The 230686-nt window shown below is 42.2% G+C and carries 188 protein-coding genes and 13 pseudogenes (2 of these 201 running past the window's edge); 102 read left to right on the top strand and 99 right to left on the bottom strand.

The window, feature by feature from the left end:
* Window positions 1-1187 carry the 5' portion of a phage tail sheath family protein gene (locus B0X70_RS12135; protein WP_217471596.1) on the bottom strand. Its footprint begins 103 nt before the window's first position, so only the first 1187 of its 1290 coding nucleotides appear in the window; it begins with the start codon at window positions 1185-1187; its stop codon lies off the left edge, out of view.
* 254 nt (window positions 1188-1441) lie between these two features.
* Window positions 1442-1891 carry a contractile injection system inner tube protein gene (locus tag B0X70_RS12130; protein ID WP_036805841.1) on the bottom strand — a complete coding sequence of 150 codons (450 nt, stop codon included), beginning with the start codon at window positions 1889-1891 and terminating at the stop codon, window positions 1442-1444.
* Window positions 1892-2529: 638 nt separating this feature from the next.
* On the opposite strand from B0X70_RS12130, the gene B0X70_RS12125 reads away from it, so the two are divergent.
* Window positions 2530-4515: an alkyl/aryl-sulfatase gene (locus B0X70_RS12125; RefSeq protein WP_217471595.1), complete on the top strand. Its 1986-nt coding sequence runs from the start codon at window positions 2530-2532 to the stop codon at window positions 4513-4515.
* A 94-nt stretch (window positions 4516-4609) separates the two neighbouring features.
* On the opposite strand, the gene B0X70_RS12120 is transcribed toward B0X70_RS12125, so the two are convergent.
* The 9 genes from B0X70_RS12120 to B0X70_RS12080 all read right to left on the bottom strand — a co-directional run bounded on the left by B0X70_RS12120 (window position 4610) and on the right by B0X70_RS12080 (window position 13966).
* Window positions 4610-6553 carry an exoribonuclease II gene (locus tag B0X70_RS12120; protein WP_036806573.1) on the bottom strand — a complete coding sequence of 648 codons (1944 nt, stop codon included), beginning with the start codon at window positions 6551-6553 and terminating at the stop codon, window positions 4610-4612.
* A 139-nt stretch (window positions 6554-6692) separates the two neighbouring features.
* Window positions 6693-7331 carry an endonuclease III gene (gene nth / locus B0X70_RS12115; RefSeq protein WP_036776177.1) on the bottom strand — a complete coding sequence of 213 codons (639 nt, stop codon included), beginning with the start codon at window positions 7329-7331 and terminating at the stop codon, window positions 6693-6695.
* Window position 7332: 1 nt separating this feature from the next.
* Entirely contained in the window at window positions 7333-8031 is a 699-nt protein-coding gene (locus B0X70_RS12110) for an electron transport complex subunit E (protein WP_217471594.1), read from the bottom strand.
* Entirely contained in the window at window positions 8028-8657 is a 630-nt protein-coding gene (gene rsxG / locus B0X70_RS12105; RefSeq protein WP_217471593.1) for an electron transport complex subunit RsxG, read from the bottom strand. Before rsxG ends, B0X70_RS12110 begins: the two co-directional genes overlap by 4 nt.
* 9 nt (window positions 8658-8666) lie before the next feature.
* Entirely contained in the window at window positions 8667-9746 is a 1080-nt protein-coding gene (gene rsxD / locus B0X70_RS12100; protein ID WP_110087167.1) for an electron transport complex subunit RsxD, read from the bottom strand.
* 12 nt (window positions 9747-9758) lie between these two features.
* Window positions 9759-12197, bottom strand: a complete 2439-nt coding sequence (gene rsxC / locus B0X70_RS12095; RefSeq protein WP_217471592.1) for an electron transport complex subunit RsxC — start codon at window positions 12195-12197, stop codon at window positions 9759-9761.
* Window positions 12190-12822: an electron transport complex subunit RsxB gene (rsxB, locus tag B0X70_RS12090; protein ID WP_036805859.1), complete on the bottom strand. Its 633-nt coding sequence runs from the start codon at window positions 12820-12822 to the stop codon at window positions 12190-12192. The genes rsxC and rsxB overlap by 8 nt, the downstream gene beginning before the upstream one ends.
* On the bottom strand, window positions 12822-13403 hold the full coding sequence (rsxA, locus tag B0X70_RS12085; RefSeq protein WP_011146612.1) for an electron transport complex subunit RsxA: 582 nt from the start codon (window positions 13401-13403) through the stop codon (window positions 12822-12824). Before rsxA ends, rsxB begins: the two co-directional genes overlap by 1 nt.
* A 122-nt stretch (window positions 13404-13525) precedes the next feature.
* Window positions 13526-13966, bottom strand: a complete 441-nt coding sequence (locus B0X70_RS12080; RefSeq protein WP_036805863.1) for a DUF2569 domain-containing protein — start codon at window positions 13964-13966, stop codon at window positions 13526-13528.
* Window positions 13967-14162: 196 nt separating this feature from the next.
* On the opposite strand from B0X70_RS12080, the gene B0X70_RS12075 reads away from it, so the two are divergent.
* Both B0X70_RS12075 and B0X70_RS12070 read left to right on the top strand, forming a co-directional pair.
* Window positions 14163-15200 carry an oxidoreductase gene (locus tag B0X70_RS12075; protein WP_217471591.1) on the top strand — a complete coding sequence of 346 codons (1038 nt, stop codon included), beginning with the start codon at window positions 14163-14165 and terminating at the stop codon, window positions 15198-15200.
* Between the two features lie 84 nt (window positions 15201-15284).
* Complete coding sequence (locus B0X70_RS12070) at window positions 15285-16256, top strand: bile acid:sodium symporter family protein (RefSeq protein WP_217471590.1); 972 nt, start codon at window positions 15285-15287, stop codon at window positions 16254-16256.
* Window positions 16257-16468: 212 nt separating this feature from the next.
* Here the strand turns inward: B0X70_RS12070 and mazF are convergent, their stop codons facing one another.
* On the bottom strand, window positions 16469-16801 hold the full coding sequence (mazF, locus tag B0X70_RS12065) for an endoribonuclease MazF (protein ID WP_040148713.1): 333 nt from the start codon (window positions 16799-16801) through the stop codon (window positions 16469-16471).
* Entirely contained in the window at window positions 16801-17046 is a 246-nt protein-coding gene (locus tag B0X70_RS12060; RefSeq protein WP_217471589.1) for an AbrB/MazE/SpoVT family DNA-binding domain-containing protein, read from the bottom strand. The genes mazF and B0X70_RS12060 overlap by 1 nt, the downstream gene beginning before the upstream one ends.
* 443 nt (window positions 17047-17489) lie before the next feature.
* On the opposite strand from B0X70_RS12060, the gene B0X70_RS12055 reads away from it, so the two are divergent.
* Together B0X70_RS12055 and B0X70_RS12050 are read left to right on the top strand one after the other, a co-directional pair.
* On the top strand, window positions 17490-18347 hold the full coding sequence (locus B0X70_RS12055) for a glycosyltransferase family 2 protein (RefSeq protein WP_217471588.1): 858 nt from the start codon (window positions 17490-17492) through the stop codon (window positions 18345-18347).
* A gap of 1 nt (window position 18348) precedes the next feature.
* On the top strand, window positions 18349-18702 hold the full coding sequence (locus B0X70_RS12050) for a hypothetical protein (protein WP_217471815.1): 354 nt from the start codon (window positions 18349-18351) through the stop codon (window positions 18700-18702).
* Between the two features lie 311 nt (window positions 18703-19013).
* Here the strand turns inward: B0X70_RS12050 and B0X70_RS12040 are convergent, their stop codons facing one another.
* From B0X70_RS12040 to manA, 4 genes are all read right to left on the bottom strand, one after another.
* Window positions 19014-19250, bottom strand: coding sequence for a hypothetical protein (locus B0X70_RS12040; RefSeq protein WP_040148716.1), 237 nt, complete (start codon window positions 19248-19250; stop codon window positions 19014-19016).
* A gap of 217 nt (window positions 19251-19467) precedes the next feature.
* Entirely contained in the window at window positions 19468-20469 is a 1002-nt protein-coding gene (gene add, locus B0X70_RS12035) for an adenosine deaminase (protein ID WP_040148717.1), read from the bottom strand.
* Between the two features lie 77 nt (window positions 20470-20546).
* The gene (locus tag B0X70_RS12030) at window positions 20547-22094 is read right to left on the bottom strand and encodes a YdgA family protein (RefSeq protein ID WP_217471587.1); all 1548 of its coding nucleotides are present in this window, start codon (window positions 22092-22094) and stop codon (window positions 20547-20549) included.
* Window positions 22095-22233: 139 nt separating this feature from the next.
* Window positions 22234-23406, bottom strand: coding sequence for a mannose-6-phosphate isomerase (gene manA, locus B0X70_RS12025; RefSeq protein WP_217471586.1), 1173 nt, complete (start codon window positions 23404-23406; stop codon window positions 22234-22236).
* Between the two features lie 179 nt (window positions 23407-23585).
* Here manA and fumC point away from each other — a divergent pair, with 179 nt between their 5' ends.
* The 3 genes and pseudogenes from fumC to pemK-mt all read left to right on the top strand — a co-directional run.
* Complete coding sequence (gene fumC / locus B0X70_RS12020; protein WP_036805900.1) at window positions 23586-24980, top strand: class II fumarate hydratase; 1395 nt, start codon at window positions 23586-23588, stop codon at window positions 24978-24980.
* A 222-nt stretch (window positions 24981-25202) separates the two neighbouring features.
* Window positions 25203-25379 (top strand): AbrB/MazE/SpoVT family DNA-binding domain-containing protein, encoded by a 177-nt coding sequence (locus tag B0X70_RS12015; protein WP_217471585.1) that lies wholly within the window; start codon window positions 25203-25205, stop codon window positions 25377-25379.
* A 1-nt stretch (window position 25380) separates the two neighbouring features.
* A pseudogene (pemK-mt, locus tag B0X70_RS12010) lies at window positions 25381-25530 on the top strand (type II toxin-antitoxin system toxin endoribonuclease PemK-mt); the annotation flags it as partial.
* Between the two features lie 6 nt (window positions 25531-25536).
* Here pemK-mt and B0X70_RS12005 read toward each other — a convergent pair.
* The 3 genes and pseudogenes from B0X70_RS12005 to B0X70_RS11995 form a co-directional block, all read right to left on the bottom strand.
* Window positions 25537-25764: pseudogene (locus B0X70_RS12005) on the bottom strand (toxin-antitoxin system antitoxin component); the annotation flags it as partial.
* Window positions 25765-25817: 53 nt separating this feature from the next.
* A complete protein-coding gene (tus, locus tag B0X70_RS12000) occupies window positions 25818-26744 on the bottom strand; it encodes a DNA replication terminus site-binding protein (RefSeq protein ID WP_217471584.1) in 927 nt (308 codons plus the stop codon).
* 441 nt (window positions 26745-27185) lie between these two features.
* Entirely contained in the window at window positions 27186-29093 is a 1908-nt protein-coding gene (locus B0X70_RS11995) for an amidohydrolase (protein ID WP_217471583.1), read from the bottom strand.
* Between the two features lie 422 nt (window positions 29094-29515).
* On the opposite strand from B0X70_RS11995, the pseudogene B0X70_RS11990 reads away from it, so the two are divergent.
* A pseudogene (locus tag B0X70_RS11990) lies at window positions 29516-29767 on the top strand (class II histone deacetylase); the annotation flags it as partial.
* 216 nt (window positions 29768-29983) lie between these two features.
* Here B0X70_RS11990 and B0X70_RS11985 read toward each other — a convergent pair.
* Entirely contained in the window at window positions 29984-30583 is a 600-nt protein-coding gene (locus B0X70_RS11985) for a lytic polysaccharide monooxygenase (protein WP_214052457.1), read from the bottom strand.
* A 395-nt stretch (window positions 30584-30978) separates the two neighbouring features.
* Here B0X70_RS11985 and B0X70_RS11980 point away from each other — a divergent pair, with 395 nt between their 5' ends.
* On the top strand, window positions 30979-32091 hold the full coding sequence (locus B0X70_RS11980; RefSeq protein WP_217471582.1) for a histone deacetylase-like amidohydrolase: 1113 nt from the start codon (window positions 30979-30981) through the stop codon (window positions 32089-32091).
* Window positions 32092-32531: 440 nt separating this feature from the next.
* On the opposite strand, the gene B0X70_RS11975 is transcribed toward B0X70_RS11980, so the two are convergent.
* The gene (locus B0X70_RS11975) at window positions 32532-34139 is read right to left on the bottom strand and encodes an ABC transporter substrate-binding protein (protein ID WP_217471581.1); all 1608 of its coding nucleotides are present in this window, start codon (window positions 34137-34139) and stop codon (window positions 32532-32534) included.
* A gap of 446 nt (window positions 34140-34585) precedes the next feature.
* Here B0X70_RS11975 and B0X70_RS11970 point away from each other — a divergent pair, with 446 nt between their 5' ends.
* The 12 genes and pseudogenes from B0X70_RS11970 (at window position 34586) to B0X70_RS11925 (ending at window position 48282) form a co-directional block, all read left to right on the top strand.
* Window positions 34586-36994: a DMSO/selenate family reductase complex A subunit gene (locus B0X70_RS11970; RefSeq protein WP_217471580.1), complete on the top strand. Its 2409-nt coding sequence runs from the start codon at window positions 34586-34588 to the stop codon at window positions 36992-36994.
* Window positions 36991-37077, top strand: a pseudogene (locus tag B0X70_RS25195) (DMSO/selenate family reductase complex B subunit); the annotation flags it as partial. The gene B0X70_RS11970 and the pseudogene B0X70_RS25195, both read left to right, overlap by 4 nt.
* Before the next feature lie 219 nt (window positions 37078-37296).
* The gene (locus B0X70_RS11965; RefSeq protein ID WP_217471579.1) at window positions 37297-38814 is read left to right on the top strand and encodes a M60 family metallopeptidase; all 1518 of its coding nucleotides are present in this window, start codon (window positions 37297-37299) and stop codon (window positions 38812-38814) included.
* A gap of 608 nt (window positions 38815-39422) precedes the next feature.
* Window positions 39423-40853, top strand: coding sequence for a gamma-aminobutyraldehyde dehydrogenase (locus tag B0X70_RS11960; protein ID WP_217471578.1), 1431 nt, complete (start codon window positions 39423-39425; stop codon window positions 40851-40853).
* 15 nt (window positions 40854-40868) lie between these two features.
* Complete coding sequence (locus B0X70_RS25185) at window positions 40869-41246, top strand: nuclear transport factor 2 family protein (RefSeq protein ID WP_246593508.1); 378 nt, start codon at window positions 40869-40871, stop codon at window positions 41244-41246.
* Window positions 41247-41358: 112 nt separating this feature from the next.
* Window positions 41359-41643 carry a nuclear transport factor 2 family protein gene (locus B0X70_RS25180; RefSeq protein WP_246593507.1) on the top strand — a complete coding sequence of 95 codons (285 nt, stop codon included), beginning with the start codon at window positions 41359-41361 and terminating at the stop codon, window positions 41641-41643.
* 2 nt (window positions 41644-41645) lie between these two features.
* A complete protein-coding gene (locus tag B0X70_RS11950; RefSeq protein WP_040148728.1) occupies window positions 41646-41837 on the top strand; it encodes a hypothetical protein in 192 nt (63 codons plus the stop codon).
* A gap of 37 nt (window positions 41838-41874) precedes the next feature.
* Window positions 41875-43152, top strand: a complete 1278-nt coding sequence (locus tag B0X70_RS11945; protein ID WP_217471577.1) for a 4-aminobutyrate--2-oxoglutarate transaminase — start codon at window positions 41875-41877, stop codon at window positions 43150-43152.
* Window positions 43153-43186: 34 nt separating this feature from the next.
* Window positions 43187-43555, top strand: a complete 369-nt coding sequence (locus B0X70_RS11940) for a DUF805 domain-containing protein (protein WP_217471576.1) — start codon at window positions 43187-43189, stop codon at window positions 43553-43555.
* Between the two features lie 57 nt (window positions 43556-43612).
* A complete protein-coding gene (locus tag B0X70_RS11935) occupies window positions 43613-45154 on the top strand; it encodes an NAD(P)/FAD-dependent oxidoreductase (protein ID WP_217471575.1) in 1542 nt (513 codons plus the stop codon).
* Window positions 45155-45754: 600 nt separating this feature from the next.
* Complete coding sequence (locus B0X70_RS11930; protein WP_217471574.1) at window positions 45755-47257, top strand: PhoPQ-activated pathogenicity-related family protein; 1503 nt, start codon at window positions 45755-45757, stop codon at window positions 47255-47257.
* Window positions 47258-47511: 254 nt separating this feature from the next.
* Window positions 47512-48282 carry a glucose 1-dehydrogenase gene (locus B0X70_RS11925; protein ID WP_036805946.1) on the top strand — a complete coding sequence of 257 codons (771 nt, stop codon included), beginning with the start codon at window positions 47512-47514 and terminating at the stop codon, window positions 48280-48282.
* Between the two features lie 81 nt (window positions 48283-48363).
* On the opposite strand, the gene B0X70_RS11920 is transcribed toward B0X70_RS11925, so the two are convergent.
* The gene (locus B0X70_RS11920; RefSeq protein WP_217471573.1) at window positions 48364-49047 is read right to left on the bottom strand and encodes a hypothetical protein; all 684 of its coding nucleotides are present in this window, start codon (window positions 49045-49047) and stop codon (window positions 48364-48366) included.
* 394 nt (window positions 49048-49441) lie between these two features.
* Here B0X70_RS11920 and B0X70_RS11915 point away from each other — a divergent pair, with 394 nt between their 5' ends.
* From B0X70_RS11915 to B0X70_RS11895, 5 genes are all read left to right on the top strand, one after another.
* The gene (locus tag B0X70_RS11915; RefSeq protein ID WP_040154183.1) at window positions 49442-50458 is read left to right on the top strand and encodes an NAD(P)H-quinone oxidoreductase; all 1017 of its coding nucleotides are present in this window, start codon (window positions 49442-49444) and stop codon (window positions 50456-50458) included.
* 453 nt (window positions 50459-50911) lie between these two features.
* On the top strand, window positions 50912-52831 hold the full coding sequence (locus B0X70_RS11910; RefSeq protein ID WP_036805954.1) for a pyridoxal phosphate-dependent decarboxylase family protein: 1920 nt from the start codon (window positions 50912-50914) through the stop codon (window positions 52829-52831).
* 45 nt (window positions 52832-52876) lie between these two features.
* Entirely contained in the window at window positions 52877-54085 is a 1209-nt protein-coding gene (tyrP, locus tag B0X70_RS11905; RefSeq protein ID WP_036805956.1) for a tyrosine transporter TyrP, read from the top strand.
* Window positions 54086-54176: 91 nt separating this feature from the next.
* A complete protein-coding gene (locus B0X70_RS11900; RefSeq protein ID WP_217471572.1) occupies window positions 54177-54611 on the top strand; it encodes a DUF29 domain-containing protein in 435 nt (144 codons plus the stop codon).
* A gap of 54 nt (window positions 54612-54665) precedes the next feature.
* Window positions 54666-55106 carry an OsmC family protein gene (locus B0X70_RS11895; RefSeq protein ID WP_036805959.1) on the top strand — a complete coding sequence of 147 codons (441 nt, stop codon included), beginning with the start codon at window positions 54666-54668 and terminating at the stop codon, window positions 55104-55106.
* A gap of 155 nt (window positions 55107-55261) precedes the next feature.
* On the opposite strand, the gene B0X70_RS11890 is transcribed toward B0X70_RS11895, so the two are convergent.
* The 3 genes and pseudogenes from B0X70_RS11890 to B0X70_RS11880 all read right to left on the bottom strand — a co-directional run bounded on the left by B0X70_RS11890 (window position 55262) and on the right by B0X70_RS11880 (window position 56696).
* Window positions 55262-55576, bottom strand: a complete 315-nt coding sequence (locus B0X70_RS11890; protein ID WP_036776123.1) for a hypothetical protein — start codon at window positions 55574-55576, stop codon at window positions 55262-55264.
* A 415-nt stretch (window positions 55577-55991) separates the two neighbouring features.
* A pseudogene (locus tag B0X70_RS11885) lies at window positions 55992-56282 on the bottom strand (Tn3 family transposase); the annotation flags it as partial.
* A gap of 111 nt (window positions 56283-56393) precedes the next feature.
* Window positions 56394-56696 (bottom strand): hypothetical protein, encoded by a 303-nt coding sequence (locus B0X70_RS11880; RefSeq protein WP_217471571.1) that lies wholly within the window; start codon window positions 56694-56696, stop codon window positions 56394-56396.
* Between the two features lie 237 nt (window positions 56697-56933).
* Between B0X70_RS11880 and B0X70_RS11875 the strand changes: the two genes are divergently transcribed.
* From B0X70_RS11875 to B0X70_RS25175, 6 genes are all read left to right on the top strand, one after another.
* Entirely contained in the window at window positions 56934-58022 is a 1089-nt protein-coding gene (locus tag B0X70_RS11875; protein ID WP_217471570.1) for an AAA family ATPase, read from the top strand.
* Entirely contained in the window at window positions 58019-58669 is a 651-nt protein-coding gene (locus tag B0X70_RS11870; RefSeq protein ID WP_217471569.1) for a DUF4276 family protein, read from the top strand. Before B0X70_RS11875 ends, B0X70_RS11870 begins: the two co-directional genes overlap by 4 nt.
* 26 nt (window positions 58670-58695) lie before the next feature.
* Window positions 58696-58863 carry an ATP-binding protein gene (locus B0X70_RS11865; protein ID WP_377312327.1) on the top strand — a complete coding sequence of 56 codons (168 nt, stop codon included), beginning with the start codon at window positions 58696-58698 and terminating at the stop codon, window positions 58861-58863.
* Window positions 58864-59247: 384 nt separating this feature from the next.
* Entirely contained in the window at window positions 59248-59589 is a 342-nt protein-coding gene (locus B0X70_RS11860) for a bleomycin resistance protein (protein ID WP_217471568.1), read from the top strand.
* Window positions 59590-59793: 204 nt separating this feature from the next.
* Entirely contained in the window at window positions 59794-60462 is a 669-nt protein-coding gene (locus B0X70_RS11855; RefSeq protein ID WP_246593506.1) for an acyl-CoA dehydrogenase family protein, read from the top strand.
* 13 nt (window positions 60463-60475) lie between these two features.
* Window positions 60476-60730 carry a hypothetical protein gene (locus tag B0X70_RS25175; RefSeq protein ID WP_246593505.1) on the top strand — a complete coding sequence of 85 codons (255 nt, stop codon included), beginning with the start codon at window positions 60476-60478 and terminating at the stop codon, window positions 60728-60730.
* 78 nt (window positions 60731-60808) lie between these two features.
* Here the strand turns inward: B0X70_RS25175 and B0X70_RS11850 are convergent, their stop codons facing one another.
* From B0X70_RS11850 to B0X70_RS25170, 7 genes are all read right to left on the bottom strand, one after another.
* Window positions 60809-61582, bottom strand: coding sequence for an SDR family oxidoreductase (locus B0X70_RS11850; RefSeq protein WP_217471567.1), 774 nt, complete (start codon window positions 61580-61582; stop codon window positions 60809-60811).
* Complete coding sequence (locus B0X70_RS11845; RefSeq protein WP_217471566.1) at window positions 61572-61796, bottom strand: nuclear transport factor 2-like protein; 225 nt, start codon at window positions 61794-61796, stop codon at window positions 61572-61574. The genes B0X70_RS11850 and B0X70_RS11845 overlap by 11 nt, the downstream gene beginning before the upstream one ends.
* Window positions 61797-62164: 368 nt before the next feature.
* A complete protein-coding gene (locus B0X70_RS11840; protein WP_046397466.1) occupies window positions 62165-62953 on the bottom strand; it encodes an SDR family NAD(P)-dependent oxidoreductase in 789 nt (262 codons plus the stop codon).
* Between the two features lies 1 nt (window position 62954).
* Window positions 62955-64280: a cytochrome P450 gene (locus B0X70_RS11835; RefSeq protein WP_217471565.1), complete on the bottom strand. Its 1326-nt coding sequence runs from the start codon at window positions 64278-64280 to the stop codon at window positions 62955-62957.
* A 25-nt stretch (window positions 64281-64305) separates the two neighbouring features.
* On the bottom strand, window positions 64306-66225 hold the full coding sequence (locus B0X70_RS11830) for a carbamoyltransferase C-terminal domain-containing protein (RefSeq protein ID WP_217471564.1): 1920 nt from the start codon (window positions 66223-66225) through the stop codon (window positions 64306-64308).
* Between the two features lie 28 nt (window positions 66226-66253).
* Window positions 66254-69514, bottom strand: coding sequence for an aminotransferase class I/II-fold pyridoxal phosphate-dependent enzyme (locus tag B0X70_RS11825; RefSeq protein WP_217471563.1), 3261 nt, complete (start codon window positions 69512-69514; stop codon window positions 66254-66256).
* Between the two features lie 606 nt (window positions 69515-70120).
* The gene (locus B0X70_RS25170; RefSeq protein WP_246593504.1) at window positions 70121-71698 is read right to left on the bottom strand and encodes a hypothetical protein; all 1578 of its coding nucleotides are present in this window, start codon (window positions 71696-71698) and stop codon (window positions 70121-70123) included.
* 827 nt (window positions 71699-72525) lie between these two features.
* Here B0X70_RS25170 and B0X70_RS11810 point away from each other — a divergent pair.
* From B0X70_RS11810 to B0X70_RS11790, 5 genes are all read left to right on the top strand, one after another.
* Entirely contained in the window at window positions 72526-73479 is a 954-nt protein-coding gene (locus tag B0X70_RS11810; RefSeq protein WP_217471562.1) for a hypothetical protein, read from the top strand.
* Between the two features lie 439 nt (window positions 73480-73918).
* On the top strand, window positions 73919-74836 hold the full coding sequence (locus B0X70_RS11805; RefSeq protein ID WP_217471561.1) for an Rpn family recombination-promoting nuclease/putative transposase: 918 nt from the start codon (window positions 73919-73921) through the stop codon (window positions 74834-74836).
* A gap of 364 nt (window positions 74837-75200) precedes the next feature.
* Window positions 75201-75440, top strand: coding sequence for a hypothetical protein (locus B0X70_RS11800; RefSeq protein ID WP_217471560.1), 240 nt, complete (start codon window positions 75201-75203; stop codon window positions 75438-75440).
* Between the two features lie 14 nt (window positions 75441-75454).
* Complete coding sequence (locus B0X70_RS11795; RefSeq protein WP_036805978.1) at window positions 75455-76111, top strand: SGNH/GDSL hydrolase family protein; 657 nt, start codon at window positions 75455-75457, stop codon at window positions 76109-76111.
* Between the two features lie 10 nt (window positions 76112-76121).
* A complete protein-coding gene (locus B0X70_RS11790; protein WP_217471559.1) occupies window positions 76122-77165 on the top strand; it encodes an acyltransferase in 1044 nt (347 codons plus the stop codon).
* A gap of 190 nt (window positions 77166-77355) precedes the next feature.
* Here the strand turns inward: B0X70_RS11790 and B0X70_RS11785 are convergent, their stop codons facing one another.
* Both B0X70_RS11785 and B0X70_RS11780 read right to left on the bottom strand, forming a co-directional pair.
* Window positions 77356-78360 carry a Txp40, insecticidal toxin (previously name A24tox) gene (locus B0X70_RS11785; RefSeq protein WP_217471558.1) on the bottom strand — a complete coding sequence of 335 codons (1005 nt, stop codon included), beginning with the start codon at window positions 78358-78360 and terminating at the stop codon, window positions 77356-77358.
* A 522-nt stretch (window positions 78361-78882) separates the two neighbouring features.
* Window positions 78883-80049, bottom strand: a complete 1167-nt coding sequence (locus B0X70_RS11780) for a cupin domain-containing protein (protein WP_217471557.1) — start codon at window positions 80047-80049, stop codon at window positions 78883-78885.
* Between the two features lie 297 nt (window positions 80050-80346).
* Between B0X70_RS11780 and B0X70_RS11775 the strand changes: the two genes are divergently transcribed.
* Together B0X70_RS11775 and B0X70_RS11770 are read left to right on the top strand one after the other, a co-directional pair.
* Window positions 80347-80568: a hypothetical protein gene (locus tag B0X70_RS11775; RefSeq protein WP_228999281.1), complete on the top strand. Its 222-nt coding sequence runs from the start codon at window positions 80347-80349 to the stop codon at window positions 80566-80568.
* A gap of 65 nt (window positions 80569-80633) precedes the next feature.
* Window positions 80634-81197 (top strand): hypothetical protein, encoded by a 564-nt coding sequence (locus tag B0X70_RS11770; RefSeq protein ID WP_036805991.1) that lies wholly within the window; start codon window positions 80634-80636, stop codon window positions 81195-81197.
* Window positions 81198-81379: 182 nt separating this feature from the next.
* On the opposite strand, the gene B0X70_RS11765 is transcribed toward B0X70_RS11770, so the two are convergent.
* From B0X70_RS11765 to B0X70_RS11725, 9 genes are read right to left on the bottom strand one after another with little or no spacing between them, the layout of a single operon-like run.
* Window positions 81380-84313 (bottom strand): salicylate synthase, encoded by a 2934-nt coding sequence (locus B0X70_RS11765; protein WP_217471556.1) that lies wholly within the window; start codon window positions 84311-84313, stop codon window positions 81380-81382.
* Complete coding sequence (locus tag B0X70_RS11760; RefSeq protein WP_246593503.1) at window positions 84313-85110, bottom strand: thioesterase II family protein; 798 nt, start codon at window positions 85108-85110, stop codon at window positions 84313-84315. The genes B0X70_RS11765 and B0X70_RS11760 overlap by 1 nt, the downstream gene beginning before the upstream one ends.
* Window positions 85110-86207 (bottom strand): Gfo/Idh/MocA family oxidoreductase, encoded by a 1098-nt coding sequence (locus B0X70_RS11755; protein WP_217471555.1) that lies wholly within the window; start codon window positions 86205-86207, stop codon window positions 85110-85112. Before B0X70_RS11755 ends, B0X70_RS11760 begins: the two co-directional genes overlap by 1 nt.
* Window positions 86204-97933, bottom strand: coding sequence for a non-ribosomal peptide synthetase/type I polyketide synthase (locus B0X70_RS11750; protein ID WP_217471554.1), 11730 nt, complete (start codon window positions 97931-97933; stop codon window positions 86204-86206). Before B0X70_RS11750 ends, B0X70_RS11755 begins: the two co-directional genes overlap by 4 nt.
* Window positions 97933-104064 (bottom strand): non-ribosomal peptide synthetase, encoded by a 6132-nt coding sequence (locus B0X70_RS11745; protein WP_217471553.1) that lies wholly within the window; start codon window positions 104062-104064, stop codon window positions 97933-97935. The genes B0X70_RS11750 and B0X70_RS11745 overlap by 1 nt, the downstream gene beginning before the upstream one ends.
* 42 nt (window positions 104065-104106) lie before the next feature.
* Window positions 104107-105954: an ABC transporter ATP-binding protein gene (locus B0X70_RS11740; RefSeq protein ID WP_246593502.1), complete on the bottom strand. Its 1848-nt coding sequence runs from the start codon at window positions 105952-105954 to the stop codon at window positions 104107-104109.
* Window positions 105854-107653, bottom strand: coding sequence for an ABC transporter ATP-binding protein (locus tag B0X70_RS11735; RefSeq protein WP_246593501.1), 1800 nt, complete (start codon window positions 107651-107653; stop codon window positions 105854-105856). Before B0X70_RS11735 ends, B0X70_RS11740 begins: the two co-directional genes overlap by 101 nt.
* A complete protein-coding gene (locus tag B0X70_RS11730) occupies window positions 107646-108893 on the bottom strand; it encodes an MFS transporter (RefSeq protein WP_217471552.1) in 1248 nt (415 codons plus the stop codon). The genes B0X70_RS11735 and B0X70_RS11730 overlap by 8 nt, the downstream gene beginning before the upstream one ends.
* Complete coding sequence (locus B0X70_RS11725; protein WP_217471551.1) at window positions 108890-110896, bottom strand: TonB-dependent receptor; 2007 nt, start codon at window positions 110894-110896, stop codon at window positions 108890-108892. The genes B0X70_RS11730 and B0X70_RS11725 overlap by 4 nt, the downstream gene beginning before the upstream one ends.
* Window positions 110897-111193: 297 nt before the next feature.
* On the opposite strand from B0X70_RS11725, the gene B0X70_RS11720 reads away from it, so the two are divergent.
* Window positions 111194-112171: a helix-turn-helix transcriptional regulator gene (locus B0X70_RS11720; protein ID WP_036776099.1), complete on the top strand. Its 978-nt coding sequence runs from the start codon at window positions 111194-111196 to the stop codon at window positions 112169-112171.
* A gap of 79 nt (window positions 112172-112250) precedes the next feature.
* Here the strand turns inward: B0X70_RS11720 and B0X70_RS11715 are convergent, their stop codons facing one another.
* Window positions 112251-114104 (bottom strand): polyurethane esterase, encoded by a 1854-nt coding sequence (locus tag B0X70_RS11715; RefSeq protein WP_217471550.1) that lies wholly within the window; start codon window positions 114102-114104, stop codon window positions 112251-112253.
* Window positions 114105-115032: 928 nt separating this feature from the next.
* On the opposite strand from B0X70_RS11715, the gene B0X70_RS11710 reads away from it, so the two are divergent.
* Window positions 115033-115452, top strand: a complete 420-nt coding sequence (locus B0X70_RS11710) for an aegerolysin family protein (protein ID WP_040152519.1) — start codon at window positions 115033-115035, stop codon at window positions 115450-115452.
* Window positions 115453-115642: 190 nt separating this feature from the next.
* Window positions 115643-115726 (top strand): annotated as a pseudogene (locus tag B0X70_RS26090) (serine hydrolase); the annotation flags it as partial.
* Window positions 115727-115730: 4 nt separating this feature from the next.
* Here the strand turns inward: B0X70_RS26090 and B0X70_RS11700 are convergent.
* Both B0X70_RS11700 and B0X70_RS11695 read right to left on the bottom strand, forming a co-directional pair.
* Window positions 115731-116021 (bottom strand): type II toxin-antitoxin system RelE/ParE family toxin, encoded by a 291-nt coding sequence (locus B0X70_RS11700; RefSeq protein ID WP_040152526.1) that lies wholly within the window; start codon window positions 116019-116021, stop codon window positions 115731-115733.
* Window positions 116009-116182, bottom strand: a complete 174-nt coding sequence (locus B0X70_RS11695) for a hypothetical protein (protein WP_418889058.1) — start codon at window positions 116180-116182, stop codon at window positions 116009-116011. The genes B0X70_RS11700 and B0X70_RS11695 overlap by 13 nt, the downstream gene beginning before the upstream one ends.
* A 284-nt stretch (window positions 116183-116466) precedes the next feature.
* Between B0X70_RS11695 and B0X70_RS11690 the strand changes: the two genes are divergently transcribed.
* The 24 genes from B0X70_RS11690 to B0X70_RS11575 all read left to right on the top strand — a co-directional run bounded on the left by B0X70_RS11690 (window position 116467) and on the right by B0X70_RS11575 (window position 147450).
* Window positions 116467-116721, top strand: coding sequence for a type II toxin-antitoxin system prevent-host-death family antitoxin (locus tag B0X70_RS11690; RefSeq protein WP_105395478.1), 255 nt, complete (start codon window positions 116467-116469; stop codon window positions 116719-116721).
* Window positions 116721-117137, top strand: a complete 417-nt coding sequence (locus B0X70_RS11685) for a type II toxin-antitoxin system VapC family toxin (RefSeq protein WP_105395527.1) — start codon at window positions 116721-116723, stop codon at window positions 117135-117137. The genes B0X70_RS11690 and B0X70_RS11685 overlap by 1 nt, the downstream gene beginning before the upstream one ends.
* Window positions 117138-117460: 323 nt before the next feature.
* On the top strand, window positions 117461-118468 hold the full coding sequence (locus B0X70_RS11680; RefSeq protein WP_046396416.1) for a phage tail protein: 1008 nt from the start codon (window positions 117461-117463) through the stop codon (window positions 118466-118468).
* Window positions 118469-118637: 169 nt separating this feature from the next.
* Window positions 118638-120923, top strand: coding sequence for an amidase (locus tag B0X70_RS11675; protein ID WP_217471549.1), 2286 nt, complete (start codon window positions 118638-118640; stop codon window positions 120921-120923).
* A gap of 431 nt (window positions 120924-121354) precedes the next feature.
* A complete protein-coding gene (locus B0X70_RS11670; protein WP_217471548.1) occupies window positions 121355-122344 on the top strand; it encodes a tail fiber protein in 990 nt (329 codons plus the stop codon).
* 580 nt (window positions 122345-122924) lie between these two features.
* Window positions 122925-123449: a type VI secretion system contractile sheath small subunit gene (gene tssB, locus B0X70_RS11665; protein ID WP_036806030.1), complete on the top strand. Its 525-nt coding sequence runs from the start codon at window positions 122925-122927 to the stop codon at window positions 123447-123449.
* A 7-nt stretch (window positions 123450-123456) separates the two neighbouring features.
* The gene (gene tssC, locus B0X70_RS11660; RefSeq protein WP_046395417.1) at window positions 123457-124938 is read left to right on the top strand and encodes a type VI secretion system contractile sheath large subunit; all 1482 of its coding nucleotides are present in this window, start codon (window positions 123457-123459) and stop codon (window positions 124936-124938) included.
* A 56-nt stretch (window positions 124939-124994) separates the two neighbouring features.
* Entirely contained in the window at window positions 124995-125489 is a 495-nt protein-coding gene (locus B0X70_RS11655) for an Hcp family type VI secretion system effector (protein WP_217471547.1), read from the top strand.
* Window positions 125490-125540: 51 nt separating this feature from the next.
* Window positions 125541-125984 (top strand): type VI secretion system baseplate subunit TssE, encoded by a 444-nt coding sequence (tssE, locus tag B0X70_RS11650; RefSeq protein ID WP_105398665.1) that lies wholly within the window; start codon window positions 125541-125543, stop codon window positions 125982-125984.
* 4 nt (window positions 125985-125988) lie between these two features.
* Entirely contained in the window at window positions 125989-127800 is a 1812-nt protein-coding gene (tssF, locus tag B0X70_RS11645; RefSeq protein ID WP_217471546.1) for a type VI secretion system baseplate subunit TssF, read from the top strand.
* Entirely contained in the window at window positions 127791-128747 is a 957-nt protein-coding gene (tssG, locus tag B0X70_RS11640) for a type VI secretion system baseplate subunit TssG (protein ID WP_217471545.1), read from the top strand. The genes tssF and tssG overlap by 10 nt, the downstream gene beginning before the upstream one ends.
* A 24-nt stretch (window positions 128748-128771) precedes the next feature.
* Window positions 128772-130697 (top strand): type VI secretion system Vgr family protein, encoded by a 1926-nt coding sequence (locus B0X70_RS11635; protein WP_217471544.1) that lies wholly within the window; start codon window positions 128772-128774, stop codon window positions 130695-130697.
* Window positions 130698-130731: 34 nt separating this feature from the next.
* Window positions 130732-131328 carry a DUF6931 family protein gene (locus B0X70_RS11630; RefSeq protein ID WP_217471543.1) on the top strand — a complete coding sequence of 199 codons (597 nt, stop codon included), beginning with the start codon at window positions 130732-130734 and terminating at the stop codon, window positions 131326-131328.
* The gene (locus tag B0X70_RS11625; RefSeq protein WP_173362525.1) at window positions 131328-131627 is read left to right on the top strand and encodes a PAAR domain-containing contractile injection system baseplate protein; all 300 of its coding nucleotides are present in this window, start codon (window positions 131328-131330) and stop codon (window positions 131625-131627) included. The genes B0X70_RS11630 and B0X70_RS11625 overlap by 1 nt, the downstream gene beginning before the upstream one ends.
* A 16-nt stretch (window positions 131628-131643) precedes the next feature.
* Window positions 131644-132723: a type VI secretion system protein TssA gene (gene tssA / locus B0X70_RS11620; protein WP_217471542.1), complete on the top strand. Its 1080-nt coding sequence runs from the start codon at window positions 131644-131646 to the stop codon at window positions 132721-132723.
* 16 nt (window positions 132724-132739) lie between these two features.
* The gene (locus B0X70_RS11615) at window positions 132740-133408 is read left to right on the top strand and encodes a type VI secretion lipoprotein TssJ (RefSeq protein ID WP_214039082.1); all 669 of its coding nucleotides are present in this window, start codon (window positions 132740-132742) and stop codon (window positions 133406-133408) included.
* Between the two features lie 3 nt (window positions 133409-133411).
* Complete coding sequence (gene tssK, locus B0X70_RS11610; RefSeq protein WP_217471541.1) at window positions 133412-134809, top strand: type VI secretion system baseplate subunit TssK; 1398 nt, start codon at window positions 133412-133414, stop codon at window positions 134807-134809.
* Window positions 134806-135429: a DotU/TssL family secretion system protein gene (locus B0X70_RS11605; protein WP_246593500.1), complete on the top strand. Its 624-nt coding sequence runs from the start codon at window positions 134806-134808 to the stop codon at window positions 135427-135429. The genes tssK and B0X70_RS11605 overlap by 4 nt, the downstream gene beginning before the upstream one ends.
* Window positions 135430-135444: 15 nt before the next feature.
* Window positions 135445-138954, top strand: a complete 3510-nt coding sequence (locus B0X70_RS11600) for a type VI secretion protein IcmF/TssM N-terminal domain-containing protein (protein ID WP_217471540.1) — start codon at window positions 135445-135447, stop codon at window positions 138952-138954.
* Window positions 138947-141544 carry a type VI secretion system ATPase TssH gene (gene tssH, locus B0X70_RS11595; protein WP_217471539.1) on the top strand — a complete coding sequence of 866 codons (2598 nt, stop codon included), beginning with the start codon at window positions 138947-138949 and terminating at the stop codon, window positions 141542-141544. Before B0X70_RS11600 ends, tssH begins: the two co-directional genes overlap by 8 nt.
* A gap of 71 nt (window positions 141545-141615) precedes the next feature.
* A complete protein-coding gene (locus B0X70_RS11590; protein ID WP_246593499.1) occupies window positions 141616-142863 on the top strand; it encodes a diguanylate cyclase family protein in 1248 nt (415 codons plus the stop codon).
* A 16-nt stretch (window positions 142864-142879) separates the two neighbouring features.
* Window positions 142880-143506, top strand: coding sequence for a response regulator (locus B0X70_RS11585; RefSeq protein WP_040150773.1), 627 nt, complete (start codon window positions 142880-142882; stop codon window positions 143504-143506).
* A 3-nt stretch (window positions 143507-143509) separates the two neighbouring features.
* The gene (locus B0X70_RS11580; RefSeq protein WP_217471537.1) at window positions 143510-147121 is read left to right on the top strand and encodes a transporter substrate-binding domain-containing protein; all 3612 of its coding nucleotides are present in this window, start codon (window positions 143510-143512) and stop codon (window positions 147119-147121) included.
* Window positions 147122-147261: 140 nt separating this feature from the next.
* A complete protein-coding gene (locus tag B0X70_RS11575; protein ID WP_036806074.1) occupies window positions 147262-147450 on the top strand; it encodes a hypothetical protein in 189 nt (62 codons plus the stop codon).
* Window position 147451: 1 nt separating this feature from the next.
* Here B0X70_RS11575 and B0X70_RS11570 read toward each other — a convergent pair.
* Window positions 147452-147544: pseudogene (locus tag B0X70_RS11570) on the bottom strand (CcdB family protein); the annotation flags it as partial.
* Window position 147545: 1 nt separating this feature from the next.
* Complete coding sequence (locus B0X70_RS11565) at window positions 147546-147785, bottom strand: type II toxin-antitoxin system CcdA family antitoxin (protein ID WP_040150771.1); 240 nt, start codon at window positions 147783-147785, stop codon at window positions 147546-147548.
* Window positions 147786-148032: 247 nt separating this feature from the next.
* Between B0X70_RS11565 and B0X70_RS11560 the strand changes: the two genes are divergently transcribed.
* Window positions 148033-148446, top strand: coding sequence for an Exc2 family lipoprotein (locus B0X70_RS11560; protein WP_052105690.1), 414 nt, complete (start codon window positions 148033-148035; stop codon window positions 148444-148446).
* A 130-nt stretch (window positions 148447-148576) separates the two neighbouring features.
* On the opposite strand, the gene B0X70_RS11555 is transcribed toward B0X70_RS11560, so the two are convergent.
* Window positions 148577-148870 carry a hypothetical protein gene (locus tag B0X70_RS11555; protein ID WP_036806082.1) on the bottom strand — a complete coding sequence of 98 codons (294 nt, stop codon included), beginning with the start codon at window positions 148868-148870 and terminating at the stop codon, window positions 148577-148579.
* A 170-nt stretch (window positions 148871-149040) separates the two neighbouring features.
* On the opposite strand from B0X70_RS11555, the gene B0X70_RS11550 reads away from it, so the two are divergent.
* Both B0X70_RS11550 and B0X70_RS11545 read left to right on the top strand, forming a co-directional pair.
* A complete protein-coding gene (locus B0X70_RS11550) occupies window positions 149041-149295 on the top strand; it encodes a type II toxin-antitoxin system Phd/YefM family antitoxin (RefSeq protein WP_036806085.1) in 255 nt (84 codons plus the stop codon).
* The gene (locus B0X70_RS11545) at window positions 149292-149546 is read left to right on the top strand and encodes a Txe/YoeB family addiction module toxin (protein WP_217471536.1); all 255 of its coding nucleotides are present in this window, start codon (window positions 149292-149294) and stop codon (window positions 149544-149546) included. The genes B0X70_RS11550 and B0X70_RS11545 overlap by 4 nt, the downstream gene beginning before the upstream one ends.
* A 130-nt stretch (window positions 149547-149676) precedes the next feature.
* Here B0X70_RS11545 and B0X70_RS11540 read toward each other — a convergent pair whose 3' ends face one another.
* The 3 genes from B0X70_RS11540 to xylA form a co-directional block, all read right to left on the bottom strand.
* Window positions 149677-150051, bottom strand: coding sequence for a VOC family protein (locus tag B0X70_RS11540; RefSeq protein WP_040150820.1), 375 nt, complete (start codon window positions 150049-150051; stop codon window positions 149677-149679).
* Window positions 150052-150271: 220 nt separating this feature from the next.
* Window positions 150272-150820, bottom strand: a complete 549-nt coding sequence (locus B0X70_RS11535; protein ID WP_235319357.1) for a hypothetical protein — start codon at window positions 150818-150820, stop codon at window positions 150272-150274.
* Between the two features lie 429 nt (window positions 150821-151249).
* On the bottom strand, window positions 151250-152569 hold the full coding sequence (gene xylA, locus B0X70_RS11530; protein WP_217471535.1) for a xylose isomerase: 1320 nt from the start codon (window positions 152567-152569) through the stop codon (window positions 151250-151252).
* A gap of 321 nt (window positions 152570-152890) precedes the next feature.
* Between xylA and B0X70_RS11525 the strand changes: the two genes are divergently transcribed.
* Window positions 152891-154075 carry a XylR family transcriptional regulator gene (locus B0X70_RS11525; RefSeq protein ID WP_217471534.1) on the top strand — a complete coding sequence of 395 codons (1185 nt, stop codon included), beginning with the start codon at window positions 152891-152893 and terminating at the stop codon, window positions 154073-154075.
* 54 nt (window positions 154076-154129) lie between these two features.
* Here the strand turns inward: B0X70_RS11525 and B0X70_RS11520 are convergent, their stop codons facing one another.
* Genes B0X70_RS11520 through B0X70_RS25165 form a run of 3 tightly spaced genes read right to left on the bottom strand, consistent with a single transcriptional unit; the run spans window position 154130 to window position 156919 of the window.
* Complete coding sequence (locus B0X70_RS11520; RefSeq protein ID WP_217471533.1) at window positions 154130-155572, bottom strand: 6-phospho-beta-glucosidase; 1443 nt, start codon at window positions 155570-155572, stop codon at window positions 154130-154132.
* 26 nt (window positions 155573-155598) lie between these two features.
* The gene (locus B0X70_RS11515; protein WP_246593498.1) at window positions 155599-156723 is read right to left on the bottom strand and encodes a glycoside hydrolase family 30 protein; all 1125 of its coding nucleotides are present in this window, start codon (window positions 156721-156723) and stop codon (window positions 155599-155601) included.
* A gap of 7 nt (window positions 156724-156730) precedes the next feature.
* Window positions 156731-156919, bottom strand: coding sequence for a hypothetical protein (locus B0X70_RS25165; protein WP_246593497.1), 189 nt, complete (start codon window positions 156917-156919; stop codon window positions 156731-156733).
* Window positions 156920-157207: 288 nt separating this feature from the next.
* Between B0X70_RS25165 and B0X70_RS11510 the strand changes: the two genes are divergently transcribed.
* Both B0X70_RS11510 and B0X70_RS11505 read left to right on the top strand, forming a co-directional pair.
* Window positions 157208-158101 (top strand): PhzF family protein, encoded by an 894-nt coding sequence (locus B0X70_RS11510; RefSeq protein ID WP_217471532.1) that lies wholly within the window; start codon window positions 157208-157210, stop codon window positions 158099-158101.
* 153 nt (window positions 158102-158254) lie between these two features.
* Window positions 158255-158533, top strand: coding sequence for a hypothetical protein (locus B0X70_RS11505; protein ID WP_036806113.1), 279 nt, complete (start codon window positions 158255-158257; stop codon window positions 158531-158533).
* A 141-nt stretch (window positions 158534-158674) separates the two neighbouring features.
* Here B0X70_RS11505 and B0X70_RS11500 read toward each other — a convergent pair whose 3' ends face one another.
* On the bottom strand, window positions 158675-159136 hold the full coding sequence (locus B0X70_RS11500) for a helix-turn-helix domain-containing protein (protein WP_217471531.1): 462 nt from the start codon (window positions 159134-159136) through the stop codon (window positions 158675-158677).
* 107 nt (window positions 159137-159243) lie between these two features.
* Between B0X70_RS11500 and B0X70_RS11495 the strand changes: the two genes are divergently transcribed.
* Window positions 159244-160152, top strand: a complete 909-nt coding sequence (locus B0X70_RS11495) for a LysR family transcriptional regulator (protein WP_046394435.1) — start codon at window positions 159244-159246, stop codon at window positions 160150-160152.
* Window positions 160153-160209: 57 nt separating this feature from the next.
* Here B0X70_RS11495 and nemA read toward each other — a convergent pair whose 3' ends face one another.
* Together nemA and B0X70_RS11485 are read right to left on the bottom strand one after the other, a co-directional pair.
* Entirely contained in the window at window positions 160210-161322 is a 1113-nt protein-coding gene (nemA, locus tag B0X70_RS11490) for an alkene reductase (protein ID WP_040150818.1), read from the bottom strand.
* A gap of 541 nt (window positions 161323-161863) precedes the next feature.
* Entirely contained in the window at window positions 161864-162712 is an 849-nt protein-coding gene (locus B0X70_RS11485) for an alpha/beta hydrolase (protein WP_246593496.1), read from the bottom strand.
* Window positions 162713-162878: 166 nt separating this feature from the next.
* Between B0X70_RS11485 and B0X70_RS11480 the strand changes: the two genes are divergently transcribed.
* The 9 genes from B0X70_RS11480 (at window position 162879) to B0X70_RS11440 (ending at window position 174109) form a co-directional block, all read left to right on the top strand.
* Window positions 162879-163124 carry a type II toxin-antitoxin system Phd/YefM family antitoxin gene (locus B0X70_RS11480; protein ID WP_036806127.1) on the top strand — a complete coding sequence of 82 codons (246 nt, stop codon included), beginning with the start codon at window positions 162879-162881 and terminating at the stop codon, window positions 163122-163124.
* Window positions 163125-163352: 228 nt separating this feature from the next.
* Window positions 163353-164273 (top strand): glycoside hydrolase family 18 protein, encoded by a 921-nt coding sequence (locus B0X70_RS11475; RefSeq protein ID WP_052739621.1) that lies wholly within the window; start codon window positions 163353-163355, stop codon window positions 164271-164273.
* A gap of 225 nt (window positions 164274-164498) precedes the next feature.
* Window positions 164499-167945 carry a molybdopterin-dependent oxidoreductase gene (locus tag B0X70_RS11470; RefSeq protein ID WP_217471529.1) on the top strand — a complete coding sequence of 1149 codons (3447 nt, stop codon included), beginning with the start codon at window positions 164499-164501 and terminating at the stop codon, window positions 167943-167945.
* Between the two features lie 631 nt (window positions 167946-168576).
* Window positions 168577-169212, top strand: coding sequence for a RhiA family protein (locus tag B0X70_RS11465; protein ID WP_036806133.1), 636 nt, complete (start codon window positions 168577-168579; stop codon window positions 169210-169212).
* 101 nt (window positions 169213-169313) lie between these two features.
* Window positions 169314-169655: a hypothetical protein gene (locus B0X70_RS11460; protein WP_036806136.1), complete on the top strand. Its 342-nt coding sequence runs from the start codon at window positions 169314-169316 to the stop codon at window positions 169653-169655.
* Between the two features lie 207 nt (window positions 169656-169862).
* Entirely contained in the window at window positions 169863-171194 is a 1332-nt protein-coding gene (gene aptA, locus B0X70_RS11455) for an omega-aminotransferase AptA (RefSeq protein ID WP_217471528.1), read from the top strand.
* 189 nt (window positions 171195-171383) lie between these two features.
* On the top strand, window positions 171384-171836 hold the full coding sequence (locus tag B0X70_RS11450; RefSeq protein WP_217471527.1) for a cytidine deaminase: 453 nt from the start codon (window positions 171384-171386) through the stop codon (window positions 171834-171836).
* A gap of 121 nt (window positions 171837-171957) precedes the next feature.
* Window positions 171958-173151 carry a DmpA family aminopeptidase gene (locus B0X70_RS11445; RefSeq protein ID WP_040150735.1) on the top strand — a complete coding sequence of 398 codons (1194 nt, stop codon included), beginning with the start codon at window positions 171958-171960 and terminating at the stop codon, window positions 173149-173151.
* A 199-nt stretch (window positions 173152-173350) separates the two neighbouring features.
* Window positions 173351-174109 (top strand): DUF4184 family protein, encoded by a 759-nt coding sequence (locus B0X70_RS11440; RefSeq protein ID WP_217471526.1) that lies wholly within the window; start codon window positions 173351-173353, stop codon window positions 174107-174109.
* A gap of 164 nt (window positions 174110-174273) precedes the next feature.
* Here the strand turns inward: B0X70_RS11440 and B0X70_RS11435 are convergent, their stop codons facing one another.
* From B0X70_RS11435 to B0X70_RS11395, 9 genes and pseudogenes are all read right to left on the bottom strand, one after another.
* On the bottom strand, window positions 174274-174540 hold the full coding sequence (locus B0X70_RS11435; protein ID WP_217471525.1) for an LCI fold-containing protein: 267 nt from the start codon (window positions 174538-174540) through the stop codon (window positions 174274-174276).
* Window positions 174541-175391: 851 nt separating this feature from the next.
* The gene (locus B0X70_RS11430) at window positions 175392-175934 is read right to left on the bottom strand and encodes an MltR family transcriptional regulator (RefSeq protein ID WP_217471524.1); all 543 of its coding nucleotides are present in this window, start codon (window positions 175932-175934) and stop codon (window positions 175392-175394) included.
* A 90-nt stretch (window positions 175935-176024) separates the two neighbouring features.
* Window positions 176025-177185: a mannitol-1-phosphate 5-dehydrogenase gene (locus tag B0X70_RS11425; RefSeq protein WP_217471523.1), complete on the bottom strand. Its 1161-nt coding sequence runs from the start codon at window positions 177183-177185 to the stop codon at window positions 176025-176027.
* 15 nt (window positions 177186-177200) lie between these two features.
* The gene (locus B0X70_RS11420; protein WP_217471522.1) at window positions 177201-179156 is read right to left on the bottom strand and encodes a PTS mannitol transporter subunit IICBA; all 1956 of its coding nucleotides are present in this window, start codon (window positions 179154-179156) and stop codon (window positions 177201-177203) included.
* A gap of 466 nt (window positions 179157-179622) precedes the next feature.
* The gene (locus B0X70_RS11415; protein WP_040150720.1) at window positions 179623-180015 is read right to left on the bottom strand and encodes a type II toxin-antitoxin system death-on-curing family toxin; all 393 of its coding nucleotides are present in this window, start codon (window positions 180013-180015) and stop codon (window positions 179623-179625) included.
* On the bottom strand, window positions 180012-180233 hold the full coding sequence (locus tag B0X70_RS11410) for a type II toxin-antitoxin system Phd/YefM family antitoxin (protein ID WP_036780625.1): 222 nt from the start codon (window positions 180231-180233) through the stop codon (window positions 180012-180014). The genes B0X70_RS11415 and B0X70_RS11410 overlap by 4 nt, the downstream gene beginning before the upstream one ends.
* Window positions 180234-180684: 451 nt before the next feature.
* Window positions 180685-181284 (bottom strand): annotated as a pseudogene (locus tag B0X70_RS11405) (DJ-1/PfpI family protein); the annotation flags it as partial.
* Window positions 181285-181452: 168 nt separating this feature from the next.
* Window positions 181453-181689, bottom strand: coding sequence for a type II toxin-antitoxin system ParD family antitoxin (locus tag B0X70_RS11400; RefSeq protein WP_217471521.1), 237 nt, complete (start codon window positions 181687-181689; stop codon window positions 181453-181455).
* Between the two features lie 270 nt (window positions 181690-181959).
* On the bottom strand, window positions 181960-182454 hold the full coding sequence (locus B0X70_RS11395) for a cupin domain-containing protein (RefSeq protein WP_246593495.1): 495 nt from the start codon (window positions 182452-182454) through the stop codon (window positions 181960-181962).
* 249 nt (window positions 182455-182703) lie between these two features.
* Here B0X70_RS11395 and B0X70_RS11390 point away from each other — a divergent pair, with 249 nt between their 5' ends.
* The 5 genes and pseudogenes from B0X70_RS11390 (at window position 182704) to B0X70_RS11375 (ending at window position 186343) form a co-directional block, all read left to right on the top strand.
* Window positions 182704-183285: a beta-class carbonic anhydrase gene (locus tag B0X70_RS11390; RefSeq protein WP_217471520.1), complete on the top strand. Its 582-nt coding sequence runs from the start codon at window positions 182704-182706 to the stop codon at window positions 183283-183285.
* Window positions 183286-183400: 115 nt separating this feature from the next.
* Window positions 183401-184165, top strand: a pseudogene (locus B0X70_RS25160) (nitrilase-related carbon-nitrogen hydrolase); the annotation flags it as partial.
* 74 nt (window positions 184166-184239) lie between these two features.
* A pseudogene (locus B0X70_RS11385) lies at window positions 184240-184308 on the top strand (DUF1283 domain-containing protein); the annotation flags it as partial.
* A 22-nt stretch (window positions 184309-184330) separates the two neighbouring features.
* Window positions 184331-184603, top strand: coding sequence for a DUF1161 domain-containing protein (locus B0X70_RS11380; protein ID WP_036775719.1), 273 nt, complete (start codon window positions 184331-184333; stop codon window positions 184601-184603).
* Window positions 184604-184945: 342 nt separating this feature from the next.
* Entirely contained in the window at window positions 184946-186343 is a 1398-nt protein-coding gene (locus B0X70_RS11375; RefSeq protein ID WP_217471519.1) for a metallophosphoesterase, read from the top strand.
* Window positions 186344-186445: 102 nt separating this feature from the next.
* Here B0X70_RS11375 and B0X70_RS11370 read toward each other — a convergent pair.
* Window positions 186446-186742, bottom strand: a pseudogene (locus B0X70_RS11370) (transposase); the annotation flags it as partial.
* Window positions 186743-187114: 372 nt separating this feature from the next.
* On the opposite strand from B0X70_RS11370, the gene B0X70_RS11365 reads away from it, so the two are divergent.
* Window positions 187115-187507 (top strand): hypothetical protein, encoded by a 393-nt coding sequence (locus B0X70_RS11365; protein ID WP_040150683.1) that lies wholly within the window; start codon window positions 187115-187117, stop codon window positions 187505-187507.
* 507 nt (window positions 187508-188014) lie between these two features.
* Here the strand turns inward: B0X70_RS11365 and bioD are convergent.
* The 3 genes from bioD to B0X70_RS11350 form a co-directional block, all read right to left on the bottom strand.
* Window positions 188015-188722: a dethiobiotin synthase gene (bioD, locus tag B0X70_RS11360; protein WP_217471518.1), complete on the bottom strand. Its 708-nt coding sequence runs from the start codon at window positions 188720-188722 to the stop codon at window positions 188015-188017.
* A gap of 299 nt (window positions 188723-189021) precedes the next feature.
* Window positions 189022-190233 carry a sugar metabolism global transcriptional regulator Mlc gene (gene mlc, locus B0X70_RS11355; protein ID WP_217471517.1) on the bottom strand — a complete coding sequence of 404 codons (1212 nt, stop codon included), beginning with the start codon at window positions 190231-190233 and terminating at the stop codon, window positions 189022-189024.
* Between the two features lie 130 nt (window positions 190234-190363).
* A complete protein-coding gene (locus tag B0X70_RS11350; protein ID WP_217471516.1) occupies window positions 190364-191278 on the bottom strand; it encodes a LysR family transcriptional regulator in 915 nt (304 codons plus the stop codon).
* A 144-nt stretch (window positions 191279-191422) separates the two neighbouring features.
* Between B0X70_RS11350 and B0X70_RS11345 the strand changes: the two genes are divergently transcribed.
* Entirely contained in the window at window positions 191423-192664 is a 1242-nt protein-coding gene (locus B0X70_RS11345; RefSeq protein ID WP_246593532.1) for an MFS transporter, read from the top strand.
* A 122-nt stretch (window positions 192665-192786) separates the two neighbouring features.
* On the opposite strand, the gene B0X70_RS11340 is transcribed toward B0X70_RS11345, so the two are convergent.
* On the bottom strand, window positions 192787-193323 hold the full coding sequence (locus B0X70_RS11340) for a hypothetical protein (protein ID WP_217471514.1): 537 nt from the start codon (window positions 193321-193323) through the stop codon (window positions 192787-192789).
* A 462-nt stretch (window positions 193324-193785) separates the two neighbouring features.
* Between B0X70_RS11340 and B0X70_RS11335 the strand changes: the two genes are divergently transcribed.
* Both B0X70_RS11335 and B0X70_RS11330 read left to right on the top strand, forming a co-directional pair.
* Window positions 193786-194004 carry an antitoxin MazE family protein gene (locus tag B0X70_RS11335; protein WP_217471513.1) on the top strand — a complete coding sequence of 73 codons (219 nt, stop codon included), beginning with the start codon at window positions 193786-193788 and terminating at the stop codon, window positions 194002-194004.
* Window positions 194001-194327, top strand: a complete 327-nt coding sequence (locus B0X70_RS11330) for a type II toxin-antitoxin system PemK/MazF family toxin (RefSeq protein WP_046394614.1) — start codon at window positions 194001-194003, stop codon at window positions 194325-194327. Before B0X70_RS11335 ends, B0X70_RS11330 begins: the two co-directional genes overlap by 4 nt.
* 117 nt (window positions 194328-194444) lie before the next feature.
* Here the strand turns inward: B0X70_RS11330 and B0X70_RS11325 are convergent, their stop codons facing one another.
* From B0X70_RS11325 to B0X70_RS11300, 6 genes are all read right to left on the bottom strand, one after another.
* Window positions 194445-199322 carry an RHS repeat domain-containing protein gene (locus B0X70_RS11325; protein WP_217471512.1) on the bottom strand — a complete coding sequence of 1626 codons (4878 nt, stop codon included), beginning with the start codon at window positions 199320-199322 and terminating at the stop codon, window positions 194445-194447.
* Between the two features lie 176 nt (window positions 199323-199498).
* Window positions 199499-200509, bottom strand: coding sequence for a hypothetical protein (locus tag B0X70_RS11320; protein WP_036806243.1), 1011 nt, complete (start codon window positions 200507-200509; stop codon window positions 199499-199501).
* Window positions 200510-200532: 23 nt separating this feature from the next.
* Window positions 200533-201093, bottom strand: coding sequence for a hypothetical protein (locus tag B0X70_RS11315; RefSeq protein WP_036775689.1), 561 nt, complete (start codon window positions 201091-201093; stop codon window positions 200533-200535).
* Between the two features lie 92 nt (window positions 201094-201185).
* Window positions 201186-201431, bottom strand: a complete 246-nt coding sequence (locus B0X70_RS11310) for an acyl carrier protein (RefSeq protein ID WP_036806246.1) — start codon at window positions 201429-201431, stop codon at window positions 201186-201188.
* A gap of 12 nt (window positions 201432-201443) precedes the next feature.
* Complete coding sequence (locus B0X70_RS11305; RefSeq protein WP_036806249.1) at window positions 201444-202220, bottom strand: hypothetical protein; 777 nt, start codon at window positions 202218-202220, stop codon at window positions 201444-201446.
* A 5-nt stretch (window positions 202221-202225) separates the two neighbouring features.
* The gene (locus tag B0X70_RS11300; protein WP_246593494.1) at window positions 202226-203479 is read right to left on the bottom strand and encodes a beta-ketoacyl-[acyl-carrier-protein] synthase family protein; all 1254 of its coding nucleotides are present in this window, start codon (window positions 203477-203479) and stop codon (window positions 202226-202228) included.
* A 729-nt stretch (window positions 203480-204208) separates the two neighbouring features.
* Between B0X70_RS11300 and B0X70_RS11295 the strand changes: the two genes are divergently transcribed.
* Window positions 204209-204835: an RES family NAD+ phosphorylase gene (locus B0X70_RS11295; RefSeq protein ID WP_110090677.1), complete on the top strand. Its 627-nt coding sequence runs from the start codon at window positions 204209-204211 to the stop codon at window positions 204833-204835.
* Between the two features lie 57 nt (window positions 204836-204892).
* Here B0X70_RS11295 and B0X70_RS11290 read toward each other — a convergent pair whose 3' ends face one another.
* Both B0X70_RS11290 and B0X70_RS11285 read right to left on the bottom strand, forming a co-directional pair.
* Complete coding sequence (locus tag B0X70_RS11290; protein WP_110090676.1) at window positions 204893-205582, bottom strand: hypothetical protein; 690 nt, start codon at window positions 205580-205582, stop codon at window positions 204893-204895.
* A 108-nt stretch (window positions 205583-205690) separates the two neighbouring features.
* Window positions 205691-205849 carry a ribbon-helix-helix domain-containing protein gene (locus B0X70_RS11285; protein ID WP_217471509.1) on the bottom strand — a complete coding sequence of 53 codons (159 nt, stop codon included), beginning with the start codon at window positions 205847-205849 and terminating at the stop codon, window positions 205691-205693.
* A gap of 481 nt (window positions 205850-206330) precedes the next feature.
* Here B0X70_RS11285 and B0X70_RS11280 point away from each other — a divergent pair, with 481 nt between their 5' ends.
* Window positions 206331-207941, top strand: coding sequence for an ABC transporter substrate-binding protein (locus tag B0X70_RS11280; RefSeq protein ID WP_217471508.1), 1611 nt, complete (start codon window positions 206331-206333; stop codon window positions 207939-207941).
* Between the two features lie 156 nt (window positions 207942-208097).
* Here B0X70_RS11280 and hcaD read toward each other — a convergent pair whose 3' ends face one another.
* From hcaD to hcaE, 7 genes are read right to left on the bottom strand one after another with little or no spacing between them, the layout of a single operon-like run.
* Window positions 208098-209267 (bottom strand): phenylpropionate dioxygenase ferredoxin reductase subunit, encoded by a 1170-nt coding sequence (gene hcaD, locus B0X70_RS11275; protein WP_214039044.1) that lies wholly within the window; start codon window positions 209265-209267, stop codon window positions 208098-208100.
* A gap of 1 nt (window position 209268) precedes the next feature.
* A complete protein-coding gene (locus tag B0X70_RS11270) occupies window positions 209269-210003 on the bottom strand; it encodes a 3-carboxyethylcatechol 2,3-dioxygenase (RefSeq protein WP_251073239.1) in 735 nt (244 codons plus the stop codon).
* Window positions 209940-210221, bottom strand: coding sequence for a DODA-type extradiol aromatic ring-opening family dioxygenase (locus B0X70_RS25520; RefSeq protein ID WP_251073238.1), 282 nt, complete (start codon window positions 210219-210221; stop codon window positions 209940-209942). Before B0X70_RS25520 ends, B0X70_RS11270 begins: the two co-directional genes overlap by 64 nt.
* Window positions 210211-211053: a 3-phenylpropionate-dihydrodiol/cinnamic acid-dihydrodiol dehydrogenase gene (gene hcaB / locus B0X70_RS11265; protein ID WP_036806277.1), complete on the bottom strand. Its 843-nt coding sequence runs from the start codon at window positions 211051-211053 to the stop codon at window positions 210211-210213. Before hcaB ends, B0X70_RS25520 begins: the two co-directional genes overlap by 11 nt.
* A complete protein-coding gene (gene hcaC, locus B0X70_RS11260) occupies window positions 211053-211370 on the bottom strand; it encodes a 3-phenylpropionate/cinnamic acid dioxygenase ferredoxin subunit (protein ID WP_217471507.1) in 318 nt (105 codons plus the stop codon). The genes hcaB and hcaC overlap by 1 nt, the downstream gene beginning before the upstream one ends.
* Window positions 211370-211912, bottom strand: a complete 543-nt coding sequence (gene hcaF / locus B0X70_RS11255) for a 3-phenylpropionate/cinnamic acid dioxygenase subunit beta (protein WP_036806283.1) — start codon at window positions 211910-211912, stop codon at window positions 211370-211372. The genes hcaC and hcaF overlap by 1 nt, the downstream gene beginning before the upstream one ends.
* On the bottom strand, window positions 211909-213270 hold the full coding sequence (gene hcaE / locus B0X70_RS11250) for a 3-phenylpropionate/cinnamic acid dioxygenase subunit alpha (protein WP_036775667.1): 1362 nt from the start codon (window positions 213268-213270) through the stop codon (window positions 211909-211911). Before hcaE ends, hcaF begins: the two co-directional genes overlap by 4 nt.
* A gap of 136 nt (window positions 213271-213406) precedes the next feature.
* Between hcaE and hcaR the strand changes: the two genes are divergently transcribed.
* The 3 genes from hcaR to B0X70_RS11235 all read left to right on the top strand — a co-directional run bounded on the left by hcaR (window position 213407) and on the right by B0X70_RS11235 (window position 216159).
* A complete protein-coding gene (gene hcaR / locus B0X70_RS11245) occupies window positions 213407-214285 on the top strand; it encodes a DNA-binding transcriptional regulator HcaR (protein WP_036806289.1) in 879 nt (292 codons plus the stop codon).
* Window positions 214286-214404: 119 nt separating this feature from the next.
* Window positions 214405-215307 (top strand): alpha/beta fold hydrolase, encoded by a 903-nt coding sequence (locus tag B0X70_RS11240; RefSeq protein ID WP_246593493.1) that lies wholly within the window; start codon window positions 214405-214407, stop codon window positions 215305-215307.
* Between the two features lie 69 nt (window positions 215308-215376).
* Window positions 215377-216159 (top strand): fumarylacetoacetate hydrolase family protein, encoded by a 783-nt coding sequence (locus tag B0X70_RS11235; RefSeq protein ID WP_217471506.1) that lies wholly within the window; start codon window positions 215377-215379, stop codon window positions 216157-216159.
* Between the two features lie 209 nt (window positions 216160-216368).
* Here B0X70_RS11235 and B0X70_RS11230 read toward each other — a convergent pair.
* Both B0X70_RS11230 and B0X70_RS25155 read right to left on the bottom strand, forming a co-directional pair.
* A pseudogene (locus B0X70_RS11230) lies at window positions 216369-217018 on the bottom strand (pseudouridine-5'-phosphate glycosidase).
* A 27-nt stretch (window positions 217019-217045) separates the two neighbouring features.
* Window positions 217046-217737: pseudogene (locus tag B0X70_RS25155) on the bottom strand (DMT family transporter).
* Between the two features lie 469 nt (window positions 217738-218206).
* Here B0X70_RS25155 and B0X70_RS11215 point away from each other — a divergent pair.
* Entirely contained in the window at window positions 218207-218962 is a 756-nt protein-coding gene (locus B0X70_RS11215) for a fumarate/nitrate reduction transcriptional regulator Fnr (protein ID WP_036775662.1), read from the top strand.
* Window positions 218963-219097: 135 nt separating this feature from the next.
* On the top strand, window positions 219098-220042 hold the full coding sequence (gene uspE / locus B0X70_RS11210) for a universal stress protein UspE (protein WP_105398296.1): 945 nt from the start codon (window positions 219098-219100) through the stop codon (window positions 220040-220042).
* 71 nt (window positions 220043-220113) lie between these two features.
* Here uspE and B0X70_RS11205 read toward each other — a convergent pair whose 3' ends face one another.
* The 7 genes from B0X70_RS11205 to B0X70_RS11175 form a co-directional block, all read right to left on the bottom strand.
* Window positions 220114-221079: an urease accessory protein UreD gene (locus B0X70_RS11205; protein ID WP_217471505.1), complete on the bottom strand. Its 966-nt coding sequence runs from the start codon at window positions 221077-221079 to the stop codon at window positions 220114-220116.
* Window positions 221076-221711, bottom strand: a complete 636-nt coding sequence (gene ureG, locus B0X70_RS11200) for an urease accessory protein UreG (protein WP_036806300.1) — start codon at window positions 221709-221711, stop codon at window positions 221076-221078. Before ureG ends, B0X70_RS11205 begins: the two co-directional genes overlap by 4 nt.
* A 52-nt stretch (window positions 221712-221763) precedes the next feature.
* Window positions 221764-222450, bottom strand: coding sequence for an urease accessory protein UreF (locus tag B0X70_RS11195; RefSeq protein ID WP_040150560.1), 687 nt, complete (start codon window positions 222448-222450; stop codon window positions 221764-221766).
* A complete protein-coding gene (locus B0X70_RS11190; protein ID WP_036775655.1) occupies window positions 222447-223043 on the bottom strand; it encodes an urease accessory protein UreE in 597 nt (198 codons plus the stop codon). Before B0X70_RS11190 ends, B0X70_RS11195 begins: the two co-directional genes overlap by 4 nt.
* A gap of 74 nt (window positions 223044-223117) precedes the next feature.
* Entirely contained in the window at window positions 223118-224833 is a 1716-nt protein-coding gene (locus tag B0X70_RS11185) for an urease subunit alpha (protein ID WP_040150558.1), read from the bottom strand.
* Between the two features lie 67 nt (window positions 224834-224900).
* Window positions 224901-225290, bottom strand: a complete 390-nt coding sequence (locus tag B0X70_RS11180) for an urease subunit beta (RefSeq protein ID WP_036775652.1) — start codon at window positions 225288-225290, stop codon at window positions 224901-224903.
* Window positions 225291-225381: 91 nt separating this feature from the next.
* Window positions 225382-225684, bottom strand: a complete 303-nt coding sequence (locus tag B0X70_RS11175; protein ID WP_011146425.1) for an urease subunit gamma — start codon at window positions 225682-225684, stop codon at window positions 225382-225384.
* A 391-nt stretch (window positions 225685-226075) separates the two neighbouring features.
* Here B0X70_RS11175 and B0X70_RS11170 point away from each other — a divergent pair, with 391 nt between their 5' ends.
* The 3 genes from B0X70_RS11170 to B0X70_RS11160 all read left to right on the top strand — a co-directional run bounded on the left by B0X70_RS11170 (window position 226076) and on the right by B0X70_RS11160 (window position 227789).
* A complete protein-coding gene (locus B0X70_RS11170; RefSeq protein ID WP_217471504.1) occupies window positions 226076-227101 on the top strand; it encodes a HoxN/HupN/NixA family nickel/cobalt transporter in 1026 nt (341 codons plus the stop codon).
* Between the two features lie 113 nt (window positions 227102-227214).
* Window positions 227215-227505, top strand: coding sequence for a CopG family ribbon-helix-helix protein (locus B0X70_RS11165; protein WP_036806311.1), 291 nt, complete (start codon window positions 227215-227217; stop codon window positions 227503-227505).
* On the top strand, window positions 227493-227789 hold the full coding sequence (locus tag B0X70_RS11160) for a type II toxin-antitoxin system RelE/ParE family toxin (RefSeq protein WP_011146423.1): 297 nt from the start codon (window positions 227493-227495) through the stop codon (window positions 227787-227789). The genes B0X70_RS11165 and B0X70_RS11160 overlap by 13 nt, the downstream gene beginning before the upstream one ends.
* Window positions 227790-227916: 127 nt before the next feature.
* Here the strand turns inward: B0X70_RS11160 and pntB are convergent, their stop codons facing one another.
* Together pntB and pntA are read right to left on the bottom strand one after the other, a co-directional pair.
* The gene (gene pntB / locus B0X70_RS11155) at window positions 227917-229305 is read right to left on the bottom strand and encodes a Re/Si-specific NAD(P)(+) transhydrogenase subunit beta (RefSeq protein ID WP_040150553.1); all 1389 of its coding nucleotides are present in this window, start codon (window positions 229303-229305) and stop codon (window positions 227917-227919) included.
* Between the two features lie 10 nt (window positions 229306-229315).
* Window positions 229316-230686, bottom strand: the 3' portion of a protein-coding gene (gene pntA, locus B0X70_RS11150) for a Re/Si-specific NAD(P)(+) transhydrogenase subunit alpha (RefSeq protein WP_217471503.1). The gene runs 159 nt beyond the window's last position; 1371 of the gene's 1530 nt are visible here — the last part of the coding sequence; its start codon lies beyond the right edge, outside the window; its stop codon occupies window positions 229316-229318.

Raw genomic sequence — 230686 nt, 5'->3', positions numbered from 1 at the left:
TCGGTCATGGTGATATCTTTACCAATCTGGACAAAATAAGCTTCTTGCGGTTTATTTCCCGCGAGTGCTCCTTGTTGCCAAAGTTGATAGAGGTAGTTGTCGATGGCTGTTTGTACCCGCTTCCAGGTTGGTTGGCTATTAGGTTCAAAGACGGCAAATCGCATTGCCCGCTTAATATCCCGTTCTGCCGCATTAAATAAACGTCGTACCGGGATGTAACGCCAGTTGTCCGTTTGGTCTAATGTGCGAGCTCCCCAAATCAACGTGCCTTTGCCGGTAAAGTGACGGATAGCGTTAATACCGGCTTCATTCATGGTACCTTGCTTATCATTTGTGATCGGCTCAGATGGTTTAGCATTATTCAATGCCACATTAGCGGGTGCTTTCCAGACACCACGACTGGCATCGGTTGTTGCATAGGCACCCGCAACGGCGGCACTAGGGGGTAAGGTAATTTTAGTGGTTTTCAATACGTCATCGACGGCTTTTTTAGCTTTATCATACTCCGCTGTTGATTTTGATTTCAGTTCTACCAGCTTAGCCAAGTTTTCATAACCACTCAGAGCAATATCAGCATCCGCCGGACGGCTATAAGTAAAAGAGGTCTCTAAATTAGGGTAATAGACAGCGGTTTTATCCTTTTGGGTATCTGGCTTATTTGTTCCATCTTCGCTATCAGCAATTAGGAAGTAACCTACTTTATCCTTTAATAGAGAATTTACGGCGTTATAAACGTTCTGTTTTAACGTTGTATTCGTTTCAGGACAGACCAGTAAGGTAATCTCCTGTTGTTTTTCAATCAGGTCTGGCAGCGTTGCTAATTCTTCTCCTTCTTCCACCGGCAACAGATAACAGACTCCACCACCATTATTAAAATAGTGTTGTACAGCAAAGGCACTGAGAGGAATGGTTGTGGCTGTGACAGTGGCGGCATAGGTATAGGTTTTTGGGGAATTCTCACTGTTACTTGTAGCCATCACTGATATGGCCGGTGAAAGTGAAAACTGAGAAGTAAAATCCAACCAACTAGTAATTCTAATACAGCTCCCTTTTGCTGGCTGACTGCCGTTTTTTTTTAAAAATTTACCAATAAAAACAGGAATAGCAGTTGGGCTGGTATTAACCGATAGAGATAGCGAGGCGTCTTCTTCAATATAAACGCCGGGATAAGTTGTTAATGTTGGCATATATTGCCTCCAATTATTGGGCGATATTTTATACCCGTCATCTTTCAAGTTGCTTCTTTGTTGGCTGCACTCACTCACCCCGGTCACATAGTTATCTATGCTCCCGGGGATTCGCTCCCTTGCCGCCGCGATGCATCTTGAAATCTATAGGGTATATGTGAACTGTAGGATGGTGAATTTAGTTGGACGGGTGGCAGTTATGCCAATTTTGAGCATCATTTTGTCCCGTCTGATATATCAGTCATCGTGATACTTTAAGCAGCCTGAATGGTTACTCGGTCTGCGGTAAGTTTTATTTCTTGAACGGCGATATCATTGCTGGTGGCATCAAAAGAGGGGGAAGTTAATGAAGTTGGGAATGCATTTGCTACGCTCCAACTCATTAAAATTTCGGTACCGGCTTCATTGGTCAGGCTAATTGAAACGTCTTTTTTCTCAACTTGATTAAGCTGAATGGAATTAAGCCAGTCAAAAAGTTTGGTATCGCCAGGGAATACCCCTTTACGCAGCGTAATATTGATTAATTGACGTTGGCCCGGCATTTTATAGTAATTACCGATGCCATCTTTGTACTCGATGACATCATAAGTAATGTCCAGTCCCGAAACGCTGTTGAAAGGGATTTGTTCATCACCCACGGAGACAACAAATCGATAAGTTGGTATTGGATAGTCAACAGCAATTTGTTCTGTTGTTATGGTCATAGTTATTTCCTTTATTTTTCATGTGTATTACATGTTAAGCGCGATTATCGCTTTGTTTTGATTAGCACTGAACTATAGACAATAGCTACCGCACTAACCTGGTTTTTCTTGGTTACTCTTTATATAGAAACGTTACTCGGTGAATTTGAGATCATATGGATGATCACATTGGATTATAGTCAATCAATGTTAATTTCAAATATCAATTGTTAATATTTAAAATTATCAATCAATAAAATTATTTCTATATAAATTATTTTGTAATCACATGGTTATATTTTCCTATAAAAGGATGAATAAATGGTGTGTTATAAATTTTGATATGTAAAAGATGCTAAGTTTCGGCAAAGAGATTTATTAACAGAAGGTTACGTATAATTCTTTTTTCAGGTCTAATATGTCAGGTTATTTGATTTTAATAATGAAGAAGGGAGATTAATGTTGTTATTTATAGTTTTCCTATAATAACAACTATTTTTTGTTATGATTCTTATAGAGATAACCTGGATTTGTTTCCTTTACTTATTTTCATATTCCTATCTATTATTAACAGGCTATGATTCATATCGTTTGGATTTTATGGATAAAGTTATTTTTGGTTTTAAACCTGATTAATCTGTCTAAAGGAATATTATCTTATGAATTACAAATGTTTATTAACCATTTCAACCGCAGTATCGTTTGCCATTCTTAGTCCTTCATCATTTAGTCACGATAAACTTTCCCTTCCTGCTACGGAAATCACTAAACAAATTAATGTCGAAATGGCATCAACTTTGCCATTCAATGACAAATCTGATTTTGATGATGCGAAACGAGGTCTTATCGCCAGGCCGGATTCTCTGATTATTCGTGATGATAAAGGTAAAGTTATATTAGATCTCGATAGTTACCGTAAATTTATTACTGATAAAACACCTGCGCCAGACACGGTTAACCCTAGTTTGTGGCGTAATGCGCAACTGAATATGGAATATGGGCTCTATAAAGTGAGCGATCATATTTATCAAGTACGTGGTTATGACCTGTCTAATGTGACCTTTATTGCAGGAAATACCGGGTGGATTGTTTTAGATCCGGCGACATCCACGGAAGCAGCAAAGGCAGCCTACGATCTGGTCAGTAAACACTTGGGTAAAAGGCCGGTAGTGAGTGTGATTTACAGCCATTCTCACGTTGATCATTACGGTGGTGTGCGCGGTATTGTCAACGAGGATGATGTTAAAGCCGGAAAAGTGCAAGTTATTGCGCCAGAAGGTTTTATGGAACAGGCTGCTAGCGAGAAGGTGATCGCCGGTAATGCTATGAGCCGTCGGGCTGTTTATATGTTTGGTACTGTATTGCCGCGTACTCCCCAGGGGCATGTGGGGTCGGGTTTGAGTTTGGCATCGGTGGCTGGAACGGTAACGTTGATCCCACCAACGCGTACTATCAAACTTACGGGCGAAAAAATGACGGTTGATGGTGTGGATATGGTATTTCAGGTAACACCTGGCACGGAAGCTCCCGCTGAGATGAATACGTGGTTTCCGCAGTGGAAAGCGATGTGGATGGCGGAAAATACGACGAATACCATGCATAATATTTTGTCGTTGCGGGGTGTCCAAGTACGCGATGCTTTAGCTTGGTCGAAATATATTGATCAAGTCATTGAATTATATGGGGATCAGGTAGAGGTAAAATTTCAGAGCCACCAATGGCCGATGTGGGGTAAAGAGCGTGTGGTGGATTATTTCAAAAAGCAACGCGATTTATACAAATATATTCACGACCAAACAGTGAATCTGATGAATAAAGGTTACACGGGTGAAGAAATTTCTGAGATGCTCAGATTGCCATCAGAGCTTGCACATTATTTTCCCAACCGTGGCTATCATGGCGCACTGAGTCATAACGTTCGTGCGGTTTATCAGTTCTATATGGGGTGGTACAGTGGAAATCCTTCTGATTTGAATAATCTGCCGCCGAAACCTGCTGCGATTAAATATGTGGAATATATGGGAGGGGAAGATGCGTTGATCAAACGTGCGCAGGCTGATTTTGATAAAGGAGAATACCGTTGGGTAGCGCAAGTAATTAAGCATGTTGTTTTTGCTAACCCCGATAGTATGGCAGGGAAGGTATTGCTGGCTAAAACCTATGAGCAATTAGGTTATCAATCTGAATCAAATTCCTGGCGTTCGAGTTATTTGCAAGGCGCATCGGAACTGCGTCATGGTGTGCCAAAATCTGGCGGTCTGAGTACTAGCAGCCCGGATACGATTCGTGCCATATCACCGGAGATGTTATTTGATTATCTGGCAGTGCGGTTGAATGGGCCTAAAGCTGCTAGTAAGAAATTGGTGATGAACATTAATCTTACCGATCTCAATAAGCGCTATACACTGACCGTGGAAAATGGGGTACTGAATTATACGGGTAAACAGGTGGCGCAGGCCGATGTCACATTGACGTTAACCAAAGCTATTCTGGATAAAATTCACTTGGGTAAAGAAGAATTTGATAATGAGGTGAAAAAACGGAATGTGAAAATTAAGGGAGAGCGCGCTAAGTTTAATGAGTTCCTTGGTATGCTGGATAATTTTCCATTCTGGTTCAATATAGTGACACCCCGCGCCGAATAAAATGTGATGTAATTCTTCCCTTTGATTGTGGATTTTTAATAACAAACTACAGCTTAATCGCTGTAGTTTGGCGCAGAAAGTGTTGTGAGAAAAATCAGACCGCAGGGCGGGCGACAATATTACGCGTTTCCATTCTGACTTCCTCAATACGAACATCAATAATGTCGTTCAATTGGTAAGCGGTTTCACCTTTGATAATCACTGTGCCGGTCTCTTGGCTACATTGCAGTTCATCACGCACCGCATGCAGGAATGGCGCCGGTATAAAGGCTACGGCGCCGTTATCGACCAAGCGAACACGTAAACCGCCACGGGTAATATCAATGATTTCCGCAGTAAAGCGTTGCTCTGTTCCTGCATGGGAGTGCAGGAAGCGTGCGTATAGCCAATCTCCTACATCACGTTCGGCCATACGATTCAATCTGCGACGTTCGGCCAGTTGCAAACAGGTTTCTTCTGAGGGTTGTTCCACATCCGTTTTTTGAATAATCGCTTTTAGTAAGCGATGGTTAATCATATCGCTGTATTTACGGATCGGTGATGTCCAGGTGGCGTAAGCCTCAAAACCGAGACCAAAATGAGGACCGGGTTCAGGTTTAATTTCTGCGAAAGTCTGGAAACGACGAATGCGACTATCAAGGAATTGTGTTGGTTGTTTATCCAATTCACGGCGTAATTTGCAGAAGCCGTTTAAGGTCAACAACTCTTCTGTATTGGCATCTATACCATTTTCTTGCAGTAATTCAACCACTTGTTCAATTTGCAGCGGCTCAAAACCCATATGGACATTGTAAATACCAAAACCTAATTTATCGCGCAGGATTTTTGCGGCGCACAGGTTAGAAGTGATCATCGCTTCTTCAACAATACGGTTGGCTGTACGGCGTTGTTCTACCACGATATCCAGTACATAACCATTATCGTCAAGGATGAAGCGGTAGTCAGGACGATCTTTGAAAATAAGCGCGTTTTGGTGGCGCCATTGGTTACGGCGATCACTCATTTCTTTCAGGAGAGTGATTTGAGTTCCAATTGCCTCAGAAGAAGGTTTCCAGGTTCCTGTTTCTTCCAGCCAGTCGGAAACTTCGTCGTAAACCAGTTTAGCTTTTGATTCAACCCAGGTAGAGAAAAACGCAATATCATCACCCAGTTGACCATCTTCCAGAATGGAAACCTGACAAACCAATGCCGGGCGGCGGGCGTTAGGGCGCAGAGAGCATAAATTTTCTGACAGGTCGCGCGGCAGCATAGGAATGTTAAAACCCGGCAGGTAGTTAGTGAAAGCACGTTGATGGGCGATTTGATCCAGTTCGCTGTTAGCCGCGATATAAGCGGTTGGATCAGCGATGGCGATACTGAGTTTCAGGCTGCCATCATCTTGCTTAACGATATGCAAAGCATCGTCCATGTCTTCCGTGGTTGCACTGTCGATAGTGACAAAATCCAGTGACGTTAAGTCAATGCGCTCAAGATCACCATCGTTCATTTGGCAATCGGCAGTCATGGTGGGAGCATCACGTTCCAGATTATGGCGAGTTAGTGTTACCCACCAAGGGGCGTAGTGATCGCTACTCTCAGTAATATAGCCGGTAATTTCCGCATGAAACCCACGGCTGCCTTTCAGTGGGTGATGGCGCATTTCAGCGACGGCCCAATCACCATGCTGAAATGGATGTGTGACCTGATTGGCTGGCCGACAAGGGATAGCATCTTTTAACAGTGGGTGATCAGGAACGATCCATAAACGGTTATCGTTTTCTTTTTTCTGGATACGGCCAACGAAGCGATTTAGAAATGGTTCGACCAATGTTTCTGGTTCGGCGATCTCTCTTTCTTTATCAGTATGAATAGCGGCAGTTACTCGATCGCCATGCATAACTTTTTTCATGTGTGGGGGGGGAATGAAATAGCTTTTTTGCCCATCGACTTCTAAGAATCCGAATCCTTTTTCGGTACCTTTGACCAAACCTTCTACTCGAAGTGTTTGGGAATGAAGTTGCTGTTTTAGCTGTGCAAGCAGCGGGTTGTTTTGAAACATAATATCCGCGGAGAAAGTTAGAGGGTTATTATCAGATAGTTTTTGGAATAACAGTTTTACGCGAATTGGCGGTGTCGAGCAAGCAACATCTGCAAAATAGCGCAAGACAGTATGGAAATTGCAATGAAAATTACAATAGTTACTCAGGGTAAATTTTTTCTTTAAATTCACATAGATCTTCAATAATACAGGAGCCACAACGAGGTTTACGAGCTATGCAGGTATAACGACCATGTAAAATAAGCCAATGATGACAATCAACTTTAAATTCGGCCGGAACGACTTGCAGTAATTTATTTTCGACTTCATCGACATTTTTACCGGGCGCGAATTGAGTACGGTTACAAACGCGAAAAATATGGGTATCGACCGCAATAGTCGGCCAACCGAAAGCAGTGTTTAACACCACATTGGCCGTTTTGCGGCCAACACCCGGCAATGCTTCCAATGCGGCGCGATCTTCGGGAACTTCGCCAGCATGTTTTTCTAGCAATATTCGGCAGGTTTTAATTGTGTTTTCCGCTTTGGTGTTATAAAGACCGATTGTTTTTATATACTCTTTCAACCCATCTACACCCAGATTCAGAATTGCCTGAGGGGTATTTGCCACGGGATAGAGTTTTGCTGTGGCTTTATTAACACTCACATCTGTCGCTTGCGCTGAAAGCAATACTGAAATAAGTAACTCAAATGGTGTTGTGAAAACTAATTCAGTTGTTGGCTTTGGGTTGTTATCCCGTAAGCGCGTTAAAATTTCGATACGTTTCTGTTTGTTCATATCAAATAGAACTCTCCGATTCTTGCGACATTGTTATTGTACTGCTTTTTTCTTTTATTGCTCTGGTTTTCATTTTTTCGTCAATAAGATATTTGGCTGCCAGCATTAACCCCAAACCGATAAAAGCGCCAGGAGGTAAGATCGCTAACAGGAAAGGGGAATCCATATGAACGATTTCTATTCGTAATACCTTAGCCCAATTACCTAAAAGTAAATCAGCGCCATCAAATAGGGTTCCATTGCCGAGAATTTCTCTAATGGCACCGAGAACAAACAGTGCACAAGTTGCTCCTAATCCCATTGCTAATCCATCAATAGCAGAAGGCACGATCGGATTTTTCGCCGCATAGGCTTCAGCACGACCGATAACAATGCAGTTAGTCACAATCAGCGGAATAAAAATCCCTAGTGATTCATACAGGCCAAAAGCGTAAGCGTTAATCAACATTTGGACGGTACTAACAACCGAAGCGATGATCATAACATAAATTGGAATACGGATCTCGTTGGGTACCCAACGGCGCAAGCTGGAAACCGCAATGTTGGTACAGACTAGAACCAGTGTCGTTGCCAGCCCTAAACCAAGCGCGTTGGTTGCAGTGGAAGAGACGGCTAACAGTGGGCACAATCCTAGCAGTTGTACTAAAGCGGAGTTATTTTTCCATAGCCCTTGGATAAATAAGTTTTTGGTTTCGTTCATGATTTTTCTCCACAGGATTCTAGAGAAGAGAGATGTTCAGGTATGGTCTGTAAATAAAGCGCAGTCCGTTTGACTGAGTTTACCACGGCGCGTGGGGTAATAGTGGCGCCGGTAAATTGATCAAACTTACCGCCATCTTTTTTCACCGCCCAGTGCCGGTCATGATTAGAGGTGATGGTTTTCCCTGAGAAGACATTAATCCAGTCTGAAATCCGGGTTTCAATTTTATCCCCTAGTCCTGGGGTTTCATGATGTTCTGTAACCCGTACACCAAGCACTTTTCCTGAGAAGTCTGCCCCAACCAGTAATTGAATAGCGCCGGAATAGCCATCCGGTGCCGTACTTTCTAGCGCTGCCGCCACGGGTTGACCGTTTTTACGCGCCAAATAGAGACGATGAGGCAAGTTATTGCCCAGAGCATCAGCATTGACTAGATAGCATTCGTTTTGTATGTCGTTGTCATACAGAGCTGGCGGAATAACCTGATCAAGCAGCGACTTGTGCTGTAGTGCGGCCTGTTCCGCGATAGTGCTTTTGGTGAGTGAATTCACGATAGCTGTCAGCCCGGTGGTAATTGCGGCAAAAATGGCTAACGTGATGCCGTGACGTCGCATGGTTTCTAACATAACGGCTCCTTATTTATGCCCGTAAACGCGGGGTTGGGTGTAATGGTCAATAAGCGGCACGGTGATATTCGCCAGTAAAACCGCAAACGCTATCGCATCAGGATAACCACCATAAACACGGATAACCCAAACTAACAGGCCAATCATGGCGCCAAACACCAAACGACCTTTGGGGGTCGTAGAAGCACTGACGGGATCGGTTGCAATAAAGAATGCGCCTAGCATGGTGGCACCGGAAAACAGTTGTAATAATGGCGGCGAATAACGGGATGGATCAATCAGCCAGCTTGTAAGTGCACATAAGCCTAATACTAGGATAAATGCCACAGGAATTTGCCAGGTTATCACTTTTCTGTTCAGTAGAATCAGCCCACCAATAAGATAGGCAATATTGACCCATTGCCAGCCGATACCCGCCAGAGATCCTTGTAATATAGGTTGGCGAAGAACGTCATTGATATTGTGGGTCAATAAACCGGTTTTGAAGCTATCCAGCGGTGTGGCCTGGCTAATCCCATCGAAACCTTGTTGCAACTGCTGTAATGTTGTTCCATCGGGGGTATGGCCGGTGAAGATCACCATCAGGCAGTCTAGCGGTGTAATTTGTGTTGTTAGTAAATCCATAGGAGGCAACCAACTGGTCATTTGTACTGGGAATGATATTAGCAGCACGACATAACCGACCATTGCCGGGTTGAATGGATTTTGACCAAGACCGCCATAGAGGTGTTTGGCAATAATCACAGCAAAGACAGTTCCTAATACAATCAGCCACCAAGGGGCCAGCGGAGGAAGGCTGATCCCTAAAAGTAAACCGGTCAGTAATGCAGAATTATCCTGCAAACGAGGCATAACTGCCTGTTTACGCAAAGACAGGGCAAATGATTCCGCAAGCAGAGCGGTAATCACCGCAAGCAGGATCTGGAACAAGGTACCGTAACTAAAGAAGTAAGTTTGTACCGCGATACCGGGTATCGCTGCCAGCACAACCCACAGCATAATACGGCTGGTATTTTGCTGGTTGTGTGTAAAAGGCGAACTTGCGACTTTTAGTTTTTTATTGTCAGTTTGAACGGGTCTGAATTTCATTTATAACAATCACTATTCTATTGAAACTTTCTGTTGTTCCTGAGTGCCTTTTTGGGCTTTAACCCTGGCGATGGCGGCAGCAATTGCCGCTTTACGCGGATCAGTTTCTTCTGTTGGCGGTATCTCTGCCTGAGTTTCAGTTGATTGCTGAGTCTGAGCCTTCTTGGCCTTAACACGAGCAATAGCGGCCGCAACGGCCGCTTTACGCGGATCAGTTTCTTCTGTTGGCGGTATTTCTGCCTGAGTTTCAGTTGATTGCTGAGTCTGAGCCTTCTTGGCCTTGACACGAGCAATAGCGGCCGCGACGGCCGCTTTACGCGGATCAGTTTCTTCTGTTGGCGGTATCTCTGCCTGAGTTTCAGTTAATTGCTGAGTCTGAGCCTTTTTGGCCTTGACACGAGCAATAGCGGCCGCGACGGCCGCTTTACGCGGATCAGTTTCTTCTATTGGCGGTATTTCTGCCTGAATTTCAGTTAATTGCTGAGTTTGAGCCTTCTTGGCCTTGACACGAGCAATAGCAGCCGCAACGGCAGCTTTACGTGGATCAGTTTCTTCTGCTGGCGGTGTTTCTGCCTGAATTTCAGTTGATTGCTGAGTCTGAGCTTTCTTGGCTTTGACGCGGGCAATAGCGGCCGAGACCGCATCTTTACGAGGTTCACTAGCGGTGGTTTCTGGTTCTTTCGTTTCCAGTGATGGCTCTACTTCCTGATGTTGAGCTGCTTTCTTTGCTTTAGCTCTGGCAATCGCTGCTGCTAATGCGGCTTTGCGTGGATCTTCCGCACTTGTTGGTTCAGATGGAGCAATATTAATATTTTCAGCCGCCTGTTTTTCCGCCTGACGAGCGCGAAGTTGCTCTTTTCTTGCCTGACGAGCCGCTATTACTGCGGAATTATCGGGTACTTGCCCCGGTTCTATAGCAACAACTTTACCTGCGTCAGCCTGTTTTTCCTTCACCCGGGAAAGTGCATCTTGTACAGCACTTTTATCTTTATTATCAATTTGAACGGCCGATTTTTTGTGTCGTTCTTCACGGGCCAATTTTTCTCGTTCCATACGGGCTTGTTTAGCTTCGAAACGAATTTTGGCTTCCGTTGAACGGCGGTTTTCCTGATCCAAGGCCCGAATTTCGGCTTTCTCCTGGCGATAATATTGCACCAGAGGAATATTACTTGGACAGACATAAGCACAGGCGCCGCATTCAATACAGTCGAACAGATTGTGATCTCTGGCCTTTTCGTGCTCTTGTCCACGACTGAACCAATAGAGTTGTTGCGGCAGTAAACGGGCAGGGCAGGCTTCCACACATAATCCACAACGAATACAAGCCTCTTCCGCTGTATTTGAATCCATTTCCTGATGGGATGGCGCCAGAATACAGTTACTGATTTTGACAATGGGTACGTTGAGGTCGGGCAGCGTGAATCCCATTAAAGGGCCGCCCATAATGACCATCTGTTCTGATTGTGGTTCAAATCCGGCTAACTGGAGAAGAAATTGTACCGGAGTACCGAGCCGCGCCCAGAAGTTACCCGGTGAGGTAACTGCTTCTCCAGTAAGCGTAACGACTCGCTCAATCAAAGGTTCTCCATCGATAATGGCACGCTTGATTGCAACCACTGTGCCTACGTTCTGCATCAGCACGCCGATAGCGGAGGAACGGCCGCCGGATGGAACTTCTTTACCTGTCAGGATTTTGGTCAGTTGTTTAGCGCCGCCGGAAGGATATTTGGTCGGGATAACCCGGACGATAATCGATTTATCGCCTTTTAGCGCGGTTTTAAGTTCTTTTATTGCTTCTGGCTTATTATCTTCGATACCAATCAGGATCTGCTCCGGTTTAAGCAGATGTTCCAGAATATGAATGCCCTCAATAAGTTCGTCGGCATGTTCCTGCATCAGACGGTCATCCGCGGTAATATAAGGTTCGCATTCTGCCGCGTTAATGATCAACGTCTTAAGGCCATGCCGACCGCTTTGCAGTTTAGCGGCGGTCGGAAAGCCGGCTCCGCCTAAACCTGCGATACCTGCCTGATGGATTCGGTTCAGGATTGTCTCTGTATCTAGTGATTGATAATCCAGTGTCTGAATGCGTGTACACCATTGGTCGGCGCCATCAGGGCGCAAACGAACACATAACTCTTTCAACCCGGATGGGTGCGCGGTAATACACGGTTCAATGGCAATGATGGTGCCGGAAGTTGATGCATGAACCGGTACCGTGCGACCAATACCAAATGTTAAAGGTTGGCCTTTAAGCACCTTATCACCCGCTTTAACCAGCAACTCGCCTTGCGTACCCAAATGTTGTTGCAATGGGATGATTAACTCTTCCGGCAGTGGCGCGATGCGTAAAGGAGCTTGGCTGGATTGCAGTTTCATTTCAGGTGGATGAATACCACCGGCAAAATCCCAGATTTTGTTTTTATTGAGTAAATTGAATAAGTTAAACATGATGTTCAGCCTCAATATTTTTAACTGGGATACTGTTGATGGAAACGGCGTGAGATGGCTGAACAGTAATATTTTTAATGGGAATGGTTTTTAAATCCCATTTCCAATTAGCAGTGGTTGTGGCTACAGGGATCATCGTAATGCAGTCTGTTGGGCAAGGAGCAACGCATAGGTCACAACCGGTACATAAGTCTTCAACAACGGTATGCATGGCACGGGTAGCGCCGACAATAGCGTCTACGGGACAGGCTTGAATACATTTGGTGCAGCCGATGCAATTCTCTTCATCGATAAAGGCGACTTTGCGGGCTGGATTTTGTACGCTTGCATCGCCATCTAATGGTTGTGGATCGACACCGAGTAGCTCTGAAATTTTCAGCATAGCTTGTTCACCACCGGGCGCACATTTGTTAATCATCTCACCATTATTCGCTATGGCTTCAGCATACGGGCGACAACCAGGATAACCACATTGCCCACACTGGCTTTGCGGCAGAATATCATCAATGTTTTCAACAATAGGGTCCTCTTCCACCTGAAAGCGGCGGGCAGCAAACCCCAGGATTAACCCAAAAATTAACCCTAGTGCACTGAGTGCACCAATAGCAATCCATAATGATGTCATCAGAACTTCACCAAACCACTAAAGCCCATAAAAGCCAAGGACATTAAACCCGCAGTGATAAGACCAATAGATGACCCCTTGAAAGGGGCGGGGACATCAGCAACAGCCAGACGTTCACGAATAGCGGCAAACAGTACCATAACAAGAGAGAAACCGGCGGCAGCACCGAAACCATAGATAGCGGATTGTAAAAAATCGTGTGATTGATTGATATTCAGCAGCGCCACACCAAGTACAGCACAGTTAGTCGTAATCAACGGCAGGAAAATACCCAATAACCGGTATAACGTCGGGCTGGTTTTGCGTACAACAAGCTCGGTGAATTGCACCACCACCGCAATAACAAGAATAAAACTCAGGGTACGCAAATAGATTAAATCCAGAGGTAATAAAATAAAGGTATTCACCAGCCATGAACATACAGAGGCCAGTGTCATAACGAATGTTGTTGCAAATCCCATCCCGATGGCAGTTTCCAGCTTTTTAGATACGCCCATAAAAGGGCATAAGCCGAGGAATTTCACCAAGACAAAATTGTTAACCAATACGGTTCCAACAAATAAAAGAAAATAGTCAGTCATTGCTGTGCCTGAAAATGAGTTTGTTTACTTTTTATTAAGTTGACTTTTATTAAATTATAAGTATGCCCTTGTCTTACCAGGGGCAATCTATTGTTAATGATAACAACCAAAGAAAGTTGAGGTTATCGATCTTGTGTGAAAGTCATTTTGACTCGATGAGAGCGTTTAATGTAGGGGACGAAAATAGCGGTTGCCAATAGTGGCCATGCTAATGCGCGTAAAGCCATTTGATCAGGAATAGGGGAGAAAGCGAAAGTTTTCAATGCAATTAATATGGTAACAATAAGCCAAATAATAAAAATTTGCGGGAATCTTTTTGATCGAATGAAAAGCAGTTTCAATACCCATAGGGTGTAACACCACATTACCGCAGTAATGGCAACAGAAAGAAACCACATTAAAGTAAAGTGATTATGCCCGGCACTCAATGCATTGTTTTGACTAAAAAATGCCACGATATATAAGGCGAGCATTATACTGGCGCTGAGAAAGGTCATAATCAGATAAGCTGCCGGAGCCAGAATCCAACCATTAATTCGGTGGTAATCATTGGTTTGATACATAAATCATTCCACTTGAAGCTATACGAAAAAAGAATAATAGGCGATTCTGATGACTTAGGAAATAGGTTGTAGGAATAGATTGGTTGAAAGATCTTCAAGGGTAGATTCAGAGATAATTTGCTCAACGGTCATTACCAATGATATTTTTTACGGATGCTGAATTGCTGCATATTATTAATGAGTTTGAGGGGCTGTTATGCGTGAGCTGTTAAAGGTTGGGTTGGTGGGGTATGGTTATGCGAGTAAAACGTTCCATGCACCGTTAATTGCCGGCACTGCTGGTGTTAAATTGGCCGCCATTTCCAGTAGTGATGCTGAAAAAGTGAAATCAGATTGGCCAAATATTCCGGTGGTATCCTGTCCTGAGGATCTTTTTAATGATCCCGACATTGACTTAATCGTTATTCCGACACCTAATGATACGCATTATCCTCTGGCACGGAAGGCATTGGCAGCGGGTAAGCATGTTGTGGTGGATAAACCATTTACCGTCACCGTTGAACAGGCTGAATCTTTAAAAGAGCAGGCAGAAAAGGCGGGTTTATTACTTTCTGTATTTCATAACCGCCGTTGGGATTCTGGCTTTCTGACGATAAAATCGTTAATTCAAGAGAATCGTCTGGGCAAATTAAAATATTTTGCAGCCCATTTTGATCGCTATCGCCCGGTTATACGTCAAAGATGGCGTGAAGCGGCAGGGCAAGGAAGTGGTATTTGGTATGATTTAGGCCCTCACTTACTCGATCAAGCGGTTCAACTATTTGGTAAACCACAATCTATTACCGCTGATTTGGGGATGATCCGCCCACAAGCGGCAGCAGTAGATTATTTCCACGTGTTGTTGAATTATTCGGATATTAAAGTGGTTCTTCATGCCACAACTGTGGCGGCGGCTGAATCTGCTGTTTATATGTTGCATGGTATGGAAGGCAGTTATGTGAAATATGGTCTTGATCCTCAGGAAGAACGGTTGAAAGCAGGGGAAAGACCGCCGCATGCCGATTGGGGATATGATATTCGTGACGGTGTTATGACACTGTTAAGTGGAGAGGAGTTAGTGACTGAACATGTACCGACTTTGCCTGGTAATTATTCTGCTTATTATGCTGCTATCCGTGATGCGATTACGCTAGGTAAACCTAATCCAGTCACGGCAAGTGAAGCAATTCAAATTATGAAATTAATTGAAGCCGGTATTCAGTCGGCAGAACAACAACGTACAGTGGCAATTTAAACTTACTACCTTGTTGTGACTTTTTAATTTACTACTTAGCCTGGTTTGCCGGGCTAATTATTTGCAAAGCAAGGAAAATGATAAATGACTTGGTGGCAAAGATTAAAAATAGATCCTTTTTTGATGGTATTAGTGACGGTAGTTGTTATTGCAACATTTTTTCCTTGCGAAGGTGAAATAAAAGTAGGATTTCAACGGTTAACCACAGCGGCTATTGCTCTGTTGTTCTTTATGCATGGCGCTAAATTATCTCGTCAAGCTATTATTGCCGGCATGGGACATTGGCGGCTTCATTTAGTTGTTTTTTTCAGTACTTTTGTCTTATTCCCAATTATCGGATTAGGACTGAATTTACTAGTACCCGAAGTCATGACACCAACGATTTATTGGGGATTCCTTTATCTTTGCGCATTACCGGCTACAGTTCAGTCAGCTATTGCTTTTACTTCGGTTGCTGGTGGTAATGTTGCCGCGGCTATTTGCAGTGCTTCGGCATCCAGCATTTTGGGCGTGTTTTTGTCGCCAATATTAGTCGGACTGATGATCCATACGCAGGGAGAAGGCAGCCCCGATACATTGGCAGCAATAAAATCTATCGTCCTTCAATTGATGGTTCCCTTTATTATCGGTCATCTGTCGCGGCCATTAATTGCACGTTGGGTGGAGAAACATAAAAAACTAGTGAATATAACTGACCGGTCATCAATTCTTTTGGTGGTTTATGTGGCTTTTAGTGAGGCGGTTGTAGAGGGCATATGGTATAAAATTGATGGTTATTCGCTACTGATGATCGGGGTTATTTGCTGCATTATGCTGGCGATTGTGCTGATTATTAATACTTATACCGCTCGCTGGTTGGGTTTTAATAAAGAAGACGAAATTACGATTGTTTTTTGTGGTTCGAAAAAGAGTCTGGCTAATGGCGTGCCAATGGCGAATGTGCTATTTCCGGCGGCGACGGTTGGTGTAATGTTGCTGCCGTTGATGATTTTTCATCAAATTCAGTTGATGGTGTGTGCAGTATTGGCGCAACGTTATGCCAAGAGGTTAAAATAGAAATAGTTATAAATCTATAATAGGGAATTGTTGTAAATATATGTTTATATATTAATGATATTTACAACAATGTAATATTTGACTACGAAATTTAAATCGTAAGTTTCTATTTGAATTTTATATTGCCCCAATGAATGCAATTTTATATTTCAAATATTTTTCTTCCGAGATCTAAGACTAAGGAGTTTGGAGTCTGGTCATGTAAAACCTCGTTATCCGATAAGCGCTTTTGCTTTAGCTCTTATATCTTCCAGTTCTGAAGAATTAACATTGCCTTTTTTTGTCACTTTTCTGGCTCGCCAATCAACGCATGTTACCTGGTCAGCTAAGGCGACACTATCGCGGCTTCCTGATAGTTCAACTTCAAAAGGATAATCTTTTGCTTTCGTTGTGCAAGGAACACAGAGTAGTAACCCCACTTTATTGTTATATGCAAATGGACTCAGTACTACTGCGGGGCGATGGCCTCCCTGTTCGTGTCCAGTCACAGGATCAAAGTCAATCCAGATAATATCGCCAGCATCAGGCACAAAACGAGAAACCATCAGATCAATTCCTTACCCACGGGAGAACCAAAATCTATTTTTTCATGAATATTTTCCGGTGTAATTCCTGCTAATAGCGCATCTGGAGAATACTCTTTCGCCCTGACTGGAATAATGATAATTCGACCATCTTCGACAGTAATATCAACAGTATCATCGACATTAAGTGAGGCGGCTTGCATGATAGCTACCGGAAGACGTACAGAAGGGCTGTTACCCCATTTTTTCACTACTACTCGTGCCATTTTTAAATCCTCAAAGTATCAACAATGAAGATACTCTACTTGTGTGTTGTCATAATGCAAATGAAAACTGTTTTTGAAGCGGGAGTTTAGGAACCGGAAATAACGACGAAAGGGCTTGTTCACCAAAAGTTCTGCTTAAAATTTCGATAAGACGAATGTCGATATCGCGATTTTGACGGGCAGAATGGATACCGTCAATAATCGCCTGGTGCTATGATAGATATGCTGTGCATCGTCCTGATATCTTTTTGGAAGAAAAGTATTAGAACGATATTGAAGGCTTTATAATCTCAATGAATTCATATTTAATGAGTTTATTGAAGAATTCCTAAACAGATTAAATAATTGCTTATCTCTACAAGGAAACTACACTCTATCAGATATGCATAATTTTAAAGCCTCTTTTCTTGAAATAAAAAGTAAGATCAAGGAGTAAAGAATTTATGACTCTAAGTATAATCATCCCTTCTTATAACAAAAAAGAAAGTCTAATGTCTTTGCTCTCTTTACTAAACAAGCAAAGTTCGGATTTTAATGACTTCGAAGTAATAGTTGTAGATGATGGTTCTAGCGATGAGACTTGTCTCGCTGTTACTAAACGAGTTTACAACTATAAACTCAAGTATATATATGTACCTGACGAAGGTTTCCGTGTAGCCCGAGCGAGAAATATTGGAGTTAAAAATGCAAAAGGGGAGCTACTGGCGTTTGTTGATGCTGACGTACTTTTGCCAAGTGATTTCGTTAAGAATGTGATTAAGTTCCATAGCTCTAACCCACAATCAGTTTCGATTGGAAATGTATACGGTTTGTACTCTGAAAATAAATGGGATCTAAAAGTTGACTTAGATGATGTAGACAGCACAATTAAAAGGATGAAAGAACTGGGTGTTGGCAAAGATATTCGCCAAAGCTCATACGCGAGATTCAACTATAAATTATGTTCCATGCCTGCACCTTGGGTTTTTTTATGGGGAACAATATTTAGTGTAGAAAAAGAACTCTTTGAAAAAGTGGGCTGTTTTGATGAACATTTTAAATCATGGGGTGGTGAAGATATTGATCTTGGTTTCCGGCTTCACAAAGCTAATTATCAATTTCATTTGTTTGATGGGATAGAAGGTATACATCTGTCTCATCCAGAGGATGATGATGAAAATTATAAGACCAACTTAGAAAATAAAAAGTATATTTCTGAAAAGTATAGTAATGAAATGACAGATTGGCTTATAAAAGAAGAAAATATATTTAAATTAAATGATTTAATAATTTCACAAAATACTAACGAAAAGGATTTTTAATATGATTAACGTTGCTATTGCAGGTGTTGGAAATTGCTGTTCTTCTCTCTATCAAGGGATTTATTTTCACTCAGATAGTGATCCAATAATTAATAATCTAGGTATTTCAATCAAAAATATTAATGTGAAATCTGCATATGATGTTGATTGTAGGAAAGTTGGTTTACCAATATCAAAAGCAATTTTAGTAAGTTATAAGCAAATCATTAGCCTAACCAAATTGACTAGACCAACAAAAATGGCTATGTTTAAAGTATGTACAAAAAGAGGTCATTTTATGGAAAAAGTTAACATCTACGACGATAAAATTAACTTGTCCAAAACGCAAGCTCGGTTTCCTCAAAGGCAAAGGTAGCGTCCCCACCAATTTTGACGATATGAACAGCACTGAAGTTATTAATATGTTTGAAGGAAAATATTCTTAATGGATTTGCTTTTAGATACCAATATTCTGCTATTCATGGCATATGAATCGGAAAAATTGAATTGAGGTTGGTTTGATTGAAATCCCCATAAAGGTACAAGCTCAATTGAAAAAATATTACGTAGCCATTGCAGCAATATTAATAGTCGTATTTATATCGAAGTGACGTTTAGCACCGCATTCGCCACATTTCCATTGGGGCATGGATAACATTAATTGCTCATTAATATGACCGCAGAAAATTACTCCAAATAAAAAATTTCCCTATATTTTAGTAATGCAGTAATTGGTGCAATTAAAAAAAACAACGCTAATCCAGCACATAAGATTTTAATTTTTACTGTTTTAGCCGTTTTAACTGTCGTGAATACAAAAAATAAGCCTAACGGAACAGAGATATACCAGAAATGACCGAAATACAATACGTAAATCATAAACAGCCAAATTATTACTGCTGTTGCTTCATCTAATACGGACATATTCCAGAACTCCTAACGTGTTTTGATAGATAAATCATAAGGTCAAAACTACCAAAAAATCCACTAAAATCAACTAGAACCTATCATGTAGCTATTACTGCGTTTATATTGCGGTGACGTCCATATTCAGCACTATACGAACTACATATTTGTACATTATATTTCAAGTAATAACCACAATCAGGAATGGGAGATTCCATTCCTGAACTATTTGTATTTAACGACTTGCTGCTTTCATGCGTAATGCCTGTTTTTCTGCATCACTGATAAAAGCGGTTTCCAGCCCGTTTATCTGAGCTTGGCGAATTTGCGCGATAGATAAACCTGCGGCAGGTGCGGCAACTTCATATTCATGGCGGATGTCTATACCTTCAACGGCCGGATCATCGGTATTAATGGAAGCAAGAATACCTTTTTCCAGAAATTGTTTCAGTGGATGATCCAATAAAGAACTAACGGTGCTGGTTTGAAGGTTTGAAGTTAAACAGACTTCAATACCAATACGGTTTTCAACCAAATAATCCATTAATCCGGGATCGGTAATGGCTTTTACCCCATGACCAATACGAGTCGCGCCTAATTCACGAATGGCTTGCCAAATACTTTCAGCGCCGGCGGCTTCACCGGCATGGATAGTTATGTTCCAGCCAGCATCACGGGCTTTGGTAAAATGAGATTGAAAAAGATGGCCGGGAAAACCTAACTCGTCACCCGCCAGATCCAGCGCAGTAATATGTTGTTGGTGAGCTAGTAGGGCAGCTAATTCTTGAGTACAAGCTTGTTCACCAAAAGTTCTGCTTAAAATTCCGATAAGACGAATGTCGATATCGTGATTTTGACGGGCAGAATGGATACCATCAATAATTGCCTCAACGACCCCTTCAACCGGCAATTTGTGATTCATCGCCATGTAATAAGGGGAAAAACGTAATTCAGCATAGTCAAGCCCAGAATTGATAGCATCTTCAACGTTCTCAATAGCAACACGACGACAAGCGTCCAAATCAGCCAGTACCGCCACTCCCCAATCAAGTTTTTGCAAAAAGCTTACCAAGCTCGGTTCATTGTTAATAATTTGTACGTGAGGGCGTAGTGATTCCAGATCATTTGCTGGAAGCTGAATATTATGCTGGGTGGCAAGATCTAAAATAGTCTCCGGCCGGATATTTCCATCAAGGTGGCGGTGTAAATCTGTCAGTGGGAGTTTTATGTCAATCACATTCCAGTCCTTTTTTATATAAAAATGCCAGTCACATGCGTTGACTGGCAATTTAACAAAACGTCTATGAACGCGTTTTATTGCGCAGGTTGAGTACCTTCTGTTTTCTCTTTTCCACTGTCGTGGTTGTCGCCTTCTGGCATTGTTTGCTCTGGTGCTTCATCATCAGAAGAGTCGTCGGATAAATAGTATTCAGACAGGAACTGATGTAAAGGCATTTTCTTACCGTTCATTTCTACATTACCGTCTGCATAGCTAAACTTAATGCTGATAGCATCTTTATCAACTGTGGTAAGTTTAAACAGTTGTCCTAATTGTTCAAACTGATTTATCTGTTGTTCAGCATTCTGTTCAGCCTTTGCTTTATCCATGCCATTCATGATCATTGACTGAGTAGAGAACTCAATCATCATAGGTCTTGGTAATGTGACATTCAGAGACATGTTCTGAATTAAAGTACGAATAGCTTCTTCTGTTTTCATTGAATACAAGCTACTTTTATCTTTCGGTAAGTTCTTCAAACTCACGTGGTAATTAATGGTGCTTTCACCTTTGGCATTTTTCCAGGTTAATGGTTCGATACCAAATTGTGGATTGTTTTTCAGCAAAATAGGCAGGTTAGACAATACTGCGTCAATAATGGCGGTATCTGCCGCATCGGAAGAGAGATCGCCAGAAGAGAGTGATTTGGCGGCTGCGTCATTGTAGGCTTGAGTAAACTGACGAACGGCTTCACCATCCAGACGATCCGCAGTAATTACAAACTTACCAGAACCAAAATCAATATTTCTCATCTTGAGACCATCTAAACTGTAAGTGATTTTCCCTTTTAGATTAGTTTCATCTTCACCAATATTTGAATCTATTTTAACACCGGAAAGCATCATATCTTCATTGCCGATACCTTTTAGGCTGATTTCCTGAATTTCAATGCTTTGATCGCCAACATAGATATCAAATTTGCCTTTTTTATTGGACAGGTTTAAATCAATACCTTTGACAAGGAAATTTTCGTCATTTTTATTGATGGCTAACTGGTCACTCTTGATTGCCAGTGATATCTCTTTCAGATCACGACTGAGATCGGAAGTCAGTTTGGCGCCGGAAAAATTGAACTTAGCACCATTTTTTTCAAAATCGATAGGAATGATATCAACATCAGAAATAACAGAACCACGATAACTAACACGTGAATCAGAAGTAAACAGTGATTTTCCTTTAGTGATTTCAAACAGTGGTTTTAAAGCTTCATTATTCTCCAGTTCGGAATGAACAGAAGCCATGCTAGGAATTAAGGTTAATTTTTTCACTTGTGCAAGTGGGAAAGGGCCGTGATCAATCACAGACTTAATTGAAATCTCTTCACCTGGTTTAATTTCTGCGTTTCCAACGCCATCTTTAACTGTCAAAATGAGGCGGACGTCAGAACTGAACACGCCACGGTGGAAATCTTTACTCTGTAACATCAGACCTGTTTCAGGGAAAGCTTTTTTCATTTCAGCATTAGCGCGGGAAATAGATTGATCTATACGTTGTTCAATCTGCTTGCCTGTATACCATGAAGCCCCAGTCCAAGCTGCTCCTAAAGCAACAATAATGCCTACGGCCACTAACGATTTTTTCATAATGGAAATCCATCCTTTTAGCACATACTTTGTAGTAAGTAATATGTGCCCTCTAGTATAAAAACGGCCGTTAGCATCACTTGGAATTTAAGCAGTGCTTAACGGCCTGTGAATAAGTTTCAGGCCCAGATTGGCATTATTAATTAAAAACCTGGGCGGTAAAACCATCACCCTGAATAATCACAGCCTTTTCGGCAGCAGATATAAATACTGACTCACCTGGGAAAATTCTTAATTGGTGTTCTCCAGATTGTATAACTGTTTGACCTTCAACACAAAAAACAATCGATGCTGAATTGTTATCCAGCGTAATTGGCTGCTTTGATAGAGAATAAATAGAAAATGCAAAATCATCTACTGGAACAGGGAAGTTTTTCGCTGTTTTTTCCTGTTCCGGTAGCGTAAATAAGGTGTCTGTTGGTTTTGATGCGAAATCAAGGTTTGCCATTAACTCAGGAATATCCATATATTTATTGGTCAAACCCGCTCGCAGGACGTTATCTGAATTTGCCATAACTTCAAGAGCAACCCCTTCCAGATAAGCGTGAGGCGTGCGAGCGCATAAAAACATGGCTTGACCTGGTTCAAGCTCAATGACATTAAGTAAAAGTGGAATAAACAGGCCATTGTCATCAGGATAAAACGCCGTCATTTTCTTGATGGAATCCCAAGGTTCACCGAGCCGACTGTTTAACGCTGATTTTAATACGCCAAGAGCTAACTGCTTTTGTTTACCGCTCATATTAAGCAATTGGAAAAATAAGCAGGCAAGATTCTGTTCATTTGGTGTTTGAATAAAGTACGGAATCTTGGGATGGGCCGCAATAACGAATTCCAATAATTGCGCTATTTCGTTTAATGGACGGAATCCATTCATTGCCCGGAAAGGGGTGAGGGCATAAACCAATTCAGGTTTATGGTTATCATCTTTGTAATTTCTTTCGGTTGAATCCAATGGAATACCGGCGATATTCTCTTTGGCAAAACCCTCTTCTGCGGATTTTTTATCAGGGTGAACCTGAATTGAGAGAGGTTGAGCCGCGCACAATACCTTAAATAGAAAAGGCAGGCGGTGAAATCTATCTGAAACTTTTTTCCCCAGATATTTTTCCGGATCACTGGCTATTAATTCATTTAAGGCAATGGGTTTTCCCGTTTCGGGATTGGTTACAAATGAACTGCTTTTAGGATGGGCGCCCATCCATAATTCAGCCATTGGCAGATTATCTGGATTTTCAACACCATAAATATCGGTCAGGGCAGTTTTGCTTCCCCATGAATAGTGCTGGATCTGATTTATCATCTTCAACATGGCCGTTACTCTCTTTTTTAAAAAATCAATCTATTTCCTTTCTACCACAATACGATAAATACGACTTGGTTGGCATAATCAGGAACTAATATGTGGCATGATAACAGAATGCTAATCAGTTTATCTGCAAAGACTGATTATGCATATTCGATTATTCTGTGTGTTAAGGAGAGATAGTAATGGCAGCCACTCGCATTGAAAAAGACTCAATGGGGCCTATCGAAGTACCTGCTGACCAATTGTGGGGAGCGCAAACTCAACGTTCGCTTGAGCATTTCCGCATTTCGCAGGAGAAAATGCCGGTTGCATTAATTCATGCTCTGGCATTGACCAAACAGGCTGCGGCCAGTGTCAATATGGATTTGGGCCTTCTGCCGCAAGAACGTGGAGAAGCAATTATTGCCGCTGCGAAAGAGGTGCTGGAAGGTAAACATCCGACAGAATTTCCGCTTGCTATCTGGCAGACCGGTTCTGGAACGCAAAGCAACATGAACATGAACGAAGTGTTGGCGAACCGTGGTAGCGAGATCCTTGGCGGGGTGAGGGGTAACGAACGCCTTATCCATCCTAACGATGATGTAAATAAAAGTCAGAGTTCTAATGACGTTTTCCCAACAGCAATGCATGTTGCCGCTGTTATCGCGTTGCGTGAACACCTTATCCCTGAGCTGAAAATATTACAAAAAACATTGGCTGATAAAGCTGAAGCTTATAAGGATATCGTTAAGATTGGTCGTACCCACCTGCAAGATGCGACGCCACTGACTCTTGGTCAGGAAATTTCTGGCTGGGTAGCAATGTTAGCGCATAACCTGAAACACATTGAAGACAGTATTCCCCATGTTTGTGAACTGGCGCTAGGGGGAACTGCGGTTGGCACCGGTTTAAATACTCATCCTGAATATGCTGTTCGTGTTGCGAAGAAATTGGCTGAACTGACCAGCCATCCGTTTGTTACTGCGCCAAATAAATTTGAAGCGCTGGCGACTTGTGATGCTCTGGTTCATTCTCATGGCGCATTAAAAGGTCTGGCTGCATCCATGATGAAGATTGCAAACGATGTTCGTTGGTTGGCTTCCGGTCCTCGCTGTGGCATCGGTGAAATTTCAATTCCTGAAAATGAACCAGGTAGCTCAATCATGCCAGGTAAAGTTAACCCAACTCAGTGTGAAGCGGTGACTATGCTTTGCGCTCAGGTTATGGGTAATGATGTTGCTATTAATATTGGTGGTGCATCGGGCAACTTTGAGCTAAACGTGTTCCGCCCAATGGTGATTAATAACTTCTTGCAATCTGTTCGCTTGTTGGCTGATGGTATGCGTAGCTTCAATGAGCATTGTGCAGTTGGTATTGAACCTAATCGCGATCGCATTACTCAATTGCTGAATGAATCTCTGATGCTGGTAACGGCGTTGAATACACATATCGGTTATGACAAAGCCGCAGAAATTGCTAAGAAAGCCCATAAAGAAGGGCTGACATTGAAGCAGTCGGCGATGAAACTGGGTTATCTGACAGAAGCTGAGTTTGATGAGTGGGTTCGTCCAGAAGATATGGTTGGCAGCTTGAAATAATTGTTGTTTAGCCATAAAAAACTGACCGGAGACGAGTGCTCCGGTTTTTTATTTAAACGGGAATACGTGGGATTAGGTTTATGGTTTCCACCGCTACTGGCAGTGGGCCTGCTACGCTTCTGGGATAAAAAGTTATATATTTATTTAACTTTTTAGTGTTGCCGCCTGGTTTATTTCCCTGTTGGATATTATATTTATATATAACTTTTATGGAGGTGAAATATGCATACCACTCGTCTGAAGAGAGTCGGCGGCTCCGTTATGCTGACCGTTCCGCCGTACAAGCGCCCACAATATTCGCTTGCTGAACTGCTGGCACAATGCGATCCGGATGCCGAAATCAGTGCAGAAGATCGTGAATGGCTGGACGCGCCAGCTGTAGGCCGGGAGGCAATCTGATATGGAGAGAGGGGAAATCTGGCTTGTCTCACTCGACCCTACCGCAGGCCATGAGCAGCAGGGAACGCGGCCGGTGCTGATTGTCACGCCAGCGGCCTTTAACCGCGTGACCCGCCTGCCTGTAGTGGTACCCGTTACCAGCGGTGGTAATAAGGGGTTTACCTTTACCTGAGCAGCGTCTTGAATAGCTGCGTATTTTGGCACCTGCAATCCGCAAAATATCCCCTTTACCAAACATTGACCAATGTTGTATTTTATCAACTATAGTGATTGGGAACCCTTCATTTAATATTGCATTCAGATGTGGCCCACTGCTTGATGGGAAACCAACTGTTCGCCAAAATGGGTTACTCTGGACTTTGTGGCTTGGTATAAAAACTCGCATAAACACCGCTTTAATTCATTTGTCGCTATTTGAATCAAACAAATAACTATGCATTAAATCTCACGATATAAATGTAGCCTTGGAATAATCAATTCCAGTGGTTTAGCTTTGGGTTTATAGCGATGCACTATGGCATTGGCATCGTAGTTAGCAAGTTTCCCTATCTTTGGTTGGTTATCGCCATAATCAACATAAAACGCAATGATTGGCAGAGGACAAGCATATTGCACCTGTTTTTGTTGTTCCGCATACCAAATTCGAGCAATAGGTTGTACTTTTACTGGGCGTTTGATTTTTAAAACCACATCGTCCGATAATTTTTTTATATCGGTGATTTCTTTGGCGACCAATGCTGCCCATTGTTCACGAGAATAGGGGGAAACGGCACGCCCAGAGTTATAACTCTTTTCTAAACGTTGCAGGATTTGATCTTTTGTGACTTTATTGATGATATTTTTATTTGCCCAACCAAAGCGAACTGAATCGGGATTGAGAAGGGGAGTGATGGTTCTGTAAGCGTTTAAAGTGATCAAGCCATGTAACTGACTGTGAACGAACTCAAATCGTTGCTCTTTATCCACCCCTGATTGCACCGTTACGATATGTTCAAGTTCTGCTTTCAACTTATTTATTTCCTCAATTAATAGTAAAGCAGAGCGATATTGTTGTTGATTTACAGAAAAACAGAGTACACCGGGAAGGCGAACGGCAGCTTTACTGCTGATATTTTGATTGTTGTGATATATAAATAGCTTTTGGTAATGACTTAACCCTAGATTTAGAGCGTCGTTATCGGTCATTTCATTAACAATTATTTCTGTTACAGGGTCATGTTCACTGCCTTTTTCTACATCAGGCAGAGTAAACACATGAGCGGCTAACAGAAAATAGCTATTTAATTGTTCATCCAGTTGTTTCAACTTACTCACTTGTTGTTGAAAACAACGATTCAAATCTTCAATTGATAAATATTTACTCATTTCAATAACAAAATTAGTTACAACATACTTTTTATTATAGAACAAAAGGTGAAAACATCAAACTCACAAGTCGCTAAGCAATAACGAAAAGCAAGGACGGTTTCTATACCGAATGAACTTCAAGATGCTTGATCCGTCAGACATAAAAACATTTAAATTCAACAATATAATCGTTTTTCAAACATGCACTTTGAAGTATCTTGAGTATATATTGCCAAGTTTTTAATGTTGGAATGATTATGATTTTATTAAATTACCCCTTTGATTAACTTCCATTAGTTTAGGTTAATCGTTTTTTATGCTCTCCATTAATGACGATGCTATTGCGAGGAATAAATAGCAAAAATTGATGAGACTTTAGCCACATACAATTCCGAGCACCAGCACGTATGCTGGTGCCCAATCTAAAACGTAACCAGTTTTCTGTTTCTTTGTACGTAATTACGAATGCGACTGTGTTTTCTTTCCACTAGTATAAGTCTCACAGACTTTGATCTTAGGTTGCGTTTTCTTTCCACCAATCCAAGTTTCACAAACTCCGATATCTTTGAGCTTGTCACAATCAACCTCGTAAGGATTTTTTGCAAGGATAACCAGATCAGCGAACTTCCCGACCTCTAAAGAGCCAATTTGTTCGGCTCTTCCGATATGAGTAGCTGCGTTAATGGTAACTGCACGTAATGCCTCAGTCAGACTAATTCTTTGCTCTGGGCCAATGAGTTCCTTGGTCGTATCGCATTTTCTGTTAACTGCCGCGTGTACCAATTGAAGTGGTCCAATGTTAGAGCAGGGTGCATCTGTATGGAGCGAGAAAGGGATACCTTTATCCACACACTCTTGCGTTGGGTCCATCCGATTTGCGCGTTCTAACCCGAACAACTGATCTTTATATGCAGATCCATAATAGTAGACATGGTTCATCAGAAAGCTTGGTTGAACGCCAAGATTTTTCATTGTGTCAAGCTGCTCAGAACGTGTGATTGTGCAATGTTCAATGCGGTTGATGTATTTAGCGTTAGTAAGAGGATGCGCATCCTCCCCATAACCTAGCGTAATAGCCTCCAAGACATGATCCAAAGTCCTGTCACCGTTACAATGGATCAGAACTGGCCAACCGTATTCTGCAACCTTGTTGACCATTGAGATAAATTCTCCTTTGTGGTAATTAGCTTTCCCATAATGAACACTATCAAGGTATGGCTTTGTTTGAGCGGCTGTCTTGGCTTGGTTTGAGCCATCGCCTACGATTTTCATCCCATAAAGTGTCATCGCAGCATCTGATTTCTGCACCTCGGCTGAATCAACACCATATTTTTTAGACAGACTATCCAGCTCGTGCGGTTGCATATCATCAGCATACATCAAGCTAACACTTGCACGGCAATTACCCCCTTCGACTACTTCTGCGTACTCGCTGAGCAACTCAGGCAGTTTAACCCCGGGCGGAACTACCACGCCAGCCTCATGAATAGTTGTATTGCCAAGTTCTGCGTTGTAGTCAAGCCAATCTATGATAGCTTTTCTTATTTTGCTCCCATTTAAATTTTGCGCCTTTAACGCGGGGCCAATGAAAAGTTCTATTGCTCCTTCCTCATAGACCATCCCGTTATATTTATTATCCTTTGTACCGAAATGACCACCATCTTTAATGGGGTGATTCTTGTAGTATTCTGGGTCTGGATTAATACCAACCGTGTCAAATGCTTTCTGGTTAGCTGTTGCCGTATGCATGTTTATATAATAAACAAAAACCGGGTTATGTGGCGCACAATCATTTAGGTCCGACATCGAAAGGTCACCGTGTTTAATGTCACCGCCCTGACGAAGATTGTCATATAGCGAGAACAATAGCCAATCGTTCGACTGCGCGTTCTTTGCTGTAGTTCGTATGAACTCTAGTACTTCATCTTTAGTCTTGCGAGTGTCGGCATAGCCACAATCGATGGAGAATTCTTTTATTACCGAACCTGTAAGTGTGTGTTGATGTGGATCGATAAAACCAGGGAGAAGCGTGTGCCCTTCTTCCAGACAGACCATCCGTGTTTTGTATGATTGCAGTTTCTCTATATCTTGAAAGGTACCAACGGCCAGAATTTTTCCGTCTGCGATCGCTAATGCCTCGTATAGATTATAACTCTCGTCCATAGTGATGATGCGGCTACCATCTTCAAGTTTGGCGTGGAAGATAATATCCGCTTTTTTGTCAGGAGGAGGCCACTGCATCACAACAGATGCTTCAGTGGCAGATGTCTCAGAAATTTCTTTATCTATATCTATCGAGCTTTGTGGTTCGCAAAGATGCAAAGCACTTATTGTTCCCAGTAATTTTCCTACGCAAGCTTGGCACATAATCAGCTTCCTCTTGAGTTTATTTAAAATGCCTAAGATACGATATGAAGTTAATTTACTGATTTAAATTGTTAAATATTGAAAAAATACCTCCTTTTTATTATTGATTGGTGAGTTATATGACTAATTTAAGGATGATTCTGATTTCAGGAAAAATCAAGTATCTTTGAAAAGGGTATAACTAAAGTTGATTGACTTGTCGTTACTGTCACAAAATAGAAGATATGAAAGTCGTGGGCATCCGGGATATTATTTTCAGAACGGATTGTTGGCGTTGAGAGGGATAATCTAGGAGCCGGAAATTTCTAGTTTTAATGGTTCGTAATTAAAAACAGTCTGGCTCGCATTTATCCGGTTTTTTGGTATTCTGATTATGTTAACAATGTGTAAATAAATTTAATATTATATAGAGGGAAGGGATGATGAGACGAAAAACGGGGTTTTTCTTTGATGAACATTGTTTTTGGCATAGTACTGGCATGCATGTAATGACTCTGCCTGTCGGTGGTTGGGTTCAACCTTCGTCTGGAACTGCACATGCTGAATCGCCGGAAACAAAACGGCGGTTAAAAAATTTGATGGATGTATCAGGCTTGAGCCACTCCTTGCACCTTTCTTCGGCCTCGCCTATTGATGAGCAAACACTACGTAAAATCCATCCTGAAGAGTACTTGACAAATATGTTTCATATAGTCGTGCATTTAATCCGCGAATAATGGCTATTTTATCGATTATTTATATTGACCAAGCATGGGGTTAATTTTGTTTTCATAAACATCAGTGTTTACATCGAAATTAACTGAGTTCAATAGATAGAATAAAAAGTTCGATAAACAGGAACAGCATCATGCTGTTCCCGATAATAGTTATTTTATAAGATGTACCTAATATCAAGCAGGGCTAATTGTTGTATCAATTACTTGGTAAAATGCATTTAGGGTATCTGAGATTGTCCAAACACCCAGTATAACGTGATAGCCTTGATAACCCTCTGGTAAGGTACATTTATTAATAACTCTACTGCCCGGCATTTTTTCCTGATAATCCTCAAAGCAGAAAGGTGTACTATTAAATTGCTCTCTGGTTAAAGGTTTATTGGGGTCCCAATCAAGTTTGGTAATAAAATATTCCCAACTTGCGGTTTTGTGTTGGATCATAATTTCCCACTGGAACTCAATATCACCGGCAGTAATAGGGATTTTTTTCCAACGATCTTCGGTTTGAATATCCAATGCGCCAAAATGACCAATGCCAGCACTAGCAATATGGCCATCTTCTGGACCGGCCTGTGGAAAACCTTTCTTAGCTTCAAGAGATTGAGGCTCATATTTGACCAACCCACAATCTGTATTTTGTTCATTTCCCTGTGCAGAACAAAGGAATACACGACTTCCTGGGCTGTCAATATAACCATGAGCCCATACGCCATTAGATAAAGCTGTAATTATCGTAGCGGCTAAAGCCATCACTTTCACTTTATGTTTATACATAATAGTGTCCTCCACTTTACAGGATAATTTATCTACGACAAATAAAGCCCCAGGACTTAACTATCAATTCTAGATAAATATAATATGATTATCCATTTCATAAATTGATTAATAATCTAATTATATTAAGTTATTGAAACTTTGCTTAAAATATGCCTGTTATTATTTTTTATAATATAAAAGGATATGATTTTCTTAATTTATTGGTCGTGGTTCGTACAACAGTCCAATTTGTGCGTTTTAGCTAGTACCTGCTAACTTAAAAACACTTATTTATAGTTATGGTGATGTATCTTCGTCAGTCTATTCTTATGCAGATAATTCAAATAAAAAAATTATCGATATAGGGTAATGAAAACGATTTGTGAATTAATTTAATGTAGAAGGAAAGGATAATGAGACGAAAAACAGGGTTTTTCTTTGATGAATATTGTTTTTGGCATAGTACTGGCTTGCATGTAACAACTCTGCCTGTCGGTGGTTGGGTCCAGCCTTCTTCTGGAACTGCACATGCTGAATCGCCGGAAACAAAAAGGCGGTTAAAAAATTTGATGGATGTATCAGGCTTGAGCCACTCTTTACACCTTTCTTCGGCATCGCCTATTGATGAGCAAACACTACGTAAAATCCATCCTGAAGAGTATTTGAAGCGATTTAAGCAAGTCAGTGATAATGGCGGAGGAATGCTTGGTACAGAAGCTCCTCTGGGACCGGGAAGCTATGAAATTGCTAAGCTCTCAGCGGGCCTTGCTTGTGCTGCGGTGAAAGCTGTGCTTAGCGGTGAGCTTGATAATGCTTACAGCCTTTCTCGACCACCAGGTCATCACTGTTTGCCTGATAAACCTATGGGATTTTGTTTTCTGGCAAATATCCCATTGGCTATTGAACAGGCAAAAGCATGTTTTGATTTGAAACGAGTTGCTGTCATTGATTGGGATGTTCACCACGGTAATGGTACTCAGCATATTTATTGGGATCGTTCTGATGTTTTGACCATCTCGATGCATCAGGATGGTTGTTTCCCTAACGGATACAGCGGTGAAGATGATATCGGGGAAGGTGAAGGGGCAGGTTATAACCTGAATATCCCATTACTTGCCGGAGCCGGACATAATAGCTATATCTATGCAATGACACAGATAGTACTTCCTGCGCTTGAACGCTTTAAACCGGAACTGATTATTGTCGCCTGTGGCTATGATGCGAATGCGGTGGACCCTTTGGCAAGGATGCAGCTTCATAGTGAAAGTTTTCGGCAGATGACCCAGCTAGTGCAACAGGCAGCAGATAATTTATGCGACGGAAAACTCGTCGTTGTGCATGAAGGCGGGTATGCAGAGTCTTATGTCCCATTCTGTGGATTGGCTGTACTTGAACAGATGAGCGGCATTCGTACGGAAGTCAAAGATCCAATGTTAGATTCTATACGTTTGCAGCAGCCAAGAGCTGAGTTTGAGCTATTTCAACAACAGCAGATTGATAAACTTAAAGAAAAATTCGGTCTTTGAGCTTTGTTGCATTAGGTTTGCTCCGCATAGTTAGAGATAAACTCAATGCTTACCGTAATAATCCAGTCACATTCGATGATACAGATACATTGAGATAAAGAAAATGTATTAACAATTTGGATGAAAAGAAGTAAGTGACGGGAACAGCACCACATGCTGTTCCCATTTAATATTAGACAAGATAATCTATCAATAGATTGATGAAACTCTCCTAGGGCACCAGTAGGGCCCAGCTAATTAAAGGGAGCCACCAATAACAAAATGCAATAAATAATTCGTCATCAATCTTTATATTGATGATTGATTTTATAGTTGCAACTTAAACGGATATATATTCTCATTTTATATTAAATAATAATTTATCGATATATTATTACGGTTTAAAACAATCAATCTGTTCAAAACCGTAATATAGACTTAAATGTTACAATAACATTCTATTAATGCTTAATAACATAAAGATCTTTTGTCGACACAAAACCCAATGGACTCATATAATACCCACCAATATAAGGCTTAACTAATCTGACGCCGATATAGTAATAAACAGGAATTGCTGGTACATCTTTTGCCAGAATGTCTTCTGCTTGCTGAAAATATTTTCTTTCATTTGTTGCTTTAGCTTTATTTATTAAATCATCATAAGCATGATTGCTATATAAGAACGTATTATTAGAACTATCAGTAACAAAGTTATTTAGAAACGAGGCGGGATTATCATAATCAGCAATCCGCGCATATCTCACCATCTCAAAATTACCTTGACGAATAACATCCAACATGGCTTTTCGTTCTTGGTTCTGCAAAACAATATCTACATCCAGACTTTTTTTCCACATTGAAGTCGCCGCAATAGCAATTCGTTTATGCTCTTCTGATGTATTATAAAGAAGTTTAAATTTCAATGGGTTGTCTTTATTATAACCTGCTTCATTTAACAATTGTCTAGCTTCCTCAACTCTTTCTTGCTGTGTCCATGATGCATAATCAGGCTGCCCTAAATCCATTCCCCCGGTATTGGGAGGGGTATGATTATAAGCGGGCTCTTGGCCTTGCCCTAAAACTTTATTTGCTATGATCTCTTTATCTAAAGCCAGATTTAATGCTTGTCTGACCCTGACATCATTAAAAGGCGCTTTTTGATTATTAAAATCATAATAATAAACACCTAATGCTGGCGTGATATGAACCTGATTACCTAATTTGGCCTTTAAAGATTTAAATAAAATTGATGGAATATTTTTGGTGATATCAATTTCATCGGCCAGATAGCGATTTATATCTGCTGTTTCTGATGCTATTGGAAGATAAGTGACTTGATTAATAACAGTATGGGCATTATCCCAATATTGTGAATTCCTGACTCCAACAACTTTTTCATTAACAATCCATTCGGCTAGCTTAAATGGCCCGCTACTGACAAATACATCGGAATGAGTCCACTTTTCACCATATTTTTCAACCGCTTTTTGGCTGATGGGTACCATGACAGGATATGCCAACATCTGTAAAAAATAGGATACCGGTTGTTCTAACGTTACTTCCAAAGTCAAATTATCCAGTGCTTTTACACCTAATTCATCAATCTTCTTCTTACCAGAAACAATATCTTTAGCATTGGCCACGTGCATGTTGCCAAGATAACTGCCATACGGAGACGCAATTTTGGGATCAACTAAACGCCGCCAGCTAAAAACCACATCATGGGCAGTAATAGGAGAACCATCAGACCACTTTATTCCTTTTCTTAGATGAAATAACCACACCTTATTATCTTTGGTTTCCCAACTAACCGCTAAATCAGGATTGATTTTTCCATCGCTGCCCGCGCTAACTAAGCCACTGAAAAAATCATGAATAATATTGAATTCAACATCATTTTCAACTTTATGAACATCAAGAGATACAGGTTCTGAACCATTATTGCGGGTGATATCTTGATTAACTGACAATAATGTACCTGCTGGAATAATTGCGGCATGGGATAATGCCAGATTGCCAAATATAATGCCTGTGAATAAGGATATATTCCTTAATGTTTTATTCATCGTTTGTTCTCCAAGGAAATTTCATTTGAGGTATCCATTTCAGGAAAATCAATCATTTGATAACTAAGGTTTTTATGCAATTTTGCAAACTAAACTTCAGAATGTTTATGACTATTTCAGATGTTTAGTTAAGATTATATTATGCTATTGAATACCCTATTTTGAATGCGAGAGGTATAACTATCATTAAGTATTAGTATAAAATAATTAGCACTACTCCATCAATATCATGAAATTTAAGTAATAAATTTATATACACTTTGAAATATTCACTCGTGATATAAATTATTTTAAAATATTCATTTCAGTATCAATTTTTTAGCCATATTTAGCAAAACTTTTCAAGAAAATGTGATCTAAATTGTATTAATCCTTGATCGCTATCAACATTTAAACCGTTTTTTCTAAATAACATCCAGCGAATAAGATGCAATGTGGAGGCTAATATGAAATATAGAAAAATAAATCATGAAGCCAATGAACAGAATGATGACCTGACAGTCAGCCGTCGTCGTTCTATTCAAGCAAGTGCAGCGCTTATATCTATTCCTTTTGTTTCTGCCCGCCAAGCAATCGCCGAAGAGAAAACAAGCCAAGGCCCGCTACCGATTCATGTTATTGATGCGGGTGAAACAAAAGTCATACCCACCTGTAGTACGTTTGATTGCGGAGGAAGATGCGATATCCGAGCTCATGTCCGAGAAGGTGTTGTCACCCGCATCACCACCAGACCTGATCATGAACTCGATGAAGCAATGCCGATCATGCAAGCTTGCATACGCGGCAAGGGCTATCGCAAATTTGTTTATCATCCTGATCGTTTAAAATATCCGATGAAACGAGTTGGCAAGCGGGGAGAGGGGAAATTTGAACGAATCTCCTGGGATGAAGCGACAACCATTATTGCGGATAAGCTAAAAAATATTACTGAAAAATATGGCCCGGCTTGCCGCTACGTTAGCGTTAATACCGCGGTAATCGGCGGTGTATCATCAGGTGATAAAATGTTGCGTCGTTTACTTAATATTACCGGCGGACATTTACAATTTTACCATTCCGTAAGTATGGGCAATACAGCGGCAGCGACACCTTATACCTACGGCGTGGCCACTTCGGGTAGCACACTGGATACCTTAGAAGATAATCCTTTGGTGATCCTTTGGGGCCATAATCCGGCTGAAACTATTTTTGGTCACTCCAACCACTATTTCCAGAAGATGAAAAAGAACGGCACTAAATTTATTGTTGTCGATCCCCGTTATTCTGATTCTGCTTCCTCGTTGGCTGACCAATGGATTCCTTTGCTGCCAACAACTGATAACGCATTAATGGATGCAATGATGTATGTGATTGTCAGTGAAAATTTGCACGATAAAGAATTTATCGATCGTTATACGATTGGTTTTGATGAAAACAATATGCCGGATGGCGTTCCCGCCAATGAATCTCTGATTGCTTACTTGACAGGCGCTAAAGATAGCATTGTGAAAACAGCGGAATGGGCTGAAAAAATCACTAAAGTGCCGGCGAATATCATTCGTCAGCTTGCCCGTGAATATGCCAGCACTAAACCCGCAGCCCTGATTCAAGGATGGGGTCCACAACGCCACATCTGTGGTGAACGTGTTGCACGTGGTGCAACAATTTTAGCTACAATAACCGGCAATGTGGGTAAAAAAGGGGGGTGGGCAGCAGGTTTCAGTGGTGTCGCTGGTAATAAATCCCTCTATGGACTCGATCTGGGTCAAAACCCAGTAAAAGAAAAAATCTCCGTGATGAACTGGGTCCAGGCAGCCGATGATGCCAGTAAAGTTACCCCGGCAGACGGTTTAGTAGGTGCCGATAAGCTGAATACCAATATTCGTATATTATTCTCGTTGGCCGGTAATTACCTTGCAAATCAAAACCCTGATATCAATCAGACAGTAAAAATATTGGCAGATGAATCTAAAATTGAATTCATTGTCTCCAGTGATCTTTATCTAACACCAAGCGCCCGATATGCCGATATTTTATTGCCGGAAACCAGTTTTATGGAACGTTGGAATATTGGCTTTCCTTGGGGCACCGGCAGTTATTTCATTTTGTCATCAAAATTGATCGAACCTGAATTTGAACGGCGCTCTGATTATGAATGGATACGCGAAGTTGCAGCAAAACTGGGCGTTGAACAGGAATTCAGCCAAGGTCGTGACGAAAAAGCGTGGATAGCCCATATTATGGAATCTAACCGTCAGGCTATGCCAAAAGAAAATCTGCCCACTTTTGAGGAATTACAACGGACACACAAACATCTTTTCAAAATACCGCCTTATGTCGCTTTTGAAGAAAATATTCGTGACCCAGAAAATCATCCATTTCCCACACCTTCAGGAAAAATAGAGATATTTTCTAAACGTCTGTATGACATGCAACATCCTGAAATCCCTGCGTTGTCACATTATGTACCGGCATTCGAAGGGCCGGAGGATAAATTAACTGAAAAATACCCGTTGCAATTAATTACCTGGAAAGGGAAAAACCGCTCCAATTCAACCCAATATTCAAATCCTTGGTTAAAGGAGGTGCAAACCCATAAGTTGTGGATTAATCCACTGGATGCACAGAAACGTAAAATTAAACAAGGGGATTTGGTTCGGGTATTTAATGATCGCGGAGTTTCTATGATCCCGGCGGAGGTAACTCAACGTATTATCCCCGGCGTGGTGGCAATGCCGACCGGCGCATGGTGGCAACCGGATAAAAATGGTGTTGATTGGGGCGGTTGTGTCAATGTGCTGACATCATCCCGTAAAACTCCGCTTGCACATGGAAACTCCCATCAAACATTACTGGTCGAGGTCAATAAAGCCTGAGTAAATTTATAGAATATGCGCTGGTAAGCAACCGACAATTAGGCTTTTTTATTGATTCACCCCGTTGTTCAGGATGTAAAAGTTCCTGTCGCTAATATGTTTCTGAGATAAAGTTGCCTCGGAAAATATTCTTAGCGAAATAAAATCATTTCCTGATAGATGACTTTATTATGGATGTTTGACAAATTGTTAGTAATGATATCATTTCAAAATGAATCGCGAGTTATTCTATAGATTCGACGAGATGCAGTTAATCTGCATTTTTCCAATGTTTCCATCCTAAATAAAAAGGTAATAATGAAATGAGCGAGAATAAGAAAGAGGTAATTGTACAAGGTAACGGTTCTACTAATGAATATAAAATAATACAACGAAGAACTTTTGCACACAGTGAATTACAACCTTCAGGGTTTTACGTTATTGCCGGTCAAGAAGTGATTATTGATGTTGAAGGAGAAATAAAAGGTGCTATTAATGCGGTGATTGGTGTCCCTGAATTGAATAAACCAGTAAAATACTTGTTAACGAAAGGGTTAAATAAACTAAGACCAAGGAATGAAGGTTTACTCTGTTTTACCAATAACAACAATCATGGTTATGTAAAGGTCATTATTAAATCAGAATTACAACCAGTGCCGTCATTTAAGCTGAATGAAACCAGTAATACAGATTGGGAGAGTATGATGGAGTTATATTCTAAAGCACCTGTTGTTCAACTTAGCAGTAAACGATCAGTAATTGTTGTAAGATATAAGAGTGCTAAGAAATACCTTACCGATCCCAATGCATTAATGAAATATTATGATAATTTTATCCGCTTACAGGATAGCATATCAGGATTATTAGAAGATGGAAAAGCAGACTATAAGAGTGATCCCAATAAATTGTTATATGTAGAATCAGACCGTTTTTATATGTTCGCTACTCATGGACATATGGGCTTTAATGGTGATGCGGCTCTTCAACGATTATTAACTACCAATAATGGTTGGGGAGTCTGGCATGAAAGTGGTCATCAAAGGCAACAATTTCCTTATACCTGGAGTGGAGGAACCGGAATGATGGAGGTTACAGTAAACCTGTATTCTTTAGCCGTTCAAGAAGGGCTTTATGGTAGGGCAAGTCAGCTAGATAAATATTACCCCAAGATCAAAGAATATTTAGCCGCTGAAAAGAAGAATTTTGACACCCAGGACATTAATATAAAGTTGGGAATGCTATGGCAATTAAAATTAACATTTGGTGATGGGTTTTATCCTCAGCTCCATCAAATATATAGAATAATGGATTCATTACCAATAAATAATGGTGATAAAAAACAACAATTTATAATATCATCATCTCAACTGGCGAATGTTAACTTGGCTGCCTTTTTTAATAAATGGGGCATTACACCCAATGAAAAAACATTAGAAATATTAAAAACCCTGCCGCCGCTAGATAAAAATATATGGGAAAACGATGATAAAAACTTGATTACAATAATGATGCCACAGGAAAAATATATTCCCGAGTTGGCCTATTTTATGAAAAGTATAAAGAAAACACTATTAAGTGAAAATGAATTTGAATTCACTATTGATCGTGATTGGCACACACCGTATCAATATGTTATTAAAAATAACAATCAATATCTCGCAGAGATAAAAGATGGCAAGCCATTTGATTGCAGCACAAATTTAGATGAAAATGGTTTGAATGTAAAAGTTTCTCATCATTTTATTTTAGATGATTTAATTGAAATTGAAGTCAGGTTTGCTGGAGAGAAATACGTTATTTACAATATGAAAGTTTATGATTTTAAATTATCATATTCGTAAATTCATCCAACTATATTATTCAATTATCTACAGTTTCTCAACTAACTGCTAAACGGGATTTAACTTACATCAATGCCTGTGTCAATTAATCTACTAAAGAAGTCGTGAATAATATCAAATTCAACATCACTTTCAACTTTATAGACATTAAGAGACACAGGCTCTGAACCATTATGACAAACAATATTCTGGTTAGTTGCCAGTTGTGTACCAAGTGGAATAATTTCCGCATGAGATAATGTCAAGCCTCTAAATATAATTCCCGCGAATAAAGATATATTTTTTTATTGTCTTTTTAATTGTCATTTCTCCAATAAAACTTCGTTTTTTAAATTAATATTGCAAATTGAGCAATCTCTGATATTAACTCGATTGTAAATAATCTTGCCAAGGAATAGTCCCCAAATCTTTTCTTCCAGTTAAAAAACTCCTCGATCCTGCTCACAGATCAGCATATTTTCCTGAACAGGAGAGTTGAACGTTATATCTATGTATCTAATTACTCTTTTATTTTTATTTTTTAGTTAAAAAATCAACATCCACATAACAATTGAACATATTAAGTTATAGGTTATATTTTATGTTATCCAATCCATCAGGAGGTAACTATGGCGGTACCAACGCTCAGACATTTCATTAATAGTAAATATGTTGAATCTAAAGGTTCCGAATATTTTGACCTGGTAAGCCCGGTCAATGGTGAAATCTATGCACGTTCTCCTAACGCGACTGTAGCAGATGTTGATGAAGCTTATGCATCGGCTAAAGAGGCATTCAAGATCTGGGGGCGCAGTACACCGTCAGCACGTCAGCAGGCGTTGCTGGCATTAGCCGATGCGGTGGAAAAAAACGCGGAACGTCTGATCGAAGCGCAAAGCCGCAATACAGGGCAGCTCAAACATCTGATTGCCTCAGAGGAAGTTGCAACGTCAGTGGATCATATCCGTTTCTTCGCTGGCGCCGCCCGTTTTCTGGAGGGCAAAGCGACTGCTGAATATCTTCCTGATATGACGACCAGCATTCGGCGCGAACCACTAGGCGTGGTGGGGCAAGTTACGCCGTGGAACTACCCGTTGATGATGGCAGTATGGAAGATAGCGCCTGCGCTGGCAGCAGGTAATACTGTGGTACTCAAACCGAGCGATACCACGCCGGAAAGTACTCTGTTGCTGGCTGAACTGGCCGCTCCATTCTTCCCTATAGGCGCATTCAACGTGGTGTTGGGTAATGCCAGCGCGGGTGCTCTGGTCGTTTCACACAAAACGCCAGCTATGGTTTCCATCACGGGTTCCGTGCGCGCAGGTTTGCAGGTTGCCTCTTCGGCGGCGGCTAATCTCACCAGAGCGCATTTGGAGCTAGGCGGAAAAGCGCCAGTGGTTGTTTTCGCCGATGCAGATATGGACAAAGCGGTGGAGACCATTGCGACCGCGGGATATTTCAATGCGGGTCAGGATTGTACGGCAGCCTCGCGTGTGCTGGTGCATGAGTCTGTTTACGATACCTTTGTCGCCAAACTAGTGGCGGCGGCTAAAGCTACCCGTTTTGGCTATCCAGAAGATGAAGAAGCTCTGTATGGGCCGCTCAATAATGCTCGTCAGATGGAGCAGGTCAAAGGGTTCATTGCGCGTTTGCCCGCGCATGCTTGTATTGAAACAGGAGGCCGTCAGGCCGAACGCTCAGGTTATTACTTTGAACCCACGGTAATTACCGGTCTGGAACAGCACGACGAAGCAATTCAGACCGAGATTTTCGGCCCGGTTATCACGGTGCAGAAGTTCCGCGATGAACAGGATGCCATAGAGAAAGCTAACGACGTGAAATACGGACTGGCATCCAGTGTCTGGACTCGCGATCATGGCCGCGCGGTGCGCCTATCACGTGAACTCGATTTCGGTACCGTCTGGATTAACACCCATATTCCGCTTACGGCAGAAGCGCCGCACGGCGGCTTCAAGAGCTCCGGATATGGTAAAGATCTGTCGGCTTATGGCTTCGATGAATATACGCGTATCAAACATGTGATGAGTTCCAACGACTGACACAGGACATCCGTAATGATTCAGAATGTATCTCCGCGCGACTTGGTGTCGCGTGCGCACCACGAGCTGTTTACTGACCGTGATGTAGGAGCGCTTGAGCGTTATTTTGCGCCGCATTTCATCGAACATTCTCCGTTGGTCAAAGATGGTCTTGCCGGATTGCGTGATCTGGTCTGGGCACATCCTGAACTGCGCCACGAAACGTATCGTGTACTGCAAGATGGTGATCTGGTCGCCATCCACGGTCGTTTTAACGGGATTAGACGACTGGCCGTTGGTCGGTTTCGATCTGTACCGGGTTGCCGACGGCTTAATCGTAGAACACTGGGACGGCCTGGTGCCGCAGGCGGCACCCAACGTCAGTGGCCGGACTCAGTTAGACGGCCCGACTGAAACAGGCGATGGCCATGACCGAGAGAAAAATCGCGAGCTGGTGATCAACTTTTTTACACGTACCCTGATCGAAGGTCACTACGAAGAGCTTGGAAACTACACTAATGGTGAATTGTTTCGCCAGCACAGCCCCGATATCCCTGATGGTACGGATGCCGTCATCTCGTTTCTTAAGCAACTCCGGGATGAGGGGCAGGGCCTGCATTACACTAAAATTCACCGTACAGTAGCCGATGGGCAGTTTGTTCTGACCCATTCGGAGGGGAGTATCGCCGGAGCGCGTCACAGCTACTTCGAGCTATGGCGCATTGAGGACGGCAAAGTGGCTGAGCTTTGGGATGCTATCACCCCGGTACCGGAGGATGCGAAAGCGCTGCATCGCCACGGTATTTTTTAGCCTTGATCGATACCCGGCGCGAAGCTTGCGGTCGCGCCGCAACCGGATGCCCATACACCGGCAGATATGAGTTCATCGACGCTCCTTATGTGGATTATGTCGGAATTGCAGCGGCGGATATGCTGGTTTCGACGCTGGATCAGTTACTTCTACCAGCTCTGGGAGCTATATCACATCGGGCGTCTGTCTGTTGAAGCTCGCTTATTTCAGATTGCTGAGGAGTTTTCATTTATGACTGGAGCTATATTAGCCAAAAGACACAGCGAGGCTATTGCAAAAGGCGTGAGCGTGGCCACACAAGTCTATGTGGAGCGTGCGGAAAACGCTGAAATTTGGGACGTTCAGGGGCAACGTTATATCGATTTTGCCGCCGGTATCGCCGTGGTAAATACCGGCCACCGCCATCCGCGCATCATCGCGGCCGCCAAAGAACAAATGGAACAGTTTACCCACACTTGTCATCAGGTAGCGCCCTACGAAAATTATGTGGCGCTGGCCGAACGTCTGAACCGCTTGGCGCCCGGTAATTTTGCGAAGAAAACCGTCTTTGTCACTACCGGGGCCGAGGCGGTGGAAAATGCCGTGAAGATCGCACGTGCCGCTACCGGTCGCAGTGGCGTGGTCGCTTTCAGCGGCGCTTTCCACGGCCGTACCTTCCTCGGTATGTCATTAACCGGCAAAGTTGCACCGTACAAAATGGGGTTCGGCCCGTTGGTTAGCGACGTTTACCGTATTCCGTTTCCGATCGGGCTGCATGGCATTAGTGTGGAACAAACGCTGAATGCGCTGGAAAATCTCTTTAAAACCGACATTGAGCCTGCACACATCGCTGCCATCATCATCGAACCGGTACAGGGCGAAGGCGGTTTCTATCCTGCACCTCCTGAACTGCTCAAAGCTCTGCGTGAGATCGCCGATTACCACGGCATTGTACTTATCGCCGATGAGATCCAGACCGGTTTCGCGCGTACGGGCAAACTGTTTGCTATGGAGCATCATGAGGTTGTTGCCGATCTGACCACTATGGCGAAAAGTCTGGCGGGCGGTTTGCCGCTGGCGGCTGTAACGGGACGTGCCGAGTTGATGGATGCTGTAGTGCCTGGTGGTCTGGGGGGAACCTATGGTGGTAATCCGGTAGCGATTGCGGCCGCTCATGCGGTGCTAGATGTGATCGAAGAAGAAAAGCTGAATGCGCGAGCGACGCAGTTGGGAGACCAGCTAAAACAGCGGCTGCATGAACTGCGACCGCGTGTCCCGCAGATCGCCGACGTACGTGGGCTCGGGCTGATGATTGCAGTGGAGTTTAACCATGCGGACAGTCAGGAACCCAATGTCAGCTTTACCAACGCGGTACGTCAGAAAGCGCTGGAGCGTGGTCTGATCCTGCTGACATGCGGTGTACACGGCAACGTGATCCGTTTCCTTCCGCCACTGACCATACAAAATAACGTTTTTAATGAAGCGCTCAACATTCTGGAGTCTGTACTGCTCGATCTGGCTGAACAGTAGATAGAATCTGCTGCATCACAAAGAGGGGATAACAATGCACTGGTATTTAAATGTATTAAAGAACTATGCATGCTTCAAGGGGCGAGCCAAGCGTAAGGAGTTTTGGTACTTCGTTCTGTTCCAGATCCTGGCTGTATTTATTATCTCTTTCCTTGAGCGCTACTTTGCCGTTGCCAATCCTGAGGTTTATATGGGCTGGTTCAGCGCTGTCTATCTGCTGCTCACGCTTTTGCCCACGCTAGCCGTGAATGCCCGCCGCCTGCACGACATCAACTGTAGCGCTTGGTGGTTACTGCTGCATCTCATACCGTTTATCGGCACTGTTATCCTGCTGATTCTCGCCGGTCTGAAAGGGAGCTCGGGCAGCAATAAATACAGCTCGGATAACCGGATTCACTCATAGAGAAACTCTCCAGACCAGGCCAGCGGGTGATTTCAAAATCATGACAGGAGTGTTGAAATGACAATGAATAGAAGAGACTTTATCTCTACCGTCGCGACGCTCGCGGGGGCGGGAGTACTTTCATCCGTACTTCCCAACTTATCCCTACTCGCCCGGACCTTAACTACGGCCGATGATCCGGCCATCAATATTGATAAGCTACGACCAACACTGTTGGAGGATGCGCAGCATAGAGTCAGCCGGTTGGGGCTGGATTCGCGTATCTGGAGCTGGCATAAAGATGCTGCTGCTGACGCCATGCCAGCCAACTATTATGAAGCTTCTTTGGCTGACTGTCCGGCTTTTGGAAGTCTGCCTGGAGACCAGAACTGCGAGGTTGTGGTTATCGGCGGTGGGTTGCTGGGCGCTTCCACGGCATTACATCTTGCTGAAGCGGGAGTGGACGTGATTCTGGTTGAAAAGGATAACATTGGTTCAGGAGCTTCTGGCCGCAACGGGGGACAGATAACCCCTGGGCTCGCACGCTGGGAAGCTAAAACCATACTGGAAAAACTTTCATTCGATGAGGCTAAACGCTTATGGCGTTTTGCATCTGTTGAAGCGATGAATCTCGTGGATGAACTCCGTGAGCGTTATAGTTTCGAATGTGACCGCAAATATGGTCATATCACTGTTGCGGTGCACGCAGGCCACATGGGGCCGCTGGTGGCTAATGCCGATGCCCGGCGCCAGTTGGGAGATACGGCGATGAGGGTTATCGGACCGCACGAACTACAGGAAAAATATGTGCGTTCGGACATCTACCACGGAGCGAATATCGACAGTATCGGTGGGCAGGTCCAACCTCTGGCGCTATTGCGTGGCTTGGTTTATGGTTTCGCCAGACTGGGTGGGCGAATCTATGACAGCACGAAAGTGAAGGGCATCAGGCAGGATACTGGCGGCACAGTCGTAGAAACTGAGCGGGGGATTATCAGGGCAAGTAAAGCCGTGGTGTTGGGTGTACATGCCTCCACGGGAGAGTTTATCTCCGGCCTTTCCACCACGATGCCTTTTTTCTCCTACGTAGCGGTAACGCCTCCGTTGCCAGTGGATGTCAAAGAGCTGCTCCCGTCAGATCTGCCGGTCTACGATACACAGTTACAGGTCGACTACTATCGTGCGGTGCGCAACAACCGCCTGCTGTTCGGTGGACAGGGTACTGGCAATTCTTGGTCGCCGCGTGATGTGAACAACTATCTGCTTAAGCGTATCAGAACCGTGTTCCCGCAGTTGGAAAAAGCCGAACTAGAATATTCTTGGGGCGGGATCAGCGATCTGACCCTGAACGGCGCCACCGATGCCCGCAAGAGCGACGACAGAGTACCCGTGTATATGGTACATGGCTGGAATGGTCATGGAGTAGCGCAAACGGTGCGCATTGGCAAAGCCATCAGCGACGATCTTACCGGACGCAACGACGACTTTACCATGCTTACCCGCATTGACCACGCGAGTATCCCGCTCGGCTCCTATCTCTCTCCGGTAGCTATTCCGTTGGCTAAGGGTATTCTGGGTGTGATAAGCACGCTTAATCCGGCAGATATGGTTTCGTTTTGAACATTCAGGGTCTGACCCCTATTACAGAGAGAATATATACCCGTCATCTTTCAAGTTGCCTCTTTGTTGGCTGCACTCGCTCACCCCGGTCACATAGTTCTCTATGCTCCCGGGGATTCACTCCCTTGCCGTCGCGATCCATCTTGAAATCCATAGGGTATAAACCATTTATGGTGCCTTTAAACTCTCAAGGAAGAGGGAAACCCAACCGTTAGAATTTGGTATTCGGATACCATAATAAATGAGCATGACCTTTTTTTACCGGGATACTGGCCGGAAGTCATTAAATAAAAGTCAACTTGAATTCACCATTGATCGTAATTAGTACACGCCGTATCAATATGTTATTAAAAAGAATAATCAATATCTTGCAGAGATAAAAGATAGCAGACCATTTGATGGCATCGCCAATTTAAATGAAAATGGCTTAGTGTAAAAGTTTTCCATCACTTTATTTTAGATGATTTGATTGAAATTGAAGTCAGGTTTGCTGGAGAGAAATACATTATTTACAATATTAAGGTTTATGATTTTAAATTATCATATTGGTAAAGTTATCCAACTATATTATTCAATTACCTATATATTAAGGATGAATTAATGTCTAGTTTCTTCAAAAAAACAATTATTACCCTATTGTTATTGGCGGCTACTAATACTAATAGTTATGCCCAGTCTAATACAGAACAATCACCATGCTCTAATGAGGCTGATATCAATTTCATCAATGTACTTCCCTGCTATCGAGAGGAATTAGCAGTCCAGCCCCTTAAATATTCGCTTTTAAGTAAAGAAAAATTACCTCAAATTGAACTACGTCACTATCAATTAACATCACAATTCTGGTCTCCAGAAAACGTTATTCTACCGGCCGAATGGCAACACAATGTTGATATATTTATTCCTGATCATCCGCTTTCACCGCGTGCACTTATCATTGTGAATAATGGAACTAACTATAATAGTGGATCTGAGGCGCCAGTTTTACCAACAGATTTTAGCTCGACAACCCTGGCGGCTATTGCCCGTGCAACAAATACGATAGTTATCTCGATCAGTAATATTCCTAATCAATATCTCGTGTACCGGGACGATAGAAAACCCCGCAAAGAAGATGATAGTATTGCTCACAGTTGGACATTATTCATGAACGAGCCAGAGAAGCTGTCGTTGATACCTTTACATATTCCTATGGCGACTTCTGTTTCTCAAGCAATGACTTTGGCACAGCGGGAATTAACACCGTGGAATATTAATAACTTTATTGTTTCTGGCGCCTCGAAACGAGGCTGGACAACCTGGTTATCGGCAATAGCAGACACACGGGTTGATGCAATTGTGCCTTTTATTATCGACATACTTAACACACACGCAGCATTTAAACATGTATATGAATCTTACGGAAAAAACTGGCCGATTGCTTTTTATCCGTATTATCAGGAACATGTCGATGAAAAAGTCAATACGCCTGCATTTGCTAAATTAATGCAGATAGAAGATCCTCTGCAATATTTGGGATCAATTTATGAGTCTCGACTTGCCATTCCTAAATACATCGTCAATGCCAGTGGGGATGATTATTTCGCGGCTGATAATGCAAGACTCTATTATGATATTCTGCCTGGAGACAAATCTTTACGAGTAGCCCCCAATTCTGATCATCGTGGCATTCTGAACTTTACTGAACAGTCATTGATTACATTTATTAATCGGTTACAGCAATCTATTCCTTTGCCAAAGCTTAATACAATTCTGCATGCACAACAGAATTCGCAAATACTAACCGTCAATTTTTCAGAAAAGCCTGAAAAAGTGATACGTTGGACTGCTGCCAATCCAATTTCACGAGATTTTCGTTATGCATGTGGTATCCGATATAAAGCATCACCACTCGATATTAATACGCTGCAACAAGTTGAAATTTCGTTAGGTTCTCCAAACATGGGATGGGAAGCGACTTATATTGAAGCAACTTTCAGTGATGGATATGTGGCAACAACGCGAGTTTACATTACCCCTGATGACAAATATCCAGTAGTCGCGCCTTTATCAAGTGGGCCAACATGCCAAACATTGCCAGGTCGCGGGCTAGGCTCGAAATAAGATAATAATGATAAAGTCTGAATAAGCTATTTGCGAAACATTGGACCTCCGGTATTTTCTGACGGTAACCGGAGGTTTGAATATGTCAAACATTTAGGAAAAATGGGACATAATTCATAAAATCAACATTACCTCACCGATATGCCTTATATGAGCACTTCTGGAGTAATTCTTTATAGGTATTCTGTGTTTCACTGGATCAATAAATATCTCAAATAGCGCCTGTGATAGCGCGATACAATAAGGAACATCAAATGGACCGTATGTTAGAAGGTAAGGTTGTCATTGTCACTGGCGGCGCAAGCGGCATCGGAGCCGGTATTGCTTTAGCCGCGGCACGTCATGGCGCAGCAACCGTAATTATTGGCGACATCACGGATCAACCCCGAGAGGGAGGAGTGCCGGTGCTCCAGCGTCTTCATTCGCTTGGCGCGCAAGCCATATTCCATCGATGTAATGTCACTTCGCGGAGCGAGATGGATACATTAGTCGACGTCGCTACACCGTTTGGCGGTGTTGATTTGATGGCTTGCAATGCCGGAATTGCATTAGCTACCGATGGTCCACAGATTAGTGCAGATGATTTTCACAAGCTGCTTACGGTCAACCTTGATGGCGTTTTATTTGGCGCACAGGCTGCTGCTGAACAGATGATAAAACTGGGCAAACGTGGAAGTATTGTGGCAACGTCAAGTATGGGGTCCATTAGGACAGGCCAACTTACAACCGCCTATTCCACTAGCAAAGCTGGCGTCAATATGATGGTGGCCGCATTGGCCGATGCTTTCGGACCGTCAGGTATTCGTGTTAATGCCGTATGCCCAGGGCTAATCAATACAGCACTTCCTCTTTCCTCGCCGGAAGTCGCGAAAATGTTTGACGGGTTACGGGAGAGGATGCCTCTTCGAAGATTGGGAGAGCCGGAAGAGGTAGGAAATGCAGTCGTATGGTTAGGATCGGATCTCGCATCGTTTGTAACCGGCGTATCACTGCTAGTCGATGGCGGGCAAACAGTAGTATTGTGAGAACAAGCATTTCTGGGTAGTTGACATATTTCGAAGGAGAGTAGGGTAAAATGGCTGTTTTCAATTACATACTGGAATTCTTTACATAGAATCAACAGAATCGAATATTTTCGCCAGCCTTACCAATTGAGCAATTTCATCATTGGAGGCGCCATTTCTGAGGATATCCAGTACCGTCGTGGATTCAGCCAGATCGATACCAGGATTAAATGTCTTGATTTTACGGATGAAAAAATCACACTTTTTTACGCCACTGACTGGACCTAGATTAGTCAGTATTTCTGGAACACCTTTTAAATATCCTTTATTACTCGTTTTTTTATTTACCGAAAACTGGAATACAGGATATAAATTCTCTATTCCCCAATTTAATACAATGAGTTTATGATTTTCACCATATTTATTTACTGTCGGGCGGGTCACTCCTAATATATCAGCAACCTTACTGGACTTATAAACGCCACCGTATTCCCCAAGATGGGCCAGAAAAGCGTTTCTACTTTCGATTAATGCCTCGTGTTCCTTCTTTTCCAGTGTGATATTTTCCACCATTTCAACATAGTTAGCCCGCCCTTTGACTTCTGCCCAAAATTCATTATCAGGTAGGGTTAACAACAGAGAAATACTCTCTGAATCTTTGTTCTTAAGCACATTAATAAAATGATCAGCAAGATTGATGACGCGTGCTTTGACCAGCTCAGACGGATCAAATCCGCTTTTCGGTTTTACTGTCGGGTCATTGGGTTGTTTTGCTGTTGTTCCCATAACTACCTCAATTATTTTGTCATTTCAAAGAATCAGCATACATGAAATGGTAGTATGTGGAAGTTCTGTCACCAGTTTCTTTTTGCATGTACTAAGAATTGATTAATAACAGATAGGTATATTAGAATCACCGCAGTGAAAACTCTTATGTTCACTGGAAATGAAGACCACAAGGTCGGTGATACCGTCTTGTTACTCAATTTTCATCCTGCCACTTTTTGGTGCCTGTAGTCTTAGTCATTTGTGAAGGAATTTCAGCCAAACGCCTTAGTACATAACAGAGATTCCTGCATTATTTCTCAGCACTCTTTCCACAAATCAGAATAAATAATATTATCATCTAAACTTAGACTAAATTCATAAAAAGGATCGTCAAAAGAAATAAGAGGTATATATGCATAGCCAAATTAATTCATTGCCCCAATATATGTTAGCGATCAGTATCATTAAGCCCGGAGGCCCGGAGAAATTGCATCTGGTTCAGGTTCCGTTACCACGGCCAGGAAAAGGCTACTTGTTAGTAAAAGTAGCTGCGGCAGGTGTTAATCGGCCTGATATATTTCAGAGAATGGGTTCCTATCCACCACCACCGGATGCATCGCCATTGCCGGGTTTGGAGATTGCAGGAGAGGTGGTTGCCAAAGGTGAAGGTTGTGAACGCTGGAATCTTGGCGATAAAGTTTGCGCTCTTGTTGCCGGCGGCGGTTATGCCGAATATTGCCTGGTACATGACTCCGTTGCCTTACCCATCTATGGTTTGGATTTTGTTCAGGCAGCCGCATTGCCAGAAAACTTTTTTACCGTCTGGGCTAATGTTTTTCAGACTGGCAAGTTGAAACAAGGAGAAAATTTGCTAATTCACGGTGGTACTTCTGGGATAGGCAGCGTCACTATTATGTTAGCAAAAGCCTTTGGCGCCAGAGTCATTGCTACCGTCGGCTCTGATGAGAAAGCTAAAGTCGCACACAGTTTAGGCGCTGACTTTGTTATTAATTACCGTAAAGAAGATTTCGTTGATCGGGTATTGAAAATCACGGGTAATCATGGCGTTGATATAGTTGTTGACTTAATCGGCGGTGATTATGTCAATAAAAACTATAAGGTTGCTGCTAAATTCGGGAGAATTATTCAGATTGGTATGATGAAAGGAAACCCTGAAAATCTTAATCTGATGCCCTTAATGCTAAAACGTCTGACTCACACGGGTTCTACATTACGTTCCCGCAGTGTAGAGGAAAAAGCAGAGATAGCTCGGGAATTGGAAAAACATGTCTGGCCATTATTGAAATCAGGAAAAGTCAGTCCATTAATTTGTAAAGTTTTTGATCTGAAAGATGCTGCTGATGCACATCGAATGATGGAAGCCGGTGATGTTATCGGCAAGGTTATGTTGGTAAATGTATCATCTTAATAGTACTTCTGCTTAAATCAGGGCTATTTTAATTTGTAGCCCTGCATTCTATCTGCTAACCACTTCACGTTAAAAAATCCTTATAATTAACAAGGTTAACAACAAATAAGCCCCTATTTTCCTCTGTTTTTTGATTTGTTTTTATTCGTTCTTTGTCCTCGCGCACAAAATCAGAATTTATATTTAACGTCATTGTTAATATTTTAACAAATATAGTCTATATCTATTAACAAACGATCGTTTATAGATATGTTAATGATTAATCTATTCCACCTGATAGATTTTTCTGAATGTCTAGAATAATGAGGTATGACCAGCTATTGGTAAGTTAGGTGGCATATAATTTTCTGTCTGACCATCAGAGAAAGATAGTGATTTCATTAACAAGTAAAGAATTTCAGAATCTCTCTGTTGCTGACAGCCGTTTTTGTTAGTTGAAAGGGTAATATAATTATGACCAAGCAGTTTACTTCGCACTTAAACATTGATGCGTTGTTTTTAGGCCCTAAATCAGAAAATACGGTTTTTTTTAGAGAAATGATGGAATATGCCGTAAGTGAGCACATGCACTGGCGCTCTGATTTTCACCCAGAAGATCCCGCCTTAGTCACCTCGGTTGATCGTTATGCACCTGATTATAGGGAAACGCTTTATCGGACAGAGGGTATTCTAAACCAGTTATCCGCTAAGCTGAAAAACACCTCGATTCCCTGGTTTTCTCCTCGCTATATGGGGCATATGAATGCCGACACCCTGATGGTTTCCAATCTCGCTTATGTCATGGCGATGATGTACAACCCAAACAATTGCGCCCACGAGTCATCACCGACAACAACGGAGCTAGAAATTGAAGCAGGGCTGGATCTATGCCGGATGTTTGGTTACGACCCTCGCCGAGCCTGGGGACATATTACATCAGGAGGAACCGTCGCCAATTATGAAGGGTTATGGGTCGCGCGTAATTTAAAAACCATGCCTCTTGCCATTGCACAATATCCACAATCCAGCGATCTGGTCGCAAATAAATCAGAACAACAACTGTTGAATATGTCGCCATCAGATATTCTGGATTTGACGGATGAATTAAAAAAACGTGGCATTTTCGAAGAAGTTCGTGAACTTTCTTGCCGTGGCGCCGGGATAAAGCAGGGGATGTTTGGCAAAGTCCTGGTTCCACAGTCGAAACATTATTCATGGATGAAAGCAATGGATGTTCTGGGAATCGGTCAACAGCATATCGTGCCATTGCCAGTCGATGCGAATTATCGTACCGATGTTGAAAAAATGCGTGAAATTACATTCGGTCTGATAGAGCAGGGGGAACCTATTCTGGCGATGGTAACTGTAGTTGGAACGACAGAAGTGGGAGCCATTGACCGAGTTGATGAAGTTATTGCGTTGCGCAAAGAGTGTGAAGAGCGTTATGGCGTCTCATTTTATGTGCATATTGATGCTGCTTATGCAGGTTATGCCAGCGCAATGTTCCTTAACGAACAGGGAGAGTTTATGGAATATGATGAACTTATCCGTCGTTATCGTGAATTGGCGATTATTCCCGAAGATATTATTTGGCCTAAACCTGAAATTTACCAAAGCTTCCGGGCCATGTGTCAGGCTGATTCAATCACCGTAGATCCTCACAAAGTTGGATTTATTCAATATGCCGCCGGTGCGGTATGTATGAAAGATAAGCGTATTGTTGACCTAATTTCCTACCGGGCGGCTTATGTTTTCGAAGATGTTGATACTCAACCAGAGCAAGCCATTGACCGGCATGTCGTACTCGGCGCCTCTATTATGGAGGGATCTAAAGCCGGAGCTATCGCCGCCGCAATTTGGGCCGCACACCGATTGGTTCCACTTAATATCAGTGGTTACGGAAAAGTCATTGCTGCCGGTATTGTGACGGCTAATTGGATGATTAAAAAACTTTTAACCACAGAACCATTGGTTGTTGGCAAACGCCGGTTTGAAATTCATACCATGCCAAATCCTGATTTCCATATGGTCAATTTCACTTTTAAAGAGCAAGGAAATAATGATTTAAGTCACCACAACCGTCTTAATAAACGGATGTACGAGCTTTGTTCATATACTTCTGGGCGTAGTTACACCAATGATTTTTTGACTTCTTCCACCTCCCTTGGTTATGGAGAGTATGGTGATACGCCTTGGCATTACGTTGAAAGTTGCGGTTTTGACCAAGAAGAATGGCAGAAAGTCCACAGTTTATATGTTTTGCGTGCTGCTGTGATGACTCATTGTTTACGTAGTGCTGACGACTTTGACGAGTATTGGGAAAGGCTCCAGAAAATTTTTATTCACAAACTGACTCAGATTGTTGATGAAGAAGAAAAAAAGAAAGTGGCCTGATTTTCTATTATTAAATATTTGTTGTTGATTCGAAGGGAAAAAAACGTGAAGAACCGTACTTTTGGCAGTACTTTTATTATCGCCGGAACCACTATAGGTGCTGGTATGTTAGCCATGCCATTAGCCACCGCCGGTGTAGGATTTGGTGTAAGCTTGATCATGTTGGTTGGCTTGTGGGTTTTGATGAGTTACACCGCATTATTACTGGTTGAAGCTTATCAATATGAGTCTCCTGATACGGGATTAGGGACACTTGCTCAACGTTATCTTGGCAGCGGCGGCAAAATATTAACGGGTTTCAGCATGATGTTTCTGATGTATGCGTTAACATCAGCCTATATTAGTGGTGCCGGGGAATTACTGACAGTCAGCCTCAATAAATGGCTTAATTTGTCCCTTCCTGCTTCCGTGGGCGTTATTCTGTTTACGGTAATTGCCGGAGGAATCGTTTGCATTGGCACCAGTTCAGTAGATATGGTTAACCGAGTTATTTTCAGTGCGAAAATTATTTTCCTGGTATTGATGTTGGGGCTGATGATGCCGCATGTTCAGCATGTTAACCTACTGACACTACCATTAGAACAAGGGTTAATATTATCTTCAATTCCGGTGATATTCACATCGTTTGGTTTTCACGGCAGTGTTCCCAGTATTGTGAAATATATGAACGGCGACGTACGTCGGCTCCGTTGGGTGTTTATTATCGGCAGTGCAATTCCGTTAATTACTTATATTTTCTGGCAATTGGCGACATTAGGGAGTATCAATTCCAACACATTTGTCGATATCTTAGCTGAAAACGCCGGGTTGAATGGCTTATTACACAGCATTCGTGAAGTTGTTGCTTCACCGAAAACTGAACTTGCAGTACAAATGTTTGCTAATCTAGCGCTCGCAACCTCATTCCTCGGTGTCGCACTTGGCCTGTTTGATTTTCTAGGTGATCTATTTAAACGCAAAGATAATGTAACCGGGCGTATGCAAACTGGTTTGCTGACCTTCGTTCCACCATTGATTTTCGCGCTATTTTACCCAAAAGGTTTTGTGATGGCGTTGGGATATGCCGCGGTCGCACTGTCAATTTTAGCGTTATTATTACCTAGCCTCCTGGCATATAAATCCCGTCAACAAAATGAACGTCAATATCGGGTACCTGGTGGTAAGCCCGTACTATTGCTGGTATTTGCCTGCGGTGTTGCAGTAATAGCAATCCAAATTGGCATCGTAAGTGGAATGTTGCCGGCAGTAGGCTGAATACTGAGTTATCGAAGATAAGTTCTTTTTTGACCTAAAGCGTATTCTCTGACAGACTGCTAGCATAATAGACCTATTAGCGGAGGCAATTATGAATCATACCCGTTACGAAACTGATGTGGTCGCTTGGGCAAATGAACAGGCAGCGTTATTACGTGCCGGTAAATTCTCTGAGATTGATATAACCAATATTGCTGAGGAGATCGAAGACGTGGGCAAGAGCGAACAGCGTGAGTTGGCTAGCCGCATGGCAGTATTAATTGCTCACTTATTAAAATGGAAATACCAACCAAGCCATAGAGGAACAAGTTGGGAAAGAACAATTAAAGCGCAAAGAAAAGAGATTCTTTATGGTTTAAAAGAATCTCCTAGTTTAAAGACAAAGTTAGATGATCCAGACTGGGTTGATGTTGTCTGGTCTAAAGCCGTTGCCTCAGCAATGAACGAAACCGGATTAGATGCGTTTCCCGATGTATGCATTTGGGGTATGTCCCAGATACTGTCCTCTGAGTTTTATCCTGATTAGCAAAATTCTGTTTGCCCCAGTGAAAAACTAATATTAATTTTAAGGAGTTGGATCATGGCGAAAGAACTATTTACTGCCACAGTAAAATCTGTAGCTGGAGTGAAAGTTGAATGTACATCAAGAGATTTCTCCTTTTATTTGGATGAACCGCGTAATTTAGGTGGTACTGATCAGGGGATGAATCCAGTTGAAGCTCTACTCTGTTCTCTCGGGGCTTGTAAATGTATCGTAGCAAAGGCTTTTGCTAAACTACACAAAATTAACTTAATTGATATTCACGTTGATCTAGAAGGTGAACTTGATACTGATGGTTTCACTGGTAGAAATAAACAAGCGAAATTAGGCTTCTCTAAAATAGTGACAAAATTTCATATTAAAGCTGATAATAGTGAAGAAGAAATTCATGCTTTTGTCGACTTTATTAATAGAACCTGCCCGGTTCACGACACCATTGAGAATGCACCAAGTTTTGTCACTGAAATATATTGTGAATAAATGGATGTTACGCTGAGATAATTTCACAAAGAAAATGTTGTTTAAATTAATTTTGAAAATCCTCTACGATGCAGTAGAGGATTTTATTATAGAGTTAGGTAAATCAATGTTTATCTATCTTTTTGCCCCATTAATAATGGCATAAGAAACAATTACTATTGTTTAATAACGTAAACGGTAGTTATATTACAACTCGCATTTTCTATACCAACTTTAATATTTAAACCCTGTGCATAAGCTTGACTTAATAGCCTATTAACGTTTTCAGCGCTTGATCCTGACCAAATATAACCAGGTTTCCCACAGTTACCAGCTAAATTCCCGCTAAATGTATAAAAATAATGTGCAGGATTATCCCAATCAGCTTTAATTTCTGCGACTCTAACAATGCCACTATTGGTTTCCGCTGAGAATGCAGGGGCGCTAATCATACCAATTAAAATAAATAACATAGATATCAATTTTTTCATAATTTACTCCTGATTAATAATATAAATAAGGTCTGACGTTTTGCAGTGTAAATTATGCAAATAATCTTTGCACCAACTTCATATTAATATAATAGGTGACTCTCCTGATAAATAATGCCAAAAGTTTTTCCATTGAAATAAATAATTGATAAAAGCAACATGGTGGTTTTTATCAAAAAAAGTAAAAGTTATTATCGTTAAATTCAGTATTATGTTGCAGATTAATTTTCTTTCTCTGCTAATTGATCAGTTATTTCTTTATCAAGCTGATTACCACCATCTGGTACTATAATCATCAAACACTAAGATTCATAACCAATTCACTAACTGGTTATATAGGGGTTTGGGGAGTAACGGAACAGCAAACGCCGTTAATGGGCCAATTTAAATAGCCATTAATATATTAATCAATAAATTAAACCTCTTCATTGAACGCTCTCAGTTCTCCTTTGCTGACGGACTCCGGCACCGTAAAGGAATAGCGCCCTTGCATATTGATATGCCCACATTGTAACGGCGAGAGTTTTTCAACATCTTCATCCTGAACCGGATAACCCTCACGCCTGAGTTGTTGCAACGTCCTTCGACGTTTGTTTTCATCGTCGAGGTAAGTCAGCATATGGATGGTTTTATCAGCACGACCAATTTCGGCTATGACCTGCGCCAAGCTGGTCGGTCTGTCGCCCGTTTGCAATATTTTCATTATGGTACCGGTTTTTCAGGTAAGGAAAAAATACTTGACTGATGAGAGTCAGTGACATAGTAGGTGCACTTCGGAAGATGTAGTGGAGCAAGAATTTCGTGTCTGCTAATCTGATTAATATGAAAGTGAGGTATTAACGTGAAACTGAAACAACCAAAATGCCAATATTCTTCTGAATTGCCCTCTCATTGCTTCCCTCGACTCAGCATAACTAGCATTTTTCCAGCCTGGTACCTCACGTTCCAGCATAAGAAGGATTACCAGCTGCACCAGGATAGTTCCATCCTGATTAATTCCGTAGCTCCACTCACACTGAACCACAATAGGCATCGCAGTGTGGTAATACAAAATCACACCCTCTGCATCAGAATAAAGCTTATTTTTAAGATAATCCCTAGATGCTTCATGCAAAGGCATGAATCTCGCCCGGCAACTTTCGTTCCAGCCAGTAGCAATTAGAGCAGTCGTGGCGGTAATAAAGCGGCTGAAGCCTCTGGTGTATAGAAGGAGCATTTAATGATAATGTATTCCGCTTAAGGAAAAGTTTTTAGAGGAAGAGCTGGACGCAAACCTGGCAATTAAGATAATACTTAACCTATTATTTGCCCTAACATAGGGCATATTTGAGTCGCATAATGCTGAAAAGGCAAAATTATGAAACCAGTAACCAACAATAATTTCTTAAAAAAAATTAATATAAAAGGCTACAAATCTATCTCAGAATGTGATTTACAAATGGGATGTCTAAATGTACTCATTGGTGCCAATGGTGCTGGGAAATCCAATTTCATCAGTTTTTTTCGCCTAATCGCCGTTGTACTTGATCATCGTTTACAATCTCTTGTTGGCAAAATGGGTGGCCCCGACACATTATTGCATTTTGGTCGTAAAAAAACTGAGTCTATGAGCACTGAGCTTTATTTTGGTCACAATGGTTATAAGTTTGAACTGGAACCCACAAATGATAACCGTATGATGTTCCAACATGAATCACTCTTTTTGGACATCAAAGGGGATTATAATATTGGTGCTGGACACTTTGAATCTCAGATCATTCAGCATCATAACATTGAGGACTACGCATTACTTACTATGCTCCGATGGAGGGTTTACCATTTCCATGATACGAGTGATAATGCTAGAGTTAAACAAACTCATCGTATTAATGATAATGACTATTTACGGGAAGATGGTGCTAATTTAGCGGCATTCTTATATCGTCTGCAAAAAAATCATATTCTGCATTACAAACGCATTGTCAAAACCATTCAAATGGTTGCCCCATTTTTTGGTGATTTTTACTTGCGGCCCACCTCGGATAATACTGATTACATTCAACTCGAATGGACAGAGAAAGAGCAGGATATTCCGTTTAAAGCGAGTGAATTGTCCGATGGTACTTTACGATTTATTTTATTGACTACCGTGTTACTGCAACCCGAAGACTATATGCCAAGTTCAATTATTATTGACGAACCAGAGCTTGGACTCCACCCCTATGCTATTAATGTACTGGCTGGTTTGATCAAAAACGCCAGCAGTAAGCACCAACTGATTATTTCTACCCAGTCAGTCGAACTGGTCGATCAATTTGATGCTGATGATTTGATTATCGTTGACAAACAACAAGGGGTATCGACCTTTAAGCGTCTGAATAGTGACTTTCTTTCAGAATGGCTTGAAGACTATAGCCTTGGTGAATTATGGAAGAAAAATTTACTCGGCGGGAGGCCACAGCGATGATCCGTATCAATGTTTTTGTAGAGGGGCAAACGGAAGAAACTTTTGTGCGGGATGTGTTAGCTCCCTATTTTGTAGCACAGCAAATCTATCTGACGCCAATATTAGCTCAGACGAGTACCAGTCAGAAAGGTGGTATTACAAGTTATGGTAAGGTAAAATATCAAATTACTCGCTTATGTCGACAAGATCCCGGCGCATTCGTCACAACATTAATTGACTATTATGGCTTGCCTACTGATTTCCCTGATTATAATGAACAACAGGATAATGCAGCCAACGAACGAGTAGTTAAGCTAGAGCAAGCTTTCGCTAATGATATTGGGCAAACTAATTTTATTCCCAATCTGTTATTACATGAATTTGAAGCACTATTGTTTTGCCAACCTGAAAAATTTGCGGATTGGCTTGATGACAACGCCCCCATCTCAGCATTACAAACCATCAAAGCTCAATTTGATAGCCCTGAAGATATTAATAATAGCCCACAAACTGCACCATCTAAGCGTATTTTGGCGATAATACCAAATTACCATAAGACTTTACACGGCCCACTCATCGCTGGTGATATTGGATTAGATACAATTCGTTCCCAATGCCCACATTTCAATCAGTGGTTAAATAAGCTAACTAACTTGAATTCTGGATAAATTAGTTGAACATTTCTGCGAGTGTAATGAACTCATTTCAACCACTTAAAAGCTGTGCCAAAATTGAATTGATGGAAAATCCGACAGTTGCAGATGCGCTGTTAGACCGATTGATCCACAACGCACATCAGCTGGAATTAACAGGAGAATCGCAACGGAAAAAAAGTCTGGCTGAAGCTGCGGAAGTAAGTTAAGAAGTGAGTAGTTACGAAGAAAAGATCAGATGGCCGGACAAACCGAAATACGCAGGGGATCCCTCAGGCGCAGAGCCAATATAAATGAAGGCTATCTTGTGCAGGTTTTACTGGCCGGTTTAAATGTGAATGAAAAATGAGCCTTCACGCTCTTGCCCTGATCAAATGTTGATGACATGATAGGCAATCCATGCTAGGTAAAAATGCTGTATTCATAGTAAATCATATTTAATAATTTATTGTTAATTCCTTATGATTTTAGGAGGTATTGTTGAATCTATTTTTATAGTCATATTACTTATTTAATGAGAGTAACGTACAGTGATTTGTCAGACAATCCGGTATGAGCGTTTAAAAATTATATATAAATAAAAGGGAAAATGTATGAGCGATTGGGAGGCTGTCCCTGTATTGGCTGCATTGGATCTAGATGAATTGGTTGACTTTTACACAAGTAAACTTGGGTTCCATTGCGACAATTTTGTTCCTAATGAATATGCGATAATTAGCAGAGGGGAAGCTGAAATCCATTTTTGGGCATGTAACGATAAGTACATTGCAGAGAACACTTCTTGCTATATTTTCGTGAAAGATATCCAAAGTGTGTTTCAAGAACTACAAGCGCAGACTGAAGTCTCTCCGCTTGCGGAAACTCCATGGGGCATGTTGGAGTTCCACCTAATTGATCCAAGTGGAAATTTACTTAAGTTTGGGCAGCTAGTTTAGCTGTTTAACGTTCTCCCCAACTCCTGTTTATTTGATAAACATGTTTTAATATGGTTTTCTCTACTGGGCTATAAGAAGGAAAATTTTCAACAGGTCACTTTTATATAATAAAATTTTTTAAATTAGAGGTATATATTTCTGGTGTATCCCATGACACTATTAGATAGCTAATATAAATATTATTCTAGGAAAGGCTTCATCTATATGAATAAATCATTGTGCAATTCGGAATCAAAATTAAGGTCTTATTTAGGTATAGGAAATACGGTAATATCTGATAACCTTTTAGCAATACTTAAAAGCACTTGTGATAATTACCCGTCGTCAGTAGAAAAATTCATAGAACTACTTAAACATATTCAAAATAATAATATTCATACGACATCATTTAATGAATTAGTTTCCCTGCATGAACTTGTAGCTCCACACGATTGCGCTGTAGTTTCTATGCTATCAATTCATTTTAATTTAGCCATAGGCACTATCGCTAACTTAGGAGCACAAACTCCATATGTGGAAGATCTTTACCAAAAACTTTGCTCAGGTCATGCCATTGGAGTATATTTGGCAACTGAGCTGGCTTACGGAAATAATCTCATCGCGATCGAAACACAAGCTAATTATCTCCCAGAAAAAGGCGTATTCATATTGAATTCACCTAGACAAAATGCATATAAATTTATGCCTAATACTACACCTTGTGAACTACCCAAAGTAGCTGTGATTTTAGCTCAGTTAAATGTATCAGGAAGGAAATATGGTATTTTCCCATTTATTCTCCCTTTGTCCGTAAATGGCAAATTAACTCCTGGAGTTAAAATTACTCCACTTGGCGATAAGCCAGGATTTTATTTAGATAACGCAATACAATAATGATGATTTTTATATGATCATCGAAGGTTATCTCCTCGATTGGATTCACCGTACTATGAGCAATCTCCTGAAAAGTGAAGTGATCAATTTACAGGAATCGCAAAGAATAGACGAGAGACGTATTGAATATATACGTAAACATGCAGACAGAATAAACGATTATATTACCAGTTTTGGCGTGGATAAAATTGGAATCAAGACGCCAATATCCAGTAATGACTATATTACCTGGTATGCAAATAATCACCGTCAGTTAAAAAACAATTAACTAAGGCTTTCCATGGACGGATATAAATATCACCAACTCTCCGCAGGTAAATAAAATATGATGTTCTCCGATCTTTATTTACTTCGGACAAGTGTTATCCCTCGTCATACAATTAAACCTTCCAGCGATGTCATTATCCATTGCTGAAAGGATTTTTGAGTAGGTTTCATCCAGTCCATTTTGTTGTAGCCGACTGGCCAATTCACTGGTCGTTAGATTTCGGTGACTAATTTTGCGGCCTAAGGCTTTACTCAATGCAGCAGCAATATCTCCATAACTAAGTGTTTCAGGTCCTGTAAGGATAAAATCTTTATTTATGGTTCGATTTGATGTTAATGCAGAAACAGCAGCACGAGCAATATCAAGGGCGTCAATGAACCCCACTTTGCCATCGCCCGTTGCAGAATAGATAGCGTTCTCTTCATTTATTGTTACCAAATGCCGTTGCTCATAAAAGTTCTGCATAAACCAGGTAGGACGTAATACTGTCCATTCTGGCGTATTAGCTTCCAGCCAGGCGTGAATTTTTCCCATCATTGGAGCACCAGAGGCCAGCGACGATGCACTAAGCAACACAAAACGTTGAACCCCTTTTTCTAGCGCTATCTCAAGCAATGGTGGTACTACTGAACCATGATCACTAGTGTTCGTTGGCGCCACAATATATAGTGACCTGATGCCAGAAAATGCGGCTTCGGCCAGATCAGGACGCATCCAATCAAAAGCAATTTCACTGCCTGATTCAGGGGTGCGGGTACCAATCCGATGCGCGATCCCATTTTGGGTCAGTAACTCACTAATCAACCTTCCGGTTTTCCCCTTACCACCTGTGATCAAAATATTATTCTGCATGATAATCTCCTTTTAATTTGCTTGTAAGGTAGTTTTTGAGGGCTTTTTTTCCATTTAATACTTGCACTCCATCAGGCAAAGCATAAGGAAATTCAAAAACAATATCCTCGGCTATCATGTCAAGAAATGATTTAGCATTAGGATACAGTGCATGACTAATCCCCTGACGTAGCAGAGATGTTAGATGAGGAAAAAGATCACTATTTTTCATCATATATATTCACTCCCGGAGGATAGAACGATATCATTTCATCCATATTATCAAGGGTAATCGGATGGAACACAATACGACAAAATGAAATATTAAATAAGTTTAATCAGATACATTCGTTTATTCCGTTGGATTTAAGAATAGTTCTCCAATCTAGTGATCTAATTAGCAAAGAATAAATCCATATCATGTTGAAATAATGGCATAAGAGAAAGATCACTTAAATAAGTTGAAAATCCCCTACCACAAAGTAGAGGATTTTATTGTCAAACCAAGATGATTAATACGTTAGATATTATGTTACAGATCCCTTTTTCTTCTCAGCTAATTTATCCGTTACTTCTTTAACAAACTGATTTCCACCATCTAGCTTATTTTCCTTTTAATGCAATAATATACTGTAACAATCGTGGAAGAAATCGATTAAGGTATACACCAATGACTTCTTTATTACCTCCGGGGTATATCTCTCTTTTTTCACTAACGATTGCCTTAACAATTTTTTTGGCGCATAAATCGACAGGCATGCCGTGTTCCAGTTCACTATCAATACGTTGATAAGGCTCCCCATTTCCAGTGAGAGATCTCATGGTAATATCAGTATTAATAAAACCGGGACAAATAAATGTAACATTGATATTGTCTTTCGTATGCTCAGCACGCAGAGATTCAAAAAAACCATGCAATGCCTGCTTCGATGCTGAATAGCCTGAACGACCCGGTGTACCAAACTTACCAGCCACACTGGAGAGAACAACAAAATGCCCGCTCTTTTTCTCAATCATCGAGGGGAGTACAGTTAATGCTATGTTAACAATGGATAAAAAATTTAAATTAATCAATTTTTCATAGACAAAGAATTGTGTGTCTGCAACTAAAGAACGTTGACTGACGCCAGCAGTGAAAATAATACAGTCAATACTCCCGATCCGTTGAAGCACTTTATGTACCATTTCTTTCGCCTTGTCATGATTTGTAATGTCAAAAGGAATAACGTTTTCTTCTGGAAGATTAATTTCAGTAGCCAATTTTTTCAGCAAATCTTTTTTCCGACTAGAAATGACTAGGTTTGTTGTATGAGAACTAAGCGCCTTAACTAAAGCATGGCCAATCCCCATAGACGCACCAATTACCCAGATATTTTTTCCTGCCAAATTCATTTTATGTCACCTTATCATCAGCCAGATATTTCCAAATACCATTAACTCCCTTCACAGGTCTGATAGTAATACCTGCTTTTAATTCTGGATATCCCTGATAACTCGTTTCGAAAAATCCTCTCTTACAAAATTCACCGATAATAATCGGTAAAACCATGCGAGCATAATTCATACCTAGACATATCCGGGGGCCTGCGCCAAAAGGAATAAAAGTGCGGTTAAGCTTATGGCTGTATAATTCCCCCAACCAGCGCGTAGGAACGAAGTCGTCAGCTTTTTCCCAATAGTCTGGGTGTCTCTGCAAACAATAAGGGGAAATAACCACCATTTTCCCGGCGGCTATCTTATGTTCGCCTATAGTGATATCTTCTTTAGCTGTCCGGGAAAAAGACCATACTGGAGGGAAAAGACGCATGCTTTCATTGATAACCGCATTGGTATATTTCAATTCGAAAATATCAGCGGTCTTTTCCAATACAGCTTGCGTATATTCATCTTTAATAATTTTATGCCAACGTTTATAGCGAGAAATGAAATAAAATGTCCAAGTGGCTGCGGATGCAATTGTTTCGTAAGACGTTAAAAAAAAGGTAAGTAATTGGTCTTTTATCTCATCATGATCGGTTTCATTTTCCAAAATCATGTTCAATAGACAGTCTTTTCCGCCATGACTGTCATGATTTTTAATTATTTCAATTACTTGCTTATCAAGTACAGATTTTTCCTTCCTAAATTTCAACGCAGAAAACGTAGGGATGTGAGGAGGTAATTTAATAATCGCCTCAAGACGTTTAATAACATAATCAGAAGCATTCTCAAGCGCTATTGAAACACTGTATCTGCTGATATCACTACTACTTTGTCCAAAGAGGGTTTTCAAAGCAATGTTCATGGAAAGATCAAGCATATCTTTGAATATGTCGCGTTGATGCCCATCCAAAACAGTATTATGGGAAAAGTCCGTGACGATATCTTTTATCGGGGCGATCAATGTGTTTAAACTGGATATCGTGAAAGCATGCCTGGCATTATCGCGTTGTTTTTTCCATACCTCACCCTCTGTGGTGACCATACCCTGACCAAGCAATAACTCTAACTCACGATAACTGGGGCTTTTAACAAAAAAATCTATTCTTTTCGCTAATATTTCTGCTACCCAGTCTGGATTGTTAACGAAAATTATACGCTCCGGGCCCATTCTTATCGCGCAAATATCACCATTCTCTCTTGCTGCGTTAAGAAATAGCGATAACGCATCCGATTTATAATCCAGTATTGAACCGAGTAAAGGCAAACCTTTTACTTCCTTAATCTCTTTATAGTTCACTCTTCTGTACTCCTTTTATATTTTATCAAAAGTTTCCGATAATAAGGAAAGGTTTACGGATACCCGCCTTTTCAGCTTTCCTACACTGATAGTCGAAGTCGTGATACGCATGTTGCATCCGCTGAACTGTAGAATAGCCATGAATGTTGAAAGAGGTGTTGATTAATGCTGCATAGCCAGTTTTCTTTTCGACTTCCTGTAATACTTCAACATCAACGCCTGATTTAATAACAAGCGGCCTGCCAGTAGTTCTACCATCATGCATTTTATGCATCACTCCTTCATATTTTTCTTCTGGTATATTATCATTATAACTTAGCGCAATAATCATGCCATGAAGTGATCCTATCACTCTGTTTACTTCTTTAATGTTAAAAAGAACCGGTAAATTCTCTGATCTTAATACGGGAGCCATTGGCATATGGTCATCCCGACCATTAAGAAGGTTAATTTCTTGCTTAAGTTCACCCGTCGGTAAACATAGCGTAGAATTTGACATCAGTGCTCTGGGACCTAATTCCCCCCAATTTTTTACTGTATTAACAATATATCCTTTGCTTACATAGTGAGCAGTATTTTTAATAAAATCATCTTTATTGTCTGTATAAATGACATTTTCTGAATACTTACCGTTATATGGCAAAGATAAATCACGTTTTAGTAATAACAGATTTACGCTTCTATTAGATAATGTATTATCAAGAATAACAGCGCCTGTCAGTGCATGCACAATATCACCAGCAAGGGGAGAACAGCAGATATCTCCCTGTATGTTGTTCAGTAAAACATTATTGAGTTTGACATTGAAATGAACGCCTCCGCCAACAATAAGGTTCTCAACTTTTTCATTATCAATGAGTTTTACCAAGTAGGTTTCTAAAAATTTATTAGCAATATAGGAAGAAATAATACGGATCTCATATTGACTTAACCCGTTTAAATGCTGTTGTAGCCACGACGGCATTCTCACATGGTTCACGGCAATTTCCTGCATATATTTAACAGAAAAACCATGTGAAAAATGCTGATGCACACTTTTTTCTAAAAGAACTTCTGACGGAGATTTTTTTATCCCCAACAAGGTAACGGGCTTACGAGAATCGTTCCATTCAAGCTGGATTTTATGACGTTCGTGGTAATACGCTTTCTTTTTAGAAAAATTTTCATCATTAACACCGGGTAGGAAAGATTTGATATCATTTCTAATGGCTGACATCAGCCCATATTTCTTATTTGACAAAAAGCCATCGGATAATTTTATTATAATCCGGTTGAGTTTATTAAGTTCATCGTTGTTTAACAGGCTTGTTATTTCCGTTTCGTAACCAAGTGACTTATATTCATCTTTCAACGGCGAAAAACCTGTATCGGCATTGCATACCAAACGGGCAAAAAATATTCCGCATGAAAGATCTGCCGCGGAAATTCTTTTCACCCTTTGTAGTGTTTTTATACAATCTGCCAATGCTTTGTTTTTATCGATTGTCACAGTATAGAGAGATGTTGATTCATAATCATCTCCCGTACCATCAGTAATCAATATATGATATTTTTTAGGTAGATTGTTTTCTTTACAATGTTCCCAAGCTTCAATGATACCATTTATCGCATGAGTAGCATGATGGTTTATTTTCAATTCATACAACTTTACTTTTTTTATAAATTGCTCAAATATTTCTCTATCGTTACCACATAAAGCCTTTATAGTATGGTTATAATCAACCTCGCCAAGAAAATTAATGATATTCAATTCATCAATGTCATATTTCATTAATTTCAATATTGTGTGGATGGGGACATATTCTCCACCTTTTGAGCGACTCTCTTTTTCATCTTCAATGGCAAACATATCACTGGCATTATTCCATATGACCACGGAAGCATTGTGCCCTAAAAAGAGGCATGCATTCTTATAATGCTCTCTTTCTTTCATCATCGTGCTCATTATTAGTTTCCTTTACATAGAAAATTAGTTAAATATACTCTTTTATGATATTGAGCACTTTATTGATGTCCTCAACCGTGTGTCCATAGTTAATAAAAAGGCGTAAACGAGCTTTATTCTCAGGTACGGCTGGATACAAGATAGGTTGCACATTAATTAAATTCTCCCTCAGCTTTTGATAAATATAGATACATTTATTCTCGTCGCCTATCATGAGAGGGATAACAGGGGTATCTTTACTAAATCCTGTATCCAGGCCGAGTGCATTCGCTTTATTAATGAAATACTTTGATAATTCCTGTACTTCATGAACTCTGTATTTTTCCTTTTGTATCACTTTAATGGCGGCAAGCGCCGATGCGGCAACGGCCGGTGGCATGCCTGTGGTATAAACAAAACCCGGCGTTGTATATCGTAGATAAGTTATAAAGGATCGCTTACCAGCAATATAACCACCACAGCTTGCGAAACTTTTACTAATTCCACCCATACAAATATCTACTTCAGACGGTATGACATCGCAATGCTCACAAACACCCCGTCCACTTTCTCCCACAACCCCAATGGAAAGACATTCATCTACCATCAACAGTGCTTTATACTTTTTCTTTATTTCAACAAATTTCTTCAAATCAGGAATATCACCATCCATGCTATAAGCACCTTCTATAAAGAGCATGACTTTTCTGTAATGTTTCCTTTTCTTATTAAGAATTTCATCGGCCATTTGCCAATTATTATGCGCAAATGGCAACATGTCCGCCTGAGACAATTTTCCGCCCTGGAGAAGGCTGTCATGGCTATATTCATCGTACAAAATAAGATCGCCACGTTGCATTAAGTGACCAATAACGGTCACATTGCAAAAATTACTACTCACAAAAGTAATGGCGTCTTCATGACCGGTAAACTTTGCTATTTCAGCTTCCAGATCAACATGAACAGGGCGTTGACCCGCTACAATCCTTGCCGCTGAAGGACTAGTGCCATATTGGTTGATTGCTTCTATAGAAGCTGATTGAACATCAGGATGCTGAGCCAGGCCAAGATAATTATGGTTAGAGAAATTGAGGTAGTTTTCCTCATTCATTACTGTATGAGAACCATTCACCCCTTCATGAGTTGTAAAGAAGGGGAGACTGACACCTTGCATTGATTCGAGACGAACCTCAATTTCTTTTACACCTTTCAAATGTACAGGATCAAAGAATTCTTCCGGTATATCGTCAATATTTTCAAATGCCTGATGATCACTTTCATTTTCTAGCTGATCTGTAATCTGCGTGCGTAATTCAGGCGATAATTGATTGTATCCTCTGATAAAATTGTAAATAACTTCTAATTCATTTAAAAAAGACCCCAGATATTCATGGCTCTCAAAGATATCTGAAGGTAACTGGTAAGAGATCAAATCTGAAAAATCAGCAAGCAAAGTGGCTTTCTGGAGTGAATCAATCCCGAGATTATCGAGAAGAATTTCGCCCGCTGTCATATCAGGCAGCGCTTCTCCCGTTTCTCGAATCAGCCAGTTGTCAAACCAGTTTATGACGAAGGATCTATTCGTATCCTGATGGTTATTTTGCTGATCACGACTTGCAGACTGGGCGCTCCATTCATCGATTGCAGTTAACTTGCCTGAGAGAAACAATTCCTGCATGGCTTTGCGACGCACTTTACCGCTTGATGTTTTGAGTATTCCGCTAGGCCGGATAAGGATAATTTTACTAACAGAAACCTCATGATTATTAGTAATATTAATTCTTATTTTCTTCATTATTTCTTTAACATTGATTTTTTTAATTTCGCTTCTTTTTATTTCTTGTATGATGATAATCCCTTTTTCATCTGCAAAAGCGACACATCCCCCTGGAATAAGCGCAGCGTCAGACATCTGTGACGTATTTTCTATATCCTGTGGGTAATGATTTTTTCCTCTGATAATAATGACATCTTTGATTCTGCCGCTAATGTATAGCTCTCCGCCAAATAAAAATCCCAGATCGCCTGTTCTCAAATAAGGACCTTTATTATCCGATGTATACTGACTGAACGCACCGCTGGTAGCATTCTCATTATTCCAGTAACCGTAAGTTACGGAAGGTCCCTGCAACCAAATTTCGCCAACTTTACCTTCAGGCAATACATCTGCCGTATCAGTTTTGCAGATAATAACTTCTTGATTTTCGTATGGTTTGCCATGACTGACCAATGTGGTGTTGCCATTCACGTTATTGGCTTTAATAACGTTTCCTTCACTCAATGCTTTCGAATTAAAATTCTCTACTTTCATTCCAGAGTTATCAGTTACAGGACCCGAAACATACAAGGTACCCTCTGCCAGCCCATAGCAGGGATAAAGAGCGTCCTTATTAAAACCGTAAGGGCCAAATCGCTCAGCAAAACGTTGAAGAATATCCGCTCTGACCGGCTCTGCTCCGCTAAATGCATTCTTCCAACTTGAAAGATCAATAGACTCCAAATCCTTGTCACTTATTCTTTCAACACTTTGCTCATATATAAAGTTAGGCCCGCCGGAAATAGTCGCTTTATATTTTGAAATGGCTTTTAACCATAGTGCTGGTTGCTGAATCACTGAAGTGGGTGGCATCAGTACAACCGGAACGCCGCTATAGAAAGGCTGGAGTATACCGCCTAATAAGCCCATATCATGGTAGGGCGGAAGCCAAATGACGCCACAACCCTCTTCTGAACATGCAAACCTATCCTTTATTGCCGCCAGATTACTGATTAAATTTTCATAACCGACCATGACACCTTTAGGGTCACCAGTTGAACCCGAGGTATATTGGAGGAATGCCAGATTTGATCCGCCGCGGTAAGACGTATTTTCCTGAGCCTCTATCAATTCATTTGCAGATATCACCCTGACTTCATTAAAGCTGTCTTCCTTCGCAAGTGCTTCTTTTATTTTTTCACTCTGTTTTGAAGTCGTGATAACGAATCGAGCATCACTATCCATTATGATTTTCAGAATAGTATCCCAACCTCTTCCCTCAGGTCGGGCGCTATTTACTGGTACAGCAACTACACTTGAGTATAAACACGCGGCCATAGTCTGAACAAAGAGTAGGCCGGAAGGCAACATAACTATTACCCGATCGCCAGGTTGACAGTATTGCTGTAAATAATAAGCAATACTTTTTTGTCCCCGGTGCAGACTCTGCCAGCTCAATTGTTCTTCTCTTTCTCCGTCAGAAAGAAACCTGAAAATTAACTCACCAGCATTTTCTGATGCTCTTTTTTCAATCAATTGACAAATATTATTCATTGATTAACCCTGTAGTAAAACCCACGCTTATGATTCAATGCACTTTAATTTATAAGAATAAATAATAATATGTAAAGAGTTATACATATTTAAGCTTTTGTGAGATTTGAAGATTAATGGAACGAAAACGGTACGCCCAACCTTGAAATTATTATAATGAATTGATTAAATTGACATAAATATCATTTTGTCACTTATTCAAACAACGTAAATGTGATGACTCAGATAAAAAACAGGTTCAGACAATAGAAATTGTCGCTCTGGATACATAATAAATTATTGCCAATTACACTGTAGTTTTAAAATTGATGATAACCAGCCTAAAAATGTATTTACATTATAATTTCTTAAAAAATTTTTCTAATTAAATAAATTTTCAAAATAGTGTAGATTACCGGAAGGGAATTCAGTCCGATTTTTGCGATCTGATCAATTGCGAAAAATCCCAAACCCCAAAACGGACTGAGTTATGCTTATCATCGGAAGCACCGAATTGACTGTGACGTAACCGGAGGAAGCTAACCCCGCAAAAAACAAGCCCATCAGCGTAGATTGATGTTTTTTGCTTTCTACGTGGTCTCACTGAACCGAGTTGACGCAATCATCTCAGTCGTTAGCACCGATTTCCTTTTCGATTTTGCCCACCTGCTCCTTAAGCTTTTCGGAACGGCTCTGGAAATTCTTGATAGAGACCAAATACTGGTTGGTACCAATGTAGAGGTCACCATTCCTATTGAAATAAATGCCGCCGTACTCATGACAATAGTTCACACCTCTACCGAGGGGAATCTGCCAGATCACCCGGCCGTTGAAGGAGTCGATGGCGCTAATGTAGTACATTCCACCCTTTGACGCTGAGATATCATCGGACCAGCTACAGGTATGCGCGAAGATGATACCGCTGCCGCGACAGAGCATGTTCATCGCGTAAAAGTGAACGTCTGGAATAGACCATCTCTTTTCATCGGGTTGTTCAGTATTCTCAGGATTGATGCGGATCATCTCCATGCCGGGACCATTCGGGACTAGCTGCGAGAACGGCCACGTCGGATAGTGGCCGAAATTATTTTCGACCACAAAGGTATCACCAACGCCTATCAACGAGGCTTCGTCGGCGCTCCTCATCTCCAAAAAGCAAGGGGTCTCGGAGATAATACTGCCATCCGAGCGGTTACAGACCAACACGTTCAGACGTGGATCGGCATTGTCGGTGATTCCCACCAGTTCAGTCCCGTCCTCCATTTTGGTGAGCGTCGGCGTGGTTCCCGAACCGATATTCGTCTGACCCGGCTTCCGGTATCCGGCATTCTTGTAAGGCGTCTTCCAGCGAATGGTGATCTCATTCCCCTCCAGACCGAACGCCCAGAGATACCCTTTCGTACATAAGCCCTTGCTATCGATACCATTGGTGACGATATAAGCCCCGTTCTCATCAACAGCGAATGTATTGTTGTTCCACTGTTTTTCCAGCTTCTTCGCGCCAATCAGTGTTGTGCTCCCATCATTCGGATCAATTTGCACAACTGCTATCCATGCAGGAGAGCTGAGTGTACTCTCCGGGTAGCTCTGGTAGTTATAATCACCGGCAATCAGGCACCAGTAGAGATTCGGACGATCCGTATCCCAAACAGGCAGCGACGAGTAGAGGGAATTGCCCTCCGCTGAACCAGTGACCACTTCGATGATATCAGCGCTCTGCCAGTTCGGTGTGAGCGCATAAATCTCACTTTCTCTTGGCTGCACATCCGCTGTCGGATAGCTGACAATCTGGTTGTCCTGTACCACTATCGTGTTGTCGTTGTTGTCTAGGTAAAAATAGCCGCCGCCGAAGGTACTATTGCCGGAAAGTGTACCCGCCTTCGTGGCTGAAATAATGTTGCAGTTCTCGTCAAATACCACCACCCAGAACTGAGATGCGGAGTAGTCCAGCGAGACGCCCACCATTTGATTCTGACTATTACAAACCATATTCGGCGTGTATCCGAAAGGATTGTACTGCTCAATAAGCAGAAGATTGTCATTAACAGGACCGTTGAGCGACACGGACTCGGAACACCAGCTATCTTGGTGCGGGCTCCCAAAGTCGTTCTGCGCCATCCACGGGTGTTGAGGTATTTCAGCATCGGCAAAACGGTTCAGCGCACTCTTCGCCGCGGGGACATGGTGCAATTCTTCTTTTCTCATGGGGACTACATGATCGAATGGATTCATAGTTAAGCCTGTATATTTTTATATTAGATTATAAATTCCCCATCCCGATATTCAGGATTGGAATGTTCAAGTTTTAGATTAGACATTCATAATGATGTGTATATAGAGACTAGAAGTCGGTTATGGAATGTCAAGAATCGTTGGATGATATTAGAAAAATATCTTTTTATTTCTCTGATAAAGTTATTAAACGCATGATTAATTATAATCATTTTTGATTAGATAAATTTAATCGGATATATTCTGATTTTTTTCTAAAATAATTATCCAGTTTAATAATCTACTTGGTAAAGAGTAATCACATTGCATGTTGAAATAATGATGAAAGGAAAAGATTACATAAATAAACCCCTATCTTTAAATAATTACAACTCTTTTTTTAGCAATTTTATAGAGAGAATTCTATTCAAAAAAATCGACATATTACAAACATTAATTTCACCTAAAGTACATATAGAAAAATTGATAATAATCAGACTCCAAATAAAAGGAAAAATCATTAATTGAAGGAATTGTCAATTCTTACAAGTCTGGTTGCTATGGCAAATAAGAATATTAGATAGTCAACACTGACATTAATTTGGAGATAATTATTTCCGTGTTTATTAACTGACTCTTCAGCCATTATTTTTATGTTGTTTATATACCGTTTAAGATATTCATCTCTGTTCATTGTATGATGACTAATACAATAGTTAGGATTCATACCCCTACAAACAAAATTGTAGGCAGCGTAAAAGTTTTTGCGATATTTTTATCTTCGTCATTACATCCGGTACCAACAAGAAAGGAGAATTATAATGGATAAACCAAAGGAGAATAATATGAAAATTAATGTAGCATCTATAAGACAAGCGACATTTCGCTCTGAGTTTTCTCTTGATAGAGAAAGCGGACAGAGCATACAAGATTACTTGGCGAAAGAAATAGAACGTAGAATTGACTTGGTGAGAGAAAATATTCTTCTTGCATCAGAAAATAAAGAAAAAAACACCCCGTTGTTTTTTTCTTTACCTGAATTTTTTTGGAACATAAAATGGAATACGCTCAAAAACAAAGATGAATTATATCAACTAACTGATTATATGATGCATTATTTATCAGATGCACAGGAAAGTTTGATGAATTCCTTACCCGAAAGCGAAGTGGGTAAAATCGTTCTGTTGGCAGGAACGGTGGCAGTCTTGGTAGAAACTAGTAATGACGGGGTATTTGAACCTTTAAATTACTGTTTAATAAGCAATAACTTTAAAAAGAAAAACGATGGTCGATTTGAAAGGTCAATGTGGCCAAAGCGTACAACTTCACATATTGATTTCGGTCTTAAAGATAAAGTGACTAATAATGGGTTTATATTTACCTTTGCAGATGGATTAACTGTCGAAGTTCTAAACAAGACTCAGCATGTTGGTGAGCATGATAATAACATGAACTACGGTTTCTCTATCGATAACAATATAATTGACGACTGCCCGTTTAGCATTAACTTATGCCTTGATTATGGGAGAGTTAAGCCAGGAGAACGCAATGATGAGCTTATTGAATCATCATCGAAAATTGATTTCCTATTGGCTTGCGGTATGTCTTTGAGTCCAAATTACAAATATCCGCCCAGCGTGCGATTTGCTGTAAGGAATGACGGTATGAGAAGTGGAAAGGTTGAATGCTTCTCAATCAAAGATAGACATTTATTTCAACAAGTTCCACAAAAAGAATTAAATACCCGTCTATCGATGGTAGAGCTGACTCTTTAAATAGATAATATAACTGCTCTTCCCTTACTACGAGAGGGAGAAGAGTACATGTCAGGTATGATTAACCGTTGCTGCCCCAATCTCAGGTGGGCAGCATATTGCCATCACATCAAATTTATTTGAAATCTTTTCGGCCCAAGGCTTCACATCATGTTGGCCGAGTACTATTGGTTACGGAAGCACCGACGGAAGTACCTTTATGCAAGACTTTCATGTGCCACTTCATCATCACCGAGTGGCCATCGCCAACGACCTCATAGATTCCTACAGACTGGTCGCCAAGCGCTTCTGAGAGCGGTTTCCAGCCAGTTTCGATCCACTCAAGGAAAATGGATAATCACCGAAATAATATGTTGTACATTGGTTGCGGGTCTTCCAGAGATATTATAACTTTGACAATGCGTGGCGATGACTAACTGATAAGACAGAGAAACGGATTGTGGCAAAGAAAGAAAAACAACAGCCTCACCATGATGCATTATTCAAGCATTTTTTAACGCGGCCCGAAACGGCCAAGGAGTTTTTATCCCTTTATCTGCCCGAAGAGATCCAGTCGTTGTGTGATTTAGCCACATTGAAACTGGAACCCGGCAGTTTTGTGGACCGGCATTTACGTCAACTGCACAGTGATGTGCTCTACTCGGTTGAAACAGCTAGGGGACAGGGCTATATCTATTGTCTGATTGAACATCAGTCCACTCCTGACCCGCTGATGGCCTGGCGGCTGATGTATTATGCCATGTTAGCAATGGCGGCCCACCTGAAAAAAGGCCATACTGAACTCCCTTTGGTGGCGCCGCTGCTGTTTTATCATGGGGAGGTTCGGCCGTATCCTTACACAAACCGGTGGCTGGATTGTTTTACGCTCCCCGAACAGGCTGCCCGCTTATACCGTCAGGCGTTTCCGTTGGTGGACGTCAGTGCGCTCAGCGATGAAGAGATCCTGACGCATAAAGGGGTTGCCCTGATGGAGCTGGTGCAAAAACACATCCGCTGCCGGGACATGCTGGAATGGGTCCCCCAATTGGTGGAACTTCTGAATGGAGGGTATAATACAACTGAGCAGCGCAATGTGGTGTTACGCTATATTTTACTGAATGGACATACGCTGGATCTCTCCCAATTTGTCCATCAACTGATTGAACAATCTCCGGAGCATGAAACGATGTTGATGACTATTGCAGAACAGCTTGAACAAAAAGGGCTTGAGCGAGGTATTGAGCAAGGTATTGAACTAGGCCGAGAGAAAGGTAAAGTGGAAACGGCTCGCGCCTTATTACGACATGGCGTGAGTTTGGATATTATTGTCACCAGTACCGGACTGAGCCGGGATAAAATTGAAGCGTTAAAGCATTAAATTAATCTTCTCTTTCACTGCAAAATGCCGATATTCAAGATCGGCATTTTTGTTATTAAACTCAGATGGTCAGTAATTCAATATTATGTTTCAGATCCATTTTTCTCCTTAGCTAATTTATCCGCCACTTCTTTAGCAAACTAATTATCACTATCAGCATTTTTTAGTGCTTGATCGATAACTTGTTTATGATAACCAATCCGTATTTCTGTTATGAATGTGCACGATTAAAAGGTCGTAAAAGAGGTTGATATCGTATTATTTATATGAGACAACTTTATCTGAGATCCAACCGCAGTGACGAAATTCATTTTCACTATTCGGTCAGCGATTCTCATACGGACATAATTTGCATGAGATCAGGATGATGACTCGTCATACAGACCAAGCTGCCAATAAAAGTAAAAGGCTCACTGTCTCAACGGATGCGAAGCAATTCTCTCTGAATACGCTTCCTGATTTTGATAAATGCCTACAGTTGGAATTTTTGTCGCTGCCAATAAGTGAATTGGATCTTGGCGCAGAATTGTTTGAATATTCTCTATGGTCTGAGAAATTCCGGCAGCAATTCTCACAACGGCCTCTTGCTGAATTTTTATTTTAGAAGGATGAAAGTGAATGTCTTATATTCAATCGCATTTGAAGGAAGGGTGTTGGTTTACCCTCGGTGACAGTATAACTGAAAGAGGGTGGTATCAACCAATAGTGACTAAAAATTTAGGTCTAAAAGAATGGAAAAACTACGGAATAGGGGGAACATGCATAGCCCAAAAAGATAAAAATGACAATTCAGCCATTTGTTTAAGATATGAAAAAATGGGAAGCAATCCAGATATTATTACAATATGGGGAGGGGTAAATGATTTTGGATTTGACTTTGGTTCCTATGGAGGGGTGGAACTAGGTGATTATAAAGACAAAACCCCATTGACATTTATTGGAGGCATGAAGTTATTAATGACCGGAGTTACCAAAAAATACCCATTAGCGAGAATAGGATTTATTATAACAACGCCAATATCAGTACAAAGAGGTATGAATAGTAAAAACGCCAAAGGGTACTACTTGTCTGACTATTGCAGCGTTTGTCGGGAAATTTGCGAAAAACACTCCATCCCATATCTGGATTTGTTAAAACAATCTGGATTCAATGAAGGAAATATCGATATTATGACCAGCAATAGCTTGGGCACCGTGTCCGATGGTTTGCATCCATCAAAAATAGGTATGGCCAGGCTTGCCCCAAAAATTTCAAACTTCATTTTATCTATTTAAGAGACAAAAAATGAGAATATTAACCATAGATTTATTAAAGATCATTTCTATATTTTTCGTTGTAATTTCTCACGTTACTTTATTTTTCTTGTTGCGCGATGATAATGACGTGGTTTTGTATTTTCTTAGGCAGATCGATCAGTTAGGGGTCTCATTGTTTTTTATGTGCAGTGGCTATTTCTTACTAAATAACAGACATGAAAAACAGGTGGATTACATCATTAATAAAGCCAAAGGGATATTAACTGTATTGTTGTTTTGGCTTATCTTTTATTATCTGTATGACACATATTTTATCAGTAAATTTACAACAGTGCCTAATACTAATTTTTTAAATTATATTAATGTTAGTAGAACCACATCAGATGCCACCCATTTATGGTTTATATTTGCAATTATCTCTCTCTATATATTAACACCACTAATGCGTAACGCATTTAACGAAAAAAACGCAAAGGGGATTATGAAAATAATTGTCATAATGCTTATAATTTCTAATCTTACATTGCTGAATGCACTAACAGATTACAAATTCTCTTTTTCCCTAATCCCATTCAATATTTTACTTCCGTTCCAAGCTGAGGGTTTGATTAGTTTCTTGATAGGTGGATATTTAGGGCTAACGAAACCTAAAATAAAGACTTTTTCCTGTAAACACATAATGCTTCTGGTATTTTTTATTATATCATTGATATCTTTATCAATCATTTCATCCAGGACTGGGATGGACTTCTTTTATGGGAGATTTTATAATGTATTCCTTCAGGTTTCTTCGGTGTGCCTATTCTTATTCTTGGTTAATTTGAATATCAACGAAATACCATGCTTAATTGATGACATTAGCAAGAATACACTAGGCATATATCTTGTTCACAATATTTTTGTTATTGAAATACATAACGAATTTGTCCATAACTTATTACTGGAAAAATTTAATTACATAAATATATATATTTACATAATAGCCTATTCTTTGATGGCTTTTATCCTGTCATATATATTATGCGTTTTGTTAAAGAAATCAAAAATAACATCAAAAATTATAACCATTTAACGTTATGGACAGGGAGAGTCGGTTTCTTTCAGTAATATCTTTTTGGCAGTAAGGTGTATTGGCTAAAGGAAGGCGTTTTACAATTATCACAGACCACACAGTGGTTTGAAAAGTAAAACGCCTTATGAAACTCCCGTTGAAAAAATGAGAGCTTAAAAATGCTCTGTCAATCGAAGCTAGAGATCACACATCATATATTTTTATAATGAGTTCCAACACTATGAATCGTGATTGTATTTTCAGCATTATTTTGAGTGAAAGTTACCCTGTCTTTTTGACTTAGCCTCACACTAAATAAATTATTTGGCAGTTTTTCTAAGTTACTGCCGCTTGCTGTACCAATACTTTTTGCTGCTGTAAGTGGATCGTTACCCTTTTGCACCTCTTTTACAAATGAACTATACTTTTGTTTTGCAGCACCGTCCATATTAGCAAATCCATTCCTAGATTTGTTCTTTTTAAGTTCTTGAAAACTAACTCTCCATTTAGGTGGTTCAGTTGGGCCGGCTAAATAACCTATTCTGCCATCAGGTAACTTCTGAGGTGGTCGAAAGAAAGGTTTAGAAAGCTTTTTTCTCTCAATATAATTCTCTAATGATTTAGACTCTAACCCATTGTAAAAGTTTTTTGAAAAAATCCTCCTTCCCAGTGAAGTTACAGCAGATAAGATAAATAAGAAATCAATTAATTTAAAAAATCTTGCGGCATTTGATTGTTGATTTTCCTCCAGTGGAATTTCCTGTGCTGCAAAAAAATATAGTGCCAATAATTTATCGTCATCTAAATAATCACTCAATGGTTTATTTTCAAGATCAGGAATATTCCAGATGTTTTGAGGATATTCACCTTCAAAATCCAGTTCATTCTTGTAAAAACCATCTGCCATATCTTTAGAGATTTGATCGCCATTTTCACCTAATAGTGCAGATGAAAGATTAGACATATATTCTTGATAAATTCCCTCGGCAGTCTCTTTATTCTTATAATAGTCATCAGGAAGTTGAGACACATCATGAATACCACTTACAGCTAAAGCGTATGCTAATATTATTTTCTTAGCCCGATATTCAATTCCATGTGATGCTGTATACCCCTCATCTGTTTGCTTAAAGTTTAGTACACGTATTATCTCTCCTGCTATTTGCTTTTCAACGGGCTGATATCCAATTCTATCAGATGTTAATTTTATATCCATTATATTTCTCCATTATGTTAGTGTTTATTGATCTATGAATCTCATGGCAGAGAACTCCTAAATTTGTCGCTACTAATATAAATTTCAGTTTTAAATATAGGGTTTTCTCTGGCTTTCTAATCGTTAATTTCAATATAAAACTACTTTACATGATAATTATTAGCAAGCTTTTGTCTTGCCATTTTTTGTTGATTTTTTTCCAATTAAATCATTATGTTAAGATTAGTTAAACAAATAATAAAATGAGCGAAAGAAAAAAGAGAAGGCACCAAAGCCAAAAGAACTTGGAGAATAGGATAACTTGATGTTAACAGAACGTTTTTAAATGATCTCAGCAGGTTATATAAATGTAAAACAGTCATTAAACATGACAGAAAATAAGGAATTTATTCTTTTAATCCCTGTCTGACCTAATTACCGATAAAAAGGTGTTATCCGATGTTAAATAAAGCCCCGTGTAAACGAGGCTATTTCTGATATACAAAGTTATACAGGTTCCTTCAATACACCACTGTGCAATATTCAAGTCCTACGGCGCGATATAACTAGCTTATCCTTAGGACGACTCACCCAATCGGAGGGATCATTGTTGAAGTTATCCGCCAGTAGATAAGACGGAGTTTTAGCTAACCAATCAGAGAGTGAGATATCCTGATAGATACCGTTATCTAGCACAATCAGCACCTTAAGATCATCATCGCCAATATTTTCGATATAGTGACCAAATCCCAGTGGCACGTAACCAACGTCGGTTGGCCCATATTTTGCGGTTTGTGCGTGTCCGTGGGAACTAAACACAGTCATACGTCCTTTACCTGAAATGTAGTATTGCCACTCGTTGGCATTAGGGTGCCAATGTAGTTCACGTATTGCGCCAGGTTTGATGGTCTCTATAAGGCCGGTGATCGTTGTAGAAATAGGAAATTCCTTCGATGATGCTCGATAAACACTCCCTGCGTCGTTCTCGAAGAAGGGTTTGCTCTTCAAGAGTTCATAACGGTGGGTGAGTGGGGCATCGTTCAATCCGCCATCGTCAGCAGGTAAAGGAAGTTTGGGCGGAATAGCGCCCCCAACGATGTAAGCTTCACCCTGTTTAATTTTAGAAAAAACGGATGCCGGCATGTTGACACTTTTCTCAAGCACCTCTTTCGGCATATGGGTTATCCAATCCGTGATACTGAAAGTGCCAAATTCTGAGAAATGCCCATTATCAAAAGCCAGAATAAAATGGGCGCCATCTCCAAGCGCCTGAATAGAATGACCATGACCTTTGGGAAAATACCATACATCGCCGGGACCAAAATCAGCTACTTCACTTTTGCCCTCCGGATCGATAATGGTAATACGTGCATGACCTTCAAGCATATATGCCCATTCAGCGGCAACAGCATGCCAATGAAGTTCACGGACACCACCTGGTTCAAGTAACATATCAACACCGGCAATCCCTTCAGATATCGGGAATTGTTCTACCGTGGCTTCCCGAGCCCATCCATTTTCCAATATCCGTTTTTTGCTATCGGTGAATTTATATTTATACAAACTTTTGGCATTTATTGGCGGTCTATCCTTGCCAGCAGTGACTGTATTGTGCTGTTCATCAGCAACAGCGGCTTTAATCATACCGCCCATGCTAGCGGCGGCTGCGCCAATTGCGGACGCCTTCAAAATATCACGACGAGAGAACATATTTATTGCCTCCAGGTAAAATGGGTACCAGCAGGAATAGTTGCAAGCTGATATCTATTTGTTTGGTTTTTTTAAGTTAATGGTTGTCACGAAAGGAAAAATTAGAAGTGACTGATTAAGCATAGTAGAAAATGAGTCGTCTAGGAGTTAGCTTGGAAATCGGGCAGAGGCGAGATGTGGCGCGGCAACTTAAATCCGGTAACAAAGGTTGACATTAAAATCATTTTGGTTACTATTGTTACCGTTGGTTGCTTTGACCAACTGTGTTCTTTAAAAAAGTGAGACTTAAAAGGAGTATTGTCTATCGCGTATCACAAAAACAAAGAGATTAATGTGGCTATTGCCTATGCCGTGTCTCAAGGCTGGGCCTACGTGAAACGTAAAGGCAAAGGCCATGCAGTCGGGATTTTACGCTGTGGCAGTGAAGATAAATGCCACCAAAAATCAGTTTGGGGAACACCTGATAGCCCTCAAGACCACGCGAAAGACATAATCTCATTAGTCGATAAATGCAAATAATATCAAGGCCGTCAAACGGCGGCCTTTTTATCGAAGTCTCACTTCTCAATCATAGGAAAGTAGATATGAGAAAATACAGTTTTAGCATTGTGGTAGGCGGAAAAAAAATCACTACTGACGATGATTTGTTTGATATATCAGATGCTTTGTATGAAGCAGGATGCAGCGATGCCCACCCTGCTGCATACAATGGTACATTGTACGTTAATTTTACCCGCAACAGCGAAAATTACGCAAAAGCCGTCATGTCTGCAATAGCTGGTATTGAATCGGTTTCAGGTTTAATGTGTCTATCTGTAGATATTGGTGATGTAGTTAGCTTAAGTGATGCGGCTGAACTGGCAGGAACCACCAAAGCCGCTTTATCTCGATACAGTAAGGGTAGCCGTGGAGCAGGTGATTTCCCTACGCCTCTTCTGCGCGTGGATAGCAGTCGCCCGTTATGGTCCTGGACGGATATTGCTGAATGGCTCGCAAAAAACAAGATCATCGACAATGAGTTGGTAGAACAAGCCCGTATTACCGGTTCCATTAACACAGCTCTATCCATCCGAAACACTAATTCAATGGATGTCATAGTTCAATTTATGAATGCATTAAACAATAACTTAAAGGCAATAACTGCATAGTTAATAACATGCCTTTAAAACGATGAGTCTCACTATTATTGGCCATCTTAATGATGGCTCAGACCGCTGACAAACCTCGTTGAAAATAACGAGGCTTGTTCCTTAGAAACCTGAATTCTAGAGAAAACCAGAAACAATTCTGGTTTTCCCGGGGTTGGGAAGAAAAAGTGTTATGACTTCATTTACTCTTTTTTGCCAGAGTAACGGCGAACGTATTTCATAATGCAGTCAAGTTTTTCGCAGGTTTCCTGCCATTCTCTTTCTGGTTTGGAATCTCTGACCAATCCTGCGCCAGCTTGGAGCCAACTGCGTCCTTGATGCTGATAGAGAGAACGCAATACCAGCGCCGCGTCCAGTTTACCTGAGCTATCTAATAACATGACACAACCGCTATAAAGTCGGCGTGGTTCACTTTCGTAACGTGAAATTGCTTGTAAAGAAGGTTTTTTGGGTATCCCCGAAGCGGTTACTGCCGGGAATAGGGCGATAAATGCATCCCAACGATTTTTATCTGTTTGTAGTAATCCTTTTACCCGTGATGCTAAATGTTGTACCGAACCCCGTTTACGAATCGCCATAAACTCTGATACACAAAGTGTGTCAGCCTGACAAATCGGCGCCAACTCTTCTAATGCCAATTTAGCCGAAACAGCATGCTCGGAGATCTCTTTCGGGTCAGAAAGCAAATCTGCTCTCAACCGTTGATCCTGATCTTTATCATGTGTCAAGGCTCTAGTTCCAGCCAATGGTTGTGTGCTGACCCAACCTGAACCATCTGCTTCAACCACGGTTTCTGGGCTGAAACCATAAACAGAGAAATCTTCATCCCGTAAGAAGAAGGAGCGGGCAGGTGTGTTAGCCTGACGGCCTAACCAGTAACTGTGTGGCATATCAATACCTGAACCAAGTTCAACCCGACGTGACAGGATCACTTTTTGGTAATGACCCACGGCAATGTCCTTAACCGCATTGGCGACGTTATCCTGATAATGCTTCGCCGCGTCTGGCTGATTAATGATTTCCATATCTTCTGTACATGAGAAAACCGGTGTGCCTAATTGATCAGCCTGGCGAACTTTCTCACTCAATATGGCGAGTTGACCTTCTTCGAGCGTTCGTATCAGAACCTGTCCTTGAGTTATGCGTAATTCATGCTGTGGAATAGTGATTTTTATTAACGCTTCGTTTTGTTGTTCTAATGGCAGCCCATACGTCATATGGGAGAATTCAAATAAAGTTCTTCCGTAGGCCCGCCAATCCTGAATGGGGAGAGCATTAAGCGCCTGTTCAAGTTTCTGGCTCAATGTGCTGATATCGTATGGATGACGATTACCTTGTGAATCAATCAGTTGTCCTGATGCATCCGCACTGATGGTCGCTGCACAGCCTATCCCCAACGACCATTCACCTTTTACCTCATAGAGCATATAAGGTTGTGCCTCGTCATCTGAAAGCAAATGCGTAATCAAATCTAGCGGAGTGCTGGTAATAACAACCGTTTGTTCATGATATTGCTGCATTGGACAGCCATGTTCCGCTTGTGCCATCTGTACCAAACGGCGTTTATCAATTTTTCCCACTGTAGTTAACGGCCAATAGGCGACAAACAACCATTGGTCAGGAATTTTATGACGCTGAACCCCTCTCTGCTGTAGAAATGCCTCTATCTGCGCCGGTTCTGGTTGATTGCCGTTGTTAGGTAAACAGGCACAGATTCGTTCACCCAACAGCTCATCGGGCACAGAAATGACAACGGCATCATCAATGTCAGGGTGTTGCAGCAACAAGGTTTCAACTTCCTGGGTCGAAATTTTCTCACCACTGCGGTTAACCTGTTCTTTAATTCGACCCTCAACGATCAGACTGCCATCTGAGGTCATACGAACCAGATCGCCGGTACGATAGAACCCATCGGTGGTGAAAGCCACGGTATTATGCTGCTCTGCACGGTAATATCCCGTAATGGTGTAAGGACCTCGTGTAATAAGTTCTCCTACCTCGCCAGGTGCTACAGATTGCAAATTGGCATCAACAATTTTGATCTCATCTTCTTCTGATAACGGCCGCCCTTGGGTATTAATGATGACCTCATAGGAATCATCTAATCGGGTATAACAGAGTAATCCTTCCGCTGTACCAAACACCTGCTGCAAAGGCCCAAGGCGTGCTATTACCTGTTCCGCCAGTTCTGGCGTCAACCTGCCGCCTCCCACTTGCAAACAGAGTAGGGATGAAAGATCGCTTTGTTCCCAGTCGCGGGCCTGTTCCCAAAGCCGTGCCAGAGCCGGTACTAATGCCAGATGGGTCACTTTGTGTTGTTCAATTAGCGGCATAGCTTCATCACAACTGGCGGTATCGCTCAGAAGGACACTTCCGCCTTGGGAAAGGGTACCTAAAATACCGGGGCTGCCTAACGTGAAGTTATGTGCGACAGGCAGTACAGCCAAATAAACACTTTCCATATTTACCGCACACAGACGGGCTGAGAGCACAAAATCATAGGTATAGGCGTCGTGAGTACGGGGAATTAATTTCGGTGTACCGGTCGTTCCCCCTGAAAGCAATAAAACAGCAATATCACCATAGCTTGGACCAGGAATATTGACCGGTTCATCATCAATGGATGCCAATGCGGTAAATTCTTCCGCTTCTCCGTCAACAATAATCTGTTTCAAATCGGGACAAGATGCCGCAATTTCTCGTGCCATTTCCCGGTAGTCAAAATCATGGATGCAATCGGGAATAATGTAAGCAACCGGGCGAGCAATCTGGCAAAGGGCATGAACGTCATGTGTCCGCTGTGTCGGCATTAATAACACCGGGTGAGCGCCTAACCTAAACAGGGCAAAACAGGTAACGACAAAAGAGATACGGTTAGGCAGTTGTACCATAACGTTATCTCCACGACGGACCCCGCGACGAAATAGTCCGCTGGCTAATCTCTCTGCGGATTGGTGCAATTCACGGTAAGTTAGTTGTTGTTCTTGATAGATCAGCGCTGTTTTATCGCCCCAAATACCAGCCCACCCGGCAAGTTGTTGGTCTAGCGTTTTGCCATTCCAAAGATAGTCTGGCGTCAAAGTAAGTGTTTTCCCTGGAATAGAAAAAGGTGCCATTATGCAAACTCCTGTACATATTGTATAAATTGTGTAATGTGACGAATAAAACTTTCAGGTTCTTGAGTAATATAAAAATGGTCGCCTACAACCTCCTTGTAGCGATATGAAAGATGTTGCTCTCCGTCTGCAAGCCATTGCCGCCACTGTTGAACTTCTATCGCAGAAGCCTCTTTGTCTTCACTGCCATAAAGCAGCAATGTTGGCGTTTGCAGTTTTACAGCGTCAGTCTGAATGGGCCGGTAATAACGTTCGGTAGCAAGAAAATCAGCCCGTAGCATCGGTAAGAACAGCTCAAGCAAGCCGGGATCTTCTCGCAAAATCGGGCTACAACCGCCGATATCAATCAATTGTTCAAGAAACTCATGATCAGGCAACCCGCTCAGTTGGCGGCGAGATTGAAGATGAGGCGCATGGCACCCCGAAAGTACCAGCGCCTTGGGTGAACAATTTTGTTGCTCAAGGCGTTGGCAAGTTTCAAAAGCAACTTGTGCTCCCATACTGTGACCGACAAGTATCAGGCTCTCTCTCTGTGCGGGGGTGAATGACGCCATCAAGTCAGAAAGTGATTGCGCCAATGGCGCGATACTGGCAGCAGCCTTTTCCGCCATACGGCTGTCACGTCCGGGGTAAATCACCAGTGAAACCGCTATATCTAAATTTTTCAGTGTGGACCAGTGGCGGAATGCACTGGTACTGCCCCCGGCAAAGGGGCAGATTAACAACGTGTATTTGGGTTCGCCGTGAGTCGTCAGACACGGACGAATCATCGGATGTGTAGGGAGTGCCCACGTCATCAACATGCTTCCTCAGTTAACATCAATTTTGCTGGCTCAATCCAAACAGGGGACGGTAAATCCTGAGTAATAGGCTCTCCCATAATGCGCAAAATTTGTTGCCATAAACCTGCTAACCGCAGTTGGTAATCGTAAGCAAAAGCAGACGGGCAGGGGGCGCCGTTCAATACAGAACTCAAGGTATTGAGTAGTAATGCCACGCCTTTAGCGCCATCACATTCAAATGCCGTCATCCAGTTTTTGGTGGCCGGACAAAGAATTTGTGATGTTGTTTGATGCAAATAGTTACCATCCGGCTGACTGGCATTCAGGTAGAGGCTTTGTTCACTATTCAGATGATCAGGGGCGTGAAGGACGGGTGTCCAAATGACCGGCCCGTAACTAGCTTCCTGTGTCAGATAACCGACAGGCCAGATTAGCGTCATTTTATGCATCACCAGATTGTGCATGTCGGGATCTCTCGGGTCCAGATAAGATTGCACGTTTAACGTTACGGTTGTCTCTGCAAAGCTAAGTTCGAAGCAATGAAATGCACTGCTTCGCTGACCAACATAGACTATCTCCATCTGTTCCGGACAGTGACATGCCTGTAACAACAGATCGAGCGCGGAAAATAGCAATTGGCGACTGGTTGTCAAATAACCACTTACCGGACGCTGTTGTGATAAGTGACTAATTTGCCGCGCCGCATGTAACCAACTTCTTCCAGCATGGCATTGGCTATAAAAGCTATTTACCCAAAACACTGCATTATGTTTTTTGGCGGTTAATTGATGTCTTTTGATGGCCTCAGCATCAAGGGGATGTTCCTGAATGACAGAAATTCCACGAGCCAAAAGTGCTTGAGTGAGCTGATCGCCTTTGCCGCCAATCACCTCTGCCCGTATTACCACACAGGCAATATCAATATCATCTGGTAGCTCATCCAATGAGCGGAATAGCGGCACATTAAAATCACGAGCAAGTTGCTGTGAGCGGACACTGCCCTGAGCCAAAATGCCAACCAGTTCCAGACCAGACTGAGGTTGTAAGAATGCATTAAGATATAATTCGCCAAATTTCGAACCGACAATCAGAACCCGCCGTGGCTTTATCATATGTTCTCCTTAACAAAATTAGTGGTTGGTACTGAATTCAAGATATCTTTCAGACAAGTAACCAATGAACCAACATGTTCATGTTGGAATAGGGTGTAATGGTCGCCTGCAAGTTGTGTCACATTGACCGGACCAAAAGCCTGCCAGCCCAGATCGCTTGAGGCGATGGTGGTTGGATCGAGATAATCCATAAAATCAGGTAGTGCCTGTACTGCCCGAATAAGCCAGAAAGGCTGTGAAGTCTGCGGTGGACAGTAGTCAAGCAATGCATTCAAGTTATAGCGCCATACGTCATAAAGTGCAGTCAGCGAACTATCAATCTGTGCAGATTGTGGCAAGGCATCGTGCAATGCATTAAGGAAAGTTTCCGTATCAGCAGCGATAACATGATCATCCAGAGTCAGACTTGGGAATTGTCCCTGCAAATCGAGCAGGAAATGACGATGACAAAATGTTTCATCTAGCGTCAGATCAGTGCGGACATTTGGCGCAAAGCTGTCAATTAAGATGCATTGAGAAACACGTTCACCCATCGCTCGCAATTGATGAGCCATTTCATAGGCCACCAATCCACCAAAAGACCATCCTGCCAAAGCATAAGGACCTTGCGGCTGGAAAGCACGAATTTGACTGATATAGTCAGCCGCCAACGCTGCCACGGAAGGGGTATCTGTATTTAAATTATCCGGGGAAAACGCCAGCCCAATCAGGCGTTGGTCGCCGAAATTGGCCGCCATATGGCGATACCCCAACAGATGTCCACCAATAGGATGCACAATAAATAGTGCCGGTTGCTCAACACTTCCCTTGTTCAATATCACTCCTTGGCAAAGGCTTTCTGGCTGATGTTCAATAAATTCAGCCAATGAGTGTACGGTATCGTAAGTTTGTAGCAGGCTGAGTGGGTATTGACGGTTAAACGTCTGATTAATTTTTACCATTAACCGCACCGCCGCCAGAGAATCACCGCCTAGCGTAAAGAAACTCTCATGCACACTGATAGCTTGTTGTGCCAATACCGATTGCCAAAGGTCCAACACAGCTTGTGCTGTCACACTGAGAGCAACGGATGATACTGGATTGATTTCCTGTACTTCCCCAACCAAGGCCGCTAATGCGCGTCTGTCAATTTTACCGTTGTCTGATACGGGTAGGGTATCGAGAATGATAAAGCGCTGTGGACACATCCAAGCAGGTAAGGTCTGCTGCAACCAATGCGGCAGAACCGGTAAAAGTTCTGTAGATAGCGGTGCTTCATCAGATAAACGCACACCCGCGACAAGTTGCAATGCGCCGGTTGACGTAGTATGTGCAAACGCTAATGCTTGTTGTATATCCGGGTGCTCACATAAGCGGTGTTCAATCTCGCCTAACTCAATCCGGTAGCCACGAACTTTAATTTGGTGATCGTTGCGCCCCAAGAATTCAATATTACCGTCTGGCCGCCAGCGCCCTAAATCACCGGTGCGGTACAACCGTTCACCGGTTTGAGGATGAGTAATAAAGGCTTGGGCAGTTTTTTCTAAATCAGCCCAGTAGCCTAGTGCTAACCCTTGCCCACCAATATAGAGTTCCCCCGTTACCCAAACCGGGCAGGGTGAAAGCGTTGCATTGAGCACATAGAAAGTCTGATTAGCCAGTGGTTTTCCATATGGGACGCTGCGCCAGTTTGGATCAACTTGAGTAATAGGATAGGCAATAGACCAGATTGATGCTTCGGTTGCACCGCCCAAACTGAGAAGATTCAACGCAGGGTGAAGGGCAGATAATCTTTCCGGCAAACTGGTCGGTATCCAATCACCGCTCATCAATACCCAACGCAGGCTATCCAAAGAATGTGGATAATCTCTGGCATACTCCTCAAGCAGTTGTACAAATGCTGGAACAGAGTTCCAAACAGTGACCGATTCTTGCTGTAACCACGTCAATAATTTGTCGGGTTGTCGGCTGTCACCGGGAGAAGGAATAACCAGTTTGGCCCCGCAACTTAAAGTACCGAACAGATCATAAACTGAAAGATCGAATGTCAATTCTGAGATTGCCAGCACGCTATCATGTTCATTGAGGGCAATACGTTGGTTAATATCAAGGATGGTATTAACGGCTCCTTGGTGATCTATCATCACGCCTTTCGGTTTGCCAGTAGAGCCTGATGTGAAGATCACATAAGCTAAATCCTCAGGACAGGCAGACAAGCGCTGCTCGCCGGTATTTTTCGGCAAGCGGTTAAGTAATGTTTCATCCAGCGCGGTAACCTGTACACCATCAGGCCAACTCATCTGTTGAGCAAACTTAGGTTGAGTTAATACAGTATCAACTTCTCCTGATGCCAATAGCTGATGAATGCGCTGTTGCGGGTAGCTGGCATCAATAGGCAGATAAGCCCGTCCCGCCAATAAAATCGCTATAACCGCGACAACCTGTTCCCAACCCTTTTCCATCACCACGCCAATCAGAGACGAATGCTGATTTTCTTGCGCTTGTAAATGGTCAGCCAATGCCAGACTTTGTGACCACAAAGTGCGGTAATCGATTTGACGGTAAGCATCGACTACCGCGGTACGTTGTGGGTAGCGGTTTACCGCCTGTTCAATCAACGAACACAGCGTATGTGGCGGAAAAACATTCTTTGTCACATTACTGTTTTGACACAAAATCCGATCATTTGCCGGGAGCCACTCTGGCAGTGGGGCGCTCCATTGGTAATCGGCTTCAAGCAGGGCGGCAACGCTAGCCTGATAATGAGCAAACATATTTTCTGCAACTTGTGGCTGGAATAGTTGCGGCAAGATTGCCCACTGAATGATAACGCCGCCATCTGAGCTGGAAATCAGCATACAGTCGAGATAAACATGCGGTGTTTGCGCGCCAAAAAGATTCAGCGTTCCCAACCCTGATGGCCCTTGGCCCGCAGTACCGGTTGTATCGTTGAACACGATCGGCATACCGGCGTTCAGATTGTGACGGTGCTGATTTTTCTCTCTGAGTACTAATTGACCATCAAATAGAGCATGTTGCAGATCAGCTAACCACTGTTTCTGTATCCGACTTACCGCGTCACTGAATCCTGTACTGTTGCGTAAATCCACTTCCAACAATGACGTGGTAGACAAATTCCCCACCAACGTATCGCAATGTTGTGGCATAAGCAGCCGGTTGCCATGCAGAACATTGATGGTGAAATGCTCGCTGTTGCTCCATACCGCCAGAACATGGGTGAATAACGTCAACATAACCTGTGATGGGGACACTCGGTACTCTGCTGCACGTTGTTGCAAACGTTGCCACTGTTGTGGGCTGATATATCCCGTCAGACATTGTTGATTAAGCTGTTGTGACTGATGATCTTTTAACGGCAACTCCGGTGCATCAGGCAGATAAGGTAAGCGATTAAGCCAATATTGTCTGCTTTGTTGCCAAGCTTCCCCTGTTTTCTCATCATCCAGTGCTTGAATATAGTCACTAATAGTCGCGGCCGGTGGTTCTGGCTGCCAATTGGGTTCCTGATACCCGCATTGCAAATCACTTAGAATTAACGTCAGACTTTTGCCATCAGCGACTAACAGATCGATAGTCAAATGCAATAGATGTGTCCGGTCATCAATATGATACAGCGTCAAATCAAACAGCGGCCAATTATCGCTAGGAACACCTTTAGTGCGCAGGGTATCGCGGGCATCAGCGAGTTTTGTTTCGCATTGAGCTGGTATCATGTCACGGCAGTCGATTACCGTCGGGGTATAGCAGGGAACTTCCGACAGAATATGATATTGCCCATCCTTCACATAGCCACGTAATTGCGCATGATGGTTGACTACACGGTTCCAGGCAGTAGTGAAACGAGGCAGATCAAGATTCTTGATAGCCAGTTCTGCATAGAAATGAGCGATACCGTTACCAAACTGGAACAGTTGGCTTTCGCCCAACCAATAAGCATACTGCAACGCAGTCAGTGGAAGCGTCTGTTCCGATACTGGCTTAGTCTCAAGTGGAACAACCTGTGTAGCGGGTGTTGTTTCAACTGTTTCAATTGTCCGCAAGGTACGGCAAAACTCACTCAACTTAGGATGTTCAAACAGTTGTTGCAGATTTGCTTGTTCGTAACCTTGACGACGCAATTGCACCACCATCCGGGTAGCAATTAAGCTGTCACCACCACTCTGGAAAAAGTCACTGTGACGCTGTATTGGCTGAGGAAGCAGTGAACACCAAAGCGCAATTACCTGTTGTTCAATCTCATGGAATTGGTCATCCGCTGTTTCCGGTTGTACTGTTGCCGAAATTGATGACTGTGCCGCGCTCTCTTTAGCGGTCACGATCAACGGCAATTGTTCTTGCTGTTGAACATACAATGAGTAAGGCAAAGCGGAAAATTGTGCCTCTACTTCACTGACATTAATCCGCGCTTGCCGTTCAGCACGCGCCAGAATCAGTTGTTGATGCAGTTCTGGTCCATCTTGTCCCGGCCATTCCAATGAAACCCGATAGCCGGATTTTTCCAAGCACTTACGCCAACCCGCAAGCGCCATCAATGCACTGTCGCCGCGATCATCACTCCAGGCATTAATACCTTCAATAAATCCAACACTAGCGAGTTGCATAGCGCTTTCACGTTTAGTTGATTCAATAATCAACAACCATCCCTCGGTTTTAAGTAATCGTGACAGACGCTGTAGGGTGTTTTGCAGATGGATTGCATCATGCAACACATTAGCCGCCATAATCAGGTCGTAACCGGATTCTGGATGCTGGCTAAAATCAATACGCTGATTAATATCGAACAGAGCAAATTTTACGGTTTCGCCATAATGATTGAGCAACTGACGTGCATCATCCAAGAATAGCGGCGAAACATCGGTAAAGTGGTAGCTTTCAATCGATTGTGCATTATGCTCAAGTACCTTCGCTGAGGTTGCACCGGTTCCTGCGCCAACTTCCAGCATGGTGAAATGTTCAGATACCCGACTCAATTGCCGGATAATTTCAGCGGCAGTTTGGTTCAGGCACCGTAACGCTGGATTCTCGCTATAGAGGTTGGCAGTGGTCTGTTTATCGGCAAACAGCAGTTCCAAAGCATTACCTCGCCCGGCAAGCAGGGTGTCATGTTGTTCGATACATGTCGCGACATAACGGCTAATGGTTTGACACCACACTGCGTCGTCCAACTTTGCCGTAGGAGCAGGAACATGATTCAGCGGTTGCAAACAGCGGTATCCACCAGCAGTTTTTTCAATAAATCCCTGGTTGTTTAATAACGTCAACCATTGGGTAAGAAGACGCTGATACTGTGGCGCAAGTTGTAAACGTTGTTCAATCTCTTCACGAGAGTGATATTGCTGAGGAGAAGTGAACAAGTTGTGGCGCAGTAATGTCTGGCTCAAGCCGAGTAATGCTTGCTGTTCAATGTATTGCCAAGAGCGTTCAAACGCCTGTTGTTCGGTTAACTCAGGTAGAGGTAACAGATCGGTGTTTATCGCCTGTGGTTCTGATAACTGTAATGGCAGATTATTTTCCGCCACCAGCCATACATTATAACCTTGCGTGTCGTCCTGACGTGGTTGAATTTCTGCCAGTCGGATTTCAGGTTTAGCACGCAGATATTGCTCGGCCTGACGCAATTCAGGTTGTTGCGGCCAGAAATCATAACGTGCATGGCCAGAAGGTGGTGTATGAAGATCATAATGTTCTATACGGTCAGATTGTCGGCAAATTTGCACTAACAGCGCGTTATAAGCAGCAAACAGTGCTTCAATAACTCCCGACGCCAATACGTCATCCATGCAGTACCAGTTAAACAGTAGATCACCATCCACTTCCATGACCTGATGATCCAGCCAGACTTGCGGGGTTTGACTCAGCACAAAGACCGGATCGCCTAGTAACTGGGTGATGGATTGTTTGATAGCGACGCCTTCTTGCGCCATCCCTAACATGCTGGTGAAAACCACCGGCGTCAGCGGTTGTCTGCTATGGGCTTCACCATTTTGTTGGCGGCCAAGTTCTCGCAATACCTCAACACCATTGACATAGTTATGGCTCAGTCGTTGCCATAACAAAGCTTGGGTTTTCTCCATGCTGGCACGCAGGGAAGTTGTCTTGCGTAAGTCAAAATCCATCAACATGACGGAGGTAAAATCACCAATCAGATCTTGAACCTCTGGATGGAAAGGTTGCCGGTTAAAGAATGTCAGATTGAGGGTAAACAACGGATGGCGGCTATACCATTCCAAAGTATGAGCAAACAGCGTCAACAGACCGGCTGAAGGAGTGACGCCCCATTGTTGCCAGCACTGTTTGAGCATTTGCCAATCAGATTGTGTTAATCGACCTTCATAAGTTGTGAATTGTGGCTGACTACGCTGAGGTAGTTGTGGATTCAACGGCAATCTTGGCGCCGGAGGCAACGAAGGTAATTGTTCCTGCCAGTATGACCATGATGTCAGCCACTCTTTACTTGCCCGTTGAGCTTGTTCCGCCATCACATAGTCACGGAAAGTAAATGCTTGTGGAGCCAATGGTTGCTGGTGATAAGCGCGTTGCAAATCGTCCATCATGATTCGGAAGCTTTGTACGTCAAACTGCAACAGATCCAGATTCATATGTAAGCGACAGCGTGCATTCGGCAGCAGAGAAACAGAAACTTCAAACAACGGCCACTGTTCTGCTGGCGGCACCTGATAAGAAAGTGTATGGCGACGCTGAACCAATGCCTGTTCACAAGCTGTTTCATCCAGCATACGCAAATCATCTTGTGATAAAGCATACCAAGGCGTTTCAGGCAAAATTCTTTGCTGTCCATCTTCATCCACTATCATGCGCAACATGCCATGACGCTGAATTAAAGCATTCCATGCTTTCTCAAAACGCGAAATATCAAAACTATCCTTATCAAAGCCATCCAATGCCAGATCCCATTCAAATAAGACGTGACAAGCGACACCGCCAAAATCAATGGCCTGAGTGCGACCAATCCAGTAAGCGTGCTGAATTGGCGTCAAAGGGAATGGAGCATGATGCTGGGAACTGTCAATGATAATCTCAGGCTGAGAAGGGGCTACCGACTGTTCAGGTAATGCGTCGCCAATAAGCTGATTAAGCCCCGCCAAAGTCATATTCTGATAAGCCAACTCGGCAGTTAGTCTGAAACCAAATTGCTGGTGGATCGCCGCATTTAGCTCCAGGAATAACAGGGAATCCAAACCAAATTGCAGTAAATCCTGTTGTGGTCCCAAACTTTCAGGCTGTTCCAACCGTAACAACGCGGCGATACGTTGACGCAACCAATGGAGCCGTTCTTCTTCATCCTGATACTGCGCGTTATCGACAATGTGCGAAGAAGCCAGCGTTGTAGTTGTAATGTCAGCCTGTAAACGACGCAGAATATCGGGATGATACTCATCCAACCGTATCGCCAGATAACAAGGAGATGCACTGCGCAGAGATTGATTAAAATGCCAGATACCTTCATTGACGCTGAACGGCAACATGCCATCTTGTGCCAGTTTTTCTACTAATCGCCGGTCGCGGGCCATACCAACGCCACCCCAAACACCCCAAACCAGTGCTTTTACCATCAACGAATTCGGTGCTGTCAGAGCCAAAGATTCCAGGTAAGCATTGGCAACGGCATAAGCGCCTTGTCCTTGAGCGCCTAACATTGATGCAGCAGAAGAATGAAGCAACAGATAGTGTGCATTATGTTGCTTAAGGGCAGTTTGCAATGCCGATGCACTCAGCGCTTTTACTGATAACATCTGAGACAGACGTTGAGGTCCAAGTTCTGCCAACCGGGTATGATCAGCGATACCCGCTGCATGAATTGCCCCGGCGATACCATCCTCTTGTGCCAGCTTCTGTACTGCGTTTAACAAAGCTGGCGTATCAGTAACATCAACTTTAATCCAGCGTATCTCACATTCAGTATTCAGTGATAACTCTTGAACAAAAGCGTCCCAATCCACATGTTGACGGCGGGCAAATACCGCAATTCTACGTGCGCCTTGGGCCAACAACCAACGGATGGAAATCTGACCAACTCCGCCCATTCCCCCGGTTACGATATGCCAACCCTGATGGGGAATCGACATCGGCTGTTGAGAGAACCGCAATGGTTGACGTTGTAAAACCGGTACAGAGACTTGATTGCCGCGTACTCTCAGCCAACGGTTACGTTCACTCAAATAACCAAGCGCTAATGATAAAGCATCAGCATCATTGATATCAGCAATATCAATCGCTTGAATACGACGATGGGGATATTCTTCAACTGCGACACGTAGCAATGCCCAGACAGCATATTGAGCTGGGTTGATATTCTCTGGTGATAAGGTGGTTTCCGGTTGAGCGCAATAGGTGACAACGGTTAGTGATGTCGCTTCATCACGTTTTAATTCGGTAATAACTTGATCGCATAATTCAAGTACATCATTGCCGGTAAGCAGTAATAAGATGTTTCCGCTTTCTGGCTGTAAACGAATACCCGCCTGACGCCAATGATTAACAATCTCGTCATTCGTTGTTGAAGAACGGAGAGCATATGCCGTTGAAGATCTTGGGATATCTACGGTGTTTATTGTACGCCAATGTAGGGCATAGTGGGTATCAGGGCACGGTTGTGGCGCCGGAAGCCATGAGTTGGTCGCGGCTTGTGTTGCCACAAACTGGCGCGGCAAATCGCAACGAGCGCTCAACAGGGCAAACAGACGCTCGCCGGCATAAATCAAAGCCGGGAAAGCAGTGAGTAAATCTGCCTCTAATAACCGGCGTTTGGCATATGGCAGGGGACGATCAGGACGATACATTTTACTCGTCGTTGGCCCAGAAATTTCCCGGTAATAACCTTGCTGGACGCAATAGGTTAATAATTGTTCCAACAAAGGACGCCAACAAGGTTGCAGTCGGCCAGCCCGAATCGTGTCGGTGGCCCCGAAACCTTGTTCAGCATCACACCCATGACATTGATATACCAATGCATCGGTATACAACACGCGTAGTGTTACAGCATCGGAGTTTTGCTCAATGGCAGGATCGAGAAGAGCATTCACATCAAGTCCAGCATTGATATTGGTTGTGAGCGGCACAGATTTGGTAGCAGGGAAACGGTAATGCTGTTCATCAAATGGATAAAGCGGCGCGTAGCATTTTTCCCCAGTGATTGGGAAAAGATGCGGCCAATCAAGATGCACACCAGCACAGTAAAGTTGCATAAGAGCCGTTTGCTGTGCTGTCTCTGGAGAGCTTTGACGCTGTATGCCAGCAATCCAGCTTTCCTGTGGCAGACTGATGCGCCGCCCGATGCTAGTTAGTTGTGCATCAGCCCCCATCTCCATAAATAATGTCACCCCTTGCTGGCGGGCAAATTCAACAGCCGGGTAATAGCGTACAGTCTGACGCATATGGTTACGCCAGTAGTCCGGTGAAGCCAATTGTTCAGCCGTTGCAATATTAGCTGTCAGGGTAGAAATCAGCAGAATTTCCCCCAATGCAGGTTGCAACTGGCTACAACGCAGAGAAAATGCCTCCAGTACGCCATCAAGCATGGCTGAATGTGCTGCACAAGCAACATTAAGACGCTGGCAACGAATCTGCTGTTGCTCCAGACGTTGCGCTAAAGCAACAATTTCCGTCTCTGTACCGGCCCAAACCCAGTGTTGAGGGCCATTACAAGCCGCCAGATCTAATGCCAGTGAACGAACGAACGGAAGCACATCTTCTTCATTGGCAAAAACCGCCAACATCGCCCCCCCTTGGGAACAACTTTGCATCAGTTTGCCTCGTACCGCTACTAACGGCATCACCTGTTCAGGTGTGAAAATCCCGGCAACAACGGCAGCGGCAAACTCACCAACCGAGTGCCCCAGAACATAATTAGGCTTCAATCCAAGAGCCAGCCAATGTGCCGCCAGTGCAATTTGATGCGCCACAATTGCCGGTTGTGCGTATTCGGTAGTGGCTAATGCGGCATCATGTTCTCCGAACATGACTTCTTTTAATGGCAGTGCCAACTCTGATGTACAGGCAGTACAGCAACGATCCAACATAGCGGAAAAAATAGGAGAGCTGGCATACATGGCTTTCCCCATTCCAGACCATTGACAACCTTGGCCACTAAATTGCCAAAGTTGCTTACCTTCGCTATTGACTTGGCCACTGAAAATATTTTGTGTTGGATTTTTGTTGGCAAAAGCGGATAAATGTTCAGCACTTTGTGACGTTAACGTCAAGGCTAAACGCCAGGGTAATGAAAGATCACGCCCTTGTAATGCGGTCCAAGCCAGATCTGCATGATGCTCTGGTGCATCATTGAGTGCAGTTGCATAACGTTGTGCCAATTGACGTAATGAAGATTCAGAAGCAGCAGAGAGTAGCAAAGGCGAAATCTGCGCATGATGGACACGGTGACGACATAATTCTTCCGGCAATGATTGCACCACAACATGACAGTTGGTACCGCCAATACCGAACGAAGAGACGCCTGCGGTTCGTAATGTTTGTGTCCAATCCTGTCCTTGCGTTGCCAACCTGAACGGACTTTGTTCCAACCGTAACGCCGGGTTGGGTTGCTGAACATTGATCGTCGGTGGAATATAGCCATGCCAAACAGACAGGACTGCTTTAATTAGGCTGGCAATACCGGCGGCCGTATCAAGATGGCCCATATTGCCTTTTACTGAGCCAAGATAACAAGGCGGTACCACTACACTACGGTCAGAAAATACGCTACGCAATGCGTCAACTTCTATCGGATCGCCAAGTGGTGTGCCTGTACCGTGTGCTTCAATCATGCCAACATCATCAATGCTGACATCAGCTAGTTGGAGAGCTTCGGTAATAACACTGCGCTGACCGTTAACCGAAGGGGCAGTAAAGCCAACTTTTTCATTGCCATCATTATTAATTGCACTACCACGTAACACAGCCATGATGGGATCGCCATCGCGCAGCGCATCACTCAAGCGTTTCAATGTGACCACGCCAACACCGTTGCCACCATAGGTACCATTTGCCTGACTATCAAAGGGGCGGCAATGTCCATCAGGGGAGAAGATCATTCCCGGCTGATACAAGTAACCACTTTCTTGAGGGAAAGAAACCGCCACACCACCAGCTAACGCCATATCACACTCACCGGCACGCAGGTTTTCACAAGCCATATGCACAGCAACCAGTGAACTTGAACATGCTGTTTGTACCGTCAGTGCCGGACCTTTCAGGTTTAATTTATAAGCGGTACGTGTCGCAAGATAATCTTTATCGTTGCTGATTAACGCTTGAAGTCCTTTAACTTTGCCGACATCGGTCATGGAAAATTGTGACCATGAAGGCCAAGTACTGACCCGGCTACTACCAAAAACACCGGTTTTCAGGGGTACATGGCGTGGCGCATAACCGGCATGTTCAAGGGCATGCCAGGCGGTCTGGAGAAAAAGACGCTGTTGAGGATCAAGCATCTCCGCTTCCTGACGTGAATAACCAAACAGCGAGGCGTCAAATTGTTCCGCCTTCTCTAATATCGCTGCCCGATTGACAAAATTTTCACTCTCAATAACTTCAGGAGGAATACCTGCGTCTAATAATGTTTGACGGGCGAGTGGAACAGTACACTCAACCCCGTGTCGCAGGTTATGCCAGAAAGCATTGCTATCTGGCGCCTGCGGAAAGCGGCAAGCAAGGCCAATCACTGCGATAGGATCGCAATTATCGTAGTGAGGCGTTAAATCAGTCATTATGCAGCTCCTTTGTGACGTTTTTCCCGTTGTTGCAGACGCTTTTGTTGTTGACGCTGACGAGGAGTGATCGACAAGCGATTTCCATCGTGAGAATCCTTCCGGCAGCGTAAACTGAGCGTCTCTGGTGTTGGATAAGCAAATAAATCAGTCACGGCAAGATGATGAAAACCCGCATGTTGTAATCTGCTATGCAATTGAATGAGTTGTAGCGAGCTGGCTCCTGCCTCAAAAAAGTTTTGTTGTACGTTAATAGGATGATTTGTTATGGATAAAAATAGATGTTGAATTTCGCTGCATATTTGTGGGTCATATCCCTCTGAACGCAGTGATGGCGCAATAGCAACAGAACTATTGTCAACCATCACGGATTGTCGGCGCGGCATCAGTTGTTCCAGTACTGCATGCCAACTTTCTGGCTGTGCTGCAAGGGTGCGTAATAGCGTCATGTAGCTATTGAACATGTTTTGCAACTGACGCGGTTCAAATAATTCTTCAACAGCATCCCAATTCAGACAAAGTTCATTGTCAGATTCATAAACCTGATGATCCAACCAGATTTGTGGCGTTTGGGAAATACCCCAAACGGGTTTCATCCACGATGAATGCGACAGGAATTGCCCTTGATGTGTTCCTAATGCACTGGTGAAAACGACCGGCATAATGGCAGCATCAGGGCCGCGGCTCTGCGCCAGTTCACGCATCACTCTGATTGCTGAAATGTGACGGTGATCAAGATCTTGCCATAGCTGTTGTTGCAATCTACGGGCGCTTGATAACCAATTTTTCTCCGGGCGCCATGCCAGCAATGACAGCGAAGTGAAATCACCCAGAATGTGATTAATATCTTCATGCCAATGCGGACGATCGAAAAGGGTAAGGTTGAGCGTTAGCTCCGGTTTAGTACTGAACGCAGACAAGACCGCTGCATAAGCCGCAATTAATAACGCTGAAGGGGTTATCTGATAAGGAGCAGCATGTTGTTTTAACTGACTCCATTCATGTGCAGACAATCGATCGCTATAGCGCACAAAACGGGGGGATTGAACACTTTCTGGGGCAATACGCAGAGGCAATTGTGGTGCCAGTGGTAATGTTTTCACTTGCTCCTGCCAATATTGCAGCGAACTCTGATGTGTTGGCGCCTGTTGCTGACGTAGTACACAATCCCGGAATGTAACTTTCAATGGTAGCAATTCGTGTTGTTCGTCAAGATAGAGCTGTTCTAATTCAGCCAGCAATATCTGCATGCTCAACCCGTCTAATAGCAGATTATCCAGACTGACAAATAGCCGGGAGACCATCCCATCGTCTTGCGCAAGTTGGAAATCGAACACCGGCCAGTTACCGGCATCTAATACCTGATGTGAAAGCTGTTCACGTAATGTATCTGCCTGCGTAATGTCGGTAAATTGATGCTGTTTGACAGAAAACTGCGGAACATTTTTTAATACCTGTTGCTGACCATTAACAACTACAGTTCTAAGCATTGGATGACGCTGGATCAGACGATTTAGTACCCGATTTAAACGTTGAACATCTAACTGTTCTATCCGGTATTCAATAAAGAAATGCGCTCCAACACCACTTAAAGCGAAACCCGGATGGCGTCCGACCAAATAAGCCTGTTGAACTTCCGTGAGTGGGAAAGGCTGGTATTCATTTTGCTCTTTCGGCAGAGCGCACTCTGGTGATGAAATTTCAGCCAAAGGAACCAGTGTAGCCGCAAACGTAGCCAATTGTGGGTTACGGAAAAGATGGCCCAGTTCACCCTTGAAGCCTTGTTGTGTCAGTTCACCAACCAAACGTGTAGCCAGAAGACTGTCTCCACCAAGTTGGAAAAAGTCACTGTCACGACCCAGTTGCTCTGTATTGAGCAAACATTGCCAAATGCCAGCAACGGTTTGTTCCACCGCATTCAACAAAGCCATTTCATTCTGGCGTGGTGCGGTCTCGGTTTTTGTCGCGGACTGTAGTTCTTGCGACAACGCTTTACGATCAATTTTGCCGTTAGGTGTCAGCGGCAGGCGAGGAATGATATGCAAACGCTGTGGGATCATATATCCCGGCAGATGTTGTGCCAGCACCGATTTAATCTTTTCACGATCGGGAATAGTGACACTGTAACTTGATTGTATCAATAACACACTAAGATTGCCGATGGTAATTGGCGTTTCAGTCTGTAGTGGTAATAATTGTGGCAATAGCGATAACCACTGTGACGCAGAGCGTAATTGAATACCTTGAGGTGAAAGCAACTCAGTCGTAATCAGGGAGAGAGACGATGCTTGTCGCAACTCCATTGCTAATATCAACGCACCAGGTTGAGCAAGCGGTAGCAATTCCTTGACACAACGTGCGGGATCTTCTTCCCGATGTAGTACGTTATTTAGCAGAATAATATCAGCCTGATATTGCAGCGACTCAGGAACTTGTTCAGGCCAACTTTGTTTAGACCAACCTTGTACTTTAGACCAACATTGTACTGATGCATGAGCATAACCGTTCAACCGTGTTTGCGCCTGATTGACCAGTGCCTGAGAACGTTCAAAGCCGAGATAACAGAGGTGCTGATCAGTAATATGCTCTGCCAACCACTGCGCACAGAGACCGCTACGAGCATCAAACTCCATCAAAGTCACGGGGCGTTGTAATCGCAGAGAGAGGGCAGTGATTACCTGTTGCAATCCGACCAACCATTGCCGGGTTTCCGGCAACACAAACAACTGTTGTTCCGGTGCGAATTGTGGATCATCAAGCAATGTTACCGCTGACTGTTGCCCGGTAAGAATACTACGTAGCATAGAATGCCAGCGTTCAGGGATATCTGCTTCATTATTAATAGAGGATGATAATCCGGCCTGATATACATGCGGTGTAGATTCAGTCAGTACTTTACATTGGCAAAGATATGCCAACATACGGCCAAACCAATCATGGTATTCCGGTTGGGGCTGATAGCGCTGCAAGCAATCTGTCAGTGATTGTGGTGAAGTAAAAGTAATACCGTGACGAGATAGGTGTTCCAACAAGAACATTGCAACTTGAGGTTCACTGTTATCCGTGGTCATTGCATGCATTACGGGGAACAGATCACGGTAGCCAGCGGGTAACTGCGGCGCACGATTTACCCGTTGGCATAAAGAATCGCCTTCCAATTCAAGGAACGCCACCAGCGACTTCTCTTTTTCGCCACTGGCGAGCGCCACTCCTTTGCTAATTCCAGTTACCTGATTAAGGACAGCATCAATTTCTCCCAACTCAATGCGGTAACCACCAATTTTTACCTGGCTATCACGGCGCCCTAAAAATTCAAGCCAGCCTTCAGGATGGTAACAACCCAGATCACCGGTGCGGTACCAACGTTCCCCTTGATCGACAACAAATTGCGCAGAAGTGCGTTCTTCATCATTAAAGTAGCCTAATGCAACACCTGCGCCACCAATCCAAAGCTCACCGACAACCCAATCAGGGCAATCACGGCCATCTTCACCTACCACACGATAACGCTGGTTAGCCAAAGGATAGCCATACGGAATAGAGCGCCACTGTGCTGCAACTTCTCTGACGATATATTCGTTTGACCAAACAGCCGCTTCTGTAGCACCGCCCATCGCACTCAACACACCATCAGGATTGAATGCCCGGTAACGTTCAGGCAGTGATAAACCAATCCAGTCCCCGGACAACATCACGGTACGAAGTACTTTCGGTGCATCCACTTCCATCCCTTCACAATAGGTCAGTAACATGTCGAACAGTGCCGGTACGCTGTTCCATATCGTTACGTTGTAACGAGAGATCAACATTTCCCAGGTTGATGGATCACGACGCTGTGCTTCATTAATTAATACCAACGCGCCTCCCGCCGTGAGAATACCGAAAATGTCATAAACGGAGAGGTCGAAATGTAGGGCAGAGAGTGCCAATAATCGGTCGTTACTTTGAACCTGATGACGACGATTAATGTCCAGACAGGTATTGAGTGCGCTTTGGTGGCTGATAACCACCCCTTTTGGTATACCGGTTGAGCCAGAGGTATAGATAATATAAGCCGGATCAGTCACCGCACGCTTAGCCATATTTGCCAAAGGCAGCCATTGCTCATCCTGATGCCAGGAAACACAATGTACATCTTGCGACCAGTCATCATATTGTTGCTCAGGAGCAATGATAACGACACGAATTCCAGCACTTTCGCAAATAGCACGACGTCGGTTTACTGGCTGATCAACCGGGACCGGTACATAAACGCCGCCGACATAAAGTATCGCCAATACCGCGACAATTTGTCCGACGCCTTTTTCCATGCTAATGGCAACCCGATCTCCCGGTATAACCGACATTTTTTGCAACACGGCAGCCAACCGGCGAGCGGCCAAACTCAATTCACCATAACTAATTTCCTTATTATTAGTCACCAAAGCAACAATATTAGGTGTACGTTCTGCCTGTAAGAACACACCTTCATGCAGCAGGGCGTTCGGCAAAGGTTCAGTTGTGTCATTGATCTGATGCCGAAGCTGGTATTGCGATTCAGGCATCAGATCCGGTAATTCTTCACTCCACTGGGTGGCGTTTTCCGTTAGGTTCTCAATGAACCCCTGATAGGCGGTAAACAAGGTATCCATTAGCCCATCCGGGAAGAGTTCGTCGTTACTATCCCACTGAATATTCAGCGTATTTTCATGTTCAAATGCAACGAAATCCAACCATACCTGAGGAGTTTGCGATATTCCCCAACTTGGTTTTCCCAGAACATCACGGGTATTTTCGCCATATAAAGGTCGGCCTAAATTGCTGGTAAACACAATTGGCGCACCATGTGGATGGCTGCCACGTTTTTTAAGTTCACGTAAAACTTCTACACCAGACCAATGGCGGTGTTCGTAGGCTTCGGCAAATGTTGCCTGCGCATCTTGAGCCAGTTGGCAGAATGGCAAATTATCAGCGGGAATATCTAACAGCAGAATATTAGTAAAGTCGGCCAGCAGGCCATCAACCGCGGCGTGCAATGGCGCTCTATCAAACAACGTCAGGTTAAACAACAGACGAGGCGCATGGTTCCAGCGACATAATAAACCAGCAAATGCGGTCGCCAACGCCATCGTTGGCGTAACACCATTTTGTTGAGCAAGTTGTTTAAAACGTTGCCAATGTTCAGGAGCCAAACGGAAACATCTGCGCTGAATGCGGACATTTTTTATTAGCGAAGGTTCCTTAGCCAGCGGAAGCTGCGGGGCGGAGGGAAGGGTATCTAACCGGTTACGCCAGAATACCTCTGCTTCTTGTCGAGCCTGCGCAAATTGCGCCTGATATTGCGCCAAGTAGCTGCAAAAATCGTAGTCAGAAGGGATAGCCAGCAGGCTACGTTTGACAATTAATGCCGCCAGTTCAGTAAAGAACAGGCTAAAACTTGCGGCATCCATGATCAGCAAATCAATGTTAGCGTGCAACCGATGCTGATTCTCACCAAACAGACTGAGTTGAATATCGAACGTTTCCCCTTGTTCAACCTGTAATACGCGATGGCTTAGTTGTTCACGTATATTGTTCAGCGCTTGTTGCTGTTCGTCCGCTGTCAAGTTTCGCAGATCATGAACTGTTAATTTTTTCCAATAAGCGTCGGTCATACCTTGCTGGCGACCATCAGGCAAAAACCGTACTCGTAACATCGGATGTCGCTGAATCAACTCATGAATTGCCGCTTCCAGTCGTTCAGGTTCCAGCCCGATACCATCAAATTCTTGATATAAATGGCAACCTACTCCTCCCAACGTCTGTTCCGGCGAACGCCCAACAAAATAAGCATGTTGTACTGCGGTCAGTGGGAACGGACGCGCATCTGCAATCAGTGGTTGCGCCGCATCAGGCTTAGGTGCTGTGTGAGTAACAGGCACATGACGTTGCAGAAGTTGGCTCCAGGCATACAGTGTGGGTTTTTGATAAAGTTCACGGAGAGTGACGCGATATCCCTGACGTCTCAACTGGTTTAACAATGCCATCATTTGCATTGAATCCAGCCCCTTGCGAATTAAATCATCGTTATCATCCACCAGTGTATTTTTTTGAGTAAACAGGCCAGATATGATCTGACGCAGTGAATCTGGAGAGACAAGATCCGTGTGCATGAAGATATCCTATAAATAATGACGGTTACGAAACGGTGGGGGTTACACCTTATTTGGCTTATTTGGGTGTAGATGCCAATGCTCTTCTGAGCCGAGATGGTTTTTCCAAAGAGATTGATAAAGTGAACAACGTCCTAACAATTCATCGTGAGTTCCACTATCACAAAGGGTTCCATGATCCATCACCAATATTTGGTCAGCGCGGGTTATCGTGCTTAGCCGATGAGCGATAACAAAGACTGTTTTATTCTGGGTAAGAGAATCAAACGCCTGCTGTATCAACCGTTCATTTTCGGGATCGAGAGAAGCCGTCGCTTCGTCGAGGAATAAAACCGGAGATTGCTTTAAGATGGCGCGGGCAATGGCAAGACGTTGACGCTCGCCACCAGACAACGTACCGCCATCCACGCCTAGCGGTGTATCGTACCCTTGTGGCAATGCCATAATCGTATCGTGAATATTGGCAAGGCGAGCAGCCTGCTCCAGTTCTAACTGGGTCGCATTGGGATCACCCAACCGAAGATTATTAGCGACGGTATCCTGAAATAGTGCGGTTTCCTGAAATACCATAGTCACGGTGTCATACAGTGCCTGAGTTTGGTAATGATGGATATTATTTCCACCCAGACGGATTTCCCCCTTATCCAGTTGATAGAAAGAGAGCAATAGATAAGCCAGTGTGGATTTCCCACTGCCACTGGGACCGACAATGGCGGTCATACTGCCTTGCGGCGCATAAAACGACACATTTTGGATAGCGGGTTGATTCGTACCTGGATAGCTAAATGAGATGTTATTCACTTCAACATCATATTTGTCTGGCGCGGTTAATGGCCCGGAAGCTTGCGTGGCAACAGCTTCTATTTCTGCAATATGGGTTTCACCTACTTGCGTTAAAGCCGTGATATTGAGTAGGGGGATAATCCCACGTAGGGGGGTAATGGTGGCAAACAACAGCAGAATCGTGATAAGCATTTCCGAGAGTGTTAATGCTTCTGGTGAATTAAAGCGCAGGGCGCCAGCCAGAATGCCAACGACCACGCTGGTATCAATGATGATGTAAAACAGGCTCAGTAGCGGAATACTTCTGAATACTCCACGGCGGAACGCGACCCGTAATTGGTCGATTTCACGATCAAAACGCTGTTCTACCGTAGTGGTCGCCGCCGCAGCACGAATAAAGGACATACCTTGGGCGTACTCAACGATAGCTTCGGATACATCAGCCATCATAGCGGCACGCAAGCGCAATATTTCATTCAGTTTTTTACGGATAGCCCCCAGGATGAACATCCCAACCATCAGCACCAATAATGCACTGCCGCCAACTACCCAATCGAACCAGAATAGAGCCAGGTAGATAAGGGTCAGCATCATCACCTGACAGGCGATTTGCGGTGTGGTATAGGCTGACTGATTTTCCTGCCATTGCACATCTTCAGATAATGTCAGCGCTATCTTTCCGGCACTTAGCCCTCGAATCGTGGCGACAGACATACTGACAAGGCGTTGTAACAAAGCGCGACGAATTTCTATGCCTAAACCATAGGCGGCAATGGTGAGTTTACGTAATGCGCGAGCCATAAAAGTAAATCGCAGCAACAGCAGAATAACCAGTAACCCCAAAGTGATAAGTGGCAGCATTGCGTTGTCGCTTTCCCCCAAATGGGTGATGGCCCAGGCAGCAATAGCAAGTTGAGCCATAATCGCAACGGTATCAAACTGTTTATATAACAACCCCTTGAACCAAACTCTTTGCAGTTTTGGTGATAGATGTTGCTGGAGACGATTAAATAGCCCCATGATAATTTGCTCCTGTCCCGGTTTTTTCTCCCCGCCAAGCTGCCCACTGTCTGGCGTATGCACCTTGCTGTGCGACCAGCTCCTCATGGGTGCCTTGTTCGATAATCTGTCCTTTATCCAAAACTAGTATTCGATCAAGATGACGGATAGTCGGTAGGCGATGAGCAATGACAATCACTGTCTTATTGCGGCATAAGGCATTGAGCGCCTGTTGCATCTCTTTTTCACATTCTGGATCGGCATAGGCTGTCGCTTCGTCCAATACAAGAATTGGCGCGTTTTTCAGAATGGCGGCGGCAACGGCAATACGCTGTTTTTCACCTACCGATAAACTCACACCGCCGTTCAGTACGGTGTCGTAGCCTTGTGGTAATTGCTGAATAAATTGATGGGCTTGCGCTGCGATAGCAACCGCTTCAACTTCTGCCTGTGAAGCATCAGGACGGGCTAACCGTATGTTATTAGCCACTGTATCATTGAACAGAAACACACGCTGGAAAACAAAAGAGACATTATTGCGTAGCGTCGGTTCATCCATATTACGGATATCAACACCGCCAATCATCACCTGACCCTGTTGAGGGTCCCAAAGACGGGCGATAAGACTCGCTACAGTCGATTTACCCGAGCCACTGGCGCCAACCAAGGCTAATGAACTTCCCGCAGGTATAGAGAATGAAATGTCATTTAATGCATTTTCCTGCTCATCTTGGTAGGAGAAACTGACATTATGCAAAGCAACGCTGTGATCCGCAGGTATTTGGCTCTGAGTACAAGGCATTAGTTCAGGTTGATTCATTAACCAACGATAGCGTGTGATTAACGCTTCTTGCTGCTGCAAACGTGTCATCACAGCGAACATGGATGAGGCAATATTGCCAAATGCCATTGCCGCCAAAATAAAGAAAGTGAATTCGAATAACGTGATCTCTTGTCGGTTTAACAACCAGACCGCCAAAGGGAGGACAAACAACAGGTTAGCACTGGATAGAACGAAAAACCGGCTGGATTTGACCTGCACTTTCTCAATCCAGACATCAATAATCCGCGTCAGAGCGGTGAAAGCTTCCTCCGCGCGTTGTAACGCAACTTTGCCGCCTGAATAGGTTTTAACCACCGGAATCGCATTAATAACTTCACCCATTGTTGAAGCAATACGGTTTTGGGCGGCATAAAAACGCTGAGTTGTCGTTTGCACCTTCATCTGGATATAGACGAATAACAGGCAGGCGCCCAAAGTTGGCGCGAATGCCGCCAAGGCTAACCGCCAATCAATGGCCAGCATGACGCTTAATGCGATCAATGGCCCAAACAAGGTAGCTGACATCTCTGGAATGATATGGGCAATACCATCTTCAAGTTGCTCGACGTCATCTAGCATCATCTTTTTTATTTCAGTGCTGTCGGTCAGCATGAAAAAACCCAAAGGCACAGACTTCAACTTGCTGCTGATATTGCGGCGAACATCAGCCTGTACATCAGCGGCAATCAAATGAGCAAAAAACGTTGAACCACTAAAAGTCAACATAGCGGCAAACGTGAATCCCAATAACATGACGCCATAATTCAATAGCGTGTCATATTGCCCATCATAGATAGACTGGGTGATAAGCCCGGCAACCGCCGCCGGTAACATTTGCAGACCGGCGGAAAGAATAGCAAGTGCGATAGCGACGTAACTCAGCGTACGGTATGGGCGCATCATATACCATAACTCCTTAATAACGCCGGCATCAGCCGCACGTTGCTCCGGTGAATTCTGAACAGAAGAATCATGGCTATGCATGCACATTCTCCCTTTGGAAATCATGGAATTTACGCAATGTCCAGAACAGGGCAGTGAAGGTGAAAATAAGTGCTAGCATGAAAAGGGTAGCGTAACTTGCTTTAGTCACTATCAATCCCCCCAACATGGAACAGATAATTGCAACGCCCATATCCGTGGATTGCATCAACGCAAAATCCACACCAGACTGAGCACCTGCTGCAAGCGACATCATCTGGGTATACAGCGCAACAAATTTGGCGGCAGTGATCAACGTGATGAAGACATATGCGGCTGAAAGCAGGGATAACGGCGCTTCTGGTTGCTTGGCAAGCCAAAAAATGCAGGCTAATACGATAGATTCAAGCAGCATAATAGCCAGTAATGTCTGAACAGCGCCGAATTTACGTACAATGACACCACCAAGCAGCACACCAGATAATCCAGCTAATGCACCACCACTGGCCGCGATGATACCGAGTTGAGTTAAATCCACGCCGCGATCGATCAAAAACGGCGACAGCATACCGAGTGAAAGGCGCGTACCGATCATACACAACAATATCAAAACCAGTGCTTGTCTAACCGGCGCCCGGCGGAGGGCATTTTTGAGAGAAGGAGCAGTAACCGGGGCTTTTAAAACCGTCTGCGCTTTTTCTACCTGTGTTTCCCGTAAAAATAGGGCAGGCAATGACATCAATAGAATCACTATGGCTAACACTCCGGCGCCAATGTGCCAACCATACAGTGAAACAAGGTATAGAAACAGACCACTGCCAATGATGGAGCCCAAATAACCGCCGCCAACTTGCATAACATTACACCAAGGGCGGTGCTTTGGTGGTAACCGGTCAATAGCGTGACCATCGGTGGTGGTATCCACCACAGTCAGGCAAATTGTGATCAGAAACAGACCGACAATAATCAGCGGCATATGTTCGGCAGGTCTTGCCAATGACATTGAACAAAAAAGCAATGTAATTAGCAGATTACCGCAGATCATGATACGGCGGGGGTTTGTATCCCCCGAACCAGATTTACGATAGCGCTCTATAATAGGCGCCCAAAGGAATTTGAACGCCCAAGGCAACATCAGCAAGTAGAGCAAGCCGATTTTATCTGGGGTTACACCGTGGCTGCGTAAAAACGCCGGCATACTTTGTAACGTTAACATGCCGATAGTACTTTGGAGGGTGTAAACCCCCGCCAAAGTCAACAGTAGTAACGATATATGACGGGGATGGGAGATATTATGCGTCATAACGAGACACTCACATCCAGCCCAACATTCAAGCCTTTATTGATCATACTGAGTGTATTTGGCCCCACGGTGAAACTGGAGACGCGATACTTTTTATCACCCAGATTTTCGCCATAGAGTTTTACATTAACCCCATGCGCCATCTCTAAACTTAATGAAGCGTCATAGAGGGTATATCCTCCCTGTTCAAGGGTATTCGCTTCATTAAAGTAGCTTTTAGAATAGTAACGGGCACCGGCATTTAAATAGAGGTTACCGGGTAACAACGTTTGATCAATCAAGTAGTCAAAACTTGCATTAAGCATGACATCTGGCGCATAAGGCAGACGTTTATTGTCATAACTTATGTCATTCTCTGTATCGGTTGCATCAATGAAGTTTGATTTGCCTGCACTTCCCCCAAGAGAAAATTTCAGCCCTTTCATTGGCTTAATTTGGCTACTCAACTCAATGCCTTTGCTCTCTGCTTTACCCACATTGCGTATAAACTGCGCACCGATCGGACCAACATAAATTTGTTTATCTTTCGAACGAATGTAGTAAACAGCGCTGTCTAATGTCACTGCGTTATCAAAGAACGAGGTATGCCAACCAAGCTCATAATTATCTGAGGTTTCAGTATTGTAGGGTTTTCTATCATTGGCGGAGGAGACAATGTTATTGAATCCACCGGGTTTGTACCCTTTAGTAGCGGAGATATAGAAACGAGTATCTGGCGTCAATTGCCAACCTAATGCGGCCTTAGGTGTGAACTCATTGCTGGAAACCTGGTTATCAAAAGCTTCGAGCGCCATCATGCCAGAACGGCCTGCATAATCTATCTGCGATTTTTCATGGGACAAACGACCGCCCAAGGTCAAATCCCACTGAGAAGCAAAGGGCAATTTCACTTCACCAAACAGTGCCAGCGATTTTGCTTTTATTGTGTTAGCCGCATCGCCATAGTAACCGGGATAACCACTGGTATGATGTTTATTCTTTTCATCTGAAAACCAGCCGCCGAGAACGCTAGTAATCCCATTTGAGAAATTGGAGTTCAAACGCAGCTCTTGCGTGGTGGCGTGGTGTTTCTCTTTCCATTTACCCCCGATGAAATCACGGTAAATATCGCGATCCTGATAAGAAGTCACGCTGGTTAACACACTGCCGCCAAAATCATATTCAGCCTTGAATGCATAACTGTTAACTCGCCGGGTTAAATCCGGGATAGGGCCATCGTATTCTTTCCGGCGGAATTGTTCGTCATTCAAATAGAGCTCTTCATGGGAATCGAGATCTTCATGAGCAAAACTAAGTTCAGCACTGAATGAAGAATCTTCTGGGGCAAATGTCAGTTGCCCTCGACCGAGCCAAGTTTTGCTGGAATCAACATTTTTATTACCTCTATTAGGCGCATCAATTTGTCCAGGCTCTTTTACCCAACGCAAACTGATACTTCCATAAAGGATATCTTCAATAAGCGGAGTCGATCCGCTGAAAGAACCGCCTTGTTTCAGCTTAGAGTAATTACCGGAAAGGTTTAGCCAAGGGCCTTCTTGCGGCGAACGGGTGACGATATTGATAACACCCGCTTGCGCATTTCCGCCATATAAAGTCCCTTGCGGACCGCGTAATAATTCCACACGCTCCACGTTGATTAATTCTTGTGTTAAGAACTGGTGATCCTGAGGAACGCCATCGACATAAATTCGAACAGAAGGAGAATAGAAATCTGGCGAACTAATACCTCGAATGGTTGTTGCTGAATAAGTTCGGTTCCCCCGTGAACGAATTTGTAAGCCGGGAAAAGCACGCTCAAGATCTTGCACTTGAGTGATACCGGCTTGAACAAGTTCTTCACCCGTTCTAACCAAAACGCTACCATCCACTTTATTTAACGCTTCTTCTCGTTTATTAGCCGTTACAATCAAAGAATCCTCTGTCGCGCCAGGCGAATGTTCTGCCCATACAACAGGCGAAATTAAACAACATAAAACAGACGCCTTAGCGTATTTTTTTTTCATATAAATAACTCGTTATGCACTGTTTAAGATCATGTTTTACAAAAATTAAACATGGTAAAACAAAAAACATAACGGGAGACTATCGATAATATTCCATCAGGGCTAACGGAATAGGGACAAAAGTAGCGCATTACGCACTATTGATAATGATTATCATTAATGATAAAGTGAGTGACATTCACAATATGCATATATATATAAAATAAAAATATAATGTCTTTAATATGCAAAACGCACTGTTTTAAGTGAGAAAACACTTTTTAACCGGTATCCGATGCTAATTTTACAGGGGATCTCATGAAGACGATCTATAGCAAGAAATTAGGAGTTTTCACGGCTGACCATTGCAATTGCATGCATTCGCATGCGGAGAAAAATAATACAAATACTCCCTTATTGATTGAGGAATTATCTGACGGAATTCATATAAACCGAATTCGCTTTGAGCTCGACAAGGATGTCACAGAATATTGTGAAGGGCCGCCAACGGTATCAATTGCGTTTATTTTAAACGGGAGAGGGAAAATGGCGATTGAAAATGGTGATGTTTTAGATATCAGTTCGGGAATGATGATATTTTTCCATTCACCTAAAATGACGCGTGGCATGAACTTCTTTGGTTGCGGCTCATGGCATATTCTCGATATTCGTTTCTCATTGAACGAAATTGAAGCTCAGGAATTACCCCCTTTCACCCAATTAGCGGCAGGTTTTGAGAAGAACGCCAGCTACAGTGATGCATTGATGATGGCATGTCCCATTTACCCACCATTTATGCAGATAGTGAATCAAATAGAAGAGTGCCAATTAAGTGGCAATGTAAGAAAGGTTTATTTAAAAGCAAAAGCGTTAGAGATACTCGCTTGTGTAGCATCTCAGGTTTATGACTGTCAGTATAATGTGATCAGCGGGTCGCAACGCCGTGCTGTTTATAATGCAATAAAAATAATTAACAGTGATTATCATTCCCCTTGGACGATAAAATCATTATCAAGAGCAGTTGGCTTAAATGAACGGAAATTAAAAGAGGGATTTCGTGCGGTTGTTTTTCGCACTTTCCATCAATATCTGGAGAATGTCCGTATGACAACCGCAGAAGATTTACTAAAAAAAGGAATGAGTGTCATTGATGTTTCTACCGCAGTAGGTTATTCCAGCCCAAGTCACTTTTCTAAACGCTTCCGGCAACATTATTTGATCAATCCTAAAGCATGGCAGGCGAAATATGCCGTTGGCCACACCTTATTAACAGAAAATATCGTAGCCGGGAATTAGCTATTCAATTGACTCCTAAACCAAGATGGCCATTTTAACATGGCCACTTTACAGGTAGGGATATCGCATAATTTATATGTTACGCCAGTATTATATTATCCACCAACAAACTGTCCATGCTGACGCCAACCAAAGTGACTGAGTTTTGGCCGAAGGTAAATACCAGATCATTGTCCACCATAGAGACATGATCCAGATAATTACTTTTATCACTACTGCCTTCGGTACCCAAAAACACGAGTTTATCAGTCTTATTGTAGCCATAGATGATATCTTGCCCAAAATCACCGTTGAACAAGAAGGTATTGTTATTACCCTGACTTTTCATAACATCGTTACCTTCACCACCGACAAAAACATTATTATTGCCGAAGCCGATCAACGTATCATCACCATCCAGACCAAACAGCCAACTACCGGAAGTTTTAGACGTCAGTGTATCATTCCCATCATTGCCTGTTACTGAATTGGCGTATTTCGTCTTCAATCCGCTGTTGGAATACAAACCATCGGCCCTGACTTGAGAATCCACCTGTTTAGTCAAAAACAGCCAGGTACTTTCTTTACTTCTTATAGTGGAAATATCAGTAGCAACTGTGATACCACCTTGTGCATCACGCACATACAATGTACCTGCCTGGTCATAGGCTATTTCTGCATTTTTTAGTGACTTCTGTAAGTCAAAAGTATTATGGCCTTTCCCCCCGGCAATCATGTTAAATCCGCCGTCATCGCGGAATATATCATTGCCATCGCGTCCTTCCAGATAATCGTTTCCTTTACCACCTTTAATCAGGTCGTTGCCGTCGGTACCAATAATAAAAGTACTGCCAGTGTGTTTTTCAGCATTCCGGTTTAAATCCTGTACCCAAGTATTTTCACGGGTGACATTGGAAAGGTTGCTGACAACAATAGTCGAATCTTTATGTGTTAGGTCGTAGAACGTTGAATCCATAATACGTTGCATGCCGCTCTGGTAAAATGGCGTCACATGCGAAACCCAAGTTGACAGATTAGCAATAGAGAAGGGCAGAACATTCCACCAGTCTGATGCATAGTGATCGTTAAAATTAACAATATTATTTGTAGCCGAATCTCTTGGTACATCGTGAACGCCCGCAGAGTTCGAATCAACACTGGTGCCGTTGAGCACGCGGAATACAGGATCATTTTCATATCCTACATTCAGCACCTTGTTACCTTTCTCATACTGTGATGGCGAAGCGAAAGTGATATAGTTCGACTGGGAGTAGAATCCCCCCCATTTCGTATCGCTAGACTCCGCCATACTATTCACAGCTAACCCACCCAAACTATGGCCGCTGACCACAACGTCATTGCCCGTCAAACCGTGAGCTTTGGCATAATTAGCTACATGGTCCAGCAGCCGGCCAAAAGCGTTTGGCGCATAGTCATTCGAATAGTCTTTCTTACCTAAAGCCACCAGCACATTATTCATAATGTCGCCCAGTGTATCGGTAATAACTGACTCTCGAGGACCACTCGTACCGCGAAACGCAATGCCAATAGAAATCAAATTACCATCAGCATCATATTTTCCCATTACCTCTGCCTGAGCAGTGGAATGACTTGCTTTTTCGCCAAAAAAAGTACCGCGGGCATCAGTTCTACCCTGATAGCCTAACTCATCAGCACTGATAGTAAACCATCCTGATTCATTGAGTTTATCTTGTGCCTGTTTTTCCGCGTCTGGATTCCAAGGCAATTTAGGCGTGATGCCCTGCGATGTCGTGCTGCCGAGAATTGCGGTCAGCAACGTTAATGGCATCCCTAAACCAAAACCATAATTGTAATACCCCTCAGCAAATCCACTGCCCAGATTATGATAAGCATATCCGGAGATAGTTTTTGCGTCGGAAAACAACTCTTTGGAAGTAGCGCTATCAAAGTCTTTGTACTGAAAAACACCCATGATGCATATCCTTGTTAAGTTAAAATAAGGTTAAAAAAGTGTTCTAAAAATATTAACCAGCTAGGTAAGTATAGATTGATGTAGATCATTTAAAGAGTAATTGTCTAAAAATTTATAAATTAGTGAGCCATAATGAAAATTTAATATTTTTACAAATCTTTAATTGAATAAATTAAGTTTATATGCTAAACGATCTCGCGGGTGAGAATAAACATACTAAATATATCTATATCATTGTTGATAGTTTTTAAAAGTAACTAAATTAATAGATAGTTATAGTTCACAATATTATAAAGGGAGATCGGTTAATTCCATGTGATGGGTTACGTTCAGGGGATTCAGTTTAATTCTTATCAATTATAAAATGAATATCACGCCATAATATTACTATTAAATTTACTTGTATTTATTAAAGAGTTAAATGTTAAAAATCACTCTCACTTACTTTATATTTCAACCTCCATTAATACCGCTAAACAACCTAAGAATTAAATAAAATACAGAATTAAACAAATAGAAACGTTATCATGATATGGATAGCATTACTCTTAAGCTTCTAAATCAGCTGGAATATTAAATGCAATGTAAAATTCATTCTATTAAATTTCCACATATTATGATATGTTTCAATACGTTAAAGTTTTCAGCATCAATTATTTAAAGATAAAACGGTAGCTTATTGAATTTATATTTCAGAGTTATTTATTATCTATATATCGTTAAGTATTTTAAGTTACTTATGAAATAAACCAGCCTAAATCCAAAGAAAACAACATATTATCAACCTGTGGATATTAATTTTTATAGTTAATGATTTCTTCTGTTTATTTAATGTTTTACGACTTTGGATTAGTATTTTTTCATTTACTTTAACCCTATAACTCCCTATATTATTATCTCCATAATTCTTAATATTAAGGGGGAGATTATGGGAGCTGCTGAAAAGTTTTATTTAACAATTCGTAATGATTCTAAGCATAAAAAGTTAATCTTTGACCAAATTCACTTTGATTGGGGGCGTGTATCCGATGATTCATATCCAGTCACTGAAGTGCCTCCACAAACTACAATCCAAGTTTTGGTGGCTCAAGGCAGAGAAAACGCATCTTCGGGGACTCAGGGTTGGATCCGCTACAAAGTCGAAAATATTCCTGGCAAGTGGGTACGAGTGGACTGGGATGTGCCGTGGCTTTCTGGCCAGGAAAACACATGTTCTCCATCAAACAGTGACCAAAACTCACCCGACGATCCTAATGGGAATATAGAGTGGGAGCCTCAAACGCCAACCAGTAGCAGTGGAACAACACTATCAGTGCTTATGAAATTTGGTTATGTGATAGAAGCATAATTCCTCTCTAGTACTACCGCTGTTCAGAAGGTGTATAGCGACAGCTTTTTGCCGCCATACACCTTAAACCCATAATCAACGTAAGGGGAATAATTTTTTCATTCATTCTCATTGGCTTCTTTTCTCCATTGAGAATATAGCGCCGTCTTCTTTCTACGGAAAAAAGAATATTGTAAAAATCTGGATCTAAGGAAATACCACCGGAGATGCCAGTATTCGTGCCGGTGCTCCAGCCGATTGGGTAGTGGGTGATAAAACCGGTAGTGGTGATCATTATTTTAATATCCAGCCTCTTTTTGATGTCGTACAGCAAAAATTGTGGCTGTTTCACCCTCAATCCGGTACATGGCGATATAGCCGCTACTTCCAAAATCAATAAGCCACTCCCGGAATGCCGGATCCATCTCGTCAACAGGGCGTCCTGCTTCAGGTTGACGTGCCAGCATTTTCACGCCAGCACGTATTGTTTTAATGGCTCTACGAGCAGTGTCTTTGTCTTTTTTGGCAAGAAAACCATAGAGCCACTGTATATCAGCAAGGGTAAACGGAGACCAAATCAAACGTGGCATTCAGGTAACTCCGCATCTTCTCCTGCTTCGATCTTAGCTAACCAATCATCCGCTTCTTCAAGCGTTAGGTGTAGTCCATTCTCTTGATACTCTTCCCAGGCACGCAATGCATCCTGTTTGAAAGATTCACGTTTTTCTTCACGCTCTACATAGGTTGCCATTTTTTTCCACCTAAATATTAAAAGGTAATACCTTTTAATACTCTATCATGAAATCTCCGCCTTGCTACCAAGTAAAGAAAACCTTCGTTTTTCACTTGATTGATGCAACCTCAACAAGATACCGAATCACACAACGATGTACTTGCTTCGGCTACGCGGTTGGTGATGGCGCATTTAACCTAATTTTTCCTGGGATGCTAAGAGGGTGAATGACTAAAATTTGCACCCCTTAGCAATATGTAGTAACGTACCTACATAAATTAGCTATTATATCGAGGTGCACCATGTCAATCACAACCTTATCGAGTCGGCAGCTCAATCAGGATGTCAGCGGGGCAAAAAAAGCAGCTAAAAGCGGTCCAGTGTTCATCACAGATCGTGGCAAACCGGCACATGTCCTGCTAACCATTGAAGAATATCAACGAATCACCAAGCAGCGTAGAAACATCGCTGATGCTTTAGCAATGCCCGGTGTTGAAGATATTGAATTCAATCCACCACGTGTCGCTATCAATAGCCGTCCAGCCAATTTTTCATGATGTATATTCTTGATACTAATATTGTCTCTGAACTTCGGAAAGTTCGAACGGGTAAAGCTAATGCCGGTGTGGCTGCATGGGCTGAAAGTGTTGATGCAACGGAGCTTTTCCTGTCAGCCATTACTATTATGGAGCTGGAAACCGGCATCTTACAGATTGAACGACGAGACATAACCCAGGGGGCATTATTGCGCTCATGGTTCAACCACCATGTAATACCGGAATTTACTGGTCGGATCTTGCCAGTAGATACGGCTGTAGCTCAGCGGTGTGCCCGGTTGCATGTCCCTGATCCATGCTCAGAGCGTGATGCACTAATCGCCGCCACCGCGCTGGTTCATGGTATGACTGTCATCACACGAAATGTGATTGATTTTGAATTGACCGGTGTACCAATATTAAATCCCTGGGTTTAAGGATGATGAAATATTTAAATATGCATGTTTATATTAAGTAGAAAATAAACATGGATATTAATGTATTTATTAAAAATCAAATCAAATAAAAACATTTCCATATTTTATAGATTAATTTTCAATAAAATATAAAGGGAATAATTCACCACTTATTAATCAATTTATTATCCACTTATACAAAAATAATTAACCATGTAATTTATAAAAATAGTCTATTATTATTTTTTTGAACTAGACTATGATTAGCACCAATAAATAGAGTTATCGATACGATAATTTAATATATTGATTACATGGAAAAAAATTTAATTCAAGAGGGGAATATGAGCAAGAAAAATGATTTTAAAGCTTTTTCTATTAGTAATAATGCTAATGTAGTGAGTCAAGAAAAATATGAGGAAAATCAAAGCTTACAAGTGGGATTTCCACCAGACAATATATCTACTCACGTATTGAATAAGGCATTACGCCAATCATCAACAATAGCCGCTGTTATCGCTAACTTTATTGCGACACAATCTGATGATGATGTTCTGGATGATGGTGATATAGCTAAACTCACCGCCAAATTAAATCAAGCGTTAAAACAAAAAGTCACAGCAGAAATTCCCAATGCCTCATTAACACAAAAAGGCGTTGTTCAACTGACCAATGAAATTGGCAATAATGACACATTGGCAGTGACACAAAAACTAGTGCAGGAAATCATCAACTCATTGCGTGGGAATATTGATGGTAAAGTCTCCAATAGCCGGAAAATAAATGGTAAAACATTGACTGAGGATATTAATCTGAATGCGAGTGATGTAGGGGCATATACTCGAACAGAGGTATACACCCGATCAGAAGTATATACACGCGCAGAGGTAGATAGACTGATTAAAACAACTAATGAAATTCCTGTTGGTGCTCCTATTCCCTGGCCGTTGCCCCATCCACCTATCGGCTATTTCACTTGTAATGGTTCCGCTTTTAATAAATTACAGTATCCAAAGTTAGCAGAAGCTTATCCTGATGGCAGATTACCCGATTTAAGAGGCGAATTTATTCGCGGTTGGGATGATGGGCGCGGTGTGGATGCTAAGCGTGTAATTTTAACATCTCAAGAGGATGCCATTCAAAAAATTACGGGAACATTTACAACGATCAGAGCTGTTGTTATTAACGCCGCTGGAGCATTTTCACTTGGCGATAGTACACATAGAGGCAATACACTTGATGGGGGGGACTACGGAAGAGTGGTCAATTTCGATTCATCACTTGTCGCACGTGCAGCAACAGAAACACGACCACGCAATATCGCATTTAACTACATCGTAAAGGCGGAATAATAATGACACAAGAAAATATCTTAGATTCAAAAACGCTGTATTAGGGATCTAATGGAATAATCCCCAATTTTATCAAGTTTGCTTTTCCGAATGGCGTAATGACTTATCTATCTTCATATTTAAGTTCTAATTTAACCACATTCAGTTCACCCATTATTGGAGATTAATTATGGACTTAGAAAGCATAACTGCCGTTCGGTCAGGTCGATCTATTACATGTAATGCATGGTTGTTCTGGTTAAGGAAGTTCACCGGGAACATACCCAACAGCGTGCTAGTAGTGATGGGCTCATTATTCATGAGCGCGGTATTTATGCCAACGACTGATGCATCCAACACACGGATTTTTTCGTTGCAAGAAGCAACCATCAAACAGATGCAGCAAGCGATGGAGGCTGGTGCGTTGTCGAGTGTCGAATTGACGACAATGTACCTGAACCGAATATATGCCTACGATCTCAATGGTATAAAACTGAACTCCATTCCTGTCTTAAATCCAAGAGCGCTTGAGGAGGCTGCGGAGACAGACCGTCTGCGGTCTGAGGGCATAATACTCGGGCCGCTTCACGGAATCCCTTACACTGTTAAGGATAGCTATATGGTTGCTGGTCTCACCGTAGCTGCGGGTTCGCCCGCTTTCAAAAAGCTAATGGCAAAAGATGATGCTTTCACGGTTAAAAAGATTCGGGAGTCTGGTGGGGTTCTCATCGGAAAGACCAACATGCCTCCGATGGCAGCCGGCGGCATGCAGCGAGGTGTTTATGGTCGTGCGGAAAGTCCCTACAACGCCGACTATCTTACGGCCGCATGGTCTTCTGGTTCATCGAACGGTTCGGCTACTGCGACGGCCGCAAATTTTGCGGCTTTCGGGATGGGGGAGGAAACCATATCGTCTGGTCGTTCACCTGCTTCTAATAATGCTCTGGCGGCCTATACTCCTTCACGTGGATTGATCTCAATCCGAGGCAATTGGCCTCTGTACCCTATACGTGATGTGGTTGTCCCGCATACACGTACTGTTGAGGATATGCTTCGAGTCCTGGATGTGGTAGTGGCTGATGATCCAATCACAGAAGGAGACCTCTGGCGTCATCAGAAAGTTGTCAAACTACCTGCCGTGACTTCAGTACGCCCTAAAACCTATCTTGAACTCAGGGACCCAAATTCGCTGAAAGGACGAAGAGTTGGCGTTCCAAAGATGTACATTGGCAAAGATTTTGGCGGCAGTGATCCCGTTCGCGTCAGGACGTCTATCATTGAACTTTGGGATAAGGCTGCTACAGACCTTCGTGCGCTTGGCGCTGACGTGATTGAAATCGATTTCCCACTCCAGAATAATTATGAGGGGGACCGTGTAGGTACTAGAACGATGGAAGAGCGCGGACTTATTCCGCTCAACTGGATGGAATTGGAGTTTAACTACATAAATTCCTATGCGGCCGAAGAGTTCCTCAAGAGCGTAGGAGACCCGAATTTCCCTTCTTGGACTAATATTAACCCGGCGGCAGTATTTCCGACCCCGCCAGCATCCGTCGATGCGTGTCGCGGATTTAATCGAAATTCAGATTATAAATTGCTCATCGACACAATCAAAGCTGGAGTCCAGCCCATCGAGAAACTACCGGGTTTTGCGGCTATGCTCCGCGGCCTCGAAGAAACGCGAAAGATAGACCTTGAGAACTGGATGAAAGCGGAGGAACTTGATCTCATTGTTTTTCCCGCAAACGGCAACATCGGTAAGGCTAACGCAGATGTCAATGATGTCTCGTACGAAGAAGCATTGCAGAACGGTAACCTTTACTCGAACACCAACTATGTTCTCCGTCACTTGGGCATCCCGAGTGTTTCAGTGAGCATGGGGACCATGAAGGACACAGGTATTCCTGTTAACTTAACATTCATTGGCCCAGCTTACAGCGACAACGATCTGCTTCGGTATGCATACGCTTATGAATTCGCCACCAATAACAGAACCATAGCAACTCGGGTTCCCCCATTGGCCGACGAAATACTGGACTACTCAGACGGAAAAACAGTACCACCGGTGCAACGCACAGATAAGCTGCCCCCGGTGTTAGTATTGAATGCATCTCTTGCCGGTACTACGCTTACAATTTTTGGTACGGCGAAGGACACAAGTAAAATTGCGACAACGCATATTTATGTCAATGGGATAAAGATACCATTTGATGGTGACTTGGTTAACTGGCAGGCGAAAGTTGACACCAAAAAATACTACAACATCACAGCGTTAGCCGCAGAAGCACTTTTCGTGGTTGTTATTTCTAAAGACGAATATGGTAATACGTCCGCGGCAACCAAAAGTATCAAATTGCCGGTAAGCGAGAGTAAAGCGACAGTACAGATCGACAACGAGACTACGCCATCATCTGTACGTCCGCCAATAGTCATACCTGCGTGTATACCTGGCGGCGCTCCACAACATATTGGTTAAACAGGCGGACACCTATACCCTATGGATTTCAAGATGGATCGCGACGGCAAGGGAGTGAATCCCCGGGAGCATAGATAACTATGTGACCGGGGTGAGCGAGCGCAGCCAACAAAGAGGCAACTTGAAAGATAACGGGTATAGTAGATCATCACAAATATCTTGCTCATATTGATGTAATTATTAAACCGGGTTGATATTTCATTAGAAACCAGATATTAACTGGCCTGAAAAACCGCAAGAATAATAGATAATAGCATTAAAGTTTTATTGTCTTTAAATATTGATACAAGACTATTTTTTAATCCGCACTTTGTCTTAATAAAATCTTGTATAAAAACGAGCTTATCGCTATGTTATGAATGATTGGTATAAATTATGTGGAATTATTTCTAATAATTTAATGTATTAATTATAAAATTCATGGTAAATATATGAGCCAAAAAAATGATTTTAAAGCTTTTTCTATTAGTAATAATGCTAATGTAGTAAGTCAAGAAAAATATGAAGAAAATCAGAGTTTACAGGTGGGATTTCCACCAGATAATATTTCTACTCATGTATTAAATAAGGCGTTACGCCAATCATCAACAATAGCTTCTGTTATCGCTAATTTTATTGCGATACAATCTGGTGACGACATTCTGGATGATGGTGATATCGCTAAACTCACCACCAAATTAAATCAAGCGTTAAAACAAAAAGTCACAGCAGAAATTCCAGATGCCTCATTAACACAAAAAGGCGTTGTTCAACTGACCAATGAAATTGGCAATAATGAGACATTGGCAGTGACACAAAAGCTAGTTCAGGAAATCATCAACTCATTACGTGAAAATATTAATAGCAAAGTTTCCAATAGCCGAAAAATAAATGGTAAAGCGTTGACTGAGGATATTAATCTGAATGCGAGTGATGTGGGAGCATATACTCGAACAGAAGTATACACCCGAGCAGAAGTAGATAAACTGATTAAAACAGCCAATGAAATTCCTGTTGGTGCTCCTATTCCCTGGCCGTTAGCGCATCCACCTATCGGCTATTTCACTTGTAATGGTTCCGCTTTTAATAAATTACAATATCCGAAGTTAGCAGAAGCTTATCCTAACGGTAGATTACCCGACCTAAGAGGGGAATTTATTCGGGGCTGGGATGATGGCCGAGGAGTGGACAAGGATAGAGCACTTCTGACAAACCAGAGTGACGCTTTACAAGATTTAAGGGGGTCATTTGTGGGAGATAATGGAATAGCAATCTCCACTGAAGGTGTTTTTGCTAACGGAGGAACAGTAACCGGCATGTACGGATCTCCGAATGATTACGACAGCTATAAAACTCTATTTGACGCATCACGAGTAGCCAGGACGAGCCATGAAACCCGCCCTCGAAATATAGCATTTAACTACATCGTAAAGGCGGAATAATAATGATGACACAAGAATACAAATTCAGGTTGATATTTCATTAGCGCCAAACTTAATTAGCCTAAGAAGACACAAAATCAAATATTAATAAAGCGCTGTTTCTTAATCAGCGCTTTGATGAAATAAAAACTCAAAAAGTATTTTATTTCCATAAAAAAGTTAACCACAGATTAAATCAAACTCTAATTCCATCTATATTTCTATTTTTCTGACTCGTCAGATTTTAATTATTAAAAACAGTGGCATGAAAAATAAGACAAGTATGAAAATGCATTTTTACCACAATGTTCTTTATCTATTTTTTGCAATAAATACAATCAATTACAAAATAATATAGAATTAGAGATATTATATTTCACCCTGATACTATTGCATTAAGTTAATATCCGTGAGAATTTATTCCACGCCGAAATACGGTGGGTTTTGAATATCATTAAATGTGTCACAGCATATTAGTTTGCTATCAATAGCGTTAATTGATCTCTTCATCTATTTCTCATCTTATTCGGCTATTTAATCAGGTTTGGTGCGGTTTAATATAAGTTTGCACTTCCTGTCATATATAAAGGTAAAAGGTGCCATGAATACTCAACGTAAGCTTGATAAAGTCAGACCGCCCCGAGTTCAGATTACTTATGATGTTGAATTAGGTGGCGCGGTCGAGAAAAAAGAATTGCCTTTAGTTATTGGTGTTATTGGGCAATTTGCTGAGCAATCTATTCCGATGCGTGAACGTCGTTTCATGCATGTTGATAAAGATAATTTTAATGCGGTGATGGAAGGTTTGTCGCCTTCATTGGAATTACAAGTTGAAAGCGCACTGCCGGGTCAGAGCGGATTTATGAATGTCGATTTGCAATTTAAATCAATGGCTGACTTTACCCCAGAGAATTTGGCGAAACAGATAGAACCGCTTCGTCATTTATTAGAGGTACGCAGCAAACTCAGTGATTTGAAAGGCCGTGCATTGAGCAATGAAAAATTGCGTGACCGTCTGGCGGAAATTCTGGCTGAACATGCGGATAAATTACCGCAGGTAAATGAAGAAGCAGATGACGTCACCCCGGAAAATAGCAATATCCCGGAAAATAACAATGCACAGTGAGGGCAGTATGGAACAGAGCGTTGTTGAACAACAAGAATTGAAAACGACGGAAACAAATGGTGATTTTCTTGATCAGATTATTGATAACACGCAAGCCATTCGTCGAGAAGCAGATCGTGATCGGGTAAAAAGCCAGCTCGACCAGTTTCTGGCCGAAGTCACCTCCGGTTCACTGGTGGTTTCCGGCGATTTGGTAAACAGCATTGACGAACGTATCGCAGCGATTGATGCGCTGATGTCCGCTCAACTGAGTCTGGTATTACACCACCCGAAATTTCAGCGTCTGGAATCCTCTTGGGTGGGACTTAAAGGATTACTTGACCAAAGCGAAACGGATAATACCCAAATCCGCATGTTGAACGCGACGAAAACCGATTTAATTAAAGATTTTAAATCGGCATCAGATTTCGATCAGTCAATGCTGTTTAAAAATGTGTATGAATATGAATACGGTACCTTTGGTGGTGAACCTTATTCAGCATTTGTCGGTGATTTTGACTTTGATAACAGCCCGGAAGATCTCTATTTGCTAGAACAGATTTCTCATGTGGCCGCGGCAGCCCATGCGCCGTTTATCAGTTCAGTCAACGCGGGCATGTTGGGGCTGAATGATTTTGGTGAACTACCACGTCCACGGGATTTATCCAAACTGCTTGCAACATCCGATTATCTGCGTTGGAAACGCTTCCGGGAATCTGATGATTCCCGTTATGTCGGCTTGACTTTACCACGAGTGATTGGCCGTTTGCCTTATGGGGCAAAAACCATCCCGGTTGAGCAATTCTGCTTCGAAGAGCAAGTGAAGGAAGGGGATAGCGGCAGTTATCTGTGGATTAACGCCGCCTATGCACTGGCAGGTCGCATGGTGGCGGCATTTGAACAGTATGGTTGGTGTGCGGCGATCCGTGGTGTAGAAGGGGGAGGATTGGTCGAAGCATTGCCTGCGTATCATTATGTCTCTGTGTCCGGTGAAAATGTGCTGCAATGCCCGACTGAGGTGGCTATCTCTGATCGCCGTGAAAAAGAGTTAGCAGAATTAGGGTTCATTCCTCTGGTTTATTATAAAGGGACTGACTACGCCGCATTTTTCTCGGTACAGTCACCGAATAAACCAAGGAAATATAATTCTGACCTGGCAAACGCTAACGCAAAATTATCAACCCAATTGCAATACATTATGACAACTTCTCGTTTTGCACATTATCTGAAAATGATTGTGCGTGACAAAGTGGGTAGTTTTATGTCCCGTGAGGAATGTCAGTCTTATCTGCAAAATTGGATCAACCAATATATTGTTGGCTCTGATACCGTTGGCGCAGAAATTAAAGCGAGTCACCCATTACGTGAGGCAAGAGTTGATGTCGTTGAAGTCCCCGGCTCACCGGGAACATATCGGGCTGTGGCCTATTTAAGGCCGCATTTCCAATTAGAAGGATTAAGTATGTCTTTACGGTTGGTTGCCGATTTACCACCGTCATCGGCTGCCTGATTTTTCTATTTATTAATATTTGTCCTATTTATTACAACTAACTGGAGTAGTTAATTATGAGTTCTTCAATTTTTTTACAAATTGATGGTATTACAGGTGAGAGTACCGACAGTAAACATAAACAGTGGATTGAGCTGAGTCATGTCAATTTTGGCGCGTTCAACCATGCACGTATCGCAGACAGCGGTAAACGTAAAATTACCGTTGGTGCATCGGATTTCCGTACCATTGACTGTGTGAAAGTGATGGATTCCAGTTCAATTGGTTTGCTGTCCGCTGTGGCGCAAGGTACCGCAATTAAGAAAGTGAAATTGGAAATTTGCACGCTTTTCAAAGGCGAAATGCACCCTTATGCGGAAGTGGAAATGGACGAATGTATTATCTCTGACGTTCATGAAACGTGTTCACGTGGTGGTGAATTCCCACAAGAACAGCTTTCTATCGCCTATTCCAAAATTAAGTGGACATTTACACCGCTCAAAGAAGATGGAACTAAAGGAGATAAGGTGGGACCGGAAGGTTGGGATCTTATCGAGAACAAAAAACAGTAACAATTACCGTTTACTGCCGACCAAAGGTCGGCAGTTTCTAGCCGGAAAAATATGATGATTCAACCTTCATTTCTCCATCGCCTGAAAGATGATTATCCACAAGATGAAAAACGGGGTGTAGCACTAGTCTGGTCGCGTCAGGAAGTTGTACAAAGCCTAATTTCTGATTTGAATATGTTATTTTCATCAAGACCGATTTCTGAAATTTCCCCTTTGTTTAGTGAGTTACCGAAATCAGTTTTAAATTATGGCGTTTCCGATGTCATTAATGTGGATATTTCCGATGATGAACGTATTGATGCACTTAGCAATAATATTTACCAGGCTATTTCTTGGTTCGAACCGCGCTTGAAAAATGTCGTTATTACATTACAAAAAAACACGCCAGAAAATATAACTTTCTGGGTGAGTGGAATTTTCTTCAACGAACAAGTGGTGTTTTCTATCTCATGGAACAGTACCGCGTATACCTATTCAATTTCATGGGATAAATAACAACATGATGTTATTACCACAAAAAATACTGACTTATTACAACCGGGAATTAAGTTATTTAAGACAATATGGCGCTGCTTTCTCTCAACGTTTTCCCAAAATTGCTAAACGTCTTGGGTTTGCGGAAGGTGTTTCGGAAGATCCGCATGTAGAACGTCTGGTGGAATCTTTTGCATTTCTGACAGCAAAAATCCATCAGCGGATTGATGAAGATATGCCGGAGCTGAGTAACGCTATGTTGGAGGTACTGGCGCCACAGTTTCTACGTCAGGTACCCTCGGTATCGTTGGTGCAGTTCCAACAAGACCCATTAACATCCGGTGTGACCGGAATGATGACAGTGGCGCGGCATACCCCGTTGATTTCTCAACCGGTAGGTGATGTAGCCTGTCGTTTCCGCACGGTATATCCGCTGGAGATGTTGCCATTAGATTTAACACATGCAGAACTAATACCAGACCCTTATGATCGGGACTTTATCTTAACGCTAAATTTTACCCTGTGGCCGGGCGCCAGCTTTCAGGCGCAACATATCCGGTTGTATTTACATGGCGCACCGGTGTTAACCCATTGTTTGTATGAATTGTTGTCGGCGCAAGTTAAGCAACTGGAATGTCGGTTAGGTGAGCGTACATTCAACCTGAATAGCCGAGATGTTCAGGTGGTGGGCTTCGATCCACAAGATAACTTATGCGCCGATGATTCATTGATAAATCCGGTTCATCACTTGTTTCGTGATTATTTTAGTTTCCCAGAAAAATTCTTATTCCTGGATATTCCGCTACCGGATGCTGGCTTAATTACCAGTTCATTAGGTGAGCTGCAATACCGTTTTCGGCTTAAAGATTGTGTCGCATCGCGTCGAATTGAACGTATGAGCGATAAAGTCAGCAACGAAACCTTCCGGCTGAATTGCGTACCGATAATTAACCTGTTTCCTCATCAGGCGGAACCGATTATTCCACTGGAAACAGAACACGAATATCTGGTTCAACCGGATGCTCGTCGTCCACAAAGTATGGAAATCTATACCATCGATCAGGTCGAGATTGTCAGCCGTCAGCAGGAACAATTAAGTTCCAAACCAGTACCGTCATTATTTGGTATTGAACATACACAGTCTGATGAACAGTTCCCGTTATTTTGGCAGGCAACTCCGCGCCCCTCACTCAGGCATAACGATCTGGGGATGAATATGTTCATCGGTTTTTCTGATAGCAGCGGCGAACATCTGAAACCTGAAACCGATGTGGTGATTTTGAGTCTGACCTGTACTAACCGTGATATACCGCGGCAGTTGAACAACGGTCATCCTGATGGGGATTTCGAATCAGAAAGCGCACTTCCGGGCGTAAAAATTCTGGGACTGATCCGTCCTCGCTTGCCGGTACGTCCACAACCCAATAGCGCCTTGAACTGGCGGTTGGTATCGCAACTCAATTTGAACCAAATGCTACTGAGTGGTCCGCAGGGTGTTCAGTGCTTAAAAGAGACGCTAGAACTCTACAATTTGCTTGGTGATCCGGCCATATCGCGGTTGATTGCACAATTACAGCAGGTTGCTATCGCGCCGGTGAGTGCACGCCTGAATCCCGCCGATCCCTATTCCTTGGCGCGTGGGCTGGAAGTGACATTGACATTTCAGGCACAAGCGGGGGAATTTGTGGATTTTTATCTGTTTTGCAGCCTGTTAGAACGTTTTATCGCCATGTACGCGCCGATTAACAGCTTCACGCAGACCGTAACGCAGCTAGAGACGGTTAATAACAGTACTCGTCGTTGGCCGCGTCGCAGTGGGAGACTGACATGGCTTTAGAAAATAAGCTACGTTTAGCTGGCGGCCGTTTTTATCAAAATGTACGCCGTTTGCTTAAACGTTGTCGCCAACGTGAAGAAACAGCAATCACTCCTGATGATGTGGTGCAATTTAGCTCTGTACTCACATTGGATGCGCCGGAAAGGGAAGTCGAATCTCTATTGCCACCGCAAGAGGGGTACGAGCAATATCGCATGGCGGTACATCACTTTGGCCTATTAGGAACCCTTGGCGCATTGCCGTTGCGCTATACCGAATGGCTGATTGACAGACGTTACCGCTATGGCGACGAATCAGCTCAAGCATTTATTGATATCTTTACTCATCGCCTGCTTAGCCTGCGTTTTCAGGCATGGCAGAAATACCGGTTATATGTCAATGCCGAGTTACAAACCCATCGGGCTTTACCGGCGGTCATTCCAGCAGTTGTCGGCCAGTTGATGGCGGACACCACACAACGTTCTCATCCCGCCTGTGTCGGATTATTAGCAACACCGGTCCGCTCAATGGTGAATTTGCAACACCTGTTGCAGCGAGAATTTGGGATGGCGGTCAACATCCAGCCTTTTAAAGGGCGCTGGCAATATGCTGAACAGGCTCATCGTTGCTGTTTAGGTCGTAGTTTGTTAGGCGATAACCCGATGTTGGGACATGCTTATTGGGATATTCAATCAGGATTTCATGTTCAGTTAGGACCGTTTGCCGCTCGGCAGCGCACCGCCTTTATGCCGGGAAATGAACAATATCGCAAATTGACACAATGGGTGTGGCAATTTGCCGGGCCGATGCTCTCCTTTTCACTGGAATTGTTGGTACAGCACAGTGGGCAAGGCAATGTATTAAATGGCAGCCGCCAATTGGGATGGGATGGCTGTTTGGGCGATACCGGCGAGAACAATATTCAGCGTATCTATTTGGCTGAATGTACCGGTCCTTACGCAAGTTAAACAAAAAACGCAGGTAATAAAAATATGCTGTTAGGGCAAAAGAATCGTTTTCTACAGGTTATCGGTAGCCTGTCAGACATTGTGGCACTGAGCAAAATAGAGGGGGAAGAGCATCTGTCGCAGCCTTATTCATTTTCTGCTCAACTCTATTCCAACGCAGACTGGGATAAGCTGGAGTCTCATATCGGTAAGCCTTTGGCATTTCGTCTTGGTGAAGCGCCGAATCATCGCATTGTGCATGGCATATTGACTGAATTGCAGCAACAAGGTTTCAGCGACGGCCAGTTTTGTTATCAGGCACGTATTGAACCCTGGCTAAAAATGCTGACATTAACCCATAATTTGCGCGTCTATCAGCGCGTCAGCGTGCCGGATATGGTATGCGATATCTTCCGTAAACGTGGGTTTAACGACGTTGAAGTGGCGTTAAAAAGCCGTTATCCGAAACTTGAATATTGTATGCAATACAAGGAATCAGATTTTGACTTTGTGACACGTCAGCTGGAACAAGCGGGGATTTTCTATTTCTTTCGCCATGAAGAGGGACGTCATGTACTGGTATTGGCGGATCACCCTTCGACGTTTATTAACGCGCCTTTAGCGGTATTGCCATATCAATCGAAGATCGGTGATCAACAGGGTTATGGGCTACGCGCCTGGCATATTCATCGCACAATGATTCCAGGTACCGCGGAAATGAATGGTTATAACGTTAAAAGTGCTGCGGCAATCAGTGCCAGCGCCAAAGCGAACAGCGGCTATTCCACCAATCCCAAGCTTTCTATCTATGATGATCGACGTCAAGAGGAGCGTAATCAACTGGAAGCACAGGCAACGCTGTGCATGGAACAGTGGGAATCACAGTCCTATTATGCACGTGCCGCTAACAATTATCCCAGTTTACAAGTGGGGCATCAGTTCACCCTGAAAGGGCACACCAGTGCCGATGGCCGTTATGCCGTGGGCCACCAGCGATTAAAAGCGGAGAACAACCTGGAGGAAGGCGAATTACTGTTTTCGTCTCAAGTGACCTTATTCCCGGCGAATAAAGCATTTCGCCCGCGTTCTTCTGTTACGCGTCCCTACATTTCCGGCGTATTGTCCGCGCTGGTGGTGGGGCCGAAGTCAGAAGAGATCCACACTGATCAACAAGGGCGCATCAAAATCCAGTTTCACTGGGATAAAGAACATAAAAAAGATGATGACAGCTCCTGCTGGATACGCGTCAGTCAGTTCTGGAATGGCGCAAAGTTTGGCGCGCAATTTGTACCACGTGTGGGCAGCGAAGTATTGGTGAGTTTTATTGATGGCGACCCGGATAGCCCGCTGGTGACCGGAACGGTTTATAACGGGGTAAAAATGCCGCCATTCGCGCTACCGGGACAGAAAACCCAAAGTGGTATTGCTACGCGCAGTAGTGCAAAAGGCACAGTGGAGCAAGGACATCAGTTTTGTTTCGAAGATAAGAAAGGTCAAGAGTTTATTTTGCTTCACTCACAAAAAGATATGCGCCTGAAAGCGAAAAATGACTTTTCAGCGCAGATCGATCGCAACGTGTTATGGGAAATCCAAGAAAAACGCGATACCCAAATTAAAAAGGGCAATGACACGTTAACTTTGAGCGCAGGCAGTTATGAGCTGGAGGTATCCAGAGGTAACGCCAAAATCAATGTAGGTCAACAATGCACAATTACAGCAAATCAGGGCATTGAACTGAAAGTCGGCGCCAGCAAATTATCGATTACTCCGTCCGGGATTACCATCAAAGCGCCATCCGTCACAGTAGAAGGATCAGGAAAACTGGCGTTGAAGAGCGGCGGCATGGCGGAGCTAACCGGCACCACAGTAAAAGTAGAAGGCAGTGCGATGGCACAATTAAAAGGCGGCATTGTTCAGGTGGATGCGACCGGCATTGCTATGGTGAAAGGCACTTTGACCAAGATTGGTTAATAGCAGGATCAACGAACAATAAGAGTTTGCAGTCATGGTTAAATTACGACACTGCCAGCTTTCGCCACAGGCGGAATTGGCACTACAACAACACGCAGCACATGAACAGAATCTATCGGCGCTTAATCAGCAAATGTTGTGGCAAGACGCGGTGTACTACACCATTTTTATGTTGCCTTACACTCAAGCCCTTGAGCTGGTACTGACATTTATCTCCTGCGTTTACGAACGCGATCTCATACAAGGACAACGGTCGTTATTGCAACAGGTGCGGCGCTGGCGGGTTGATGGTGGCGATCCTTTGCGTCATCAGCTGTTCGAACAGGCGCAAACAGTCGGGTTCGATAACCCAATCTCATGTCTGGTGCTTTCCGTCTTTTGGAGTGAAGGCAGCATGACCACGCCGGATCTGGAAGCGGTCTATCCACAACCGTGGCAGTCACCGACGGTATTAGCCGATACGTTGTGCCTGATATTGCACCTTTATAGTGAACAGCCGGAACAACAAATGCGGTACGTTGAGCAATTTTTTCAACTGGCTCACGGACAACTGAGGCAATTGCCGCCGTCACAAGATCAGGGACGCAAAAACTATTTGTACCATGAAACTACGTTATCAGGAGAGCAATGATGCCAATGCCAGCCGCCCGTGTGGGTGATATGCATATTTGTCCAATGGTATCGCCTGCGGTACCGCCGGTGCCACATGTAGGCGGACCGATTATGCCGCCAGGTGTACCGACAGTGCTGATTGGTGGATTACCCGCGGCGACAATGGGTTCAATGTTAGTGTGCGTCGGGCCGCCGGATACAGTGGTCATGGGCAGTCCAACGGTATTGATTGGCGGACGGCCTGCGGCCAGACTCGGCGATCTGTGTGCACATGGCGGCACGATTACTACCGGTTATCCATTAGTGATTATTGCTTGAAATGGAAGTCGTCACCGTGAACTTAGCCCAGACAGATATCGCGCGTTTTTTACAGCCCATTACGGCTGACAAACCAGCGGGATGCGATATCGAATACGAACCTATTTTTGAGCAAATAAACGCTGCGCGGGAAACTGACGACGATTTTCTCCAGGACGATGCATGGGGTTATGAAACCCGTCAGGCTGATTGGATGAAGGTTTCAGCGTTGTGCCAGGAAGTACTGGAAAAACAGAGTAAAGACTTGCAGATAGCCTGCTGGTTAACCCAGGCACAAGGGGAACTGTATGGTCTGGAAGGTATTAGTGGAGGTATCACATTACTTTCTCGTCTACTGGAAACTTTTTGGCCGGTACTTTATCCGCCGCTGGATGATACAGAGGCAAACAGTGCAGATGCCCGTCTTGGACGATTGAGCTGGTTGGATAAACAATTGGTGAAACAATTGGACAATCTGACATTGACCGATGATAGCAAATTGAGTCTGAGCGTCTGGCAACGAGTGCAATATTTTGAACAACGGGTTGCTGTTAATAGTGAATTACGCAGCGCCTTGATCAGTGATGGTTATTTCGGTATCGCTGAATGTGACGGCAGTATTCGCACTACGCCAGTCGAACAATTTAACCAACTGCTGGTGCAAACTGGACTGGTCAGTAAGACGTTGGCAGAACTGCAACAGATCATGGCGAGCCTGTTGCCAGACGCCGGTAACAGCATGAGCGCCAGTACTCAGCGATTGCAAGATCTGGCGGCCTTAATCGAACGACTTCGTGAAATGGCGGCGCCAGGCTCAAGCCAGGAATCCAGCAATAGCAATGAAGCAGTAGCGGCAGGGGGAGATGCGCCAAATGGCATGAATACGACTTTTTTAACGGAAGATCGGGCGCATCATGAAATGCGCACTATCGCCATAGGACAAATGATCAATATCGCCAATTACTTTCGTCAAAATGAACCTACCAGTCCGGTGCCCTATTTAATTGAACGTGCAGCGCGTTGGGCAAATATGGGTATGGCCGAATGGCTGGAAGAAATGATGTCAGAAAACTCTTCCGCGCTACAGGAAATTATGCGCGTGATGAAAGGACCATAAATAAACAGAGAGCCAAATGAATAACATAAATTTTTATAGCGTCATTAAACGCCATTTTTTAATATTGACAGCAATTATTTTAATAAGTGGTTGCAGTCATTCTATCTCCAACGATGAAAAACGCTTGCAGGCAATTGAACAAGCCAAACCGGTTTATGCCAGCAATGCCATTCGGTTAAAAATAACCTCGGTTCCGCAACTGAATGTTTTTAATAATACGCCGAACAGTTGCACAATATTAATTGCTCAAGCGGAGAAACGTGAACAATTAGATAAATTACTGGCTAATCCGGTGTTATTACGCAATTTATTTGCCGGCACTGGTGCGACAGAGCAAATATTACAGTTGGATAATTACGTAATGATACCGGGACAATCCGTATCTTTACATATCGATAGAGCGGAACAGGCGCGTTATATCGCATTAATTGCCGGTTACTACCCAGCGCCGGATAGTACTCATACGCGAGTATTATCACTGCCGTTGCGCCTTGAGCAACACGGTTGGTGGAATAGCGCCTGGAGCGCTGAATTTGTTCCCGTGCGCATTAATCTGACGTTAGGACGTTACGCCATTACCCGCAGTGATTTCTCAGCAGGTAACACCGGAGATGAGGTAGTTTTCCCCGAACAACCCGGACAAACGACAGAATCCGGCAGTGACGAAAGTGTATTGAGGAAGTAACCCATGTTTGAACATAAACCGATGTATTGGTATTCAGGCTTGTATTTACAGCCGCAACACTTTCAGGCCCATGAATTGCAACAACAATACTGGCAAGGGCGCTATCAGTTACTGACTCAGCCTTATGCTTTTGGTGTGGTGAAACTTGCATTCAATCTGGCCGCACTAAGTGATGAAGTGCTAAGTGTTCATCACGCCGCATTCATTTTTCCCGATGGTTGCTACGTGGATTGTGATGTCAATGGCGTGCTCAGTGCCCGATCATTGCGGGATTGCTGGTTAGTACGCGATAAACCGCAGCGCATTTATGTTGGCTTGCGTATGTTCAGCCACAATCAGAGTAACGTCACCGGTATCACGGATGCCAACAGTGTCGGTAATACCACCAGCCGCTGGGTAACATGGCCGCAAGAACAGCGTATGCGGGATGCCTTTGGCGATGGCCCGGAAGCGGAAGTGCAACAACTGACCTATAACTTACGTTTCTTCTTGCACGATGAGATTGCTCAGGCAGCGGGTTATACATTATTACCGGTGGGCCAACTGCATTGCACCAGTGACGGTATTGTGCTGGATAACCGTTATCTACCGCCATGTTTAACGCTCTATGCTGTGCCGCAACTGGGCCAGCGCATTGATCAACTGTGTCAGGAGTTAACCGGGCGAGTCCGTCAATTGGAAGAGTTGAAACGCCCGCAAACGTTGGAAGGGGAAATTTATACCCAAGAAAAAAGCACACTATTGCTGGCACTACGGACTCTGGCGCGTTATGTCGTGCAATTGCACCATTTTCAGGAAGCAAGAGATGTTCATCCCTTACAGATTTTTGGGTTATTGCGTCAACTGATCAGCGAGCTTTCCTGTTTTACCGACCGTTGCTCCTTTTTAGGCGAGTGGAACGGGCAAGAAGAGGCGCTGGAGAAATATCAGCACTTGGATCTGGCGCTAACTCTTGATAGTTGTGAACGAACAATTGCCGATTTGCTTAATGCACTGGTGCTGGAACCAAACACCGTGATCCCTCTGCAACAAGAAAGCTACGGTTATTATCATGCCGCCTTCAATAGAACCAGCATCAATGAACAACAACGGCTCTATTTGGTGCTGCGTTCTGACAGCTTTAGCCAGCGTGAGCGTGAAATTCCTGACGATCGCCTGATTAAACTGGCAGCGGCGGAACAGATCGACAACATTATTAACCGAGCTTTGCCCGGTGTGCGTCTGTACTACCAGGAAATTGCGCCACATGGTTTACCTAACCGGACAAATACCCGCTATTTCCGGGTAGAAAACCGTGGCGCGTTATGGCGGCAGGTAGAAGATAGTGAACGTGTGGCGGTGCACTGGGCAGATGCGCCAGACGATTTACAAATAGAAATCGTTATAGTGAGAGCATCATGATGCAGTTGTTGGATTGTTATATTCCGGTATTCACCTGCGTATTACGCATGATCCAGCAGCAGGTGAATCAAGCGGAAACACTGCGGCAAACCTTATTATCTGAGTTGACTCAAGCGCAGAATAGGGCGCGTTTGCAAGGTTACGGGGCGCAAGATATCGAAGAGACAAATTTCGCCGTGGTGGTTTGGGCAGATGAAGCCATTCTGTGTGCAGGTCAGAAAGAACTGAGTATTTGGCGCCAATCATCGTTACAGGCAGAGCTTTATGATGCCGAATTGGGCGGAAATACGTTTTTTGATCGCCTTGCCGCGTTAGTACCGGATAATTATCAGGTTCGATTGGTCTATGTTTTTTGTCTGCTTGCCGGATTTTATGGTCGTTATGGCAAACGTGATAATCTGGAATTACACAATATTATCCAGCAAGAATTAGATAATCTTCCTGATACTTTGCGTGGCTATCTCTCTTTAGAAAATCACCGATTAATGAGTAGGTGCGATAATAAATTGAAAAATAAGCGCAAAAATAACAAATGGCTCAGAAAACTAATATTATTCATGTCGCCCCTTACATTAATTTATATTTTTATTACCGTCTATTTATTAAGTATTGGCCGATAAATTCGGAAATTAAACATGAAAAAATTATTTTATGCCATTGGCTGGCTTAGCGTGATGGTTATCCTTTTATTACTTAGTTTAACTATTGCTGTGGTATTTTCGTGGCCGACAATAGGTGGCCTGTTACTATTTCTTTGCCTATTCCTATTGTTATTACTGCTGCGTGGGGCAATTACATTCATACCGCAAATAATGAATAAACTGCGCTGGATAAATAAATTCTGGCGGAAAGGAGATAACCGTCTGGAATATTTACTATACCAGCACTGGCGGCAAGGAGGACATTTACAAAGTTGGCGTCGATTCCGTTCACTGTTACACCGTAACGGCCCTGTTCCACCGTGGTTTCTGGTGGTAGGAGAACGGGGCAATGGTAAACAGAAGCTGTTAACACGCTGCAATGTAGCGCCCATGACGGGGAAAAATCTGCCGTCGCTGACAGAAAAGACCTTTACCTGTCGCTGGTGGTTCTTCCGTCAGGCAATGTACATGGTCGTTTCCGGCCGTTATACCGAAGGTCAATCCCTGTACCGGCAAGCCTGGTTACGTCTGATACGCTGGATAGCGCAGGGACGTAAACCGGCTGGTGTACTCGTTTGCTTGTCAGTGGAACAGTTGCTAAACAGCGACAATAGAGCGCTCTATATCGCCGCACGTCAGGTACGAGCGCAGTTGGAGCCATTACAGATACGTCTGGAACGTCGCTTGCCAATCTGGTTGATCCTTACCCACAGTGAAACATTGCCGGGGTTTGACCATTGGTGCACCCAACTGTCAGTAGAACAACGTGCTGAATTGCTAGGCGATTTTATTGAGCGTCACACGGTGGGTAACGTCGCCGACGTGCTGGATAAGAGTATGAGCACCATTGTTAATACGTTGAAAATGATACGTCTTAAGTTGCTCAATCAGCAACGTCAGCAACCCAACGCAGCAGTCTTAGCGTTACCAGAAACCGTCGCTCAACTGCAACCAGCGCTAGGTTGCTACCTGAACGCCTTGTTCGACCAAGACCATTATCTGGAGCATGGTCTGCTGCGTGGCATGTTTTTTACCGCGGAGCATCAAACCACGGGCATTTTCAGCCACCGATTGTTGGGAGAATATCTGCCAGCCCAAGTTCAACATAGTCAAGATCAACATAGTAATAGCGTATTGCTGACAGGCTGGCGGACATTGGCCAAACGCATATTCGTTAGCCTACTAAGTTTGATGCTGGTGTACGGTGCAGGCAATGCCTTGATGACTACCTGGCGTGGCGTTACGCAACTTGAAAATATCCATGAGGCAGACCCGCTTGAGCGGAGTTACTTGCGCTATCAACAAGTTGAGTACTGGTTGCAGGAAACCTTGCCATCTCTGCTTTTCTATCCGGTCACCCATACAATGGAACAACGGATGGCGCAGCAATACCAACAACAAGCGCCTGTTAATGCCTTCAACCCGGCATCGGTAGCAACACACTTGCTAACACGTTTCCGTAATGCGGAAGCACCACAAAAAAGACTGTTTGCTTTACATTGGGCACGTTTTATTAACATCGAACAAGCAATGGCACATGGCGCTACGCTGGAAACTTTACAGCATATGCCTGCTTATTCAGCTTCACTGTTAAGTGGTGAAAATGATCCTTTATCCACAGAACAACGGGTGGCACTCCGTCTGGCGCAATATCGCCAAGGCAACGCACAGCAAGAATTTGATCAATGGCAGGACACATTACAGGCACTACTGGCAGATGGCGGTAATTGGCAGTGGCTGTTAGCCGACGAACAACCGGCAGGAACTCATTCACTGACGCTGGCTGATTTCTGGCCATTGACCAGCGAGGATGCCGCCACAATTAACGCTCGTATCCGTGGTGTTTATACCCAAGCCGGTGAGCAAGATATTCAGGCAACCTTGGGCGAACTGGCACAAGCTCTTAACAGATCGGAATTCTTTGCTCCTTTACAGCGTTCGTTTTATCAACAGTATCAAAATCAGCGCCAATCAGAGTGGTTAGCATTCGCTCAAGCTATGCCTCAAGCAGAAACGTTAGTACGAGGCAAGAAAAACTGGCAAACGCTGATATTAGCAACGGGTCAATATAACAGTCCCTATATCACCTTTCTGACACAGTTAGAACGTGATTTATCCACGGTAGAGTCGACGGAGCAGCAACCTTGGTTACAGACACAACATCGTTTATGGCAACTACATGGTTACGTGCAAAAAAGTAACGTGATGCAACGGGTCTCGCTAGGAAACCTCTCTTTACGCCAGCGCATCATGTCGTGGTTTGGTATTTCACCGCAGATCTCTGTACGGCTGGATGACAACGTATTGACACGCTATCGCGTCTACCGACAAGCAGTACAGTTAAATAGCCAACGCGAGTTGCTCAGTGATATGGAAACCGAAGTGTTGGTTAAAAATGCGTTAAACAACGAGAAAGGGGAACTGGACGATAGCGGCCTGCGTGCATTGTTCAGCCGCTTCACCTTGTGGCGCCATGAGGCTGAAAGCAAACAGAATGCCGGGGTAAATGAAACCCTATGGCGACTCTATCAGGGTGATGCTCATCTGGTACTGCGTTACGCCTTCTTAAGTGCCGCCAGTCGTTTGCAAACCCAGTGGGAAAGTAAAGTGATTTGGCCGATGGAAAAATTGAGCAGACAGGAACTGTTTGATGGCCGGGAATTGAATGCGCGTTTGTATGAATACAGCAACGCATTTGTACGGGATACCGCAGAGTATGCGCTGGATATTCGCCCCGAAGGGATTAAGCGTCAGGAAATGGAAGATGTGCTCTTTCCGTTTAACGATGATTTCATTTTCTATATTAATAACCTAATCCAACCGAATGACCTACTTTCAGCGACATCGGATATTCGTCGTCGCCTGCAAGAGAAACTCGCCTTACTGGAAAGCGAGCAACAACTGGCGACGGCACAACAGGAACCGAAGCAAGAACAGAAGCCATCGGCGGAAGTCACGATTGTCAGTCAGCCGGCGACTGCTAACCAAGGGGCAAAAGTATTGCCAGTAGGCAGTTCAGTGACGTTGAGTTGTGATGATGGCGTACAGCAGCTTAAAAGTATGAATTTCAATGACAGCATGACGCTGCATTGGAGCCCCGGCACATGCGGTAAAGTACAAGTTGATGTCTATTTTCCCCGCTTTACATTAAGCAAAAGTTACGTAGGCCCCGATGGTTTGTTGCAATTTATGCACGCTTTTTCCCGCGGTGAACTGACACTGGCAGCACAAGCGTTCCCACAGCGACGCGATGAATTAAGTGCACTGGGTATCAATAACATCACTGTGCGCTATCAAATCAGCGGAAGCAAAGCTGCTTCAACACTGTATCAACAGTGGCAGCAACATCAGCAACAACAAACGGCGTTATTGGAACAACGCAGCCGACTGGATAGCCAGTTGTTAAATCTAAGTGAGCCAACAGTGGCAAAAGGAACTCTCTCTACTTTGCCATCACAGATCACCACCCATTGGAACGAATTAAGGAAACCTAAAAGTGAGTAATTATCTTAAACAGATCGTCAGTAAATTAACGGCAGAAGCGCGTCAGTGCCTTGATGAAGCCGCGAATCTGGCAGTACGGCGCACCCATCATGAAGTGGAAATTGAACATCTATTATTGGCTTTGTTTGAAAAACAGCTTCCGACGATGGAACAAGTGTGTCGCCACGGTGGTATTGATGCCATGACGTTGCTCAATGCCTGCCAACGGTCACTGACGCTATTACGTAGTGGTAATCATCGTCCGCCGGTACTGGCTACCAACCTCACTGAGTGGGTAGAACAGACCTGGATGTATACCAGTACTCACTGGGGTGCATCACAGATTACCGCTCAGGCACTGATTGTGACACTAATCGTGAATCCGTCGCTGCATCATTCGCTTACCTCAGAACTACAGCAGGCGTTACAGGGTAACACCGAGGGAATAGAACAGTGGTTGCGTACACAGACACATACGGAACCGCAACAAACTATATCACCTGTAACTACAGCGCCTGTCGGGGATAATACTCAATCCGCACTGGCACAATACACGCATCACCTGACACAAGCAGCGCGTGATAACAAACTAGACCCAGTTTTAGGACGTGAGCGGGAGATCCGTCAATTAATTGATGTTCTGTTACGTCGTCGCCAAAACAACCCGCTGTTAACCGGTGAAGCGGGCGTCGGCAAAACTGCGCTGATTGAAGGGCTTGCCCAACGAATCGTTGAAGGGCGTGTGCCGAAAGTTTTGGCACAGGCTGAATTATTTACGCTGGATCTGGGGCTGCTACAAGCGGGTGCCAGCGTAAAAGGCGAGTTTGAAAGCCGTTTGCAAAAATTATTGGATGAGGTGAAAAAGTATCCTACACCGGTGATTTTGTTTATCGATGAAGCACATACGCTAATCGGCGCAGGCGGCCAAGCCGGACAAAACGATGCAGCCAATCTGTTGAAACCTGCGTTGGCACGAGGTGAATTACGGGCGATTGCGGCAACCACTTGGTCTGAATATAAGAAATACTTTGAAAAAGACGCGGCGTTAGCACGTCGTTTCCAAGTGATCAAAGTTGAAGAACCTTCGTTAGAACTGGCAATCGCCATGTTACGCGCCATGACGCCCGCAATGGAAAAACATCATGGCGTCAAAGTACTTGCAGAGGCGGTCACAGAAGCCGTTACATTAGCCAACCGTTATATCACTGGACGTCAGTTGCCGGATAAATCGGTTAGCCTGTTAGATAGCGCCTGCGCCCGCGTTGCAGTTTCACAGACGGATGAACCGGCACCGATCGAAGATCTGCGTGCCATGCTGACAAACATTGCTGCCGAACAGGAAGCATTACTGCGTGAAGGTGGTCATGAAGCCCAGTTACAGAAATTGGCGCAGCGTCAGGCTGAATTGCAGGCATCACTGGAAGAAATTTTGCCGGAATATCACGCTCAACGTCAGTTGGTCAATGACATCCTCGCTTGTGAAGAACATGACGAACGGTTGCCTGTGCTACGGGCAGAACTGCATCAACGCCACCATCAGCACGCTTATGTCTTTGACTGTGTTGATGCCGCCTGTGTAGCAGATATTGTTGCCGGCTGGACAGGAATTCCCCTTGGCCGGATGGTAGAAAATGAGCGTGATGTGTTGCGTCAGTTAGAAACCCGCCTCGGTCAACGGGTCATGGGGCAAGATCATGCGCTCAGCCAGATAGCGCGTCAAATTCGGATCGCTAAAGCACAACTGGCCGATCCGGTCAAACCTACCGGAGTATTTATGCTCGCAGGTCCTTCCGGTGTGGGGAAAACCGAGACCGCTTTAGCACTAGCCCATGAATTGTATGGCGGTGAGCATCATTTGATTACGATTAACATGTCGGAATATCAGGAAGCCCATTCGGTTTCCGGCCTGAAAGGTTCTCCTCCGGGCTACGTCGGTTATGGACAAGGTGGTGTATTGACGGAAGCAGTTCGACGTCAACCTTACAGCGTAGTGCTACTTGATGAAGTGGAGAAAGCTCACCCCGATGTGCTGGAGTTGTTCTTTCAAGTATTCGATAAAGGCATGATGGAAGATGCCGAGGGGCAACAGATTAACTTTCGCAATACGCTGATTATCTTGACTACCAATGCGACATCAGATTTGGTGATGCGTGCAGCAATGCACGGAGTAAAAGAGCAGGGGGAAAATCGCCCGGCCAACTTGGAAGATATTCAGGAGATTATCCGGCCAGAACTGCAACGTATTTTTACGCCGGCATTTTTAGGTCGTTTGCAGGTTATCCCTTATCTGCCGGTACATGGCGAAGTTCTGCATGCCATTGTGCGCCATAAACTGAATAAAGTTGTCGTGCGCTATCGTCAATCAACTCAATGTGAATTGCACTATAGCGATACGCTGGTGGATTTTATCGCCGAAGGATGCCGGATAGCGGAGAGCGGCGCCCGTGAAATTGATAATCTGTTAACTCAGTTCGTCCTGCCGTTATTATCAGATCAATTGTTGCTCGGCGATACGCCAGTCAATGAAGATGTCTGGATGGATGTTGCCGAAGGTCAGATACAGTTACGATCAGACAAAAAGAAACTATCACAACCAAATATTATAAACTAAGGGTAGTAAACGCTTATCTCTGCTATTATTATCTTACGAATGTAACATCAGTGTTACGGAATAAGATTCCGATGAAAATGAAAAAGATAGTGATCTTCTGGTTTATTTTTACATTGGTCAATTTCGCGCTGGCACTGTTAAGCCTACAGGTACGGGATGTATGGAGTCTGTCATCACTGGTGTGGTTTCCGGCAGGCTTGTTACAAGATATATTTTGCGCCAGGGCGCCACGGTATTGGCCTGTCTGGTTAATAACGGGCGCCTTGATTGCACTGACCGCCAGTCAGTGGTATGGAAGACCGGTAAACGTATCGCTGATCTTTTCCTGTATCAATGTGATGATGCTGGTGGTAACAGCGCTGATCTGGCAGTTTTTTTACGGTGTCATGCGGGCCCCGAAACGGGCAAGGGAGATCATTAGCCTGACCGTACTCTGTTCGTTAAGTGGCATCATTGAGCGATTTACCGCAAAGTGGATACTTCATCTCTCTGGTTATCCTACCGACATATCGATTTCATTACCGATTATCGTAGGCTCAGTGTTGAGTTATCTGCCATTTACGCTGTTTGTTATCTCCTGTATCACCTATGAGAAAAATAGGGTTGAGAACTGGAAAATCTACGGTTTATGGCTGGCAGCCCTATTTGCCATGACAGCCTTGTTCATCAGTCCGCCACCGGAAACCGGGAAAATACACTGGCAAGGGATCGCACTGCTATTTTCTTTTAGTTTACCGATGCTGCTGGCACTAAGCGGTAATCTGCTGGTATTAAGCAGCTTCTTATCCCTGTGTACAGTAGGGATCGTGAGTGCCACCATTTTTGGTCTTGGGCCATTCTCATCCCCGTTAACCAACCTCCAACAAAATGTGCAGATAGCAGCTTGGTACAGCACAGCGTTGACCTTGCCCGCATTGTTATACTGTAGTTATTTATCTAATATAATCAATACATTACATCAGAGCAAAGCGCGTCTTCTGTTAATGAGAGCCATGCTGGATCAAGAACGGGTTAATTGCTTTCGGTTAAGCGCCAACGGGCATCTGTACTGGCATCATAATGGTTCTGCTTGGATGCGGAGCGGAAAAGCGCCTGCCTCCTGGTCGCAATTGATGGCTTGGGTACATCAGGAAGATCGGCATAAAATCGAACAGCTTAAAAATTCCGTCTCGCAAATACCGCAAACACTAAAAGTTCGGATTGCCGATGGCAAAGGTGAATTTAACCTAGTCATTATCGCCTTAATCGTCCATGTGGGAGAAGATGCCGGTTTTATTGAAGGAACGATACGTGAAATAGTAAATATAAAAAGTAAATAATCTGGAGAAATAACTCATGCCCAGACGAGTCATTATTGCCGATGATCATCCGGTATTTTTATTAGGACTACGCACGATACTGGCAACATTGCCGGAGAATTACCAAATTGTGGGGGAAGCCCATGATGTCGCCGCGCTCTTCTCTCTGCTGGAAGAAAAAGAGGCGGATATGCTGATTACGGATTTCATTATGCCGGGTCATAACCAGATTGACGGTCTGAGGATGATTAGCCGGATACGGGAACAGTATCCAAATCTGCCTATTGTGGTCATCACCATGATCAGTGACCGGAAAATCATTGCTTCATTGATTGATTACAGAGTAAAAGCGATTCTGAACAAAAACAGCTTATCTCATGAGCTGGTCAAAGGGTTGTACTGTACAACCGGGCGTGATAAACCCTATTTAAGTGAACAATTTCTCGAATCACCGGACGAAGAGGTTGTAAAAACGCTAACCAGCAAGGAATTGGAAGTGATTAAATTGTTGGGGCAAGGATTGAGTGTGAATGATATCGCTGCACGTTTATACCGTACTAAGCAGACTATCAGCGCACAAAAAATCAGCGCGATGAAAAAGCTCGGATTAGACAGTGAAGCAGCACTTTATAATTATTTGCATCAGATTGGACTGGGGCTGTAAGCGATGAAGTGCCGGCGCAAAGAATGGCGATGGTTTGCCCTATTGGTATTGCTGTTACCGCTATCTGGCTGGAGTCTCAACCTGTTTGAATATCGCAACGCGCAAGAGCTGCCCGCCAATGGACTACCGGTGGAGTTTTATTCAAATATCACGCAAGAATCACAGGAATTTCTGCCTTTTCCTGTCAAAGAATATGGAATTTTTCCTCCACGCTTTCCAACATTAAAAGTCGGCATTCTCTGCTGTATCGGCGCGCCATTGGTGATCCATCGTTGGGACGGTAAGTTGGAAGGGATCTATGCGGATTATCTGCGCTTGATTGAAACCGTGCTAAAAAGGCCGGTGGAAGTACGGCTGTTTGGCAACTGGGAATCAGCGTATAAAGCGTTGCAACGTGGAGATATCCAACTGTTATCGAATTCCGCCTCATCACAATCAGGAAATGGAGCAAATGATACTTACCCGATTCTGGTACAACCACTTGCTCTGATTATGCGCAAAGAACAAGTGAATATGCCATTTGCCAAAATGAATATTATAGCGGCGCCAGGTAGTGATCCGGGTGTTATCAAACAATTACGTCAACATTACCATCGCATCGTGGTGGCGAAAAATCAGCAGCAGGGGATACAGGCCGTTGTGGATGGTGAAATGGATGCCTATCTGGATGGGCAAAGCCAGATTGCCTATTTGCTAGCTTTTCGCCCATTTACCGGATTGACTTACCGCCGGGATATTTCACTCGGGGAGCGATATGATTTTCTCGGTCACAACGGCGATGGCATGGTTGAAGCGGTAAATCTGATTCTGACATCCATTCCTCATGCCATCAGAAATAAAGTTTATGAACGTTGGATTTCTGGGCTGGCGTTGGGCAACAATAACGACGCCGCAATCTTTTCAGCTCAGGAAAAAGCCTGGATTAAAAAAAATCCCGTCGTCAATGTGGCGCTGAATCGCGCTGCACCACCTTATTCTTTTCTGGACAAAAACGGTCAAATCACTGGGCTGGATGTGGACATTTTACGTTTACTGGGAGAAAAAAGCGGCATCACCTTTAATTTTATCCCAACAGATGGCGCAGTAGGCATTAAAAAGCTGTTAGAAAATGGCGAAGCGCAAATGACCTCCATGCTCAACACGCCAGAACGTAGCCGTTGGCTCTCTTTCAGTCATCCCTATGGTACTGTGGAATGGGTGATGATCACGCGCAATGAGCGTAATGCGCCTTATGAGTTTGAACAACTTAAACACCATCGGGTGGCGATTCAACGCGGTAACGCACTTTTATCACTATTAAAACCGTATCCAGAGATTTTCATCATCGAAGTTGACAGCGTGACACAAGGTATTGATATGGTGCTGGCCGGAGCGGCAGATGCAACTTTTGATAGCCTGATCAGTGCTGATTACCTACAAGCAAGCCGCTACGGCACCAACATTTCTATTCAGTTCTTTAAAGGCTCATTGCAACCGGAGCAATACGCCATCATACCGGCCTATCCTCAGCTGGTGGATATATTAAATAAAAGCATTGACGCACTGCCGCCAAATGAACTGCGGGTGCTGCGGTTGAAGTGGTTATCTATGGCGAACGTCACGCCTTATGATGACAATAAAATCTCTCCTTGGGTGAAGCTGTGGGGAGGGGCGTTACTGGTGATTGCGTTAAGTTCAATCTTTTGGGGCAGTTATCTCGCACACCAAATCAGACGACGTAAAACCGCGGAAAGCAACTTACAAGATTTGCTGGCGTACTGGGAAACACTCTTTAATAACATGCCTACGCCAATGTTTGTCTGCGATCCTACCATGTGCATCACAGCGGCTAACCTTTATTTCCGGCATGAAATGGGCGCTGTCGGATCTGAGGTGATTGGCCGCAGTCTTTTTTCTCTATGCTTTTTAAAACCGGTCGATGAGCAAGAGATTAGTCTAATTTTTCTACGCTGCTTGGAAGGGGCGCCGGCGCATTTCTCTGATCGCAACATTGTTATTCAGGGACAGGACAAAGACGTTTATTTATGGCTCGAAAGTTATAGCAATACCGAAGGCGTTGTTCAGGGAATCATTGGTGGTTGGTTTGACGTGACCGAACGTAAATTGCTGGCGCAAGAACTACGTCAGGAGCGTGATAAGGCGGAACTCGCCAGCTTGGAGAAATCCGACTTTCTGGCCCACATGAGCCATGAGATTCGAACACCGCTGCAAGCCATTATTGGTATTCTTGATCTGGAGGTAAAAAAGCAAACTCAGCCATCCACGCCATTACATATCGCCTGGCAGGCAGCAATATCCTTGCAAGGAATCATCGGTGATGTGCTGGATTTCTCCAAGATAGAATCCGGGCGAATGGTGCTGAATCTCAAGCCGGAATCACTGCAAGCGATTCTGGAAAATTGTGTGGCAACATTTAACCATCGAGCAAAGGAAAAAGAACTGTGTTTCACCTATCAGTTTGATTTGCCGCCTGAACATTATCATCTACTGGACGCAACACGCGTAACCCAAATCATCAATAACCTGTTGGGCAATGCCATTAAATTTACCGAACAGGGCAGTGTGCAAATCAGCGCTAGCTATCAGCCTATTCCAGAAAGTCACCAAGATGAAATTACGCTGGTGGTTGCCGATACCGGTTGCGGCATCCCGGAAACCATGTATGAAGCCGTTTTGCTGCCCTATGTACAGGTGACGCAACATAATGGTGGTAAAACCGGAACAGGGTTGGGACTACCTATCTCTGTACAGTTAGTTGAATTAATGGGTGGCAGCTTAAAAATCACGGGTGCGCCCAGTGGTGGCGCACAAGTTACCGTGGTGTTACCGCTTACGCGCAGTGTTATTGAAAAGGAAGCGATAAGTGAAAAAGCCGAAAATATTGGGGTGGAACTTAATGAATCTTTGAATATCTTAGTAGTTGATGATCTACCTGCCAATTTACAAGTACTGTCATTACAGTTAGCGTCATCGGGCCATCGTATTGCACTTGCTGAAAGCGGCGAACAGGCCATGAATCTGGTAGAAGAGGGCTATTTCGATATCGTGCTGACAGATTGCCAGATGCCGATGATGAACGGTTACCAACTGGCTCAGGTGCTGAGAAAGCATGAACGATCATGGCAACTACCGCCATTTATTATTCTGGGATGCACTGCGAACGCGTTTTCTACCGAACAGGCTCGTTGTTTGGAAGCCGGAATGAATGGTGTATTAACCAAACCACTGGTGCAAAGCAAATTGCTGGCAGAAATTACCCGTTACTACCGACAAGTCAATGACAAAGCAACGTTAAAATTCGATGAAATTCAAGCATTAGCTCAACAAGATGTGACGGTAGAAAGCCAATTACTTAGTGCTATACAACAAGGGATGTCAGAAGATATTGCAGAATTGCAACAACAGGAAAACCAGCAATGTCATGAGAAAGTTGTGCATCACGCCCATCGTATGAAAGGCGCTTTTGCGCTGACGCAATATCAGCAAGGAATACGCGTCTGCCTGCGGATTGAAAAAAGTGAACATTGTGATGTGAAAACACTAGCCGTTTTATTAACTCGTGCGGAATATTTTCAACAGCAGATTGAGCAAAAATTGGGGGAATTACAGGGTTAGATAAAAAATTGGGTGAAATTATTCAAAAGAAACCTTGAAAAGATGAATGCAATTTATATCATCCATCGCAGAAATTGAAAAAGGCGCCATTTTGACGTACATTGGCCTCATATTATTTACACCTAAGGAAGGTATTTTCCATGAACACAGTCATAGACAACAAACAGGACTGGATTAACCTCCGACTGAAAAACATCGGTTTGAACAACCAAGACTCCGAAGCCTTCTTTAATGCATTAGTTAAACCGGTTCGCTTCAACAAAAAATTAGCAGATGCTTTTGAAGAACATAATCAGCGCGTGATCAACAAACGACCAATGATTATTTAAATCTTGTATTCAATATATCGATAATGTCACTCTGTACGTCAAGAAGATATGGGTAATCAGAATTGCCAATATTACGATAAACAACATACTGCATCTCAGAACACCTTGTACTTATCTGACAATAAACCGTGTTCGTTAGTGATACGATTAAGTTCCTCCATTCCTGCTTTATTCTCACGCTTCCAACGTTCAGATTCAATGGCTTTCAATTCCGAAGTTAGTGCCCTAGTCAATACTGCCGATAAGTTAAGCCCTACCTGTCTTGCTTGTTGATACAGTTCGGGTGCAACGGTCACACTCACTGTTTTCTTTAATCTGATTTGTGCTGATGGCATGTTAACCCCTGTATGAAACACGTTATTTTACACTTGTAATTATAGCAGGCTTTTTTATATATAAGAACAGCAGAGAAGCAAGCTAAAGAGGCAATTTGGGCGTTCGTATCCCAGCAACCTAGTTGTAAATCAGGCAGCTCAAGGCATGCCAGCATCTATTATTGATATGAAAACATCTTTAGGGTACGCTCTCTCGCTCGATGGAATATCCAACTGCCGATTAGAACAAAATTGCTAAGGATTTTGTATGCGCACTTTATATCTTTTACCTATTTTTTTATTTTTATCCTCTTGTTCAACAAACCTACCACCCTATGAACGGGAAGCCCGACATTATGTTTATCGTTCTAACAATGATTTTGATCCCAATTTCCAAACACATGTAAATAACTCTATTAAGTTAATGACTCCATTCTTTGAACAATTTTATAGAGAGGGAGTTAAGGATAAAATGAACAATATCAGTTCACATGAAATTGATCAAAAAATTAATTATTTTAAAAGTGATAGTTTAATTCAAGAAATCAATATGTCAGAAATATTTATTTCACCAAAAGTACATACAGAAAAAGTCAACAATAGTCAGATTTCAAATAAGAAGAAAAAAGCATTAATTGATGGAATCATCAACTCTTACGAGGCCGGTTACTATGGAAAGTAAGAGAATTAGCTATCACATATAAACACAATGAGGGGTAATTACACCATTCTGAAAAGCAAACTTGACAAAATATCAAAGGTTATTCTACTAGCCCTCATACATGGACAAGGGCTAGATGCATTGAACTATTTTAAATTGAAATGTCAAGCACGATGATGGAATCATCTTTTACATCTATATATTGTTTGAACTTAGCGGCTTCACCGCCATCAATACCATCTCTATCTTCAAATTTTTCTAGGAAATCATTAGACTTAAAATTCAGAACGTCAAATATAGTTCCCCACGTATTTCCTGAGTTGTACTGGATCTGTCCTGAATACTCATCATTTCCATTATACCCGGGCATGGTGAGATCATCCGCGCTATGACCATCATTAAAGTCAATTTGCTGTACAACATCGCCGTTATATAGTTTCGGCAACAAACCCTGATAGACAGCTATTTGCTGGCTAAATCGGTTGATTTGGAGATCTGAACAAGAGACAGGTCTGAAACCAGCCGAGGCATTGCATCGAATTGATTTCGTAACGCTTGCGTACTTATATTTGTACAGGTACAATGAAGAGTACAATGAAGCGTGGAGGATCAACGATGGACACAATAAGCTATTCAGCATTTAGAACTCACTTGGCCAGCACTTTAGATAGAGTGAACGACGATCACAAGCCAATTTTAATTACTCGCCAGAATGGCAAGCCAGCGGTTGTCCTAAGTTTGGAAGATTTTCAAGCCTACGAAGAAACAGCCTATTTAATGGCTAGCCCGAAAAATGCTGCACGTTTAAGTCAGGCAATTGCTGAAGTGGAAGCAGGAAGAATAATTGAAAAAGGGCTATTAGAAGAATGATTTTATCTTGGGCTGAAATGGCATGGGAGGACTATCTGTATTGGCAACAAACCGATAAAAAAGTCCTAAAGCGTGTTAATACACTCATCAAAGACATTAAAAGGCAATCCTTCGATGGATTAGGGGATCCGGAGCCTTTAAAACATAATTGGTCAGGTTATTGGTCTAGACGTATTAATCGAGAGCATCGTCTGATTTACAAGGTAACAGATGATGCAATCATTATCGTACAATGTCGCTATCACTATTAAGTGACTACCTCTCAGAGGACCCCACAAACGAAGTCCTCTAGTCGTTATTTTAAGAAATCGTGATGACGACTATGCAATAACCATTGCCGCTCACGCCCTACGCCATAAAGCGTAAAGAGAAAATATCTCTCTAATCCAAAGGACATACCCGAATAATATGACCATCGGGGTCTTCAACGAGGAAGGTACGACCAAAGACCTCAGTATGGGGTTCCTTGACAATCTTAATATCGGGTTTCTTTCTCCATTCTTCAAATAAACGATCTACATCTTCACCGGATGGCAACATAATACCGATCTCAGAGAACCGTGGGGTAGAGGCATCCGGCGTTGTTCCGCCTGACCAAATAGCAAATAGTGCTTCACCATCGGCGGCAAATGCCACATAACGAGGACTCGAAAACACCGGCTTAGAATTAAAAAGTGTCTTATAAAAGGCTGTCGAACGTTCGATATCAGATACATAAACAAGTTGAAGGTTAGGTTTGCGGGATACTGTCATCATGTCATTCTCATGTAAATCAGATTCAAATAAGAGTAAAAATAAATTGTTATATAACTCAACAAGTAACATTTGTTACTGTATTGTGTTTATCATTATAAGATGATGTTAATCATATGTATATACATACATATGTAAAGAGATATCATAAATTTCACATATAAAAAATTCGCCCGCATTATTCGGGCGATGTTCCTTAAGTATGGTGAAAAAATCATCCACCCTATATTGAATTTCGTCTGGGTGGTTCGCTTCCCATACGTGGTTCATATGGGTGATCGCTCCCCGGTGAATGACTCTCTCTAGAATACCAATTTTTTGAACGTTCATTTTTTCCATCATATCGTTCTACATGAAGATATTTAAGCTCTTCAAATGGTATAACCATTTGCAGCCATTTATATCTCTCCAGAATATACTCTCCAGTAGATGGCATAAATCTAATAAATTCAATACTATCCGGATTCATAATTGACCATTTACAATGTATTAACGGCTTAGTTGAATATACTTTCAGAATAGCTGGTCTCTTATTTATTCCTATAAATGGATTGTAATTATAACCTGTTAGAATATTAACTATTTTTTGAAATGTTGACAATGGTCCAGTTGCACAACCGGCTCCCCAATCTGGCAATGGCCCATTTACTTTAGCAATATAAAATCCACGTCCAATTTGTCCCATTGGAGGCAAGAATTTCGATTGGACGCCATTAATGAGAATATTTCTGGCAGAAGACTCATTAGTTCCATGATAACCTAGAAAGTACATATTTATCCCCTTTTGCTGACTTTGTATAACTAAAAAATAAGACATTTACTATATGTCTAAAATTATTTTAAAATAAGCAACAATGTACGCAGTATAAAATAATTCTCAATTATTTCTGATTTGTCAGAATATATCTGAGATGTGCAGACTTATCTTATTATTTATAAATATCTCTTAATGTATTTAACAATTTTAATGAAAAGTTATCAGGCTCGCATCAATGCTATTTTTCGGATGGAAAATGTTGTTATCCCTATAACTATGCCAATATCTATTAACCCTTTGAATTATATAATATAAAAATTAATTTTTATTACCGAATTTAACTACTTATTCTAGTAATAACTCTGTCAATAATACCCAGAAAGACTAAAATGGTTACGCTAATTTGGTTACTCTCAATACTGGACCTGTTAGCCAATAACTAATTTAATCATAAATATAGCGATTAATAAGATTTTCCAGTAATTCCTGTTGTCCACTTCGATGCTTAGGCTCCTGAACCAACGTTTCTGCATAGTGAGCTACTTCATTAAGTGTCATCTTTCCTTGAAGAATATTTCTACCTAGTTCACTACTCCAACCAGAATAACGCTGAGCGACATACTCATCTAATTTACCATCGATTAATATTTTCACCGCACTCTTCAACGATAAAGCCATAGTATCAATGGCGCCGATATGCCCATAAAACAGATCATCAATATCAATACTTTGGCGGCGGACTTTTGCATCGAAATTTAAACCACCCGTAGTAAAACCACCGGCTTTTAAGATTTCATACATTACCAGAGAATTCTCTTCGACACTATTTGGAAATTGATCGGTATCCCAGCCAAGTTGAGCATCCCCGCGATTCGCATCAATAGAACCAAATATCCCCAATGCAATCGCTGTGGCAACTTCATGTTGAAATGAGTGTCCAGCTAACGTGGCATGGTTAGCTTCAATATTCACCTTAATTTCATTTTCTAAACCAAACTGCTTTAGGAAACCATAAACAGTCGCTACATCATAATCATATTGGTGTTTAGTCGGCTCCTGAGGTTTAGGTTCAATTAATAATGTTCCCTGAAAGCCAATTTTGTATTTGTAATCCACAACCATTTGCATAAAACGGCCGATTTGTTCTCTTTCTTGACGTAAATCTGTATTGAGCAAACTTTCATAACCTTCACGTCCGCCCCACAGTACATAATTTTCACCACCCAGTTTTTTAGTCATTTGCATAACTTGACATACTTGTGCTGATGCATAAGCGAAAATATTGAGATCTGGATTAGTTGATGCACCAGCAGCATAGCGAGGATGTGTAAAACAGTTTGCCGTTCCCCATAATAATTTAACGCCAGTCTCTGCTTGTTTATCAGCAAGAATATCGGACATAACGCCCAAATTATAAATATATTCTTTTAAGGAACAACCTTCGGGAGCGACATCAATATCATGGAAACAATAAAAAGGAATATTTAGCTTGTAGAAAAACTCAAAAGCAACATCAGCTTTGAGCTTAGCCAGTTCTAAAGCATCATTGCCTTTTTGCCAAAAACGTTCAAACGCTCCGGCACCAAACATATCAGTACCATTCCAACAGAAATTGTGCCAATAGCAGACGGCAAAACGCAGATGATCTTTCATCTTTTTGCCTAGAATAATCTCTTCGGGATTGTAGTGACGGAAAGCTAATGGATTATTACTTTGCCTACCTTCGTAACTGATTCTATTTACTCTCTCAAAGTATCGATGCATATCAACCTCTATCTAATATACCCGTTATCTTTCAAGTTGCCTCTTTGTTGGCTGCATTCGCTCACCCCGGTCACATAGTTTGCTATGCTCCCGGGGATTCACTCCCTTGCCGTCGCGATCCATCTTGAAATCTATAGTGTATAGACATACGTGTGTGTATAAAATTCTGTTCATCAACGTCACTATTTTCAATTGTGTTATTTTATTTCTTCATTAAGATTATTGTTAATTGTGTGATTTATCTCATAATTTGGCATTAATTCAATTCTGAAAATAGAAAAATAATTATGATTAATATTGTATAAATCAATAAGGATACCAATGATGAACAGACGATACCATATAACACTATTATTTAATGCCAATAAAGCTTATGATCGTCAGGTGATAGAAGGGATAGGTGAATATTTGCAAGCATGCCAATGTAATTGGGATATTTTCATTGAAGAAGATTTCACCACAAAATTAAATAGCTTGAAAACCTTACAGAGTGATGGAATTATCGCTGATTTTGATGATATAGAAATCCAACGTACTTTCAGTCAGTTAGACATTCCTATTATTGGCGTCGGCGGATCTTATCACCAGGAAAATCACTATCCTGCGGCTCATTATATTGCGACAAATAACTTCGCTTTAATAGAAAGTGCATTTAATCATTTAAAAGATAAAGGTATTAAACGTTTTGCATTTTATGGTTTACCTCAGACAAGTGGTAAACGATGGGCAATAGAGCGTGAATATGCATTCCGACAATTAGTTGAAAAAGAAAAATATCAAGGTGTGGTGTATCAAGGAATGGAGACGACACCAGAAAACTGGTCTTACGCACAAAATAGATTAAAAGATTGGCTCCAAACTTTACCCCCAAATACCGGCATTATCGCGGTAACGGATGCCAGAGCTAGACATATTTTAGCCGCATGTGAACATCTCAATATTCCTATTCCCGATAAAGTCTGTGTTATAGGCATAGATAATGAAGAAATAGCCCGTTTTCTTTCGCGTACCGAGCTTTCTTCCGTTGTACAAGGTACACAACAAATGGGCTATCAGGCAGCAAAATTACTTCATCAACTTCTTAGAGGTTACGTTCCTAAAAAATATCACCGCCAATTAATTCCACCTTTAAAAGTTATTGCAAGGCAATCGACAGATTTTCGAGCATTAAACGATCCCGCAGTTATTCAAGCAATGCATTATATTCGTCATAACGCCTGTAAAGGGATAAGAGTTGAACAAGTTATTGATGCTGTTGGTATGTCACGTTCTAATCTTGAAAGCCGTTTTAAAAATGAATTTGGTCAAACAATTCATACTATTATTCATAATGAGAAATTAGATAAAGTAAAAAATCTTTTAATCCACACCTCTATTTCAATCAGTGAAATTGTTACTGTTTGTGGCTACTCTTCTTTACATTATTTTTACTCTATGTTTAAACGAAACTATAATATGACACCTAAAGAGTATCGAGACAAATATCAAATCACTAAAAAAACTTAGCTATTTCAAATTAATAAGCCATCCTCAAACCAAATAGGATAGCTTTTAATTTAATTAAATATCTTCACCGTTTGTTTCTATAACTTCTTTATACCAATAAAAACTTTTTTTCTTATAACGCGCAAAGTCTCCATTGCCATCATCATCAACATTGACATAGATAAACCCATATCGCTTACGATATTCACCGGTTGAAAAAGAGACACAATCGATACATCCCCATGCAGTATAACCGAGAATATCAACACCATCGAATAAAATAGATTTTTTAATTTCAGATAGATGCGATGCTAAATATTCGATACGATAATCATCATTGATAACACCATCTTGAGGTAATTTATCAACGGAACCCAACCCATTTTCAACAATAAAAATCGGTTTTTGATAACGTTCATATAATTCAGATAAGCTGTATCGAATCCCTACAGGATCAATTTGCCATTCCCACTCAGAGGATTTTAAATAGGGATTGAGCTTTCCTTTCTCAAAGAAGGAGAGGGATTGGCTATTTTTTTCTAACATTTCTATGGATGAAGAGACGATATTACTCATATAATAGCTTATTGCCAGATAATCAGCGCAACCTTCCCGTAACCAAATTAAATCACTATCTTCAATATGCAGTTCTATGTTTTTTCTTTCCCATTCTTTAATAAGATAAGATGGATAATATCCACGAAGCTGAACATCACTAAAAAGATATTTCTGGCGCATGGCTTGTTGTGCATATAAAACATCTTCCGGCTTACAGCTCTCTGGATATAATGGCGACATATGGATCATACAACCAATTTTAAAATTAGGATTTATTTCATGGCCTAATTTGACAACTTTCGCACTAGCAACAAATTGATGATGAATAGTTTGATACATGACTTGCTCTGGATTGTCGTGATCCTGATAAATCACACCTGAATTACAATAACCAAATAGTGGATATTGCCAATTTATTTGGTTATTAATTTCATTAAATGTAATCCAGTATTTGACTCTATTTTTATATCTTTCCATAACCGTCAAACTAAAATTCATGAAAAAGTCTATTAATTTTCGGTTATACCAACCGCCATATTTTTTAACCAAATGATAAGGAATTTCAAAGTGAGATAATGTAATAATAGGTTCAATATTATATTTCAATAATTCATCAATAAGATCATCGTAAAATTTTAAGCCTGCCTCGTTAGGTTGTAATTCATCACCTAGAGGAAAAATTCTCGCCCAGGCAATTGATGTCCTAAAACATTTGAATCCCATTTCTGCAAATAGTGCAATGTCATCTTTATACTGGGAATAAAATTTCACACCTTGATGATTAGGATAAATTTTATTTTCCTCAATACCATTAGTTATGACACGATCAACGCCGTGCTCTCCTTTTGTCATAACATCAGCAATACTCACTCCTTTGCCATCCTGATTCCAATAACCTTCAACTTGGTTAGCGGCAACTGCGCCGCCCCATAAAAAGCCTGTAGGGAATTTATTCTTCATAGATAACTCCAGATTGTCATGTTCTCTTAGTTAAATATAATAGAATTAATCGAATCAGGTTCCAAATAAATAGACCAAATATCATTATTATAACCAATATTTAATTTTTGCTTTTCTTTATAAGAATTGTTTATATTCACCACCAAGGAACCCGATTTATTCTCGAAAGCAACAGCATTTCCTGACATATTTCCTTCCAACTCAATATGTTGCGCATCAGGTAAAATTAAACCCGAAAAATGGCGCATGACATAATACTCTGGATTATATATCACTTCATTTATTCCTGTTGGAATACTTATCATACTATTCTGTTTCCAACCCCAACTACTTTCTCCTCCCGCATGCAGCACCATATTCCAGTAAAAATAACCATTAGCACCATTAGTTAAATAATGCCTGAAAAGTGTAAATATATAATGAGCATATTCCCAACTATTATGACCATCACCACATTCATTTTCAGTTTGATAATATTTTAATTCTGGATAACTTTGTACTGTTCTTTGAATGGCATTTTTTCCTTGCCATTGATAACCAACGCCTTTTATATATTTATAGGCGTTCATATCACGTAATACACAATTTGCATAATCATCATAATCCTGTCCAATTTCTTTAGAGAATTCAGGGGCATTAATAGTACCTAACCAAATCTCAGTTTTTACATTATTTTGTTCGAATTTTGGTCCGAGATGATTTTTTATAAAATCTCTTAATTGCTCACCACTCCATACACAAGAAGGGAATTTTTGATCCGCAGCAACTTCATTCTGGATATGAATTTGATCAATTGAAATGCCTTCTTTCTGATACTCTTCGATAAATTTTACAAAATATAAAGCATATGCATCCTGGCTTTGAGCATCACGCTTTAATTTGCCAAAATTACAGACTTGATGAGTTTTAAGCCATACCGGAGGGCTCCACGGTGAAGCAGATATTTTTAAATTCGGTTGCCTTTCTAAAGCCTCTTTTATATAGGGAATGAGTAAGCGTTTATCTCTTTTAATGGAGAAATTAGCCATACCATAATCATCTTCAATATCGTTTAAACTATACCAAGAAACCGCATAATCACTGGCGCCAATAGGCATCCTGGCTAATGTTAATTTACACTCTCCATCCGGTGAAAATAATTTGTCTAGCACTAATTTTCTATTTTCTATTTTCTTTATCCAGATCTAATAAAGCTTTCATCCCAAGCTCATTGAAACAACCACCAAAACCATCTAATTTTCGACCTCGTTTATTAGTAATAATTAAATTGGCTTTTTCATCTGTCTTTATGAACGACAATCCTTCTTTCCATTGTTCTTTATTATTTGTATAAATAAATCTAACCATGTCTTATTATTTCCCGTAAAAGTATGAATTTATTGAAATTAATTAATCACAGTTATCTTAATATTGATATTAAGTTATTTTACAAAGAATTTAACTTAATTCGTTTCTTTGAGTTTAATCACATATATTTTATCGAAATTATTCTTTTATTATAAATCACCGTATTAATAATATAGAGGTTTAAATTAAAGGATAGGGTAGAAGCTGCTTTTGAGAAACCATGATAGTCCTGATATATTTTTCCAGATACACTGCTAAACCACCTTTATATCATAAAAAGGAAATTTTATGTCTCTCGCACCATTTAAGCAGGTTGATGTATTCACTTACCAGCCTTTTAAAGGAAATCCCGTTGCCGTTGTCATGGATGCCAAAGGACTCTCACCGATACAGATGCAGGCTATTGCTAACTGGACCAATCTTTCCGAAACTACTTTTGTTCTTCCCGTAGAAAACCCTCTGGCAGATTACCGTGTACGGATTTTCACTCCCGGCAGTGAACTTCCTTTTGCCGGTCATCCCACGATCGGTACCGCACATGCTCTGCTTGAAGCCGGATTAATTCAGGCGAGAGAAGGGCGTATTGTGCAAGAATGTGGAGCAGGGCTAATTACGCTGAACGTTACCGAAATGCAACCCGGTCAGCAATTAATTACCTTTGAACTGCCAGAACCGACTATCACATTGCTTAGCACCGAACAGATAGATCGCCTTGAAAGCATTCTGGGTTGCCCGTTAGATCGCGCGTTAACACCGGCACTTATTGACGTGGGAGCTCGCTGGATTGTCGCTCATACTATTGTCGGTCATACTGCGGGAGCAGAAGCCGTGCTGGCAGCGGAACCTGATTATGCCAAATTGTGCGAGCATGACACGCAAATGAACGTCACCGGAGTTTGTCTGTATGGCGCCTATTGTGAGGGGGCGGAAGCTGATATTGAAGTACGCTCTTTTGCCCCTTCATGTGGTGTCAATGAAGACCCAGTTTGCGGTAGTGGAAACGGCAGCGTTGCCGCATTCATGCACTACCACAAAGTAGCAATGATTGACAATAAAATCGTTCATTCATCACAAGGCAAAAAACTTGGCCGCCAGGGAAGCGTATGGCTCAACCATTCCGGCGGTAAGATTTTTGTCGGCGGTGGTGCTGTGACTTGTATTAATGGCGCCATCAAGATCTAAATTCCGAAAGAGCACTTGCAATGTCGGAAAACAGATGTTTTCCGACAAGTGATATTGATTTCAATTCTCCCTAATTATGCTAGAAAATCACGCAAGGTAATGAGATTATACATACTTTATTAGTGCAGAATAATAATGTTGGGGAGTCAGATCATGACGAAACAAGCTGTTTTTACGATGAAATTGGAACCTGAACTACGTGCTGAATTTATGGCTGAAGCCGAAGCTGCTCACCGCCCAGCTTCACAGGTGCTACGCGAACTTATGCGCGAGTTTATTCAACGCCAACGTGAGGAACGAGAATACGAAAAATTCCTGTGTCACAAGGTAGAAGCCGGGCGAGCCTCAATGCGTGCTGGTTTGGGCCAATCTAATGATGAGGTCGAAGCCGAGTTTGCCGCACGGCGTGCCAATGTAGTGGACCAAGCGTGAAAGTTATCTGGACACCAGAAGCGAAGCAAGACCGCGCTGACGTGTGGGAGTAGGAGAGCCAGACTGTAGCGCATATTCAAAAAATAAAGTTATATACCCTATGGATTTCAAGGTGCATCGCGACGGCAAGGGAATGAATCATTAGTAGCTCCCTAATTCCTGAGCCTGATTAGCTAGTTCCCTCATAGCCTCCATACTTTCAGCGTTACGCTGCTTTTTATATTCCATCAGATCAGCAAAACGAATACGCCTGTGCCGACCTGTTTTATGGAAAGGAAGACAACCATCTTCCAGAAGTTTAACCATATGAGGTCGCGATACATTCAATATGTTTGCAGCTTCTTGAGTTGTTAGTTCAGCATGAACAGGGACGATTTGCACTGCATTACCTGAAGCGAGTTCACCCAAGATTTGCACTAGCATAGTAAGCGCAGATGTAGGCACTTCAATTTGATGAGATTTATGGTCATCACTCATAATTGAAATCTGCTGAGTTTCAAGTTTTGTTGAAAGGAACGCAGCAAATTCACGCAACCCTTTTTCGGCTATTTCACTTTCGTGTTTAGTCGGAAGATTTACATCAGAGAAAGTAGAAGTAATCATATTTAGCACCTGTTAGTCATTTCACTTTAAAACACTAAACGGAATAAACGAAAAACGCAACGTGACTGTTTTAAGCAGCCTATCCTCAGAACATTTTAGGAGCACAAATGGAATTAAACCGAATCGGTGATATTGCGGCTTTTGTTGCTGCGGTACGGGCAGGAAGTTATACGCAAGCGGCGGGGTCTTTGGGGCTTACTCGATCCGCTATTGGTAAGAGCATTGTGCGCCTGGAGACTCGCTTAGGCGTAAGATTGCTGAACCGAACAACGCGCCGGCTTAGCCTGACAGATGAAGGACGTATTATGTTCGAACGCTGTCGTCAGATTCTTGAAGACCTCGAAGAGGTGGATAACACGATGGCGATGCGCAGGGTAAACCCAACCGGGACGCTGAAATTAACCGCACCGATCTCCTTAGGAAAGCGCCATATTCTTTCCTTGCTGGAAACTTTCCTGAAACGCTGGCCTGATCTACGGGCAGATATTGCCTTTACTGATCGTTATGTTGATTTGATCGAGGAAGGGTTCGATATCGCCATCCGCATTGGTAAACCAAAAGATGATTCTCGTATTCTTACACGTACTATCGCTACTCAGTGGATGATTACTTGTGCGTCACCGGATTATTTGGCCCGACGAGGCGTACCTGAAACACCACAGGCGCTACATGAACATGACACTATTTTCTTCCTGAGTGCGGATAAACGCCGTACTTGGCGTTTTGAGACTGCGGAAGGAACCTACGTTTTCGAAGGGCCGGGACGCCTAAACATAGATAGCGCGGAAGCCATGCTCGAATCGGCGCTGGCAGGGTTCGGTATCATTCATCTGCCTAGCTATGTTGTTGGTCGGGATCTTAATAACGGTAAGCTTGTCCCCTTGTTGGAAAATTATCATGTTGAGCCTGAACCCATTCGAATCATTTATCCAAGTAAAAAACATCTTTCCCCCCGTATCCGGGGATTTATCGACCTACTAGTAGAGAACTGGGAAGATGGTATGCCTTGGGAGTAGCAGGTGAAAGCGCTTTAATGGCGGTGATCATCACCGTCATTAAAGCGCACAGTATGATTACGCGCTTAACTGCTTTAAGGTAGGATAATCGATGTACCCTTCAGGGCCATTAGCATAGAAGAATTCTGGACGTAGCTCATTCAAGGGTGCATCAATTCGCAGGCGCTCAACTAAGTCAGGATTGGCGATAAAGTTTCGCCCGAATGCCACTGCATCAATTAATCCTTTCTCAATCAGTTTCTCCGCTTTCTCGGCAGTATAAGCGCCTGCCGCAACAATAACACCGGGGTAAGCCTCGCGAATAGTTCGACGAAATGCTTCGCTGAAAGGTTCTCCTCCAGCCCAATCAGGCTCGGAAATATGCAGATAAGCCAGATTACGCTTTGCCAACTCCCGGATCAGATAAATAGCTGCTTTCTCCTCATCTTCGTAATGATCCAGACCATTGTATGGCCCCAACGGATAGATACGGATGCCAATCCGATCAGAACTCCAACTTTCAATAGCCGCATCCACCACCTCCAGTGCGAAACGCGCACGATTTTCAATACTGCCACCATATTCATCATCACGTTGATTAGCAGAAGGAGACAAAAACTGATGAATAAGGTAACCATGTGCAGCATGGATTTCCATCATGTCAAAGTTAGCTTCTTGTGCATTGATGGCTGCCTGACGGAAGTCATTGACAATTTGGTGAATTTCATCTTTCTCCAGAGCACGCGGCTTAGAGGTATTGATTCGAATCACATTGCCTTTAGCGTCTCGCACCGAAGTCCGCGCGTTAGCCGATATCGCAGAAGGTGCCACAGGGGCTAGTTGCTTCGGCTGGAGAGAAGTGTGAGACATTCGCCCCGTATGCCATAGTTGCACGTTGCTAAGACCACCAGCCTGATGAATTCCTTCATTGATTTTCTTCCAAGCGCTTATCTGTTCAGGAGTATGCAAACCGGGCGCGCCTGAATAACCTTTCGCCTGAAATGAAACCTGCGTCGCCTCAGTGATGATCAATCCGGCGCTAGCACGTTGACGATAATATTCAGCCATCATTGGCGTGGGAATATCGCCGGGTTCAGTATTTCGTAAGCGAGTAAGTGGCGCCATAAAAATACGATTGGGCGTAGTAATAGCACCTATTTTTAGTGGATTGAACAGATGGGGAACTTTCATAAATCCTCCTTTATATGAAACTACGAGATCCAAATAAGAAAACGTAATTGCATTATTTTTTTTGGTGAGAAGAAGGGTAATTGGTAGGAAAGTTAGGTTCAATAGTTTTAATTTGACGCACAAATTCGGCGAATTCATAATGCATTGTTTTAATTAATTTTAATTTCAATTAGGGAGAATACGTACCTTAATATGGGAGCGATATTCCCCAAGTTACCAATAATCAAACCTCAGCATTGACTGAATGTCATTAAGTAACATCGGAAGAACTTAATATGAAATTCATTTGATTTAACTGAATAATGAAGGGAAGGGGAATTAAGAGTAGATATATTGAGATAAAGTCAAAGGCTGTTTATTATGAAAAATCTAATTTGCTAGTATTTTCGAAATGCCATTAATCAAGTCCTGGGAAGCAAAAGCGGCCGTCATTCATATTGATATTATTGTAGAGGCGATTACCAATTGCCCTTATCCTGATGATTCCAGAGCGCCATCGGGCCAATTTTTATCAAATTGACCCGATAACAGATGATGTTTTTCAACAAAAGCGCGACTTTTTGTAGAATATTTCAGCAGATGGCGTCACCGCAGTCATATGTATTGCACCATGTACCATTCCCTCAATAGTTTCAAGCTGCACAGACACACCTGCATCTCTTAACTGCTGTGCATAAGATTCTCCTTCACTTCTTAACGGATCATATTCGCAAAGCAAAATAGTTGCATCTGGCAATCCTTCAAAATGCGTTAAATTAGAAGGAGAGATAAGTGGATTTGTTCTGTTGTTGTACTCATTGATGTATGACTGCCAAAAGAATGTCATCTTCTGTTTTGTCAATACATAGCCTTCACCATATTTATCGTATGAATCCGTTTCCATTGATGCATCTAACGCTGGATAAAATAGCAGTTGATGACAAATAGCAGGCCCTTTTTGGTTTCGCGACATCAAACAAGCTGCAACGGCGAGATTACCACCTGCGCTATCACCACCGACCGCAATTTGTTGTGTATTGATGCCAAATTCTTCTGCATGATCAGTGATATAGCATAGAGTTGTATAGAAATCCGTTAGTGGTACCGGAAAAGGATTTTCGGGGGCAAGCCGATAGTCTACCGAGAAGATAACGCAACCTGTTGATTCAGCCAGCTTACGGCAAGGGCGATCCCAAGCATCAAGACTTCCTACGCACCACCCACCGCCATGAGCATAAACCAGCGCGGATTTATCACTCATCTTTTCTTTTCCACTGGGTACATACATGCGAACAGGAATGGGGAAACCATCCTCTGCGGGGACAGTAAAGCTACTATTATATGTCGCATCGTTCCATTCACCCTGCTGTTGGATAAGAGCATGTTCGAGAACGATTCGAAGTTGTTCCAAGGAGGAATTTTCTCCTATTGCAATCTCAGGTGTAGAAGCAAGCCATTTTTCAACATTTTTATCAAGCGGCATAATAATGATTCCTCTGTAAAAAGGTGATTGCCAGTGGCAAAATTATTCGGGGCATTATTCAGTAACAAAATAGCAACTCTTTTGGAGTGTTTCTGTGACTAACATAATTCTGTCGGATATTAGCGCAAGCGTTAGTGAACTTAAAAAAAACCCTATGGCGACCGTTAACGCCGGGGCTGGATACCCTGTAGCAATCCTGAATCGTAACCAACCCGTGTTTTATTGTATTCCTGCGGAACTCTACGAACAGATACTTGATGCTTTGGACGATCAAGAGCTTATTCGACTGGTAAATGAGCGTAGAGAACAGGCATTAGTTGATGTAGATCTAGATAATTAACCTATTTTAAATGTCCTATGACACCTGAACTACCTCAATCTAGGGAGCATCGTCTCCCCGTTACTGGTTTGATAACAACAGATAAACCTTAACTAAAGAAAGATAATATGCCCGTTTCGCAGGCAATTGGCAGACTGACGAAATCATGATGAGAAAGGAGATTTCGAAATGCTCCAAAGATGCCTGCGAATTTTATGGTGTACTCATTCTAAGATAAGAGGTTTATTCATGATGTTAAAAAATATCAATCTGTTGAAGGTTGCACTTATCGTTGCCTTTGCAACAAATCAATCTCTTGCAGCAAATAATATTACATTTCTGAGCAATCCTTCACCGCAACATGTCAAGGATATCGGTAATTTTGTTGTGAAACGAACTGAAAAACCATTTTTTTCCGATGTTATATTATTCGCAGCCAACATTAATAGCAGCATCTCTAATATCCCTGTACTGTTTTACAACGATGAAATAAGTTCGATACTCAAGGAAAATATTTCCCTGGTGCGGAATTTGCAAAAAAAGGGCATTAGAGTTCAATTATCCTATCTGGGCAATCATCAAAATGCAGGTTGGTCATGTAATATGAGTAAAGCAACGGCAACGAAACTTGCCGATGAAATGGTAAATGATGTCGTTAAATACGGGCTGGATGGAATCAACATCGATGATGAATATTCAACATGCTCCGGTAATCGTCAATCCTTCTATTGGGTAGCGGATGCGATCAAAAGCCATCCAAAATTTGCCAACAAGGTACTGACCAAGGCCCTGTGGTCAGATTATATCTATTTCAAGGGACCGACCAACATAGCAAACTTACTGGATGCAGGTTACGAGATGACTTACACCAACGCCAGTGTCAATAAGCTGGCTCCGTACGTTAACTTCGGGATGAAAAAGGAAAATTTGTTATTGGGTGTCTCCCCCGGAAAAAATTCGGTATCCACAGTGCAGAATATTACCCGCTCGGTCATCAATAATGGGTATAGTGGGATGATGGTTTGGTCACCTAATACAATATTTACAATTGACCAAGCATCTCAATATTACACCCAAATCATCAAGGCAGAAGAGGGGATAAATGAAGAAGTTGTTTATGTCCCGGATACAGCAAAAACAATGCAAGTAAGCAACATTAATATGCATTAGTTCAATATGTGAAGCCACGTATAGAAAATCCAAAAACTTTCTATACGTGAAATTGTTCATTTAATTTTCTATTACAATGAAATTTACGAGAAAAATATAGAAATAATGAGTCATTACGTTGTTAATCCTTCGATTAATTAAGAGGGAACCAGTAATACGTACTGGTATCAATCATCCGAAAAAACCACAAAGTAAACATTGTGTGAAGCTATATGAGGTTATCTTATGAAAAGTGAGTTTAAAGAAGGATTTTGTACTCTCTGTAGATCAAGATGTGGCACTATCAACGAAGTTCGTAACGATACACTGATAAAAATTCAGCAGAACCCAAAACACCCGACCGGCAACGCCATGTGCATGAAGGGTAAAGCGGCCCCAGAACTGGCTCACAGCCCTAACCGGATTCTTTATCCTCTTCGTAGGACAAATCCCAAAGGTGACGCAGATCCAGGCTGGGAAAAAATCACCTGGGATGAAGCGTTGAATTATGTTGCTGAGAAACTGGCTTTCTATAAGGCTGAGTCTGGGGCAGAATCGGTTGCTTTCTCAATCACCTCACCGAGTGGAACACCTCTTAGTGACAGCCTTGAATGGATAGATCGCTTCGTTCGAAATTTCGGCAGCCCTAACGTCTGCAATGGTACAGAGGTGTGTAACTGGCATAAAGACGAGGCACATAAGTTTACCTTTGGGTGCAGTATTCCTGTGGCTGATTACAGAAATGCTGAGCTGATCATTTTATGGGGGCACAATCCAACAAATACATGGCTTGCGCAAGCGGAAGCTATTGGAGCGGGAAGAAATGCAGGCGCCAAACTTATCGTTGTAGACCCCAGACATACGGCTCTTGCTAGAGAATCTGATAATTGGCTCAACATCAATCCTGGGACGGATGCCGCGCTAGCCCTCGGGCTAATAAATATCATCATAAACCGAAAAGGATATGATCAGGCGTTTGTAGCACGGTGGACGAACGCCTCACTGTTAGTGCGAAATGATAATGGTCTTTTCTTGAGAGAAAGAGATATAAACATTTCAGCTAAGAAAAACAGATATATTGTCTGGAATAACATAACTCAGTCTCCGCTAATGTATGATATTCACGAAAATGTGCCATGTGATGAAAATGATAATTATGCTTTATTCGGCGAATTTTCAATTAACTCAGCGGAAGATGTAAATAAAAAAATACAATGTAAATCTGCATTCCAGCTACTTATAAATGAGTGTCAACAATATACACCTGAATATGTAGAAAAAATCACAGGTATAACTAAAGAAAAACTCCTATATGCAGCAGATTTAATCATGTCTTCCAAACGCATTGCTTATCACTCCTGGACTGGTGTAGCTCAACATACCAATGCAACCCAGACTGAACGAGCAATTGCCGTGCTGTACGCCTTAACGGGATGTTTTGACACGCAGGGAAGCAACAGAATGTACAATAAACATCCAGTAAATCTTGTGAATGCCCGCAGGCTTATGCCGAAGGAACAGCAAGAAAAAGCCCTTGGCTTTAAGGAAAGACCGTTGGGGCCGCCACTAGATGGTTGGGTAACATCACAAGATCTGTATCAAGCAATTTTGCACAAACGGCCTTACTCTATTAGAGCTATGATGGCATTTGGTACCAATATGTTGTCATCTCATGCTGACACCAAGATTGGGATAGAGGCGCTAAAACAGCTTGAGTTTCATGTTCATTGTGATCTCTTTGAAACGCCCACAGCACATTATGCTGACATCTTACTCCCCGTGAATACGCCTTGGGAGAGGGAGGGACTACGTGTAGGATTTGAGATTTCAGCCGAGGCAGAGGAGCTGGTTCAGTTAAGACAAAGAATGATTTCACCTCGGGGAGAAAGCCGGTCAGATAATGAAATTGTCTTCGACTTGGCCTGTCGCTTAGGCATGAATAAGATATTTTTTAATGGCAGCGTTGAAGCGGGATGGAATTATATTCTTGAGCCCATTGGCTTGACCGTAGAGGCGTTAAGAAAAAAACCGGCAGGCATTTCAATTCCATTAATTCAACATGATCGGAAATACGCAAGCATCGATCCTGTAAAGAACACAGTTAAAGGTTTTGATACCGAAACAGGAATGGTTGAAATCTATTCTGAGAAATTGTGGCGGCATGGTTATCCACCACTACCGATATATTCTGAACCCAAAGAGAATTTAAACTCTGAGTCACATTTCCGTTATCGACTGACCTCGGTAAAAAATGGCTTCTATTGTCATAGCCAGCAGAGAAGTTTAGCCAGTCTACGTAAAAAATCACCTTACCCGAAGCTTGAGATAAACAGTCGATTAGCCGAAGAGAAAGGTATTAAAAATGAAGATTGGGTAGAGGTCATCACCCGCAACGGCAAGGCGCGTTTTAAAGCATCGTTAGATGATCATATTTCTTACGATACGATAATTGCCGAGTTTGGTTGGTGGCAAGCGTGCCCCGATTATGGGAAAGAGGGTTTTCCCGTCATAGGAAAAAACAGCAGTAACTATAATGCGCTCATTTCTGACGACTCTTGCGATCCTGTCAGCGGCGCTTCTCCGCTCCGTTCATTCCGCTGTGATATTAAACTCGCAGAAGATGTCAACCCGGAGAGAAGACCGTGGCAGGGCCGTAAAACGTTTCGTGTTATAGAAACAAAACCCGAAGCCAAAGGTGTTAAAACGGTTATTTTTGAGTCAAAAGATGGAGCAATGTTGCCTGATTATGAACCTGGCCAACACATCACAGTACAAGTTTCCATACCTGGGCAGGATGATCCTGTTATCCGGGCCTATTCCTTGACAGGAGCGGCAACACTGGAGAGTAGAAAGACTTACAGTATCTCCGTAAGGCATCAGAAAGGCACAACGTCTGGCGGGGAGACTTTTGAAGGCGTCATGTCTTCATACATTAATAGGGCATTAGTCGCAGGAGCCGAGGTGAATCTGACGCCTCCGGGAGGAAACTTTATTATTCCGCTTAATGCTAAGCAACCTGTTGTTATGTTGGCAGGAGGAATCGGTATTACGCCATTTATAAGTTATCTTGAATCTCTTCCAGCTAACGGTGAAAAGCCTGAACTCTTATTGCTGTATGCTAATCAAAACAGCAATACACATGCCTTTTCTAAAAAGCTAAAAGAGCTTGAATCAAAAATTAAGCAGTTGAAGGTAATCAACTGTTACAGTAATCCGCTGCCAGTGGATATTGAGGGTATTAATTACCAGCATCATGGATATATTACTGCGGATGCCGTTCCTGAAACGCTGATTAAACAGCAAGCTCGTTTTTACATGTGTGGCCCGGTTCCTATGATGAAAACCTTAGAAGAAGGTTTACTCACTCGAGGCGTTCCGCCTTTTGATATCTATAAAGAAATATTCCGATCGCTAACTCCGGTAAAAATTAAAGATGGGAAGAGTTTTGCAGTTAAATTCGAAAAATCTGGCGTACTTCTTGAATGGTCTCCTGACAAAGGGACACTCCTTAATTTTAGCGAAAAAATGGGTATAAAGATGGCAAGTGGATGCCGGGTTGGACAGTGTGAAAGTTGTGCTGTGAAATTAAAAAGCGGAGAAGTGCAACACTTGAATGACGTAGAACCTTCAGAGCAAGGGATGTGCCTTACTTGTCAATGTATACCTATCACTGATATTTCCATTGATGCCTAAAAGAATACTAAGGTAACTTGCAGCAGCATTCAGGGAGAAATGTACGATGGTGACATTTCTCCCTCACTCATTGTCGAGGTCACTAATGCCGTCAAAAGGATAGGGGAGTGAATGGTAGAATCATCCAAAGCGCTAATATGGAATTTATATCTAGTGAAAATTAAGTCCATAAAATAACTTGTATATATTTAATTGAATTTATTGAAAATAAATTTAAGCTTGGTTTTAGTGAGTTTTCTCATACCCAAGATAGTCAATTCAGCATTCAGCGACATTTAAATTACAGGCTCAAGTATCAGGCATAATCTTAAACGTAATCATATATTTGATAATCTAATCTCCCATATAAACACCAGCCTCATATCTTTTAATAACAAAATATGTCAGTCTGTAATAAAATAAATAACGACATAATTAATTTATATTAATTAAGTTAAATTGGATCTTTAAATCACCTGTACTACTCTTTTCTATAGCAGCTTTTGATTTATATAAACCGCTTGTATCTTTGCAAGATAATTAATTGCTGCGACAGTTCTATATTATTATCACGGCAAACATAAATAACCACATGTTTCACTGAACATGTTATTTATATGGTTTATTCATAAACTCATAGGAGTAATAACACATGAGCCAGCTAGACATATCATCTGACGATAGTACATCTTATACCGTTAGATTCGAAAATAACTCATCTGCCGCTTGGACAGTTTATCTTTACCAAAGGATTCCTAATCAGCCATCTGAGGTTTTTTCTTTGGCTTGGCAAGCAAGTCCGTTTAAAATAGTGTCAGGTGCATTTTTTACTTTTAAATGGTCAACTGATTTTTCATTTGTTTGGGGTAGAACAGGAGTATTAACGAATGGCGTTGTCTTCGAGGCGGGTCAAGTTGTAGATGCAAATCCTAAAGACAAAAATATAATTACGTTTGATACAAGCGATAATACCCCCGCATTTAGATCAGCAACTGAGGTAGGGGAAGGTGGAATTTTAACGATAAAGCAAAATAGAAATATTCCAAATAGCCTTTATACAACAGGTATTGGGATGTCCAGACATGGTACATTTGTTCAACAAGCATTGGCAAATACAACACAGCTTTATACACCCGAACCGAAATATTATATTGCTGTGGGAATTGGTATTCAGATCGGACAGGTATTAGCTCAAACAGTAAGTCAAACGTCTGAATTGATATTTCCACCTAGTGTATATAATCTGACAGCAACTTTAACTGATGCACAAACATGGTTAATTAGTTAATTTCTACTTACAATTAAATTAATAAATTACAAATTCCGTGATTAATATTTTCATATTGTAGTTAATCACATAATCCTAATACCTTATTCATAGGTGAAATTATGTCATCAGAACACAAGAAAGAATCGGGAGTATCCGACGTTGAATCTCCTCGCCGTTGGTTCATACGTGCAAATATTGTCCTTGCTACAGGAGTTACTTACAGTATGTTAAGGCCAATCTTACGGCAAAAAATAGTAAATGAATTGTATCAAGACGAATTTGAATTACATGACATAAAGGTTACTAACTCTGACATTGAATTCACATACACACGAAAAGAAAAGGGCATGTTAGTAAAAGATGATAAGGATCATCTGCTGAATATAACCAAGGAAGCCTTGGAATTTGAGAAGAAAGAACATTACATTCAGAGTTATAAGATTACGACTCCAGCATTATAAAGTAAATTCATTCACCTTATTATAACTTCTTATAGGGTGGTATCTCCGCCCTATATTTTTCTCCATTCTGAAAAATACGTTAAAGATAAAGTATTTAAATATTTAATTACGTCCAACATTATTTGCGTTCTAATAATATGCGTCATTATTGGAAAAAACAACAGGTTGAACTAAACTCAAATTTCATTCTTTTGGAAGGAGTTGTCCATGTCTAAAATCCATTATTCTGAATCATTAAACCTAAAATCTCACTGGATGCCATTCAGTGCCAACCGAAATTTCCAACGCGATCCACGCCTTATCGTTGCTGCCGAGGGAAAATGGCTAAAAGACGATAAAGGACGCCAGATTTATGACAGTCTGTCCGGTCTTTGGACCTGTGGAGCAGGCCATACTCGGACAGAAATTCAAAAAGCTGTCGCAGCCCAATTGAGTACCCTTGATTACTCACCAGGCTTTCAGTTCGGTCATCCCTTATCGTTTCAACTGGCAGAAAAAATTGCCAATTTAACACCCGGTGATCTCAATCACGTCTTTTTCACCAGCTCAGGTTCTGAGACTTTAGACACCTCAGTCAAAATGGCGCAAGCCTACTGGCGTGTGAAAGGGCATCCCACGAAAACCAAACTGATTGGCCGTGCACGTGGTTATCATGGTGTCAATATTGCAGGTACCAGTTTGGGAGGTATTGGCGGCAACCGCAAAATGTTCGGACAGTTGATGGACGTAGATCACTTATCCCATACGCTACAGGCCAATATGGCATTTACGCCAGGTATGGCAGAAACCGGCGGCGTAGAGTTGGCCGATGAGATGCTCAAGTTGATCGAACTGCATGACGCCTCCAATATCGCGGCGGTCATTGTCGAGCCTGTGGCCGGTTCCGCTGGCGCGATTATTCCGCCCAAAGGGTATCTACAACGCCTGCGTGAAATTTGTGATCAACATAATATTTTATTGATTTTTGATGAAGTTATTACTGGCTTTGGTCGTATGGGGCGCTGGACCGGCGCTGAATATTTTGGTGTGACGCCAGATATTCTTAATTTTGCCAAACAAATTACCAATGGCGCCATTCCTCTGGGGGGCGTAGTGGCAAGCAGTGAAATTTATGAGGCATTTATGTCTCAACCACTGCCGGAACACCTTGTGGAGTTTAATCATGGTTATACTTATTCGGCACATCCGGTAGCTTGTGCCGCAGGGTTGGCAACCTTGGATCTGCTGGATAAAGACCACCTTATCCAGCGCTCTGCTGAACTTGCCCCTCATTTCGAAATGGCCCTTCACTCTCTCACAAACTGCCCAAATGTGACCGACATCCGCAACTGTGGCTTGGTGGGTGCAATTGAATTGGCTGCCCGTGACGGTGATGCCGCTGTACGTCCTTTTGATGCCAGTATGATACTTTGGAAAGCGGGTTTTTACGTACGCTTTAGCGGTGATACGCTGCAATTCGGGCCTATGTTCAATGCTGAACGAGCTGATTTGGATCGTCTTTTTGACGCTGTTGGAGAAGTATTGCATTACATCAACTAAGGAGAGGGATGAACATAAAGGGTATCAATATGCCATTATAGAAAGTCTGTGTGACAAAACAAAAAAGTGGCTTTGATAACTGATACAGAATTTAACGCTCACTTGATCGGTGAGCGTTATTGATAGTGACAAAAAGAAATAAGAATCTTCAACTTTAAAACAACAATTAGAGGTAATGAGAGAATAGGCATGGTCTCGAACAACGAAAACGTCGTTCTTAAAGAAGAAGATGTTTCCCTAATTGAAGCTGCAAGAGCGGCGATCATATCTCGATACAAACCGGATTGGCATGTTGTGGGTGCCGCGCTGCGTCTGCGCTCTGGCGAAATTGTAACGGGTGTGCATCTTGAGGCAAATGTTGGTCGTATCGCAGTTTGCGCAGAAGCCATTGCGATTGGGCGTGCTGTGACGGAATACGGCTCTGCCGACATCGACACAGTAGTGGCTGTTTATCACTCTCGTGACGGAGCGATCAATATCGTGTCCCCATGTGGTATGTGCCGAGAACTGATTTCTGACTATGCGCCACAAGCGATGGTGCTTATTCAAGATGAGGAACTCAATTGCGTGAAGCGCCCAATCATGGACTTACTCCCTGTTAAATATCAGCGGAATATCACAACAAATTGTGAACCTGAATAATATAATTACGTAATAGCGCAAAAGGGCATACCGACTGGTCAAAAACGAATCCTTTTCGTATTGGATCTTCGTGTTCTGAATCTTAAACCTTCGAGTTAATTTGGTATAACAAGGAGTAGTTATGAAAATATTAAATATTATAGTTTTATCTATATCGACAGTAATAGCTTCTAACGCTTTAGCCAATGAGATTAGAGCAAGGGATTTAGGCATTCCTTTCTCTGGAGTAACCGGGAAATATAATGCGATTACAGATGTTAGTGGTGTAGAAGTTGGCTATTCAACCATAATAAAAGGCGATGGAGAGCTAGAGGTTGGCAAAGGCCCAATAAGAACAGGCGTAACAGCTATATTGCCAAAAGGAAAGAAATTTAGCCCGGTATTTTCTAGTACATTCTCTTTAAATGGAAATGGAGATATGACCGGCAATCAATGGATCAAAGAAAGTGGTTTCCTGGAAACGCCAATATTAATAACCAATACTCATAGTGTTGGTGTTGTTAGAGATTCAACAATTAGCTGGATGTTTGATAATAATCTAACGTCACCACTAAAAGATGATCTATTTTGGTTATTACCTGTGGTTGCAGAAACGTGGGATGGAATATTAAATGATATAAACGGTATGCATGTAAAGAAAGAACATGTATATCATGCGTTGAATAGTGCAAAATCAGGAGCGATAGAAGAGGGTAATGTCGGCGGCGGAACGGGAATGAACCTTTTTAAGTTTAAGGGAGGCACAGGAACTTCATCAAGAATTCTAGATAAAAAAGATGGCGGATATACTGTTGGCGTTCTTGTTCAAGGCAACTTTGGCGATAGGGACGATTTGATTATTGCAGGGATTCCAGTTGGTAAAGAAATACAGGATCTCAAGCCGATATATCATGGAAACAAGAAAGAAATAAAGGATGCCGGTTCTATAATCGCAGTGGTAGCTACAGATGCACCATTAGCTCCTCACCAATTAGAAAAAATAGCTAAACGAGTATCTCTTGGACTGGCAAAGGTAGGTGGGGTGGCCAGAAATACCAGCGGTGAGATATTTATTGCATTTTCGACCGCAAATAGCGATGCATTCTCTAGAAAGGATGTAAAGACAATAAAAATACTGTCAAATGATAAATTAGATCCTTTGTATGAGGCCACAATAAGTGCAACAGAAGAAGCAATAATTAATGCTATGATCGCCGCCAAAAAAATGGTTGGGAGAAATGGCAATACTTCGTTTTCTATTCCTAAAGATAGAGTTCAAGAGATATTAAAAAAACATAATGTCTTAGCTCAGACTCAATCTGACACTTCAATTTAAAAGAAACCAGTTACCGAGTTTGATTAAAGGTTTTAAATCTGGAATCGAAATCGGTAACTACCATCCTTCAACAACATGCTTCAACAATACGATGTAGTATTGGAAATCTCTAAATTCATCTGCGGTAATTGTTCAGAAGAACGGCCAATGGTAAAATTTCCTATCGCAGACTTTAACATTTATTTCAGGATTTTTCGCAATGCCGTGGACATTTTCACATCCAGCAGCCGTTTTTCCTTTGAAAAGTCTTCCGGGGGGAAGGTTATTGAATTTGCCGGCGCTAATTATGGGTAGTTTATCTCCCGATTTCTTCTACTCTGTTGGGTTATATGATATAGCAACCACTGCGCATCATTTAACCGGATGGTTTTATACCGCATTTCCTTTATGTCTATTGATATTTTTAATTGTACGTCTTTTGCCATATCCTTTATCCGTCCTTTTCCCAATACCTTTTACTCGTTATGAAAGACAGGGTTATAAGGACGGAGTTGTTTTTGTGCTGTCGTTATTTCTAGGAGCTGTAACCCATATTGTCTGGGATGCATTCACACACGATAAAGGTTTTTTTGTCGAGCTAATTCCTCTATTACAATTCCGCATTTTTCATTCCATTACCAACGGGCAGGGGATAAGTATATATAAAATCCTACAGCATCTTAGTTCATTATTAGGACTATTTTACCTCACCATGAAGTACTGGCGATATCAGAAAAAATTGAACCCTATTATTCAAAGAGCGAACAAAAGAAAACTTTACCATCTGATTGTTATTGGGTTTATCTCAGGTTTCTTAACATGCCCTGTAGCATTGTTTTTATCCTGGGAAGTATCGGGGATAAATATAAGCAGGTTTATTTTTAAGGAACTCACTCTATCTGTATCGGCTTTTTTCATTATTCTGGTGTTTATTGCGTTATGGATAAGGTATTACTCTGAGAAGAATAAACCTGTTTAATAAAGATATATTGACATTCAAATAGATTTATTCAAACAACGCAGCCAATAATAAAGGAAAATAGGAAATATTATTTTTCATGATAAAAGCAAAAACCCCGTTATTTTCAACGAGGTTTGTCAGCACTTTAAAAATTCTATAATAAGAAAATTTTCGGTGGAATTTTATATTTTTCTACCTTCATAGAGAGCGACATATCGTCCATTACCACAAGATTTAGAAGCTTTAAAATACCATTTATACCCACCTTCTTGAATTACATTAGCAAAAACGTTACTAGAATGAACAACAGATCTAACTTTTACCCCCTTTCCACTATCGTATCCTTCCGAACTGTAACAGTGTTCATATCCATTGAATGCCGATGCAGTCCCAATTCCTCCGATTAATACTGTTGCTAATGCCCCAACTGTTAATAATTTCTTGAGCATAAAACTCTCCTTAAATAGTTTCAGAATTTACATATTTAAATACATTTTTTACAAAATCATATGTGATAATGCATGCAAAATCTAAATCACCACATCGATGATGTTACAATTTTAAAATTCAAAAACTGCTTATATTTTTCATCCTATATTGGATTAGGCTGGAAACCTAACTTCCATTTATCATAATAGTACCAGAATTCAAAAATGGCAAATCTAATATATAATGATAATTTATTTTCCTATAATTTTCCATGAAACCATCTTTAATATCAGTATATTTAACCTCGCTGTAATTTATGATTTACCTCACATATTTAATCTGGAAAGGTAACAATATGGTGGTGTTTTAAATAAGGGAAAGTCGGCGCTGACAATTGAAATCGTTTATATTTTACCCACTCACACCGAATGGATTTTCTGGTAATAATGTCAACTATCCTGACTCTGGATGTTCTTAATGTGATTAACAGCAAACATTTTACTTCATATTTTTTCAGAATAACTATGGTAAAAAATTCTTTTTATAATTATTGCCTTAAAATGCTATATCTATTAACTATAATACTTCCGAATAAGTACTCTCATCGTAATTATGTGGCTACCAAATAAAAACATTCATGATTCCCCAAAAACATTATTTTTATTTTCATAATAGATTCATTTTTTATATTTTCATGTAAAAAGTGAATTTAATTTAAAGGTTAATCGTCAAACATAACCAAACACGAGCCTCAAAAAATACCAGTGTACTCATCCAGAAAAGTAGGAGAGGAGGGTGACAACATATTATTGAGACGGAGCATCTATCCTTCTGTAATACTGCGATGCTGTCCACTTTGGCGAGTCGGGCTTTATATCCCTATTCCAATCTCCCCCGAATCCAAAATTTCGGTAACTAATACCGTAACTGCCAGCACCAAAGAAGAACGCACCATTTGTTTATATCGGTACTTTTGTAAATCAATCAATTGCTGATCAATCACATCCTCTGGCTGGTCAAAGCGCATCATCTCAGGCAAAACCCCCATACAGTGCAACATCCTGACTGGGCCAATGATTTCATCATCCGTAAATTCATAGCGCTGCTGTTCTTGCTGTAACGTTTCATTTAAAGCCAGAAAAAGTTCGATGTCTTCATAGATTTCACGGGAAATAGCGCCAAGCGCATAAACCAATTTAAGTCTGACCGCCAGTTCGCCCAACGGGCCATCTCCCTGGAGGAGCGGTTCAACAGCATATTTCACGGCATAATCATCTTTACGGAAAACTTTTAGCATCAACTGGTCAATAGCTCCCGTTATCAGGTGGATCACTTCCTGAATAAATGGCTTAACCTCGGTTCGCTCATTGAGCCGTTCGAGGAGCTGGTTTTCTGTTTTTTGTCTATTTTCCATGATGATTTTTCACTTCACAACGAGGTTGTTCCCTGTAGCTATGAAGTGAATTTTAACAGTTTTATTAAATGTAGAAATTGATTACCGTGTTCACCGCATAAGTGCCCCTAAGCGCTGATATTCACTGCATATACGCTCAATAATAGGAAACTGAAAATCCAGTCGGCAAATACGGAGAACTGCCTGTTTTATACCTTCCTCGTCAATTATCCTTCTCATTTCTACAGCCTGCGGATCAGAATCACTCCTGAAATGCAAAGCCGCAGCAATGCCTGTAATCAGGTTATCGTTCGCCAAATGATACGCCAGAGTCCCTGATAACGGCTTAATTAATCTGTCTTCTAGGCTGAGTTTACGTATCGGCTGACGACCGACGCGTTCTACATCATCCTGTAAATAGGGGTTAGCAAAGCGATTCAGTATCTTTTCTATATATTGCGCATGGTTATCAGGGGAGAAACTGTAGCGCCTTATTAACACCCGCCCACTTTCTTCCATTGCGCCTTTAACAATGGTATGAATCTGAGGATCATCGATTGCGGCACAAATCGTCTTATGGCCGAAGAGTTGCCCCAAATAAGCCGTGATGGCATGGCCAGTATTGAGGGTAAACAGTTTACGCTCCACAAACGCCATCAGGTTATCGGTCAGTTCCATGCCGTTGATAGCCGGGATTTCCCCTTTGAATTGTGTCTGGTCAACAATCCACTCACTGAATGCTTCAACGGTGACATCCAAAGGCTCATCGTTGGCGGCATCTGTTGGCGGCACAATTCTGTCTACGGCTGAATCAACAAAACCGATATGCCGTTGTACCCATTCATGATCTACCTGTGGAATAACTGCCAGTACATGCTGTTTCAACCGACTGGTTCCGCGAACCATATTTTCACAGGCAATAATGTTCAGAGGTCGGTCATTGCCCGTTTCTTTGCGCAGCATGATGCCTTTTGCCAATGTTGTGGCGATCTTCTCCAATACCTGCGGACCAACGGCGGTTGTCACCATATCAGCCTGTACAATGTATTCCACTGTTTTCGGATCAGTGCTATTGATGGCATTAACTTGTCTCACGCTTTCAACGCGATGTTCTTTGCCCACAATATGAACCTGATAGGACTGCTTATGTGCCAACTGGTCAACCAGCGGCTGGTTAATATCAGCAAATGTCATATCTGAATTAGCATCAGCCAGAAGTTTACCGATAAAGCCTCGACCAATATTACCGGCGCCAAAATGAATCACTTTCATGATAAACCTCTCTGCTCAAGCTGTAACTTTCCCTGATAAGATTTCCAGCACTTCCTGAACACTCTGCGTTTTGCTCAGGCGCTCAATCACGCCGTCTTCATCAAACGTGCGGGTAATGTGGGCAATGACTTCAATATGCTTATTGCTACGAGCCGCAATACCTATCACCAAACAAGCGATTTCGTCAGGCTCTTCACCAAATTGAACACCGGCCGGATACTGGCAAATCACGACGCCTGTTTTAAGTACCTGGTCTTTCGCATCAATCGTGCCGTGAGGAACGGCAATAGATTCCCCCAAATAGGTAGACGTTAGCTTTTCTCTTGCCAGCATCGCATCCACATAGTCCGGTTCGACATAACCACCTTCCACCATCTTGTTGCCAGCAAAACGGATCGCTTCTTCTTTGGTCTGTGCAGTCAGATTGAGGTAAATATGGCTCTCATTCAGTGTAAATAGCAGCTCCTCCTTGTTTTCTTGGCCATAATATTCATCATTGGCGGCAGCAATAGACTGGCGCACAATCCTGCCATCGTTTGCCGCATTCGGGTGCTTTTCTGCTATTAGACGGGTAACAAGGTCGCTGTATACCTGACTGTTTAGAAAATGAGTCAGTGAGATATGAATGGCGCCCGGCGCAAAGATTTTAGCCCTGTCTGTCAAATCTCGGTGCGTCACCACGATATCCACATCATCTTTCAGATCGTTTATCGCCATGTTGGTAACAGAAATGTCAGCCAATCCCGCATCATGCATTTTTTTCGCTAGTAAGCCCGCGCCCATAGCGCTTGACCCCATACCTGCATCACAGGCAACCACAATTTTTTTCACGTGGGATAAATTTTTATTATGGCGGTCTGTCAGAGCGGCTTTCCTCTGTTTATTCGCCAAGTTGGGTGTTTTCATCTCACGTACACGCTGAGTGGCATGGCTCAAAGCATCTTCATCACCGATACGGGTTCTCTTCAACAAAATGGCTGATACCAGAAATGAGACCAATGTTGCACTACACACTGAAAGAACTACACCAATAAGAGAAGATTTCGGCGTCATCAGCAGTACAGCAAAGATAGAGCCAGGAGATGTCGGAGAAATTAGTCCGGCATGGAATACCCCCATGACGAAAACTCCTGTCATGCCGCCAAGGATCAAGGCAATCAGCAAGCGAGGATTCATTAATACATACGGGAAGTAGATTTCATGAATACCACCAAGGAAATGAATGATGGCCGCACCGGAAGCAGTATGTTGGGCATTACCTCTGCCAAAGAACATGTAAGCCAGCAAAACACCTAACCCCGGCCCTGGATTTGCTTCAATCAGGAAGAAAATAGAGGCTCCCGTTTCAGTTGCCTGATGAATCCCTAGGGGAGAAAAAATACCGTGGTTGATTGCGTTGTTGAGGAACAGAATTTTTGCCGGTTCGACAACGATAGACGTCAGCGGCAGCAGATTATATGTGACTATCACGTTCACACCGGCAGCCAGAACTTTTGATATCTCAGCTATTAGAGGACCAATTGCCAGATAGGCAAGTATTGCAAGGAGCATCCCGATAATGCCTGATGAAAAGTTATTCAGCAGCATTTCAAAACCACTTTTAACTTTACCTTCCACCCGGCGGTCAAAATGACGGATGGCAAAACCACCTAATGGGCCTGCGATCATAGCCCCCATAAACATAGGAATCTCTGCGCCGGCAATGACCCCAATGGTTGTGATAGCGCCAACGGTCCCACCGCGCTCGCCACCGACCAGGCGGCCTCCTGTATAGCCTATTAGCAAGGGGAGTAGATAGGTGATCATAGGGCCGACAAGTCGCGCCAGCGTTTCATTAGGGAACCAGCCAGTCGGGATGAATAGGGCGGAGATAAGCCCCCACGCAATAAAAGCACTTAGGTTGGGCATGACCATGTTACTGAGAAAGCGCCCAAAATTCTGTACCTTTAATTTGATATTTGATGTTACCATGACAAAACCTCGTGGTACGAGAAGATAAGGTTTGGTAGACGTTATCGCCAAATAACGCCTGTTGATTGTTGAACACCTTCACTTTATCACGCCTTTTTTCAGATGCGTACCGCGGGGTTTTTTGTGATTAATATCACCAAGTTCCTCTTCTTCACCCCTTATTTATATTGCTCAGATCACATTTTCCTCATGCGGAAAAACCAAGCCGATTAAATATTGATCTAAAAAGAAAATAATGTGAACTAAATCACTTTTTATTCAGTGGGCATTTTTCTTAAATAGAGAATTAGATCACAAAATATCTTTATCCAAAACCAAAAGAGGAGGGCAATAGTATTTGCTCGTAAGGGAAGCCTCCGTATTGAACAAATTGAACCAAACAAATAGAACAACAGGTTTGCTCTCAAGCTATGTGGAGAAAACCTACGCAACAAAGCTCAAACTCAGCTTCCCCGATATCATGTGTTTAATAACGTGAATTCGGACTGTCCACTAGTTCCCGCAAATATTGAGCCAACTGACTGACAGTTTTCTCACCAGTAGCAGCTTCTACAGTTAAGTTTTCCAGCGTATTGCCGTTATTGCGAATGCAAATACCATTACGCCAAAGAAAGCTCATGGTCACGAGAAATGCGGTCCGCTTATTACCGTCATTAAAGATATGACCACGAGCAATCGCTACCCAGTAAGTTGCGGCGAGTTCAAAAAGGTCAGTAACGCCTTCATAGTGAACCCGATTTTGCACACGATAAATCAATGCCTGCGCTCTACCAGGATCTGCTATCCCGGCAACGCCGGGAAAACGTCGAAGTATGCGATCGTGGAAGGCAATAACTTCTTGAGCACTCACCCAAATCATCGGTCAGTCAACGCTGCTACTGTATGACCATGACGTTGCATCATGGCATCAAACTCGGCATCCAGCTTTGCATTCTGATACACCTCGAATTCCGCTTTACTGATCACTACGGCAGCGCTGCCGTCCCGACGGGTGATTTCAACAGGTTCACCATTGACTGCGGTATCCAGCACCACAGAAATATTGGCTCTGGCCTGAGTTGAGGTATAGGTTTGCATGGTTATCTCCTTAGGTAGAAGTAGGTGTACACATGCAATGTACATATAAAAAGTACATCATTCAACCTATCGTAATTATCGTAACACTAGAACAGGAAAGGGTACCAAAACCACCTAGTTCTATGTGAAGTTGTTCATCGTCTAAGGCTATTTAACATAATATACATTATGCGCACCAGTGTACAGATAAGACCAATCTGGCGGGAATTGTTGACACTGACCACCAACCGGCTAATATCAGCAGTGATTCATAATTATCCGTTTGCTCCGAACGAATCAGAATCAAACATTAGTAAGTGAACAGCCTGACCTCACCAATCAGGCTTGTTCATGTTCCGACGACCCGTGAATACCTTGAAAAGCATTGTATTGCATAACCTCGGCATTGAGTTTATCTGTGCAAACAGTCGTATGTTAAATATCTATTCAATATTACTAGACTGATATCCGCCTATTTAAATGGATCTTCTTCATATTGAAGAAGATAATTGTAATAGCCTATTCGAAACAACTCATGATCTTTTTTAATTATATCTGGTGCTTCAAAATAGAGATTTTTTAGTACACACTCTGAGAATTCAATACATGCCGTACCATTTGCCGTAATTAAATTTCTATCAACAACCACTTGTTTTAAAATGAAATTTTTATCATTCTTATATTTATTATAACCTCTCCATAAACATGGAGAATTTCCAGTATGTTTATAATCATTTAATATTCCATTCCTTGCCAAAAAATCAACAGCCCCACAAATTGCAGCAACAACAACTCCATCATTGAGATAAATGGAAATAAGTTTGTTTAGTTTACTTGATTCTATATTCGATAATGCCTCTAATTTCCATGAGTTTCCACCAATCAAGACAAAAAGATCAACGTAGGAGGGAAGAGTTTCAATGGAATGATCAATCATGGTGGTGAAACCACCTATTGATTTACAAGTTCCTTTTTCTAGAGAAACAGTCTCTACTGTCCACTCTTTGCTTGCATTCAGCCTACTAGCAAGAAAGGTACCTTCCCAATCTGCATAGTTATCCAGTAAGAAAAAAAAAAGCTTTTTTCATCCGCAACTTCCTTTTGTATTTGGATTTCAAATCATATACGAAAATCAGTAGCTCGAAAGTTCTTTTCGATTCATCATGATAACGCCTAGCCTGATCGTATAACGGGCAAGATGAAATATATCTTCATCAGCCAACTCGGAAAACTTACACATTTAAGTCCTTCGCTGCGCCATTACAAAAATATCATCCATGCTGTTTTTGCTGACGGGGGAATTCAGGCCAGCCAACACCATTTCACGAACATTCTGAATACGCTGCTCGCGAGCCTCCATCAGGCGCAAAGCATCGAGGACAACTTCGGATGTGTTGTCATAACGACCAGATTGGATCATATCACCAACGAACCTGTTGAAATGCTCACCAAGGGTAACACTCGTTACTCGTGCCATAAATTCGTCTCTTCATGTATTACTGAGTAATACACAATTATAGCTAGATACGGATGATGATACAGTAAGATGTTTTACCTGATTGAAGACAGCGAGTACAGCCGCAAGGCAATCTGAAAGTATATCGATCTCTGGCACTATCCTGACGGGAAAAAGGAGGCACGCCTGAATGGGGTCATACTTCCCTATCCACTTATTTGTTATCTGTGCCAACAGTTCTCAGGTTGTTAAAGGTCGTCTCAAGTGCATCTTGTCCTGCCTGAGTGATTTTTACTCAACGGGTTTAGAAAGAGGGATCCCTTTTTTCCCCGCGTAGAAGACCACGAGAGTAGCACCCTCTTTGCCTGTGTAACCGCGATGAGTGCTGTCAACCATCTCCGGTACCACCTCTCCCGCCTTTATAAGACGTTTTTCGCCACTGGATTTTTTCTCTGCCGTTAACACCCCGTCCAGCACGTAAGCTACATTAGGTATCGGGTGCTCATGCCAGGCAAGACTGGTATTTGGAGCAATAGTAATTTTAAGAACTGAAAGCTGAGGAGTGCCTTTAGGGTATCCCTGATAAGACACGCCATCCCAAGACTTTTCAGTCTCAAGCAATTTTTCAACGTTAATACCAGCAGTATTGTTGCTATGTGCTTGAATGAAAAACGGAGCAATGAGGAAAGCAAAAGATGTAAAGGCTGATAAAGTTCGAATAGATAGCCGCATATGAGATCCTTGTGCATAGCGCATAAATTTGGTAGGTGACCTGTGGCGAACCATACCATGCGCACCATGATTACTTTAGAACTTTTTTAAGATACAACTTTCTCAACTGAAAACTCCGAAAACATCATTACATCACAATGTCTGTTGAAACACTTAGGATTTACTTGACCAGTACAAAGGATACGAGTATATATTTTTCATAAATTTTTTTTATATATCTGTATTTTCAGCCTCATATTCATTTATCTAGATGGATACCCTAGCTTTATTAAAAAGTTAATTTTCTATATGAAGGGAGGAAGGATGAGCAGTGTTATCAGAGAAATAAGTGACGCTAATATTGCATATGCAGAAACTTTTGGTGATAAAAAAAACCTTGGTTTACCTGCTGTCAGACGATTTGCCATATTGACGTGTATGGATGCCAGGTTGGATCCAGCAAAATTTGCAGGTTTATCTGAAGGTGACGCTCATATTATTCGTAATGCAGGCGGAAGGGCCAGCGATGACGCCATTCGTTCACTTATCATTTCCTATAAACTTTTTGGCACAAAAGAGTGGTTTGTCATTCACCATACTAATTGTGGGATGGAACTTTTTACAGACAATATCATGGGCGATCTACTGGAAAGCAGCCTGGAAAGCGCAATAATGACGGAAGAGGGATTTAAAGATGTCGGCAACGGTACAGGATCATCCGAGGGAAAATATATCAAATGGCTTACCATTAGCAATCAAGTTGATAGCGTAGTTGAAGATATTCATCGTATTCGTACCCACCCTCTTGTCCCCGCAAATATCTCCATATATGGGTACATATATGATGTGAGGTCAGGAAAATTAATTGAGGTTCCTGAAGCAACAAGCATTGCAGAAGGTAATTGATTTTTCAGGAAATATTGATCTTAATTTATGATGAGCTTGTTTAAATCTATCGGCATCAATGTGGACAAGGATGTCATAGCTTTATATTAAATAATTTTAATAATAAGGAAAATTTATGAAATTTCGCCATCTGTTTAGTTCATCAAAAATAAGCACTATAAATAAAACCCTTCCTAAACTCCCGTCGCGATTTTTCAAAGCTTCTCTGGTTGTTCTGTTATCCATCAACATAAGTTCATCGTTTGCTGATGAAACCATCCAAAATGAGCTCCTCACAGATACCAGTCCAATTAAGGTTGCTGCGATCAATGCCGCCCCTGTACGCTTTGATGTAGAAGCTAGCTTAAAAAAAGCGGACCGACTTGTGAAAGAAGCCAAAGCTCAGGGCGCCGTACTTGTAGCATTCCCTGAGCTCTGGCTCCCTGGGTTTATCAATGGAGACCCGCAATACGCAATGGGGATGCCTCCTAAGCCTTTTTCAAAATACGTTGATAACTCCATCGAAGTCGGCAGCAAAGAGTGGAAAGAGCTCCTGAAAATTGCGTCTGATAACCATGTCTATTTGTCTATGGGGATCTCGGAGAAAAACACCAAGACCAAAAATCTGTATATGACTCAAGTACTTGTCGGCTCGGATGGCGTTGTGATTGATAAAAGAAGTAAAATCAATCCTTCACGCGGAGAGCGGGATTTCTTCTCGGATGCACCTATGGCTGATAACTTGAAAGTCGTTAATACCCCTCTTGGTAGAATTGGCCAACTTTCTTGTGGTGAACATTTCAAAGTTCTTATGACCTACAATATGATGGCTCAACATGAAAACATTCATATCGCCGCATGGCCCTACAATTTAACTGCTAGAGACAAACTTTGGCGAGAGCAATACTGGCTTCATATGATTAACACTGCCTCTTACGCATCGAACTCGAACGCATGGACCATCATGCCTTCTTCAATGCTTACTGGGAACCCAATACCGAACGTTGTTTAGACAGCAATACAGGTATGCCTATCAGACCGTAATATAAAGGTAATGATAATGAAGATGAAAAAAGCACTTTTATGCAGTGCATTGCTCTTTACCCTACCCCCATTTGCCCTTGCTGCACAAGCTTCATGCGAAAGCGTGAAAGAACAAATTGCGCAGAAGATTATCAATAATGGTGTGCCGGAATCTGGCTTTAAATTGGAAATTGTTGCTAATGACCACGTTGAACAAGCCGGTAGTAAAATCGTTGGGCATTGTGAAAATAATGCCAAAAAGATTGTGTATACCCGGCAAGGAAACCAATCTCAACCTCATCCGACCGCCAAATAGACCCACATCATCTTTCTGAAGGAAAACACATACAGTTCAGAGAAAATATTACGCCAATATTTTACCATTGATGAGTAGAGGTCGAGGCTATGCGCTTCGGCCTTCATATTATCTCTCGGTGAACAGCACATTAGTGGCGTTTTCCATAACAAGTTGTTCCTGCATGATAACCCTAATATAGTTTCATATGTAAACCATTAGTTTTTTTAAAACTGACAATCCAAATAATCAACTCTAATATCATAACGTTTTGAAACATAAATATTTGCCGAATAATTATGGTGAATTAAATATCTTATTTGCTCAAAAAATTATATTAAAATTTTAAAATAGGAGACCGTTATGAGTGATCTTATCGCTAAGAAAATTCTCTCTATCATGGTGTTTTTAATAGCATTAGCTATATCAGGATGTAACGCTGTCGCAGGAAATCAGACAGAAACCGAGACTTTTAATGGTAGCGGCAGTGAGCAATATGTAAAAATTTATTTGCATAATAATACATCACATTTATTAATGGCGGAAAAAATAGACTTACTTTGGGGAAGTTGGATTGAAAGCCCATTGTCATCAATATCCGCATATAGTCGCGATTCATTTGCCTCAAAAGGTAAGATTCTTAGTGGCACTGAGGGAGAAGTTATTTATCGTTTATCCAATGGTGAGGGTAAGTTAAATGTTCGCTGGAGTCTTTCATATTGGGGTGCTCAGAACCACAATATCTATCTCTCCGAAGTACCCGCTAATTATAAACTTGAGAAAACAGTTAAAAGTTCATCTTCTTCGGGCATAAAGATTGATATTTATCTCACTGAACAAAATATAGATAGCAATTATAAAATTTCCGTGATGTCAGATCCCCAACCGTGGCGTTTAGATCCTGAAAGAGGTGATCCTAATGCCGACAAAGAACCGTGGGAAGAATTAAATAAAAAAGTAGCAAACAGTATCAATAGTATTTATGAAAGCAATCATCTTGCTTTTGGCATCGTTAATGGTGATCTTACCGAGTTTGGACGTGCTAGTACCAGAAGAAGCCTTGATAAGATATATACATCAAAAATCAAATTCCCACTATTTATGGGATTAGGAAATCATGATTATGCAAATAATGTTGATGATTGTACTTCACCAGAAAATCTTGATTTCAGCCGTAATGCCTGCGCCAGATCCGCAGTATTTGATATGGCAGAGAGAATAAGTGATTATAGTAAAGAACTGAATAATTTCTCCTATGATTATGACCATGAAGCATGGAAAGGAAGTTTATCTTATTCATGGGATTTTGGTGATATTCATTACGTTCAATTGCAAAATTATCCTACCTATAGCGTCAATTTGAACCACTATATCAGTCCAACCGTTTATATTACAAAATCCCTTGATTGGTTGGAAAGCGATCTTAAATCTGCTCAAACAAGAGGAAAGGCTGTAGTTTTAAATTTTCATGATGGGTATGACCATTTTATTACCAACAGCAGTTATGCTGAAAAAGAAAAATTTAAATCACTGATTAAAAAATACAACGTTATGGCTGTTTTCGTCGGACATTCACATGTTCTTAAAGAATACAACGCCCCCATATTTGTAAATGCAATAGTCTATGACAGCGGAGCACTATTTAAAGGTGATTTCTTTATCATTAATGTTAACAAAAAATGCATGCAAATATCTGCATATAATGGAATAGATGGTATTCCTAGGTTTGTTAAAAAAATGACAAGTGTTTGTGGTAAATAGAGATTAAGCCAATTATATCGGGTTGAGATCTTAGGTTAATGATAAACCTCACTTTTTCGCAAGTGAGGTTTTCTTATTGATTGCTTATATACCCAATGGATTTCAAGATGCAGTTTTTAGCACCTGAAAATGGTCGTTAATTCCAGACATCAACGAGTCCGCTATATCAGGTAGCGTTGTGGTAAAAAATTTGAATACTTTGTCTCGAAATTCATGTTTATCAGCGAAATAACGGTTATTTCGAACAGGTTCATTCATAACCTTCCATAATCGTTCTATCGGGTTTAAATTTGGGCTATATGAAGGAAGGTAATGTCACTCAATGTTGCTAACATAAGCCTACTCCTCCACAAGACGAGCTTTGTTGTCACCCGCACCATCCACAATAAGATGAATTTTTTAATATTTGCCATTTATTAACCATCCTGAATTCGATGATAGGAATATTTTTGATATTACGTCACAAATATCACCCGCTAAAACACCATTATCTCAAGAGGAGATACAAGCTCATATTGCTGCCGGCAATAAAAGAAGAAATAAAAAAAGCAAATAATCTTATTATTAGGGAGTAGCATAGGATGCTCCCCTGATAACATTGCTGATAAAAGATCACAGGAAACAATGTACTTGATTAGAAAACCGAACTCTTTAATAAATTTACCCGCTCTTAATTAATAAAACCGACAAAGAAAAAAATAACTTGCATAAAATAACTTATTTTGGTAGCTATAATTGAGAATACTAATGTCAACAATGAGGGCAAACTGAATGACTAAATTCATCCTTACGCTGTCTATTATCCTTGGTCTTACAGGGTGTGTTTCGCAGAAACAACCACTTTCTCTTGATTACATCGCAGGTAATGAAACATTTCATTTATCCAAACCTTGTATAGAACAAGCTCTTCCTGTAGGAGAAGTCGGTGATGATTTAGCTGTGAATGCTAATAACATTTTTATTAAGGTTAAAAAAGGACTGAATTGTAGTGACCGGTTCAAACTTTTTTTAGCAAGAAACTTAGGGAAAGAGTTGTTTATTTACTTTGACGGTAAGCCAGTCATAAAAACCAGACTTGTTTCTATGATTCATCCAGAAGAAGGCTTCCATCAAGCAATAGAATCGAAATCATTGTCAGATGGAATTCTTAGATCCTTGAATTAATGAACAGCCTATGGTTGCTACTCTTGTGTTTCATTTATCCATCAAAAAAAGCAAACCATAGGCTCAACTTTAAGCGTTGTAAATGATCCTAATGTCAACCCACGGTCCCCATGTTAATGGCGGTGCCCAACCTTGCCTTATCGTCATAACAACCTCCTTCCCAATCAGACCATAATTACGAATGGTATTTATAAGATAGACTGTCACAACATATATGCACATTTTTTTATGTATTTTTTCAGTATATATTACATCCTTGTGTGATTTATATAAGTGAATTCAAAAATTATCGCTTTTATTAGAAAAAAACCAAGATCACGGTTTATAAAAAACACAAAATAATTAGACAGAAAATTAACTAAATTCTAATTAATATAAAATTATAACTCATTATAGTAATATTTTATGTAGATTAATGAGTTATTAAATGATATATATCCAAAATGGAGGAAGGTAATGATCTCCATTTCGGATAAAATCAAGCATCTTCAATGATTACGGGTATATTTATGTATATTGGCTCTCTATACCAACTTCACTCTCACTTCCCCCAACTTGTTTTAAGATAGTGGAGATATCCAAATAGCAGGATAAATCTTTCTCTTCGGGGCGTAAAATATAAGGAATTTCACCTAACTGTGGCGCATTAATGTGACGGCGTAACCTATCCATCACTTTCGTATAGTGCGATAAACCAGGATTAATTCTGTTAGTTACCCACCCGACTAATTGCAACCCATCATTTATTATTGCCTGCGAAGTTAAAATTGAATGATTTACACAGCCTGGCTGAATACCAACAACTAAAATGACCGGGATTTTTTCCCGAATCACCCAATCAAAATAAAAAGTTTCATCATCCAGTAATACACGCCAGCCACCGTTACCTTCAATAATAACGCGATCTGCTTTATTACTAAGATTATTCAATCCTTTTTTCATCTGCTCGAAATCAACCTGATTTCCTTCACAATACCTGCTTTTCCAGATAACTGGGTTAATTTCTTCATATTTAAGCGGAACGGGAGAAGATTTTTGTAGAATCATGCCATCTCGATTACGCATACCCTCTTCCGTTTCATACCCTTCTGTGGCTATAGGTTTATACCCTACTGCCGTTGCTCCGTCACGATTAAAAAATTGTAATAATGCACGGGTAACAACTGTTTTACCTATGTTGGTATCTGTCCCCGTCACAAATAGGCGCGTTAACATAAATTTTGTTTTCCATAATGACAGATAGAATCCGATTAATGAGCGCTTAAGTCTAGAGGATGCAACTATAAGGGAGATTGCGTTAGCTCAATGTTTTGTTTAATTGCTGCGTCAATTTAGCGAAAAAACCGATATATACCCTATGGATTTCAAGATGCATCGCGGCGGCAAGGGAGTGAATCCCCGGGAGCATAGCAAACTATGTGACCGGGGTGAGCGAGTGCAGCCAACAAAGAGGCAACTTGAAAGATGACGGGTATAAAATTAATATTACAACCAGAGAACCACTATCAAACATATTATCCTTTCATTAAATTGATCAATAATGAACCATCATATAAAGCTTTTTTAACTGATGCTACCGCAGATAATGTGCCTGAATTATTGAATTTTGTCGCAACTAACTCAATCTGTTTGCTATAAGCAGGTAAAGAGTGTCGTTGAATACATTCATTAATCACCGGATACAGAACTTGCTGTGAAGCATTAAGGGGAGAACCTATCAAAATTTTTTCTGGGTTAAATAAATTAACCATAATTGCGATAATATGACCAATTTTCACCCCGATATCACGAATAATATCTATTGCCAAAGTATCGTCGTTATTAACCGCCTGACAGAATGATTCAATAGTCAGTGGTTCACCGTTCAGTAAAGAATCTGGTACCACCGTCAACTGCTGTTTTGCTCTGGATAAAATATGGCTGATACCCGCAACCGTTTCCAAACACCCCAAATTCCCACAAGAGCAGCGTTTACCATCAGGTTTAGCCTGAATATGTCCTATCTCCATTACACCGCGGTTGCCAGCATGTAATGTTTGCCCCTCAATAATCACACCAATGCCAACATGTTCATCAATGACCATTTGGATAATATTCTGACAATTTTTTGCCGCGCCATATAATGATTCAGCTATTGTCCAGGCGGTTGTTTCATGTTGAAGAAATACCGGTAATCCCGTACGACGATGCAGATATTCGCCTATTGGTAATTCCTGAATCTGGTAATAAGGGAAACTGTGGATTAAACCCTTGGTCGGATCAACAATGGCATTTATAATCATGCTAATTGCCGTCAGACGCTCAAGACGAGATTGATATCGGCCGAAAAATGCATCAATCTCATCAATAATACTATCTAAAAAGGATTTTTCCTTGTTGACCGGTAATGGCAATACATCTTCAACAATTAACTTGCTGCTTAAATCACGCAGTCCCAATATTAAACTTCCCAAGTTAATGCTGACACACAGGAAATGCCAACTTTCAGAATCAAGCTTCAATCCGGTCGCCGGACGCCCTCTGAATCCTAAATCCAGAAATTCCGTTTCCATGACTAAGTGCGCATCGACCAATTCACGGACAATCTTAGTAATACTGGCTGGAGCAAGTTGAGCTTTTTTAGATAGCTCAATACGGGAAATTGGACCATATTGATCAATTAACCGATAAACAGTACCAATATTAATCTGTTTTATCTGATCAATATGCCCTGGTTGTCCATCCATTATTTACCCTTTTACGCTCTAATTAATTCATGTTTCAAAATAATTGTTGGCTGATTATGTCGAGGTTTTAGGCAAAAAGTATGATTCTTTCAGTAAATATGTGATATTCAGCACGAAATTTAGCTGATTTCTACTTACTTTTTCCATTTAATATATTAGATATGAGTAGGTTTATCAGCCTGTCTGCCGCGGCCGATATTGGCCGATTCTTGTGATTTACCAACCAGACTTCAGAGCAAGGATGGTTATCAACTAATGGAATATACTGGACACCATCCACTTTCATGCGAGTAAAAGATTCAGTCACAACACTGACGCCTAATCCCGCAGAAACCAGCCCAAGAATGGTCATTGCTTCGCCTGCTTCCTGTGAAATCATTGGTGTCACGCCTGCTTGAGCAAGTAATGTGATGATTTCATCATATAAAGCAGTCCCTACTTCACGCTCAAAAAACACCATCGGATAACCTGCCAACATTTCCAGTTTTATTCCTTGCGGAGCATATTCCAGCAAAGGATGTCCATCATAAACAGCAAGCATAAAAGGTTCTCGAAATAATAGCCGATACTCAAGATTATCCGGCAATTGAGTATTACGCATGATGCCAACATCGATCCGTCCAGTCAGTAATGGCGCAATCTGCTGCTTAGTATTCATCTGATGCATATGAATAGCGACTTCCGGGTAACGTTCCCGAAACTGCCGTAAACTCAGAGTAACTTTATGCATAAAAGGCGTCGTAGAAGTGAAACCGATAGACATTTCACCTAACTCTCCTTTTTGCATTCTTGCTGCTTTAGTTGCAGCAGCATCAACCTGAGCCAGGATCTGATAAGCTTCTTTCAGAAACATATTACCTGCCGGCGTCAAACTCACATTCCGGTTATCACGCTCTAACAACCGCGCATTTATACTATTCTCAAGTGATTGAATCTGTTGGCTTAACGGAGGCTGTGAAATATTAAGCCGTTCTGCCGCACGACCAAAATGTAATTCCTCTGCCACTGCAATAAAGTAACGTAAATGCCGTAATTCGATAGCCATAATCACCTTTGAGATCTAGTACATATTATTATTAATGATTAATATATTAGACAAAATATTTTGCAATTCATATGCTTGATCTCCATAAAAATACCAGCTAGCTAATGAGTTAAGTAAGGAAATTATGTGAGTACCAGCCATAGTATCAGTGAAAATCCGACTCCTGATAATCATCTTGTCCAACATGTTCAAAACAAGAAAAGTTATATCCAGAAAGGCGATCCTCTATATGTTAAAGTTACATTGTCACTCTTTACTGTAGGATTAGCTGCATTTGCCCTACTCTATTTCATTCAACCAATCTTACCCATATTGTCGGATGATTTTGGCGTTTCTCCCGCTGCCAGTAGTTTATCTTTATCCCTTTCAACTGGCATGCTGGCATTGGGCTTATTAATCACAGGCCCTCTGTCTGATGCTATTGGCCGTAAAAATGTGATGGTAACAGCACTATTTGCCGCTGCACTTTTCACTTTACTCAGTGCATATATAACCAGTTGGCATGGAATTCTGATTGTACGCGCTCTGGTTGGTTTATCTCTCAGTGGCGTAGCCGCCGTTGCGATGACTTATCTTAGTGAGGAAATCCACCCTAATTTTGTTGCTTTATCAATGGGACTTTATGTTAGTGGTAATTCTATTGGCGGCATGAGTGGGCGATTAATATCAGGTGTTATCACTGATTATTTCTCATGGCGGGTTTCTGTCATCGTACTAGGTTTATTAGCATTAATTGCGGCAATGATGTTTTGGCGTATGTTGCCTGAATCGCGCCATTTTAGGCCAAGCTCTCTCAAGCCTAAATCTTTATTAGTCAATCTGAGATTACATTTTCGTGATAAAGGATTGCCGTTACTGTTTTTTGAAGCCTTTTTACTCATGGGCGGCTTTGTTACTCTATTTAATTACATAAGTTATCGTTTATTGGATTCACCCTATCATTTTAATCAGTCAATTGTCGGTATGTTGTCTATTGTTTATTTGGCAGGGACATATGGCGCATCTAAAGTGGGCACATTAACCCATCAATATGGACTTGGAAAAGTGCTGATCGCGACGATAAGTATGATGTTAATCGGTACGCTTATTACCTTATTCTCATCTGTGGTGACAATTATCATTGGCATGATAGTCCTTACTTTCGGTTTCTTTGCCGCACATGCTGTTGCCAGCAGTTGGGTCGGACGTCGGGCGCGACGGGCCAAAGCACAAGCATCTTCCCTTTATCTGTTTTGTTATTATTTTGGTTCAAGTGTGGTTGGTACTTTTGGCGGTATATTTTGGCTCCAATCAGGTTGGAATGGCGTTGTTTTATTTATTGCTATTCTTCTCTTTTTGGCCCTACTTTTAGGGTTTAAACTCGCCAAACTTCCAGAGGCAAGATAATAGAAAGAGAGAATGAGCTGCACTCACCCCGGTCACATAGTTCTCTATGCTCCCGGGGATTCACTCCCTTGCCGTCGCGACGCATCTTGAAATCCATTGGGTATATATAACCAAACCACTCACTAATTAATAATGACTTGAAAATCTGTAGAAATTAAATTTGCTAAAAAATTTGAACTCACTTTGTTTTTCACAAAAAAAGATAGATTTGGAAAGATAGAACCTTTACCACTATAACTCAATTCACCCTGTTTTATAATATAACAACAGGGTTCAATTAAATTTATGCTGTACTCTCCGGCACCAGTATCATCGGAATATATACCAAAATTATCAAAACCGTTCTCAACGTATTCCCCATTATTGAAGAACCAATCTTGAGTTGGCTTCTCCCTAGACATTTCTGCGGTAAAATTTCGTGGAGTGAAAAACTGTGCTTTAAACGTAAGTGCAAGATAAAGATTTGAAATATTTGGATAACAAAATAAGTTGCGAAATTCTGAAATATTCTGGCCATTCAACCATATAAATCCTGGAGTACCAATGCGAAAATTCAAATTCTCCGCTTTCCACTTCTCTATCTTTCTATCGGGTGCCAATGGGAATTTCATCACGATACCATTTGGAGCATATTTGTTTACATAAATATTAGTCATCATTGTGCCTCATCTTTTAATTGATTTACTTGGCTCAATCGCCCCAACCTTGTTTATTATCTCTTTTTCACAGTATAATGCCATAATCTGATTACCGCTAATATTCCACGGTTAAAATCACTTCATATTCATCACATTGCTAAGAAAATAACAAGATGATTAAGAAAATAGTAAAATACCGAAATTTATTTAGGGTAAGTGCAAAATATTCACCTATTGAAAAATTATTGTCAACACTGATATCCATATTAAAATAATATACAAGAAGATTATCCCCATGTGGGAATAAACAGGAAATCGAGAAACGAGAATACACCGGATTAATACCTTAAAAACTTTTTGGGATTTTAACTCGATATCTCTGCCTACATTGAGAGAAGATTTACAACAATTTTTACTAACGTGTTGCATGTAACGTTTTTTTGGTTATATTATAGACATCGTTACATGTCACGAGGGTGAAGTATGAATAAGGTTGCAGATCGTGTCAAAAAATACAGACAACAGCTCAGGATGTCAGGATTAAGGCCCGTTCAAATATGGGTGCCTGATACACGCCTTCCTCATTTTAAAGAGGAGTGTCGGCGTCAAAGCCGTCTGGCTATGGCAACACAGGACAAGGAAACGAATACACTATTAGAAAACGCGATAAATGAACTAGCTGATTCAGGAGACTGGGAGTGAAACGGGGAGACTTGATAACAGTTGCTCTACAAGGGGCTTATGGCAAGCCCCGCCCTGCGCTGGTTATCCAATCTGACAACTTTGATGAACATCCCAGTGTTACTATTTTGCCCGTGACCTCAACATTAATTGATGCACCACTTTTCCGGGTGATGATCGAGCCTCTTCCTGAAACAAATCTTGAAAAACCGTCACAGGTCATGATTGATAAAACCATGACTCTCCCTAAAGAAAAAGCTGGCGCAGTATTTGGTAAACTCGATTACGCGACGATGCAACAAGTGGATCGATGTTTAGCTTTGTTTTTAGGTATCGCAAAATAAAAAAATCATCATCATATAACTTCTTGCAAAATAGTTTTAAATTCAATTTTCGACTTCTCATAAAAGGCGACATCCATGTCGCCCCTTGGTTATTATTTCGTTCAGCCCGCAGAATCTTTATATGGTCAAACGGCCTCGCAACACATTACGGGTTTCAACAGACGATTGGCTAAATAGATTTCCGGTACTATTTCGAAATGCTTGATTCACTTCAACGGCTCGAATAGATGGGTGAACATTTACCGCTTCCGGCTCCAATTGCGTAAAACGAGATAAAGTATAGGCTTCGCTTCCTTCAGAAGTGCCTGCCGACGAACTGAGTTCCCAGGTATGATGATTCACTGCATAAGCAGTACGTGCAAGGTTGATTAGCCCCGAGGTTGTTGACACAGCGCCAAAACCCACAGAGACCCATCCCAAGATATTCGCCGCATTCGCATTACTATCCGCCACAGCGGAAGCTGCTATTCCGGTAGAGAGCGCCACAGCATTCGCACTCAATGACACCGTGGATAAAGCAATATCCCAGCGTCTGCTAGAACGACTGGCAATTTCGCCAAATTCAATCGGTACTGACCCGATAACACCCGTGCTGACCGCTTGGGAACCACTCCGTGCCGATTTTACCAGCGAAGAGGTAAAGGTTATTGCGCTGATGCCAAAACTTAAAACCCCCAACCCCGCACTAACCCAATTTAATATTCCGGCTGTTTTCGGATCTTTTTCCGATAATGCCGCTGACGCAATCCCTATCGAATCAGCCGCCAATCCAATGACAGTCGCAGTAACTGCAAGTGTACTGGTAGAAGCAATCGCCCCCAGAGCGCCCCCTGCGGCAATTAAACCTGCACTAATTGCCGCGCCAGCTCCCAGTGACACAATGCCCACAATGATACCAATTGCCCCTAGCACAATGCCTAATATCCCGCCAGCACTAAGATGGCCGTTCAGATCAATCCGGTTTATAGGATCGCCTTGGCAATAAGTGTAAGGATTAACCCCTCCCCGGCCAAAAGGACTCCAGCTATCCGGGCTATGAAACCTCATGAGAACTGGGTTGAAAACACGATATCCGTTACCTAAGAAATACCATCCTGTCACTGGATCGATCTGCGCACCATTCAAACCCGGTAATGAAGAAATTAAACTCCTAAAGCCATAAGGGGTGTAGGATAAAGCCATCAACTCGTTTTCGTTTTGGCTGGCTACAACCGTACTATTATGGTCAGTACCATATTGATAGTAGACCGACTGGCCGTTCTTGGTACTCTGATGACCAAGCCGTTGCTTATCGCTGTTCAACCAGGTAATGGTTTCATCTCCTAATTGAACATTCGTCACTTTACCTGATGCATAATACTGACGATTCATCGTACCATTCGCTAAAACTTGTGCGGTTAATTTGTTCAATGCATCATACTGATATTGGCATACCAGATTATCCTTACTATCTTTAACCTGTACCAAGCGATTATTCTGATCGTAAATAAGCGTCTGCCCTTTTTCGTCGCGCGTCAGATTACCGTTGGCATCATAACTTAACTCTATTTGCTGTTTGTCGCTGGTAATACGAATAAGTTGAGTTGGATCAGTTTGACTGAAATGATAGTCCACTGTTTCCTTACCATCTCGATATGTATTATCAATCCGTTTAATATTTCCCCATTGGTCATAATGGTAAATCTGTTGATTTAACACACGCCCAGTATAATCAACCGGAGATTGTTCCCCTTCGCATTGGTACTGGCTTAAGCGTTGATTACTATCATATTGATAACGTTCATTTTTCATAACCACCCCATCGACGGAGGTGATACGTTGACTAATTTGATTATTCTTTGTGTAGCTTAAAGTCATTACTTGTATTGAGAAGTCGCTAATTAGCGAGCGTTTTATTTCTCGATCAAAAACATCGTATTCGATTTTTGTAACTAATTGGGATAATGATGTCGCGTCTTTTGTCGTCGTTGTTATCAACCGTCCAACATTGTCATATTCAAATGTAGCGTATTGTGAGCCCTGCTCTGTTTTAACTAATCTCCCTTGCCCGTCATAACTATAAACATGATCATGAGCAAAACTATCTTTATGACGCTGAATCAAGCCGGACATCGTATAACGGTAATCGCCCGATGAAACGGGTTTATTATCCCGAGAAAGCGATTCGTGCTGTAATACACCCGATGGGAAATAACTGTAATTACTCTGGGATACTCCCTCTGACGCAGATAATAATGCCCCCGTTTTCGGGTGATAACGAAAGTTTTGTTGGCTCGTCTCTGTGGTAAATTTGGACATCACACTGCCGAGAGAGTAAAGATAATCAATGTTTTGTTTATTATGCGCAGGAGTGACAGACTGAATAGGTTTATCACCTTGAGGACCATATAAATATTCGGTTTTACGGCCACCCACCGTATCGCTGGTGACTCGCCCAAGACCATCATAAACTAATGAACCTAATTGTGTTCCATTCACGTTCAGCGCAGAAATCAATTCTTCATGGCTAAAGCTTGCATAAGCGGATTCTAATATTGTTCTGTCTGGCAACGTTTTTTTCACTATACGATCAAATACATCGTATTCAATCTGGGTAGCATAACCTTCCGCATCAGTTTCAGTCACCGTACGGCCAAATCCATCATAACGATAGGTACGAGTGCTATATATCGCACCATCAGGATACACAACTTTGATTGAGGCCGGTTGCTCAAAGCTATTTTGCTGAATATTTAACATCCCCAATCCTTTGACCCCTTGAATAATTGTCCTCGTAATCGGGTCATGGATTTCCAGTTCTATCCGACCATCGCTGTATTCAGTGCTGTAACGATTTCCCCAACCATCATATTGATAGGTTTTCGTTGTCACCAAAGGAGTAGTCAGACGAGTCAAAGGATTAGCAGATAAATCCCATAACCAATCATTTGAAATTTCTTTAATCAATTGCCCCAAAACATCATATTGTCTGGCAAGCACTTTGCGATATGTGCCTTGATAAATTCCCGATGTTCCCCAAGTACTATCATCATCTTGTTCTTCAATAGAACAAATACGCCCCAGTCCATCGTAATGGGTTTTACGCCTGACACCTTGGGAATCAATTTCTATCATCACCGGCCAAAAATCATTTTCGTCCCCACCGGGATATTGATAAACATAATTACGTTTAACTTCTTTTGTCGTGCCAGGGTCAATAATTTGACCTGTAATTCGGCCCAAAAGATCATAAGACTGATCTGTAATCACACGGTTCACATCAACTTTACGGAGCTGCCGATGTGTATAAATAGAGGTCACATTTTTCGATTCCATATGCGCGCCATCAAACCCCGTCACTGTAGAGTTTGTGGTCATCTCATTTTCGGAATATTCATATTTAAATGTTGTCACCGTTTGTTGGTTATTCATTACCGACGTTATTTTCGCTAACGATCCATGAGATTTGCTCGTCGGTGAATTAACATAGCTAAAGGTTCTTACTATTTTACTATCTATGGTTTCTGAAGCTTTGCTGACATATTCCTTTATATAAGCACCTGTAAAAGTGGGCAATTTTTGATATGTGTAATTAGTCACTCTATTTGCGACACTTTGAGCGGCATCAGGCGATCCTTTTTGCGTAGCTGATTTTAAAAATCGGGAAAAACCTAATGGATCGGCAGGACAATTATTACCTTCACCCTTCACCGGATAATAAACGTATTCTTTCTGTATTCCACTGGCTTCAGTAATAAGTAGAGTATTTCCCCAATCATCGCTTTTAATATTAACGGTCTCTTCTCGTGAAGTATTGGTCTGTAAGTCTGTATAACGCGTTAATACCCGAGATGGTTGTTGTAAATTTTCTGGTTGCTCGGAGAAACTTTTTGACGGATCTTCATTATAAGTAATTTCTGTTGTAATTCTCTTATTATCTTGTGTTCTCGCTTCTTTGGTCATTAAATGGAATTTATTAAACACTCTTTCTGTTACTGAAACGACATTTTGACCATCTAAAACCCGTTCAATGGATGAATAGGTATATTTCCCTGTGACCAGATACAAATTATCCTGGCTAGAATCAAAGCTTGTCCGACCAGAAGAATAGCCCAAGAAATTATGTACTGAACTATATTCATAGGATTTGCTGATCGCGGGTTGCCCATTACCCGGTTGAATAATCAATGCCGCAGCATAAGGAATAGACTCCGAGTCCGTTACTTTATGCCCATTCTCTTTATAACTCACCAGTTCAACATAACCTGTTGGTGTACGAAAAGCACTAATAACCGGAAATATTCCTTTTAATGTCTGATAGGTCATCTTAAATCTGGCAGAATCAATAGGACCAGAAGCATCATAAGGTACAGTCACAGTAATGAGGTAATCATTGCGATAATCGAATGCGATTTTCGCAGAGATATTATTATCATCTGGGTATTCAACTGATGTACAATTATTTCCAGAGTAATTGAGTTTAAGATAAGTTTTACCCGTCACACGGTATTTTATTTCGGATAATGCAAATCTTGAATTATAAATTAAATCAAATGCTTCACCATCAGGAAATTCAAGCGCCACCGTTTTTGCAATGTCATTCGATCCAATTCGTTTCAGTGTTTCTATAATGCCATTTTTGTTATAAACATAGAAGGTATTGCTATCGAGTTTATATACGCGCAAATCTTTTAACTTTTTATCTTTAAAGCTAATATCATTATTATTAGGCGGCAATGGTTTACACTTAAATTGCTCTCCATTTGCTCGGCTAAATGTGAGTGTTTTTACATCCAATGTTGTTAATGAAAACCGCCAGCCAATCCCAAACCCATTATTTAACGTTGTTAATGGCGAGAATGATAGATTAAATACCTGTTCAACATTGCCGACATTATTTGGTCTTAGCGTGATAATATTGATATTTGCGCTATATTGACCTGTTCTGGGATCGACACCGGTATTAATATAAGATCCAAAATTAAAAGCATTGGAATATATATCGTTAACTTTCATTTTAAATTTCCTGTTTGGTTAGCTAAAATTATAGCCAAATTAAATATCCATTTAGCTATTCATTTATGTACAATAACAGATATCCCTATATTTCTATTTCAATAATGGAATATCTTAATTACCGGTAAACACATATGCGATTACCGGCATAGACAAAGGTTCTTTACTAAGGAAAATCAACTTATTCTTGCTATGCTTAGCGCACGTCCAATATTAACCGAGGATATTCTGAATTTATGCTGACAACCGTAGTTATCAATGATTGTGACATCATGATATCCATCATAATAACCACTCGTCCATGAACATCCTGTCACATGGAGTACTTCAGCAGCAAGCTGCGTGTCCGGGACCGATACGCTATAACCATAGTCCATAACACATCCTCCACTCACATTATCACGTGCATTTACATATGAAGTTCCTCGTTTAAATACCCTTCCTCTTGTCAGGAATCTATCATCTGATGGATCTTTACCAAGTACATATATTCTATTAACAGTACTATCATTCCCTTCAAGAATCCTCAAATGATATGGCAATGTCCAACGATAAAGGTTAATGGTTTGATGGTGAGTATCCGATTTCGTTGGTTCTTCTGTTTTATCAAACAATATATTGGTACTTTCATGCAATTGATTTGCATTAATTGCATAAGGAGCAATAGCTTTTAATAAAATCTTGCTGTCAAAAACTTCATCACCAACTGACATATTCGTTGTTAGCGTGCGTTTCCCATCCGTATCTTCGAAGGTCATTTTTGCTATTAGATACTCTGTACTTGTTCTATTACTACTAACATAACGATAGATATATTCAGGAACACTCTTCACGCTGTTCTGATAGCTTTCATTTGTACAGCAATCTCCCGCATGATCTACTGCCGGCTCATTAATAGAAGTATCAATACGATAAACACCATTTAATAATCCAAGATCATATCTATTTCTTATCTCTGTCGTTGTCCAACCTGAAGGCATTTTTAATTGGTCATATATAAGACTATCACTTAATGCTGCCACCTGAATCGATCTTTTTTCAGCATCACTCAATGCTAATTTTACCCAATCACCATTCCTATATTCTTGTTTAAGTACAGAGATTTTCACCATACATTGATGACGACCATTAGCATAAAAACTATCATCAGTTTTCTCAATGGTAAATGTTGTTATTCTCTTTTCCATAACATTCTCCATAATATTGTGAATTAAGCTGTAATAGAAATAATATCAAGTTCAAAGCCATAATATGGCCCTTGCAATTCAGGAATAATTCTTACGCGATAACGTTTTGATAATTCGTCTTCAAATTCCTTCAAGGCGTTCAGGATAAATTCGCTGTATTTTCCTTGTGCAAAAAAGATAAATTGTGTAGTTGAAGGATTAATAGAAACATATTTACCAAGAGCATGGCGTAACGTCTTAATAAATAGTGAACCATCTTCGTTTAATTCGAATAGTTTTTTATCTGTCGTCGTTCTATCCATAAAATTTCCTTCACCTAAAAGATAAATATTTATCTCACGATGATCACGGCGCAGTAAAAACTGTTTATTTATATCCAAATCGAATATTCTGGGTTCAACCGTTTTATCAAGTAAATGATCTGGAATAACAAATTCAATCAAGAAACGACGTCCATTCACAATAATAGGCAAATGTTCTCGATCAACTGAAAAACAGCATAGGTTTCCAACCCACGAAGAACCTTCTGTCTCTGTATAGGCTGAATATAAAGCAGCAATTTTACCTTTTTCTAGAATGTTCATTATAACCTCTAAATGTTAATAGTAAAAATAGGGTTAGAGTAAACGACCACCTCTCGACGAGGTGGTATAATAATGAAAATTAAAATCTCAGTTTATAAATTAGACTCTATATAATTCGTAAGTTCATTTAATGTTAAAATAGAATGATTTGAAAAAATCTCAGCTTTAATACTAATACCATACACCTCCAATACAAAAACCTGAATTTCCACATAGTCAAGGCTATCAAATTTAAGCGAAACAAAAGAAGATTCTGGTGTTATTTCCTCCTCTTCGATATCCTTCATCACTAATATTCTATTCTTTATCTTAGTAAAAATATCATTTTGTGTTGGCATTTCGCTTTCCTTTTATTTCATTTTAGAGACAATTGAAACCTTTGACACGAAAATAGGTTCTTTATCATATAAACATCGATAATGAAAAATACGAATATAGTCTTTAGGGCCATTCTTAATTATTAATGGTGGATTTAATTCAATACAGATATCCGGTGCAGATGATAATAGTGTACTATTAACAACCATTTTCTTTATTTTAATCCCTTGCCCAGTATGCAAAGTATAAGATTGATTTAAGTAATCCTGTAACTGATTAAAATGGTAGTGCTCAAAATTAAGAAATCTTGTCGAATTAATGACAAGATGAAAAGCAAGCCCATCCAGGAACCAGCCAACAGAAGTAACACTTGGGAAATAGCATCTAAAGGCAGCATACTTTTCACAAACTTCTTCCCCTGTTATTGTTAACCTTTGACAGTTATCCTGAACGATCCAATCTTCAATTGATTCCACTGTATTTTCTACGCTGGTATTGCCGAACAACGTGCTTTCTTTGCCAGAGTTTTCCAATTTAAACGTTTTGTTTTTAGTATCAATTCTCAGTTGATGTGGTAATGCGGTATAAACATGTTGACGAAAAGACACATCAATGTTCAATATCCCAGTGGTAAAAGCTGAAGTTAATTGAGAGAACTGTTGCCGCACATATAGCAGACTCAACATCCCCTGAACCGGATGCTGCTGCATATTGTGTAAATACTGGCTTTTCGCCGGATAATGGATAGGATTAAAATCCCCAGAGAAATTCGACCAATGTTCAATATCTTCTATTTCAAAAATCAACATATCAGTTACCCTACCTTAGAGATAACCAACGCAGCGTTATGCCCCCCAAAACCTGAACTAATATTGAGCGCCACTTCTGGTTGAGCGGTATAGCAATGTTGATTAGGTAAATAATTAAGGTCACAATCTGGATCGGCCCGATGCAAATTCAATGTCGCCGGCAAGCAATTTTCAGTTAATGCCTTTACACATACAATAGTTTCGAAGCTGCCGGCCGCAGCAATAAGATGACCGGTATAAGATTTTGTACTTGATATGGGGACTTGATAAGCATGCTGCCCCAGCGCTGCTTTAATTGACTGGGTTTCATAAAGATCATTTAACGGTGTAGAAGTGCCATGAGCATTAATATAGTCAATATCTTCCGGCGAAATCTGTGCCTGTTCAATAGCTTTGGTTATCGCTAATATTTTAGGTTCAATATCTTCTATTGGCCGAGTTAAATTAGTGGCATCTGAATATTGAGCATAACCTTTAATTTCCGCCAGAATCGTTGCACCACGCTCGACGGCCGAATCATAATCTTCCAGACAAACCACCGCCGCTCCTTCGGCCAATACAAACCCTGAGCGATCAAGGCTAAATGGACAACATGCGAGATTTGGGTCCGTTTGCTCTTTTGATAATGCATTCAGTACATCAATACTCCAAATATTACATTCCCGAGTAAGTGATTCAGAGGCTCCGGCAATCATACATTTTGCACGTCCTGAGCGAATAATTTCAAAGGCATCACCTATTGCCATTGTGCCCGTTGCGCAGGCGGCCGCCATAGTATTCTGATAACCACGCAGCCCATACATAATTGAACATGCCGCCGTCATGGCGCTTGGCATGGTGATGAGATTACTCATAGGATGAGCTAATTTAGCTTTCTTATATTGATAGGCATAATCTCCAGCATTATCGATAGCTCCCCAACCACTGCCAAGGATGACTCCACATTCGTATTTATCGTAATATTCAACAGGTGATATGTTCACACCAAATGCTTGCGTAAGAGCTTGATAAGTTGCCTTCAATGCTGCTTTTCCGCAATCTGAAAGCGTATGAGTCAACTTTTTTGGTAATAACTGATAACGGGATGGGTTTGGTACAAGGAAGGAAAAGAAACGTGAATTAATGAATGAGTCGGGAAATTCAATTCTGTGAAATCGATGCTGTTTCTCCATAATACTTTGCCAACATGATTCAACATCTTCACCAATCGGTGTTACCGCTCCCATACCTGTAATAACAACTCTTTGAGCTATCTGCATATTGGTTACCATTCATACATGGATTGAAAATGTCAATTTTTCTAGTTATAAAAGTAGGCTAATGAAGATATATCACCATAATCATAAATAAGTATTTTCAATATTTCTGCTTATTTGAATCGCCATTTGTGAATTATGTAAAACTAATTGATAGATTATTTTACCCATGTAATAAAACCGATGATAAATATCCATGAGCAAATATATTGTTATTTTAATACCATTATACTATCAATCAGCCTATAAAATAATTTTTCACATCACATTCGTCTGTAATATCATGATAAATTCTGAGGATTTATTTACCATTAACTCATTATTCTGTTTAATAAAGCATATCATTGTATAAAAAAATAAAAATGATAGCTTTAATTATTGCGCAATTTTTTATTTCATAGCATATGAATTCAATTATTATATTAATAATACATAAGCGCAATTAGATTAAAATAAAATAATAAATATCTCATATTATTCTCGTGAATGAGTACATCAACAATGAATACATTAATATTGTCCTACCGCATATTCTTACGGCTAACTGACAGCATACAATGAGGTATATTTTTCAATCATTTTCTGTATCAAAACATATACCCTGCCCCGTTGTCTGTAATATACTGACATCACTGGATAGATACACAGCATTGCGTGTCTTCACCGTCCAGTTAATGTAATAAAACCGGAGGCAATATATGGCTGAAACAGGCAAGAATACAGGAGTGTTCAGTGGTAACAAAATCAGAGGCAAGCCCTGACTCAGTGACAAAGCAACAGTTAGCCACCCTCACCATCGATAAAATTACGCAAAGTATCATTATCATCTCAGTCGGCACAATTTTTTACCGACTACAAGAGGGTGAACACGGAGGCAGCGGCGTATTCTTTAACCGCGATGGAGGACATACCCGGTACGGGTTAACGAACGGCACAATTGGTAATTTATATCTTGCCAACTCGCCAAGAACATCGATGAAGGAGGTGTTTCAACGTCTGCCAGCCATTACAGACCGGGAACTGGATGGGTACCATATGGCGACATTAGTGACAGAGAAAGAGTTACGTATTGTAGACATTACCCGACTTGCGCCGAAAATGCACATTACTGCCCATCAGCTAACCGGCACAGACTACCGGATCACGCAGCAACTCGCGGCGAAGCTGTCACCGCACGCGGATGGACTTGCCTACATGTCCAACGTTACGCTTGAGCCATGCATCGTGCTCTGGCATGACGATCCTTCGGGTAAAGGCATGATACGCACCGAGGAACTCAAGGTGCTTAGGGAATTTGAGCATGAAGGAGAAATTGCCGAAGATATCCTGGTGAACGACCTGGATATCCCAGTAATATAACAAAAGGGGGAGCCGGTATGTGCCCGTTCCCTCTCTTTTTACTATGCTTCTATATTTCTAGGCGGCATCTTGAGTGCCAAACAACTTGGCTAAACGGATTATCTGTTGAAGCTTATCATCCGAAACACCCTCTCTCAGCAAAGCAATAACCGTGAACTCTTGACCTTCTGGTAAACGGTGATCCAGTACATTACGTTTCTGCACGAAAAATCCGTACTGCATCACACCGCTAACGTGATTAAGATGAAACAAGATCTCCGTCACCCCCCTGAGCACACCTTTTTCGCCTTTACTTTCATCATCGGTGAACTGAAAAGCCGGATAAATAAACTCACCATCGTATTCCAAGGCCAGTAATTTACCGGTGTCCTTTTTCTTTTTAACTGTTACTTTACTGACACCTAGCAAACTCGCTACCTCGGCAGAATTTAACACACCACCGTTTTCACGCACGTTGTCAAAAAAGCGCGCGCGGCTACGCACACGATTGAGTAACCTCTTCTTTTCCGGCGTCAGCTCAGCAAGCGCTCGTGCTGGTATCGCCAAAAACAACATATTCATCAGAAACTGATTATCCGGCAACGCTAGCTGATGCTTGATATTAGCCTTACCTTTACTACGAATACCATCAGCCAGTTCCTTAATGATATTCACAAGGCGATCAGCCGCTACATCAGCGTCATCGTACTCATGATGAGGTGCCGTCGCGTTATTATTGACTTTGGTTTTCCTATACACAGTTTGCATAATGCACCTCGAGTTAACGATTGATGGTATAAAGAATATACATACAATCGTTAACCAATGCAAATCTTACCCATCTGTACTGTGTGCTATTATCAAGAACAACCGCCATCAGCGCTTACGCGCCCAATCCAGAGCCTCATCAACTATTGAAGCAAGCTCGATTTCACTAACATCAGTGTTAGCCATTTTAATTTGTTCTGCTGCCAGTTCTAAAATGTGTGACCGTACTGCCTCAGAGACAGCAACGTTCCAACGAGCATTATTCATAATATATTTTCCTTGTTTATGTGTTTATACATGAAACGCAAAATCTTACACACCCGCTAATCTACAACATTCATACTCACCTCTTACACTACATAAATCTTCGTTGATACCCGACAGTAGCAGGAAATCACACTTTTGAGGAATTGCGAGTTAATTCACAAAACACGATTTTCAAAGTTAAAAACCAACTAATATCTGAAACAGATAATATTGTTGTTAAATAAATTCTTTTAATAAAAAAATAACAATGCTCAGATAAATTCTTATAAAAATAAGTCATTCAGGTTATTTTTATCACTCTTTAAACAGGGTAATTAGAAAAATAAAATTATTAATCAACGACATTTGGAATGAAATAATACATATTTAGCTATAATTACTTTTGGCTCCACGCTCAGTCTAATTATTTACCCTAGGTCCGATTTCAGGCGTTACAACTTGCAACATTAACCCGAAAAAACCCGTTATTACTGGAGAAATCATGATGAAAAAAACAATAAAAAACATATCCTTATTTACAGGAGTTATGCTTGGAAGCTTGACATTAGCTCATGCAGCAATTATTCCACCCGGTACACAACTGGCAACCAACCAGAATATTGTTCGTCATAATGGCTCAGAACCTGCTTCTCTTGACGTGCATAAAGTTGAAAGTGATGTTGAGTTTGATATTATAAACGACTTTTTCAGTGGATTAATTAGCATAGGAAATGATGGTAAGTTTAATCCTAATTTAGCTATCCGTTGGGAAACTAACGATAATAAAACTTGGGTGTTTCATCTAAGAGAAGGAATAAAATGGTCTGACGGCTCACCTATTACCGCTCATGATGTGGTTTTTAGTTGGAGACGTTTAATTGATCCCCAAATGGCATCCCCGTATGGCAGTTATATTGAAAACATGCATATAGTAAATGCCAAAGATATTCTTGTCGGTAAGAAAAAAACCGATGAATTAGGTGTAAAAGCATTGGATAATTTAACGCTAGAAGTAACATTAGAGCAACCGCTATCCTATTTTTTAAATATGCTGGCACATCCAGTTATGGTTCCTATCAGCCAAAAAGCGGTTGAGAAATATGGTGAAAAATGGACCCAACCGAATGTGTTTGTCAGTAGTGGTCCATTCAAACTCGCTGAATGGATCGTCAATGAGAAAATAATTGGCGTCAGGAATCCACAATATTGGGATAATGAACACACCGTGATTAATAAAGTCACCTATCTTAACGTAACATCAGAAACAGCGGTAGTGAACCGTTATTTAGCAGGAGAAATAGATATTACAAAGGGTATCCCATCGGTTTTATTTAACTCTTTAAAAACTAAGTTAGGCAGCCAGGTCCATATTTCTCCTAAATTAGCTGTTTACTATTACGAATTTAACACCCAAAAAGCCCCTTTTAATGATATTAGAGTCAGACAGGCACTAAATCTGGCTTTAGATAAGAACATCATAACCAATAAAGTCTTGGGGCAAGGCCAAAAGCCGGCCTATAATAACACTCCACCAAGCACAGGAGGAATGAACTTAAAACAGCCTGATTATGCATCATGGACGCTGGCAAAAAGAATTGAAAAAGCTCGGCAGTTATTGAATGAAGCCGGTTATAACAGAAATAACCCATTGAAACTTAACCTTCTTTATAATACATCAGAGGATCATAAAAGGATTGCTATTGCAGCCACCTCAATGTGGAAGAAAAATCTGGGCGTGGATGCTGTCTTACAAAATCAAGAATGGAAAACCATGTTAGACACCATGCATCAAAGTAACTTTGATTTGGTCAGACATGCGTGGATAGCTGATTACGATAATCCTGCTTCGTTTTTAAATAATTATGTCACCAATAGTTCTAATAATACATCATTATATCATAACGATATTTATGATGATCTGATCAGTAAGGCCAAAGCAACAAACGACATAGAATATTTCCAGCAAGCACAAGATATTCTTACAAGAGATGTTCCGTCAATTCCTATTTATTACTATGTCAGTGCCAGATTAGTAAAACCTTATATTGGGGGATATTATATCAGCCCACTCGGTCTTATGTCATCGAAAGATCTTTATGTTATTAAACATTAATAAGACATCGTTGTAATATTAAAATAAAGATTACGGTTTTTAGCCGTAATCTTTTTCAGAGACAGTGATATCCTTAAGGGTAAATCAATAATAAAATCACTCATTGCTAATAAAATACCGTCATGCTTTATAACTATAAACCTAGCTATTCAAATACTACACCGAAACAACCGTTGAATTAGCAAGTAATTTCCGTAAATTGCGCATTTCTCTTCCCTGATTAATCGCGACAGCACCGACTAAAACTTCATTCTCTGTACCAAATAAAATGGCCTTATCTGATTGCAAATCACCCTGAACATGCCACTCTTCAGCCTGCATATTACCAACCATCTGGATGTTAATGCCCCACTGATCGGTCCAAAACCACGGAGCGCCCGGCTGCGGGGGTTCCAACCCCATCATGGCGTGTGCGGCAATAGTCGCCTGACGGTTAGCATTTTCCCAAGTTTCACGGCGCTGGAGATCACCTGTCAGTGGTTCTCTCTGGAGGCAAACATCCCCGGCAGCAAAAATATCCGGTTCAGAAGTCTGACAACGGCTATCAATGACGATACCGCCATTAGTCACCAAACCGGCGTCAGCGGCAAGCTGATCCCTGAATTCGGCGCCGATGCCATAAATAATAATATCTCCGATCACCTTTTCTCCGGTGTTCAATATAAGTACTAATTCACTCCCTTGCTTTTGTGCGGAAACAATTTTGGTATCAAGGAAGAATTGCACCCCGTTTTCCTGATGACGATTCAGAAGATAATCTTGCAATAACGGTGGGGCACAACGCCCCATGATGTTATCCGCCTGTTCGATAACCGTAACATTTGCCCCCAATTCACAGGAGGTTGCCGCCAGTTCCAAGCCAATTACACCACCACCAACAATCAAAATCCGTTTGTCTTTTTTCACCGCCTGGCGTAAACGTTGTGCATCATCCAACGTCCTCAGGGTATAAACATTTTCACCCAGTTGATCGAGGAGCGGAAACCGTCTCGCTCTTGCCCCCACAGCAAGCAGGAGTTTGTCATACCTAAGCTCGCCGCCATTTTCTAAAACGACACAATGTTTTGATGGCACAATCTGGCTGACCGATTGGCCTATGCGTAGATCTATCTGGTTTTTCAGATAAAAATCTTCGGAGAACAGATACTTCGGCGCTTCCTCTGGGTTGATTAAATACTCTTTCGATAAAATTGGCCGTTCGTAAGGCGCATGATATTCCTTACCAATTAAAATAATATCGCCATCAAACTGCTGCTGCCTTAAGGTTGCGGCGGCCATCGCCCCCGCTTGTCCTGCTCCAACGATAACAAAAGTCTGATTCCGCATATTACGCTCCTATCTGAGTTACAGGTTGAGCACTGACCATTGCCATCCCTGCCAGCCACTCCTTAATAGGTTGGTAATAATGTCGCTGCGCTTTATATTCGCCATAAACAGAAAGCGCTGCAAAAGCCGCAATCCAACAACGAATTTCCTGTCCACCTTTCCCGCCCTGAATGGCAATCCCTCCCTCGGTTAATGAAGCAAGGCGTCGAATATCGCCACTACAAAAAATACGCAATAACTCGTCATCCCACTGTGGATTCAACGGAGCAACGACATTCTCACCACGAGCCAACGATTTTCCAACCTCAATGACTCGGTTTTGCCGTTTCTGGCGCGCTTCTTTTGTCGGATTTCTTCCGGCAATCAGTCCTTCCTCAACTTCCGGCGGCACTTGTCCCATCTGGGGTATCGGGGGATCATGTGATAAGCCGCCAGAACCTAGCAGCAATACCCGCTGATCTGTGGTGAATAGGAATTGACCAACCGCACGACCTAACGCAACAGCACGACGGCATGTCGGCAATGGTTTAGCTGCACAGTTAATAAATATTGGGATAGTTGGATAACGCTGTAAATCTTGGCAAAGCAACATCAGTGGTTGAGTAAAACCGTGATCAGCCTGCATACGCCAAGACTGGGCAACATCAATATCGGCGTTATACAAGGCGGAAATTAAATCCTGCGCTGTGTTCTCAGGAACATTGAGTGGACCTTTACCAATATCCCAATCCCCCACTGCATTCGCCCTGACTCCAACGCAAAATGCCGGCATGAGGTCATAAAAAAACCATTAAAATGGTCAGGAGCGAAAATTACTATCAATTGTGGGTCGTAGGCTTTTATCTGTTCAGCCAGTTGCTGAAAAACCAGCCGAACATGCTTTTCTGTCGTTTCCGGCGGAGAACCAAAGTCCATCAAAGGCGTGTGTGAAGTACAAATCAATTTAACGGTCATTTGAACTCTCCTTTTTGTTCGGAGACATCACTCCCGCTGTAGCTTGGCGAATGCCACGGATACTTAATCCGGCATCAGCCGTTATCATCACCCCCGTTAAAGTACGGTTATTGGCGCGGGAAGCCAGCATGACATACGGACCGGTGAAATCTTCTGGCTGAGGTATGAATTGCAAAGGCAAAATTGCACCGAGACTTTCTAATGACAGATTATCCGTAATACATCTATCTTGCTGAGATAGTGAAGCGGCCCCACGAAGATCGCTTGGCATACCACAAGGCGCAACACCATTAACCCTGATAACTGGCGCTAATTCATAAGCTAACTGGCGGATCATGCCGACCGCGCCGTGCTTGCTGGCGGTATACAACACCCCTCCACCACCAGAAAACCATGACGAGTTTGACAATGTAAAAATCATGCTGCCTTCTGATGCGGTTAACGCCGGTAACGCGGCTTTAGCCCCTAGAATATACCCTTTCAGGTTCACACCCATCAGCTCATCAAATCCTTTATCAATCTGCTCTGGCGAGGCGTCAAGCAAGCTGATTTTATGATCCCATATCCCGGCATTACCAACAAAGCAGTCTAATTTGCCAAAGCGTCGAACAGTTTCAGCCACTGCTTGTTCATTGTCCTCAAAAGAGGCAACATCACCGTGAACAACACAAATATCGTTACCAAAACAGTGCGCTAAAGCTGTCGCTTTTTCTGCCGATAGCTCCAAAACGCCCACTTTAGCGCCTTCAGCAATAAAACGTTCTACTAAAGCCAAACCTAAACCGGAGCCACCGCCTGTTAATAAAATGACTTGATCTTTGATCCAACTCATTATTGCTCCTCCGATACAGTGATATAAATGTTTCCGTCTTTAACAACAACAGGGTAGGTCTTCAATGGATCTGTTGCAGGAAGGCAAAGCGCCCTCCCGGTTCTGAGACAAAAACTGGCCGTATGCAGTGGACACTCAACTGTCGCATTGTCTTCCAAATACCCTTCGGATATCGAGGCATTACCATGACTGCACCGGTCATCAACAGCAAAGAATTCGCCATCACAGTGAAACAGCGCAATATCCGGTGTGTATTCAACCTTACGCGCTTCTCCGTCGGGCAATTCTTCAACAGTACATACGAATAATTGGCTCATCAGAATAAGACACTCAAGTTATGGAAAGTTAAGACTGCCTGATCCAAAGTAATTTCACGTTTGCAAATCAGCCAGCTATCCGTTTTCGGATTACGGCGAACACAATCCAGCCGTTTACCAACATAAAAAGCTTCATCTCGCTCTTTTTGTGAACGGTACAGCAAATAATTGGACTGAACGTAAAATTGGTCAGGCGAGTCCGTTTCAGTGATCACTAAATTTGTCAGTAAATGGCGTGTACGAGATGGGGGTTCCTCTGCCCATGCCATACCGGTTTCCAACCGGGCTATCCGGCGTTCAAGTTGAAATTTATTATCATTGAACAACCAAGTGGTTGGCGGCTGGATACTCTTACGGCGATCGCGGGTTTGAGCATTAACAATGGTGCGCATGGTATAGCTGAGATCTTCTGATAACAGCTCAAGCCAGTCACGAAATTTCCACTCATCCAGTAATGCAATTTCGTAATACAAGAACTGGCTTATTTCATAATGCAGTTCCGACGATACCCTTTTTTCCTGATTGACAATTAACTCTTTCATTTGACCAACTCCTGCTGATAAACCCGGCTTTTTTCCTCTACTTCATCCCAGGTTTCGCTGGTGAGTAAGTCAGCCCAACGCTGATACATGCCACGGGCAACGGTTTCGGAAAAAACATAATTGGTCACACCCGGAATTCCATCATCTCGCACTCTTTCTTGTCCTAATCTCATTTCCATACACAATGCGCTGTTACGGGCTTTGTAACCTCTAAGTACTTTCTGGATTTCTACCCAATTTTCTGAATCATCCTGTTCGAGAAAACCTGCCGGACCAAATGCACGGGCAGTACTGTTCTCAAAAGCGGCTTTTACTTCTGGAGAAGCGGCTTTATCTGCGATGCAGAACGCCCAAACTTCTACCTGATCAGGTCCACGCGGATGCCACACCCGCATGGTTGCGGTGCCGTTAAGCCAGGAAAGCGTCGGGAAAATATTGTTGTGACCGGCAAGACGCAGTGCTCTGACTTTTCCCAGTCGCTGCTCTGCCTCAGCATAAGTTTCACGGTAGTAACGGGCAACGGCGCCATCAACCCAAACGTTGGCATCGGGTTTTTCGGTCAAGAAAAATCCACAACCGTGACCATTCTGGGCAAATTGCACGGCATCTTTTGCCGTTTCCCAAACTGGCCGGGAAGTCTGATCAGCACCTAATGCTTTATGACTGTCGCCCTCTTTTACACTTAAAACCTGTACAGCAGAGGCATGACTGAATAAAGCATGGTATTGATCACCGGCAAACTGTTCAGCGGGTAATTTCCAGTTACAATTGATCACCCACTTTTGCACGCCGCCAATAACTTCAGTTCCTCCTTCACGGCGATCAAGCACACCATCAAGATACCAAGCCATATCACCAAGATAATCAATCAGGGAGGGCGCCGTCGTATCCCAGTTGCCAAAAATCAATCCCTTATAATTTTCCACACATGGCACTTCTTGAAGTCCCCATTGCTCTTTGCAAAGCCCATGTGGATAGGCACACGTTTCCAGCGGAACGTCAACTAATCGCCCGTCCACACCATATGACCAACCATGATAAGGGCAAGTAAACGCACGGGTATTACCACTATCCGCGTAACAAACCCGCATGGAACGATGGCGACATTGGTTAAGGAAAGCTTTGACAGAACCATCTTTCTGGCGGACAACAACAACACTATCTTCTCCCATATAAGTATTGAAAAAATCACCCGGACTGGGGATTTGGCTCTGATGAGCTAGAAACAGCCAACAACGGCCAAATATTCTTTCGAGTTCTAACTGATAGAGCTCGGGATCGATATAAATCTGAGGAGTTACACGACCGGCTCGGGCATCAATCAGGCGGTAAATATCTGAATTTTTGCTCAATGTCATATTATTTTATCCTCAAGTAAAAGAAAGGTTGACTTTTTGCCAACATGCAAAATGAATGCTATTAATAGATTAATATTTTGTGAAATACATTGTTTGTTTAAATTGAGACTTTTTTTCGATATGTGAGGAAACGGCAATGGAATTAAGACACTTACGCTATTTTATTGCGGTGGCAGAAGAATTAAACTTTACTAAAGCCGCAAAAAAATTGCATACTGCACAACCTTCATTAAGTCAACAAATAAAAGATTTAGAAGATTATATTGGTTCCACACTATTAGAGAGAAATAAACGTAGAGTCTCTCTAACCAAAGCGGGAGAAGTTTTTTTCCAACAAGCCCGGCTTATTCTTGACAATGCAGAAAAAGCAAAAAAAATGGCACGCAGAGCGGCACAAGAACAAATTGTGCTAACTATTGGATTTGTCCCATCAGCAGAAGTTAAAGTATTACCAGAAGTCATCCCAATATTTCGCCTGGCTCATCCTGGAGCAAAAGTAGAACTTATTAGTTTATTTAATCCAGGACAAGAAGAGAAATTATTACAAGGTGACATTGATGTCGCTTTCATGCGTCCGCCGATAAAGAGTGATTATATTGATTTTAAAGTCATTCTTAATGAACCGCTGGTGGTTCTGATGCCTGCTAATCACAGGCTAAGATATTGTGAGAAAATTTCAGTCAACGATCTACACGGAGAAAATTTTATTACTCCCGATCCAACACAATCTGGCGTATTACAACAGATTATAGAAAATTACTTTACCGAACATAATGTCGTTCCTAATATTATTCAAACAGCTAATAATATGCTATTAATCTTAAACATGGTTAGTCTGAATTTAGGGTGTGCAATAGTACCACTCTATATTACCAGCATCATGACAGATGCAGTTATTTGTCGGCCATTATCAGGGTACTCCCCGACAATAGAGTTAATAATGGCATGGCGAAAAGACAACACCTCAGAATTATTATCGCACTTAATAGATGTTGTTGAAAATAAATACCTGTAAGAATAAAAATAAGCGTCATTGTTTTTACCTTTCAGGCTAGACATATTAAGTATTAGTGAATATTACCCGTGGTCGTTATATTAATAACGTATTAACTTAAAATAAATAAGGGAGATATCATGATGTCAACATCAGCAAACCCTCAACATAAACCTATACAACCTGAATTACGTTCGCTTTGGTCGGCCATTGCCAGTGGTGAAATCCATCTACATCATCTCGATGTAAAAGGGATAAAAACCCGTGTTCTTGAAGCAGGTAATGGACCTATTCTCATTTTCTTACATGGTATTGCAGGTCATTTAGAAGCTTATATGCGCAACATACTGCCCCATGCTGCCCATTTTCGTGTACTGGCGATCGATATGCTAGGGCATGGCTTCACGGATAAACCTGTCCGTTCCTATGAAATTATCGATTATGTGGAACACCTGCGGGATCTTATTGAGACATTAAATCTGAAAAAAATTCACCTTTCTGGCGAGTCGTTAGGTGGATGGGTCGCAGCCCGGTTTGCAGCAAAATATCCGCAATATATTCACCGTCTGGTGTTGAACACCGCTGGTGGCATGATTGCTGATCCAAATGTGATGGAACGCCTGCGCACACTGAGCTTGAATGCCGTGAAAAACCCGGATCGGGAAGCTACCCGCAAGCGTCTTGAATTCCTGATGGAAGACCCTGCGATGGTGGCAGAAGACCTGGTTGAAGCCCGTTTTGCCATTTATCGTCAACCGGGTATGTTGTCCGCTATGGAAAACATTATGTGTCTGCAAGATATGGAGACCCGCTCACGTAACCTCTTGACCGAAGATGAGCTGGCAAAGATCCAGGCTGAAACCCTAGTGCTATGGACCACACACGATCCGACTGCTGCGGTTTCAGTAGGTCAGCGCCTTGCCGGGCTTATTAAAAATAGCCGTTTTGTCGTGATGGAAAAATGCGGTCACTGGCCTCAATATGAAGACCCGGATACATTCAACCGGCTCCATATCGATTTTTTACTCAACGGCAACAAATAATGTCTCTTTCAGACGAGTGATATTCCAGTTGGAATGTCACTTCTTTGGTTTGATTAGGAGCAACAACAGATGAATAACATCATAAACCATCTTAGTGAGAAATTATTTCAATCGTGGCAGAATCGTCAAGCTATCGATCCTATCTCTGATGAATATCCAGAACTGACATTACACGATGCTTATCTCATCCAGCAAAAAGTTATTGTTCGCCGGTTGGAAGCAACCGGAGCACAAATTGTCGGCAAAAAAATCGGTATTACCAGCCAGGTAGTTATGGATATATTGGGCGTCGATCAACCCGATTTTGGCATTCTCACCTCAGATATGCATTACAAAAACAACGCCACTGTACCCATTGAACAATTAATCGCACCGAAAGCTGAAGGTGAAATTGGCTTTATCCTGAAACACAATCTGAGTGGACCAGGTATTACGGCGGGAGATGTACTCAGGGCAACAGATTACATCGTGCCCTGTATCGAAATTGTCGATTCCCGTATCCGTGACTGGAAAATAAAAATCACAGATACTGTTGCTGATAATGCCTCATCAGGGTTATTTGTCATTGGCAGTGGCGCCCGTCTGCCATCAGAAATTGATTTAGCCGCCGTTACAATAACGCTGGAGAAGAACGGCAAACTGGTTGACACCGGCATCGGCGCCGCTGCACTAGAGCATCCCGCTAACGCTGTTGCCTGGCTAGCGAATATGCTAGGAACACTGAATATGGCATTACTTCATGGAGAAATTATTCTCTCTGGCTCCCTCACCACAATGGCGCCAGTTAATCCTGGTGATCAGTTGAAAATTAACTTACTTGGCGTGGGATCTGCCAAGGTCAGTTTCGCCTGAAAAGATGGATCGAGAAAGCGTAATGCCAAAAACAGCGATTAATTTCCGGCTTAAGGTATCAACGGTATATTGGCGCTCCCGCACGCCATTTACCGCTGATTCTACACCCTCAGCACTGAATGAGATTTTTACCAGCATTATGGAAAAGTTAACACATTAGAAAATCGATAAATATGATAATCAGCACACCCAGATGATGAAAATAATGATTAAGACCAACCTCTATTTTTATAAAAAGCATGGGCTACCGCTAACTTTCCCGCAACTTCTGCGGTATTCACTAATACGGCCATATTGGCTTTCGCCGAGATGCCATCAGTTTCTCGGTCAATCGTTCTCATCAGATATTTTGTTAATGAATTACCAACAATATTATTCTTTTTAGCCTCCAATACCGCTTGTTGTATAACCATATCAATCTTTTGACTCTCTATCGCATCCTCAGGCTTGGTTGGCGTCGTAATTAATATTCCTTTCCCTCCCGGCAACATCCAATTTATTTCAATCACTTTAGCCATTACGGCAGGTTCATCAACACGTTGTGGGCTTTTGAATCCGCTGGAACGGCAATAGAATGCAGGAAAATCATCCGACTGATAGGATATGACTGGCACATTCCATGTCTCTAAAAACTCCAATGTTAATCCAATAATTCCCCCTTATCTATTCCTATCGTTGCGGGTATTGCCCCACTTGCACGAACAGCCTGCTCAACATTCTTAGCTGTTGTGACATTATCAGGATAATCCAAACCATGAGTAATCACATTGGATTCCAGAGCAACAACAGGCTTTCCTGATTCAAGCGCTTCTTTTACCTCAAGGCTGAATTTCAATGGAACTTTATTGCTGATATTCATGCTATATACCTTTTAATTTTACGGCCATCAAAGAATTACCCCCACTTTCGAAAAAATCATCGTGGTGATCTCAACTGGCCCTTTCATATGAACAACATCTTCTTTCATCCCTTCACACATATATTGCGCTTGGCTAATATCTCCGCCTATGCAGAAATAAAATGCCGCCATAGGTCTATCAAGTGCATTGAGAATAGATCGCATCCTTTTCGCCGAAGATAAATCATTATTGCTCTCCGAACTGTAATTAGATGACATTAATCCAATATACAATGGATTACTTTGTAACGCATGTAACCGACGACCCAATGTCATATAATAATGCCATTCCGGGACACAACGTGGAATAATTGACACATCAAAACTGGAACGATCATAAACTTGCTGATTAATCGCGATAACATCCTTTTTTCGGACAATATCATCACTTATTCGTACAAATTCTCCGTTAGAAAAGTGATATAAAACAAACAGTACTCCAACAATTTTTACCAACCCAGGAGTCATATCCTGATATAACCAATCAAGCAGTACCGCTGATAACATTTGCCCTGCAATAACAAGAACAGCGGCATTCATCGCCCCTAATTTAGGAAAAATATAACTACTGACTGCTACAAACAAAGCGTCAATATTATTGTTAAGAGAAAAAAACCACCTATATGATTCCAAAGCGAAGCACCAAAAGAACTAATCGAGACACTTAATTGCCCATTAATCGTCCTTGTCGCCGCGATAAATATGCCATTTAAAAAGGCAATTTACCTTATTATTTAACTAGTTGTATTTAGGAATAAAATCAAAAATAGGCTCTTAAATTCAAGCCATGTTTTCAGACTTGTCTTATTTCTCTATAAACCTTTATATGGAGCCATAATCTGACTTGTCAGAAAAATAAAAAACAGATAGATTTTAAAAGATAATTGCTATGGAGAACATAAAAATAGGGCTTGCCATAGGTGGATAAAGGAGAAACTCTTTACCAAATTCAAGACGCTGATATTGAATATAATCTTGCTATGGCAATGATCGAACACTAACTTTACGGTAATGTAACAATTTCTTATAGTTAATATATAAGGTAGTACATTTTCTCGAATAAATTGCAGAAAACCATTATAGCTCTTACCAGAATCATCAAGAAATGCTAAAGTTGAAGGATATGAATATTTCAAATGAGCATGCCATATGATCCAGGAAAAACGTGTTATTCGTCGAATCCAGTCTGGTGGTTGTGCGATCCACTGCCAGGATTGCAGCATTAACCAGCTATGCATTCCTTTTACCCTGAATGAGCACGAGCTTGACCAGCTTGATAATATCATTGAGCGTAAGAAACCTATCCAGAAAGGACAAACGCTATTTAAAGCAGGCGATGAGTTGAAATCTCTTTATGCTATCCGTTCTGGCACAATTAAAAGCTACACTATCACCGAAGAAGGTGATGAGCAAATTACAGGTTTCCACCTCGCAGGGGATTTAGTCGGTTTTGACGCTATTCTTAACACTAAACATCCAAGTTTTGCTCAGGCTCTGGAAACATCAATGGTCTGTGAAATTCCGTTTGAAACATTGGATGACCTGTCTGGAAAAATGCCTAATCTTCGCCAGCAGATGATGCGCCTAATGAGTGGGGAAATTAAGGGCGACCAAGAGATGATATTGCTGTTGTCTAAGAAAAACGCCGAAGAACGGCTAGCTGCATTCATTTATAATCTCTCTCGTCGTTTCGCTCAGCGTGGTTTCTCACCAAGAGAATTCCGTTTAACCATGACCCGCAGTGATATTGGTAATTACCTCGGTTTAACTGTTGAAACTATTAGTCGTCTGCTTGGGCGTTTCCAGAAAAACAATACTCTCGGTGTAAAAGGTAAATACATCACGATTGAAGACATGGATAAGTTGTCTGAATTAGTCGGAAAAAAATCTGTTTCAATTACCTGATCTTAAAACCAGATCATCTTATTTTGTTGATCTGGTTCTCCTCTGACCTGTTCGGTTTGCTCATATTGGTTTATCTTTAGTATTGAAACGTGAGTATTGAAGCATATTTTGTCTAGCCTCTGTGAGGATACCATTATGGCAAACTATCAAAACCTTTTAGTTGTAATTGACCCAAGTCAGGACGATCAACCGGCATTAAGACGCGCAGTTTATATAGTGCAACGCAACGGTGGCCGGATTAAAGCTTTCTTGCCCATTTATGATCTTTCTTATGAAATGACCACCTTACTCTCCCCAGAAGAAGCTAATGCTATGCGTAAAGGGGTTACCAGCCAACGCACTGCCTGGCTTAAACAACAAGCGTACTACTATCTGGAAGCCGGTATTGATATTGAAATAAAAGTGGTATGGCATAATCGACCTTATGAAGCGATTATCCAGGAGGTCATTACAGGTAATCACGATTTACTTCTGAAAATGACGCATAAACATGACAAGCTAGGCTCCTTGATTGTTACCCCACTCGACTGGCAGTTACTCCGTAAATGCCCATGCCCAGTATGGATGGTCAAAGATCAGATATGGCCAGACCAAGGCTCCGTTGTAGTCGCGGTCAATTTGTCTAATGAAGAGTCATATCATCATGAACTGAACCTGAAACTGGTTAAGGAAACTCAGGAACTGGCAAATCAAGTCATGAAAAACCCAGAAATTCATTTGGTCAGCGCTTATCCTGTCGCGCCACTGAATATCGCCATTGAATTACCCGATTTCGACCCAAGTGTTTATAACCATGCTCTACGTGGCCAGCATCTTATTGCCATGAAAGAATTGCGCCAAAAATTCTGTATTGATGAAAAGTATACTCATATCAATGAAGGACTACCGGAGAGTGTTATTCCCAAAATGTGTGATGAGATGAATGCGGGTATTATTGTTTTTGGTATCCTTGGCAGAACTGGGCTATCCGCCGCTTTTCTGGGAAATACCGCAGAACATGTGATCGACCAGCTTAAATGTGACCTTTTGGCGATAAAACCTGATGGTTTTGAATGCCCAGTTAAAGCCGCTAAAGAGTGATAGTAATAGAGTAATAGTATGATAATCATCCATTTGGCGATAAAACCCGAAACAGATTTTCATCCCAGGTTTTATCGCCAGATAAACGGCTCAGGTAACGTAACACCAAGGATCTCCTCACGGGCTATACGCCAAAAAAGACGAATACCCGCTTTAACTTGATAAGTTTCTTTTCCCAATACCTTAAAGATTAGACCACACTGATTAGGTAAACGACTGGTACCACTCGCTATACCCGTTTCAGCATCGTACTGAGGAGTCATTCGCGCCAGAATACGATCATGGTGAACCTGAGGTGTCAGCAAGATCACGTTTCCGAACACATGGAACGGCCCCATCACCCCTACGCTGTTCAACGGTTGTTTTTTAGGCTCCAGTACATAACGCTCTGTAAACAATACCTTGCCATCAAAATCAGTTGCCGTAATACGTGATGAATAAACATCAAATTTAAACCCCTGATCAGCAAGGTGGTATTTGCGACCGGACATAATAATTTCAGAATAAATCAATGTGGCGGTCGGATGAATGGTTATCTGAGTGTCGGTAATAAACCGAGAACCACTGTGAGGTATAACCGGATCGGGCATCATTTCCAGATAGCCTCCCTGCTCTATCTGGATAGTTTGTACTTGCGCTGCGTAGTTATTCTCCATCGAATGAATTTTAGTCGCCGATTGGGTCGTGACATGACCAAACGCCTCTGGAGCGACATGAATGTCCAGCGCCAATCTATCCCCTTGCAAGATACATCCCGACGTGGAGATCATAAATACACACGGCATCTGCGGTAATGCCTCATCCCAATACAGCGCCCGCTGCACTAAATAAGGCACCCGGCGTTTCATTTGCGCCAAAATACTACGATCGCCACGCCGGGCAAATCCCAACCGCAAATAACCACTTTTACCGACATCACCGCTTGCCATCTGAGGCGGTTCATCCTGAAATCGTGCAAGTTCCGGCGCGTTGACACCAAGATTATTCGCCCATTGACATGCATCTCCGATATTTTGCGGTGAGCTGGTGGAAGTCATTGCTTCGCCTGTAATGAATGGGTAAACAGGAAATCACGCATGATCATATTTACCAACGTTTCAACACCCTCTCCGGTTTTGCAATTGGTAAGGATATAAGGACGCTGACCACGTACAACTTGAGTGTCATGCTCCATCACCGCCAAGCTGGCGCCAACATAAGGCGCTAAATCAATTTTGTTGATCACCAGAATATCGGCCTGTACCAAACCCGGTCCGTTCTTGCGCGGGATTTTCTCCCCTTCAGCGACATCAATCACATAAATATAAAAATCTGCCAAAGCCGGACTAAAAGTGAGTGTCAGGTTATCACCACCACTTTCAATTAACACAACGTCGCTGTCAGGAAAACGCGCTTCCATCTCCTCTACCGCGGCAATATTCATACTGGGATCTTCGCGCACCGCGGTATGAGGGCAAGCACCGGTTTCCACGCCAAGTATCTTTTCTTCATCTAAAATGCCCTTCAAAGTACGTTTAACCTGTTTAGCATCCTCAGTGGTAACAATATCATTGGTGATAATCAGAGGTTTTATTCCGCGCTGGATCAAGATAGGTGTGATCACTTCAATAACGGCCGTCTTGCCTGAACCCACCGGACCGCCAATGCCAATTCGGGTAATTTTTTTCACAGAGATTTCCTCACACGATTAAGAGGTGGTTAAAAGCGATATCAGGATCAAGTTAATTACTGAACAGCCGGGTAAACGCGCTAACGTGAAGCGCTGCCAGAACATCGGTCATAGGTGCATAAGATGTCATCTGTTCAATCCCTCCCTTTTCCGCCTCATCACAAAACAGTTCGATATCTTGATTCAATGAGAACAAGATACGTTGAATTTCTATATGGGTAACACGCATCAGGCGTATAGCCGCACTGAGTATCGTCATTGCAACGCCATATTGATGCATGACGATCACTTCACGTGGAGCCGCACCCAATGCACTCATGACAACCGCCAAAGTAATCGGATAGGTACCGGCGGCAATATCGCTCTTTATTTGTGCTAACCACCATGCAATTAACGATTCACCAGTGACTTCAACTGCCATCTCCGCTAATTTTTTCCCCATCCGCGTGACCATTGTGCGACTTTCTTCATTTAATTTGCGATTAAGTACCGCCCAATCATGGGTGATAGCGGCATCATGTTGCCCACTATTCAGCGCCTGACACGCAGCCACAACTGCGCGGCCATCACTACTTACCGCCTGTAACAACGCTGTGCGCGTAAACTCGCTTAACGTTGCCACGTCATACACGATTTTGCTCTGAATGGCCGATTCCAGACCGTTTGAAAAAGAAAACGCGCCAACAGGCAATACTGAATCAGCAAACTGCATGATTCTGATTAAGCGGAGAGCGTTCATTTTAGTTTAATCACATGCTGGTTCAGAAATGTATTATCGACATGAACGTGTGTCGCGGAATCCTCAGCACCACCGAATAATAAGCGAGCTTCTGAGTTGTTAAGAGAAGGCAATATCTCTTCACCTTTAACAAAGGAGTAAGGCAAGGCATGAAAACCGTGGGTTTTCATGACTGAATCCATGACTTTAGTTGAGACTGTCAACGGAATATAAATCTGGTTGTTTTTAATCACTGACTTCCAATGCTGATTACCTAAAGCGTGACCAAGTTCGAAGCTGGTTTTCATTACCGTTTCTAAATCTAATGACAGTAATGATTTCAGATGAATAACCATCACATCACGCAGGCTCATTTGAACAATAACCGCCAATCCTTTAGCTTCGTCCCACAATAAAACATCGCCATCAGACAATACCTGATGACGATCAAGGGAAATACCTAAATCCAATCCATTAAGGGTAGATTTACGACAACGGCTTTTTTGCGCTTCCCATTGCGAAAGTACCAAGATATCCGGCGAGATCCCTTGCAAGCGATCTCGCCAGAAAACATCCTTTTTGGCATTACCAAGAATCTGTTCAATAACAATCATAAGATAATCCTCTGAACGAGTGGATCGGTTAATCCGGCCAGAAACATATTCTCTGACCGGCAACAAAAAATAGATTAACTAAAGAAATAGCGCTGATTGAGCGCGACTGTCCTGACCGGTTTTACGGTGGCATATTCACCATTCACCTTGACAGCAAAGGTTTCTGCATCCACTTCAATTGCGGGCGTTTCAGCATTACGCACCATGTCTTTCTTAGAGATAGCCCGGCAGTTGCGCACCGCCATAACCTGACGTTCCAAACCAAGGCTCTCTTTTACCCCCAGTTCCATCGCCGCCTGGGATACAAAAGTAACACAGGTTTCCTGAAGGGTTTTGCCCAATGCGCCAAACATAGGACGATAAAATGTCGGCTGCGGCGTCGGCAATGAAGCATTTGGGTCCCCCATCACCGCCCAATTAATCATACCGCCTTTAATGACCAACTTAGGTTTTACGCCAAAAAAACGTGGCTCCCACAGCACAAGATCAGCCATTTTTCCCACTTCAACCGAACCGAGCACATGACTTATGCCCTGAGCAATAGCTGGGTTAATCGTAATTTTGGCGACGTAACGTAATACACGGAAGTTGTCGTTATGTGCTGCGTCCTCCGGCAACTTGCCTCGCGCCGCTTTCATGGCATGGGCAGTTTGCATCACGCGCAGCCAGTTTTCTCCCACTCGCCCCATTGCCTGAGAATCACTGGAAAACATCGACAATACGCCCATATCGTGCAAAACATTCTCCGCAGCAATGGTTTCTGGACGTACGCGGCTTTCCGAAAATGCAACATCGGCCGGCACTTTGGGATTAAGGTTATGGCAAACCATAATCATATCAAACAATTCCGCCTGGCTATTGATACCGTAAGGCAGTGTGGGATTAGTCGAGCTAGGCAACACATTCATCTGACTGGCAACTTTAATGATATCCGGTGCATGCCCGCCACCGGCGCCTTCGGTGTGGAAAGTATGAATGGTACGACCTTCAAAAGCATCGATGGTATCTTCAACATAACCGCCTTCATTCAGGCTATCAGTATGCACTGCGACTTGGATATCCATTTCATCCGCTACACGTAAGGCATTACGCAACGCGGAGTTCGTTGCGCCCCAGTCTTCGTGCACTTTCAACCCGGCAACGCCCGCTTTGATCTGCTCAACCAGCGGCATAGCCACCGCAGCATGGCCTTTTCCCAAAATACCTACGTTAACCGGTAAACTTTCAAAAGCACGCAACATGCGATGGATATGCCACGGACCGGCGGTGACAGTGGTGCCATTAGTGCCATCAGTGGGGCCAACACCACCGCCAAAGAAAGTCGTCACCCCATTGGATAAAGCATGTTCAGCCTGTTGAGGAGAAATAAAGTGAATATGGGTATCAATACCAGCAGCCGTGAGGATGAGATGCTCACCAGAGATAGCATCAGTACTAACACCAACCACCATACCGGGGGTAACGCCATTCATCATGTTAGGATTACCACTTTTACCTATCCCGACAATACGTCCCCCTTTTATGCCGACATCCGCTTTAATGACGCCTTGTCGGGCATCTAAAATAGTAACGCTGGTGATGACCAAATCTAATACGTTTTCGCTGGTCATACGGTTATCCGCACCCATACCATCACGCAGCGATTTACCTCCGCCATAGACCGATTCATCACCATAGCCACGCAGATCTTTTTCAATTTCAATAAATAGATTGGTATCACCCAAGCGGATCTTATCGCCGGTCGTTGGACCAAAAAGACCTACATATTCCTGTCGGGAAATGGTTGGCATAGTTTATTCCTTTGTTCGAAAGATTTTCCGACGTTCGTCAATTCTACCTTGAATTCATTCGATTCTACTATCCGGCATGTAACCAGGTTTTCTCCACAGGCTCATCAATAACAACCTGACTTTTACCCGCCCAACCATCGACTAAATTATTAAATCCATAAACGTTTTGTTTCCCGCCAATCGGGATTAATGACACCTCGATTTCATCACCGGGTTCAAAACGGATAGCGGTTGTTGCTGTGATATTAAGTCGTTTACCAAACGCAGCCGCACGATTAAATTGCAAAGCTTTATTTACTTCAAAAAAATGGAAATGAGATCCCACCTGAATAGGACGATCACCTGAATTACGAACTTTTAATTGAATAACCGGGCGATCTTCATTAAAGGAGATCGGGTCTTTAGCCAGAATATACCCCCCCAACGGAGTAACATCTTCTTTATTATTTTTTTCCATCGGAAAATCTCCACGTTAAGACGTGAGTCAAGACATAAGTTAATATTTTGTCTAGATAATTTTTCCTGCTATTTACAATTTGTTTCAGCAATCATTGAATGGGATCATGCACAGTGACCAAACGACTACCATCAGTAAATATCGCTTCAACCTGTACATGCGGAATAAGATCAGCGACGCCATCCATCACATCCTCTTTAGTCAGAACATGCCTGGAATCATCCATCACTTCTTCCAATGTTTTCCCCTCTCTGGCGCCTTCCAATGCAGCCGCAGTAATAATCGCAACGGCTTCAGGATAATTGAGTTTTAAACCGCGAGACTTACGCTTTAATGCGACATCAGCCAGTGTATATACCATGAGTTTTTCGATTTCCCTTGGTGTTAATTGCATAAAGCCCCCTAATCATTGGTTATTCCATACGGCCACACTGCTATGTCAATATATAACTTATATGTCAATATATAACTTAATACAATTTTTCCAACAGACTTTATTCAAAAGCTGCTGTCCCTATCCGAATATTGATTTAGATAATCTTTTAGCAAAAAATCTTTGACACAAAGACCATAATATGTCAATTAAGATCATTCTTTTCAACACAGGTTAGTCCTCTTACCTCTTATTTAAATTTATCCAAGGTAATATTACAAGCTGATTAGTATGCCCACTTGGTAAAAAAATTATAGGTCATGAAGTCAGAAAATACTTACTGTTTTTTTGGACTTCTAGCAATCACCCGTAAGACGGGTTTTACATTTACAGATTTACAGGTATTCCATATATGAATAATTTAACGGATAAAAAACGTGCTGTATCTCTTCTGGTTGTTTTGATTGCCGCCAACATACTGGCTTGGGTTTGGGCATTTATCGCTTTCCGTCATCATGCGGTTATGACGGGGGCGGCCCTGCTGGCTTACGGTTATGGACTACGCCATGCGGTCGACGCTGATCACATCGCAGCCATTGATAACGTCACCCGTAAATTGATGCAACAGGGTAAATCACCCATTGCTGTCGGCGCATTCTTTTCTCTTGGGCATTCCACCATTGTTATTCTGGCCTGCTTCGCCATCGTCCTAACCTCTATGGCGTTTAAAGATCAAATGGGCTGGATTCATGACTATGGCGGCATTGCCGGTACCTTAGTTTCGGCCTGCTTTCTGCTAGCAATAGCACTAATTAATTTGCTGATATTAAAAAGCGTTTATCAGAAGTTTCAGGAGATCAAACGTGGCAAAAATCTGGCTAAAAGTGATTTGACTGTACTAGAAACGACGCCGGGGGGGATCATGACGCGCCTGTTTCACTCAGTCTTCCGACTGGTAAGCAAAAGCTGGCATATGTATTTGGTCGGTTTTCTGTTTGGATTGGGTTTCGACACCGCTACCGAAGTTGGGCTATTAAGCATATCTGCCGCCGGCTCTCTCAGTGGGCTTCCTCTGTGGTCGTTGATGGTATTCCCGGCGCTATTTACCAGCGGTATGGCACTCATCGACTCACTGGATAATTTTGTAATGGTGGGTGCCTATGGTTGGGCGTTTTCCCAACCGACACGCAAACTCTATTACAACATGACCATTACCGCGGCTTCCGTTGCTGTAGCACTGTTCATCGGTGGGCTGGAAGCGCTTGGGCTTATCGCTGAACAGTGGGGTTTGCATGGCGTTTTCTGGAACACTATCGGGGCATTAAATGACAATATGGGCAATGTTGGTTTTTGGGTTGTCGGGATTTTTGTTCTGTTCTGGACCTTATCAGTGATGAATTATCGCTGGCGGGGGTACGATACGCTGGAAATTAAATAACAAACGCAGAACTCTTCACATAACCGTGCGATGTATTACATCCTGAAATGTTGTTATGCTCGCTATCTAATGATAGCATTTGTGTTACTAGTGATATCATTGTGAGAAAGGTTATGCATAAACAAACGAAACAGACAATAACCCTTCGCTTAGATGAAGGGTTAAAAACACGCATTAAAGCGTTGGCTGACACGCAAGGTATTTCTGCCCATTCGCTTATGGTACGTTCAATCGAAAGTGAAATTGATACTTTGGAGGCCAGACAACAATTTTTACGTGATGCCGAAAACGCTTGGTTAGAATATGAAGCCACCGGTTTACATTTAACTGGCAGTGAACTTTGTAATTGGCTGGATGCGATTGTACGTGGCGAGGATAAGGAGCCACCTGAATGCCATCTGTAATAGTCACTCCCGCAGCAACAAGAGATATAAATCGTCTTATTGATTTCTTATATCAACGCGATACAGTTGCTGCGAAGTCGGCACTTAGTATCATTAGCAAACACATCCAAGCACTGGAATCTAACGTCTTATCTGGACGGCCAACAGAAATTTATCCACTCTTTGAGTTAATTATCCCTTTTGGTGGTACAGGCTATATATTGTTATACAGAGAACTTCCCGGAAGTAATACGCGTTACATTTTGGCTATCCGTCACCAGCGAGAAATCAACTATAAGCACTAACTTAAGCATTAATAACTAGTGAATCGCAAATAAAGTAAAACAACGAATGTAATTTCTGTCTCTTAATCAAGAAATCTGACTAAGAGACAGTAAATCCATCATAGCTGTAAGTTAAAACAATAGAAAATCACAGTGCACGCAGGATTGCCTCTACGCTCGCCTTCGCATCACCGAACAACATCTGGCTATTGTCTTTAAAGAATAGTGGATTTTGTACACCGGCGTAACCTGTGTTCATAGAGCGTTTGAACACAACAACATTTTGTGCTTTCCAAACCTCCAGAACGGGCATACCCGCAATCGGGCTGTTGGGATCTTCCTGTGCCGCAGGGTTAACGGTGTCGTTGGCGCCAATGACCAACACAGTATCGGTATCAGAGAAATCATCATTGATTTCATCCATTTCCAAAACAACGTCGTAAGGCACTTTTGCTTCTGCCAACAGCACGTTCATATGCCCAGGCAGACGTCCCGCAACGGGATGAATACCAAAGCGAACGTTGACTCCCTTCTCCCGCAGTTTGGCTGTGATGTCATGTACCGGATATTGCGCTTGAGCAACCGCCATACCGTATCCCGGCGTGATGATAACAGAAGTTGAGTTTTTCAATAGTTCAGCCACTTCTTCCGCTGTGGTTTCGCGGTACTCGCCCATCTCCTGCTCGTCACCGGTTGAAGAACCATCAGTACCAAACCCGCCAGCAATCACACTGATAAAAGAGCGGTTCATCGCTTTACACATGATGTATGAGAGAATCGCCCCCGAAGAACCAACCAGTGCACCCGTTACAATCAACAAATCATTGCTCAACATGAAACCCGCTGCTGCTGCGGCCCAACCCGAATAGGAGTTCAGCATTGAAACCACCACTGGCATATCCGCGCCACCGATGGAAGCGACCAAATGCCAACCAAACGCCAATGCGATTGCTGTCATGAGCAATAACGTGAACACTTGCAGGCCCGTACTTTCCGTTTTCACAAAGGTAATCAACAGCACAAAGGAGATCACAAGCGCCGCAAGGTTTAATTTATGACGATTTGGCAACATCAACGGCTTAGAGGAAATTTTTCCACATAATTTACCAAATGCCACAACGGAACCGGTGAAGGTAACCGCACCAATGAAAACCCCTAAGAAGACCTCTGTTAGATGGATATTTTCCATCACGGGTTCTGCAAAACTATCGTGAGCAATAAAGCTATTAAAACCGACCAGCACGGCGGCCAAACCAACAAAACTGTGCAAAATAGCAACCAATTCCGGCATTTCAGTCATTTCAACTTTATTTGCCAGACGAATACCAATAACCGCACCGATCACCATCGCCAGAATAATCCAGACAACACTTCCGGTATCAGGTCCGAAAATCGTCGCAATCAATGCGATTGCCATTCCGGTGATACCAAAAATATTTCCGCGTTTAGAACTCTCATGACGAGATAACCCTGCCAGGCTGAAAATAAATAAAACGGCGGCAACAATATATGCTGCTGTAACGACTCCACTCGACATTAGTTACCCCTTAGTCCTTACGAAACATTTTCAGCATACGTTGAGTGACAGTGAAGCCACCGAAGATATTAATGCTGGCAATAAGAACAGCAATAAATGAGAAGAAACTTACCCATCCACCATCACCAATTTGTAATAACGCCCCAACGACAATAATCCCCGAAATGGCATTAGTTACCGACATTAACGGTGTGTGCAAAGCATGGCTGACATTCCAAACCACGTAATAACCCACCACACAAGCTAACGCGAAAACAGTAAAGTGGGATAAGAATTCTTTTGGCGCAGCATTGGCTAACCAACCGAATAAGATAACAGCCAATGCCAATAAACCATATTTCAACCAAGGTGAAACGGGTTTCGCCGCTGGCTTTTCTGCTTTAACCGAGGCTGGTTTTGCCTGCGGCTGAGCTGAAACTTGAATCGGTGGCGCAGGCCAGGTAATTTCTCCCTCTTTGACGACTGTCACGCCACGAATAACAACATCGTCAAAATCAATATTGATTTCGCCATTTTTTTCTTTACACAACAACTTGAGCAGATTAACCAAGTTAGTACCGTAGAGCTGAGAAGATTGTGTTGGCAAACGGCTGGGCAAATCTGTGTAACCAATAATTTTCACACCATTTGCAGTAACAACCAATTTATCTGCTTGCGTTAATTCGCAGTTGCCGCCTGTCTGAGCCGCCAGATCAACAATCACACTACCCGGCTTCATGGATTCAACCATCTCTTTGGTGATAAGACGTGGAGCGGGTTTCCCTGGAATTAACGCGGTTGTTACAATGATATCAACTTCTTTTGCCTGTTCAGCAAAAAGCGCCATCTCCGCTTTAATGAAGGCTTCGGACATCACTTTTGCATATCCGTCACCACTACCGGCCTCTTCTTCAAAATTCAGCTCAAGAAACTCCGCCCCCATGCTCTGAATTTGTTCTTTAACTTCAGGACGAGTATCAAACGCACGAACAATCGCGCCTAAACTGCCTGCGGCCCCCACAGCAGCCAAACCAGCAACACCGGCGCCAATAATCATCACTTTGGCTGGCGGGACTTTTCCTGCCGCAGTAATCTGACCAGTAAAAAAACGGCCAAATTCGTGAGCGGCTTCGACTATTGCACGATAACCGGCAATATTTGCCATAGAACTCAACGCATCCAGCGATTGTGCTCTGGAAATACGCGGTACTGAATCCATCGCCAACACCGTGACTTTACGGTCTGATAGCTTCTGCATTAACTCAGGGTTTTGCGCTGGCCAGATAAAACTAACCAACGTACTCTCTTCCTTCATTAATGCAATTTCGTCATCCTCAGGAGCATTAACCTTTAAAATAATATCTGAACGCCAAATATTATGACGATCAGTAATTTCAGCACC

Origin of the sequence: Photorhabdus akhurstii, assembly GCF_019090985.1 — a bacterium.
GTDB classification, from domain to species: domain Bacteria; phylum Pseudomonadota; class Gammaproteobacteria; order Enterobacterales; family Enterobacteriaceae; genus Photorhabdus; species Photorhabdus akhurstii.
The sequence above is the reverse complement of the archived record's forward strand: the minus strand, read 5'-3'. Positions and strand labels throughout refer to the sequence as shown.

Coding starts and splice junctions, on each gene's coding strand:
- B0X70_RS12130 (WP_036805841.1), bottom strand. CDS start 1,891: ATGACCATAACAACAGAACAAATTGCTGTTGACTATCCAATACCAACT.
- B0X70_RS12125 (WP_217471595.1), top strand. CDS start 2,530: ATGAATTACAAATGTTTATTAACCATTTCAACCGCAGTATCGTTTGCC.
- B0X70_RS12120 (WP_036806573.1), bottom strand. CDS start 6,553: ATGTTTCAAAACAACCCGCTGCTTGCACAGCTAAAACAGCAACTTCAT.
- nth (WP_036776177.1), bottom strand. CDS start 7,331: ATGAACAAACAGAAACGTATCGAAATTTTAACGCGCTTACGGGATAAC.
- B0X70_RS12110 (WP_217471594.1), bottom strand. CDS start 8,031: ATGAACGAAACCAAAAACTTATTTATCCAAGGGCTATGGAAAAATAAC.
- rsxG (WP_217471593.1), bottom strand. CDS start 8,657: ATGTTAGAAACCATGCGACGTCACGGCATCACGTTAGCCATTTTTGCC.
- rsxD (WP_110087167.1), bottom strand. CDS start 9,746: ATGAAATTCAGACCCGTTCAAACTGACAATAAAAAACTAAAAGTCGCA.
- rsxC (WP_217471592.1), bottom strand. CDS start 12,197: ATGTTTAACTTATTCAATTTACTCAATAAAAACAAAATCTGGGATTTT.
- rsxB (WP_036805859.1), bottom strand. CDS start 12,822: ATGACATCATTATGGATTGCTATTGGTGCACTCAGTGCACTAGGGTTA.
- rsxA (WP_011146612.1), bottom strand. CDS start 13,403: ATGACTGACTATTTTCTTTTATTTGTTGGAACCGTATTGGTTAACAAT.
- B0X70_RS12080 (WP_036805863.1), bottom strand. CDS start 13,966: ATGTATCAAACCAATGATTACCACCGAATTAATGGTTGGATTCTGGCT.
- B0X70_RS12075 (WP_217471591.1), top strand. CDS start 14,163: ATGCGTGAGCTGTTAAAGGTTGGGTTGGTGGGGTATGGTTATGCGAGT.
- B0X70_RS12070 (WP_217471590.1), top strand. CDS start 15,285: ATGACTTGGTGGCAAAGATTAAAAATAGATCCTTTTTTGATGGTATTA.
- mazF (WP_040148713.1), bottom strand. CDS start 16,801: ATGGTTTCTCGTTTTGTGCCTGATGCTGGCGATATTATCTGGATTGAC.
- B0X70_RS12060 (WP_217471589.1), bottom strand. CDS start 17,046: ATGGCACGAGTAGTAGTGAAAAAATGGGGTAACAGCCCTTCTGTACGT.
- B0X70_RS12055 (WP_217471588.1), top strand. CDS start 17,490: ATGACTCTAAGTATAATCATCCCTTCTTATAACAAAAAAGAAAGTCTA.
- B0X70_RS12050 (WP_217471815.1), top strand. CDS start 18,349: ATGATTAACGTTGCTATTGCAGGTGTTGGAAATTGCTGTTCTTCTCTC.
- B0X70_RS12040 (WP_040148716.1), bottom strand. CDS start 19,250: ATGTCCGTATTAGATGAAGCAACAGCAGTAATAATTTGGCTGTTTATG.
- B0X70_RS12030 (WP_217471587.1), bottom strand. CDS start 22,094: ATGAAAAAATCGTTAGTGGCCGTAGGCATTATTGTTGCTTTAGGAGCA.
- manA (WP_217471586.1), bottom strand. CDS start 23,406: ATGTTGAAGATGATAAATCAGATCCAGCACTATTCATGGGGAAGCAAA.
- fumC (WP_036805900.1), top strand. CDS start 23,586: ATGGCAGCCACTCGCATTGAAAAAGACTCAATGGGGCCTATCGAAGTA.
- B0X70_RS12015 (WP_217471585.1), top strand. CDS start 25,203: ATGCATACCACTCGTCTGAAGAGAGTCGGCGGCTCCGTTATGCTGACC.
- tus (WP_217471584.1), bottom strand. CDS start 26,744: ATGAGTAAATATTTATCAATTGAAGATTTGAATCGTTGTTTTCAACAA.
- B0X70_RS11995 (WP_217471583.1), bottom strand. CDS start 29,093: ATGTGCCAAGCTTGCGTAGGAAAATTACTGGGAACAATAAGTGCTTTG.
- B0X70_RS11985 (WP_214052457.1), bottom strand. CDS start 30,583: ATGTATAAACATAAAGTGAAAGTGATGGCTTTAGCCGCTACGATAATT.
- B0X70_RS11980 (WP_217471582.1), top strand. CDS start 30,979: ATGAGACGAAAAACAGGGTTTTTCTTTGATGAATATTGTTTTTGGCAT.
- B0X70_RS11975 (WP_217471581.1), bottom strand. CDS start 34,139: ATGAATAAAACATTAAGGAATATATCCTTATTCACAGGCATTATATTT.
- B0X70_RS11970 (WP_217471580.1), top strand. CDS start 34,586: ATGAAATATAGAAAAATAAATCATGAAGCCAATGAACAGAATGATGAC.
- B0X70_RS11965 (WP_217471579.1), top strand. CDS start 37,297: ATGAGCGAGAATAAGAAAGAGGTAATTGTACAAGGTAACGGTTCTACT.
- B0X70_RS11960 (WP_217471578.1), top strand. CDS start 39,423: ATGGCGGTACCAACGCTCAGACATTTCATTAATAGTAAATATGTTGAA.
- B0X70_RS25185 (WP_246593508.1), top strand. CDS start 40,869: ATGATTCAGAATGTATCTCCGCGCGACTTGGTGTCGCGTGCGCACCAC.
- B0X70_RS11945 (WP_217471577.1), top strand. CDS start 41,875: ATGACTGGAGCTATATTAGCCAAAAGACACAGCGAGGCTATTGCAAAA.
- B0X70_RS11940 (WP_217471576.1), top strand. CDS start 43,187: ATGCACTGGTATTTAAATGTATTAAAGAACTATGCATGCTTCAAGGGG.
- B0X70_RS11935 (WP_217471575.1), top strand. CDS start 43,613: ATGACAATGAATAGAAGAGACTTTATCTCTACCGTCGCGACGCTCGCG.
- B0X70_RS11930 (WP_217471574.1), top strand. CDS start 45,755: ATGTCTAGTTTCTTCAAAAAAACAATTATTACCCTATTGTTATTGGCG.
- B0X70_RS11925 (WP_036805946.1), top strand. CDS start 47,512: ATGGACCGTATGTTAGAAGGTAAGGTTGTCATTGTCACTGGCGGCGCA.
- B0X70_RS11920 (WP_217471573.1), bottom strand. CDS start 49,047: ATGGGAACAACAGCAAAACAACCCAATGACCCGACAGTAAAACCGAAA.
- B0X70_RS11915 (WP_040154183.1), top strand. CDS start 49,442: ATGCATAGCCAAATTAATTCATTGCCCCAATATATGTTAGCGATCAGT.
- B0X70_RS11910 (WP_036805954.1), top strand. CDS start 50,912: ATGACCAAGCAGTTTACTTCGCACTTAAACATTGATGCGTTGTTTTTA.
- B0X70_RS11900 (WP_217471572.1), top strand. CDS start 54,177: ATGAATCATACCCGTTACGAAACTGATGTGGTCGCTTGGGCAAATGAA.
- B0X70_RS11895 (WP_036805959.1), top strand. CDS start 54,666: ATGGCGAAAGAACTATTTACTGCCACAGTAAAATCTGTAGCTGGAGTG.
- B0X70_RS11890 (WP_036776123.1), bottom strand. CDS start 55,576: ATGAAAAAATTGATATCTATGTTATTTATTTTAATTGGTATGATTAGC.
- B0X70_RS11880 (WP_217471571.1), bottom strand. CDS start 56,696: ATGCCTTTGCATGAAGCATCTAGGGATTATCTTAAAAATAAGCTTTAT.
- B0X70_RS11875 (WP_217471570.1), top strand. CDS start 56,934: ATGAAACCAGTAACCAACAATAATTTCTTAAAAAAAATTAATATAAAA.
- B0X70_RS11870 (WP_217471569.1), top strand. CDS start 58,019: ATGATCCGTATCAATGTTTTTGTAGAGGGGCAAACGGAAGAAACTTTT.
- B0X70_RS11865 (WP_377312327.1), top strand. CDS start 58,696: ATGAACTCATTTCAACCACTTAAAAGCTGTGCCAAAATTGAATTGATG.
- B0X70_RS11860 (WP_217471568.1), top strand. CDS start 59,248: ATGAGCGATTGGGAGGCTGTCCCTGTATTGGCTGCATTGGATCTAGAT.
- B0X70_RS11855 (WP_246593506.1), top strand. CDS start 59,794: ATGAATAAATCATTGTGCAATTCGGAATCAAAATTAAGGTCTTATTTA.
- B0X70_RS25175 (WP_246593505.1), top strand. CDS start 60,476: ATGATCATCGAAGGTTATCTCCTCGATTGGATTCACCGTACTATGAGC.
- B0X70_RS11850 (WP_217471567.1), bottom strand. CDS start 61,582: ATGCAGAATAATATTTTGATCACAGGTGGTAAGGGGAAAACCGGAAGG.
- B0X70_RS11845 (WP_217471566.1), bottom strand. CDS start 61,796: ATGATGAAAAATAGTGATCTTTTTCCTCATCTAACATCTCTGCTACGT.
- B0X70_RS11840 (WP_046397466.1), bottom strand. CDS start 62,953: ATGAATTTGGCAGGAAAAAATATCTGGGTAATTGGTGCGTCTATGGGG.
- B0X70_RS11830 (WP_217471564.1), bottom strand. CDS start 66,225: ATGAGCACGATGATGAAAGAAAGAGAGCATTATAAGAATGCATGCCTC.
- B0X70_RS11825 (WP_217471563.1), bottom strand. CDS start 69,514: ATGAATAATATTTGTCAATTGATTGAAAAAAGAGCATCAGAAAATGCT.
- B0X70_RS25170 (WP_246593504.1), bottom strand. CDS start 71,698: ATGAGAAAAGAAGAATTGCACCATGTCCCCGCGGCGAAGAGTGCGCTG.
- B0X70_RS11810 (WP_217471562.1), top strand. CDS start 72,526: ATGGATAAACCAAAGGAGAATAATATGAAAATTAATGTAGCATCTATA.
- B0X70_RS11800 (WP_217471560.1), top strand. CDS start 75,201: ATGATGACTCGTCATACAGACCAAGCTGCCAATAAAAGTAAAAGGCTC.
- B0X70_RS11795 (WP_036805978.1), top strand. CDS start 75,455: ATGTCTTATATTCAATCGCATTTGAAGGAAGGGTGTTGGTTTACCCTC.
- B0X70_RS11790 (WP_217471559.1), top strand. CDS start 76,122: ATGAGAATATTAACCATAGATTTATTAAAGATCATTTCTATATTTTTC.
- B0X70_RS11785 (WP_217471558.1), bottom strand. CDS start 78,360: ATGGATATAAAATTAACATCTGATAGAATTGGATATCAGCCCGTTGAA.
- B0X70_RS11780 (WP_217471557.1), bottom strand. CDS start 80,049: ATGTTCTCTCGTCGTGATATTTTGAAGGCGTCCGCAATTGGCGCAGCC.
- B0X70_RS11770 (WP_036805991.1), top strand. CDS start 80,634: ATGAGAAAATACAGTTTTAGCATTGTGGTAGGCGGAAAAAAAATCACT.
- B0X70_RS11765 (WP_217471556.1), bottom strand. CDS start 84,313: ATGGCACCTTTTTCTATTCCAGGGAAAACACTTACTTTGACGCCAGAC.
- B0X70_RS11760 (WP_246593503.1), bottom strand. CDS start 85,110: ATGACGTGGGCACTCCCTACACATCCGATGATTCGTCCGTGTCTGACG.
- B0X70_RS11755 (WP_217471555.1), bottom strand. CDS start 86,207: ATGATAAAGCCACGGCGGGTTCTGATTGTCGGTTCGAAATTTGGCGAA.
- B0X70_RS11750 (WP_217471554.1), bottom strand. CDS start 97,933: ATGACTGATTTAACGCCTCACTACGATAATTGCGATCCTATCGCAGTG.
- B0X70_RS11745 (WP_217471553.1), bottom strand. CDS start 104,064: ATGCACACGGATCTTGTCTCTCCAGATTCACTGCGTCAGATCATATCT.
- B0X70_RS11740 (WP_246593502.1), bottom strand. CDS start 105,954: ATGAGGAGCTGGTCGCACAGCAAGGTGCATACGCCAGACAGTGGGCAG.
- B0X70_RS11735 (WP_246593501.1), bottom strand. CDS start 107,653: ATGCATAGCCATGATTCTTCTGTTCAGAATTCACCGGAGCAACGTGCG.
- B0X70_RS11730 (WP_217471552.1), bottom strand. CDS start 108,893: ATGACGCATAATATCTCCCATCCCCGTCATATATCGTTACTACTGTTG.
- B0X70_RS11725 (WP_217471551.1), bottom strand. CDS start 110,896: ATGAAAAAAAAATACGCTAAGGCGTCTGTTTTATGTTGTTTAATTTCG.
- B0X70_RS11720 (WP_036776099.1), top strand. CDS start 111,194: ATGAAGACGATCTATAGCAAGAAATTAGGAGTTTTCACGGCTGACCAT.
- B0X70_RS11715 (WP_217471550.1), bottom strand. CDS start 114,104: ATGGGTGTTTTTCAGTACAAAGACTTTGATAGCGCTACTTCCAAAGAG.
- B0X70_RS11710 (WP_040152519.1), top strand. CDS start 115,033: ATGGGAGCTGCTGAAAAGTTTTATTTAACAATTCGTAATGATTCTAAG.
- B0X70_RS11700 (WP_040152526.1), bottom strand. CDS start 116,021: ATGCCACGTTTGATTTGGTCTCCGTTTACCCTTGCTGATATACAGTGG.
- B0X70_RS11695 (WP_418889058.1), bottom strand. CDS start 116,182: ATGGCAACCTATGTAGAGCGTGAAGAAAAACGTGAATCTTTCAAACAG.
- B0X70_RS11690 (WP_105395478.1), top strand. CDS start 116,467: ATGTCAATCACAACCTTATCGAGTCGGCAGCTCAATCAGGATGTCAGC.
- B0X70_RS11685 (WP_105395527.1), top strand. CDS start 116,721: ATGTATATTCTTGATACTAATATTGTCTCTGAACTTCGGAAAGTTCGA.
- B0X70_RS11680 (WP_046396416.1), top strand. CDS start 117,461: ATGAGCAAGAAAAATGATTTTAAAGCTTTTTCTATTAGTAATAATGCT.
- B0X70_RS11675 (WP_217471549.1), top strand. CDS start 118,638: ATGGACTTAGAAAGCATAACTGCCGTTCGGTCAGGTCGATCTATTACA.
- B0X70_RS11670 (WP_217471548.1), top strand. CDS start 121,355: ATGAGCCAAAAAAATGATTTTAAAGCTTTTTCTATTAGTAATAATGCT.
- tssB (WP_036806030.1), top strand. CDS start 122,925: ATGAATACTCAACGTAAGCTTGATAAAGTCAGACCGCCCCGAGTTCAG.
- tssC (WP_046395417.1), top strand. CDS start 123,457: ATGGAACAGAGCGTTGTTGAACAACAAGAATTGAAAACGACGGAAACA.
- B0X70_RS11655 (WP_217471547.1), top strand. CDS start 124,995: ATGAGTTCTTCAATTTTTTTACAAATTGATGGTATTACAGGTGAGAGT.
- tssE (WP_105398665.1), top strand. CDS start 125,541: ATGATGATTCAACCTTCATTTCTCCATCGCCTGAAAGATGATTATCCA.
- tssF (WP_217471546.1), top strand. CDS start 125,989: ATGATGTTATTACCACAAAAAATACTGACTTATTACAACCGGGAATTA.
- tssG (WP_217471545.1), top strand. CDS start 127,791: ATGGCTTTAGAAAATAAGCTACGTTTAGCTGGCGGCCGTTTTTATCAA.
- B0X70_RS11635 (WP_217471544.1), top strand. CDS start 128,772: ATGCTGTTAGGGCAAAAGAATCGTTTTCTACAGGTTATCGGTAGCCTG.
- B0X70_RS11630 (WP_217471543.1), top strand. CDS start 130,732: ATGGTTAAATTACGACACTGCCAGCTTTCGCCACAGGCGGAATTGGCA.
- B0X70_RS11625 (WP_173362525.1), top strand. CDS start 131,328: ATGCCAATGCCAGCCGCCCGTGTGGGTGATATGCATATTTGTCCAATG.
- B0X70_RS11615 (WP_214039082.1), top strand. CDS start 132,740: ATGAATAACATAAATTTTTATAGCGTCATTAAACGCCATTTTTTAATA.
- tssK (WP_217471541.1), top strand. CDS start 133,412: ATGTTTGAACATAAACCGATGTATTGGTATTCAGGCTTGTATTTACAG.
- B0X70_RS11605 (WP_246593500.1), top strand. CDS start 134,806: ATGATGCAGTTGTTGGATTGTTATATTCCGGTATTCACCTGCGTATTA.
- B0X70_RS11600 (WP_217471540.1), top strand. CDS start 135,445: ATGAAAAAATTATTTTATGCCATTGGCTGGCTTAGCGTGATGGTTATC.
- B0X70_RS11590 (WP_246593499.1), top strand. CDS start 141,616: ATGAAAATGAAAAAGATAGTGATCTTCTGGTTTATTTTTACATTGGTC.
- B0X70_RS11585 (WP_040150773.1), top strand. CDS start 142,880: ATGCCCAGACGAGTCATTATTGCCGATGATCATCCGGTATTTTTATTA.
- B0X70_RS11580 (WP_217471537.1), top strand. CDS start 143,510: ATGAAGTGCCGGCGCAAAGAATGGCGATGGTTTGCCCTATTGGTATTG.
- B0X70_RS11575 (WP_036806074.1), top strand. CDS start 147,262: ATGAACACAGTCATAGACAACAAACAGGACTGGATTAACCTCCGACTG.
- B0X70_RS11565 (WP_040150771.1), bottom strand. CDS start 147,785: ATGCCATCAGCACAAATCAGATTAAAGAAAACAGTGAGTGTGACCGTT.
- B0X70_RS11560 (WP_052105690.1), top strand. CDS start 148,033: ATGCGCACTTTATATCTTTTACCTATTTTTTTATTTTTATCCTCTTGT.
- B0X70_RS11550 (WP_036806085.1), top strand. CDS start 149,041: ATGGACACAATAAGCTATTCAGCATTTAGAACTCACTTGGCCAGCACT.
- B0X70_RS11545 (WP_217471536.1), top strand. CDS start 149,292: ATGATTTTATCTTGGGCTGAAATGGCATGGGAGGACTATCTGTATTGG.
- B0X70_RS11540 (WP_040150820.1), bottom strand. CDS start 150,051: ATGATGACAGTATCCCGCAAACCTAACCTTCAACTTGTTTATGTATCT.
- B0X70_RS11535 (WP_235319357.1), bottom strand. CDS start 150,820: ATGTACTTTCTAGGTTATCATGGAACTAATGAGTCTTCTGCCAGAAAT.
- xylA (WP_217471535.1), bottom strand. CDS start 152,569: ATGCATCGATACTTTGAGAGAGTAAATAGAATCAGTTACGAAGGTAGG.
- B0X70_RS11525 (WP_217471534.1), top strand. CDS start 152,891: ATGATGAACAGACGATACCATATAACACTATTATTTAATGCCAATAAA.
- B0X70_RS11520 (WP_217471533.1), bottom strand. CDS start 155,572: ATGAAGAATAAATTCCCTACAGGCTTTTTATGGGGCGGCGCAGTTGCC.
- B0X70_RS25165 (WP_246593497.1), bottom strand. CDS start 156,919: ATGGTTAGATTTATTTATACAAATAATAAAGAACAATGGAAAGAAGGA.
- B0X70_RS11510 (WP_217471532.1), top strand. CDS start 157,208: ATGTCTCTCGCACCATTTAAGCAGGTTGATGTATTCACTTACCAGCCT.
- B0X70_RS11505 (WP_036806113.1), top strand. CDS start 158,255: ATGACGAAACAAGCTGTTTTTACGATGAAATTGGAACCTGAACTACGT.
- B0X70_RS11500 (WP_217471531.1), bottom strand. CDS start 159,136: ATGATTACTTCTACTTTCTCTGATGTAAATCTTCCGACTAAACACGAA.
- B0X70_RS11495 (WP_046394435.1), top strand. CDS start 159,244: ATGGAATTAAACCGAATCGGTGATATTGCGGCTTTTGTTGCTGCGGTA.
- nemA (WP_040150818.1), bottom strand. CDS start 161,322: ATGAAAGTTCCCCATCTGTTCAATCCACTAAAAATAGGTGCTATTACT.
- B0X70_RS11475 (WP_052739621.1), top strand. CDS start 163,353: ATGATGTTAAAAAATATCAATCTGTTGAAGGTTGCACTTATCGTTGCC.
- B0X70_RS11470 (WP_217471529.1), top strand. CDS start 164,499: ATGAAAAGTGAGTTTAAAGAAGGATTTTGTACTCTCTGTAGATCAAGA.
- B0X70_RS11465 (WP_036806133.1), top strand. CDS start 168,577: ATGAGCCAGCTAGACATATCATCTGACGATAGTACATCTTATACCGTT.
- B0X70_RS11460 (WP_036806136.1), top strand. CDS start 169,314: ATGTCATCAGAACACAAGAAAGAATCGGGAGTATCCGACGTTGAATCT.
- aptA (WP_217471528.1), top strand. CDS start 169,863: ATGTCTAAAATCCATTATTCTGAATCATTAAACCTAAAATCTCACTGG.
- B0X70_RS11450 (WP_217471527.1), top strand. CDS start 171,384: ATGGTCTCGAACAACGAAAACGTCGTTCTTAAAGAAGAAGATGTTTCC.
- B0X70_RS11445 (WP_040150735.1), top strand. CDS start 171,958: ATGAAAATATTAAATATTATAGTTTTATCTATATCGACAGTAATAGCT.
- B0X70_RS11440 (WP_217471526.1), top strand. CDS start 173,351: ATGCCGTGGACATTTTCACATCCAGCAGCCGTTTTTCCTTTGAAAAGT.
- B0X70_RS11435 (WP_217471525.1), bottom strand. CDS start 174,540: ATGCTCAAGAAATTATTAACAGTTGGGGCATTAGCAACAGTATTAATC.
- B0X70_RS11430 (WP_217471524.1), bottom strand. CDS start 175,934: ATGGAAAATAGACAAAAAACAGAAAACCAGCTCCTCGAACGGCTCAAT.
- B0X70_RS11425 (WP_217471523.1), bottom strand. CDS start 177,185: ATGAAAGTGATTCATTTTGGCGCCGGTAATATTGGTCGAGGCTTTATC.
- B0X70_RS11420 (WP_217471522.1), bottom strand. CDS start 179,156: ATGGTAACATCAAATATCAAATTAAAGGTACAGAATTTTGGGCGCTTT.
- B0X70_RS11415 (WP_040150720.1), bottom strand. CDS start 180,015: ATGATTTGGGTGAGTGCTCAAGAAGTTATTGCCTTCCACGATCGCATA.
- B0X70_RS11410 (WP_036780625.1), bottom strand. CDS start 180,233: ATGCAAACCTATACCTCAACTCAGGCCAGAGCCAATATTTCTGTGGTG.
- B0X70_RS11400 (WP_217471521.1), bottom strand. CDS start 181,689: ATGGCACGAGTAACGAGTGTTACCCTTGGTGAGCATTTCAACAGGTTC.
- B0X70_RS11395 (WP_246593495.1), bottom strand. CDS start 182,454: ATGGTTCGCCACAGGTCACCTACCAAATTTATGCGCTATGCACAAGGA.
- B0X70_RS11390 (WP_217471520.1), top strand. CDS start 182,704: ATGAGCAGTGTTATCAGAGAAATAAGTGACGCTAATATTGCATATGCA.
- B0X70_RS11380 (WP_036775719.1), top strand. CDS start 184,331: ATGAAAAAAGCACTTTTATGCAGTGCATTGCTCTTTACCCTACCCCCA.
- B0X70_RS11375 (WP_217471519.1), top strand. CDS start 184,946: ATGAGTGATCTTATCGCTAAGAAAATTCTCTCTATCATGGTGTTTTTA.
- B0X70_RS11365 (WP_040150683.1), top strand. CDS start 187,115: ATGACTAAATTCATCCTTACGCTGTCTATTATCCTTGGTCTTACAGGG.
- bioD (WP_217471518.1), bottom strand. CDS start 188,722: ATGTTAACGCGCCTATTTGTGACGGGGACAGATACCAACATAGGTAAA.
- mlc (WP_217471517.1), bottom strand. CDS start 190,233: ATGGATGGACAACCAGGGCATATTGATCAGATAAAACAGATTAATATT.
- B0X70_RS11350 (WP_217471516.1), bottom strand. CDS start 191,278: ATGGCTATCGAATTACGGCATTTACGTTACTTTATTGCAGTGGCAGAG.
- B0X70_RS11340 (WP_217471514.1), bottom strand. CDS start 193,323: ATGATGACTAATATTTATGTAAACAAATATGCTCCAAATGGTATCGTG.
- B0X70_RS11335 (WP_217471513.1), top strand. CDS start 193,786: ATGAATAAGGTTGCAGATCGTGTCAAAAAATACAGACAACAGCTCAGG.
- B0X70_RS11325 (WP_217471512.1), bottom strand. CDS start 199,322: ATGAAAGTTAACGATATATATTCCAATGCTTTTAATTTTGGATCTTAT.
- B0X70_RS11320 (WP_036806243.1), bottom strand. CDS start 200,509: ATGGAAAAGAGAATAACAACATTTACCATTGAGAAAACTGATGATAGT.
- B0X70_RS11315 (WP_036775689.1), bottom strand. CDS start 201,093: ATGAACATTCTAGAAAAAGGTAAAATTGCTGCTTTATATTCAGCCTAT.
- B0X70_RS11310 (WP_036806246.1), bottom strand. CDS start 201,431: ATGCCAACACAAAATGATATTTTTACTAAGATAAAGAATAGAATATTA.
- B0X70_RS11305 (WP_036806249.1), bottom strand. CDS start 202,220: ATGTTGATTTTTGAAATAGAAGATATTGAACATTGGTCGAATTTCTCT.
- B0X70_RS11300 (WP_246593494.1), bottom strand. CDS start 203,479: ATGCAGATAGCTCAAAGAGTTGTTATTACAGGTATGGGAGCGGTAACA.
- B0X70_RS11290 (WP_110090676.1), bottom strand. CDS start 205,582: ATGCAAACTGTGTATAGGAAAACCAAAGTCAATAATAACGCGACGGCA.
- B0X70_RS11285 (WP_217471509.1), bottom strand. CDS start 205,849: ATGAATAATGCTCGTTGGAACGTTGCTGTCTCTGAGGCAGTACGGTCA.
- B0X70_RS11280 (WP_217471508.1), top strand. CDS start 206,331: ATGATGAAAAAAACAATAAAAAACATATCCTTATTTACAGGAGTTATG.
- hcaD (WP_214039044.1), bottom strand. CDS start 209,267: ATGCGGAATCAGACTTTTGTTATCGTTGGAGCAGGACAAGCGGGGGCG.
- B0X70_RS25520 (WP_251073238.1), bottom strand. CDS start 210,221: ATGACCGTTAAATTGATTTGTACTTCACACACGCCTTTGATGGACTTT.
- hcaB (WP_036806277.1), bottom strand. CDS start 211,053: ATGAGTTGGATCAAAGATCAAGTCATTTTATTAACAGGCGGTGGCTCC.
- hcaC (WP_217471507.1), bottom strand. CDS start 211,370: ATGAGCCAATTATTCGTATGTACTGTTGAAGAATTGCCCGACGGAGAA.
- hcaF (WP_036806283.1), bottom strand. CDS start 211,912: ATGAAAGAGTTAATTGTCAATCAGGAAAAAAGGGTATCGTCGGAACTG.
- hcaE (WP_036775667.1), bottom strand. CDS start 213,270: ATGACATTGAGCAAAAATTCAGATATTTACCGCCTGATTGATGCCCGA.
- hcaR (WP_036806289.1), top strand. CDS start 213,407: ATGGAATTAAGACACTTACGCTATTTTATTGCGGTGGCAGAAGAATTA.
- B0X70_RS11240 (WP_246593493.1), top strand. CDS start 214,405: ATGATGTCAACATCAGCAAACCCTCAACATAAACCTATACAACCTGAA.
- B0X70_RS11235 (WP_217471506.1), top strand. CDS start 215,377: ATGAATAACATCATAAACCATCTTAGTGAGAAATTATTTCAATCGTGG.
- B0X70_RS11215 (WP_036775662.1), top strand. CDS start 218,207: ATGATCCAGGAAAAACGTGTTATTCGTCGAATCCAGTCTGGTGGTTGT.
- uspE (WP_105398296.1), top strand. CDS start 219,098: ATGGCAAACTATCAAAACCTTTTAGTTGTAATTGACCCAAGTCAGGAC.
- B0X70_RS11205 (WP_217471505.1), bottom strand. CDS start 221,079: ATGACTTCCACCAGCTCACCGCAAAATATCGGAGATGCATGTCAATGG.
- B0X70_RS11195 (WP_040150560.1), bottom strand. CDS start 222,450: ATGAACGCTCTCCGCTTAATCAGAATCATGCAGTTTGCTGATTCAGTA.
- B0X70_RS11190 (WP_036775655.1), bottom strand. CDS start 223,043: ATGATTGTTATTGAACAGATTCTTGGTAATGCCAAAAAGGATGTTTTC.
- B0X70_RS11185 (WP_040150558.1), bottom strand. CDS start 224,833: ATGCCAACCATTTCCCGACAGGAATATGTAGGTCTTTTTGGTCCAACG.
- B0X70_RS11180 (WP_036775652.1), bottom strand. CDS start 225,290: ATGGAAAAAAATAATAAAGAAGATGTTACTCCGTTGGGGGGGTATATT.
- B0X70_RS11175 (WP_011146425.1), bottom strand. CDS start 225,684: ATGCAATTAACACCAAGGGAAATCGAAAAACTCATGGTATATACACTG.
- B0X70_RS11170 (WP_217471504.1), top strand. CDS start 226,076: ATGAATAATTTAACGGATAAAAAACGTGCTGTATCTCTTCTGGTTGTT.
- B0X70_RS11165 (WP_036806311.1), top strand. CDS start 227,215: ATGCATAAACAAACGAAACAGACAATAACCCTTCGCTTAGATGAAGGG.
- B0X70_RS11160 (WP_011146423.1), top strand. CDS start 227,493: ATGCCATCTGTAATAGTCACTCCCGCAGCAACAAGAGATATAAATCGT.
- pntB (WP_040150553.1), bottom strand. CDS start 229,305: ATGTCGAGTGGAGTCGTTACAGCAGCATATATTGTTGCCGCCGTTTTA.